We start from the raw sequence: 230,686 nt of genomic DNA, 5'->3' as shown, positions 1-230,686 counted from the left end.
GCCATTGAAGCTGCCTCGCGCCATTGCGCAGCTGCTCCAAAATTCTTCCAGAATTTTTCCTCGACAATTCCCAGGGCCAGGTGCCGCCGATCTTTCGTAGTGAATACGTCATTGCCTGGCCATACATGGTTCCAGCCATAGGTACCATCACAAGATTCTGCGTGGTCTGCGAATCGCACCTGGGTCCAGTGCAGTACGGACTCAGCAATCGATAGGTCGATATATTCCCCATTCCCGTTGACGTCCCTGGTTCTAAGGGCGGCGACCACATTGATGGCTCCGTAAAGACTGGCCGCGAGATCTGCCATGGGTAACCCACTGCGTCGAGGCGACTCTCCCCAATGAGCAGGTATGGAGAGTGCACCTGCGAGCGCGAGATAATTAATGTCGTGCCCCGCAACTGAAGCAAGAGGCCCTGTTTGCCCGTACCCCGAGATAGATAGATAAATCAATGAGGATTGTGGGACGAAAGACGGTCATAGTCCACCTCCAGCCGTTGAGCAACTCCTGGGCGGAACGATTCAACTATAACGTCGCATTCCCTGACCAGATATTCGAACTCGTTCCGACCGTGTTGCGTCTTTAGGTCAATGGCAATGCTCTTTTTCCCTCGGTTGATAAGCATGTAGGCTTCCGGCAACAGATCGCGGAGATAGTCTCCGCCCTCTGGCTTTTCGACCTTGATGACTTCCGCGCCAAGCTCCTTCAGGATATGCGTGCAAAACGGACCAGGAAGGAGCCAAGTAAGGTCAAGGACGACAACACCGGCAAGAGGTAATTTGGATTCGTTCTCGTTTGTTGCGACCATAATGCGACAGCTATCTCCTCTTTGTTCGTATTTTCGAATCATATACGTATATAAGAATATAGGCTTTTAGCAACTTGGTCAATAAAATCTACAGACGCGGTACACAGATATTGAGCTGATTGGCCAATGCTCAGCCCAGCCTGTTCAGAGCCTGCTGATTTCGATAACACGGTCGTCTCACCCTCACAGGAACTGGCATCTACTACGAAAGCACCATATCGCCCGCCCTGCAAAATCCTGAGTAGAATAGGAGACTGGGTATCTCCCCTGCCTCTGCACTTCAAACAGTACTTGCGCCCCTCAGCCCCTCTTGCCCTCTAACTCAGCGTTGCTCACAGCAACGGCGACATCTCCGTAGCGCGACCCGATGCTGCTCTGTTTCTCATGGCGCAAAATGAATGTGCTTCGCACAGGATTACGCCACATGAAGCAGGTGAGCCCGTGCTTCCTACGCACCGCAGCAGAGATAAAGCCAACTGTAATAAACTGCGGCATCGCTCACCCCACCGGCCTGGAGATCCATCTGATCTCTAACGTCTAAGCGCTGAGCAAAGTAAATATGCTTCTTGACGCAGCAATTAAGCGGCCCATTCTGAACCCTTCAATTGGAGGTCGCACCGCGGTCAATTTACTCACCCATTGATTTTCGTGTTTTGGGGACGCTCAGGAGCAGGATGAGGAATCTCGCATGCATTTGCTGGAAACTGGACAATCATCAATTTAAGCCCTCCTTGTCCTCCAACTATTTCCAACGGCGCCTCGTTTGCGTCCGTCCACACAATATCTAACCGAGTCAGGCGCGGGTTCATCTGCCAGACACCGTCAAGGACAACATAGAAACGACCAGATCCATTATTTAACAAAGGAGAGGCCACCGATTGCCCCTCAGGAACAGTCAACAACCAAGCCCCGAGACCAAGCGTATCTTCCGGGAGTAAGGTTTGAATCACACCATCATTCGAGAGTGCGCCTTCCACGCCGAATCGTTCAAATCTTGGAATATTGGGATTTCTATAATGACTTGCCGCCGGCATAAAAAAGGCGGCGCCTTCAGTAGCCGCACGGAGCGTTAGATATGACAACCCACGCTCTCCCGATCTGAGCGGCCCATATGCCGTCTGCTGACCGGCATAGTGAGCGGTACATACGCGTAAGTCATGCCTACCCAGCTTCCCTGCTCCATCTACAATAATCTGAAATTGCCCGTACCCATGAAAATGGACTGGCAAGGTCGTTAACGGCGCTTGCTCTACCAAATATGCATTCGGAGCAGAGGGCGTCGGTTTGGTCGGCCCAATAATAACCGTCTTGTGCGCGAACGGAGTCCCATCTTCCCCAGTGTATGCAGTCCTTGCTTTCAGAGACTCTTTGAATATTCCAATCTCAATCATTATTACCTCCACTAAAAAACTTTATTAGTATTTGCGCATAGTTCCGCTATGGACACTTCGAAATCCCTGAATGACCCTGCTAAGCTAAAACAACTTGAGATGGCGCGATTAGAGGTCCAGCACTAATGGCGATGTCCTTGCACGTGAGCAGCACGGAAGGAACTGATCGTTTACAGCACGCTCTGCCGGCGAGAGGTAGTAGTCACGATGATCGGGTATGCCAGAAAGTACGCGGGTAGCGCAGGTGCCGCACAAACCCTGTTCACACGAAACAGGTATAGTTACACCTGCGATCTCAAGCGCTTCAACCACGCTCTGATCTTCACTGACATCAATAATTCTCCCATTGCTTTTCAGTTGCACCTGGAAGCTCGTATTGCCAATAGCGTCGCTTACTGCTGCCGAGAAAAGTTCATGATGCACCTGCTCATCTGTCCAACCCGCAATGGATGCCATTTCAAGGACGGCGTCCAAGAACCCTTTTGGACCACATACATAAAGTTCTGTGTTGCGGCTTGGGGTCTTTTGCAGAAACGTAAGATCGAGGCCACCAGAGGTACGGTCGTCATCAAAGTAGAATCTCGATCTGGCGGAGAAAGAAGATCCCGCTATATATTCCCGAAAAGCGGTGTGCACTATTGAACGAGTGCAATAGTGCAACTCGAACGAGGCACCAGTCAGAGAAAGCTGCTCGGCCATGCAAAGAATTGGGGTTACCCCAATGCCCCCGGCCAACAAAATACTATGCTCTGCGGTTGGCACAAGTTGGAAGTGGTTCCGCGGAACACTGACGAAAAGCGTGTCACCCTCCTTTACTTCTGAATGCATTGCATTTGACCCTCCCCTTGAGGATGGATCTCGAAGTACAGCTATCACGTACCGATGAGATTCGGCAGGGCTATTACAAAGGGAATATTGACGGATCAAACCGCCCGGGATATGTACGTCAATATGTGAGCCGGCGGAAAACGCCGGTAAAGGCTTATTTTGGGCATCAATCAACTCAAAAATCGCTATATCCCGAGTTTCCAGGCGCTTGCGTGAAACTATAACTTCCATCTATATCTTCCTTTGATTCCGTGAGGTAAGTTAGCCCACGCCTTACTCAGCGAGTAATCCTGGATTGAATGTCATATTCCGAAGGGTTTCCCGCCAAAACCAAATCAAACAACAGTGGTATTAAGTCCGGGCGGAACCGCCTCCTGCTCCGTGGCACCCGGGCCCAACACAGCACCCGAACTCATCAATTCCTGAATTCGTTCAGGCGAATACCCCAACTCTTGCAAGACTTCGGTTGTATGGGCCCCCAAGGTCGGTGGAGGACGGCGAACTGACCGTTTTTGGCTATTAAACACCACAGGCATCGCTAGCCCCTTCTGTGGGCCACGTATTTCATCGTCATAATCAAGTACGATATTTCTCGCCAGCGTATGGGGAATATCTAAAGCTTCGTCCACGGTGTTTATTGGCGAATTAGGTATTCCAGCGATGGTCAACACTTCGGACCAATAGGCAACCGAATATTTGCGCACTTTATCGCCGACTCGTTGAACTGTTTCATCAAAGTGAGCGACCCTAGCAGCATTAGTTCTAAACTTCGGATCATCAGAAATATCCTCCAGACCCGCAACCTCACAAAACTTCACCCATAGTTTGTCGTTACCCACAGCGATTAAAATATATGCATCGCTGGCTTTAAACGCTTGATATGGGCATAGAGACTCATGTCCAGAGCCGTTGGGCTGAGGTCTTTTGCCATTTACCCAGAACGTCTGTGCTGTGTAATTAAGAAATGCCATAGATGTTTCGAACAGCGAAACCTCCAGGTATTGTCCAACTCCTGTAGCGTCTCTTTCTCGAAGGGCTGCCAATATGCCCAACGCTGCCCATATTCCGGTCGTTTGGTCAATTGGCGAGAAAGCGCTTCTGACAGGACCACCGTGCTTCTCGCCGGTAATACTCATAATCCCACTGAACGCCTGAACCATGACGTCGTAACCCGGCAACTCTGATAATGGGCCAGTTCGACCGAAGCCCGATATGCTCGCGTAGACGATCCGGGGATTCAGTTGCTTCAGCGCATCGTATCCAAGGCCAAGTCTTTCCATGGCCCCTTTTCTGTAGCTTTCCACCACAATGTCGGCCTCCTTCGCAAGTCGAAGTGCGACTTCCAGGCCAGCAGGCGACTTCAGATCCACCACAAGACTTCGCTTGTTTCTGTTAGCACTAAGAAAAACAGCGCCATCGCCCTCAACATACGGGGGCCAGGATCGAGTATCGTCACCACCGCCACAGGCCTCAATCTTGATCACGTCGGCGCCCAGATCGCCAAGATATTGGGTACAAAGTGGTCCAGCCAGTACCTTGGTGAGATCGAGTACTCGTAGACCAGCGAGCGGCGAGAATGAGCCAGGAGTCGGGGAAAACTCTGACGTGGTAGACGATGTCTGAAATAGTTTCATGTCGGTTGAATTCATTTTAAGTTTGCCGTTGCCGCTGCGTCGCGAAGCAATCCGAAAGCATCAGGATTCACAAGAGCAGAAAGGTCACCTGGTTCATGTCCCAGGCATGCAGCGCGAACCAAACGACGCATGACTTTCATATTGCGCGTTTTCGGAAGCTCATCCACGAAGATAATGGCTTGAGGCTTGAACGGAGGACCCAAGCCTTTGACTACAGCCCGAACAAGCGCGTTCTGTGTAACCTTGTCGGCGACAACACCCCGTTTAACAGTTACAACACAGACGACAGCTTGCCCCTTAACCGGATCGGGCAGCCCTATCACCGCTGACTCAACCACAAGTCCGGTGCCGGCAATTAAAGCCTCAATTTCGGATGGCCCTGTCCGCTTTCCTGCAATTTTCAATATATCGTCGGACCTGCCCGTAATTTCCCACCAGCCATCGGAGTCTTCCACTGCCCAGTCTCCATGGCGCCATACGCCAGGGTACGTTGACCAGTAGGCATCTAAATAGGTATCGTCGCTGCGCCATAGGCTTCGTGTCCTTCCTGGTGACGGTGACGTTAGAACGAGCTCACCTACTTCACCTCGTAGCACTTGCTTACCGCTTTCATCGAATATGCGTGCACCCATGCCGGGGATAGGCCGAGTAAAGGCGCAGGGCTTAATTGGGTGAATTACCGTGCCACAAAGAATTCCACCTCCAATCTCGGTGCCGCCAGAATAATTGAGCAACGGAATTTTTTTCTTGCACACGTTCTCAAAAGTCCAAAGCCATGCTTCTGGCGTCCAGACCTCTCCTGTAGAAACACACACCCTCAAACTAGTCAGAGAATATTTTTCGATCTGACTTCCGTCGTTACGTATGAAACTTCTCGCCAATGTTGGTGCCAGTCCCAGGAAGGTTACTGTGTGATCATCGATCAGACGCCACATCCGATCCTCGTCTGGATAATCCGGACCACCTTCCGCCAGAACCACAGAGGCTCCGTGGAGCGGGACGGCGGCGGCAACTATCGGACCCACGAGCCATCCCATGTCGCTCATCCACAGCATTCTGTCGGTGGCTTTTAGGTCCATGACCAGTCCGACATCTAAAAGCATTTTCGTTGCAAACCCGAGATGGGTATGCACTGTACCTTTCGGCTTTCCGGAAGTGCCGGATGTATACATGAGCATTAGCGGAGCGTCGGCTGCCAAATGTACCGTGGAACACTCAATGCTCTCATCACCGACCAAATCGTCCAGCCAATGATCACGACCACTATTCCATACGACATCTATATCGGCGTTCCTGACGACAATGACATGCTTGAGCTCGCCGAGCGTTTCGACTGCCTCGTCTGCGACCGCCTTCATGGAGATTCCCATGCCACGTCGAGATGTCCCGTCAGCCGTGATAACAGCAATAGCTCCCGCGGCTTCTAACCGGTCTTTTAGTGCGTTCGACCCAAATCCCGAAAAAAGGGGGAGTGCAATAACTCCCTTCTTGGCACAAGCAAGAAAAGCCGCGATAGCATGAGGAATGTTCGGCAAAAAAAGCCCGACAACATCACCCACCGTAATAGCCAACCGGTCTAGGGACCTTGCGACCCGGCAAACTTCTCGGTGCAAATCAGCATATGTCCACCGGACCACCTCTCCACTTTCGGCCTCCCACACCAGGAACTCTTTCGACCAGGTACTAGTGCCTTGATGACGGTCAAGACAGTCCAACACTATGTTTCCCTCTCCTCCAACGCACCACCGTGGGAATTGGACACCGCCAGAAAGATCAAGCAGGGTACTGTAGGGTTTTGAGAACGTCACTCGATCAATAATCAACTTCCAGAACCATTCAGGGTTTTTCTCAGCCTTTTTAAGAAGCTCGTCGTAGTCATCAACATCAGCGAGATGCAGAAACTTCGCGATATTGCTGGCCTGAATAGTCTCCATTGGCGGGTACCACACGAAGCGCTGATCACTCATACCGAATCCGATTCCGAAGTGTTTATGCATTTCATTAGCGCCATACGCCTGACGCGCGCGACTATCTCGTTCCGCTGATTAAATCCCCTGCTTTCAAACTCCACAATACCCGCGTCCGGACGAGAGCTGGATCGCCGGCAGTTGATCACTTCGGTCTCTGACCGGATCGTATCTCCCACACGGACTGGATTTGGGAAGGATATTTCTCCAAAACCCAGATTACCCAAGGTGGTTCCCAAAGTTAGCTCTGTAACCCCAACGCCGACCACCAAACCGAGCGTATATATACTGTTCACCACTCTGCCCCCATAAATTGACTCTCGTCCAAATTCTTCGTCAAGGTGCAAGGCTGGGTGTTGTGAGTGAGCGCACAGAATAATAAATTATCTGTCTCAGTGACGGTTCTCGTCACTGCATGTTGATATACGTCGCCTGGAGACAACTCTTCCAAATACCTTCCTCGAGTTTTTTTCATTTTTACCTTCATATCAAATGGTATGGTGTGGTCGGGCTGTGACAGCTAATTCAGCGAAAGAATCCGCTTGCTGGAGAATTAATCGTGCCGTCTTTACATGTGCAGAATCGATGTGTTCACCATCGTATATAACTGCTGCGCGTCCTTGGGCCTCAGCCTGTTCAAAGGCTTCAATCATCCGCGAGTAATATCGGAGCTCTTCTTCGTCAGGACTATATGCTGCGTTGGCTTGCGCAACATGGGACGGGTGAATGAGTAGTTCACCCGTAAAACCCAACTGGCGATGCAACGCGACGGCATGGCTGAAGCCTTCGAGATCTCGAACGTCCTGCCATAACCCGGCAATGGGTTGTTTACCAGCGGCCCTTGCGGCGATAATCGCTGCAGACTTAAAGTGCAAGCTCTCCAATCCTTCTCGCGTCCACTTGAAACCAACTGCTCGTTGGACATCTCCACTACGCGCCGATGCACAAGCGATTCCCGTGACCCGAGGATGTGTAGCAATCTCATATGCAAACTGAAGGGACTTTGCGGTTTCGAGAGTGGGAATCAGGCCTACTGAACCTATCGGAATGCCACGTTTCAACTCCATTTCCGAAATCATAAGGTGGGCCATATCTACGTCGCGCGGTCCATCAGGCTTGGGAAGCAGAATCCCTTCGATACCGGGTGATATCACTGCTTCCAAATCCTTCATACTATATAAAAAGACGCTCTTATTTATCCGCACATACACTCTCTGGCCAGTGCTCGCGAGCATCCCGATCCTCGAACTTACGATATCGCGAGCGCTATCCTTAGCCGAGTCGGGGACACTATCCTCAAGATCAAGAATTAAAGCATCTGCTCCGGTCTGGTCAGCTTTTTCTACCCAGTCTGCCCGGATACCGGGTATAAAAAGAAACGAACGAATTTGTTTCATTACGCTTATGCAAACCTCATTTAATAGGACTTTGGAAGACCCAGCACTTTTTCCGCGATATTACAAAGTATCAACTGCGGACTCACCGGAGCTATGCGCAAAATCATCGCTTCGCGGAAGTAGCGCTCCACATGGTATTCCTTTGCGTAGCCAAATCCGCCATGGGTCAGCATGGCAGTTTCGCACGCATGCGTAGCTGCTTCAGCCGAAAGCAACTTGGCAGCATTCGCCTCGCTGCCGCATGCACGCTTGCTGTCGTACAGCGACGCAGCTCTAAACGTCAGGAGATTAGCAGCTTCAAGTTCTGCCCAGCATCTAGCCAGCGGATGCTGAATACCTTGATTCATACCGATGGGCCGATCGAAAACGATACGCTCTTTTGCATACTGAGTAGCCTGAGCAAGGGCTGCGCGTCCGATACCCACCGCTTCGGCAGACACCAGAATTCTTTCAGGGTTCATTCCATGAAGGATGTACTGAAAACCCTTTCCTTCCTCCCCGATCAAGTCAGCAGCAGGAACGGGCAGCTCATCTATGAAAAGCTCGTTAGAGTCGACTGCCTTGCGTCCCATTTTGTCGATTTCTCGCACTTCTATATATTTTCGATCGAGCTTCGTATAGAACAGGCTTAGCCCATCTGTCGGCTTTTTCACCTCCTCAATCGGGGTGGTTCTGGCTAGCAGCAACATGTAATCGGCCACTTGAGCGGTTGAAATCCAGATTTTTCGTCCATTAACAACGTAGTCACTACCCCTTTTAATGGCCCGGGTAGTCAGTTTTGTCGTGTTCAGACCAGCATCGGGCTCAGTCACGGCAAAGCATGCTTTGGATTCACCCTTAATTAGCGGTGTTAGCGCCTGTTTTTTTTGATCCTCGGTACCAAACACGACAACGGGGTTGAGACCGAAGATATTCAAATGGATAGACGATGTAGCTGACATGCCTCCTCCAGACTCTGCTACAGCCTGAAGCATTAACGCCGCCTCGGTGATTCCGAGGCCCGCTCCGCCATATTCCTCTGGCATTGCAATTCCCAGCCACCCCGCTTTAGCGAACGTCTGATAGAACTCTTCTGGAAAACCCCCATCACGATCCTTCTCTAGCCAATATTGCCCGTCGAATCGCTCACATAAGGTAAGTACTGCCTCGCGAAGCTGCCGCTGATCCTGGTTGAAATCGAAGTCCACATTCACTCCTTCAGTTGTGCCGCCCATTTAGCGCAGCAACTATTGTTCGGTTATACGAATATTATACGAAAATACGAACAATGGCAAATTACCTTTTATGGAGCATGCCCACTTAAACAAGATTCAAAAGAGACATATTTTTCTACGTTAGACAATCCGATTAATGATGCTCAACCATGGATGCAACCGGTCGCGTGAATTATCTGGAAAAGCGTAACGGCTCCACAAGAGTCCTGTGTGGCGTGCTGGGTGGCAATACGCGTCAGATGAAATACTTGTGAAAGACCTTGATCCGGACCCGTGCGTAACCAATACTGATCATCGAAGCGACTGCGGCAATCAAGTATTATTACTTCCCGTAGTTAAGTTTCTAATGGCTGGGTTCGAAGCCATTTCCCAATGTTATATAGTGAGTGTGACGCCATCCTGCAACACTCAATCGTATGATGGTATACGATACCAATATGTGAATAATTCGAGAAATTGCTCGTACGTTGGCGCCAATGTCGTTCGCTCGCCGCAAGCACCATCGCGATACAAATTAGAAGGAATAGTTATGAAATCTATAAAGGAGTCCGATTCTATGAGCCTCGCAGCATTAGATAAGAAACCCGATGTCGGGCCGCGATCTTTGATTAGAACCTTACGAATCCTGGAACGACTGGCGGGTGCTCCTGACGGCATGACGTTAGGGGATTTCAGTTCTGAATTGGAGTCTCCGAAAAGCAGCCTCCTGGGGCTTCTCAAACCATTGTGCAGCTATGGCTATGTGGTGCGGGATGCGGATCGATATACACTCGGACCGGCAGCGTATCGACTGGGCACTTCAATCATGCCGTCTTTGTCTATGTCCCGTATCGCGGCGCCCATAATGCGTGAACTAGTCGACCAAAGCGAAGAAACAGTGTTGATAGCTGTGCTTGATCGGGATGCTGGCGCCACTACGTATATCGAAAAAATAAGAGAGCAGTCGATCAATCAGATATACCGTCGCACTCGGCACATCCCGCCCGCTGTACTGTTCGGCAGCCGGCCGTGTCTTATTGGCTTATGCAGATGTCGAATACATAGAGCATTATTTAAGAAATGCCACTCTTACGCCATTGACACCGCAAACGCTTACAAACCCCGACGAACTTCGAAGACGTTTGCCACACATCCGTGAGCAAGGAATGGAGATAACCATAGGAGAAGTGTCCAGTGATGTGGCCGGTTTCGCAGCGCCCATATTCGATCATCAAGGACGCATAATTGCTGCGCTTGCCATGGCCGCACCCGTAAGCCGTACCCAAAACAGACCCGAACACTTTGCCGTTCTTATACGGGATGCTGCCGAGTCTATCTCATTTGGTTTTGGACACGCTGGTGCCGCTCTTAAATTCGCGTCCGATCCCGGCGAGCGTTAAGTCCCTTTTGCAAACCATTAACAATAATTATTCAGCAAATAATAGCGGAGAGAAAATGACGCGTCCTATGGTAGCAAGAGGGCCGTGAATTCAGTGCGCTCCACATCTGGAAGAGCTTCCCATTCTGCTTGGAGGACCCGCGTGATGTGCTCATCAAAATCGAAGTTTGGCGGGCGTTTGCATGAGGTAGCCACACGCAATGGGGCCATTGCTACACATGTCGCCCGATCAAGAAATCTCCCATGAGCAGCGTGAACGCTTTGGCGATAGTGGACTCGTGGTGGCTAACTCAAATAGCAGACCACGACGGTTGATAACGCGGCTTTGACTCCATCCCTTTTGATCTCATTGCTATTGTTGCCCGTGCGATGAGCGTTAAGTTCGATGCGATTTCAGAATTTTCTGGCATCCAGATGGGTTTCTGCTGGCCGAATCGCCCCGATGCCAACAACGATTCCGGGAAGTGCACCAAGAAATCCATATCAGAACACTTGACAGCATTTTGAGTTATGAGCTAAATTCGAACGATGTTCATATATACGAAAGTCGCAATAAGGACTAAAGATGCACTTGGTGGTTCTACGCATTTGGGGTTTTACGCTTCCCGCCGTGGTCAATGACGCTATTAGCATAGACAGCACAGGAAACCCGGAAAACGTATAGAGGCTTTCAAGCGCTCCATACCTCTGGAAAAGAGTGAGTTATCCAGATGATCTCCCGGGCGTCGTTTTGTGTAGACAAAGAGGCAGTTTATTTATTCGTCAGCTACTAAAGTGTTTCGGGTTGTCTGACTATGGACGATCGATCACCCGTCATTCAATTTACGAAAAGGCAATTTCATGGAATTTGAAGATATTCTTTACGAGCCACGCAACGGTGTGGCCTGGATCATTATTAATCGTCCTGACAGAATGAACGCATTCCGAGGGCAAACCTGCGACGAGCTCATTAAGGCTATTAATCACGCTGGGTACGACAAGAAAATCGGCGCGATTGTGTTGGCTGGCGCTGGCGATCGTGCTTTCTGCACTGGTGGTGATCAGTCAGCCCACGACGGCAACTATGACGGACGTGGAACTATCGGCCTCCCAATGGAAGAGATGCACGATGCGATCCGCAATGTTCCTAAACCGGTTATCGCGCGTGTTCAAGGTTATGCGATCGGCGGAGGCAATGTGTTATGCACGATTTGTGATCTGACGATTTGTTCCGAAAAAGCTATTTTTGGTCAAGTCGGCCCAAAAATGGGATCCGTTGATCCAGGCTACGGAACTGCTTTTCTGGCCCGTATTGTCGGCGAAAAAAAGGCCCGTGAAATCTGGTATATGTGCCGACGTTACACGGGCGCAGAGGCAGTTGCAATGGGTCTTGCAAATGCCTGCGTTGCTCACGATGAATTAGACGAGGAAGTTCAGCGCTGGGGGGAAGAGCTATGTGAACGCAGCCCTACCGCGTTGGCTATCGCGAAGCGAAGTTTCAATATGGATACTGCTCACCAGAGCGGCATCGCAGGAATGGGTATGTATGCACTGAAACTCTACTATGACACTGAGGAATCGCGCGAAGGTGTCGCTGCTCTGACCGAAAAAAGAAAGCCAAATTTTCGCAAATATGCTAAATGACGCAGGGCTTAATCCTCTCGCGTTAATGGCGTGCGCAGCCCTTCGTTTGGCGCAGGCTTGATAATGACCGCAGATTAAATCGAGCTCTAGCTTCTGCGCATCATCTCTGCGGCTATCGTTGATTACAAAAGACGGACACCGTCAGTCAGAAGGACTTAGGGGGAGATTCTATGCAAATACGATGGAGTTACACAACGACATGAAAGCGCAAATGGAACTGCCTCGCTGCAAAACGGGCGGCCAACATAATTCATAAATTCCAGACGCGGCACAACTATATTCTAAACAGGAGACAATCATGATAATGAAACGACGCAGGTTCACCCAGATTCTAGGAGCATTGGCAACCACTGTCGTATTTCCAATTTCGTACGCCGTTGCAGCAAACTACCCCGGTGGAAAACCCGTAACTATCGTGGTTTCTACAGGTGCTGGTTCGGGTACTGACCAGACTTCGCGTCAACTCGCCCAGGGCCTGTCCAAGGATTTTGGAGTCCCTTTTGTGATAGAGAACCGTACTGGCGCTAGCGGTGTCATCGGCGCGGTGCATGTCGCCAAAGCAGCGCCCGATGGCCATACGCTGCTTGCCACCTATGCCCAGCATTATACTAACCAGCTAGTGCGGGACACGCCCTACGACGCTTTGTCAGATTTCGAACCATTGGCACGTTTCGCTAATTCTGCGCTGGTGATATCGGTAGCGGCAAACTCCCCATATAAAACGTTGGCGGATGTCGTTGAGGCAGCCAGGACGAACCCAGGAGCCATCTCCTACGGCTCATCCGGCCAAGGCACCACCTCGCATATGGCGGCAGCGCTGTTTTCCAGCAGAGCAGATATCTCGCTAAACCATATTCCGTATAAAACCCCCACGCAGGTCGCGGTCGACGCGGCTGGCGGCCAAATTGACCTGAGCTTTAATGGCACGACATCCGTACTTCCACTGATCAGGGACGGTCGACTTCGCGCGCTTGCTGTGACCACTTCCAAACGCACCCAGAGTCTGCCCGACGTGCCAACAGTAGCGGAACTAGGCTACCCCGGCTACGAAGTGGATTCCGCTCTCTGGATGTTCGCACCGCGCGGTACTTCGCCAGAAATTGTAAAGCAGCTATCGGATTCACTTTTGCGTCAGATGCAGACCAAAGAGTACAAAGAAGTGTGCGCGCGCCTTGGTTTGGATATAGATCCGCAGGACGCGGCCACGGTGAAAGCCAACGGGCCCGCGGAAATCACAAAGTGGCGCAAGCTTATGGAAATGACCGGCACTAGTAAAAATTAACGCGTCAGTGGCCGCGTGGATCGTAACGGCACGCCATGGTGGCAATACCCGATCGACTGCATGTGGGCCTACGGGTTCATCTATTTCTAAATAAGTGATTATGATCCCTTTGCGTTTTGCTCAGCCAGCTGCGCCTCGCCCCAGGTGCACATCAGATTAATCACAGGTAACAGGGACTGCCCACGCTGCGAAAGGCTGTACTCGACTTTTGGCGGAATTTGCGGATATTCCTTGCGGATAACCAGCCCGTCTTGCTCCATTTCCTTGAGCGTGCTGCTCAACGTCTTGTATGAAATCGTCCCGATGCAGCGCTGCAGTTCGTTGAATCTGAGCACTGGCTTGTGCTCGGACAGCCAATACATAATTGTCATCTTGTACTTGCCGCTAAGCCGTGCCAGTGTGTAGCCAAAACCGGTCTGCTCCAGAGGAATTTCCATGGCAAAGCAACTGGGCATCTCTTTGGGAGTTGGTAGTTTGGCATTCATTATTTTGTCCATAGTTATACTATCATTTAGGTAAGTATATAACGTGATTGTGCGTACTTTTATTTTTTACCATAATCTATATCATAGTAGCGTCATCACTCACTATGGATCGCTCGAAATGAAAACATTGATAATCGTCGCTCACCCCGATTTGGAAAATTCACGGGTAAACAAAGCCTGGATCAATGAGTTAAAAAAACACCCAGACCTGTACACTGTCCACGATCTTTACGGCACCTACCCAAACTGGCAATTTGACGTCGCCCGTGAGCAAGCGCTGATTGAAGCACATGACAAGGTTGTCTTGCAATTTCCCGTGTTCTGGTTCAATTGCCCGCCGTTGTTGAAAAAATGGCTGGACGATGTTTTTGTCTATGGCTGGGCTTATGGTTCGAAAAGCGGGTACAAAATGCGCGGCCGCAAGCTGGCGCTGGCCGTATCTGCTGGCGTGCGGGAATATGATTATTCGCCCCAGGGCCGCTACCAGTACCGGCTAGAAGACATTCTCAGACCATTTGAAATTACCGCCAACTACGTTGGTGCCGATTACCAGCCGTTTTTTGCCCTGTACGGCTTCGAAGATGAACCGGGGCAAGACTACCAGTTCAATCAGCCGGCGCTCAGCGCGGTACCTCGGATTATCTAGCTTATCTTGCCGAAGCACGCTAGCGCCGTATGCTACCTGAGCAGTGGAAAAGGCGGCGGTTATCTACCTTGAATAGCAGACTTCACGGTCCGTGTTATGCGCTTTCAATACCCAACTCCCCACTTAAACTTTGCAGAAAAAGGCGGACTGCTGGATTTTCATTTTCGCGCCGCCAGACTGCTCGTACTTCTTGCGCCGTGCGCGAGAAGGTCAAAGGTAGTACGGCAAGTAATTTTCGATCGACCAATTCAACAACGTAAGCACGCGGCATCAAGCCTAACAGCTGGCTATTCGCTAAAAGCGCTGGCAGGACAGCAATTGAGTTCGCAGTTATCGTTCCCACGCCCGGGCGCAATGAGTGTTTTTTATATAAACGCATTAAGCCATCGTGAATGGCCGAACCGTCTGGTGGCAGAATCCAGGTGTAGGGAGAAAGATCAGCCCAACGTAGTGACTTACGCCCTGCTAATTGATGCAAGCTGGAACACACGATGACCAGCGGATCCTTACTGATCAAACGCTCTTCCAAAGCCCCATACTCCTCCACGGTTCTGTCGATACGAGTACGCGAAATCACCATATCCAGATCCCCATCCCGCACCGCCGGAAAAAGTGTATCGGTAGTAGCTTCAGTCAGTGTAATAGTGAGCCCGGGGGCCCGTTGGCGCAAGCGCACGACGCCTTTGGCTACTTGAGTGGGCATGGTCGTCGCTACAGCGCCTATTTTCAGATGCCCAACGCCCCCTTCCCTCAATTGCTCCAGTTCACGCTGTGCAGCCTCCAAATTGTAAAGGATTTGTCTACCGTACTTTAGCAATACCTCTCCAGTGGGCGTCAGCACAACTCGCCGACCAGAACGGGCGACAACCGGTGCACCCAATAACTGCTCCAGTTCGCCTAGCTGCTTAGAAATGGCCGGTTGCGTTACGTTGAAAAGCTCTGCTACACGGCTGACACGCCCTACTCTTGCAAGCGCTGTAATGATGCGCAAGTGCCCAAGCTTCAGGCCGTAGCGAAATGCGCGTTCCAATGTGATCGGCGAAATCGGTTCCATAATTAAATACATTACCTTTTGGTAATACCAAAAGAAAATAATATCACTTTTATTCAATAACGAATTGATCGATACTCTTACCAAATAACGCTATTTTTATAATAAAGGAGACAGCCCATGGTTATGGCTATCCGCAAGACATTGCCAATGATCCTAATGGCCTGTATGACTTTGGGTGCTCATGCCGCAGAGTTGCCCACGACGCTTATTGTTGGATTTCAGGCAGGTGGTGGGCTGGACTCGGTTGCCCGTGCTCTGGCCAATGAACTCAATAAAACGGGAAAACACAAGATCGTTGTCGAAAATAAGCCTGGTGCCAGTGGAATGATGGCTATTGACGCAGTACGTAATGCCTCGCGCAATAGCGCTTTGCTCGTAATCATGCCTGGTGGCAGCATAACCATGACACCCCATACCAACAAACATTTCCAGTACAACCCCAAAAAAGATCTTGTGCCAGTCGCACGCCTGGCAACCTACACTTTAGGCGTAGCAGTTTCGCCAGATGTGAACGCAGCAACCCTGGCGCAATTTCTGAAATTGGCGGACAATTCGCGAAAATTGGCCGCATACGGCACTGCTGGCATAGGTTTATCGCCACACTTTGTAGGCGAAACGATTGCTAAGCAATCCAGAGTCAATCTGGTTCATGTGCCATACAAGGGCGCAGGCCCCGCTATCAATGATGCGCTGGGCAAACAGATACCTGCGGTCATCTCCACCGTGCCTTCTCTTTTACCAATGGTGCGTGATGGACGGCTAAAGCTGTTGGCAACCACAGGTACCCATAGAGATAAACACGCACCCGGTGTCCCCACCCTCAAGGAACTCGGTTACCCAGGCTGGCAATTGAAGAGTGGTTTGGTATTCTTGCTCCAGCTACTATGTCTTCCGATGCAGTTAAAAAGTGGAACACCGCCATTAACAACGCGCTCAATTCAAAGTCACTGCACGATACCCTTACCTTACAAGGTTTTTTGCCGGCACCCATGTCTGCCGGCGACTTCAGGGATCTGGTGCTGCACGATTACGCAATGTGGGGTAAAGCCTTATCAAACTCTGGCAACACATTTTCAAACTGAACGCATTCCCATAAAGCCATGACATCTACATCGAATGTTCTTATCCTGCTGTCCGACGAGCATAATGCCCGCATTATGGGATGCGCCGGAGACGCCATCGCCTATACCCCTAATCTTGATAAATTGGCCCGGCAAGGCACCCGCTTTACCAACGCTTATACACCTTCGCCCATCTGCGTGCCGGCAAGGGCGAGCCTCGCAACAGGTCGCTACGTACATCAGCATCGTTGTTGGGATAATGCATTGGCATACCAGGACATCCACCCTCCTGGGGGCACCGGTTACAAGCAGCCGGTATACCGGTACAGTCTATCGGCAAACTGCACTACCGAAATGGAAATGACGCCACAGGCTTTGACCAACAACTGCTGGCGGCACATATTCAGGACGGTATTGGCCAGGTTTGGGGTTCGGTGCGGGATCCGTTACCAGATCCCTTCCCAACCGCACCTTTATTCAAGAACATAGGTGCCGGAGAATCCAGCTACAACCGATTTGACCGCGCCGTGGCTCAAGAAGCAGCTCAGTGGCTGCATAAGCGCAGCCGCGTGACAGACTCATATCCCTGGGTACTATTCGTTGGCCTTGTCGCCCCTCATTTTCCACTTATCGTTCCGCCGGAATATTTAGAGCGCTATCCCGTTCATGATATGCCACTGCCCCGACTGCATCCCGACAGAGGTTACCGCCGCCACCCATGGCTGAACGCCACGCACGCTTTAGCGGACATGACGAACAGCTGGGAACAGATGAGCGACGCCAGCTGGCTTTAGCCTCTTACTATGCATTAACGTCCTTCATGGATCATCAGATCGGCAATATTCTTAATGCGCTGGCTGATTCAGGCATGGCAGACAATACGACTGTCATTTATTCCAGTGACCACGGAGACAATATGGGAGAGCGCGGATTGTGGAACAAATGCATGCTGTACAGAGACTCAACATCTATCCCGATGATTCTAAAAGGGCCCGACGTGCCAGTGGGTCAAACTGTACAGACCAACGTCTCGCTGGTCGATATATTTCCGACAATACTGCAGAGTGTTGGCGTTGCACCGACCGAGCCCGACTCGGATCTTCCCGGTCTATCTTTGGTTGACAGTGCCAACAAACCTTATGATCCAGCACGGCTTGCATTTTCTGAATATCACGCAGTCGGTTCGGAATCGGCTGGATATATGCTCGCTGACAGTCGATACAAGTACCATCATTACGTCGGATATGAACCTGAGTTGTTTGATCTAGAGAACGACCCACTTGAGACACATGACCTGGCTCACAATTCAAAATACGCTGACGTAGTTGAGTCCATGCAAAAACGGCTATTCAGCGTAATTGATCCTATTGAGGTCGATGCCCAGGCGAAATCCGATCAGCACGAGTTGATTCAGAAATTTGGCGGCCGCGACGCCGCGCTCGGTATCGGAACCCCCGGGGCAACGCCCGTTCCATCCTCATGAATATGTCAAAGGTTTATATAGCGGGTAAAATTTGCGTGGCATTCATTTGTCCCGGCGCAAGCTCGCTCTAACAAAGACTTGTTTGCCACACGATGTCTATAGAATCAGAAGTTGATTTACACGCCTCGGGCAAGACTTTACATCGATAATATTGTTGGCAGGCCCAAGCGCCGGATTAGCATCCAGCCCTTGAGGCACAACTCATAATACAGCCGCCCTATTTTGCGCTTATTGTCATACTTAATCATATTCAGGCGAGTTCGCCTGGATGCCCTTTCTCGTGGCCGCCCACAACATGGCTCAAAAAGCAGGCGCCGCTTGCCCTTCCATCCTGATATTGATGCATGTTGCGCCAGAATGCTTGGCAGCTTTGCTAAGTACCTCATCCAGTTGATCGGCTTGCTCTGCATAAGCACCTTGTGCACCCAGCGCAGACGCCAGCAGATCATAGCGGGCGGAGTCGTTCAATGTGCACCCGTACAGCCTGTCAGGCCCATACTCGCGCAGTTGAATCATATACTCGGCATTCCAGCGCGAATCATTGCCAACAACTGCAATAAACTTAGCATTTTCCCGTGCTGCTGTTTCAAACTCGGTACTATGAAAGCCCACGGTCCCGTCGCCCATCATGGCAATAATCGTTGCATTGGGTCGAGCGATACTTGCAGCGATCGCATAACATAAGGCGCCGCCAATCGCACCAGACAAACCATTGATAATCCGCGTCGGCGCCCGGCAAAAGGCCTGCGCCCATTGGCCGAACTCTCCACCATCAGATATCAAAATAGGGTCTGCCGCTTCGTCCAGTATTTTCTGAACCGCCTGGCATATCGCTTTTGGCCCTGGATTGGCCGTGTTTTCATCAGATGGCGACTTCAGCGTCCGGTTTGAAATGGCGCCATCGACCTCCTCCAACCATGCGTCGCGCTTGCCAGGATAGGTGTAGTTACTCAGTTCGCGTAAAGCGGCATCTGAATCTGCTAGCGCGTGTTTGAACAAACGCGTTCCCAATAGTTGCTTTGCACGATCGATCATTGTTTCATCGGGGTCTATCACAACGATGTCCGCACCCGGATTCATACCTGCTGATCGGCCAAAATTCAGAGTGAAGTCCAGCGTTTTGCCAACCAGGACGACCAGATCCGCTTTTTTCAATACCTGGGGAAAGTGCCCCAAAGAGGGATCGCGCAGGCCGCGAGGGCTTTCCATGGCAATAATCGGTGCCTGCAGAACGTTACTGGCATTTTTGACTAAATCTGGCGCACGACTCGCATTGTTCATCGGGCCTACCAGCACCAATGGCCGTTCTGCTTTCGCGATTCGCTCTTTGATTTGCTGTGCATCAGCCGCCGACAGAGACGTGCTGACCCGCGCGGGCACCTGTCCGCGCTTTGCTTTGCTGATATCAACATCCTCCTGCAACAGATCAAACGGCATGGCAATATGGACGGGACCAGGGCGGCCCGATAGCGCCAAAGATATTGCCGATGTCATATCCTGGTCTATGTCTTGAGCGCTCGCTAACCGCAAGGATTTTTTGACAAGCTTTTTTGTTACCTCTATCTGGTCCAATTCCTGAAATGCACCCATGCCATCCTGTGAGAGGGGTGAATCTCCCGAGAGCAGCAAGATGGGGCTTTCAGCCAGACGGGCTGAGAATACCGGCGACAGGCAATTGGTAATGCCCGGCGCTGCCGTTACCAGCGCTACGCCGATTTCACCAGTCAGTTGCGCCCACGCATCAGCCATATAAACTGCAGCGGCTTCGTGACGCACATGAACAATGCGAATGCCGGCATCAATGCAGGCATCGTAGATGGGCATGATCTGATTGCCTGAAAGACTGAATATCGTTTTGACGCCTGCACGTTGCAATGCGTCTGTAACAAGATGAGCTCCTAGCATAAACAAAAGTACCTTTATAAAATTTAGCAATGGCGACCCCACTACTGCTGGCCGTCTTAAAACCGGAGCCCCTGAAATATCGTGTCTCGCGTACCCAATTATTAAAGCGTCTCCCCTCTTCAATTTCTCATGCTTTGTTCATTGTGCCATCAGTCATATCCTCGTTTACGTCGCGTTGCTATCAGGTTCGCAATTTATTTTTAACTGACTGAATCACTTTGGATTGATTTTCTGCTCTGCAATAATTGTTTTCCAGGATGCCAATTCGTTTGTGATCTTTTGCGTCATATACTCCTGCCCCTGCTCTGCTGCCGTCAACCCAAGATCCTGGAATTTTTTCTTCATGCGTTCAGAGACCATTGCGGTCGCGATGCCTTGCTCCATCTTTTGCACGATGTCATCTGGCGTGCCTTTGGGTACGACCACGCCAAACCAACCCTGAGCGTCAAATTCCTTATTGATTTGCTCCTTTACCGTTGGGACATCAGCCAGTGCAGAAGATCGTTCGCTGCTGGTAACGGCAATCGCCTTTACATCACCGGACTTTATAAATGGCATGAGCGCAGCCAGGTTTCCGGTGACTACCTGAATCTGGCCGGCAATCAGGTCTGTCAGCGCCAGCGTTTCGCCGCTATAGGGGATGTGCGTCATTTTGCTGCCGGTCACATGCATCAACATTTCGGATGCCATATGCGTCTGGCTGCCGACGCCAGATGACCCGAAATTGACAGCAGACTTGTTCTGCCCGATATAAGAAAGCAGCTCTGCAAGATTATTGGCGGGGACCTTTTTGTTGGTTGCCACCACAAATGGACCAATGGAAACGATGCTGACATTTTTGAAATCGCCGACCCGATAAGGAAGATCCTTGTATAAATTCGGATTTACCGTGAGCATACTTCCGGAAACCATCAACATGGTGTATCCATCCGGCCGTGCCCTGGCTACTTGAGAGGCGGCGACTGCGCCGCCAGCACCCACCTTGTTTTCCACTACGATCGTCTGCTTCCATTGCTCACTGAGCTCCTGGCCCAATGACCGGGACAGAATATCTGCGGTCCCGCCGGCGGGAAAAGGAGAAATCAGCCGTACCGGCTGGTTCGGCCAGTCGCTCGCAAGCACCGGGGCACCCATTAGAAAACAGCTTATACAGGCTGCGATACTGCGAAAAATCTGCTGCGTAAACACGCTTTTTGCTTTGCACATCTTTGCCTTCCCCTTGAATTACTTTTGAAATAAATAAATCCGGATCCAAGCAAAAGGCGTTGTCAATAAAATGATCGACGGCAATGCGGCCACCTTTTGTTACTCTTTATTATTGTTTAAAGACAAGCCAAAGTAAAAGCAAAAAATTTCACTCATTAAAGTAAAATTTTAAATCCTAATTACACAAAGCCTACGCCCATTCAACGCTCAATGCTGACAACAAGCCCCGCATCTCTGAGCACTCGTCAAGCCACGACAAGGGACACTAGGCACGCTCAAGTTCGTGCACATCCGCAGCGACGAACAGGACGCCCTCCCCATCCACGGACGGCGCAATCAAAACCCGCGTATCTGGCGGAAATTCGTGGCGGCGCCAGTCGCGCGCGCGTCTTAAACGATCCATGGTCACGTGGGAAAGGTTAGCATTACGAAGCACCAATGCCGCCTGGTCCTGTAAGTGCCAATTCTGAAAAAATATCTCGGTTACAGCATGAGGAGTTATTGCAGTCGCAATAGTTGCAGGCCAGCAATGCAGCACTCTCTCCACGACTCTCCTGGGGAACCAGGCTCGGGGTGCGGGATGCAACGTCAGGCCATCTCGCAGATCTAACGTTAAAAAACAGTCGAAATGCGACCGTACCACTTGCTGCCATCGTTTCTGCAACCGCCCGCATAATGGGTTCCGGAACGCCTTCGTCAATGGGGAGCGGAACGACGTCCCAGGTAAGCAACGCCGCTGTGCTATTGATCGGTCGGTAATTGGCGGTCTGCTTGCTGGCCTCGTCCCACTTGTACAGAATTTGGACAAGCATGTCCGAACTGTTGATCATCTCGCCTCCTTAACGGTCCATCGCATTAGCTGGCAAATGACGACAGAATGAGCATTCCAAGCTACGACCCATATCAACCAGCGATACCCTGCTCCTGATGTTGAATCAGACGTGCATAAGGTCCATATTGAGTAAGCAATGCATCATGCGTGCCCTGCTCAACCAGTTTTCCGTCATCCAGTACCAGGATCTGGTCAGCGTCTCGAATGGTCGCCAACCGGTGCGCAATAATCAGGGTCGTGCGCTCATGCATCAGCAGCGTAAGCGCATCCCGCACCTGCATTTCACTCAGACTATCCAAATGCGACGTCGCCTCATCCAGTATCAAAATGGGCGCGTTCTTCAAAAAGGCACGTGCAATGGCTATACGTTGTCTTTGTCCGCCTGACAATTGCGTGCCACGCTCACCCACGAGCGTATTCAGACCTTGCGGCAGCGAGGCAACGAACGTTGATAACGCAGCAGAGGCCAGCGCTTCGCGTACTTCGGCTTCACTTGCGTCAGGACGAGCAAGCCGAATGTTTGCCGCCAGGGTATCGTTAAATAAATAGGTGTCCTGCGTGACCAGAGCGACATGATCTCTGAGGTTGTCCAATTCGAGCTGGCGAATATCAGCGTCACCGATCCGTATCGCTCCCTCACTGACATCCCAAAACCGCAGCAGCAGGTTGGCAACCGTGCTTTTGCCGGCGCTGACGCGCCTACCAATGCAGTGGTCGTACCGGGCGAAAGGGAAAATGAGAGCGCATCGAGCGTCAGGCGCGCTTGCGGTGTATATCTGAAACTTACCTTATCGAAGTTGATCGACAGCCCTTGTGGTGTGAGCGCGAGCCGACCCGGCCCGCTTCTGACAGGCACCGGCTCTTGATGCACCACATGCAACCGCCGGCTGGCAGCCACGGTGTCAGCCAACTGGCGACTAACCTGGGAGATTTCAGATACTGGCAAAAATGTTGCGACTGCCACGAGCACCAGCAAGGGCACCATGGTCGGATCAAGCGCACCGGCATTAGCCAGCAAGGCCCCAGTCACGGCAACCGCCAATCCGCCCAGCCCCATCGCCATCTCGAACCAGGCGCTTTGCGCTGATAAATCATCCAAGATGGCTTGCCTTTGAGCGCTATAGGATTGGGCAATATCCAAAAATTGCTTGCGTCGGCGTGCTGTCGCCTGAAACGCGGTCAGATCGGCCATGCCCTGGATGGTGTCGGTCAAGTGCGCACTCATTTGACCAAGGGATTGACGGGCCTGTTCTCCCAGCGCATCAATCCGTCGTCGGTTGCGCACCGGTGACAACAACGCATAAGCAAGAAAAGGCAGCAAAGCCAACGCGACAGGCCAACTATAGACAGCCAGGAACCCCAGTACAGAGGCAGGAACCAGTATCGATACGATAGCTGGCGCAATGGTATGGGCATAGAAGTATTCAATCATTTCCACGTCCTGTGTGGCCAGTGATACCAAATCACCGGAGCGGCGCTCCAGGAGATATGCTGGCGCAAGCTGTTCAAGCTTGTCATACAAATCGATCCGCATGTTGGCCAGCAACTTATAAGCCATCGCATGCGCAAGCCAGGACTCCAGCCAGTGAAATAACGCGGCCAGGGGGGCAACAACCAGCAGTGCGGTGATCAGCATCTGTGTTGGCTGACCATTACGCAAAGCGGCAACCACAAGCGCACTTAATGCGCCCACCCCGATAAAAGCCGCAACCCGCGCCACGCCCAGCAAGATGGTCGCAATCAAAGTCAGACGCCATGGTTTGACCACCGACAGCAGCGTGGCCAGTACGTCTGGCCACCCCACCCGGGCGGCATCTTGCTCCAGTGATCTTGGTTTGGGACCGTTGGCGCGGTTTGGTACCACTATAGGGTCAGCCTGCGTATCGGCCTCTTCCGAGATCTGATTGACACTGCTCTGTTCCCGCATCAATCGATAGTACAACCCTCCTTCTTGCATCAATGCCTTGTGAGATCCAGACTCGACAATTCGCCCTTGTTCCAGCACCAGGATTCTATCGGCATTAATTACACTGGCCAGGCGGTGCGCCAGGATCAGCGTGGTTCTTCCTTCCATAAGCCGGTCCAGCGCCTCCTGGATCAGAAACTCGTTCTGCGAGTCGACCGATGACAGCGCCTCGTCCAGGATAAGAATTGGCGCGTCTCTCAACAACGCACGGGCGATACCGACACGCTGCCGCTGTCCGCCAGACAATTGGAGGCCGCGATCCCCTACCTGCGTCTGGTAACCGTCGGGCAAAGTCATAATGAATGCATCTATATTGGCTGACCGGGCAGCCGCGCGCACCTGTTCAGGCGTCGCATCGGGGCGGCCCAATCGTATATTTTCGTCCAGGGTGCCATGGAATAAGGTAATGTCCTGGCTAACCAATGCAATACGCGATAGCAATGCCTCTTCGGAAAGATCACGGATGTCATAATCTCCCACGTATATATGGCCACGCTGCGGTGTCACTTCGCGCAAGAGCAAGCGAACAATAGTGGATTTACCGGCGCCGCTAGGGCCGACCACGCCGATGCGCTCTCCGGCAGCTATGTCAAAGTTCAGGCCACTATGCGCGGTCCTCTCGGGCTGATACGCAAATGTCACATCTTCAAATCGAATACGCGGCGCTATATCCGTGGGCGACAATGCCCGCCCCGATGCAGGATCGACTCGACGCGCGCCATTAAGCGCGTGAATGCTGGATGCTGCCGACTGCCCAAGCATCCCCTGGTGCAGCACGGAGCGCAAGTCGCGCAGCGGACGAAAAATTTCAGTCCCCGCCATCAATACAATAAGAAGCGCTTCCAGACTCATCTCGCCTTGCACCACACGGGTTGCGCCCAGCGCGATCGCTATCGCAGCTCCCATGGCAACACCCAGATCGCTCATGCCCCGCGTGAGTACGCTAACAGACAGGACCCAGAATGTTTTGTCTGACAGATGGCGTGCCCGCTGCGCCAATCGCAGGCCGAAGTTCTTGCCCTGGCCAAACGCCTTGAGCGTAGGTAAACCCTGCATGGCATCCAGAAAATCCTCTCCGAACTCTCTAAGTGCCTGTGCGCGCTCACGGCTGGCACGCCGGTCCAGCGCATGCACGGCAGCGGGCGCCAGCAACGAGAAAAGCGCTGCGATAAGCAGTACCGAGGCCGTTGGCACGTCCCAGAATGCAATAACTGCAAAGATAGCAATGGGTGCGATAAGCGAAATGGCGACCTGGGGTAAATAGCGACCAAAAAAGGTCTGCAATTGCTCGACACCATCGATGACACTCAACATGACGCCCCCGGTACGCTGGCTACCAAGCCAGGCTGGCCCCAGATCGACAATACGATCATATAAGCCCGCACGTAAAGTAAGCTGAATCCGGGACGCGGACCGGTTAGCCTCGACGGTTCGCAGATGATCCAGCCAGGCTCGCAGCAGCACCATGGCCACAGCACACAACGCCGGAGTCAACCATTGCTGCCAGGGTTGCTGATCGAATACGCGGGCCAATAACTGACCCAGGAAAACGTAGCGGGCGATCCCCGCCAGCAAGGCCAACAGACCAAGCATTACCCCGCCGATCATGCGGGTGCGCAATCCGGCGGTCATCAGCCACAGACGATAGTCAAAGTACATAGCCTCTCCTTTACATCACGCTATCTTACTGACAGAGCAGGCTGAAGACAATCGATTGTAGTCAGGCGGGAATATTGCAACGGCGGGTAATGTTCAGCCGTGCGTCAAGATATCGGGCCATACAGACGTACCGCACCCATGCAAAAATGAGGCAGATCGAAGAGACGTGAGCTCGTCGTATGCAAAAAACTAACAAGTCACTGCATAAAATTCGTTTGCAGCCCATCCTGGTACTCCCTATCCCGCCTATCCAGCACCAGCATAGTTCAAAGCATGTTAAACCGCTTTCTATTTACCCTGACTCCACGAATCGGTCAGCAACTCAGACGCCAGCAACCTGACTCTGGACGATACAAGTCTGGCACCTTCGGATAACGGACGCTGGCGGCTCACGCTCAAGGCGATCGTTCTGCGTATCCCAGGACTGATGATCAGGCTGGCGCCCAGTTCGCCGGCGGCAATTTCCTGGGCCACTGCAGTCATGGGCAGTAACGTAAATGCATGGCCACCGGCAGCAACGTCTTTCATTGCAGTAGCGGTTTCCACTTCCATGACGATATTCAGTTTCGTATCGTGGCGACGAGACAATACATCCAGCGTCGCGCGCAAGCCATTAGGTACCGCGGGCAATACCAACGGAACGCCATCAAGGGAATGAAAAGGCAGGCTTTTTGTGGCCAGTTCGGGCAGACCAGCTTTGCCAACCAAATACGTGTCCAATTTGCCAAGCGCATCCTCTCCACGCGACGCGGAAGAACCATAGCGATTGACCACGATCATATCCAGGCGCCCCGACGCAAGCTGTTCATCAAGGGAGCCGCTAAAGCCCTCCGTCACATGCAGACGAAGTTGGGGTGCGCGTTCACGGATATCGGCCAGCAACAGCGGCAATAATTGCCTTGCCAGCGAAGGCAAAACCCCAATATGCACTGTCCCAGTCAATATGCCGGCAGCCTGATGAGCGGTGGTGCCTAGCTGTTCGACCTGATCAACGATGCGCTTGACTTCGGGATACATGCGTCGACCAAATTCGGACAGCACCATGCCCCGCCCGGTTCTGTCAAACAGACGCTTGCCCCATTCTTTTTCCAGCACGGCGATCTGACGGCTGACCAGCGACTGCGCCATATCCGATGCAATCGCTGCGCGCGACAACGACTGCATGTCCGCCACCAACAGGAATGTTTCCAGCTGCTTGAAATTCATGGTTTCACTTAAATGGAAATCTGAAATTATAAACTGTCTATTTATATATATCTCAATTGTGGATAAGCTTGTATCCATCAACATAGAACAAATAAGGAGACAAACTTGAAACCCATCCATTGCCTCACTGCGGCATTTGCCGCAACCTGCCTGCTGGCCTCATCTGTTGTGAATGCGCAGGAAGCGTCGTATCCAACCCGCCCGGTCAACCTGGTTGTACCCTTTGCTGCGGGTGGCCCCACCGATGCCATGGCGCGGATCCTGGCGCAAAGGCTGGGCGAGCGACTTGGCCAGCAAGTGGTTGTCGACAACCGTGGCGGTGCAGGCGGCAGCATCGCTGCGGAACTGGTGGCTCGTTCCAAAGCAGACGGCTATACCCTGTTTTTTGGCACGACCGGCACCATGGCGATCAATCCGAGCCTGTACGCCAACCTGCGTTACGATCCAGTCAAGGATTTCGCGCCCGTCAGCCTGATGGCGACAACGATGAATGTCCTGGTTGTCAACCGCCAATTGCCCGTAAAGACACTTGATGATCTGGTGAAACTGACAAAAACAAAGCCGAACGAACTCACGTATGGATCAGCGGGCAATGGCAGTTCCAATCACCTCTCGGGCGAGCTATTTCGCTCCGCCGCCGACATCCGGATCAACCACATTCCATATAAAGGCTCGGCGCCTGCACTCGTTGATCTTCTGGCCGGTCGCATTTCAATGATGTTCGACACTATTGCACAGCAGACCCAGAATATTGCTGCCGGCAAAGTGACAGCTCTGGCGGTCAACGGCCCAACACGCTCGCCATTGCTACCTGACGTGCCCACGGCCCAGCAGGCCGGGCTTGATGATTTCGACGTCACCATCTGGTATGGCGTACTTGCGCCAGTTGGCACACCTGAATCCATCGTGAACCGACTGCAGCGGGAAATTGCAGCCATCATGGGAACCGAAGACATGAAAGCGCGCATGCAAAAGGACGGTGCTACCGCGCAAAGCACCACGCCCGCAGAGTTTGCCGATCTGATTAAAAACGATACCGCCAAATGGGCACCGGTTGTGAAGAACTCCGGCGCCAGCCTGAACTGATACGAGCAGCATTCATGACAATTTCTCCTGATCCTCGCCTGCGCACTGCACTGGTTCCACGCAGCATCGCCGTGATCGGCGCGACGGAAGACCCCAATAAGGTCGGGGGCCGCCCTCTGCATTATATTAAGCGCTTCGGATTTTCCGGCGCAGTGTATCCGATAAATCCAAGACGCAAGATAATACAGGGCATGCAGGCATATGCATCGCTCGCTGAACTGCCGGAGACACCCGATGTCGCCATCGTCGCAGTGGGCCAGGATGCCGTTGCTGACGTCATAGAACAATGCGCTACACAGGCAATTGCATGCGTCATCTTGATGAGCTCGGGTTTTGGCGAAACTGGCAGCGCGGGAGTACAGCGGCAAACCGCACTTGTACAACAGGCTCGCCGACTGGGCTTGCGGCTGGTGGGCCCCAACGCGCAAGGCGTGGCTAATTTCCACACCGGCGCAGTCATGAACTTTAGCACCATGTTCATGGAGATCGAACCCGAAGACGGGCCGGTTGCCATCATCAGCCAGAGTGGCGCCGCCAGCGTCATGCCCTACGCCATGCTGCGTGAACGCGGTGTGGGGGTGCGCTATCTGATTGCCTCTGGCAATGATGCTGATGCCTCTGTGTGCGAATTAGCGCTGGCTGCAGCCGTCGATCCGGAAATCCGGGTCATCCTGTTGTATATCGAATCGCTTGCGGATCCCGCCATGCTGGCCGAAACGGCCCGACTGGCCATCTCGCGCGGTGCAGCGGTCATTGCCCTGAAGGCCGGACGAAGCGTACACGGTGCGAAGGCAGCGGCCTCGCACACAGGCGCGATGGTCAACGATGATGTCGTCGTGGAGGCCTTTTTCGAACGCCACGGTATCTGGCGTGCCGCCGATGTGCACGGACTGATCAATGCCGTTGAACTTTATCTGGCACTGCCTCCCCGACCCGCAGACAGCCTGGTTGTCATGAGCCACAGCGGCGCTGTCGGGGTACTGTGCGCGGATGCAGCCGAAACCCTGAACCTTCCGTTAACGGAATTGGCCCCTGCGGTGGTACGCAACTTGGCCGATATTATGCCCAGCTTTGCAACCGCGCAGAATCCAGTAGACTTGACCGCCTCGCTGATGACCCAAAGCGGCATGTATGCCGCTACGCTCAATACCCTGGCTACCGATCCGCAGGCAGATATGTTTCTTATCGGCGTACCCGTGGCCGGTCCCGGCTATGACGTGCAGGGCATGGCAACCGATACCGCCACGTTTGCAGCCAATACAGGTAAACCAGCCGTGGTGTCTGCGCCCCAGGTGTCGGTGCGCCAGATTTTTCGCGAAGCCGGAGTACCCGTGTTTGCGCACGAAACGGATGCCATCAATGCGCTGCACCAGTGGAGCCGCCATGGCACCCTGATGCAACAGGCATCGGCACGCGACCAACTGGAAGCAGCGGCAGCATCAGTGCTCGCCCTCCCGGACCGAACCAGTCACTTTCTGAGCGAAGACGAAAGCCTGGCCGTACTGGCAAGAGCGGATATTCCAACAGTGCCGTATTTACTGTGCCGCAATGCGGATGAAGCCCTCACCGCCTGGCGTGCACTCGGACAGGACGTTGTGATGAAAGCCTGTTCTGCTCACATTCCGCACAAATCCGAGCATGGATTGGTATTTATTGGCCCGAACAGCGAACAGCAAATCATTGATGCATGGAAAAAGTGCGTACAGCGTGTTGCCGCCCTGCAGGTCCCATTTGATGGCGTCATTGTCGCCAGGCGCGTTTCAGGTCGGCGTGAGTTTGCGCTGGGCGTTCGGCAGGATCCAGCCTTTGGCACCGTGGTCATGATCGGCGATGGCGGCAAATATGTAGAAGCCCTGCGCGACTTCGTTGTGCTGCTACACCCGTTTTCTCAAGATGACGTTATCGCCAAGCTGCACACACTTCGCATCGCGCCGATTCTGGCCGGTGTACGCGGCGAGGCGCCCATCGACCTTGATACTGTAGCGCATACGGCCGTGGCGCTTGCTCGCCTGGCCGCATCTCATCCGCGCGATATTACATCCATCGATCTTAACCCGCTGATTGTCGGCGATACGGGCAGCGCAGGCTGGGCCGTCGATGCCGTCATCGAACGTTGCAAGGAGCAGGCATGACCTCTCAAAGTACCGTAGTGACAGACTACATCGACGAGATTGCCGTCGTTCGCCTCAATCGCCCGGCCGAAATGAACGCCGTAAATGCCTCGTTGCGCGCAGAACTCACAGACACTTTATATGCGCTCGAGGCTGACGACACAGTCCGCGCCATTGTGCTGACAGGTACCGGCGAGCGCGCCTTCTGCGCAGGCCAGGACCTGGATGAGGCGGCCACGATCGACACTGGCAATCTTGCTGACTGGCTCAATCGCCAACACGCCATGTATCAGGCTGTACGCGACATGACCAAGCCAATTGTTGCGGCACTGAATGGTACTGCCGTTGGCGCCGGCTTTCAGATCGCCTGATGTGCGACTTGCGGGTAGCCCATCCAGCGCTACGCATGGGACAGCCCGAAGTCAAGGCCGGATTGGCGAGTATTGTCGGTTCATATCTGATGTCATTACAAATTGGCCATTCCCTCAACCAGGAGCTCTCGCTGAGCGGAGAACTGATCACGGGCGAACGGGCGCATACACTCGGGCTCGTCAACGACCTGGTATCTGCCGATCAGGTATTACCTCGTGCCCTGGAACGGGCAGCCAAGCTGGCTGCATTGCCGCGTACCGCTGTCCGCTTGACCAAGCAGCGCTTCAGGGAACGCACGCAGCCCGGCTTTAACGAGGCGTGCAGCGCCGGCATCCGCTATCAACTTGAATGCTATGCATCCGGGGAACCACAACAGGTTATGCGCGCGTTTATCTCTCGACGCGCTTCATCCACATCGGCCCGCCTCCACAAGGATTAACTACCCATGCTTAAACAGACTCACTTATTCATAGACGGCGTCATGACAGCCGCAAGCGGCGAGCAGGAGTTGCCCGTCACGGACAGTTTCACTGAAGACGTCTTCGCTCGTTATCGTTCTGCCTCGCATGACGATGTACATCGCGCGGTCGCAGCTGCACGCGCAGCATGGATCGGCTGGTCCGCCACGCCCCTGGCCGAACGCATCGCGGCAGTGCGTCGAGTGGCTGCCGCGCTGTCGGAAAAGGCCGAAGCGCTGACAACAGCAATCTCCCGCGAAGTAGGAATGCCGCGCAAATTAGCTGCGCGTATCCAGGTGGGCGCACCCATTGCCGCGTGGAATAGCTATGCCGATCTTGCGGCTGAGATGGTTTGGGAAACGCGCATGGGTCATTCCCTGGTGCAGAATGTACCGGTGGGCGTGGTGGCCTGCATTACGCCATGGAACTATCCTTTGCACCAAATCACCGGCAAGGTCGCACCGGCGCTGCTGGCCGGCTGCACGGTTGTCCTGAAACCCTCTGAAATCGCACCGACCAGCGCTGCCCTGTTGGCCGAAGCGATCCAACAGGCCGGTTTGCCACCAGGCGTATTCAACGTGATATATGGCACCGGCCCGGATATCGGAGAGATGCTGGTCTCCCATCCCGGTATCGATATGGTCTCCTTCACCGGTTCCACACGCGCAGGCAGTCATATCGCAGCCATCGCCGGCAGCCAGATCAAGCGCATGGCTCTGGAACTGGGCGGCAAATCTGCCGCACTCGTGCTGCCCGGCGCCGAGCTGCCGACAGCCGTCAAAGCCACCCTGGCCAGTTGCATGCTCAACTCTGGGCAAACCTGTTCCTCCATGACGCGCCTGCTGGTACAACGCGATATGCTGCCAGAAGTCGAGCGACTTGTTCGAGACCTTATTGACACCTATCGCATGGGTGACCCGGCAGACGCAGCAACGCGACTCGGCCCCCTCGTTTCTGCGGACCAGCGCGAAAAAGTGCAGGCAATGATCGATAGCGCCGTGGCCGCAGGCGCACGTTCCGTGGAGATAAACAGTCCGTTCCAGATCATGGTTTTTTCATTCCCGCGACGGTGCTATCGGACGTCACACCCGCAATGACAATCGCAATGGAAGAAGTGTTCGGCCCGGTCCTGTGCATCATGTGCTATGACGATATCGAAGATGGCATCGCCCTGGCCAATGGCACCGAATACGGGTTGGCCGGCGCTGTCTGGGGGCCCGTCACGCTCGACACGCTGGCTGTGGCGCGCCGCATTCGCGCAGGCCAAGTCGACATCAATGGCGCTCCATTCAATCCCTCTGCGCCTTTCGGCGGTTTCAGAAAATCCGGCATCGGACGCGAAAACGGTTGTCACGGAATACAAGAGTTTCTTGAGCCGGTCGCCATCCAGCTTCCCACCTCCTTCCTCGAATCACTCTGTGAATAATACCCTGACTATGACATATGAAACATTGAACTACGCCGTCGACGACGCAATCGCCACTATCACGCTGAACCGACCCGAACGCATGAACGCGCTGACCAAAGTCATGGAGACAGAACTGCGCTCAGCCATCGAAACAGCTGGCCGTGACGACACCGTGCGCGCCATCATATTGACCGGTGCGGGGCGTGCATTTTGCGCGGGCATGGACATGGACGAACTGGAAGTGCTGCCTCCCGAAGATATCAGGGCCGAACAATGGATGCGCGCCTACGACATGAATCGTCGTGCAGACTTCCAGACACGTTACTCCTATTTCCCTGCTGCGCCCAAACCTATTATTAGCGCTATCAATGGCGCGGCAGCCGGACTGGGGTTAATCATGACGCTCTACAGCGATTTTCGGCTCGCTGCTGATAAGGCAATATTTGCAACCGCCTTTGCCCAACGTGGTCTGATTGCCGAGCACGGCATCGCCTGGATTCTCCCCCGCATCGTCGGCCATGCTCATGCGACGGACCTGCTGCTGACCTCACGCAAAATCGACGCCGAGGAAGCACTCAATTTAGGCTTGGTCCATCGTGTTGTTCCCGCCGATTCCCTGTTGGCGGCGGCCCGGCAACTGGCGCACCGGCTTGGCACCGACGTATCACCGCGTTCGGTACGCATCATGAAACAACAACTGTGGGAAGCGCCGTTCCAGACACTGGGAGAAGCGATCTCGCACGCCAATACCGAGATGGTCATGAGTTTGCAAAGTGAAGACTTCAAGGAAGGCATCGCACATTTCATCGAACGACGCCCTGCCTGCTTTTCTGGCCATTAATTCAGAGTCGTGCAGATGTCATCGAATTTCCAGCCTACGCGGCCTAATGAAGATCAGCTCAGAATGTTTTGATAATTCAGGTACGCACCACTGACCAGATTTAAGCCCAGGCATATCAAGCGTGCACGTTCACTGGAGACCAAGGTATCATAAGCAAATAATACGTTGTTGTCCCTAATCAACAGTCACCGCCGCTTTGCCCCGCGCCTTATGCAATTTCCTATAACTGTCGATCAAGCGGTGATGCCTGTCAAGCCCCTCCAGTTTCATACTGGTAGGCGTGAGCCCGAAGAAGCGTACGCTGCCGTTCACTGACCCCATCACCGCATCCATCCGGGCATTGCCGAACATCTTGCGAAAGTTAACGGCATAGTCGTCCAGCTCCAGGTCATCATCAAGCTGCACTTCCAGCACCACATTCAATGCCTGATAAAACAGACCGCGCTCAACCGTGTTGTCGTTGTACTGCAGGAAAGCGCCGGTCAGCTCCTGCGCTGCCTCAAATTGCTGCAAGGCCAGGTTTATCAATAGCTTTAACTCCAGAACAGTGAGCTGCCCCCAGTCGGTATTCTCATCAAACTCGATACCGATCAACGTAGCAATATCGGCGTAGTCATCCAGTTCGTTGTTCTCAAGCCGCTCAAGCAGCGCGACCAACGCGGCATTGTCCAGGCGATGCAGGTTCAAAATATCTGTGCGGAACAAAAGTGCCTTATTGGTGTTGTCCCAGGTCACATCGTCTACCGGGTACACTTCCGAATAGCCGGGCACCAGAATTCGGCAGGCGATAGCGCCAGTTGGTCATAGACTGCCATGTACGCCTCTTTGCCCAAGTCCTCTAGAATACCGAACAAGGTCGCTGCTTCCTGAGCATTGGCGTCTTTACCCTGGCCGGAAAAATCCCATTCCACAAACTCAAAATCCGCCTTGGCGCTGAAAAAGCGCCACGACACCACTCCGCTGGAATCAATGAAGTGTTCGACAAAATTATTTGCTTCGGTCACCACTTCACTGACAAAGGTAGGCTTAGGCAAATCGTTCAGCCCCTCGATACTGCGTCCCTGCAGCAATTCCGTAAGGCTGCGCTCCAGCGCCACCTCAAAACTTGGATGCGCGCCGAATGAGGCAAAGACGCCGCCTGTGCGTGGGTTCATCAAGGTCACGCACATTACCGGGTAAGTCCCGCCCAGCGATGCGTCCTTGACCAGCACCGGAAAGCCCTGCTCTTCCAATGCTTGAATCCCGGCCAGAATGCCTGGGTATTTCGCCAGCACTTCCTGCGGCACATCGGGCAATGCAATTTCGCCTTCCAGAATTTCGCGTTTTACCGCCCGTTCAAAAATTTCGGACAAGCACTGTACCTGCGCTTCTACCAGCGTGTTGCCGGCGCTCATGCCATTGCTGACATACAGGTTTTCGACCAGGTTTGACGGAAAATACACCACATGGCCGTCTGATTGCCGTACAAACGGCAGCGAACAGATACCTCGCGACATATTGCCGGAATTGGTATCATACAGATGCGAGCCACGCAGCTCGCCATCCGGGTTATAGATTTGCCGGCTGTATGCATCCAGAATGTCTGCGGGCAGCGCATCCTTGGGCCCCGGCTGGAACCAGCGTTCGTCCGGGTAATGTACAAACGATGCGTTGGCGATGTCTTCGCCCCAAAATGAACCGGCGTAGAAGTGATTGCAATTAAGGCGCTCGATATACTCTCCCAACGCCGATGCCAGCGCGCTTTCCTTGGTCGCTCCCTTGCCATTGGTAAAACACATGGGCGAGTGCGCATCGCGAATATGCAGCGACCAGACATTGGGAACAATATTGCGCCATGAGGCAATTTCAATCTTAATACCCAGGTTAGCCAGAATGCCCGACATATTGGCGATGGTTTGCTCCAGCGGCAAATCTTTGCCCGTTATATAGGTACTGGCGTCGGAAGCGGGATTCAATGTCAGCAAAGACTGGGCATCAGCATCCAGGTTCTCTACCTCTTCAATGACAAACTCCGGCCCGGTTTGCACGACTTTTTTTACCGTACAGCGCTCGATAGAGCGTAGAATTCCCCGGCGGTCTGCCTCCTCGATGTCAGCGGGCAGCTCGACCTGAATCTTGAAGATCTGCTTGTAGCGATTCTCCGGATCCACAATATTATTTTGAGACAGGCGGATATTTTCCGTAGGAATATTACGGGTGACGCAGTACAACTTCACAAAATACGCTGCACACAAGGCCGAGGAAGCCAGAAAATAATCGAAAGGACCAGGCGCCGATCCATCGCCCTTATAACGGATCGGCTGATCGGCCACAACCGTAAAATCATCGAATTTGGCTTCAAGGCGTAGCTTGTCGAGAAAGTTGACTTTAATTTCCATGGGGAATTCTAAAAATGGAGCTAAAAAAAGCCTGTCTGGATTTCTTTGTGTACAGGGTACAACGACAGGAATGAACGGCGCGCACAGGTAAAACGTATACCGTGGCATCGCGTAAAAAATGACTGAGATGTTACTTTTGGGGGCTCGAACAATTGCCATGCGATGTGAAAAACGCAACAAATCTTCGAATTGAGGTTACCTATCAGGCCTATTGAGGCCTATTGGGCTTAGACACCCGACAAGCAGCCTGAATGGCTATCTGGCAGAACGTTTTTCTAAATAATATTCAATTAATTCAACATTATAAGGCCCTATTCGGGAAAGCCTTGGCTAATTTTGGCGATTGGCGATTTCTGTTCATTTTTCTGATACGGCGGATAAACAGCCCGGACAAAAGCCAGCGATCTAATTTTTAATAATCAATAACTTAATATTTGAAGCGCATGCCGCAGCAGGCGGCATCGTCAATTTTACGCGCAGCAGTTGCCGATATAATCTGTACGCCAAGGCTACAAAATGCCCATAAACGCCTGTGGCCAGCATTGGCTTTCTCACTGCGTATTTCCCAAATTGCCTGTTCAAATTACCTCTGTCACGACTCAAAATAAGTGAGTGCACTTGATTAATGTTAAAGCTATACTGACAAAAAAACACCGGCATAAGGAGACAACAGTATGGCTATATCCATCAAGCGCCGTGCATTGGTGCAATCTTTGGTCGCGATCAGTAGCGCAGCTGCATTGAACGTCAGAGCTCAACCTGCAAGTACAGAGTGGCCAACCAGGGCGATTCGGCTGATCGTTCCGTTCAATGCGGGCGGTGCCACTGACATTATTGCGCGCACGATTGCCGAGGCGCTCGCCAGCCGCATGGGTCAACCTGTGGTCGTGGAAAATCAGCCCGGCGCATCAGGCATTATTGGCACCAATGCCGTCGCCAAAGCCCGTCCGGATGGCTACACGCTATTGCTATCGCTTAGCACATCAATGTTGATCAACCAGTTTTTATATAAAAAATTACCTTACATCCCACAGAAAGACCTGCTGATGGCTGTCTCAGATCGCCATCGCCCCTGTCACGCTTGTTACGCACCCATCAGTGCCTGTCAACGACATGAATGCCTTGCTGGCCTATAGTAAGGGGAACAAAGGCAAGCTGACCTATGGATCCTGGGGTGTCGGGTCATACGCACATCTGGCCGGCGCCTATATGAGCAAAAGTATGGATGCCGGGATGGTGCACGTAGCATATAAAGGCGAGACGCCAATGCTTCAGGATCTGATTGGTGGACAAATCCAGATGTGCTTTGCCAGCGCACTCAGTACCAAGCCCTTTATCGACGCCGGCCGCATCAAGATTATTGGTGTGACCGGAACAGCGCGCATGGAAATCCTTCCGGCGGTGGCCACCATCAAGGAGCAAGGTGTGACAGACGCGGCCTATTCCATTGCGGGTTGGGTGGCAATGGCAGCACCGGCGGATACGCCGCGAAAAATCATTGACCTGTTGCAATCACACTTGGCCGAGATTGCGAAGAATGCCGATATCCGGCAGAAAATTCTGGCTGCAGGTTTTGAACCACTCATCAATACCCCCGAGGCGTTTCGCAACAATTACGAGCGTGATATGCCTATCTGGAAATCTCTGGTGGACCAATCTGGCGCCAAACTTGGATAAGAACATCGCAGGCCCGCATGCTGAAGGAACCCATAAAATGAACCCGTGCTCTCCCCTTAACATCGCAAACCGGCGATTAACCACCGCATTGGTCTGCATCCTCATGGGCGGATACCCGCTCTACACTTATGCAGCGAACCCCAAACTGGAAATGCACCGCGAAATGGTTCAGCAAACAGACGCGGATGGCCTGTATCCGGCAGAATCGACCAGGGGTCACTTCTCGGTAAAATCGCCATTGCCTTTTAACGACTACACAATAACAACAGAAGATCCAAACATCGGCACATTGACGATGCACGGCATTGGCAGCAGAAGCGTCGATGACATGGAGTTTGGCACGATTGAGACCATACGTACCGCAAGGCAAAAAGACATGAATTTGCGCGATTTTATTACACGCACGGCGGCCAGCCTGGGCGCGACGGCGCCTGCGATCAGCGTAAAGCAGGAAGGACCTGAACAGGTGGCGCGTACGGCCTTCGAAGGCACCTCGCGCGCAATTGTCATGCGCCTATCGAAAACCTCTGGCAGCGTATTCAACGTCATGTGCGATTATCCAGTCCACGCAGCAAAAACAGCCAGGCAGATGTGCGACAACTATGTATCCAGCTTCCGCCTGAAAAATTAAAGTCACGGTATCAACACAGTGCCTCCGATCACCTGACCTTTACGGCCTGTTGCGCTTATCTGCATGGGCGGTCTCCGAAAGACCAACCTCCATTAAGGGAAATGCCTCCCGAATGGCTCGCTGGCCCTGGGGTGTTACGGTCACAGCGCGAGTGCCCGCTGCAAGCCGAATCCACCCCTGGTCCAGATAACATTGGCATATTGCAGCGCCAAGCGCACCACCAATATGAAAGCGTCTTGCACTCCAGTCCAGACAAGGACGGCAGAACATGCGCCCTGTGCCGCGGCCTGACGCACGATGATGAGCAGAATCGACGTCAACCCCCAGTGATCGCAGAAACCTGTCACCCGCATCAGTCAATAAGCCGCCATCGCCAGATAGTTCAACGCAACCAGAGGCGACAAGGTGATCGGTCATGTCTACCGCCAACTGGCCTGCCAGATGGTCATAGCATGTGCGCGCATAGCGCAAGGCCTTGTCACGCGGGCCAGTCACCGGGCCGGCAGATCGCGGTCGGGCACCTTGCGTGTCCGGATCAACTGATAGCGACATGATGCTTTCGATCATATGAGCAACTGCCGGAGAGGCCAGGCGGTGATAGCGGTGCCTGCCTTGGCGTTCCATGACAAGCAGGCCAGCTTCTACCAGGCGGGTGAGGTGCCCGCTTGCGGTTTGCGGCGCAATACCGGCGACGCGGGACAATTCGGTTGCAGTCAACGCACGCCCATCCATCAGTGCTGTCAGCATGCTGGCACGGGCAAGATCACCAATCAACGATGCTGTTTGGGCTATGGAGGCAATACTGACCATGGTGGGCTCCTGGAACGTATCATGATTTTAACAAAGCGACCCTACGCCATTGTACGGTCTGCGCCGTAGCAATTGGCGCCCGTCACCGCCATAATGTACTTATATTCTCTCAACACAAAGTCGTCGTTTTCCACAAGCAAGGACAATCTAAATGGGCTCTTCTAAGATTAAACAAACGTCGACTTTTTTTGGTATTTGGGCTGTACGGGCGGCCTTTCTTCTGGCTATCCTGGGTTGGGGCGTGGGATTCTACGGTCCGCCGATCTACCTGGCAGAGGTGGCACAGCGTACAAACTGGCCCCTGAGCCTTATTTCACTGGCCGTTACCTTGCATTTTCTTGTTGGCACATTGGTGATCCTCAATCTGCCTTGTCTATATGCCAGGGTTGGATTACCCGCAACGACGGTATGTGGCGCCGTCATTACCGCTATTGGCGTCGTTGGCTGGGCGAGTGCACAGCAGCCGTGGCATTTGTTTTTGGCGGGCACCCTTACCGGCCTGGGGTGGGTCACGATGGGGGCCGTTGCGGTCAATACGATTGTTGCGACCTGGTATCACAAGCGTCGCCCTAGCGCTTTAAGCAAGGCATATAATGGCGCCAGCGTTGGAGGTGTGATCTTCTCGCCCTTATGGGTGGCCTTGATCGGCATTCTGGGTTTTACTGGCGCAGCCAGTATCGTGGGCGTGACGGTTATTATTATCGTACTACTGCTGGCCCGCTATGTATTCACTAAAACACCAGCAAACATCGGCCAGGCGCCAGACGGCAACAGTTCGGGAGCGACGACAGTTCGGCAGCATGCAACCCAAAGCAGCCAAACGCTGCCTGGCGCCGCGCTTTGGCGCAATTGGGCGTTCATCACCCTGTCTGCGGGAATGGCAATCGGGTTGTTTGCACAGATTGGTTTGCTGGCTCATCTATTCAATATTTTTTCCCCGCTGATCGGTGCCCAGCAAATGGGATGGCTTATGGGCCTGGGAACCGCTTGCGCCATTGGTGGCCGCACTATAGCTGCGCGGGCCGTTCAAAGACTTGGAAACCGACGTGCGGTTGCCGCTGGGGGATATGTGGTTCAGGCGCTTGGAACAGCAACGTTGCTGCTTTCTGGCGCAGACAATGTCTGGCTTCTTACCCTTGGCATCATGCTGTTTGGCTCCGGTATTGGGAATGCCACCTCTATTCCGCCGCTGGTTGCGCAATCGGATTTCGCCTCGGAAGATGTACCCCGAGTTGTCGCGCTGACTGTGGCCATTGCCCAGGGAACCTATGCTTTCGCACCTGCCTTCTTTGGTCTGCTGCAAAGCAATGCTCCTGGTCATTCAGGTGCCGGACAAGACATGTTCTTTGCCACTGCCATGGGTATACAGATCCTGGCTGCAGCAGCATATCTGGCGTATCGCGGGCCTCACACCATGTCCGATTTACAACGATCATAACTGCGCGCCAGGCTCAGACACTAGCCACTACGTTGATGGTACGCGCGTTTCCCATCTCTATATAGGGAGCGCACATAATCTCGATACTCCAGAAGCGACTTACGATCCCACGGGCCTCCCGACAACTGCCTTTCCTGCTTGGTATGTGGGCACTCCCTGCTACGATAAGCGGCGAGTGCTTGGTCGACAACGTTCCTAAACTGTCCAGGCAGATGAGTCATAGCCCATACACCTGCTTCTTCTTTTCCCGGCACGATACGGTCCGTCGCTTCTGCCATCATCATCCATCGGCAAAGATTCAGGACACAGTAAAATGGTGAGCTTAGAATATTTTCGCCTTCAAGAATCCAATCGATATCACCGTGTACCGATGCCAGATAGTCAGCCCATTGCAGCTCTCCGATTGCCTCATCAGGCTTAGACCATAGAGACTGCGCCCACGATACTTCGCTACTGCCAAATGGGCAATAAGATCCTCATCCGTTGGCGGCATGCCCGCCTGCCATGGCTGCCACCCGGTGGTAGTTTCACTAAAATGAACTTGACTGCGCAATGGATGCACGGGCGATTTTGCATCTTCAATGTGAACAACGCTCACTTCAAGGCCGCCAACATAGGGTCTGCGGGCATGATGATATTCGAAAATACTGTACAACTGACGGGCCTGCTCGGCGGTCAAGTGTTGCACGATAACCAGTAAATCCACATCGCTTTTAGGAGCATAAAACGCACCCATGGCGAGGGAGCCATGAAGCAATACAGATAATAGGTCATCTCCCAGTTCTCTTTTGAGATCGTCAACCAAACCCGTTATATGCGTCCTTAACATATCATCAGCAGTAGCCAGGCTCACACCGTGCATTTTTTTGTTCCCCTAGAGGTTGTTAGCGGAAAGTCGCGCAGACCATAGCCTGTGAGCAGAGTCGTTTTAGCCAGGAGCTGGTACTTTTCCCTGCAAGCTTTAGAATACCAGCGACCTATGGCTGTTCCATATTCAAAATGACAGATCGAAAAATTCACGACTTCAATATATTAGAAAAATTCGTCCAATAAACAAAAGAACTCAATCCGTTCCTCATCCGGCTCTGTACCGTAATCCTCAAAAAAAGGGTGCTGCTATGCGCAACTCAAGTCGATGATCAGAGGGGGCACTCCCAAACAGGTACATTATGCAAGGCGCGCAAAGCTGACGCTATAATGCTGATGATCCGCGAAGCAGGTATATCCTTTGCACCAGCCAAGTCACATCCTGCGACAGCACTCATTAGCAACCGATGGCGGCTATTTTCCGTCGCATAATCAAGCACTGCGGGACCAAGCAGACCGGCCTGTTTCAGCCATTTAAGGCGTTAAACTTCATTCGGCAACTCACTGTATTGACCAACAGGTTCAGACTTCACAAATAGACTAGGCCTTTTGTCATTGAAAATACGGAAAACATCAGCTTTCGACTCTCCAATAGCCTGCCGTTCAACTACGGTTTCGGAAAATTCATGAAGCCATTTCTTCGGAACTGACATATCGTCATTCAACTGTGCCTTAGGCATAGATTACTCTTGTTAAGCCACTTAAGTTTCCGATTATTGAAAACGCAGCAACCCATTTTAAGTCAAACCCTTTATTGTTATTCTCTATAGTACCGACAAGTCTTGGCATGGACCCAATGCCGGGGTTCCGTCAACGCCAGAGTCCATCCGCATGGCGGCTTTTCTCCCTGACTTTATCATTGCTTGAGGAGCCAGTACGCCTAAAATCAGCCCGCCACACCCCTAAACCCTGCATTGACTCCAGTGCTACTGATCTATTCTACGATAAGCAGTAATTCGCAAAATCGACGCATGGTTAATTATCCCCCACGCCCATGCGATCCAGATAGTCATCAAGCTCATCAAGTCTGTCTGCTGCAACAATCGCACCCACATACCCGTCCGGACGGATAAGCGCGCACTCACCTGGCGCCAGTCCATAAGCATCATGGATGTGCTCCCAAGCGTCGATCACATCGCCCTTTGGACCAATCGTGTGAACACGCAGTCCCGCTCTTGGCTCTGCCATCTCCTGTACCCCCGGTGCCTGCTGCTGCTCTGTCTGGAACAGCAACGTCCAATGCCCGCCTTTGAACAGTTGGAACAGTCGTGATGCCTGGCCGGCTGCACCGCGAATCGGTGCATCTGGTGCACGTTCTCCCGCCCGGACACCACTTTTGCGCTGCGGCAGTTCGATTGCCAGCGGCGAGTCCATGTAACCGATGTCCAGCTGGCGCGTCTCACGGCCGCGGCGCATACCACCTGCCTTTTGATCCTTCAGGAGCCGCGTTGACAGACCAAGCACAGATTCAGCCACCGGACGGCGCTCAGCCTCGTAGCTGTCCAGCAGGTTGTCTGGCGCTCCTCGCAACACGGCCGCCAGCTTCCAGCCCAAGTTGTAGGCATCCTGCACACTGGTGTTCAGTCCCTGTCCGCCGGTGGGCGGGTGGATGTGAGCGGCGTCGCCGACCAGACATACCCGGTCCACACGATAGCGCTCGGCCAGCCGGGCACTCATCTGGTAATCGGAAGCCCAGGACACGTCATGCACGACTATATCCGCAAGTCCCGTTCTGCTGGCGACCAAAGTAGTCAGCCCCTGTGCTGACAGGTCGACCTGCTCATCCGGTGGGACCGGCGCCTGGATCTGGAAAAACTCCGTACCGGCCAGCGGGCAGATGGCAACCATCCGCTGCATATCGCCGTCGTTAAACTGGTGCCACGCATCCCGATCCAGGCCGGTCAGCGTCACGTCGGCCACAATTGCGCGCACGTCCAGCGTCTTGCCCGGAAAGCCTATGCCAAGCGTTTTCCTGACGAAACTGCGTCCGCCGTCGGCGCCCACGAGGTAGCGAGCGCGAACAGTCTGCGGGCCAGCTGGTCCTGATAGCGTTACCGTGACGCCATCGGAATCTTGTTCAAAGCCGAGCAGCTCGCAGCCGAACTCCACCTGATAGCCGAGTTCGTTCAGGCGCTCACGCATGATTTGCTCTGTCAGAAACTGCGGGAGCATGAGGGGCAACTGATACGGTTCTGCCGGTGATGCATCATCGGGTTCCGATAGCATCGTTTCAATGTAGCTGCCATCGTCACGATAGCAGCGCTGCCGGGGATAGAAGCCGCCACGGGCCACGATTTTGTCCAGAATGCCCAAATCCTCGAACACTTCCTGGGTCCTGGGCTGTATGCCTTTGCCGCGGGAGCCGGGGAATGGCGTCGCCTGTTTTTCGATCAGCCGGAAAGAAACGCCGCGGCGGGCAAGGTCGATGGCCAGCGTCAGACCCGCTGTGCCTGCCCCGCAAATTAATACATCTGTACTCGAATGACTTGTCATGATTGCTCCAATATGTGTATTATGCACTTAACAGGAGCTATATTATGTCATTTAGAAAAAATGTGCAAGATACACATATATCGGAACAAATGAAATCCCTTCATGGATCATTGATCAGCATTCTTAGTGCGCTGAACCGTCCGCGAAACGATGAAAAAATGATCCAGGACGCCGGAATCCGGCTTGATCGGGCGTTGTTTTCCGCGCTCGTGATGATTGAGCGGCTGGGGCCGATTGGCGTGGTGGAGCTTGCCGATCGCTCAGGGCGGGATTACACCACGATCAGCCGCCAGGTCGCCCGGCTCGAAAGCCTGGATCTGGTCAAGCGTCAGGCCAACCCCACGGACCGGCGGGTGCGCGAGGCGGTCATAGCGCCAAAGGGCAAGGCAATGACAGACCGCATCGATGCTGCGCGTGAACGCATGGCCAATGCAATCTTCAAGGACTGGAGTAAAGACGAGCTTGATGCGTTCGTCAAATCAATGCGAAAATTTGCCGATGCCCTGGACGATGAGCCGCCAATCGGTGGGGTAAAGTCCGACTAAATGGATATTCGGACCCATCACGCTTAAACCGGGGGCCGTCGACGTTCAAGGCGATATATCTGAACAACACAGTTGTAGCGTCTTGTTGCGCAGACGTTCAATCGCGAAGTTTTCTGAGCACGCCGGGCACCCAAAGTAGCAACGCCAGGATTGCCCACGCCATGATCGCCGCGCCGGCACGGGCCTGCTCATCTTCCAGGTAGACACTGCACAGCTGCAGCGGCGCCTCGCGATACAGCAGGCCAACCACAAATGTCATCCAGAACGCATTCATCGTGAAAAACGCCTGCACAATGAATCCGGCCGGCTTCCAGGACAGTCCGGCCGCCATCCCGGCCGCCAGCAGACTGGCAACTTTAGCGATTGCGACCGGCGCAGACAACACGGCATAATCAAGCGCTGCGGGCACCATCCAGAGCGAGATCACCAGGAGCGCAAATGTCAGTCCGGGCACCCCGGCCATATTCCATGGCGCGAGTTTTTTCACCAGCGCCGGGCCACAGGCGTTTGCCGTCAGCCAACCCAGGATAAACAGCAAGGGAATCTCCACCCCCATATGCAGAACCATTGACTGCTCAAGCCGCGGCTGAAATAGTGCCAGGGTCGCACAAAGCAATCCAGGCAGCGCCCAGTGACGAGCCCACTTGTTCAAGGCGGTTTTTTTGGGGAACAGCAGTTTCATCCGCCCTTCCCTTTGGCGCGCGCCAGATAATCTGCCAGCGCCAGATCAGGACGGTCTACATCATATGCCCTGGCAAGCTGACCGTGCTCATCAATCAAAAACAGGCCAGCGTTATGCGAATAACCGCCCAGGCCGTCGGGCAAAACGATGATATCAAATAGTGCAAGCATACGATTCAGATCGCCCGTATCACGCACGGTTGCAAAACGCCACAGGTCGGCGTCCACGCCCATGCGCCTGGCATGCTCGGCCATGACCTGCGGGCTATCGTTTGCCGGATCAAAGCTCAAAGTCAGCAATCGCACTCGACCCTCAAGCCCGCGGGCCTGAATCGCATGCTGCATCCACGATTGGCCGGCGATGCTGGTACGGCAGACCGATTGACACTGCAGATAGACAAGTGTGATAAACGTCACGCGCTTCGAAGCACCGCCATAATCGCGCAATGAAAACATCGTGCCGCGAGCGTCAATCAGGGGCAGATCTGGGAGCGCCCTGGGGTTGCGCTTAAGTTGCACGCGTCTCACCCCATCGGAGGTGACTGCCGCAAAACCGGCCGTAACAGCCGAAAACGCGGCCAGCCCGAGCACCACGATGATGGCAAATGCAATAACTGAACGAACCCCGGACGTCTTCATGATCAATCAGATGCAGAGAACGTCAGGGCGGCCTTGCGCAGTTCCTCTTCACCACCCCACGGCGTGGTTCTATCCTTGGTCGCCCGCGGCTTTCCGGATGGTCGCCATCTCGATCGCAGAGGCACCGTTGCCCCATGCATCGCGAATATAGCTGAGCACAGCCGCCAGCTCCGCATCGTTGAACTGCTCTCCAAACGGCGGCATCATACCGTTATATTGCGCGCCCGCAACCTTGATTGGTCCGCTCAGCCCATGCAGTACGATCTGCACCAGCACAGCCGGATCGCCGGTTACCCATTCAGCACCCGCTAACGGCGGGAATACCCCGGTCAGCCCCTGGCCGCTAGCCTGATGACACGACTGGCAGGCGGTCGTGAACAACTGCTTGCCATCAATGACGCCGTTCTCGGACGGCGCCGCAGCCACCAGCGTAGCGGGATCGCGCCTATCGCCCAGGCCCGCAACACTATTGGGATTTGCAGAAAAAATATAGTACACGCCCCATACCACCAAGGCCAGAATAACGCCCAGGAGCACGCGCGGAACGGGATTGTTCAGCTCGTGCGGATCCGCATTTTCGGCAGCACGCGTCTGTTTCTTTACGCTCATTGCACTTGTTCCTTTTCTGAAGCTGCGCCCGATTGCGACAATACGTCCGCCTGTTCCGTAGACAGAACGGGGTAGGTGCGTTTCAGGCTGATCAGATACGCCACCAGGTCCAGTGCTTCCGGCTTGGCAACCACGGCCTTGCCAGGTTCAACCGTACCTGCTGGAAGATGCACGACCTTCTCGCCGTCGGCCACATCATCGGCGTTCCTGACTTCGAACATAAACGGATAGGCAGGCATATTGCTGCCCGGCGTATAGGCGCGCGGCTGGAACAGATGACCCAGATGCCAGTCCACGCTAGGCTGGCGCACGCCGATATTAAACAGATCAGGCCCGGTACGCATGGTGCCCAGCAACGGCGGATCATCATAGTGATAATCGCCCGCTACCGATGCGCGCCCCCAGCCACGGCTGGCATCTGCGATACCTGCACCAGTGTGCTCGGCTGCTGGGTATGACAGGCCATACACGCGTGCGCACGATACAGCTGGCGTCCGCGCAATTCCTGGCTGGTATAAGGCTTGAGCTCGGCAGGTGCCGGCTCATCCTTCAGTTGTAGAAAGGGCACGACGACCAAGGCTGAGGTTGCCAGCGATAGCGTCACCATCGCACCCACAAGTAGTTTAAGTTCGTTTTCCATACCGCGTTTATGTCAGTGAAGGGTTAGCCGCAGCAGCAGCGGGCGTTTTACGCTCGGTCAGGGAAAAGGCGCCGGAACGCACGATAATCAGAAAGACATGTAGCGCAAACACCAGATGGCCCAGCGTCATCAGCGCACCGCCAATCGACCTGCCCTGCAGCCATGGCATCGTGACTGCTACCGACTCCATGAACTCACGGGCAGGATCCAGCAAAGCCAGGCCCTGCAATACCCCGCCGATGCTCAAGGTAATCATATAGACTGCGAACCCCGCTACCACGAGCCAGAAATGCCAGGCGATCAGACTGGGTTTGGGCCAGGCCGTATTCAGAATGCGCGGCATGACAAAATAAACCCCACCGAAAATCACCATCGACACAAAGCCGTACATGCCTATGTGTGCATGCGCCACCGTAAAGTGGGTGAAATGCGTCGTGGCGTTGACCGTACGCAATGCCTGGAAAGAACCCTGTACCGATGCCAGCGTATACATCACGGCGCCAAAGACAATAAAGCGCAGCACCGGGGAATGGCGCAAGGCGCTAAAGTGCCCTTTCAGCGTCATGTGTTGATTGATTGAAAACGCCAGAACCGGGATGATCATCATCACACTTTGCACGATAGATAGTGTGATCAGCCACTCAGGATCGGGCCGCCAATCAAGTGATGCGCCCCCACCTGTCCATAGAAAAAGGCCAGTGTCCAGAAGCCCAGCAACGACAAGTTGTAAGAGCGCACTGGCCGGCCAATCACCTTGGGCAGGAAATAGTAAACAGCGGCCAGCGACAACGGTGTATAGAACAGCCCCAATACATTATGTCCATACCACCAGTTCATCGTGGCCTGCTCCACCCCGAAATGCACACCAGGGACTTTGGCCACGATATAAAGCGTTGGAAACCAGAACAGTGCGGCTCCCATATACCAGACAGACACGTACAGATGATTTACTTTACGGCGCGTCAGCATCAGGGCCATCGGCAAGCCAACTAGCATGCCGCCAATGGCGAACAGCACACCGATCTGCCAGGGGATCTCCAGCCATTCCATGCCTGCGTTAATGCCGATAGCCAGGCCACCCATCCCTGCGATCAGTGCGGCATTCCACAACAGCGCACCAAAAATGACCAACCGTCCGCCCAACAATTGCGTTCGCAAAAGTCGTGGCAGCATCCAGATAGCAAGTCCCAGCAGCCCCAGGGGTGCCCAGCCGTACGCAACGCCATTCAAATGCATGGTGCGCAAGCGACCGAAACTGAGCCAGGCGTGCTCTGTCATCAGATCTGGCCAGTGCAATTTGAGCGAAGCCAAAAGGCCTGCGAATGAAGCCACAATCAGCCACACAACCGAACAGCCAATGAGCACAAAGGCGGGCAAGGCACTGGATCGGTCGGCCGCCTCGCGGGCAGCCAACTCAGTTGGGGAGGTTTTGGTTTCGTCGGCGTCCAGATTGGTCCGCGATACTTCATCCAGGGCGCTCTGTTGAGCAGGCCCTACTGATGGCTCTTCAGGATGTCCGATTTCTCCGGTCGAAAAAATAGTACGCGCACCACTGGACTCCGCTTCAAACAGCCCCTTTCTCAGGGACCATATAAAAGCAAAAAGTCCGACAATGGACAAAATAAAAGTAGCCAGTAACAAGGCTGTGGGGTTCATGGGTTTCCTTGAGTTTCAAGGCATCGGAATGAATGCCGACAATCTGATAAAAGTCTGTATGGTAATATTTGAATATCACATTTTAAATATGCAAAGATAGAATAAATAACCATATCAGTTACTTTTGGAAACATACATCATGAACGCATATCACATTCTGGTTTTTTAGGGTTGGACAAATTGTCCCAGGCAGATCCGGGCTCTAATTCATATCAGATTTAAATATACGATAAAATATATTAAACACCGTATCAGTTGGTCTATCTTTGTCATTACCGTAAGTGGCAATTCCTGAAGGGGATATTCATGAAGTTATATGAAGCGCTGGCCGCCGACATCGCCGCGTCCATCTATTCTGGCGTATTGCGCTCTGGAGAAAAGTTGCCGTCAGTGCGGCAGGTTACCGCCAATCGCGGCGTCAGCGCCTCCACGGTATTTCAAGCGTATTACCTGCTCGAAGCGCAGGGGCTGGTGCGTGCGCGTGATCGCTCCGGCTACTACGTCGCGCATGGTGCCCGCCACCTGCCGCCCGAGGCAGATACGCCATCGCAGCCAACGGAAGACGCCGCGTCCGTGAATATTAATGATCTGGTCTTCGACGTCCTTGAATCGACCATGATGCGTGATGTCGTCCAATTGGGATCAGCGTTCCCCAGTCCTTTGCTGTTTCCACATGACAGACTGAGCCAGTCCATCAGCAGCACAACAAGGAATTTCGATCCGTGGTCCATCGTCGATGAACTGACACCTGGGCATACCGACCTGCGCCGCCAGATTGCGCTGCGCTACCTGGCCAGCGGCGTACATGTCAACACCGACGACATTATCATTACCAATGGAGCGCTTGAAGCGCTGAACCTCTGTCTTGGCGTCCTGACACAGCCAGGCGACAAGGTCCTGATTGAAACGCCAACGTTCTACGCCGCGCTGCAATCGCTGGAAGCGCATCACCTGGAAGCAGTGGAAGTGCCGACGCATCCGCGCGAAGGCATACAACTGGACGCGCTGGAAAATGCCATCAAGCGCCATCGGCCAAAAGCCTGCTGTCTGATGACGACATTCCAGAACCCGCTGGGCTATCTGATGTCGGATGAAAAAAAACAAGCGCTCGTCGAGCTGCTCACGCGCTACGACGTCCCTTTGATTGAAGACGACGTCTATAACGAACTGTATTTCGGTTCTACTCAACCTGCGCTCACCAAGCGCTTTGACACAAGCGGGATCGTGATGCATTGCTCTTCGTTTTCAAAAACACTGGCGCCGGGTTATCGGATCGGCTGGGTCGTAGCCGAACGCCACACCCGCGCCATCGCCCGTCGCAAGCTCACGACGACGCTAACCTGCCCGCTTCCGACCCAGATGGCGATCGCTCACTATCTGGAAAAAGGCGGATACGACAAGCACCTGAGACACTTGCGTAAAACGCTGCAAACACAACAGACACAATTTGCACAGGCTATCGGGCATTATTTCCCGCCCGGCACCCGCGCGACGCGGCCAAAGGGTGGCTATTTCATATGGATCGAATTGCCGTTGGGGATAAACGCGCTGGAAATTCACAGGCATGCCCTGTCGCTCGGCATCAGCGTTGCTCCGGGCCCGATTTTTTCCGCCAAGCAAGCATTCCAGAACTGCCTGAGAATCAACTACGGGTATGCCTGGGACGCCCGAACCGAAGCGGCGACTGCCACCCTTGGAAAACTGGCAACACTGGATGCGTAACCTGAACAACAGCTAAATAAACAATGGCGAGCTACTGATTTATTTCTTTGACCTTGTTTTCAGGGACGTATATCATCCTGCCATCATCCAGACGGTACGTTATGCCCGCGCGTGCCCCCTGTCCTTCACCAACCTTGCCACTGGATTCGTAGCGCGTCAGTTCTTTGCCCTCCTTGACCGTGATGCGCATGTCGGCCTGGCCCGGGCTCTCTACCACCACCACGTTCTCCCGGGCTAACGGACCTAGCGGATTCTGCGCGATCACAATCATCAGCAGCCCGATAATAACGAGAAACAGGTCAATGAGATTGACGACCGACAACATGGGGTCGGTGTCATCGTCTTCAAGGAAACGCATTACGCCGACTCCTCTTGCAATAACAGGGTACGTTCAGCCCGATGCAAATCCTGCAGTAGCCAACGACGACGTATGGTAAGGATAAAAAAACAAAGACTGGCAGCCAGTAACGCGAGAATAACAGCCGAAAATGCCGCCACCATGTTTTTACCTACTTCCGTCGCATCACCATTGCCCAGCGCCAGTAAGGCTGGCCCCATCGGAATCATGGTAGCGATAAGACCCAGCATCGGGGCGGTGCGCGACACGACCCGCAGCCATTCCAGCTGTTTCAGAATATACAGTTCCAGATCACCAGAAGATATTGTCTGTCGCCGTAAGTAATCTCTGGTCTGTTTCACTAGCCTGTCGGCGCCGCCCTGCCGACGTCGTTGCCAGCCTTCAACCAAAAAAGCCCCTAGCATTCCCACCGCATACAGCAAAGACAAGACGATGAGAAACAGTACCGGCATAAGAAAAATGCGGGAGACTGCGTATAGCAAATGTTCGATATCGGCAAAAAAGTCCATCAGGTTGTCTCGGGTTATAGAAATCAATTAAAAAATAAAAATGGATTCAGATCGAATCTGCGCGATGTGTGATGTGACGGCCATCCCACCACTGCCGCGCTCCGCCGGTCACCGCGACACATAGCAGCAAAAGCAAAACCAGTAGCGTCTCCGGCGAAGATTCGGCGGGAGCCTCCACGCGCTCCAGGATCTGCCCATTTACGGTTTGTATCTCCTGCTCTGTCGCTCCCGGATTATCCGCCGTTTGGTCTAGGGCGGGTCCTGACTCCATCTGGGGCGCCGTTTCTGCGCCCAAGCCAAAACCCTGGGCAATATCAGCGATATAGCGACGCGTCGCCTCGGCGCCGGTGTGCACATCAAACTGTTTGGCCAGTTGCTGCCAGCGCCGGACCAGGTCGCGTTGCGTTTGCTCGGACGCATTCCAGTAGCCCTTGCGCATGGCTTCGGCCATCCGTTCGAGTATCTGCGCCTGCGCCGTAGGATTGTGCCGCTCAAACCACTCGCGTGTGCCCAGTTCTCGTGTGTCGTTCACATAAGTATCGAACATCGCCTGCCATTGGTCATCACGCACAGACGCCGGTTCCATAGCCTGCCAGCCGAACAAATTGTTAGTGACATTGAGCACTTGCAGCGTGCCGGCATATCCTTCCTGCTGCATGGACTCAATCCATTGCGGGTTCAGATAACGTCCCCGCAGCTCATTGGCCAGAAAGCGCGCCAGCCCGGTTGTGCTTACCTCACCGTCACGCAAGTCGGAGATCAGCAATTGCGGAGCCTGACCATCAAGGTGTCGTACCGCCGCCGACAAACCTCCCAGGAACTCAAATGGGTGGTCGGTTGACAGCACACCATGCAGATTCGACGACCGGGACATAATCGCCGCTTGCGTACCGCGCAGTTGTTCCGCCAGCAGATTCGTTTTTGATAGACTGGCGCCCCATTGCTGCCTGCCGTATGCGTGCCTGCTGCTCGCAAGAAAATGCTGAGCCAGTTCGCCATCATCGTTCCATTCGGTAGAGCGTAAGGCCAGATCGGGCACACCCGTACCATATTGTCCGGGAGCGTTGCCAAAAATACGGTATCGGGCGGCGGCGACCGCCTGGTCTGATGGCATACCCTGTTGGCGCAAGAGCGTGGCAATACGCTGGTTATTTGCCACAATCGGATTACCCGGTTCTTCCAGTGTGGCCAGGCGGGCCAGAGCGTCGTCAAGCAGCCGCATGAAACTATCGAACTGGTCACGATACACACCAGTAACCTGAATCACAACATCCGTTCGCGGCCGTCCCAGTTCCCGGGTCGGGATAATATCCAGCGCAGTAATTCGCCCTCCTGCATCCCAGACTGGACGCAGGCCAACCGCATGCAGGATTTGCGCCTCAGTTATCCCCAAGTGACGAATCGCCTTCGACGACCATAGGCTAAACGCAAGCTTGCGAGGCCACTGGCCATCATGCTCGGACCGAAAAGCCTGAACAAGCTGTTCGTAAGCCATTGCAGCTGAGTCATACGCTGCTCTGGTGGGAATCTTGTCGGCCTCGAAGGCGTATAAATTACGACCACTCATTACATCGGGATTGCGTATCGGATCGCCACCAGCGTCCGGCGCAATGAAGCCACCCGCCAGTCCGGCAAGCAACGCCTCATTTTCCTGGGTGTCACGTAAGCGCAGATCATTCGCCCTGGCACGATCGGCAAAACCGGCAACACGGTCAGGCAGTGCGCTTTTACTGGATGGCTTCAGTAGTTGATGTAAGGCGAGATAGGCAGGATTGTCTTTCAACTGCTTATGATCTTCGACAAACAGCTCTTCCCTATCGAGCCCCAGCGCTGCATAGAATGGCTCTCCAAGCTGCTGCACGATGGTGCTGGCCCGGTGCTCGTCGCTCGCAGGCTGCCCAAAGGTATGCAATCCCAGAGGCGTGGCCGTACGCGCCAGTTCATGCAACTGGTTATGTACGGCTTGAAGAAAACCTGAAAAATCATCTTCCGCCTGTTGATCACCCCAACCCAGGTCCCGGTGCAGATTCGCAGCAAATGCCGTCTCCCGAATACGCAGTGCCACTTGCTTACGGACTATTCCCTCGTCAAGCTGCTGATACTCATGAATCAGGTGGTGCAAATCACGCAACTGGTCGTACAGTCCGGCAGGTGCAAAGGGAGGCGTCTGGTGACTGATAATCACAGCCCGTCCGCGCCGCTTGGCCTGGATGCTTCGCCAACGTTATCTTGAATGTAGGGATAGAATACCGGCATGCTACCCACTGCCAGCCACGGATAATCGCTAGCGGCCAGCCCGCGATCCTTGCCAGGAAGCCATTCCTGAGTGCCATGTGTTCCCAGGTGAATAAGTGCATGGGCAGCGTATTGTTGCTGCAAATACAGATAGGCCGCCATATAAAGATGATCCGGTACACTGGCGGTGTCATGATAGTGCTTAGCCGCGTCGGCATGGCGCGGCATCTGCGGCATTACCAGCAAATGTCCGATCTGCCACCGGGGAATAACGAAATAACGTTGACCGTTAATCTCTCGTATCGCGCGGTGCTCGTCAGGCGAGCCATGATGACGTAATTGTTTCTGCTGCTCATCCGGCAGACCTGCCAGCCAGCTTTCATAAGCCGACAGCGGATACAGTGCTGCCAGATCTTCTGCCAGTAGTTCGTCCAGCGATACGCTACCGTACAGCGCACCCAGCATGCGCTGACCTTTCTCGATAACCACTTTTTCGCTCACGGGCTCGCCCACATCATAACTTTGCCCCGCCAATGCGGCCTGAATAGAAACAATACTGCGCGGCAGATTCAGATTGGATGCGCCCAGGTTTTTCTCACCCGCCGGGTAATTCCAGAACATCAAGGCGAGCCGCTTATCCGCAGCACGGGTATGTCGCAAGCCAACCAGGCTTTGCAGCTTATCAATCAATGCTTGCGCTTGTTGCGGCAGGAGCTCGTCTATCCCTTCTGTGGCGGCAGACAGCACCAGCGGGTCACTGACACCCCATCCTTCAGGTCCGGCAAGGAAAACAGCGGCAGTACGGGCATTAACACCGCTAGGAGCAGCGGGCCAGTCGCGTGCTTGCCCTTCGCGAAAACGTAGCGTCTGGATTACCGGAACATTCAACGCTTTAAAGTCGCGGGTGCGCTGAGCACCGCCTCGCATATGCGTCAGGTTGACCAGCACATCTGCCGTAGCGTTGTGTAGCGCTCCCTGCAATCCTTGCGGATCATCTGCATCGGCCCAGAATACGATAGGCAGTAAGCCTGCGGCCTCACTGCGACGAATCAATTCATCCACTTCACCAGTCACAAAATCCGTCACTGTATGCCGGGATATCAAAAACGCCACCCGGCCAATGGAATCAGGCCTGGCGGGAGAAACGGCAGATGCATACCAATTCAGGTAGGACTGTACATTGTCGAACACTCGCGCAGCTTGCGAGTGATAAAAGCCTGTGGCCGGCAGTTTTTCAGGCGGCACAAGCAGATCAGGGGACGGCACAAGCCCTTCATCAATCGTGCTGACTAGCGCAAAAAAACGTCCGTAATTAGCCTCACCGCCTGCGGCATAGAGCTCGGCCAGTCTGCTGCCCACCGGCACCTCCAGGCCGTGCCAGACGGGCCGTCCCCCGCCAACGGTCAAGCGTCTAGCACTAAGGCTCTCCTGTTGTTGTCGTGCTTGGTCCAGCCGCTGTTCGACCATTGATCGGTCACCCGGTCTGGGCACATCCAGTACGGTGAGCGCAGCACCCGCAACAGCTGCACTTAACGCCTGCGACGATGTCGTCTCAACATTGAGATGCCGCAAGTCCACTCCTTGTCGTTTGGCGATAGTCTGCATATGCCGAAACTTTTCTGCTAAAACAAAATTATTGTGCAGCACTTGCACCACAGGACTGGCAGACACCAAGACAGGCGTCATGCCAGCCAGGCCAATAAGCAGAAAACAGGAGATCCCCTGGATCAATCGTGACAATCGCATCAGAACTGCACCCGCATGCCGACAAAGTAGCGCCGCCCCTCGTCCGCCCGGCTGAAAAGGCTGATATCATCGTTGGCCAGACGCTTATCCGTCAGGTTCTCTACACCAACCTGAACTGTGAGGTTGCGATTCACGGCGTAATCCATATACCAGTGCAATAGTGCATACCCGGGACGTTTGCCTTGTTTGTCTGAACGAAATTGCGCGCCGATATACTCGAGCTGCATTCGGGTAGACATAGACGCCAGCGGTTTCCAGGCCAATGTCGCGTTGGCGCGATGTCGGGAGCGATCTGGCATCGGTTCCCCTGTGATCTGATCGCGAGCATCCAGGTAGGTATAGTTGGCATCCAGTCGCCAGCGCTCGGAAAGATCGGTGCCTCCCGTCAATTCGACGCCCTGCAGGCGAACCCTGGCAACATTTTCGTACGCCAGACAAACGCGGCCGGGAGCAAAACAGGTGGGCTGTCTGACGGTATCAATCAGGTTGCGTACTTTGTTGTGAAAAAAGGTCGCACCGGCCGACCATGTATCCGACTCATAGGCCGCACCCATTTCATAGGAAAGATTGGTTTCCGGTTGCAAATCGGGATTACCCCGGATAACACCCCGCCCGCCCATCGCTGCCCAGGATTCGAATTCGGCAGACAATTGCTTGAGCGTTGGTGCCTTGAATCCGCGGCCAACCCCGGCCTTCAGCGTCAAGCCTTCTACAGGATGAAAAAGCACATACGCACGAGGCTGATCTCCCACCCGAACTGCTCATGTCGGTCAAAACGACTACCCAGCACCAGTTCTCAGCGCTCGCCAAGCGCCATCTCGTCCTGCATGAAAAGCGCATAATGATTTTGCGCTTTTTTGCCGACGCGATTCACATTGGGATCTTCCAGGCTTTCCCGCCTGAACTGACCGCCTATGGTCAGCCTATGAATGGAATTGAGCGGAAAACTTGCTTGAGTATCAAAGACAGTATCGACAAAACGGTTGGGACCACTGGCCTGACCGCCGTCGCTACGCCATATCTGCCGGTCAAGTGTGCTGCGATACAACCTGGCCCGGGTGCTCCCCCAGTCCCACTCCCCTGTGTGAGATAAAGCATAACGGCGACGCTGAATTTCATTCTCGGAACGATAGGGAATGCCACGCGCCCCACCGTACACACCAGTCTGGGTCTCGTTGACCGCATCAACAGAAAGGTCGATACGCTGGCGCGCGTCCGGTGTCCAACTTAATCCTAGGTGGCCTGTCGTGGCCCGCTGTCGGTCCAGGGCGCTCAATGCCGTATTAGCGGTATCATGTAACATGTGACGCTGCCTGAACTCGCCCCAGGCGGTCAGACCCAGGCGCCCTGCGACAAGGGGGCCGGCAATATAGAATCCGTTTTTATATTGGTCGCCGCCCAGGCCATGATCGGTGGCCAATGCATAGCTGCTCAACGAGCCGATCCACCGGTCAGTCGCTGAACGGGTAATGACGTTCACAACGCCGCCAAGGGCTTCCGAACCGTACAGCGAAGACATTGGCCCGCGTACAACTTCCAGACGTTCGATGGCCTCGGCAGGCACCCAGCCCAGTTCCATATCAGAGTGCGCGATCGCCGAGGCAGACGAGCTGACACGTTGTCCATCGACCAGCATCAGGGTATGCTCCGCACTCATGCCGCGAATGGAAATACCTCTGCGCCCCTGGCCGACGTCTTCCAGGCTGACCCCGACCGTACCTTTAAGCGCATCTGCCAGATCATTCACGGGACGCCGACGGAGGTCTTCGCCCGACACAACCGTAATACTGGCAGGCACATCGCTGGAAGCGCGTTCGCTGGCAGTCGCCGTGACAACGACGCTTGGCAACATTGTCACATAACCATCCTGTTGCGTTGCGGCTGATTGCCCCGTCCTTTGTCGCCCTTCTTCCAAAGGCTGGGTTTGAGCCTGCGTTCCAAGACTACCGACCGCCACCACAAGCAGGCCCGACACCACTCTACTTCTTTTACTCATACCATATCCGGTTTGCGATTCGTTTGCTGACTCACATACAGCCTCGCAAGTCGTCATCGCATTTGCAAAATGATGATATGTTATAACATTACATTAAAAAGCGCCAGATCCATTTCAATTGATTATGGCCGAATGTAAAAATAAATAGCAGACGTCAGTACACCTGCACCGCTCGCCCGATAAATTGGATCGGCCCGGTTGGACGCCCTGTCGGTGACCCCGCGCGCGGCTCCAGCGTAAGCTCGAATAGTTGGTTTTTCTGCATGCCAGGCAGGTTATTGAGTGGCACGCTGACCCGCTCTCCTGGCTGCACAATTCCCAACGACACCGGCGCCTTCCAGTCATCGGCTTTGGTCCAGAACTGCAAGGACTTGTCGGCAGGCACTTGCAGCATGCCCAGCGGAATCAGCTCCACCCGCTTATCGGAACGAGCCTGCACGACCCAGCCCGGCGATTTATCTTCAGGTGCGACCAGCACCACCATGAATCGGGTCTGCGGCGGCTGAAACTGACCTGGCAACACCACCATCGCCAACGCCGCAGCCGTAAAGCCCACGACTGTCAGACCTCGCCAGAATGCCAGCGAGCGCCACAACGAATTGCATGCAGGCCGGGTGTCGCTTGGAGGCATAGCAGTGGCCGGTCTTTCCAATGCATCCAGCTGCGCACAACGCGCTGCCAGAGCCTTGGCGACGGCGGCACCGCCGGCACAAGTGCTGTCAATGGCAAAAGCCGGGCTTCCCATGCCTGTACCGCTGCCTGTAGCGCAGGCTCCTGCGCCAGGCGTTGTTCCACTTCGCGGCGCTGCCGGCCGGACAAGGTGCCCAAGACATATTCTCCTGCCAGCTCGGATAGATCATCGGCCGGGGAGGTCGTAGATAAAGGACTCATGTCAAGCACTCCCGTAGTGCAGCCAGGCTTCGTTTGATCCACGCCTTGATCGTACCCAGCGGCGCATTCAGGCGCTCGGCGATTTCCCGATGAGAAAAGCCATCCACATATGCATGCAGGATACAGTTGCGTCTTACCGGCTCAAGTTGTTCCAGGCAGTAGGTAATGCGGCCCTGACTGGTTTCCCAGGCGAAACTGTCGGTCATGTCATTCCAGGCCTCCAGCGAGGCCTTGTCATTCAGGGCTGTGGCCGCATCGTCATCCAGATCTATATTGCGACTGGTGTCGCGCACAGCATTGAGCGCCAGATGGCGAGCGACACTGTAGATCCAGCCCCGGCCAGTCCCTTTGGCAGGATCAAAGCCGGATGCACCAGTCCATATTTTGATGCAGGTATCATGCACTATATCTTCAGCCATGGCCTTGTCGCGCACAATCCGTAACACCACACCCAGAAGGCGGCCACCCTCGTGGTTATAAATTTGTAGCAAGGCATCGCGTTGACCCGCGGCACAGGCGGCCAGCGCCGCCTCGTAATCAAAGCTGTCAGAAGCAGGCGTCACAGTCACTCGATTCCCGGGTTGAATACGCTGTTGTACGGGCGGAACCACCATTGTGTCTCCGCCCGCTTCGGCTTATTGCGATTTCCAGAAGATATAGTCGGCCTGGTAGGCTACCTTGGCCTTCTCACCCTTGCGAGCAGTATTGCACTCCGTTTTTGGTGCTACTCCGCCCTTGAGCGCGACGCGCTGGATATACGTTACGCCAGTCATATTACCATCTCCCATCGCCGGATTAGCCTTCACCAATTGATAAGGCAGATTGCCGTCGCCGGCTGGCGCCACCGCCAATTGGGTTGCGGTTACTTTGGAACCGTCCATCGCCTCCCAGGTGGCTGGGGGGCCGTAATAATTACCGACATGCTTGCCTGCGCGATCTTTAAGCTGCGCCTTGGGGCCGGCGAACACCCATTCAGTCTGGCCCGCTGCGTTGACCTTCTCGCGGCACTCATAGGTGATGTCACCAGTTCCTACTGTTTCCCAGGCGACCTTGTTACCCTCAGGCACTTTGATGGAACTGGGTAGGCTGTCCTGCGAAAAGCTGCTGCCTGCGGCGTAGGCCATTGTGCTACCTCCGGCCAGCAATAGCACGAGGCACACTGGTTGAGACAGGCGGACGATCGATTGCAAAGTCATAAATATTCTCCAAAGGAAAGACTGTTGGGCAGCGGCAGTGTTCTGCCCTGCTTTACTGAATACACGCCAGAACAGTCTTTGGATGCAGCGATTGGAAAATATTTATTTTTTTGCTCGCAACAGATGAACTGCGAACCCTTGCCTTGTGTTTCAAGTCAACGTTTAACGGAAACGTCCCCATGAATGGGATCAACATTGTCTCGCGACAAGTGCGGGGCAACAGTATGTCAAATAGCCAAATAGAAAGGTTATACACCCTCAAGATTAATAGAACATTAAGCCGATGTTTATATACGTCAACAACAAGGATGGAAAATTATTTAATGCTTGAGAAGCTGAAAAAACCCGATCCGGAAAGATTCCCGTATTTATTGGCTTCCGGCTGCATTCATGAACCCTAATTATTTCAATTGAAATAATTATAAGTTCAAAATACGTTCGCTAGGGGTTTTCCCCATTTCGCCACTGTAGGAAAAATCGCATTCTAATGTTGCAGCATTTAAATGAATAACAGATTTTTTAAATTGGATGACGGATATGATCAGGAAAATTTCACTTTTAATCATCGGCGCCACGTGTGTTCTGGCCTCCAGCGTGGCGCTAGCCAAGGACAAGGTTGTTTACCATATAGACAATGCGGAACAACAGGCGCTCAAGGCTCTGCGCAATATTCGTAATCAAATGGACTTCAATCCCGATACGGATTTGAAAGTGGTCATGCATTCGGAAGGCGTAGATATGATGATGACGGACTATAAAGATTCTGCCAGTACCGCTCCCCTTATTGCGGCGCTGGCGGCAAGAAACGTCGCGTTTGAAGTGTGTGAAATTACGATCAAACGCAGAAAACTGGACAAGGATAAATTCATGCTGGAAGCTGACTTTACCCCATCCGGCGTTGTGCGTCTGACCCAATTGCAGAACCAGGGCTACGCTTACATAAAGCCTTGATTATTTTCAATACCTTTGATTTGCGGAGTGTTCAGCTGAATATCTCCGACCACTTTTTTGTCTTTCAGATAGCGACTGACCAGTTCCCAGATGGGCTCGCCCTGCTCGCTTGACTCCTGCACGGAAGCCCAGCCGGCAACCTTATAGATTTTCCCAGCCTCCAGAGGCTTATCGTTTAATGTCATATTGCTGATGCGATTGCCCATGGTCTGGTTCGGGTCAATCGTATAGTTCAAACCACCGACACGAACCATATCGCCACCTTGCTGGTAATAAGGATCGGTATTGAACAGATTATCTGCAACGTCTTCCAGGACGGTTTTGATCGTTTCACCGCTCATCTCATTGAGCGTTGTCCCTGGATACGTGATGGCCGTTTGATTCATCACATCTTCCATCGTAATTGCCTGTCCGGGCAATAAGGTGGTTCCCCAGCGAAACCCCGGTGAGAAAGCAATTTGCGCGCCTTTTTCCTGCAGCAACGCGTCAACGATGAGCTGATCAAAAGACCCATTGAAATTGCCCCTGCGATAAAGCAACTCGTTTGTGACTGCCAGCTTTTCACCCAGCTTATCCAGATACGGAGCACGTACGGACTGAATCAATTTTTCCATCTGGGGATCGGGGTCCAGGAAGTTGGAGAAAACCGGCAGCAATTTATACTGATAGCCCTTTACGCCCCCTTTATCGACATCCAGATCCAGCACCCCCAGATATTTGCCATTGCTGCCGGCATTAGTCACCAGTGTTTTTCCCTTGGCATTGGAAACAATCACCGGTTCAGGCACGCCATCGTGCGTATGCCCCCCTAATATGGCATCAATGCCGGTGACCTTGCTGGCAAGCTTGAGATCCACATCCATCCCATTATGAGACAGCACAATAACCGCAGCTACGCCTTTGCCGCGAACTTCGTCAACGGTTTCCTGTAATTTCTGATCCTGGATGCCGAAAGTCCAGTCGCTGACCATATAGCGCGGGTTGGCAATGGGCGTATAAGGAAAAGCCTGGCCAATAACGGCGACCTGTACGCCATTAATTTGGCGAATGGCATAAGGCTCAAATACCGGGTCGCCAAAATCCGACGTTTCAACATTCTGTGCCAGGAAATTGATCTTGCCCTTAAGGCCCTCTACCGCTTCCTGCACGCGATCCATGCCATAAGTAAACTCCCAGTGCGCCGTCATCATGTCCACGCCCAATAACAGCGAGGCATCAATCATATCCTGCCCCTTGGTCCAAAGGGAGGTCGCAGAACCCTGCCAGGTGTCTCCGCCGTCCAGAACCAGGGCATGCGGACGATCCGCCTTCAATCGCTTGATCAATGTCGCCAGATGAGCAAACCCACCCACCTTGCCGAACCTGTTCGCACTCTCGTTATAGTCCAGGGCAGTAAATGCATAAGCCTGCATGGAGTTTGCCTTCATGCCAAACTCTTTCAGAAAGGCATCCCCCACCAGATGTGGCGCTTTGTTCAGGGACGCGCCCAGACCAATATTGACCGACGGTTCCCGGTAATAGATTGGCAAAAGCTGAGCGTGAGAATCGGTGAAATGCAAAAAGCTGACATTGCCGAATGTCGGCATATCATAAAACGTCTGCATGTCCTTGTCAGCTGCCAGCACGTCTTTTGGAAAGGCATACCCTCCCGCAGAAGCGATTGCCAGAATCTGGAGAAATTCTCTTCTGTTCACCATATTTATCTCCTTTAATCAGTATTCATTTAGCGTACTTGCGCATATCCAGGACATCTTCCTCGAACATTTCCCCGGGTATGACTTCCTGGATAATGCTGTTTTTATCAACGACATACACCAAAGGAATAATTTTTATTTCACCAAAAACCGCTTTGAGCTCCGGAGTGAATTTTGCAGCCGCAAAGGTATAGTTATGCTTGGCCATGTAGTCGGACGCCGCTTTCAGATCTTTGTCGATTGACACCGTAACAACCTGCATATTCGAACCTTTCACCTGCTCGTGCAGTTTTTGGATATACGGGTTCTGCCTGGCGCAGTAAGGACACCAGGACGCCCAGAACGACAGCAACACAGGTTTATTTTTCAGCGATTCGCTGGCAATTTCACTGCCATCGAGCAGCGTAAATGCCGGCAAGGTAATGGTGTCGCCCTTTTTTAATGACGTAACAACGGCATGGGCTTGTACCGATATGCCCAGGCTTATTGCAAGTACAAAGAAAAACCTTATTAAAGGCGTTTGAAGATTGATCATGAATATGCTTCCTGTCGATGCATGCACCGCCGTTTTTCTGGCAACATGCCTATTGGTTATTCACCGGTGAAGCCGGATCAAAGAGCAATGCCATGACATCTTTGATTTGCTGCTCTGTCAGAATACCCGCGGTACCGAAACGCGGCATATTGGAGCAAGCCGTATAGGCATGCGAGTTATAGATTTTGTTCCAGGTATATTCAAGTATCTGCGGGGCGTTGCCCCGGTTCTTGCCATAATGGAGCAGCGACGGTCCGATATTGCCGAAGGCGATTTCCGACTTGGTCATCTGGTGGCAGGCATAACAGTTACCGCCAGAAGCAACGCCTGGTTTATCGCTAAACTGCAGCCCAACGCCGGATTGTGCAATTTTTTCACCGGCTTTCCAGTCACCAAGAAACTGTTTATCGGCAGGTGGCTTGATCGACGCCATGGCCTGCTTCAATAACTTTTCCATCACCTCTTTAGGGATGGCTTGCCCGCTTGCCGCCATGTCCGAACAGGCTTTTTGTTCTGGTGACTGCTCCAATCGTTCAAGCGTGACATCGCCCACAGGCGCAAAGGATTCTTTCAGCACCGTCATGACATCCTGATCGCTGGTACCGGTCAAAGGCTGTGCAAATGAATGGGCACCGACCAAAGACAGAGACGCAATCACCATCGCGTAATGTAATTTTTTCATTTTTTTTCCTAACGTTTGATTCCAGGAGCTGCCATTTTTCCCTCTTTGGCCCTGACGGCCAGGAAGGTCAATAGATCAATGGATGCCTGAGAGGCAAATTTGAGCTTTGGTAATCTTTGCTGCCTGAAGCAATCCTGCAAACGCATTGCATGGTTCTGACAACACCCTGAGACACGCGATAGCCCGGCCAGGTGGTATACGCCTGTTGCGCATCTTTTGCATTTAACAGATCGGGCAAATTCTGCAGGCGGATGCGCTTGTCGGCGGCACCATGGCAGGTGGCGCAGGAAAAATCATAGGGGCCGCTGCGATGAAAAAATATCTTCTGGCCGCGCTCGTAGGCCGCCTTTTCGGCCGCGTGGCTCTGCGGCGCAGCCATGGCAATCCCGGAAGACTCGCTGGCAACATAAGCAACAATTGCCTCCCAGTCGGTAGAGATGTCACCGGATTTGGAAAAAACCGTTGGCGTAATATCCTTTGGATTGATGCCCTGCAAGGTCTCCATGCAATACATAATGCGCGTCTCGGCATCCATGACCTTGTCCGCATCTTGGAAAAAACGCGGTAACTGGGCATAAGCCCCCTTGACCACGCCCGGGCCCAGCCCTAAATCACAGGTCTGGAGCGACACATTCTTCGGTCCTTTTTTTTCCTGCCACAGCTCCTTGCCGGTATCCACAAGCAAATCGCCGGGATTGCCGCCATCCGATAACATCTGCCGATAATCGTCAATGCCCTCCTGAGTACTATCTGCAGACTGGGCGCTTGCAGACCCGGATCCTGCGACCGCTGCGATCAGCAATAATGCTATCGCGCCCGGTAATTTTTTTTTTAATTGTCTTAACATTGTCTTCTCCTTAGTGACGGATACTTTCCCAAGCGCCCACCAGAATGTTTTTTATTTGATCTCGGCCGTATCCGTTCTGGTTTCTTTCTTGGTGTCGATCCACGTTATCTCTACTTTGTCCCCTTTCTTGGCGCCCTTGAAACTGAAAGCGAGGTACGGGTCCCGGGAGATCGCCGGACCCCATTGGGCGGAAAATACGTCCTTGTCATTGCATTTGGCCATCACATTGGTAATATGCCAGGCCGGCACTACTTTCCCTTCCTGGTCCTTGCGCTGTCCGGTTTCCATCACGTGGGCCATCAGTACCTTTACGTTTACTACCCCGTCCGTTTCTTTCGCGCGAATACGCATTGGTCTCGTTGCCATTTACTACTCCCATTTAATGTTCGAAAAAATTGAAAACCAACAGTAATCAGCCGCCACAACCACCCAGCGTCACCTTGACTTCTTTCTGAGCCAAATAGTATTTGTCGCCCGCCTTGACCAGACCGAAAATATCCGACGTTTTAGCCATTTTCACCCTGGTAGCGATGTTGGCCTCGGTGCCTTCAGGAATATTGAACATACCAGTCATGGTGTTGGGATTTTCGGGGATCAGAAACGCCATCATCGTGACGTTGTCCATATCAGCGCTCAAGGCAATGGGCACGACGGCGCCATTTTCCGCAATATCCGGCGCAACCAGCTTTACCTTGTCGCTTTTTTCGGGATTACTGGCCCCCAAAGCCTTGAATACTCCCTCATTGTCGGTCGCCTCAAACAGTTCCTTATTCCATTGCGTTTCTGCAGCGCGTGCTTCCTCGAGCGTCAGAACGCCGCTCATCACCGCAAAGCTCAATACGGCGCTCGCCTGTAGAAAATTACGTCTTCTTATATCCATCGTTGTCTCCAATAAAAATCAATCAAGGTACTCAATTATGTTCGGCAGAAAGTATCCATTTGATCACCAGTGAAATATCGCCATCGGCAATGCCTGGCTGTGGCGGCATCGGTATCGCGCCCCAGACGCCGGACCCGCCTTTTCTTATTTTTTCGCCAAGCTTGGCAGCGTCGTTTTCCGAGTACTTTTCACTGATCTCTTTAAACGACGGCCCGATCAGTCTGGTGTTCGCGGCGTGACAGCTGGTGCATGCATTGGTTGTCAGAATGGTCTTGACTTTTTCCTCGGTTGCCGCGTCCATGGCCTGGCCAGACGCCTTTGCTTCGCCCTTGCCGGCGCCCGCATCCTGCTTGGCATCAGCATTCTTTGCGCCGCCCGTGATCGTCTGCTTGGCATAAGCCCGTACCGCCGCAGCATTGTCTGCTGGCTTACCGGTAAGTTTCGGCGCATCGGAATTGACACCGATTGCCGCACCTACAATACGCATCTGCGCCGCATAATTGCCGTTCATATTGCGCGCATGCTCTGGCAACGCCGATACAACCTTGGCTTGCCCGGCACAATCTTGCATACATGCAGTATTTTGTGTATCCGGCTTGCCCTTTGTGTGCCAGAGCCCCGGATAGACCACCATGCCATCGCGGTTGGGCATACGCTTTTGCACATCTGCAATATTGCTATCGCTCAGCTCGAAGTCTGCATCAACGATGCTGGCTTCGCTCAGCAAATAGGCAACCACCGCATACGTTTCATCTGGCGTAAGCGATTTTGGCGCATTCCAGGGCATGGCCCGGTATATGAAATCCCACAATGTTGATACCGTACTGAGCTTCATCATCATGGTCGACGGCACATTGGCTTCGGCGCGCAGGTTACTGACCCTGCCGGCTTTCACATCCTCTTCGGTCGTGCCGCCCAGCAGCGGTGCAAAAAATTTATTGCTCTCGCCAAAGTCGCCATGACAGGAAGCGCACTTTGAAGCCCAGACCTCTTCCCCATCCGCCACACTGCCTTTACCAGGTTTCAAACCCTGGAAGTCGGGACGCACATCAATGTCCCAGGCCTGCACTTCCACCTTCAGGGCATCACGGCCAACATTATGAAAAGTAAGATTTTGTTCCGCCATTTTCTTAATGGTGGCATCAATCTGCGCCTGCTCTTCCTGTGTGGACGTCAATGCAGAGATATCAATCGGCTGGGCAATTGACAATTGTGCGAGAAAAACCGAGAGCACTACTGATAATGCCCGGACATTACTCAACGTGAACATTGAACACCTCCCCTGATTCGGCCACTTTCCATGACTGGATCGCATTGTTGTGATAAATGGAGCGAGTGCCGCGCACGGCCACCAGCTGGGATTTAGTCGGTTGAACATAGCCGGTTTCGTCCACCGCCCTGCTTTGCAAGATGGCGGGCGATCCATCCCAGTTCCATGCAAAATTGAACCGCGTCAGGCACTTGTCCAGAATCGGGGTATTGAGCGTGGCCGTTTTCCAGTTCCGGCCCCCGTCGACCGAGATATCCACTTGTTTTATTTTTCCGCGGCCAGACCAGGCAAGACCGGTAATGTTATAAAACCCCTTGGAAAGCAATGCCTGGCCACCAGACGGGCTGGTAATCACGGATTTGCATTCCTGAATGGAGGTATATTGACGCAGCGTGCCGTCGGGCATGTGGTCGACATATCCCAGGGTCTCGTCTTTGGCATTCCATGGCTTGTCGCCCACCTCGATCCTGCGCAGCCACTTTACCCAAGACACCCCTTGTACGCCGGGCACCACCAGGCGCAACGGATAGCCGTTCTCGGGACGCAGCATTTCGCCATTCATGCCCCAGGCAACAATCACATCGTCCATGGCCCGTGCCATGGAGATGGTGCGGGTCTCGCTTGAACCGTCATTGCCTTCAGCCAGGATGAACTGCGCGTTCTTGAAATCTGCGCCGCAATCTTGCAACAGGTACTTCAAGGGAACACCGGTAAACTCGCAACAGGACAACATGCCGTGGGTGTACTGGACCGTGGGCACGGCAACATTGCCCCACTCCATGGCGGTGTTCGCGCCACACTCGATAAAGTGCATCCGGGAAACCGAGGGCAATCGCATCAGGTCATCCATCGTATACACTTTGGGGTTCTTGACCATGCCGTTGATCATGAAGCGATGCTCTGTCGGATCTACATCCACCCACCCCTGATGATGACGTTCGAAATGAAGCCCGTTCGCGGTGATTATTCCGAACATGCCCTGCAGCGGCGAAAATGCAACAGATGCCTGCGGCACTGCCGTTAACCCGGGCGATTGCCGCCTTTGCAGATTCACTTCATATTTTGAAGGCTGCCCATAGGGATGAAAAGCGACCGGATTACCCAGCGACGTACTCCATGGGCGCGGTTCCGTAATCATCTGGTCCGGCGGGTTTTGCGTTGCAGCACGCGCTACGCCGCCGCCGGCGAGAGCGGCGCCCGCAGCCATCAAACTTTTACGAATAAAACTTCTACGCGTGTCGTCCCAACCGTGTTGGCGAACCTCAGATACAAATTCATCTGAAATAAAATTCTCTGGTGCATTGCGCAAACGCGCAAACTTTTGCGATGGACTGGACTTGTCTCTCATCCTTTTGGCTCCACATGATCAAATCGTTTTTATAGTCCTGCCGCAGGCACTGTTTAACGAAATCCGTTTTCCAGTGATCATCGGACAGGCGGGCTGTTGCCGCGAAATATTGCTTACGTTACCGCGCCAGAATTAAGGCAGTATTAAGAAAACGAGAAAATTGCGGATGCCGGAAAACCTGTTAAGATGAGCCGCTTGTTATTGCCGGGATATTCCAAAAATCTGGGTTTGATGATTAACGCCAACCAGGAAATAGGTGGCCATTATGCACGTACTACTTGTCGAAGATGATGCACTGGTGGCTAGCGGCATTGTCACCGGTTTAAAACTACATGGGCTGACCGTTGACCATGTCAATTGCGCGAGTCTGGCCGATACCGCATTGAAGTCCTCGCATTTCGATGTGTGCATTCTTGATCTTGGTCTGCCGGACGAAGACGGCATTTGCCTGCTGCATCGCTGGCGTGATCAGGGCCAGCAACTGCCTATCCTGGTGCTGACAGCGCGCGACGCCCTTTGCCATCGGATAACAGGATTGCTCGGCGGTGCCGACGATTATCTGGTCAAACCCTTCGATTTACTGGAGTTGCAGGCCCGACTGCACGTGCTAACGCGACGCCGCGCCGGACGCAGCAAAGACTTTGTCGAACACGGCGGCCTGGTCTTCTGTGCGTCAACGGGCGAGGTCCGGCTGCATGGCCGCCCGGTTTCATTGGCCAGGCGCGAACTGGCATTGCTGCGCGCCCTATTACAAAATCCGAAAGCGATCCTGAGCACGGAACAATTATGCGATAGCGTCTACGGTTATGAACAAAGCCTGGAGAGCAATGCCATTAATGTTCATGTGTATCACCTGCGTCGCAAGCTCGGCAACAATATCGTCGAGACAGTCAGGGGCCTGGGCTACCGGCTTGGATTGCCGGAGAAAAAGGACGAACAATGAGTCTGCGTGTACGGCTGCTTCTAATTATCGGGCTTGGCTTATCGGCTCTGTGGACTGCGGTCGCAGCGTGGATGTTTCTGGATGCGCGCCAGTCCCTCATTGACGCGCTGGACAATCGCCTGGCCGCTTCGGCACGAATGGTGGCCGGCATGGTTGCGCAGCTTCCTGAACCCGCCTATCTGACTGCGCAAAAAAGCGCAAAACCCTTTGATCTTATTGCCCGCGATGGCGTAGCCTGCGAAGTCAGCCTGTTGCGCAGCCAGATAACAGCCCGGGCGCTCGTGCGCACGGCGGGCGGCCCCGACCTGACTCAAGCCAATGCCGGCTTTGGCACGCATATGTATGGCAAGAAACGATGGCGCACTTATATGCTCAGGCAAGGCAATATCCAGATTGCTACTGCAGACAGCATGGATACCCGTGAGGCACTGGTCAAAGAGCTGGCTTTATCTGCCGGTGTCCCCTTTCTGGTGGCTCTGTTCGGCAGTCTGATCATGCTGTGGTTTTGCATCACTCACGGGATCGCGCCACTGGAGCGCGTCCGGGATGTTCTGGCAAAGCGCAAACCTGGTGACGATAGCCCGCTGGCCCCGATCAAGGCGCCGCTTGAGTTGCAACCGCTGTTAAACACCATAGAACAGCTACTCGAGCGACTACAGGGCGCCATCCTGCGCGAGCGGCGCTTTACCGACAATGCGGCACATGAGTTGCGAACGCCGCTTACGGGCATAAAAACACACATCCAGGTTGCGGGTCTGGCGGCCGAGCTGCCCGATGATAATAAAACATTGAAAACAGCATTAAGCAAAGCCGACCATGGTGTCCTGCAATTGCAGGGCATTCTGGATCGTTTGCTCAGCCTGGCCAGACTGGACGACGATGCAGTTCCAGCCGAAAGCTGTGACCCGCTTGAAGTGGTTTATACCGCCGCAGAACAATTGCAAGCGTCATATCCTGACATCAAAAACAGAGTCCTCATAAAAGCAGAAAACTCCGTCGCTTCGTTGAATGTTGCCAGACCGTTGCTGCTGTCGGCTACGCAAAATCTGATTGACAATGCCTTGCGCTATACGCCTGACGATATACCGATTATTGTTCAAATAACACAGCCGAATATCGGGCGGATCCGTATCAGCGTACTGGATGAAGGCCCCGGGCTTAATGCCCATGATCGGGCGCACGCGGTAAACCGGTTTTGGCGTCGGGATCGCAGCGTGCCGGGCAGCGGACTTGGGCTATCGATTGTGGATGCAATTGCGCGACGACATCATGGCACGTTCGAACTGCTTGCGCGTGCCGGACACGGACTGGAAGCACGACTGGAATTCCCTATATGAGACCAGCCAGTCAAGGAAAGGCGATGAGTCAGTGGCAAAAACTCGGGGTCAGCCTGATATTTTTCTTTCAAATTAATACCAGCTGGGGGCAGTCCGCCAAAATAGAGCCCGCTCAGTTCCTGGCCGGCGCCTGTATTAGTTGCCACACGTTGAATACAACAACGACATCTGCCATACCGAGCCTGGTCGGTGTCCCGTCAAAATCCATCCTGTCAGACATGCTTGACTATGCAAATGACAAGCGTGCCGGGCTCTTAATGCCGCAGATAGCAAAAGGCTATACCCGCGAGCAAATGGAGATGATCGCCAATTATTTTTCTTCGCTGGAACCATTATGAAGCGCCGGCATTTTCTCAAACAAGCCATTTTTACCTCTGCTGCCGTGCTCGGTGCGCCCGCTATCGGCGCCAAACGCAAGCCTCATGTCGTTGTCGTTGGCGGTGGTTTTGGTGGCGCCATGGCAGCCAAGTATCTGCGGGTTTACAGCCAGGGCAGCATTGACGTGACGCTCATAGAGCAGCATAAAGAATTCGTATCATGCCCGATGTCCAATCTTGTCCTGGTCGGCTTAAAACCATTATCTTACTGCACTCAACAATATGATCAACTCGCCAGTCACTGGGGCGTACGGATACTTCATCAGCGGGTGGAAAAAATTCAGGCAGCCTCTTCGCGCATTACGCTTGCCGACGCATCAGAAGTAAGCTATGACCGGCTTATTGTGTCGCCGGGAGTAGACCTGCAATGGGACCTGATAGAAGGCATGGATCATCCAGACGCGCACGATGTCGTGATCGACGCCTGGCAAAATGGGGTCGATAGTGGCCGCTTGGGTAAACAGATACAGGCCCTGCGTCCAGGCGGTGTCGTTGCCATTTGCATTCCGCTGGCGCCCTATCGCTGCCCGTCCGCTCCCTACGAACGAGCCAGTTTAATTGCCTGGTATTTGCAAAAACATAAACCTGGCGCAACTGTGCACGTTTATGACGCCAACCAGGAAATCACAACTGAAAAGGAACTATACCAGCGCTTCTGGCAGCACCACTACCAGGAAATTTTGTTCTATCACCCGCAAAATACTCTGGTGGCGGTTGATATAGAACAGAAAAAATGCATTTTGAGTTTGAAGACGCAGTCGCAGACGTCCTTAGCATTATTCCGCCCATGCGTGCAGGTCGGATTGCCATCAATGCCGGCCTGGCAACCGCAAATGAAAAGTGGTGTGAGGTAGACTTTCTCAATTTCGAATCTGTGGCAACAAAAAACATACATGTCCTGGGTGACTCCATACAAATCGCCCCACTTATGCCCAAGTCTGGCCATATGGCTGCCCAACATGGCCGCACCTGCGCCTATGCGATTTGTCATAGCCTGCTCAATCAAAAAGCAGCCATTACCCCGGTATATGCCAATACCTGTTTTAGTTTTGTTGCAGAATCCCATGCCATGCATGTCGCTTCAGTGCACCACTACTCAGAAGCGAATAAAACCATGGAACCAGTCAAAGTCACCGGCGGTGTTTCTGCTGCGCCCAGCCAGGAAGAAGTCCCCCTGGCCTTTGCCTGGCAGATGCCATTTGGCTGATATTTTTCACTAGCCGGGTGATTGAGCAATCAGGACGTCCAAGACCGCGGCCAGGTGCAGGCGCGCTATCGCAAGCGGATTTTTAATCCTGGAAATCCCTGAGATAGGTTTTAATTGCCTCGGCAACTGCCGCCGGCTGCTCCGGCAGCAAAGCGTGGCCTGCATTGGCGATTGCTACTGTCGTTACCCGTTGCGCTCCCAGATCCTTACTTAATTGCCAACCGGCTTCTTGCGGCGCAAAGGCATCTTCCAGCGCGCGAACATCCAGAATCCTGGCATTACCTGCTCCCCACCAACTGTCGATAGGTGTGGCCGCCTTGGCGGCACGCTGCACATCGGCTACTTCAGGATGCCAGCCATCGAGCCAAACGGATGCATCGCTTGCTTGGGCAAAAAAAACCTTTTTGATCCAGTCCAGTCGCACAGCGGCATCCAGGCTTTTATCCATACAATGCGGCAGACCGGCGCCCGGCCCTGGCGCGACTACACGCGGTCCGGCAGCCAGAATAATCACTGCCTGAACAAGATCAGGACGATCAACCGCTACGACGCGCGCCGTCCAATTGCCAAAAGCATGCCCCGCCACAAAAGCCGGCTTACCGCCTTCGGCCTCGATGACAGATACGATATCACGGCCGAAATCATGCAGTGTCAGATTAGTCATACGTCCGGTACTGGCGCCAATGCCCCGCGGGCTGGGGCAAGCCACACGATAACCCGCATCAGACAGGAGGGTTGAAACCGGTTCGAAATCCTCTACATCGCGTCCCAGAGACGGCAACATAACTATTAGCGGTCCTTCTCCCTGTACCCAATAGGAGATGCGGATCGCCTGTCGCTGACCGGCGATTTCTTCATAACGCGTCACGGTCTTAGAGATGGGCTGGTATCTGTTGGCGTTCAACATATTCATAAATTCCCAAGTGTAATCAAGGTCAATTTTTCCTGACCTTATTAGTTTCTTTAATCATCTAACTATAGTTTCTTATTGAAACTATTAATTAGTAGTTGAAAGTTAATAACAACTGAATTATAGTTTCAAAAATCAACTATTGTATAGATTGATAAAAATATATAGTTGCTTATTGAAACCAAACCAGGCGGTTCACAGAAATCGCAAAAACCTCTAAAGAGGAGACAAAATATGAAAAAAATTCGTTCATTCACCTTGCTCGCCCTGACCATTGGTACGGCTTTTTCCGCCCAGGCGCAGACCGCCGATAATTACCCGAATCGCACCATTCGCATCATCGTGCCGTATACGCCTGGCGCCATCAATGACATTCTGGCCCGGCGCATGGCGCAATACCTGGGTGAAGAGCTCAAGCAGACCGTCATCGTGGAAAACAAGCCAGGCGCCGGCACCGCGATTGGCACCGAGTTCGTCGCGCGGGCCGATCCGGATGGCTACACTTTGCTGCAGGCCGCTGCCGCGCATTCGATCCTTCCTTCATTGGTCAGGAAACTCCCGTATGATCCACTCAAGAGTTTCGAGTTCATCACGCTGGCCGCCACGTCTTCCTATGTGATGATCGCCACGCCAAAACTGCCGGCAAATAACGTGGCCCAATTGATTGCGCTTGCCAAAAAAGAGCCCGGCAAGTATGTCTATGCCTCTACCGGCAACGGCAGTTCCGCGCACCTGATGGGTGAAATGTTCAAAGAACTGACCGGGACCGACATCATGCATATCCCATACAAGGGTCTGGCGCAGGGCTTGAACGATGTTGCCAGCGGACAGGTTCACGTAACCTTTGGCACTTATCCCGGCTCGATGGCTTATTTGAAACCCGGACGCGTCAAGGCGCTGGCGACCACCGGCAAAAACCGCATGTCATCGCTGCCCGACGTGCCAACGGTCCAGGAAACGGTGCCCGGCTATGATGCGCAAGGCTGGTGGGGATATCTGGCGCCCGCAGGTACGCCCAAAGCGATTGTGCAGAAACTGAACACCGCGTTCAATAAAATCATTCGCAACAAGGCATTTGCCGACACGTTCACTTCCGAAGGCGTCGAAATGCTTGGCACCACCGGAGATGCATTCAAGAGCCACGTAGAACAGGAAATGCAGATCTGGGGAAAACTCGTCGAATCCGCCCAAATCCGGACCAACTGATGAAATTAGCCGATTGGTCGCTGCGCTTTTACCGGATTCCGTACGCCCACACCATCCATTGGGCCAATGCGGTTGAAGACGAAGGCGTATATGCCTTGCTGACACTGCGTAACGAACAAGGCCAGACCGGCTATGCCGAAGGCACGCTCAAGGCCACCTGGTCCGGCGTATCACCCGCCATGCTGCAAGCAGCCTTTTGCGACATACTGATGCCGCAGTTGACCGACACAGACTGGAGTGATGCCCAGGCCGTAGCCGCAGCGCTCGCGCCCATTCCTGAAAACCGGCTGGGCAAGGGCATGATCGAAACCGCCGCCCAGCTATTGCGTGCCGCCGCCCATCAACAGCCCTACTGGCGCTTTGCACAGGGACTACCCGCAGTTGACGTTGCCTGGACCCTGACGCGGCAATCCCCCGCACAAATGGTAGCGCAAGCCCTGGACCAATACACACGTCATGGCATTTACAGCTTTAAAGTCAAGGGTGGCCAAGGTATCGAAACCGATATTGCAGTGCTGCGCGCCTGCACGACGCCTGCCCGCCCACTGTCGGTATGTGGTGGACGCCAACAGCCATTACACACCCGCTGCAACGCCATACTATCTGGAACAATTGGCCGCGTGCGGCGTTGAATACGCCGAAGACCCTGCCCGCTCGAATCACTGTCTCTGTTTGAATCGTTACAACGGCAATCGCCGCTGCCGATTTTGATTGATCGCGCTGTACCACTGAACAGGATGCGGATCGTTTTTTGCAGGCAGGCGCACAGGCGCTGAGCACCAAGCCTGGTCGAATCGGCATGGGCGAAGCGCAGCGCATCGGCCAGCGGGCTGCCCGGCACGGTGCCAAAATCACAGTCGGCATTTATGCAGAAAGTGCGCTCGGCACCCTGATCAATCTGCAATGGGCTGCCTGTTGCCCAGCCGGGCTCAATGCATTTGCGGCCGAACAAACCTTCTATTTAAGCCTTACGGCCAGTCCGTTAAGGCACGCACTTGCGCTTGAAGGCGGCGCGATCCAACTGCCGGAACTGCCTTTGAATGACAATACGCTTGACCTTGCGGGCATTTCATTCAGGCCGGATTAACCGGCCGCACACGCTTGGCCTAGGCTGCCACCTTGTCAGTATCAAAAATCCAGCGCAAACCGGCTTGCGAGCGCAAGATGCGGGGGCCTTCATGCCCTAAGCGCGGTACGACTTCGAACGTATGCGACACAGGCAGTTCTCCGTACAAATCGACAAGATGATCACGATAGGCCAGGCAGCGATCCACCCGATTACGCCCTGCAACATGGCAGCCGGGCTGCAGTCCAGGTGGTTATCCGTCTGGTCATCGTGCTCTCCAACCAGGTATACCACCTCTTTGCTCGCATAGTCGTGCCGGATGCGCTCGGCGCCATCGCCCTGACATAGGCATTGGCATGCTGCAATCCATACTTATAATTGTCATAATCGGGACAACGCAAAACGGTCTGCCCGCAAGGCTCGCCGAAGACGCCTGCCGGCCCGTAGCCCGGACGTGCGCGATTCAAATACAGATAAGAGGATGGTCCTACCACGATATGGCGCAGGCCAATGCCGCGCACCTTTGCCAGACTGGCGCCGCGACCGACAGCGGCGTACCGCTGCACAAATTGCGCGCCTGCAGAATGCCCCACAATGACGATATGGGCCAGCGCAGGAAACTGATCACGGCACAACAGCTGCCGGATTAAAGCATCAAGGACCGAAAAAGAGCTTACCCCGCCCTTGCGTGATGTGTTTCCCTGTTTCCAGGCGTGCGAGCGCCAGGTAAGCGTGCTTTCCTCAAGTCCCCACTGAAAGGCCTGCTTGCGCACCAAAAATTGCGGCGCCAGCAGCAATGTCTGTTCCTGTACAGATGGACCTGCCCGACGCGCAGCCCGCGCCAGGGCCTTCCAATACCGATAGCCGTCCCGCTCAATGCCGTGCACAACCAGAACGGCGCGACGAATATTGGGCAACGTTTCGTTCAGGGAACGATCGCTGATATAGGTGCTGGCCTTATCATTGTCTAACCATAAATAACGCAAATACCTCAAATCCAAAGCTTGCGGCAGGTTCAAATCCTATTCCCATGTAATAAAGACCGACGTAACAACTTGCGTCAGTCGGCAAGTTCCATCAAGTTGTAGCATTTCATTAAGACAATATGGGCATTCTTACTTATTTTTAATCCAACCCTTGTCTAATTCTCAACTTGGCCATTGCTCATATTGCTATCTTGGAATCTCCCAGGCAATCATCCAGGAATTTCCATGAATCATCTGAATCTGCATCAGCGGCTGTCACAGAGCAAAGCAGCCTACACAACCCGACACATTAACTTATCGGAAGCCGCTGGCTTAATCACCACGGCTGAACCCCAGTCTGGCGATCTCGTTCTCGCAGAGGTCAGCAAGATAGGCCACCACAAGGCGCTGGAGCTGCGCGACGGTCGGCGTTCCAGCTTATTTGTCGGCGATGAAATTGTGGTGGCCTATGGCCATCGTTATGCACCTGATCAGTTTGAAGCGGAAATCCGCAACGATCTTGATCCATGTGATCTGGTCGCTGCCGGCGGCATTGCCTCCAGCGTGCTGTCACGCAGCGTAAAAACCGGCATCGCAACACGTATCGCGCCAATCGGATTGCTGGCAAACCGGCATGGACAAGTGATCAATGTCGCTGACGCAGCACTGCCACCCATGAATGTTGCCAAAACTGCACACGTATATGCTGTGATCGGTTCTTCCATGAACGCCGGCAAAACCACGACTGCTGTCAGCCTTGCTCGCGGCTTCATCGCGGCAGGTTACCGCGTCGGATCTGTCAAGGTGACCGGTACAGGCGCTGGCGGAGATATGTGGCGCATGATGGACGCAGGTGCGCGGCCGGCCCTTGACTTCACATCAGCCGGCATGGTGTCGACCTACAAGGTAGAGCGTGATCGGTTATTGCGCGCTATCTCTACCCTGACTGCCCATGCGATGAATACCGGTATTGAAATTTTAATCATCGAAGTCGCCGACGGCATATATCAGCAGGAAACCAGTATGTTGTTGCAGTCGCATGAATTTCGCAATCTGGTTGATGGCGTGTTCTATGCGGCACGTGATGCCGTGGGCGCCAAGGCAGGCGTAGACTGGCTAATACAGCAGCAACTGAAAGTGATTGCGCTCAGCGGCGTGGTCACCATGGCACCACTGGCGATTCAGGAAGCCACCGAAGCGGTGGGATTGATGGTGCTTAGCCTGACCAGCTCATGGATCCAGCCATTCTTGAGGACTTGACAAGCACACAATTTGCGCTGGCTGCAAGCCTATGAAGGGACATGGGCCACTGCCGCCCATTTTAGCCGACTCCCGACGCAAGCTGATGGCCTGGCTTCTTGCCAATGGCCTGGCCCAGGCAGCAATCATGAGCGGTATTGCCCTGGCCACACGCCAGGGTTTTGATGGTCTGCACCTCTCCCCTGTTGCGCCACAGTGATCATGGCAAATGCGGCGGCAGTCGCCGCTTTCGGTCTCATGCTAATGTGGCTGCGCGTGTCGAGCGGGCGACAGCAGAGAAACTGGGGCAAAGCTATCTGATGGCAACCCGGCTGCTACTGTTTGATCACGTCAACAATCTGCCAAGCCGTATTCTGCAGAAACGAACGCAAGGGGTCATGATGGTTCGCTTTGTAGCGGACCTGAACGCGCTTAATGACTGGGTCGGCCGCGGACTTGCCAGTCTGCTTGTCTCGGCGATTACCATCCTGGCAGCAATCGCAGTCCTGGCCTGGCTAAGCCCGCTCATTGCCGCTTGTGTCGCGATCGTGATCGCCATCGTTCTGGCCTTGCTCGCCATTGCTGGTACGCCACTCTATAAACGCGTGCGTAAACTGCGCAGCGAACGCGGTCGCCTGGCCGCCAACCTTGGGGAACGGCTGGGTGCATCGTCTCCGGTTCGCGTATTCGGGCGAGCGCGCGGCGAACGTGCTCGCTTGAAAAAACAGAGCAAACGGCTGGCCGAGGCGGCCGTCTCGCAGATTCGCCTGGCAAGTCTGCTACGCGCCCTGCCCGATGCGATCTCGCCCATACTGACCGCTCTCGTACTGGTGACCAGCCTGCTGCAATCCGAACGCATTGACTGGGGCTCACTGCTGGCGTCCATTCTCGTTGTTAATCTGCTGGACTCACCAATACGAGATCTGAGCCGAGTGTTTGTTTTTTTGCAAAATTTCCGGGCGGCACGGGACGTGCTGGGCAGATTCCTGCAATTGCCCAGTCTGGACTCCGGTCAGCAATTGCCACCGCTGTCTGCCGGGCCTGGCCAGCTTGTACTCAAAGATGTCTCGGTGGACGGGGTATTTCAACAGGTCAATGTGCAGGCCCAGGCGGGCACCCTTATCGCGATTACCGGCGCCAGCGGCACAGGCAAATCTACACTGCTAGGCCTGGCCACGCGCATGTTCGATCCCACCCAGGGCACGGTCAGCCTGGATGGTCAGAATTTGAGCGAACATGATCTTAACTCCATCCGACAAGCAGTAGGGACCATTTCACCCAGCGTCCCCTTGCTACGCGGCTCAATCCGTCGCAATCTGACATACCGCGCCCGGGCAGCGACCGATGCCGAAATCGACCAGACCCTGCGCTTATGCGGGCTCACCGAAGCGATTGAAGCCCTGCCCCGTGGCCTGGCCACCCGCATTGCAGAACATGCGACGGATATTCCCGCAGCCTTGCGGCAACGGCTGATCATTGCCCGGGCAATTATGGGCAAGCCACGTTTGCTGCTGATTGACGATGCCGATGTTTTGCTCGATACCGTTAGAACCGAGACGCTGGCGCCAGTGCTGCAAAACAACAATGCAACTATTTTATTGGTAACAAGTGATCCGCGATGGCTGGCGGCTGCAGATGCCATTTGGCATATGGATGTTACAGGTCTTCATATATATAAAAACAACACAACAGAGTGTTGCAAGAAATGACTGTACGCTTATAAGTTTGCCTCTATTGCGTCTGCCATGGCATTGGTAATCCGGCACGATTATCTGCCGGGCACGATGCAATGCGCGCCAACTATTTGACGAGAATCATTTGACCATCAAGACCGAATCTGGATTTTCCAGTTCATTGTGGCCTTTGCCGTCATTGCCATGGCTGCCACTTCCATTATCGCCTTGCATATGACAAAGCGTTACGCGGACCAAGTCACTGATGCCCGCAAGGAACTGTCCGCAACGGCGCGCCTGGCTGTTGACGCCAATCGCTACTCCGAGCAGATCGCCGAACTCATATTGATGGGCCCTTCGGAGCTTTCCGACTTTCAAAGCGCCCGTAACGACGTGCACAATTCTTTCCGGCGCCTGCAATCGATAGACCTTAAAAATGGCCCTCGTGCTGACGACCGCGCCGCGCCGTCGCGCTATACCCGTATGGGCTTATTGATAGACGACATCAACCACTCGGTTGAACGGCTTCTTGCCTTGTACTTAGCGGGCAAACGTGATGACGCCATTACCCTGTTTCGCATAGAAATCGAAAACCGCCTGGACCGGGAATTTGAACAACTTGTGGCCAAAAGCGCACAGGCCAAACGACGCGAAGTCGCCAGACTGGAAGCGGCCGCCGGCCAATTGCAACGCAATGTGACCGTAACCATGCTGACGCTGCTGGCGATCCTGCTGTCATTGACGTTTGTCTCCAGCCATTTTCTGACGCGCTCCATCAATCGTCCGATTCGTGCGCTGACGGCGGGAACCCGGGCCATTGAACAAGGCTCGCTCCAGTATCGCATCGGTAGCCAGGCCCGGGATGAGTTCGGCGAACTATCGCACAGTTTTGATGCAATGGCCACGCAGTTACAAATGCAACATGCCATGCTGACCAGCGCCAAAAACAAACTCGAAGAAGAAGTTGCACAGCGCACGCAGGATCTGGCGCAAGCCAACCTGCGTCTGACTCAGGTTGACCAGCAACGCGTGCGGTTCCTGGGAGATATCAGTCACGAGCTGCGCACGTCCCTGACCGCGGTGCGCGGCGAAGCTGAAATTGCACTACGAGGCAAAACGCAACCGGAACCCCTATACCGCGAATCGTTAACAGCTATTGTTGCACGCGCCCAGGAGATGACGCAGCTTATTGAAGACTTGCTGTTTGTAGCCCGCTCCGAGGGCGACGACATATTGTTCGATAAGAAAATGATTGAACTGCAGGAGGTTGCCCAGACAGCTTTGGATGACATCCGTGTACTGGCGCAAAGCCGCAACATCAAGCTTGTCATATGTTGTGATAACCCCTCGCACAACGTCAGCATTTTTGGTGATGTCGTACGACTAAAACAGGCAATCATGATTGCGCTTGACAACGCGATCAAATACTCCCGGTCAGACACCACAATTTGCGTTTTTATTCGCACCGATGGCCAGATGGCCGAACTGTCGATCAAGGATCAGGGAGTGGGCTGCCCTTCCGACGACGTACCTTACATTTTTCATCGATTTTATCGGGGCACGCTGGCCCAGACATGCTGGAAGGTCGGAAGCGGGCTGGGATTGCCTATCGCACGCTGGATTATTGACAAGCACAATGGCAGCATCAATTTCAGCAGCACAGTCGGCGAAGGCTCGACACTCACCATTCGCTTGCCCCTGGGGATAAAAATATGAATATAGCCAAGGTACTATTGATTGAAGATGATCCACGTATTATTTCGTTTCTGGAGAAAGGTCTGCGGGCTGAAGGTTATGATGTCGACGTGTCCCGCGACGGTCTGCATGGTTACGAGACAGCACGCGATGGAGATTTCGATTTGATTGTTTTGGACGTCATGCTGCCGAAACTGGAAGGGATCGAAGTCTGCTCGCGATTACGGGCAGATGGCTGCCAAAGCATGATCCTGATGCTGACCGCCAAAGCTGAATTGCATGATCGCATCACCGGTTTAAACCGGGGCGCCGATGATTATCTGACGAAACCGTTTGCTTTTGACGAATTGGTTGCACGTATGCAGGCGCTGCTGCGTCGCGGTCAGCAAAAGCGACGCTCAACGATGCTGCTGCAAGTAGGAAATCTGCAACTCGACTTCCGCACCAAGACGGCGCAACGCGGACAACGGCGCATCGAGCTTACAGCCAAAGAATTCGCCCTGCTCGCGTACCTGATGGAACATGCCGGCATCGTTGTCAGCCGAGCCCAGTTGCTGCGTGACGTTTGGCGTATGGATTTCGATCCGGGCACCAAAGTGGTCGATGTGTATATCCGCTATCTGCGATCAAAAATCGAACACGAAGGCGAGCCACCACTGCTGCACACAGCAAGAGGGTTTGGTTATATGATCAATGTTGAGGAAAAGGATATTATGTGAGACCTCAGGGATTACCAACAAAGTGAAATTAAAAAATGGAATGCCAAAACATGCAACCAACGATTGATTATGTTCGAGGCGCCTGGCACATGGCAAATGGATAAGCGATTACGATAAACAGTTCGCAGGCCTTATTAAGCTTGAAATAGAACAACGCCAGTCAGAACACAACGCGGGATAAACCGGCATATCAGTTGAAATGCCCGACCCGCGCCAACGTTACCCGGTGCCCGACCCATGATTTGAGCATACCCGATAGCCGAGAAAAACCCCGATTGACACTCACATAGGCGACCGGAAATAATAGCCGATTCATACTAACAACCTTGGCACCGGAGACCGCAGTGAAATTTAACATTCTATTTACAGCCCTGCTCAGTACTTGCGTCATGAGCGCCGCAGCAGCAGACAATTCCGTTGTGCGGATTGGCGTCTCCAACGACCGTTCCGGTATTTATGCCGATCTGGGTGGCCTGGGTTCGGAAGTGGCCGCCAGGATGGCCGTCGAAGATTTCGGCGGTGAAGTATTAGGCAAGAAGATCGAGGTGATCGGCGGCGATACCCAAAATAAGGTCGATATTGCCGGACAACTTGTACGTAGCTGGTTTGACACCAAGAATCTGGTTGCAGTGGTGGATGGCGGCGCCAGCTCTACCGGATTGGCTGCGGCTGCCATTGCCCGGGAAAAGAATAAAGCAGCCTTGATCAGCGGTGGCTTTGCTGCAGATTTCGCCGGCGCACAATGCGCTGAAACCACCACGCAATGGGCGCCCGACACCTATGCGCTGGCCAAAGCTGTGGTTCGCAGCAATGTACAGGCAGGTGCAAAATCATGGTATTTCGTTACCACCGACTATATTTTTGGTAAAACGCTGGAGAAAAACGCCAGCGAGTTTATCAACCAGGAAGGCGGCAAGGTTGTGGGCAGTGTTCGACATCCACTAGGTGCGCTGGATTTTTCTTCCTTTTTGCTGCAGGCACAAGCATCTGGTGCTGATATGATCGGCTTGCCAGTGCAGGCGGCGATCTGGTGAATCTGGCCAAGCAGTCGCAGGAATTTGGCCTGACGACAGGCAAGCAAAAACTGGCGACCTTTCTCACTTTCATCAACGATGTCGATGGAATGGGGCTGGACGTGGCCAAAGGCTTGGTATTTCCTACTGCCTTTTACTGGGACACCGATGAAGATACGCGCGCCTGGACCCGCCGCTGGCAACAGAAAAGCGGCTTTAAACGTGCCCCCTCGGTTGTACAGGCATTAACCTATGTGAGCGTGAGTCACTATCTGAATGCCGTCAAGGCGGCCGGCTCTTTCGATGGCGACAAGGCAACCAAAGCAATGAGCGATTTGCCGATTGGCTCAAAGCTGATCAAAAACGCCAGGGTCCGACCTGAAGACGGACGTGTCATTATGGATCTGGCACTGGTGCAAGTTAAAACACCGCAGGAGTCAAAGGCACCTTATGACTACTATAAGGTACTGTCCACGATACCTGGAGATGAAGCATTCGTGTCCCTGGCCGACAGCGCGTGTCCGCGAGTCAAGAAAAGTTGAGCATGCGCATTTCTTAGAAAAACACAGTACAGGGCGATCAACGCCCTGTATTTTCCGCTCCTATGCGCCAGAAGCCATGTCCCAGACCTTTTGTCCGATAGGATTTTGCTGCTCTTCGATAATGTGAGCCATAAGGCCTACAGAACGTCCAATCATCGTAAGTGCCTTGCCCAATTCAGGTGTTAATCCCATATCCAGAACAATCGCACCTTTCGCACCCGTAGCGTTAAGGGGAATTTTACGCCCCGACTGGCGCGCGGCAGCGGCAGCCAGCTCAACAGCAAAGCGCGAATAGTTGCCGTAAAAGCCGCAGTCCCTGGCAATCTCAAACATCCTTTGGCACCGGGGATCGCCGTCTACGTGGATGGGGTGCCCCACACCAGGAATTTTGCGTTTGGCCGCCCTATTGACCGTTACGCATTCCTCTGCAAACTGCCGCAGTTCCTCGTCGGTATAACTTTCTTGCTGCGGTAGCGCATCACGCAAAAAACGTGCTGAATATTCAATCACGCCCAGAAAACGTGAACCGGCGCCCAAAAGCCCAGCTGCCAGCGCCCCTTGCATGGACTCGGGCGCACCATGCAAAGTCAGGCGTGCCGACAGTGCGCTAGGGGTCAGGCCATGATCCGTCGCACTCACCAAAAACAGATTGAGCATGCGTTTGAGTTCAGGCGTTGGGAATTGCCCCAGCAGTTCCAGTGCAAGAACATCAATAAAATCACGATTGAAAAGATCATTGACCAGATCATGGCCACGGACCGAAATAGAATGGGCGTCGCCGCCACCAATTTGACTGTTAAGCATCGAGAAACTCCTTCGTTAAGCAATTGTGTTCCCACATATGTACGCCTCGCACCAACCGAAAACAGATGCGGGAAAGAATGTATTATTCAATCACCGCATCCAGCGCGACAATGCCGTGGCCGTTATTCAGTACTACCAGTGGATTGACCTCAAGCGACTGTGCCTGATCTCCCAGGCTTAGAAACAACGCAACAAGGTTTTGCACGGCATCCAGTAGCGCGGATCGATCTCGTGCAGGCAGACCACGGTAACTGGCCAAACGTCGCGCTATCCGCGTAGAATCTAGGATATCTTCCAGCAGAGTACGATCAGCGGGTAAACGACAACGCGCAACATCGGCCTCGACCTCCACCCATACACCACCCGCACCAATGCTCAGAATCGGTCCGAATACTACATCACGGTGAACTCCAACCAACATCTCCACGCCATCGGTGATCATCTCGGAGACAAGAACCCCGCGAATATTATCGTCTGCTACGCCGTTAGCACGCGCTGCAGTCATGATTTGCGCAAAAGCCTGACGCACTTGCGCCTCATTCCACAAGTTCAATTGCACTCCCCCAATTTCGCTTTTATGCAGCACGCCATCAGCCACCAATTTCAGGGCTACCGGAAAACCAATAGCTTGGGCCTGCATGGCTGCCTCATCTGCAGTCTGAACCTGCGACTCCTTTGGAGAGCGTACTCCATACTGCATTAACAGAGTTTTGGCTTGCGCTTCGTTGCTGGGCAATTGTGCTACAGAAACATTTCCAGAAAAATCTGCTGATTTGGCGCCACGATCGCGATTGCGCGCTCTCCACTCTGCATACCAGTTGATGCGCTTAAGTGCCTGCATGGCATTGCGCAGACTATAGACAGGCGCAAAGCCTTCGGCTACCAATAATTCATGTGCCGGTCCACGCCGGCTACTCATCCAGACGGGCACAAAAGCTTTCTTTGCCTGTTTTGCCACTTCAAGCATATTGCGCACCATGCCTTCCGTGCTGGCGGCATAGTTGGACGTAATCGGGTACAGCACGGCATCCACTTCGACATCATTGAAAAGGGGTAACAAGCATTTGCTGGCAAGCTGCGGATCAACCAGTGCCTTGGTCGTCAAGTCAACGGGATTGGTCAGGGCAGCATAGGATGGCGCATGTTTCGCCATTTCCGCCACGGTCTCCTCTGCAAGGGACGCCATTGTCAGTCCGGCCTCACCCACTTTGTCTGCCGACAGCACTCCTGCTCCACCTGACGATGAATACACACAAAGACGCCTCAGGAACTGAACACCTACACGCGAGAGCAGACTTGCCACATCGAGCATTTCATCCAGGTCGTCGACGCGGATGACGCCATATTGGGAGAACACCGCATCATTAACGACATCATCGCCAGCCAGAGAGGCGGTATGCGATTGCGCCGCCCTCTTGCCAAAATCGGAACGACCAACTTTCAGGGCAATGAGCGGTTTGCCTGCCCGGCTCGCTGCCTGTGCAGCAGCAACAAAACGCTCTCCGTCCTTAATACCTTCGATCACAGTGCAAATAATGTCCGTTCCAGGGTCCTGCGCCAGCCATTGGATAAAGTCAGCATTATCCAGATCAAGCTCATTACCGGTCGAAAACCAACGGGAAAAACATACTCCGCGCTCATTACCCTGCATCAATGACCGGCCAAGACCACCACCTTGTGTGACCAAACCAATACGCGAGAGTTTATTATTGCGACCGTCATTACGAAACTCAGTAGAAAAGGTCAGACCCAGACGTGGCGACAACATTGTCATGCCGGCGCAATTGGGGCCATACAGTCGCATCCCGGTACGCGCCGCAAGCGCCAGCATTTGCTGTTCGGCCTGGCGTCCCGTTTCGCCCAGTTCTGCAAAACCGCCGGTAAACACAATAGCGTAGCGTACGCCTTTAGCGGCGCATGCCTCCAATGTCGCAAGCGCCGAATTTGCCGGAACCAGCAACAGTGCCACGTCAATTTCCTGTGCAGGTACGTCGTCGATTGACGTATACAAGGGTCGGTCCTGCCACTGTCCGCCCCGAGGATTGACCAGGAACACCTGCCCATTGAAGTCTGAGTGTTCAATCAGATTTTGCACTGTGGTGTGACCCAGGGTGCCTGAGGTGGTGGATGCGCCGACAATCATGACGGACCTGGGCCGTATCAGGCCGGCCAAGCTGTCAAAAGCGGTACCCGACTGCAACGGCCCGGTTTTCAACTGTGATACGCCTGCGTTCATGCGTCCTCCTTTCTGCATGTCATGAGCGTCGTCCATTCGGTGTCGGCCACAACCTCATCATGCTGATTTTTAATAATGCGATGCATCAGAACCCTGCCGGTTCCTGGCCGCTTTTGCGATAACTTTTTTTTGCCGATGCGAAGCTCCACATAAATCGTATCGCCGATAAACACCGGCTTGCGCCATTGGCATCGCAGTTCCACCAGTGCGTACCGGGCACCATCCATCAGCCGGTAAACTGGCATGCGCGTAGTCAGCCCCGAAGCGATGGCCAGCGTGAGCATGCCGTGAGCTGCGCGCTGCCCAAAAGGATGCGCTTGCGCAAAAACGGCGTCCGTATGCAGGGCATTGAAATCACCCGAGATGCCGGCAAACTGAACCACATCTGCTTCGGTCACTGTGCGACGCGGACTGATCCAGCTTTGACCCTCCTCAATATCGTCGAAATAAAGGCGACGGTTCAAGTGCTCGTTCAAATCGAATGATGTGCTCATGCGTAACGTCCCCCCGTCACATGGACGGTTTCGCCAGTGGTGAACCCAGCCAGACGGGAAGCCAGAAAAGCGACGGTTGCAGCCACATCGGCCGGGTCGCCCAGACGAGCGACCGGCGTATTGGATTTGGCGCGCTCGGTCAATTCCTGATAGTCGGGCCGTTGTTGCATGCGTGGCGTAGAGATAACCCCCGGTGCCACGGCGTTTGCCGTAATGCCGAATTTTCCCGACTCCAGCGCCAGCGAACGAGTGAAGCCGATCAATCCGGCTTTTGCTGCAGAATAATTGGTCTGCCCGGGATTGCCCAGGTGCGCACGCGAGGCAATGTTAATGACGCGACCATATCGGTTTTCCATCATCATCGGGAGTACGGCACGGGTGCAATGGAAAGCGCCCTGCAACGTCACGTCCAGGACCGCATGCCAGTCTTCTTCGGACATTTTGGTCAGATAGCGATCCCGTGCAAATCCGGCATTATTGACCAGCACATCAATTTTTTTCCATTTATCCACAGCATGTTGCACAGCCTGTGCCACCGCATGCTTGTCCGTGACATCTGCAAGTACGCCAAGCACACGCCCTTCGAAGGCAGCAAACTGTTCGCAGGCCTTGTCAATGGACGCCTGGCTGGCATCACATACCACGACATTGCAACCCTCTTGCAAAAAACGCGTTGCCATTGCCAGGCCCAGTGTGCCGGCCCCGCCCGTTATCAAAGCGGTGCTGTCTTTCAATCCCAGATCCATATTTTAATTTCCCATCCAAAGTCTGTTTTCAATTGTGATCATGTCACTCTCATTCAATTTGTAACTTGGCCTTTTCCACCAGTGTTTTGGCCTCGGCACGTTCGTTGGCCCAGAATCGGTCAAATTCCTGCGGCGTACTGCCGACTAACGGTGTATACACGCGGGCAAACCGCTCGCGCACCACGGGGGTTTGCAGGGTTTCGCGCAGTGCCTTGGAAAATTTATCGATAATGGGCTGGGGCGTACCTTTGGGCATCACGACGGCTTGCCATGTTGTGACGTTAAAGCCAGGCACACCCGACTCGGCCACTGTCGGTATATCGGCACATCCGGCGCACGCTTGCTGCTGCTGATGGCCAGTGCGCGCAAAGAGCCATTCTCGATAAAGGGCGCGGTGGTTGAGCGGCTATCGACCATAAAGCTCAGCCTGCCCGCAATCAAATCCTGCAGCGCAGGCGCACTACCCTTGTATGGCACGTGAGTCAGCTTCGCGTCCAGCGCCAGTGCCAGTGAAGTCCCGGCAATATGCATGGAGCTACCCTGGCCTGCCGAACCGAATGTCAGCTTTTCCTGATCTTTCCTGATGCCGACAATCAAATCCTGCATGGTTTTATAGGGCGAGTTTTTGGGCACGACAACAATCAGCGGTGAATCTGTCAATTGCGTCACTGGCGCAAAGACTTCGCCCGGATCTGTTTTGACGTTCTTGTACAAATAGGTATTGACTGCAAGGGGACCCACGTTGGCCCACAGGGCTGTGTATCCATCTGGTGCTGCCGTCGCGACTGCGTTATTGGCGATGTTGCCGTTAGCACCAGCCTTATAATCGGGCACCACAGGCTGGCCCAGCTTTTCTGCCAACACATCCTGCACCATCTTAAATGCGATATCCGATGCGCCTCCCGGGGCAAAGCCAATGACCATGCGCACGGGCCGTTCCGGCCACTCTGCCATCGCGCTGGTAGCCAGTGAACATGCAGCAACTCCCAATGCCACTTTCATAAATAATTTCATCACATCCTCCTTGGATTATTAATTGCTCAAACACTCATGTCATATTTGACGTTTTTTAACTGCGTGTTTTCATAAATGGCTTCCAGTCCTCGCTCCTTGCCGATGCCGGAGAGCTTATAGCCGCCAAAAGGCGCATCAAATGACGTGCGCACGCCCGTATTAATGGCCACACTTCCCGCTTGCAGGCCTCTGGCCATTCTCAAGGCACGTCCGCCATCGCGCGTGAACACCACAGCGGCCAGCCCATAGCGGGAGTGATTGGCAATGCGCAAGGCATCGTCTTCGTCCCTGAAACGGATGACAGACTGCACCGGCCCGAAGATTTCATCCTGTGCCGATTGCATTTGCGCGCTCGATTGCAGCAGCAGTGTGGGCGGCACAAAAAATCCCGACGCCGTGCTCTGGTCCTGGACAAGCTCACCGAAGCAAGCGGGCCTGGCGCCCTCTTCTGTGGCGATCTGAATGTATTGTTCAACGCGCTGCTTTTGCGCTGCACTGACCAGTGGCCCATTTCCGTACCGACAGCCTCAGGTGCTCCAACCCGCACTGTTTTCAGGCGCTGTTGCAGACGATCAAGAAAATCGTCATGCACCGTTTCCTGCACGAGTATGCGTGTGCAGGCAATGCATACCTGACCGGAATTTTTTATGATGTCTCCCGCGGCAACTGCAACAGCCTTGTCCAGCGAGGCATCGTCGAACACGATCAGCGGCGACTTGCCACCCAATTCCAGCGTGACCCGCTTGAGCTCGCCTGCGGTGGTAGCAAGAATGCGCGCACCGGTTACCGTGCCACCGGTGAAGGACACTCGCGAGACTAGCGGATGCGTGACTAGCTGCTCACCCACAGTCGCGCCCGGGCCATTGACAACATTGACAACGCCAGGCGGGAAACCCGCTTCCTCGAACAGCCGCGCCAGCGCCAGGGTCGACAGTGGCGTGACTTCAGACGGCTTGAGCACGATGGTATTGCCGGCTGCCAGCGCCGGCCCTAATTTATTGATCGTCAACGTCATCGGGTAGTTCCACGGCATAATCAGTGCACACACGCCCAGCGGCTCCCGGATGGTGTAATTGAGAACATCGCTGTTGCCCACGGCGATGGTCTCGCCACGCACCGCAGCAATCATGCCCGCAAAATACTCCAATGAAGACGGCATGGCCTTGAGCGATTCGCGCGAATGCGTAATGGGCTTGCCAACATTCAGTGTCTCTATCCACGCAAGCTTTTCCCGATCACGCTCAAACAGCACCGCCAACCGTCTCAACAATCGGCCGCGCTCGGCGGGCGTGGTCCTGCCCCAACCATTCTCAAATGCAGCGTGAGCAGCCTGTACTGCAGCGTCCACATCCGTTGCGTGGGCCTGGTGTACCTGGGCCAATGGTTTTGCCGTGGCCGGGTTCAGGGTATCAAAAGCCAGCCCTTCCCGGCCGGCTTGCCAGCGCCCGCCAATAAGCATTTCGTATGGTTTGGAATCAATAACATTCATGACTGGATCCTTAATTGACCATTTGCAGGTACAGTGAGCTGATTTCTTCGTAAGAGAGACTGCGCGGGTTAAGCGACATGGACGCGCTTTGCAGCGCCTGGGTCGCCAGCTGCCCGGCTTGCTGTTCTGTCAATTGCAGATTGGCCAGATACAACGAGATATTTGCCTGTCGCGCCAACTCTTCCACGCGTTCGATCAGCGCCAGCGCATCGCGGTAATCATTGCCCGTGCCGGCGATATTCAACTGCCGGGCAGTATTGGCGTAAACACCAGCATGCGTCTGCACGGTGTAGCGCGATACTACGCGAAAGACCGGAGCCAGTACTTCGGCATGCGCCATATCTACGACCGCCTCCAGTGGTGTACACATGGCATGCACGGCATCTACTTTGCAGATGCCGATTGCTACACCAGCAAGATAGGCTCCCAACTGCATCTGGGTACGAGCTGCGAGATTATCCGGTTTGCTGAGTACCAACGGTAGTGCTTGCATGCAGCAGCGCAGGGCCTGCAAGGCAATGGCTTTACCAATCGGATTGAAATCCTTATTGACCAGCGCACCCAGTGCATGCAGCAACGCATCAAACCCGCCTTGCGCAGTCGGACGCATTGGCAGCTTTAAGGTAAGATCAGGTTGTAACGCGATCAATGCAGGGCGGGTTCGCAAAGAGCGATACAACTGCTTGCGTCCATCATCGCCCTGAATTAGCGCCGCTGAGCTACTCTCGCTACCCGTGCCAGATGTGGTGGGAATGGCAAGCAATAACGGCGCATCAAGCTGGACAGGTCGTCAAGCCATGCCCGACCGTGAGCTGCGGCCAGCTCTTCAGGCTCCAGCCCACTGCAAAGACATCCGTACACGACTTTGGCCACGTCAATAACACTGCCCCCGCCCACAGCGATAATGCTGTCACATCCGGAATACCGGGCCATTCGCAATGCTTTCCGTACCTCAGCCAATGATGGGTTGGTCACCACCCCATCGAACATCAGCCAATCCTGTGTCGATCTAGTGGCAAGCGCCGCTCGCACAACGGCGTTACTGGCATGCCATGCACCCGGATCGGTTATGACTAGCGGGCGACACAGCCTGGAACCTGCAGCCTCGATTATTTGCCGTACCGCGGAAGGCCCCCAATAACAGTTACCCGGCCACGATACGGACCCGTTTATTTGAAGCGTTGCCAAATGAGTATTGATGTCTTCCTTCATTTTCATTATAATTTGCAGTGCGAATTGTTAATTTGCTAATTGAATTATCATAATGAAAGAGGATATTTATGTCAAGACGCCCCAATCCAAAAGATGATGTAAATGCCATGACGTCCGACGCGCCTGACCGGCAGTTCGTCACAGCGCTGGCGCGCGGCCTGGAAATATTGCAATGCTTTGATGCGGAGCAAAGAACGCTGGGGACGACTGACATTGCCCAAATGACGGGATTAGCGCAACCCACTGTATGGCGACTGTGCTATACCTTGCAAAAAACGGGCTTTCTGTCCAACGTGCCGGGCAAAGACAAGTTGCAATTGGGCACAGCGGCGATCGCGTTGGGTGCGGCAGCTTGGCGGGTCAGGATGCCCTTGAAGTCGTCCGTCCCATGTTGCAGGCGATTGCCGACCGCTATCAAGTGGCCGTGGCCCTGGGGCGCCGGGAGGGCAACAGTATTGTCTATCTGCTGCGCTGTCAGGGAAATTCACCGCTGTTAATGAATCTGCGGGTAGGTTCACGCATCCCCTTATTTCACAGCGCGATTGGCTGGGCATATCTAGCAAACTGCAATCCAGAGGTACGTGACCAATTGCTCGCAGAAGCCCAAAGCAATGGCAAACTGGAAGACACCACCGAAGTAAAGGCAATGAAACAAGCGTTGGCGCGCTATCCAGATCGCGGCTTTGTTTATCACGAGCGACCCAAATATCAGATCAATACCGTGGCCTCGGGGATCAAGCTTCCCGATGGCGAACGGCTTGTAGTCAGTTGCGGTGGCCCCAGCTCCCTGCTACCGACCACGCTCATGCTTGAGGAAGTCGGCCCTCTAATCAATCAGTTGGCCCGGGAGTTGCATCCTGTTCTGTTATTGGGAAAAGATATATGAACATAAATGCAGCAGCGGACGGCGCAGCCGATATTGCCATTTGTCATCGCAATGCGGATATTCCGAATGAGTATCCGACGCGCATAACCCAACTGCTCGGCACCCGATGGCCTCTACTTCTGGGCGGCATGATGTGGCTTTCCGATGCTCACCTGGTCGCCGCAATGGTCAGGGCCGGAGGCATGGGTTTCATCACGGCGCGCAGTGCGAATTCCAATGAACAATTCCGACAGGAACTGCAGACATGTCATCACCTGACTGGCGGCATGCCCTTTGGCGTTAATCTGACGCTATCGCGTCGTATGCAGAACAATAACATCGTGCTTGAGCGCTTGCACATTGCTCTTGAGGAAGGTGTGCGCATTTTCGAGACTGCCGGTCTGCCACCAACTTCGTTATTGCCACAGTTGCGGCAAACCAATGCGATCGTAATTCATAAATGTGCTCATGTGCGGCACGCCGTTGCCGCGCAGAATCTCGGCGTGGATGCGGTAACCCTGGTTGGCATGGAAGAAGGCGGTCATCCCGGCAGCAACCAGTTGCCCACTTTTTTAAATGGCGCGTATGCGCTTGAGCATCTGCACATCCCGCTGGCATTGGGCGGCGGCATTGGTCACGGGCGGCAGATCGCTGCTGCGCTTGCCTTGGGCGCCGATGCCGTGGTCATGGGCAGTATTTTCACGCTCGCGCGTGAACACCCGCACACCAGGCATATAAACAACGCGTAGCGGCCACCGACCAACATGGCACCTGCACCGTTCTTGGATCCTTGGGCGACAGCTGGCGAGTCATAAACAATAATAATGCCCGCAAGGTTGCGTCAATGGAGCAGGCTGGCGCACGTGAGTACGCTGAATTCGGGGAGTTAATCAGTGGTGTGCGTACAAAAACACTGGCATACGAGCAGGGCGAATACGAGGAAGGTATGCTGTCAATGGGACCAGCGGTCGGTTTCGCGCGTTCGATTGAGTCCGTCGCCTGCATTGTTACTCGCTTACAGCAGCAAATGATGAGTGCAGTCAGCAGATTTCAAGACTTGACTAATCGGTAACTGGCGCGGACTACAACCTCGTATTCTTTGCCTCTCTACCTTGTCTCTCTACTATGCCAGCGGCCTCACCCGCCGCCCTGCTCGCCTTCTTTTACTGCGCGCTCAAGATCGTTTTCGGACAGTATCGCTTCATCCGGATCCATGGCGTTTTCCCGGTTTGGCTCAAACCTTAATTTTTCCATGTACGGGGTGGGCTTTTTCCGGCGATAGTCCAGAAATTCCTTGCCATAATATGCCCTGGCCTGTTCTACATTTTTCTGGCCGGTCACAATATCATGCATTAAGTTGAGCGCTAACAGATTCGCCTGTTCGTCATGACAGCGCGCAGACACTTCTCCGGCAGTTCTTTCAACAACGACACTGCCATCAAATAAAGCCAGCTCGTCAAATTTTTCTACCGGGACTTGATAGTCAATAACAGATTCGATGCAATCGATATGTGGCGCCGGAAAATTATGATGATAAAAAGTCCTGCTTGCGACGATCCGCTTCCAGGGGCCCGGGTGATGCCATACGAATGTCGTCTCCGTTGCTTCCTGCGGCTGGCCGTATTTATCAATAACCAGTTGGGTCGCTTCTCTGGACTCTTGCGGCCACTGGTGCAGCAGTTCGCTTGCTGTACTCATACCAGTCTCCTTAGATTTAGGTTTGTCAGACAGAGTATTCATGGTAAGACCGCGTAGCGCTTGACGTCAAGAGAACCGTAACCAGATCAATTCATTCATTTTCTATTTCAATTCTTACTATTTTCTGCCATTCTGTGTCTGGTATGCGGAATTGCCAGGTGTACTGCGCACGTACTCTAAGTATCACTGGCGAGACAGCGCTAGTGCTTGCGGCTTTTTCGCGTACGCCTTTCGGCATGGGTTTTTTCCAGCATCATTTGCGAGCGCTTGGCCTCTCGCTCACATTTTTCATGTAATTCTTCCAACTCCTTGTCTGTCATGGTTTCAATGCCCATAAACTGGTCATGTGCATCCGAAGACCGAATAATTTCATCCAGCTTGGTTTGCAGCGCAGCGCTGTCGCGATTCTGTGTGTTCTGAATCAGAAATACCATCAGAAACGTGATGATGGTCGTACCGGTGTTGATCACCAATTGCCAAGTCTCGGAAAAACCAAAAAAGGGTCCGGCAATAGCCCAAAGGACGACCGCTACCACGCAAACAATGAAAGTGAGTGGACTGCCCGTGGCATGCGAAATGGCTGTCGCGAATTTTGCAAATAGATGATCCATGGTGACTCCTTTATAGTTAAATTTTATGTAATTCAATTGTGATGGGCTCGCCTTCTATCGCCCCCCCCAAGCCAACAGCGTTATTCTACCTGTAACTTGAATGCACACAGGAAACAGGCGTGACAGGAACTGGCAGTCTGTTACGAGTCGTGTACTTGCTTTACCCCTGCAGATTAATGCGTTAAATTGTTTCTAGCTTTCGGGATTTTCGCCAGACCAAAGCGATCACAAATGAATTAACGCATCGCGCGTTTTCATGACACGTCAATTGTTCCCCGAAGCGTTTTTTGTCGGAGAAGCTCATGGTGAATCCTGACCATTCGATAGCAGATACGGAGAAGCCTGTGCCGCAGGCCATACCGGTCACGCTGCAGGTGAACGGCATCGTACATCATCTTAAGATATTGCCCTGGGTCACCTTGCTTGATGCCTTGCGAGATAGAATCGGCCTGACCGGCACAAAAAAGGGTTGCGATCATGGCCAATGCGGGGCCTGTACCGTACTTGTTGACGGGATACGCGTCAACGCCTGTCTGACGCTTGCCATCATGAAGGACGGGGCTGCCGTCACCACGGTGGAAGGACTTGAAACGGACGGCAATCTTCACGCCCTGCAGCAGGCTTTCGTGAAACACGATGCATTTCAGTGTGGATACTGTACATCAGGGCAGATCCTGTCTGCCCTTGGCCTGCTCAATGAAGGACAGGCCAGGACTAAAGAAGAAATTCGCGAACTGATGAGCGGCAACCTTTGCCGTTGCGGCACCTATCCCAATATCGTCGCTGCCATCCAGGAAGTGATGCAAGCCAAAGAAGGTGCCACATGACACCATTTACCTACACTCGTGCGAACAGTATCGACGAGGCCTTGCGTGCGGCATCCGGCGACGGCGCTTGCAAATTCATTGCCGGCGGCACCAACCTTCTTGACCTGATGAAAGAGAACGTTGAGCAGCCAACCCACCTGATCGACGTTACCCGATTACCCCTCAAATCAATCGAGGAAACGCAAGATGGCGGCCTGATGCTCGGGGCTTTGACAACCAATAGTCAAGTTGCTCATGATCCCCGTGTGCAGGAACGCTATCCCTTACTGGCCAGCGCCATCAGCGCCGGTGCCTCACCGCAATTGCGCAACGCTGCCACCACCGGCGGCAACCTGCTACAGCGCACCCGTTGTTTTTATTTCTACGATACCGCCGTCGCCTGCAATAAACGCAAGCCCGGTTCAGGTTGTGGCGCCATTGGCGGCAAAAACCGGATTCATGCAATCCTGGGTGCCAGCGAACAATGCATTGCCACGCATCCTTCCGATATGTGCGTGGCGCTGGCGGCATTGCGGGCCACAATACAGGTGGTCGGCCCTGACGGAAAACGTACCATCGCTTTTGCCGATTTTCACCGTCTTCCGCAAGACAGACCGCATGTCGACACCACCCTGCAACCGGGTGAGTTAATAACCGCTGTGACTTTACCCGCTGAGCGCTTTGCCACGCATTATACCTATCTGAAACTGCGTGATCGGCTGTCCTTTTCCTTTGCCTTGGTCTCGGTTGCCGCCGCGCTGCAGATCGAAGATGAGATCATTGTCCAGGCGCGTCTGGCGCTGGGCGGCGTGGCTCACAAGCCATGGCGCGAGCTGGCTGCGGAAAAGCTGCTGATCGGCCAGGTTCCCAATCGCCAGGCGTTTGGCGCAGTGGCAGAGCACATACTGAGCGGCGCACAAGGTCAAGGGGACAACGACTTCAAGATTGAACTGGCACGTCGGGCAATCTTGCGGGCGCTGGCGCAGGCTGCGGCAGCAACCCCACAGTCGCAGATTGATAAACGCATCAAGTGAGTAAGCCATATCATGACTACAGCAACCGATCACTTCTCTGGCCAGGATCCCACTTGCAGCAACGCTCATGTCGGACGCGATACTGACCGCGTCGATGGGCGAGCCAAGGTAACGGGTGCAGCCAGATATTCCGCTGAATTTACCACTTCCGGGCTGGCCCACGGATGCGTGCTCAACAGTCCAATTGCCCGAGGCCGGATTGTGCATATCGACGCCACCGCAGCCCTGGATTTACCCGGCGTGCTCGCCGTTTTTACCCATGAAAACCGACCTGATCTTCCGTGGTTCCACCGTGACCATCAGGACAAAGACACGCCGACGGCACATTTTCTTCCGCTGTACGACGACCAGGTACACTATAGCGGCCAGCCGATCGCACTTGTCGTAGCCAAAGACCCCGAGACTGCAAGCTACGCATGTACGCTATTGCAGGTGCAATACGAGCGAGAGCCGCACCAAACGAATCTGGCTGCCGCATTAGAAGATCCGACATACCGCAAAGTTGTCAGAAAAACGCCAGACCCACGCGGCAATGCAGCACGCGCCTATGCCAACGCTCCAATACAGCTCCGCTCGCAGTACCATTTCGCCATCGAACACCACAATCCCATGGCGCCACATGCAGCAACCGTCATGTGGCACGACGACGGCAGTATCACCGTCCACGACAAGACTCAAGGACCGATGAGTACACGTGACTATGTCTGCGATGTGTTCGGCTTTTCCAAAAAACAGGTGCAGGTCATCGCTCCCTATGTGGGTGGCGCCTTCGGCCTGGCCTTGCGTCCTCAGTATCAACTTTTCCTGGCTATCATGGCAGCCCGAGAACTCAGGCTCTCTGTGCGAGTTGTGCTCACCCGCAAGCAAATGTTTACGCTTGGCTATCGCCCGGCAGCCATACAGACAATCTCGTTGGCTGCAGACCGTGACGGCAGGCTGGTTTCCGTATGGCATGAAACCGTGCAAAATACTTCACAACTGGAATACTTTGAGGAGTCCAGCGTCAAGTGGAGCGCGCTGCTATACCAATGTCCCAATGTTGAACTTGGATATAAACTGGCGCCCCTGGATCTTTACACACCGACCGACATGCGTGCGCCCGGTGCCGCCACAGGCGTAAACGCTTTCGAACAGGCGATCGATGAAATGGCATACCGCGTGGGGCTGGATCCGCTGGCGTTTCGACTGAAAAACTACGCCGAGCGTGATCAAATAAAAGACAAGGATTTCAGCAGCAAAGCCTTGCGAGACTGTTATGCACAAGGTGCCGAGCGTTTCGGCTGGGCTCAGCGTTCCCATGAGCCGCGCACCATGCGAGATGGTCATGAACTGGTGGGCTGGGGGCTCGCCACCGGCATCTGGGAAGCATTCCAGCAAAAAGCAAACGCACGCGCAACACTCACGCGCGACGGCCATCTGGAAGTGGCCACTGCAGCGGCAGATATCGGTACCGGAACATACACCATCCTGACGCAAATTGCCGCCGATGCATTTGGGCTACCGTTGTCCGACGTGACCACGAAGCTGGGCGACTCCAGCCTGCCCTGGGCGCGATAGAAGGCGGCTCATCGGGCGCCGCCTCATTCGGTTCTGCGGTCAAGGCGGCCTGCGAGGCACTGAAAAAAGCGCTTGGCAGGCAGGCTATACAATTGCCGGATTCTCCGCTGAAGGCAGCGACGAGCGACGAACTGATTTTCACGAACGGTCAAATGTGCATGAGAAATGATCCCACCCGACGTGTATCGCTGGCTGAGTTGGTCCAGCTCAGCGACAAGGACACGATTCAGGCTGAAGCATCCGCCGCGCCAAACCAGGATGACAGGAAACGGTACTCAAGCTACGCTCACTCTGCTGTCTTTGTCGAAGTCAGGATTGATGAACAACTTGGGCAGGTTCGCGTCACCCGGGTTGTCAATGCCGTCGCTGCCGGAAAAATTCTCAACCCCAAGACCGCGGCAAATCAGATTATGGGCGGTGTCGTCTGGGGGATCAGCAAGGCGTTGTACGAGCACGGCATGGTGGACCATCATGCAGGGCGATTCATGAATCATAATTTGGCTGAATACCATATACCAACCAATGCCGATATTGACAATATAGAGGTGATATTCGTCCAGGAAGACGATCGGCACGTGAACGCGCTGGGCGTCAAGGGCGTGGGAGAAATTGGTATTGTGGGCACCGCTGCCGCCATCGCCAATGCCATTTTTCATGCCACTGGGAAGCGTTACTATGAATTTCCAATTACGGCAGATCAAATAATGCTGGACGCACCGGACACCGAAATACCCAATATCGGCCCACCCGGCACCAACGCGCGACGCAGCGCAGGATAAGTGTCTATTAATCGCATGCGATTTTTCTCGCGACAGCGTGATGGAAAGAAGCTTTGCACATACAAGGGCAAAGTAAATAATAATGACTCATAGGTTTTCTGTGCAATTCAGGCAGCTAAAGCAAATGCATTGGTCTGGACCAATCCCATAGCACAGCGATGACAATCGAAACAATGCGTCCGTCCGCTGTGAATCACTGGCGCTCCTACTGAATTATTTGCCATCTTCGTCCAGCAAAGGCTGTAGCTTTTTTTTTGCACGCAATTCCAGCATCGCCTCTCCGTAAGCCTCCTGTAGCTGTTTGAGCTGACGCTCATATTGCTCTTTGATGTCCAGCGGATTTGCCCGCAATGCATTCTCCATACCGCGTTTGCCATCAACCACCCAGTTTTCCACCTCGGATACAGGCAGGTTATAAGTGCGACTGGCTTCTGAAACCGTCGATTTACCCTTGATAATGTCCAGCACCAGCGCACTTTTACGCTTTGCTGTCCAGCGTTTGATTTCGTCGTCCATGATCGTACTCATTCGTGATTGTTCTAATTATCACATGAGCAGTTTTTCACTGGGTCATGACATGCCATGGCAACTTCCGACCCTCAAGATAAAAAAATGCCCGCCTGGTAGGCGCCAGGGCGCCGCCATGTGCCATTATCAATAGCGACGGCGCCTTATTTTTCCCTAGGCTGCCCAAACCGCAGTTCAAAGCAACCTGGCCTTGGGATAAAGAACATATTTCAGCCTCGCTAGCAGTTGGTTCGAATTTTTTATGATCATGCCAAGCCGGCATAATCAATTCGAACCGTAAAATGCACGAAGATCCTGCGTAGCCTGCGGCTGCACCCTTGGTCTGTCCACATATACTTCGGGACTTCGTACAGGCGTCGTCGCAACTACCCGATTGGTATTACGCTGACGCTGGCTGTTATTGATTCCGCTGTTATCAACGGCGGCAACCGGACGCTCAGGAAGGCCCTTGGCAGTTGCATAGGTTGGGCAATTTCGACCGGTGGACTCATAGGCTTTGCGGTTCACGTCTTCACCGAAACAGAAAAACCGCATGTCCGCCACATCTTTGTATCCCAGTTTGTACGCAATACTGGTATCTTCACGCGCATTACACGCTTCGGACTCACCGGCCAGCGAACCACCGATACCAAAGCCGGTCGCACCAATACCAAATGTGCTCGACTGGCCGCAGTTGTTCACGCCGCCAAACATACTGGGCGGTGCATATACATTTGGGGTTGTGTGGACGGTCTGTGTACGTCTTTGTTCGGAGCCGCCAAAGGTCAAATCAACCACCGCTGCGGCACCGGAATCGGCGGATTGATTTGAATTGGCGCTTGATCCGCTGTTGGCATTTGAATTCGAGCCCGAGATAGCACCCGCTGATTGGGCAAATACCGGAGGTGAAAGCAGTAACCCAAGGGTAACGACAAGTATCATTTTCATGGCAATTCCCTTACGGAGAGAGTGTGCTCTCCCCGAGAAGATGGTTTCGTTTAGCACTTGCTTGTGCAATCCGCACCCGCGTTAAGGTGTCCAGTGAACAAAGGAGCCGATCGTTCCAAAGGTGCCGCCCGCTCCTGATGTAAAGGCACCACCGGCAGTGGCATTAGAGGTCTGCCCCGCAAACCCGAGAGAAAAACCTGAGTTGGTTTGCGAAGATACAGATTGTCCCGCTGTCTGCGTCGTCACGCCTGTCGGCCCGCCCACTACCTGAGCAGCAGATGCGGTTTGATTGGATGCAGTAGAGGTATTGCCTGCGGCCGAAGTACCAAGCGAGCCCTGAGTGCCGGCTACCGATGAACCGCCACTGGCCGTACTACCGGCCCCACCGCTGGTTGCAAACGCGCCAATCGTAATCGTTTGAGCCGAAACCGCCGTCGATGCAATTACGAGCGCTGATAGCAATAATATTCTTTTCATTTTTATCTCCTTGAGTTGCTGTCTTAACTGGCATATATCCAAGGTAACCAAGTCAATGTTCTACGTCGATCTTCTGGCAACTGTTAACGTGTCGGCTTTCTGTGAACATAGCCTGGTTACGGTAAGTTATTGTCGAGTCAAGGGAAATTACGGTGTGAAGCTAAGAAAACCACCAATGGTGCCGAAATTGCCAGTGGCGCCTGATCCAAATGCACCCCCTGCGCTCGCATTAGAAGTCTGACCTGCCAGACCAAGCGCACCGCCGGTATTGGTTTGTGTGGACAATGAATTGCCTTCTGTAATGGTCGTGACGCCACCAAAGCTGCCGGTAACCTGTGCGCCAGACATGGTCTGGTTCTGAGCTGCCGATGTATTGGTCGCTGCACCTGCCAGAATCGAACCCTGGCTGCCGGACGCAGTGGAACCACCACCTGCGGTACTGCCTGCCGTGCCGCCTACACCATAAAAGCCACCGGTCAGAGTCGCAGCGTACGCGCCGCTTGAAGCCATTACCAAAGCAGATGCAGAGATTAATAGTAGTTTTTTCATTTTGCTGCTCCTTAAAGGATAGATAGCATTAAAGTCCCGGACGTGATGCCCGGTTTTTCAAATCAAATAAAGCAGCAAATTCTCTGTTGATCCACGCGATCAGCGTATTGAAGATTGATAGAGACCGCCGATTTATCCGGTCTGAAATCTGCGACCAGACAACCAATGACGTTACAAATATTTATTTACGATAATTAATTTTGGTAATATTTAATAATTAATTAGTTACCTGGTTTTAATTTTTATTGGTGCAGGCCATGCAATTAGGCCAGCGCTTTTTTGCCGATTATCGGAAATATTTGGTTATGAGATAATAAATCTTTCACGCGTATAATTTATTTTATTGTTTAATATCAATGTATTAAATAAATATTATATTAAATAATACGCATTAAATGCAGCAGCGATCCTGTCTCAGTTCTTTATATTTCATAATAATTATTAATTGAACTACGAGGCAGAGTGTGCGCGTTTTATTTTACATATGCAATGTATTTAAAAAAATAATATTGCTATATGTAACTTAATATAAATAATTAATAATAATGATACATAATTCTTCGATATGCACCCGCAACAATTTGGTTGCATTGACACATAAAAATCAGGAGCAGTGCAACCCCGCATAATCCTCGTTTTTATCCCCAGACAAAACAATCCGCTCAGGTTTTTAAGCCCCTTGTTTTTCATTCCCATTTTTTGCATTTGCAATAGAAAAACAGATTGTGTTGAACACCCAGGTGAAAGGATCATTCGTAAGTTCTGAAAATATCATGCGAAGCTGTTGCTATTTCGTATCACGTTAGTCTCGTCATTGCGCAGACAAATCGATAATTACCTCTTGAATAAATGCATTGATGATTTGAGACAGAGTGGATAGTAGCAAAGGATAAAATGCGTGGAACCAAATCACCAAGCGACCAGATTTTGTTTACCAACTTTGCACTTGCGCCCTATCCGGTGCTCTGCACTCAAACAATTGAATAAGATTGTGTTTGCAGATTGGGTCTTACACAGGCATTGGGGAAAACGTGATGTTGATATTTTTAGATACAGGTGTAATATTCGAATCGCGAACAGACGACAATATTTTAAAAATAAGCGCTGTTCGTTCTGGGCAAAGAAATTCTAACAATGTACCCAGTGATATTTAGAAAAATAACCTCGCCAAATTCTTGTGTGAGGTTTTTTTTATAAAAATTCAATTGCGAGTGAAAACAAAAATTGAGCACAATTCTGGATTATGGCTGTCGCTGCTTTACATCGACAATGGCATACAAAAAACTGCTTAGCGTTTCGTAGCAATGGTTTCCAGGCAGGCGCAAATAACGGTAATTACATTTGGGTGGTGAAAACATCTTGCCTGCATCGTCCTTTTAAACATCAAATTTTCCCATGGAAAAATTCTGTTATTTGTTCCAGAAGGACATTTTGTCCTGACCTTTTATTTACACGTGAAGGCAATCCTGCTTTTCACTTGTTGACAATCGAGTAGTACACAAAGCGTTACATTATCCCTTTCAATGTAAACCCTGGCCTTCTCGAGCAACAATCAAAAGCGGCCCGGGACAGTGGGTACCCAGCAATGCTGATAAAGCAATCAGTCAAAATCGTAAATTACTACGACACGCTCATTATCGTTCCACAATGGACCAAATTTCTGACCATGAATAAGGACGGAAAAATATTTGCCTGGGAAACCAAGCCTCAGACGAATAGTCGACTTTGGTACATTTTCAAACAATTTAAATTTCAATTGGTCGCGTATGGCGACCCTTCGGTGATTGACTGGGAAAAATCGCTTCGTCGATATTACACGTCCGGACAGAAGGTCGATTCGTCCGGGCCGGACATAAAAATATAATTGCTTGAAATTTATCGTTCGCCTTAAAGCCTATATGAGCCGCCATTGTGCAGATAACCTACAGCTAAAAATATCGGGCTCTGTGGGAATATCGTCAAGGAATGTTATGCCATGACATTTCTTATGATTGTGTCGTTGTAGCCATCATCCGGGCTCGATAGACTGGCGATGCCTTAACCAATATTACAATTGAATACATTAATTGCATGCCAATTGTAAAGATTGTTAAAGCCACTGATTTTCCAATTAACTCGCTTTTTTACTTATATGGATGAGTAAGCACATGGCAACGATCACACTTGGCGGTTTTACCTCTTCAATTAAAACTATCGACCAGAGCTCCTATGCTGGCGATCAAAAACTGACCGTCGATAGCGTGGCAGGCAACACCACACTGACAATCAATAACGCGACAAATTCCAATGACGTTCTGGATCTGACACAGACGCGCCTGTTTCCGATTGGCGGCACTTCAACACTGAATCTGGGCGAAAATGCGCACGTAAAGATCTCCGAATTTTTCGATCTAAGTGCAGGGCAAACCAGCAATTACAATCTTGGTGAAGGTTCAACACTCGAATATTCTCCCCCCTCTATCGGCGGCGGCGCTGGAAACTCGACCACCTTTGATTTGGGCGGCGATGGCACGTCCACTTTGATCTACAATCCGGGCGGCCTGCAACTTGATTTGTCCAGCTCACCCAAGATTGCCGGGCTTTCCGCTGGCGATCAGATCCAGGTGAATGGCGCAACGCAAGGCGCGGTTGAAGGCAGCAATCTGGTTTTCCGCGACGATAACGGTCGGGTCGTTGGCAGTTTTAATGCCGAAGGGCAAGACTTGTCAAAGGTCACTTTCGAAGGCGGCAAAATGGTATATGCGTGCTACTTGAAAGGCTCACGCATTGCGACACCAGACGGCGAAGTTCAGGTTGAAACATTGAAAGCCGGCGATAAAGTACTAACCGCTGCCGGCGGCGTTGCCACTGTTAAATGGCTGGGTCATCGCACCCTGTACAAAAACCGCATTCCTGCCAAAGATGCCGTGCGCGCCTTCCCTATCCTGTTCAAGAAAGATTCCATTGCCAACAACGTGCCGCATCGCGACCTGACATTGTCTCCCGGCCACCATGTGTCATTTGATGGCACGCTGGTGCCTGCCATGATGCTGGTAAATGGCCAGACTATTATTCAGCAGTTCAACACCAAAGTGTTCGAATACTTCCATGTTGAGCTTGAGCAGTTTGACATTATTCTGACCGAAGGCGTACCCGCCGAATCTTATGTCGATACCGGTAACCGCTCCATGTTCCAGAATGCCGCTGATGTAGCGATGAATCCTGACTTCGGTCCTGCCGAAGGCCGTCCTGAAGTAGAAGGCATCAAAGTCGTTCAGCAAGGTCCTGTTGTCGAGGCTATTCGCAAACAACTGCTGGCCCGCGCTGAAGCGATAACCGGTGCAGTTCGTACCACAGATGCAGCGCTGTGCATTGAAGTGAATGGCCAGATTGTTCACTCAACGCCAGAGTTCAGCAAAGAAGGCGTGTATCACTTTGCACTGCCGGCCAATGCGGGTGATATTCGCATTCTGTCCCGCTCTGCGATTGTTCGCGACGTCACGCCTTTGGCGCGTCGTGACGTGCGTCAGATCGGTGTTGGCCTGTCTGGTATCGCAGTGTCAACAGCCGGTGGTCGTCAACAGATCAGCCTGACAGACACTGCGCTGACTGGCCTGAACGCTGCCCAGGATGTCAAGGGTACGGCAATGCGCTGGACCAATGGCGCCGCTGTTATTCCTGCTACCCTGATCAACACAACGGGCGCGGCAACACTTGAACTGACTGTGCTGCGTACCTATTCTTACTGGATGGACGCAGAAGTTCAAAAAACAGTACGTGCGGCCTAGTACTCATAGTGAGTGAACGAGGCCATTGAAGGACACGGCTTAACAGCGTTAACGTAACCGTGTATTTAACCTAAGTTTAAGAGCATAACGTAATCGTTTACTATTACCCCCATTGGTCTGCACGACTAATGGGGGCTTTTTTTCCTGTACCGATCTGGCCCGCCTGCTGCGGCGCTCCTGCCAGCAGATCGCGGGGGCTGCACTGGTCCCTGGTAGCCGGCCTACTGTAGGGCCGGCGCAGAGTAAGATTGAATTATCCACACTTTTGAATGATTCACACTTGTCTATTCTTGTGTGGCTTAGGCGACCGGCAAAAAAAAACCTGGCCATTTCTGACCAGGGCAAAGGGTACGATGGATAGGTGATCTACATACGTACGGCTTCGAGTTTACATGGACACGAATGAAAACTCCTTGATCTGAAATAAGCTGACATTCGTTTCGAAATATAATGACCAACCAGAACGACTTATTGCGACCTTGCCCATGCCTGCGGAAATTGCCCAACCTGCCTCCCCCTTTCGCATTTCGTTACCAATCCAGGCTTATCGGTCGTAAGCGTATGGGTGACAATACAGGACCCTCCCACTTTCAATTACTTTTATTCTTTCGCCCATGAACACTTCTTTGTCCCCATTACTTGCAGCGCTGACTTTGATTACAGGCGCCCTCACCTCTACGGCTGGCTACGCCGCGCAAGAGCAGACCGCTATAAAACAACGGGTAGACGCGTCAGTAATACCCGTGATGAAAAAGCACAATATTCCCGGCATGGCAATCGGCGTGATTGTGCAGGGGGAAACTTATCTGTTCAATTATGGCGTTGCCTCAAAGAAAACTGAAAATGCCGTTACTTCGTCCACCCTTTTTGAACTGGGTTCGATCAGCAAAACCTTTACGGCGACATTGGCAAGCTACGCTCAGGTCATGGGGCATCTGAAGCTGACCGATACGGTGGCTACCCATTTACCGCAAATGCAGGGCACCGAATTCGGCTCGGTGAGCCTGATACAACTGGGTACCCATACACCCGGCGGCTTTCCGCTACAGGTGCCCGAAGAGATCACGAACAATGAGCAACTGATGTCCTATCTGCAGCAATGGAAACCGCCGTTTGAAAAAGGCACGCAGAGGACTTACACCAATCCGGGAATAGGCATGCTGGGATTGATCACTGCAAAGGTGATGGGCCAGGATTTCATACCATTGATGGAAAAACAAATATATGCAGGCTTGGGACTGACCAACACGTATATTGATGTTCCTGGACAGAAGATGGCCGATTATGCTCAGGCTACACCAAACAGAATACGCCGACGAGGGTAAGCAAGGCAATGCTGTGGGCGCAGGCCTATGGTGCAAAATCGACCAGCGCGGATATGGTGCACTTTCTCAAAAGCAATATGCACATGACAGACCTGGATGAACGTTTGCAGGCAGCGGTAACGAACACGCACACAGGATATTTCCAGACAGCTGCCATGACACAGGATCTGATCTGGGAGCAATATCCATACCCCGTGACACTTGAATCTTTACAGCAAGGCAACTCTGCCGATTTTGCGCTGAAACCGCAACCTGTAAAAGCGCTGGTACCGCCGATGGCGCCGCGCGACGATGTATGGATAAACAAAACGGGGTCCACCAACGGATTTGGCGCCTATGTGGCCTTTGTTCCCGCACGCAGGCTTGGTATTGTGATCCTGGCCAATAAAAACTATCCGAATGCAGACCGGATCGCAATCGCACATCGGATTCTAAGCGGATTCTGAGCGGACTTTGAGCTAAATACCAAGCGGCTTAGGAGCAAGCACTATGCGATGTTTTGCACAGGGTAGGCAGCAGCACCGGGCACCGCAGGTGCCCGGTGGTCGTTTGATATCATGACACGACTACAAATCCACGAACGACCCGCTTAACTGTCTGCCGCGGGAAACAAGGCAGCGGCCAATTGCGCAACCTGTTCATCCGTGGGTTGCCCAAGCCATTGAATCGTGCTGTCTGATAACGCGCCCGCAGCCGCTTGCCGGTTTGTTAAAAACGCACCCACGGCGTGGTTGTTTTTTTTAGAAACGAGCACCACATATTTTTCTGATGGGCAATCATGCGGTTTGCAACCCGACAGCCGTACATATGTTTCATTGTTCAACGTTGTTTCTTCAACGGGCGTCGTTACGCCAAAATCCATTACCCATGCATGCTTGCGGACGAGTGATTTTGTCAGGTCCGCAAATGCGCTGGCCAGTCGTGGCTCCTGTTTTGCCAGGTCGGCCGGATAGAGATCAGCGGCATAAACCGGCCCGGCAAAAGCAAGGCATCCCAGTGTCGCAAGCAAAATTGATTTGAATGTGAAATGACGCATACTGCACCCTGTAAAGCGGTTGAAACAGGTATGATTTTATCTTCAATCGCTTCCACTGGACAAGCCTCGGTTTGTCATTTACCCCAAAGTTCTATCGCATGTCACCATATACAATGATCCGCAACCGCGCTTACTGGCCCTATTATCTTGCTGCACTGGCGTGCACTCTGTTTCTATTGATTCTGATCAATGTGCGCATTGATGGTCGGCTGTTCGCCGTCGACCAGGCCATTTACCGGCAACTGCAGCTGTTGCGCGCACAATGGCTGGACGACATCCTGATTACGGTAACGCAGCTGGGCGATACGCTCATGGTGACCGTCATCACCAGCGTGGTCGCACTCTGGCTGCTGGTTCGCAAGTCGTGGCGCACGGCCGGTTACTGGGTACTCACCATCATCAGCTCCGCCGTTCTTAATACCAGCATCAAGGCAGCAATCGTCCGCGCACGGCCAGGAGACATGATGTACTCCGGCTGGAGTGCCTATTCCTTTCCCAGCGGCCACACAACAAGCAATATCGTGCTGTATGGTCTGCTATGCATTCTGATTTATCCCTGCATCGAAAAACGAGCCGCCCGAATCCTCACCGTATGCTGCGCAATGGGATTCGCACTGCTGATCGCTATCTCACGCGTCTATCTTGGCGCACACTGGTTTTCGGATGTCCTTGGGGGCATTTTGGTCAGTACGCTGATTCTATGTATCGCTGGCGCACGTTACCACGCAGGCAAAACACATACTTTAACTGCCGGCGCGTTTCTGATCCCGATTGTGGCAACTCTCTTGATAGTAGGCAGTATCCATGTCTGGCATGGCAGGCACATCAGCATGCAACGCTATATGCCCCCCGCCCTGTCCAGCCAAGCGACGGGCAATACCCCGCCGCCAGCGGCTGCCGCTCCCGCTGCCGGTACACCCTAGAGACCGCCGGGTCTCCATGGCCACCAGGCATCATCGGCGTGAGCTCACTAGGCCTCATGCGTAAAGCGCCTGCAGGCGGCAAAACAGCAAGCCGACCTCAAATCGCGCTTCTTGTGCACCTGCGGCCGGATTGATGGACAAACGATTTCGGCCGCTGTTGGGCGGGACGCATAACCGGCCATTCCACATGGGCATGCCTTGCCTGCCGGCTTGTTTTGCCCCACTCATTTTCTTGCAGTCACGCCGTCATTGACAATGCATGACGTTCATCCCGAATTTTGTTATGATATTTGAATATATATTTATTACTTTTAGTAATTAAATGTCCTTTTCATCCTGTACCTCCGGAGCCCGCTATGTCAGACCATTTTCATGATCCGGCGTGCCACAAGGCATCGCAGCAAATAGCCGACACCCTTGACCATCCCACGCGCATTCCGGCTGTTGAAAGCTTTTTTGACGAAGCGACCAACACGATCAGCTATGTTGTGCATGCACCCAATGATTCGCGTTGCGCTGTCATCGACAGCGTACTGGATTACGACGCGCCCTCTGGCAGAACCTCGACCGCATCGGTGCAGCCGATCATTGATTACGTTCGCTCGCATCAATTGCAAGTGCAATGGCTACTGGAAACGCACGCACATGCCGATCATCTGTCGGCCGCGCCGATTCTGGCGGCACAACTGGGTGGGCAACTGGCCATAGGCAAGCATATTAGCCAGGTCCAGACTACTTTTGCGGACACCTACAACACCCAAGGTGCGCAACGCGGCAACGCCGATGACTTTGACCACCTGTTCGAAGACGGTGAGACTTTCCAGATTGGCAGTCTGCCTGCCACGGTACTGCACGTTCCCGGCCATACGCCAGCCTGCCTGGCCTATGTCATCGGCGATTGCGTGTTCGCAGGCGATACCTTGTTCATGCCCGATTACGGAACTGCCCGCTGTGATTTTCCCGGTGGCGATGCCCGTATCCTGTATCGCTCGATTCAACGCCTGCTTCGCCTGCCAGGTCAGGCGCGGGTATTCATGTGCCATGACTACAAGGCGCCGGGCCGCGAGGTGTTTGCGTGGGAAACCACTATTGAAGCAGAACGCAAGCAAAACATCCATGTCCATGAAGGCATATCCGAATCCGAATTTGTGGCAATGCGTACCCGGCGCGACGCGACCCTGTCCACGCCAAAACTGCTCTTGCCGTCCATACAGGTGAATGTACGTGGCGGCAAGTTGCCTGAGCCCGAACACAATGGCGTTCGCTACCTGAAGATTCCCCTGAATACGATCTGACAGCAGCACAAACACTGACCACCGGCCGGCAGCTGACGGCCATGGCCACTGTGGTATAGATTGTTCCGGTCGCCCGGCAATATGGGCGGCACCGGTCCTGCCGAAAGTTAGGTCAGCCACATTATTGCATTTGCCCGAGCCAGGGAAAAGAGATGGTCTCATGATGCGATTGCCGACCGCCTGCACAGGTCCGCCACGACCTTCCGCCCTAAGGATGCGAACACCGATCACATACGTCCCAACCACATTTGCAGTATGATCGGCGAAGGACGTTTTTACCTTCACAAATGGAATATGGATTCATTTGAAATAGCAATCCTCGATGCCGACGATGCCGCTGCCTTTCGCCAGTTTCGCCTGGCTGCATTGCAAAGCGCGCCGCAAGCCTTTGGCTCCAGTCATGCTGCTGAATCAGTGCAACCACTGGCCTTTTTTCAGGACCGTCTGGGCGCCAGCAAGGTGTGGGCGGCGCGCAAAGACGGCGCCATCGCAGGCACTGCCGGGCTGGCGCCCTGGCTTGGCGTTCGCGAGCAACATAAAGGTTACATCTGGGGCGTCTTCGTTGCCGAACAGGCCCGAGGCCTGGGCATTGCACGGGCCTTGCTGAGGTGCCTTCTGGCGTACGCCGACCAGCATTACGAACAGGTTACCCTGTCCGTGACGGCGGAAAACACCCCGGCACTGATGCTCTACCAGCAGACTGGCTTTGAAATCTACGGCAAAGAGCCCAGATCACTCAAGGACGAAACAGGCTACAGCGACGAACTGCTCATGGTCCGCTTCGCCGGCAAACGCCTCGTCTGAATCAGATGCCCTCGACACGTGACTCACCCAACAATAGGCGAGGCTAGAAGGACAACGATACAGACGCTTTAACAGTTCGGCCATTGCCTGCCGTGAGCTGACCAAACTGCGGTGCGACCGTTGCCCAGTAACGTTTGTTGAACACGTTATCAATGCCGAAACGGAAGGTCGTGTCTTTTCCAGCCAGTTTTGTCGTGTATCGTGCGCCCAGATCCACACGTGTCCATGCCGCAATGGTGCCCTCATTATCCTTGTTGACATATTGCTTGCTGCGACGGGTTACATAACCCTGCAGTGTCAGGCCAGGTGCGAAGGCAGGATCCCACTCGGCGCCCATTGTGGCCTGCACTCGGGGCACGCCCGGCGCATGATTGCCATCATTGAGGCCATCCTGGGTTTTCTGCAGGCGGGCATTCATGAATGTAATGCCACCGATGAGCCTGATCCCTTCAGCGGGCTGGCCGTAAACACTGAGCTCGATACCCCGGTTGCGTTGTTCACCAGCCGCAGCAAAAACATTGGTCTGGCTGTCCAGATAGAACTCGGGTTTTTCAAGCTGAAACGCTGCCAGGCTGGCGCCATAATCACCCATATCCACTTTGATGCCGGCCTCTATCTGCTTGGTACGCGCCGGCTTGAAGACCTCATTACGGTTGTTTGCTGTCAGCGGCGCCGTCTCGCCACGCGTCAGGCCTTCGATATAATTGGCATAGAGTGATACGTTTTGCAATGGCTTGAAGACAATACCAACAAATGGCGTAATAATCGATTTGTCGTAGTCTGATGAAGCTGCCCCGTGTAATCATAGGCGGTATAGCGCAGGTTCTGATGGCGCAGGCCCAGTGTCAGCAGGATACGTTCGTCCAGAAACGATAGTGTATCGGACACGGCAATACTGCGCAGGATGGAACGATCCACTTTGCCGGGACTATCAATATCGCCGCCCGATAAGGTGATCCGGTCGGGATACGGAGAATCTATCGGATTGAATATATCCCGATTCTGGCTGGCAAAAAATTGATAGGCGCTGTGATTGCTTGAACGCAAGGCCGATATGCCAAGATTGACCTGATGCCCTACAGAGCCGGTCACGAAACGTCCCCGCAAGCCGATCTCGCCTGTCACGGTGTCGCGCTCATACGGCGTGCGCAACGGACTATGCGCACCGATGCCGGCGCCATTGACCTTGGCCCCTGCATACAGCCCGTCTTCCTTGTCGCGACTGGTGCCGATCGCAGCATAGGTCATCCAGTTTTCGGTTAAATCGTATTCGACCCGGGCGACGGCGTAGGTACTCTGCAGTTTTGACCACGCCCAACGCTGGGCATAATTGATGCTGTTGGACGGCGCATCGGGTACGCCGTCGCCTGTCAGCGTGATGGTAGGCCGCGCCTGATCAAAGCGAACGTTTTGATAGCCCACATCCAGCGATGCACGCAACCGCTCACCACGATAATCGAGTCCAAGCGTGAGTACAGACATCCTTGAATCGGCGTCTTTGGCGGACATCTGCCCATCGCGATGGGCGGCATTTACCCGAATGCCGAACTGGCCGGCATCACCCCAGCGACGGCCAATATCTACACCGGCGCTACTTGCCCCCGTCCCGTATAGTCGGCGTTCAACCGGGTCAGCGGCTCATCGGTGCCGCGCTTGGGCTGGATGTTGATCAAACCACCCAAGCCGCTACCGCCCGGAGCCGCACCGTTAAGAAAAGCACTTGCACCCTTGAAGATTTCCACACGCTCGATCATTTCTGTTGGCAGTACCTGACGCGGCAGAATGCCATAGAGTCCGTTGAAGGCAAGATCGTCATTATTTAGCGGAAAGCCTCGTATCACAAAGGTTTCGGCAAAATTGCCATAACCGTTGCCAACCTGCACGGTAGGATCATTCTTGATTGCCTCTCCCAACGTACGAGCCTGCTGATCTTCAATCAATTTTGACGTATAGCTGTTGATAATATACGGCGAACTCATATTGTCTGCATTGCCGAGAATACCCGCCTGACCACCCGTGGCGACCTGGCCGCCGGCATAGGTGGCGGGCGTAGGCACCGATACCGATACGTTCTCGTCGGTCGCGTTGATCGCCTCAAGCCGGGTTGCTTCGGTGGCGGCTGGCGCCGATACGGTCTGCGCATGCAACGTAGTCGTAGACGCAAGGAGCGCCAACGACAAGGCGCGCATCATCAATAGCGGGGAGTGGCGTGAAGTTGTTTTCATAGTCCGGCGTATGTCCAATAATTGAATCTGCACTGGCCTGTCTTTATCCATTTATCAACGACAGGCAGGCTCGGTATTTATCGTAGGTTATAGCGTTCAGCTTCAGCGATTGCCCAGCCATTTCATTGTGACGGGCGAGGCCTCGGCCAGCGGGAATGAGGTGGAATGCCATGATCCGTCCCAGCCTTCGGCGGTAAGCCATAGTTGCGCGTCCGGTGCAGTATCCTTGGGAATCAATACACCAATCTGCATGTTGTAAACACTACCGAAACCAATGGCACCCGCCGTGCGCAGGCTGCGCGGCTTGCCCACCCGCAGGTAAACTGCGCGAACGGCACTGCGGCACGACTCGCACAGTGATACGGAAAAAGTTTTTACAAAACCCGCAGTACCGTCCCGTCGTGGCGGCAGGGCATCGAACTCGGCCATATGTACTTCCCACGGACCCACTTTCTTGGTGCCCAGATCGTGCACGCCCAGCCCCAGATCGCCCGAGAACAATGCCTGGTCTTTTATGTAGCGCGGCACGAAACACAGCGGGATCAGAATGGCCAGAACGCTCAGGTGAAAACGCCAGCGATACCACCACACCTTAAAACCCGACCGTGACCCGGAGCCGATTGCCTGAGCCTGACTATTCATGATGCGCCCTTTTCTGTTTTCATAAAGCGTGCGCCCGCTGCTGCTGGCGACTGATGCCCCCCCTGGCTCACCAACGTATTTTGGCGACGAGACTGGCGACGTTCACGAAACATGCCGGCCGTTTCCTTTGCCGTTCGCTTGGTCCAGATCAGCATCCCTGACAGAACCATCATGGTCAGCAAAAGACCAAACAAGAAGTACACCAGTTTGAGCCACAGTCCGGCAAAATCCCCGGTGTGTAGCGGGCGCATGGACTCGGTCACCAGTTCCAGGCCGGAATAATCCGAGACGGTACGTGAGGAATCTACATCGCCGGTATATGGGTTGACTGATGCTCGCTCAAGAATGAGTGGGTAACTGCTGCGCCCTGTCACCGTATAGTGGCTGTAGGCATTTGCAGGCAGAAAAATGGATTCGGCCTGCATGTCGGGAAAATGGCCTTTTGCCTTTGCCACGGCCTGATCAGGCGACAGCAGCAGACTTTTGCCCGATCCGTCCGTGCGCGTAGGTACATCCTGGCGTTGCACCATAGCAGGCGGCGGCGCCGTTGAAATGGAAATACTATTGTCGAACAAAACGGCTTCGATCAGGAACCAGGTGGCGGTCACACTGATAATGGCAATGAAAGGCACAGACCAGATACCTGCCAGTCTGTGAAAATCTCCCCAGAAGATGCGCCCGCCCTGGCCGATGCGCAGGCGGGGCTTGAAGTAGCCGCGCCAGAATCGCTTATATACCACCAGGCCGGTAATCAGGGAAATAAGCATGGGAATGCCCAGCAGCGAGACAGCATACCAGCCCCAGGCAAAACCGTTGGTAAACGGCACCAGCAGCCAGCCGTGCAAGGCTCGTATAAACTGCCTGAAATCAAAGCCGGAAATTTGGCCCTGTATCTCGCCTGTGTAAGGATTGACGTACAGCCTGCCGGACTTGCCATCCTGATAAGTGGTATTGACCGTCAGGGCAAACTGCGACTTGACCGGTCGGCGTATGGAGTTGACTACCGAGCCGGATGGGCCTTTTCAACACGCGCCAGCACCTCATCATAGGTGAGCATTTGGGGGTTGCCGGCAGGCGGATTAGCCCGCACCATCGGGCTGGCCAGCCATTCGATTTCCTGGCTGACCGTCGCGATACTGCCGGTCAGGCAAACGAAAAAGATAAAGCCCCAGATCGGCAATGCCAGCCAGCTGTGAATAAGGAACCAGAGCTTGGCTTTGGATTTTTTCTTGACCATGCTTATCTAACCCCGCCAACAATCAACAATTCAGATGTCATCAACATACTCCACCCTGCCCTGCATTAACCCGGGCTACCGGCAAGCAGCGCCTGCACCAGGCGCTGACCGGCTACCTCGAGCACAGCCACTGGATCGTTGCCCTCGGTTTCCACAACCACCGGTTCTGCGCCCGCCTTGGTAATTGCCGCAGCAAGATCGGGGCTTGCTGCTTCATGCAGGAGAACTGCCTGCACGTCATTGTCCTTGAGGACTTTGCCCAGTGCGGCCAGCGCCTGTGCGTTCCAGTCAGCCTGCGCATCTGCCGGCACCACATCAAGATTGAATGCGCCTGCCAGCGACTGCAATCGCGGCGACAACACCACGACAGACAGACTGCGCGCATCCAGCAGTGCGGACTCCACCTTGGCGTTCAAGGCAATCAGACGCTGGCGCAATGTCGCCAGATTCGCCACGACTTTGTCTTTGGCGCCGGGTTCAAGCCGCTGCATGTCAGATGCAATAATGTCGGCCATTCGCCCCATATTCACCGGATTGAGCCAGGGATAGTCAGCTGCGGTATTGGTGTCTGCTGTGGCGGCAATGCCTGGCAAGCCATGGTCCACCGGATTGGCTGCATCTATTTCAATGATCCGGATATTATGTTTTCGTGCCAGCGGATAAAGCGGATCATCTGGCCAGATAGAACGCAGATGGACCACCGCGTCTGCATTTCGCACGATGCGATCGAAAGATTTCGCGCCTCTACCTGACAAATAAGAGTAATGGCGGGATGCAGGCAAATTGGCGGGCGTCGCACGAGACGGGACGATACCGCTACCTTGCGCCAGAGCCTCGAGCAAACCATATGCAACCGGATGCGCTGCCACAACAGTCGTTGCCTGCTGCTTCTGCGCAGACGAACCGGCAGGCGCTGCGGCCGCTGCAGCGCCTGGGACTGCACCAGAAACCACACTGCGTTGAACCGTAATGTCTGCAGCGCTGCGACTGCGTGCCGGAACATTATCCTGGGCCAGCGATGGATTGACCAGCGCCGTTGCCATGCTTAGTGTCAGCAGTGCCAGTCGTAGCGGGGAAAAATAAGGGGGTGTGACAGCAATCGGCCTCATTCCGTTGTTCCTTTCAATGCAGGGATAAATCCCCTGGCCAGTGCCGAGAGAATAAAGACGCTACCGGCAACCAAAATGATGGCTGCGCCCGAAGGTACCGGCAAAGCGAACTGAATCGGTAGAAGAATGCCTGCCAGGGTACTGACAATCGCAATCGCAATAGACAGCCAAAAAAAACCGCGCATCGATTGCGCCAGAATTCTTGCTGTGGCCGCCGGGATCACCAGCAATGCGCCAACCAGAATTGCACCAATGACCTTGACTGCCGCAACAGTTACAAGCGTGACCAGCACGACAAACAGATAGTCCATCAGTGTTGTGCGTACCTTGCGTACTGCAGCCAGCTGCACATTGAAGCTGGACAGGATCAGATGGTTGTAGTTGAACAGCGCCAGGCACGCAGTCAGCAATCCGATAACACTGAGCACCAGCAGGTCCTGCGAGGTGACTGTCAGTACCGAACCAAACAGGACATTTTCCAGAATATGAATATTGATCTTACCTGACAGCAACAGCAGCAAACTGCCACCCAATGCCAATGAAATTGATAGAAAAACACCGATTAACGTATCGGAGGCCAGACCGGTACGGTTGCGCAGATAATTGAGCAAAATGCCGAATAACAGACAGAACCCGAATAAACTGCCATAGGGACCGGTGTAGGGCTCACCAACAAGAATGCCGATGGCCACACCAGTCATGGCAGCATGCCCCACCGCTTCGGAGAAAAAGGCAAATCGCTTGACCACAACAAGTGTGCCCAGTCCGCCCAGCAGCGGCCCGATGATCAGGCCGGCCATAAAGGCATTGACCACAAAGCCATACGTAAACATTTGCGGAAGCGCCCCATCCTGGCCCATTGCTGCAGCAACGTACGAATCGTATCAAAGATCATGCTGCCACCCGGGTTTGCGCAGGCAACACGGTCGCCACATCATGAGCGTTTATGCGCGGATGAGCAGAAAACAGGGCCAGCAACTGCTCGGTCGACAGGACCTTTGCCGGCTCGCCTTCAAATACAATCCGGTGGTTCAGACCGGTGACCCGATCAGCCAGACGCCTGACAGCGTCAAGATCATGTTCCACCCACAGCACGGTAACGCCGCTGTTACGCCAGTAGCCAAGCAGATCTTCAAATACGGCAACACCGGCTTCGTCCAATGCCGCCATGGGTTCATCGAGCACAAGCAGCGCGGGGGCCGGAATAAGCGCCTGCGCCAGCATGATGCGCTGGCGTTCGCCGCCCGAGAGTGCGCCCATGCGCCGCCTGCGCTTGTGGTGCATGCCAACGCGCGTCAGGGCATCATCAATGGCTTGGGTATTGCGTGAGGACAATCCGAAAAACGCGGGCCGGCGCTGTGTCATGACACCCATGAAATCATTGACCGTCATGGGCAGGGTCCGATCAAATTCGAGTGCCTGTGGCACATATCCGATTACGCCCGGCTGCGCAGGCCAGGTCAGCGTCAATGCCCCCTGATGCGGCATCTGCCCCATCAGGGTTTTGATAAGCGAGCTTTTACCCGCGCCGTTCGGGCCGATCAGTGCATGAATACTGCCAGCCGGCACATGAAGATTGATGTCATGCAAAATCCGCGTCTGCCCAAGCGTGAGCCTGACCTGGCGCATGTCAACCGACGGGCCTGTCACTTAGCAGACTCCTGCATTGCCCGCACCACGGTATCCAGGTTCTTTGCCGTCTCGGTCTCCAGCTTGTCGGCCGAGTATTCGCCATAGGAGATATGCGTCAGGGGATAAAGGCGAACACCGGTCTCGTTGCGAATCGTGTCCACATAGGTTGACGGAAAATCCATTTCTGAAAAAATCACATTCACATCCAGATTCTTCAACTGGTCTATCGTGCCCTTAAGCTGAGCCGGACTGGGTTCGATCCCATGGGCCGGCTCAACCACTGCAGTCACTTCCAGTCCGAACTCACGCAAAAGGTAATCATAGGCTCCGTGGATCGTGGCTACGCGCATCGCACCGGCAGGCACACTGGCCAGGCGTTGCAATGCCTGCGCTCGCAGGGTACGCAGCTTCTTCGTATACTCACGAGCATTGCTCCGGTACGCCTGCGCGTTATCCGGATCAATCTTCGCCAGTTCACGTGCAATAGTGTTGACCTGAGCGATAGAACCAGTGACTGACAGAAAGGTATGCGGGTTTACGATTTTTCCTGATGCTGCTCCGCTACCGGCGCGAGCTGCGGACCCGTCGCTGCCAGCAAGGGCACATTGGCATTGGCCTCGATCAGCGGCACCTTGGGGTTGTCGCTGGATTGGATCATGCGATCAGCAAAATCATCGTGACCGATTCCGTTGACTACGATCACGTCCATGTCGTTAATGCGCTTGATATCTTCGGCCCTGGGCTCATATGCGTGCGGATTAAAACCGGCAGGAATAAGGGGAACCACTTGCGCCTTGTCACCAACGATATTGGCAACGTAGCTGTAATACGGATGCAAGGTCACGCCGATGCGCAACACCTTGGCGCTGGCAACACTGCAGGCACCCAGCAACATCACGGAGCCGCAAAAAAAAGACAAGGCACGAATCCGACCGACAAAAACAGACTGCAAAAAAGACATCATGAGTGTTGGGGAAAAAAGGTTGAGTGCTGCTGCACTAGTGTTGATGGCGAGTGGCACCGGCGTCAAATTGCGAGACAATTTGCTGCCAGCCTTCTTGCATCAGATTGTCGGAATTCAGTGCTGCGGGTACCTGCGCTGCGGCGCCGTCGTTTTGTACAACCAGACCTGGGCCTGGCTGCCTTGTTGCTCAATTTTGACAGCGCTATCCGGTGCCTGCGTCAACCGCAGCAACATTGAGCCCGCAGTACTCGGCGCTTGGGTAACGCCGATATAGGCAACTACCGGGCCTTGCTGCACCCTTTGCCAGTTGTGGCCACCACGCCGGTCCGTGGCAGCATCCACCACAAAGGGCGGAATCATTTGCTCGGCCAGATCGCTGACTTCAGGCGGCGTTTGCGCGAAGCCGATTTCCTCGGCAGCCACCAGCAGATCGGCGTATACACCCTGCTCCGCCGCAGTCAAGCCATGGCGTGCATCTATCTGACCCGCCTGTATCTGCGATACCGGCGCACTAGTAGTTCGCAACACGATGGTTAGGGTAGCAAGCAGCACAATGACCCCGCACGCGGCCAGAACCGCGCCCGTTTCATGTCCCGCACCAGCAGGCCGGATGGCCTGTACCGTCATTGCGCGATCTCGCTCTGATCGATCTCTACCACATGCCCTGGGCCCGCATCGAACAGGATGTAAAACTCCTGCTCCGGCTTCTTGAACTCCAGGGTGGAGTCTTGGGACAATTTCCCCGGAAGCAGCACTTTTTCATCATAAGAGATGACATCCAGCGTCACACCCGGCGCCGCCGAGCCGTCGGAAAAACCGCCAGTGCACAGTACTTTTTCGGCGCCCACTGCCTTGCAGGAAGCAACCGGGTTATGGGCCAAGGCCGGTGTAGCCGCCAGAGCAGCCAGAAAGAAAACGCCGGTCAGGAACGCAGACCGTGTGCTGTGTGAAGAATTCATAGGGGAAAAGGCCGGTGAGACGACGCAGATCTGAGGATCGTGCGACGGACGATGTAAAACAGTCTTATATCGCGGTACTGTAACTGAATTAGCAGTTAATGTAAACTATTCTCATTGTCATTTCTATTAAATAGCGTACCTTTTTACAACAGACTCGCCCAGTCGCTATCGCCGTTCCGGTCCAACCTGTTTAGCAGTACGGCCGCATGGGCCTGTCTGCCTCAACGGCAGCCACGCCCTCTACAGCACGCAGCTCGGTCACTTTTTCAGCCTCGATATTGCCCGAGAACAGGCCCAGGCAGTCATCTCCCGCTCTACTGCCATGCCTTGCCGGCGACAGTCGTCCACCACCACAGAAAAGCGATTCCGATAGGTCTCCTTGACCAATACCGTCAGAGTAATGCGTGCCATCGCCCTCTCCCGATTATTTGCCATCAGCGTATTTACGAACCCGTGCCCTGACCGTTGACTGCGGCCGGATGCCCGGGCGCCTGGACCAGCCCGCGACCCACATCCCGCTGCGGCAATGGCAATGGACGTGCATTTTGCACGATGCGATCGCGCAACACGCTGCCCCTGACCGCGGGATCGGATTCGGCAAACAACGCAGCCACCCCGGCTACGAACGGCGTGGCCATGCTGGTTCCGCTGATGGTATTATAATTTTCCGTACCCGGCCATGATGAAAGCACATCCACGCCGGGCGCAGCAATGTCTATTTGCCCGCCGTCGCCTTGCAGACCGCCGCTGGAAAACGGGGCTATCGCCATATGCTCGTCAACTGCCGCCACTGCGACAATAGACGGGCAATTGGCTGGATGCGAAACCGGCGCGATGTGGTCGGGTCGTTGGCTTTCATTGCCGGCAGCGGCAATGATCAGTGTGCCGGCAGCCAAAGCGCGCTTTGCCACTTCTTCGAAAATGTGTGAATAGCTGTCCCCTTCCTTGGCGGGACTGCCCAGTGACAGGGAAATAATTTCGCAGCCAGCGCCCACCGCCCAGTCAATGCCATCGAGCACGCTGCCGTCGCCGCCACTGCCATCATTGCCCAGAACCTTGCCGATATAGAGTTGTGCTTGCCCGGCCACGCCATAACGCGGGCCGCAACCGGCTTCAGGACCCCGGCGGCAATACCTGCGCAATGCGTGCCATGACCATTTTCATCCTGGACGTCGGCACCGGTCACAAAGGAGCGCGACTCAATCTGCCGCTGTGCAAAATCCTGATGCTTTAAATCAATGCCGGTATCCAGAACCGCCAGACGGATACCCTGGCCGGTGAAGTCTGAACGATCGGCACTGCAGGCACGTACGCCCCAGGTCGCCTGCGCATCGGGATCGTCCTTCTTGACGCCCGCAGACGGATTCGATGGTATCGCGATTGCATGTACGCTACGCTCGGCCTCAACCATCAGGATATTGCTTTGCGCCTGTTGAGAGGCCATTTGTATCGCATTGCCGGCTGCTACTTCGCAACGGATCAGGGCCGCACCAATATGATTAAAAATAATTGCACAGTTCAGTTCCAGCGTTGTGTCTTGCCGGTCTGTCGTGCTCTCGGCCTGGATCGAAGCGCCGGTAATACGCTGCAAATCCCGTATGCCGTCTTCGGTTCGCCCCTGCCGCAGCAGCACAATATAGCGGCCGGTCGTGCTCGCAGATTCAGCCATACTGTTCTCCTTCTTTATCAATGCAGTCGGATTTCAACAAGATCCTGACAAGCCAGCCGATCAATCAGTCGCCAATCGGCGCATTCACCAGCGACGCGGCAGGCGCCCGCGACACCCAGCAGATGCTTGCGATATCCGATATTAAATACAGCTTACTACAACGGCGAAATAATTTCACTTGTCATTTTCTCATCCGTCATTTTGATGCATTGCCTGGCTATTGTCCGGGTTCTGTTCGCTGCGCGCATCCTGCAACAGGGCCGCACGCGAAGCAGCCAGTTCCTGGGTAATCCAGGTGCGCAATGCCGCCAGTGCAGGCCAGTCGCGCAATGCAGGGCGATATACCAGATGAATGGCATGCGCGGTGTCGTAGGCGACCGAGATGGGTGACAAACGGATCAGCTTGCCATTGCGAATTGCATCTGCAGCAAGCAGCTCTCGCGCCAGCGTCAGACCCAACCCCTGTTCTGCGGCCTGCAGCATCAATCCCATGTCATTGAACTCGGCCACGGTATTGAATGGGACTTGCAAGCCGGCTGCAGCAAACCACGCCTGCCAGGCGCCCGATCGCCCAGCAGCGGTTCCTTTAGAAAGGCCGCGGGCGGCGCGCCGACAAGGCGGCGCGCGTCCACGGCGCAACCGACCACAATCAGTGGCATGGGATCATCAAAAAGACGGTCCGCCACCACACCTTGCCACGGCCCTTTGCCCTCGCGCACCGCAGCATGGTACCCGTCACGTTGCAGATCAACAATTTGCTGAGATGTGGTTATTTCAAGCGCTATATCGGGATGCCGTTCCCGCCAGCGCTCCAGTCTTGGCAATAACCAGCGTTGCGCAAATGAGGCACAACCGAAATGCGCAGCTTTTTCTCTACGCTATTCGATGCCAGCCGGGCCAGTTGCACTCCGTCTTCAAGCTGAATCATTGCAGACTGCACGGAACACAAAAACGCAGCGCCTGCTGCATTAAGCACGATCCTGCGGCCCTGGCGTTCAAACAGCGCAAATCCCAAGGCGCCCTCCAATTGGCGGATCTGCTGGCTCACTGCGCTATGCGTCAGGTGCAGTACCTCTGCAGCAGCGCGCAGGTTTTGCAGTTCGGCTACGGTACGGAAGGCAGGAAGCGTATTTAAAGGGATTCTGGCCATCGCGTTCACACTGGATATGCCTCAGATTGTGGCGAGGCTATTGGTAAGAAAAATTGACCAATCTAGTTAAAAACAATTGATTTTCTTTGGCCAAATGGATAGCTAAACTTACCATAAGTGCGCTGCTTTCAGCAATGCGTATCTACCTCATCGAGAACAAGGAAAGATCATGAATACAGCTATCCAGACCCCTTCCTGCCCCAGCCTTGCCGGCGCATGCCAAAGCCAGAGCCGACTTCGCAGATTGTTCACGAGGTTGTGGTCCAAAGCAGGACGCCCGTCATTGACCGCCCTGCCCGATGCCGTCAATCACGATGACCCCTGGTCAACGGCCGTCAGCCAGATCCAGCATCTGGATTCGCATGTACTGGCTGATATCGGCGCCCCCAGATGGGTCATCGACGAAGTGAGCCGCCGCCAGCGCAACGATGGCATACTGGATATCAATAAAAAATGGTAATGCCAGCACAAAAGTGGCCCGGCGCAGGCGCACAGGCAATACATTAATGCAACTGTGGTGATGGTTGCTGATGTCGTGATGCCACGCCGGACTCAGAAGACATCAGCACCCGACACAGGGCGCGGCGCGCCATCCATATTCATCATGGTGCGATACCAGGCGTGAAATTGCGCCATTCCCTCTTCCAGCGGAATCTGATAGGGCCCGTGATCATTGCGGTTGCGCAAATACAGTGCACGACGCCCTTCATCAATCCTGACCGCAATTTCATCATCCTCTTCGGCCGTCTCCATATACGCCTTGCGATGATACTCGGCCAGTTCCGGACTGAACGCCAGTACATCGTCGGGATAATAGAACTCGATCAGATTCAGCGTCTCGCCGGGCCCCTTGGGAAACAGTGACGACACCACCAGCGCATGCGGGAACAGTTCTATCATCAGCGTAGGATAGATGGCTATCCAGATAGCACCGAACTCAGGCGCCTCATCACCCATGTATTCCTTAAGCAGGCGCTCCCATTCCCGATATACCGGCGTGCCACCTTTTTGCAGGGTCTGTTCAGCGCCGACCGTCTGCTTGCAATACCAGTTGCCGTATGCCCAGCGCAGGGCGTCGCATTCTACGTACTTGCCCAGCCCCGGGTGAAACGGCCCGATATGATAATCGTCATTGTAGATTTCGATAAAGGTTTTCCAGTTGCATGGGCAACTATGGGTTTCCACATGATCCAGCCGGTAATGGGAAAGATCATGGCCCAGGTCATCAAACAGCGTCTGAATATCGTGCGGCAGGCCAGACGGATGCTCAAACAAAAAGCCGCTCATGTTCAGCAATGGAGAGGACTCCAGCTTCTTGCACTGCCGGATTTCAAACTGCGGCGCCGATAAAAGCTCGCCGTCCGCGCGATAGGTCCAGGCATGGACCGGGCAGACAATATTGCCGCCGGTCTGTCCCAGTGAACCGCGATGTTCGGTCAATTCGCAGTTGGTGCTGTAGCTGCCCAGCATCAATGCCTGGCGGTGGCGGCAGACATTGGACATCAGTTTAACGCCGTCGGCGTTGTGCACTAATACCCGCCCGCCGTTTTCCTGTGGTAGCGCGTACCAATCCTGCGCCTGCGGCACACTGTTCTGGTGTCCGACATAAAGCGGACTGCAGCGGAAAATTTGTTGCTGCTCCTGCTCATAAACTGCCTGATCAAAATAGGCACTGACAGGCAGTGGAGAAGCCAGCTTCAGAATGTCTGCAAGGTCCATGCGACTTTCTCCGAAAAGATTACGCGGGTTCAGGCTGCGGCATCAGGTTTGAAGCCTCCAGCTCGGCCACCGACAACGCACGAAAGCGCGCGACGGGGTTGGGCAGGTTCTCGGCCATGGTCAGGCTGCCAGCAGTATCTGACAGATCCACCATCTGCAGGTTGTTTTTCAATTGCAGACGGTTCAGGCACGAGTGTCTGAAATCATCCGCAAAGAAGTCGTAGCGGGCGAATTTGTCGGCCAAAGCTGGATGCGCCTGCTGATAGCGCTTGACCGACAGCGCAGCCAGCATCCAGAACTGCTCTTCACTGCAGCAACCGCTGCTATGCAGGATGTCGCTCATATGCCGGAACACGCCATCAAAAATATCAATGAATATGCCCAGTATTTTGTAATCTTCCGGCACGCTTACCTTGAGACGGGCAATATGCTCCGGAATGTCGAAGTCCTGATCCAGAATCGCGCTTTCTTCGGCAATATCCTTCATGATGCAGCGCTGCGGCACATTACTGTGGTCCATGACCATGATCAGGTTCTCGCCGTGCGGCATGAACACCAGCTCATACGCATAGAAACAATGCACCACAGGCACCAGGAAAGCATCAAAATAACGACTTAACCATTCACCGCCGGACAAACCGGACTGCTCAATCATCAGCGGCAGCAGTGCCTGGCCGTCGCGATCACGATGCAGTAACGATGCCATAGTCATCAGCCGTTCTGTTTTCTGTACTTTGGCGGCCGGGCTTTCGCGCCATAACACGGACAGCATTTTCTTGTAGGGGCTGTCCTTCTTCAGTGCGGCCTCGTAATACCGATTGGTATAGCCGATAGAGGCAACCTCCTGGAGAATATCAAAGCCGTTCTGGCGTAAAAATGGATCGTTGCCAATCAGTTGCTTGAGCCATTCATTAATTGCCGGGGTACCTGCCATGTAATAAGGAGATAAACCGCGCATAAAGCCCATATTAAGAATGGACAGGGAGGTTTTTACATAGCATTTGTCATGATCTGTGTGATTGAAATAGGTGCGGATCGATTGCTGCGCCTGATACATATCCTGGCCAATGCCCAGGTAAACAATATTTCGTTGCGCAATGTCTGCGGCAAACGCAATGCTCAAGCGGTTGAACCACTGCCATTGATGCGTGGGCATGAACAGATAATCATCGGGGTCCAGTCCCTGTGCCTGCAACTGTGAGCGGTAGTCGGTTACCTGCTGCGACCCCAGTTCACTACGCACAAAACTGTCGTATTCCAGCGTGGACAGCGATGCGAAATGGGCATGGGCGCGATGGACCGCCAGCCATACCAGCGTAAAGCGACTGCCGGTTTCCGGCGTATAGCTTTCATAATCGAACACATTAAAGCCTATGCGACCGTTGTTGGCCACAAAGCCCGGATGCCCCTCTGTCATGGCTGCTTCTATCTGCTGATAGTCCGCGTGCAATAGAGCCTTGCTATCCAATGACTGGTGGCATCGCTTATATGCTGCGCCATACAGCGTACTGCTTATCTCATCGAGATAAACCGGCAATTTGTCGGCTGGTATGGCCAGCGTGTCCTTGAAGTCGATAATAAACGACAAGGCATCCGGGTCAAGCGTCTGGCCATTGCTGATACGGGTGACCGATGGCTCTGAAACATGCCAGTGCCGTAACATCATGGGGCGAGCCAGGTACTGATACTGCGTTTGGCCATCGTCTGAGACCAGTACATAGGCCTGCAGGCTATCGTCATGCTCAGCATGGCGAGCATCATGAGGCGCGTCACTATGCGCAGGCGTTAGAATCTGCTCGTGCGAAAACTCGGCAATGGCTTTGGCAACCAGATGACGATTGACATGTTTCCAGATCTCGGGTTCGAGATGACGCAAATGCTGTTGCGCTGACGGTACGGGATAATGGCTCATCTTAGTATTTCCTGAAAGTGATAGGGTTGCTTCGAAGGCTGGCCTGGTAGCGATAGACAGCATGGCTTGCTTGGTTTTAAGAGCAATAAGACCAACCTCTGCAAATCCGGCCTTGCGGTTGATTGCTCTTACCTTGTCATTGCGGCTATCGGGTTCAACCACGACCCGTCGTGCACCAACCTGATGAAACAGGTAATGCATGACATGCCGCATGACATCCAGCGTATAGCCACGGCGCTTTTCGGTTGCCGGCGCCACAAAAAAATGCATGCCGATATCGCCGGGCTGCACCTCGTAATGCCCGGCGATAGCATGATGCTGCGGGTCATAGCATTCGAGCAGAAAACAAATCTGTCCATGCTGCGTACCCACCCAGGCCCATTCGCGCGAACTGGCCTGCTGCGCCTTGTAAAAGGCCAGCACTTCCTGCCGGCTCATGCCTGCCATGTCCCAGTAGTTGGCATATTCCAGGTCGAACCAAGGATGAAATACGGGTACATCCTGTTCGGGAACAAGTTCCCGAATCTCAAACGCGCCGGGATTCCAGTTCAATTTCGCTGCTCCTGTCTGTATCGGCGCCCTGCGGAACACCGGTTGTCTTGATATGGTCCAGATTCAGCGTCAGCTTATTGGCCAGCCAGGTCAACGCGATGCCGCCTGCGGCAATCAGGAACACGGCCTGATGGCTGATCAGACTGACGATATAGCCTGCGCACCAGGACGAAATAAGCACGCCCAGGTTCTGGAAAAAATTGGTGATACTGAAGTGATGTGCATAGTCTTCCTTGCGACTGATGCTAAACAGACTGACTTCAAGCTTGACGGCAACCTGGAACAGCCCCCAGCCGTACATGCAACGCCCGATCACAATGGCAATGTCGGACGGGATAGACTGCAGGTACAGGCCGACCAGCGACAACAGCAGATTCCAGGAGAGGTTTTCATTGCGCTGCGTCGCCGTCGCGCTCAGCCGATGCTTGACAATCAGGCAACCACCGCCGCCAGTCCTGGTATGGCAAAAATCAAGCCGGCCAGTGTCTGGTCCTTGTGTGCCGTCGCATAAATCCAGTATTCGGAGAAGAACGGCCGTATCAGATAGGCACTGAAATCAAACACAAACATAATCAGGCTGAGCGTCAGAATGCCCTTGGTCAAATGCGAGAATCCGCGGCGTGTGGCTACCGGCGCGGGTGCCGTGGCATCATCAGCAACGATCGCCGCTGTATCCTTGATGTCCTGTGCATTGATATCCTCCTGCTTGTTGATCTTGATGATTTTCCCCGTGCGATTGAGCCAGAGCGTAATCGCCATTTGGCCAAAATCACCAGCGGCCATCAGAACCAGTGCCGCACTCGCTCCCAAGTGCTGCAATATATAACCCCCCGAAGCCGCGGCCAGAATGCCCGAGATGTGCACCACAACAGAGAGCAGCGCGATGGTCCGGCTGTGTTCATCGCTATTGACGATGCGCATCAGGTACGGAAACATCAGCAAGTAACTGCTTTTGAACATGAACATGAGCATGGTCAAAACCCAGTACTGCGTCAGCGTTTCTGCCCAGATGGCCGACAGACACAGCAGGCCCGCGATGCATTGGGTAAAACCAATAAGCGACATGGGCTCGAACCGTTTGGCTACCCGCACCCAAATCGGCAGCGTACACATGACGGCAATCGATATCGCTGCCACATACATCCCTGTGTGCACCTGATCGGTGTTGCCATAGCGCATGTCAAAAAACTGCGGATAAAAACCGATAAGCACGGTATCGCTCATCATGCCCAGCGCGGACATAATGATAATGGCAAGGCGTATGGTCATTGGTCGCTCAACTGTGCAAACTGGTTGTTCTCTTGCGGCGTGAACGCCTGGAACGTCGTACCGGTATCAATCGCATACACTTGCCGCTTCATAATCGCATTGATAATGCGGGCATTGCGAAAGCAATTTAATCCCAGATCGGGGTTGGTCAGACCGTGGCTGTCAAAGCCCGCGTTCTGAATGTAGACTTCATCTCCATTGATATCCGCTGCGTAATCCTGAGCCAGACGGTAGCGCCCCTGGCTGGTCAGATGGAGTCTGTCAGCAATCCCCTGCATAAAGTCGGGTATACGATAGCAATAGCCGGTGGCAAACACGATTTCATCTGTCATGAAGCGATACCGCTTGCCAGTCTGGCAATGATCAAAAACCAGTTCCGTGTCGCTGCCGCGTCGGCTGCATTGCGTAAGTGCCATATTGGTGTACAGATGGGTGCGGCTGGCGCTGTCTGGCGACTTTTCATCCAGCTCGTCATAAATCTGTTCAATCAGGCTGGTATTGATGCCATTGAATATGCTGACCTGGTCCTGCAGCGTCTTGTGCTTTTGCTGTTCGTCCAGCTGGTAAAAATGCTCGGCATAGTCAGGCGTAATCAGTTCAAGCGTAAGCTTGCCGGTTTCCATCTGAAAGAAACGGGAAGAACGCGTGATCCAGTACAGTTCGTAATCGTGTTGCTCCATATCCTGCAGCAGATCATAATAGATCTCGGCGCCACTCTGGCCACTGCCGATCACCGTAATTCTGCGTGCTTTCTGCAACCTGGCTTTTTGCCGCAGGTACTGGCCGGTATGCGCTGACAAATAGTCTTCACCAACGCAAGCCGGCAGGCTGGGCACGCTACCAATACCGACCACCAGCCTGCGTGCACGATATTGCAACTGACATTGATTGCGTAAATCGGTTACTGTAGCCACGTAGCATTGATCGGCATCGTCATACGCCAGCGCGGTCACTTTCCGTTCATAATGGACACTGTCCAGTTGCGAGGCGGCCCACTGGCAATAACGATTGTATTCCTGCCGGGTCAGATAAAAATTCTCCCGAAAATAATAGCGGTAGATTTTCCCGTGCTGCTTGCAGTAGTTCAGATAAGTAAAGGGGCTGGTCGGGTCCGCCAGCGTAACCAGGTCGGCCATGAAGTTGTTCTGCAGCGTCGTGCCCGGGATCATCATGCCATCGTGCCAGCTGAACGCGCTCTTGCGCTCCAGAAACACGGCGGTCAGATTCTCTACTGGCGCCATCAGACATGCCAGGCCCAGGTTGAAGGGCCCCAGGCTATCCCAAGTACATCGTAAATTGTGTCTGCCGCTTGGCTGCCCTTCATTATCTGCTACCTTGATTCTTTAGTACTTTAATTGAACATTCATGCCGACCGAGCGCGATGGAGCGTAAAAGCCTTGCTCCCATTGCGTTGAGGTCAGGTATTTCTTGTCAAACAGGTTCTTGACGTTGACGCCCACCGTGACATTCTTGTTGACTTCGTAACTGGCCATCAGATCGGCCACGGCATACGATTTTTGTTTCAGATGGATGTCTTCTCCTGCCGGAGTCTGGCCTTGCAGGCGACTTGTGCCGGATTGCCAGCGCACCGCGCCGCCTACCTTCAGCCCTTGAACCGCAGGGACTGCGTAAGACGCTGCGACAGTAAAGGAATTTTTCGGGACAAACTGGCGTACTGCCTTACCGTCCTCATCCTTGATTGAGAAAAAGTGGGTATAGCCGGCGCTGACCTGCAGACCAGGCATGACTTCACCTTGCAAGGCCAGTTCAAAACCAGCAGAGCGAGAGTTCACCGCCTTATATCGACTCAGGCCATCCAGGAATGTGTCATATTCCGCTGTATTGTCCTGCTCGGCCCGAAATAGCGCGACACTGCCATTGATTTTGCCGTCGCTCGACTCGCCTTTGAGGCCAATTTCATAGTTTTTTCCTTCAATGGCCGGCAGGATCTGGCCATTGATGTCTACTTGAGATTGTGGATTGAAAATACCTGTATAGCTGGCATACACCGAATAATTGTCATTCAGGTCATAGATCAGACCCAGATAGGGAGACAGTTTATTGCGCTTGTATTCACGAGGCTCGCCGTAGTGCTCGCCCGTACTGGTTGCCCGGGTGTAGTTAAGACCGGCAATCACTTTGAAATCATCGTGCAGGTTCAGGCGTGTCGCCGCAAACGCCGTCGTTTTACGAACCGTAAAATCGGAAAAGGTTTCAGTTCCATTCGCAAAATCGGGCCTTGGAAACTGTCTGTCCCAGGTGAACAAAGACGGCAAAGCCACACCCACATCCGCTTCCAGCGAGGTCATGTAATTTTTGCTGCGATTGGCATTGATACCGAACATCACGTCGTGCTCGCGGCCGCCCAGCCAGTATTTTCCTGTGGTGCTGATATCAGCAATCCATTGCTTCTCGTATCGATCGTACTTTGTCGGATAGGTCGAGAGCCCCAAGCCTGTCGTTCGATCCGGCACGCCATATGCCAGAAACTGCTCGGCATCCTGTGTGATCTTCCGATAAGTTAATGAGCCTTTGGTCTTCCAGCCGCCACCCCAATCGTGACTCAACTCAGCAAAGCTGGTCTGGTCCGTGGTATTCCAGTAAGCCCAGTCCGGCGCGTAGCTATCCGATACATCGTAATCAATCGCACTGCCGTCGTTATAGTAAAGCGACAAGGCACCCCACATGGGTGATTTCGATTTGTTCCTCTGATAAGTGTGTCCCAGCGTTAACGTAGTCCTGTCTCCCAGATCTGCATCCACAATCACGCCCAGCATGCGCTTTTCCAGGCCATAGCGATCCAAGTGGGAATTGCCTTTCTGATAGGCGCCGATGAGCCTGCCACGTACGGAACCGCTGTCGTTCAGGGGTGAAGAGATGTCGACATCGAGCCGACGCGTGGCAAAGGAACTGTACGATAAACCTGCGTTGGCAGAAAACTCGCGCTTGGGACGCTTACGTATGAAATTGACGGTTCCCGATGGATTACCGGTGTTGGACAACAGGCCATTGGCCCCCTTGAGCACTTCAACCCGGTCATAAAAAGCCATGTCCAGGTCGCCGATCTGCTCTTCGGTGGAAAATGGCATTCCCACGCCATCCACTTGAAAGTTGGTAACGTCATAACCGCGGATGATGTAGTAATTGCGATCCGTTTCCACCTGCTGCACAAACACGCCGGGAACTGCAGAAAGCAAGGACGTCGCGTTATTCAGCCGGAAGTCGTCCATTTGGGTGCGAGTTACCACATTGATGGTTTGCGGCGTCTCGCGCGGTGACAACGGCATGCGCGTCGCGCTTGTTGCAACGGGAACGCTATACAGTCCCGTGCCCTCGCTGGTAGCATCATTGACGCTGACCGCATTGATCGGTTGCAGGGTCGCCACCGATGAGGATGCACCTGCTGTGGCCGTTGCAGTCTGCGCAACCGCTGGCGCCGCTAGCGCCCCAAGAATGGAAACCAACAGAATATTGGGGGTAAACCTGCTGCCGCTGTGACCAAAATACATCGATGAAACCGCCATAAAAAGCCCTCGTTATCTTTTGATGATAAAACCAAATGATAACTATTTCTATTTATATTTGCAATTAAATGTTAATGGCAGCTTTTCGATTCCGTTAATTTATGACAATTGAAATAATGTGAATGACCATGCGCCGGGGCTGTCGACCGTTATTGGGGCGATCGCCTGTCCCGGGCATGTTTTGTTGCTATTGACACAATTTTTTTCGACTATTTGCTGCAATCAGACGGCTTCATTTGTCTCCTGCAGCTTCGGGCCGGCCCGCAATAACCGCAACCCATTGGCCACCACCAGCAGGCTGGCACCAACATCGGCAAAAACCGCAAGCCACATGGAACCCATCCCCAACAGGACAAGGACCAGGAAAACCGCTTTGATACCAAGGGCCAGGCTGATGTTTTGCACCAGCACGCGGCGCGTGGTGCGCGACAGCTTGAGAAATGCGGGAATTTTGAGCAGATTATCATCCATCAGCGCCACGTCCGCCGTTTCGATTGCCGTATCGGAACCCATAGCGCCCATCGCGAACCCGATATTGGCTTGCGCCAGCGCCGGCGCATCATTCATGCCGTCTCCGACCATGCCGACCACCGTGCGATCGTCTTGTTGCAGCTTCTGCACCACTTGCTGCTTTTCCTGCGGCAACAACTGTGCATGGGCCTGGGTCACACCACTGGTTTTGGCAATGGCGTCAACAACAGACTGATGATCGCCCGACAGCATCACGGTCTTGACACCCAACTGATGCAATTGCTCAATCGCCTTGATACTGCTGTCCTTGATTTTGTCGGCGGCGGTAAACAACATGCAAGCGGCGCCTGTGTTCATCAGCAGCACAACACTTTGACCACTGGTTTGTGCCGCCGTCACGCTGTCTCTGACCGCAGCGGTCATAAGACCCAGCTCCTGCGCCCACACGGCACTGCCCAGATACCAACGCTCGTCATCAATCACGCCTTGCACGCCCCGCCCTGCCACAGCAACGAAATCAGCTACTGTCATGGCCAACATGGCAGCCGCCTCGGGCGCCTGTGCGATGGCCCGTGAGACGGGATGATCAGAGCGTGCAGCAAGACTCACCGCAATGCGCTGCAGTTGCTCAACAGATCGTTCCTGACCCAGCGGTATCAAGCCCGTCTGCACCGGCTGGCCTTGGGTGATCGTGCCAGTCTTGTCCAGTGCCAGCCAACGCATGCGATGCCCCTGCTCCAGATACACACCACCCTTGATCAGGATCCCCATGCGGCCGCTGCGGTCAGTCCGCTGACCACGGTCACCGGTGTCGAGATGACCAGGGCGCAGGGGCAGGCAATAATCAGCACGACCAGCGCCTGGTAAATCCAGGCAGCCAGGCCCCTCCAAAAAAGAGCGGCGGGATGACCGCAAGCAAAATGGCCAACACCACTACTGCGGGCGTGTAATAGCGCGAGAACGTGTCAACAAAACGCTGCGTCGGCGCCTTGACCGCCTGGGCCTCTTCAATCTGGTTGATGATGCGGGCCAGCGTTGTGCTGTCGGCCGCCGCAGTCACATCAATTTCTATTTCGCCGGCTTCGTTGACAGTGCCGGCAAACACCGTATCACCCAGCTGTTTATCTACCGGCACGCTTTCGCCGGTAATAGGCGCCTGATTTACGGTTGTCACGCCACGAACAATACGGCCATCCAGTCCGATGCGCTCGCCCGGTGCAATACGCACAAGGCTGCCGACAGCGACTTGCGCGACTTCACGCTTCTGCCATTGCCCATCGATCTGTACCGTCACCGTTTCGGGCGCCAGGTTCATCAGTCCGGCCACAGCCGCGCGGGTTCTATCCAGCGATTTTGCCTCAATCCATTCAGACAGCGTAAACAGCACCATGACCATGGCCGCTTCAGGCCACTGGCCGATCAGCAAGGCGCAGGTGACGGCAATACTCATAAGCGCATTGATGTTCAGATCGCCGTAACGCAGCGCAACCAGGCCCTTGCGGTAGGTGGCGGTACCTGCCAGGGCAACGGCGGCAATAGCGCAGACAATCGTCAGCCAGGTTGGTCCGCCGAACCAGTGGACCAGCTCCGATGCCAGCGCCAGCGCCCCGCCCAGCGCGAGATGCCACCAGGCCGGCAGGATGCCGCCGGCAATATTGGGAGAGACTTCGCCTTCCGGCTGCGCAAGCAAGGTGCCTTGCGCTGATCCGTGCGTGTGATCGTGCCCCTGGGCGCAGTGACTACCGTCGTGGTTGTGTTCGTGCTGATGATGATCGTGTGCGCCGTGCACCCCGCTGTCTCCATGACTGTGCGGGGCGCCGGCAATTGTCTGTCCGCCTGTAGTGGCATGCGAATGCCCGCAGCAACCTGTTTTGCTGATTGTCCGTGCAGTTGCGGACTTGCCATCGTGCAGCTCCGGCGTAAAGCCGATCTTGCGAATAGCCTGCATGACCTCTTCCAGTATGGCCGGATCATGCGTTACAGACAGAACGCGGGACATGAGATTGAAACGAAGGTCGGTTACCCCTGGCTTTTTCTCCAGCGCCTTGCGCAATAACCGCTCTTCAGTCGGGCAGTCCATTTGCTCGATTCTGATGGCGGTAACTCGGGTTTGCTGCTCTGACATGCTTGAACTCCAATTACATCGTATAATGGCATTTAAAACCCTGAAGTAACTTTAGAGTCAAGGGATTATTGAACAGGACAGGAAAAAAGATGAAAATCGGAGAATTGGCCCGTTTGCAGGGATGTACCCCCGAAACAATCCGCTTTTATGAAAAAGCCGGACTGCTGCCGGCACCCGTCAGGACAGAGGGTAATTACCGACACTATGACAATGAACATGTACAACGCTTGCGCTTTATTCGGAACTGCCGGATTCTGGATATGTCCCACGACGAAATCCGTACCCTGTTGCAGGCGCATGATGAAACCCCGGACGACTGCCAGCCGGTCAATCGGTCAATTGACGCGCATATTGAACACGTAGAAACGCGTATCCGGGAATTGAGCCAGTTAAAAGCACAACTGGCCTCGCTGAGACAACGCTGCACCGTCCCTCATGATGTCAAAAACTGCGGCATCTTTCTTGAACTGCAGACGGCAGAGATGGCAGATCCGCACGTGCACGGCCACACGCATCTGTAAACCCCCGGTAACCCACAAGTCCAACAGCATGGGTGCACAGCAATAGAATCCAACCCGGTCTTTCAGACGCCAGGAACCATCAGGAACTGTGCCTCGGAAAAGGGCTCGCGGATCGCTTTGGCAGCCTGGTACTGAGCAGAATCATAAAACGTACGGGCATGCTGCTCGTCGGGAAACTCCACCACAACGATACGCTGCTGCTCTTGCGGCCCCTCAAGGGTAACCGGCGCAGGACAACGCACCAGAAATCGCCCGCCATGGGCAGCCACAATATCAGGTGTCAAAGCGGTATACGCTGCATAGCCTTCAGGGTCATTGACTTTTACCCGGACGATCAGATAGTACGCCATCGTATGAATGTTCCTCGGAATAATTGGAAGCAAGACTGCCTGCTCCGATAATACTATATCTGGATAAAGCGGCGTATTTACGCAAGGGACCATCGTCCCACAGGCGTCATCGACATTAGCAAGCGCGCCGCCTGGGCGCATCCTGGCTGCGCACCACAACAAGGACCGCATGCCTGAAAACGAAGCGCCCCGCACGAGGCGGGGCGGCGCAATGGATTCACCTATCCATATTATCTAACATTGTTTTAAACATTGCGCCCGCAAATATTACCAATAGATGGGAAAACGCATTGCTAGGGATAACCCTTGGTTGTGGCAAAAATATCCAACAGAATCCAGAGGGGCTGGTTCAAAACAAACTGCGCCCTGCGGTAGCCGACGAATCGAATACCGCAGGGCGCAGTTTTTCTCGTATAGAACAAGCCGGAACAGGCCGCAGCCTGCCGCGAAATGCGATGGTTAGCCGAAACGGCCAGTAATATAGTCTTCGGTTTCCTTGCGCTTGGGTTTAACGAACATTTGTTCCGTTTCGCCAAACTCCATCATTTCACCCAGGTACATGTACGCCGTGTAATCGGAGCAACGTGCCGCCTGTTGCATATTGTGCGTAACGATGGCAACCGTATAGTCTTTTTTCAATTCGGTAATCAACTCTTCGATTTTAACTGTAGAGATCGGATCCAGCGCGGAACATGGTTCATCCAGCAACAGCACCTCTGGTTTGATGGCAACGCCACGGGCAATACACAGGCGCTGCTGCTGACCACCGGACAGGCCATTGCCGCTTTGACTCAGTTTGTCTTTTACTTCGTTCCACAGAGCAGCTTTGGTCAGGGCCCACTCGACCCGTTCATCCATCGCCGCCTTGGACAGGCGCTCGAACAACTTGACGCCAAAGGCCACATTATCATATATGCTCATTGGAAAAGGCGTGGGCTTCTGAAACACCATGCCGACCTTGGCACGCAACAGCGAAATATCCTGTGCAGACGTTAGCAGGTTCTCGCCATCCATGTTGATTTCACCTTCGGCACGCTGGCCCGGGTAAAGTTCGTACATGCGGTTGAAGGTACGCAGCAGCGTGGATTTACCGCAGCCGGACGGGCCAATAAATGCCGTTACCTTGTTCTTTGCGATCCGTATGTTCACGTCTTTGATGGCGTGAAATTTTCCATAATAGAAGTTCAAATTCTTGACTTCAATCTTTGTCTGGTCAATCGTAACCAAGTTTTCCATGAGTGTCTTCCTGACGAATACTTTAATTTAGGGGTCGCTGACTATTGTTTGCGAAACAAGTTACGGGCGAGAATATTGAGCGCCAGCACCAGCAATGTGATGAGGGTGGCGCCAGCCCACGCCAACTCATTCCAGTCCTTGAACGGACTTGCAGCGTATTGATAGATCACCACCGGCAGATTGGCCATTGGCGCATTCATGTTCCAGCTGGTGAACTGGTTCGACAGCGCGGTAAACAGCAGCGGCGCGGTTTCGCCGGCAATACGGGCCACCGCCAGCAAGACGCCAGTCAGAATCCCAGACATGGCTGCTTTATAACATACCAGCGTAATCACGCGCCATTTCGGGCAGCCCAGTGCAGACGCAGCCTCGCGCAGACTGTTGGGCACCAGCGCCAGCATATTGTCTGTAGTACGCACCACCACAGGAATAACCAGAATGGCCAATGCAAAGGAACCGGCCCAACCGAATAGTGCCCCGAGTTGGCAACCACAATGGCATAAATGAACAGGCCGATCACGATGGATGGCGCAGAGAGCAGCACGTCATTCAAAAAGCGGGTTGCCGGTGCCAGCCAGCCGCGTTGTCCATATTCAGCCAGATAGTTCCGGCCAGAATGCCAATCGGCGTACCGATAGCCGTGCCAACCCCGGACATGAGCACGGAACCGATCAGCGCATTGGCCAGCCCGCCTGATTCGCCCGGACCTGGTGTTTTTTCAGTAAAGAGCGAAAATGAGAGCGAACCGCCGCCCTTCACAGCCAGCGTGAACAGGATCCAGACCAGCCAAAACAGGCCGAACAGCAGCGCTGCCGACGATAAGACAAGCATGACCTTGTTGCGCATATGGCGGCGACGGTAAATCCAGTTGCCGGGATTGATGGCCGAATTGGCCTGCGATGTTGTTGCTGTCGTTGTATTCATGATTTATCTCTTGAGCCCCACAATCAGGATTTTTTACCTTCGGCCGCTGACAATCTTGCCAACATGAGGCGCGAAGCCATCAATACCAAGGTTGTGATCAGGAACAGGATCAGGCCCAATTCAATCAGGGAAGATTTCTGCAAGCCACCGGCTTCATTGAATTCGTTGGCAATGGCCGAAGCGATCGAGTTGGACGGATCGAAAACACCACCCGGCAGGCGAAACGAGTTGCCGATCACAAACGTAACGGCCATGGTTTCACCCAATGCACGGCCAAGACCGAGCATGATGCCGCCGATCACGCCGGTTTTTGTGTAGGGGAGTACGACGCGCCACATGACTTCCCAGGTCGTAGACCCCAGGCCATAGGCCGACTCCTTGAGCATGGGAGGAACCACTTCAAATACGTCTCGCATGACCGAAGCAATATAGGGAATGACCATAATGGACAGCACCAGGCCGGCCGTAAACAGGCCGATACCAAAGGGAGCGCCCTGGAAAAACTGCCCGATAAAGGGCACACTGCCCAGCACATTGATCAATGTAGGCTGGACATATTGCTGAAAGATGGGAACAAAGACGAACAAACCCCACATACCGTAAATAATGGATGGAATGGCCGCCAGCAGCTCAACCGCAGTACCCAGGGGACGACGCAGCCAGGTTGGAGCCAGTTCGGTAAGGAACATGGCAATACCAAAAGAAACCGGCACAGCGATAATAAGGGCCACAAACGCGGTAATCAGCGTACCAATGATAGGCACGACAGCGCCGTAAACGTCATTGACAGGGTCCCAGTCATTTGTCCACAAAAACGCCGCACCATACTTGAGCAGCGTCTCCTGACTTCCATACAACAGTGAAACCATGATGGCCGCAAGTAGCATGAATACGAAAAAGGCAAAAAAACGTGCCACATTCTTGAACAACATGTCGGCAAACGCATTGCTCTTGGCCGGTGTCGGGGGAAGTTGTTTTTGCATAGTCTGGATGGCGGACCGGTTAGGCTCGGCCCCTGTTGTCGTTATCGAAACGCTCATTGTAAACCCGTCTTGGTGTTCGTAAAAAACATGGCGGCTTAAATTGATTAAGTCGCCATGTTTTGTTCAGAGGGTCAAGTCTTGATAGACCTGATTATTTCCAAACCGCCTGACCGTCTGCCGTTTTGATCTCGGAAGCCCAGGCTGCGCGAACTTCTTTGGTTACAGCGTCTGGCAGTGGCACATAGTCGATATCAGCAGCGGCTTTCGCACCATTTTTGAATGCCCAGTCAAAGAACGACAGAACGGCTTTAGTCTGTTCTGGCTTGTCGGCTTTCTTGTGCACCAGAATAAAGGTAGCTGCCGTTACAGGCCAGGAATCAGCACCTGGCTCTTCAGTCAGTACAACACCCATGCCTGGTGCGCTTTTCCAGTCGGCGTTGGCTGCAGCGGCTGCAAACGCTTTTTGTTCAGGCTGAACGAATTTGCCATCTTTGTTTTTCAGCTGAGTCCAGGACAGATTGTTCTGTTTGGCATACGCGTATTCAACATAGCCGATAGCGTTTTTGAGCTGACCCACATAAGCGGCTACGCCTTCGTTACCCTTGCCGCCCTGTCCTGTTGGCCACTTAACGGCCTTGCCTTCACCCACTTTTTCTTTCCACTCGGCAGAAACCTTGGATAGGTAGTTTGTCCAGCCAAAGGTCGTGCCTGAACCATCCGAACGATGAACAACGATAATGGCCGCGTCAGGCAAAGTAACACCAGGGTTCAGGGAAGCAATCGCCTGATCATTCCACTTGGTGATTTTACCCAGGAAGATATCGGCCAGAACAGGACCTGTCAGTTTGAGTTGACCTGGTTTGATGCCATCGATATTTACGACTGCAACGGTGCCGCCAATAACTGCTGGAAACTGCAACAGACCGTTTTCAGCCAGTTTCTTTTCGTTCAATGGATCATCGGATGCACCGAAATCTACTGTCTTGGCGATAATTTGTTGTTGGCCGCCACCAGAACCGATAGATTGGTAATTGATTTTATTACCGGTCTCAGCTGCGTACATGGATGCCCATTTGGCATAAACGGGGTATGGAAAAGAAGCGCCTGCGCCGGTCACGTTGGCGGCCTGTGCGGCGAAAGTCGCGGTCGACAGCGCGATGGCGACAGAGACGCTTTTAAGTGCATGTTTGAACATGTATATTCCTTAATACGTTAAAGAGGTAACAAAATACGAACCTTGATGTCCATGCCGAGTATAGTAAAACGCTTATATGACAAGATAGTGACAAATATAAGGCAGTTTTTTTCCTCCATAAGGGAAAACACTAGCAATATGCTTTTTATATTTTATTATCAATAACTTAAAGAATATTTCAGGTGACAAAATTGTGTCAAAAGACTTCAAAATCGTCTTGAAAAACGCAGGCTGCATACAACAAGTTCTGAAGCCTGTCATATTATGTCATGTTACAAACTAGCGTTGACGCACCCTCACCTGTCTGCTTTTCGCGCCTCGTTATCATCCCAGGTGTCGCGCAAAAGCCCACCCGGACCCATCTGACAACAGACGGACCTGAATGCGAGGCAACGCGCGATGCCCTGCATATTCATACGTACAATCAACCGGCCTTGCCAAGCAGATTCATCAAGTACTGGTGGATATTGAATGGCTCCCGACGATTTTTTATTCGCTCGTACTCGCCACTGGGTTTCTGCTCCCACGACAGCACATTGTCCTTCAATGGGAAGGTAAAGGACTCATTGATTACCCGTTTTTTCAGAACCGGATTCAGGATAGGGAAGGCCACTTCCACACGGCGGAAAAAATTGCGCGCCATCCAGTCGGCAGAAGACAGGTAAACCTGCTCCTGGCCACCGGCATGAAAATAAAACACTCGCGAGTGTTCCAGAAAGCGCCCAATGATGGAACGCACCCGAATATTTTCCGACAGGCCGGGAACGCCGGAACGCAGCGCACATACCCCGCGCACGATCAGTTCAATGCGAACGCCGGCCTGGCTGGCCTTGTACAAAGTGTTGATCACCTCCACTTCCAGCAAAGAATTCATCTTGGCCATGATCACCGCTTTTTTTCCAGCCTGCGCCTGTTCGGTTTCAGCCTGAATCATCTTGAGTACCCGTTCGTGCAGGGTAAACGGCGACTGCAGCAGCAGTTTGAGTGGACGCCGGGCGCCCAAGCCTGTAAGTAGGGAAAAAACCCGATCCATATCATTGGTCAGATCGGGATTGGCCGTCAGCAAACCAAAGTCGGTATAGAGCCGTGCCGTACGTGGATGATAATTTCCGGTACCCAGGTGTCCGTAGCGAACGATTTTCTTGCCTTCGCGGCGCAACACCAGCAACATTTTGGCATGCGTTTTATGGCCCACAACACCATAGACCACATGTGCGCCAACCTCTTCCAGCTTGGCCGCCCAGTTGATATTGGTCTGTTCGTCAAAACGGGCCATCAATTCTACGACTACCGTCACTTCCTTGCCGGCTTTGGCTGCGGCCAGCAACAGCCCCATCAGTTCGGAATCTTCACCGGTACGATAAATGGTTTGCTTGATCGCCACTACCTGCGGATCCAGCGCAGCTGATGTCAGAAAGTCGATCACTGGCTTGAATGACTGGTACGGATGGTGCAACAAGAGGTCTTCCCGCGCTATCGCATCGAACATTTCTGCAGGATTATCATTCATGGAATCGAATGGGGCCGGCAGGCGGGCCCGATAGCTGGGGAACACCAACTGCGGGTCAGCGTCAATATCGCATAGCGGCATCAGGCGCGTCATGTTGACACTACCGTGCGTGCGGTAGGTATCCTTGGGGCCCAGCGCGAACTCCCGCTGCAGAAAATGTTCGAGTTCTACCGGAGTGTCTTCAGAAATTTCCAATCGAACCGCCGCCCCGAAGTTACGCTGCGACAGCTCCCCCTGCAGCGCCTGCCGCAGGTTGGTCACCTCGTCTTCATCAACAAACAGGTCGCTGTTACGCGTGACACGCCATTGATATAGCCCCTTTACCTCCATGCCCGGAAACAGCTCTCCGGAGAACTGCTGCATCAGCGAGGACAAAAGCGTGTAGCAATGACGGTGCCCGCAGACCGATTCGGGAATTTCAAGTAAACGAGGCAAAGCGCGCGGTGCCTGCACAATGGCAATGGACGCACGGCGGCCAAAGGCATCTTCGCCGCTAAGCGAGACGATAAAGTTCAGACTCTTGTTATAAACACGCGGAAACGGGTGCGCCGGATCAAGGCCGATAGGCGTAAGCAGCGGCAGCACCTCGTTCAGGAACACATCGCGCGCCAGGCGGATATGGCATCTGAATATTCCCTGGGGGCCAGCACAGACACGCCCTGCTTGCGCAAGGCAGGAAAAATATCCTTGTGCAGCAACGCGTACTGGCGATCGACCAGTTCGTGCACACGATGCTGCACCAGTTCGAATGCTGCCGACGGTGTCAGGCCGTCATCGCCCGGCACATTGGGAAACTGCCGTTCCTGTTCTTTCAGACTGGAGATGCGGATTTCAAAAAACTCATCCAGATTGGAGCTGACAATACACAAATAGCGCAGGCGCTCCAGTAGCGGGTTGGCCTGATTCATGGCCATGCCCAACACCCGTTCATTGAATTTTAGCAATGACAGTTCGCGATTGAGCAGCGTGACGGAGTCGGAAGAGGAAGCAGAAACTGGGACAGGATTGGTATCGGACATGAAGGCGCAGTTGTTGTGTGTATTAGGCTTTGGCAAAGAACAGTTCTTATACTCTCACAATATAACAAATTCATGACAAAACGCGAATATCTGTAAAACAGCTTCATTTTGCCGATGCGTACAGCGTTTGGTATCCACTCGAATTTAAAGACTTGGCGTATCTGCATGGTTTTCTATTAAAACCATTGCCGACATGCTATCTATTTAATAATTGCTACGCAATACTGGCAATATATACCTGCCTTCAATGGCAGAGGTTGACGCCACATTCAAATAAAAATGATGAAGCCGATTGCCTTTATTTCGCTCACGCTTGCGGCTTTTTTACTAAAATGGCGTTTCCCTTACCTAGCAGATGCATCATGGACCAATTACTTGCCGCCGTAGACCTTGGCTCCAACAGCTTTCGCCTGTCCATTGCAAGGATTGTCCAGAACGATGATTCTGTGCAAATTTACGCAACAGATCGTCTCAAGGAAACCGTCAGACTTGCCGCTGGCCTGAACGCCGAGCGCGTGCTCGATGAAGACGCAATCCAGCGCGCCATTGCCGTGCTGTCCCGTTTTGGCGAGCGCCTGGAAAACTTCCCCGCCGGCCGTGTACGTGCCGTAGCAACCAATACCTTTCGCGTCGCGCGCAATGTGGCTGAATTTCTGCCTCGTGCGGAAGCCGCGCTGGGCTACCCGATCGAAGTCATTTCCGGTCAGGAAGAAGCTCGGCTGGTGTACTCCGGCGTGGTTCACGAACTGCCGCCGTCCAATAAACAACGCTTTGTCGTCGACATCGGCGGCGGCTCCACTGAATTTATCATCGGCCGGGAGCTTGAACCGCTGATCATGAAATCCCTGGCCATGGGCTGCGTCAGCTACACCAAGTCCTTTTTTCCGGACGGCAAAGTCACCGAAGAAGGCTTTGTCCTGGCCGAAATTGCTGCTAGAAAGGAAATCGAAATTATTTCCAGACAGTATCGGCATCTGGGATGGGATGAAGCCTTCGGCTCTTCGGGTACGGCCAAAGCACTGGTTGCGACCCTGGAAGAATCCGGTTTTTCAGAAAAAGGCATTACGCTGGACGGCATGCAAAAGCTGAAAAAAGTGCTGATCCGTCACGGCAGCGCTCACGCGCCGGAATTGCGCGGCCTGAAGCTGGATCGCATGGAAGTGCTGCCGGCTGGGCTGTCTATCATGATGGCGATCTTCAGCGAACTACAGGTCAAGCAGATGTTCCAGGGTGACGGCGCGCTGCGCGTCGGCGTTCTGTACGATATGCTGGGCCGCGACAGCTCTCATGACAAGCGTGATGAAACAGCGGGTGTGTTCATGAAACGCTACCATATTGACAGCCGACAGGCCGCGCGCGTGAAAAAACAGGCACTGGCATTTTTTGATTCAATACTGGCTGATGAAACAGCAGCCGATGATCTACGACGCTATCTGAGCTGGGCCTGCGATTTGCATGAAACCGGCCTGAGCATCTCGCAGAATAATTATCACAAGCATACCGCCTACGTGATGGCCAACGCCGACATGCCTGGTTTTTCCGAAGCCGAACAGGAACTGCTCTCGTTCCTGACCTGGGCCATCAGGGTAAGCTGGACAAATTGCTGCCCGAAAAGCCAAGCCGCGTCAAATGGCTGCTGACCCTGTGCCTGCGACTGGCCGTCGTGTTCATGCGCCGCCGCCAGCCGGTGACATCGCTTCCGGTTTCACTGGAAACCGACGATCAGAAACTCATATTGCGCGTGGGCCGGAAATGGCTGGAAGACCACCCTCTGACCCGGTACACGCTGTCTCTGGAAGCTGCCGAATGGAAAAAAGCCGGCTTTACACTGGATATTATTCCTTCCTGACCTTGCGGATGCCACGTGTCGGACGTGAGTATTATCGCATGCCGACATGAAAGCCGGCACCAGCCGGCTGCCTGGCGCAAGCGGCCCACCCGTCCGGCCAGATCCCTGGCAACGGGCGCCGTACGCGTATCAGGCCAGGCCGAAGTGTTTTTTGTACCGGGGATCGATATTGGCCACATCGATAATGACCGGAAAATCTGCAGAATTGAAGTCCTGGTCAAATGCCGGCTCACCGCAGATATGTGCGCCAATCTTCAGATATCCTTTGATCAGCGCAGGTGTTTTCGCATCATCGGTAAGCGTGAGTTTGTCCAGCGGATACGGATTGATGGGCACCATGATCGGACGCTCGGGATGTGCATCGATATCGCGTTTGGCCGCACGCCAGACCTTGGAGGCTTGCACACCACCATCGGCCAGACTGACACTGGCGCAACCGAGCATATAGCGATAATTATTACTCAGCAGATAGCGCGCCAGACCATTCCAGAGCAGCATGATCGCCTGACCATTGCGGTAATCCGGATGCGTGCATGAGCGGCCGCATTCACATAACAGATGGCGGATATGCGCCAATTGATCAATATTGAATTCCAGCTCTGAGTAATAGCCACCGGCTTCTGCCGCCTTCTCCGGACTCAGGATCCGGTAGGTACCGACAACGGCACCTGTTTTCAGGTCCCGAACCATCAAATGGACACACCATTTGTCAAACGGTTCAATGTCTACACCGTTGACTGCGCCGGGAAATACCACGTTCATTTCGTTGGTATAGACCTCGTAACGCAATCGCTGCAACTGTTCGACTTCCTCGTCGGTTGTAGCAATCCCCAAGACCAGGCTGTGGCTTGACGTATCATTCTCGTCTGCCTGGATCCGCATGATTTCTTGCATTCGGGTCAATTCCTAAGATTTACTGTAAAGCTGCATGATACCCGGTTCATTTGACAAAAACTTTTCACATACAGGTAATATTTCGATTTTTTGAAATCTTACAACAGAATGCATTGCCAGTTGCACAAACTGCATACAACTGGCCACGAGAAATCATGCAGCCAGGTCGACGGCCTGCAGACGTTCCACGCCCTGACGGGCCAGCGCTTCGGTTTCAGCTTCAACCATCAGCCGCAGCTTGGGTTCGGTGCCCGAGGCACGAATCAGCACCCGGCCGCGCCCGTCCAGCTCGCGCTCAACCTCTTCTTTGGCCGTCTGCAAGCCTGCATGGGCCTTCCAGTCAGCACCTTTTTTCCAGGGCACATTGACCATGATCTGTGGATACATTTTCAGATCTGAAATGAATTGAGAAAGCGTTTTGCCGCTGCGCACCAATGCCGTCAACACCTGCAAGCCAGCGATAATGCCGTCACCGGTACTGTGGTGATCCAGGCACAGCAGATGGCCCGAGCTCTCGCCGCCATAGAGCCAGCCGTTTCTCTGCATGGCTTCCAGTACGTAGCGATCGCCCACATTGGCCCGTTCAAAGGGTACACCCATGATTTGCATAATCTTTTCAAAGCCATAGTTGGTCATGAGTGTGCCCACGACACCGGCCACGCGGCCGTGCATCATCCGTTCACGGACCATGGCATAAAGCAATTCATCCCCATTGTAGATACGTCCTTCGGCGTCCACCATCTGAATCCGGTCGGCGTCGCCGTCCAGTGCAATGCCGTAGTGCGCGCCCACTTCCCTGACTTTTTCGGCCAGCGCTTCCGGATGCAGCGCACCTACGCCGGAATTGATGTTGAAACCATCCGGGTTGCAGCCAATGGCAACCACTTCAGCACCCAGTTCGCGAAAAACATGAGGTGCAATGTGGTAAGCCGCACCATGCGCGCCATCGACCACGATTTTCATGCCCTTGAGATCCAGGTCGTTCGGGAACGTGCTTTTGCAAAATTCGATATAGCGCCCGGCAGAGTCTGGCATGCGGCGGGCACGACCAATATGCTCGGAATCGACACAACCTACCGGTTCGTCCAGCGCCGCTTCGATTTCCAGCTCAACGTTATCGGGCAGCTTCATGCCGTTACCGGAGAAAAACTTGATCCCATTGTCCTGATAGGCATTATGCGAAGCGCTGATGACCACACCGGCAGTCAGGCGCAGTGCACGGGTCAGATACGCCACGGCAGGTGTCGGAATGGGTCCTGCCAGGTAAACGTCAATACCGGCAGCGGCCAGGCCGGCTTCCAGCGCCGACTCCAGCATATAGCCTGAAATGCGCGTATCCTTGCCGATCAGCACCATGGGACGCGCACTATCTTTGTAATTTTTTGACAGTACCCGGCCCGCGGCATAGCCCAGTCGCAATGCAAACTCCGCATTGATGACCGGACCGCCCACTTCACCACGTACCCCATCTGTTCCGAAATATTTACGCCCCATGAATTTCTCCTTGTTCTGTGGCCGCCCACACTTTGAGGGCATCTGCAGTTTGTGCGACATCGTGTACCCGTATGATAGCCGCGCCCCGATTTGCAGCAGCCAGCGCGCCGGCAATGCTGCCGGCAACGCGGTCCTGCGGAGCCCGGCCCGTAACCGCTGCAATCATGGTTTTACGGGACAGACCGATTAATAACGGTGAGTGTAAACCGGACAGCCTGTCCTGTTCACGTAAAAGCTGATAATTTTGCTGCACTGTCTTACCGAAACCATATCCCGGATCCAGACAGATGCGTGCAGGCGCAATTCCGGCCGCCACCGCCGCCGCCTTGCGTTCCTCCAGAAACCGGTAGACCTCGTCAGTCACATTTTCGTACTGAGGCGCAGCCTGCATGGTTTTAGGCTCACCCTGCATATGCATCAGGCACACCCCGCAATTGGGATGCGCTGCTACAACCTCAAGGGCGCCGGGCATGCGCAAGGCATAAATATCATTGATCAGATCGGCACCCGCCGCCAGGGCAGCACGCATCACTGCCGGTTTGAAGGTGTCCACGGAGATAGGTCTGCCACAATCACGCAGATTATGTATCACCGGAATGATGCGCCGGAGCTCCTCCTCTTCGGAGACGGCATCAGCACCTGGCGAGTAGACTCGCCACCAATATCCAGGATATCGGCACCCTGCCCGATCAGTTCCAGCGCATGCGCGGTCGCTGCATCGGCAGAAAAATGGGCGGCGCCATCGGAAAAGGAGTCGGGCGTCACATTAACGATGCCCATAACAAGCGGGCGCTTGAGTGTAAGCTCAAAGCGCCCGCAAATGAATGTGGAATAATTCATGAAAAATACAGCAATAAAATCAGGCAGTCACAGTTGCTTTGTCGCTACCAGGATCTTTCCGGGCAGGGCCTGATGAAGGCGGCGGCGTATCGGAAGAATCGCCCGTGGGTTCGGGTGCTTCCGGCGGACGCGGTGGGCGCCCGGCCATGATATCGCCGATTTGCTCTGCATTAATGGTTTCCCACTCAAGCAGCGCCTTGGCCATAATGTGCATTTTGTCGCTGTTGGCCTCGATGATTTTGCGTGCTACCGAATACTGCTCATCGATAATGCTGCGGATTTCCGCATCAACCTTTTGCATGGTTGCCTCGGACACGTGGGTGGTCTTGGTGACACTGCGTCCCAGGAACACTTCATTCTCGTTTTCAGCATAGACCATGGGGCCCAATGATTCGGTCATGCCGTAGCGCGTGACGATATCGCGGGCGATGGCCGTCGCGCGTTCAAAGTCATTGGACGCACCGGTGGTCATCTGGTTCATGAAGATTTCTTCTGCAATACGCCCGCCGAACAATACGGCGATAGTATTGAGCAGACGCTCTTTATCCATGCTGTAACGGTCGCCTTCAGGCAATTGCATGGTGACGCCCAGTGCACGACCACGCGGAATGATGGTCACTTTGTGCACAGGATCAGTTTTAGGCAGCATCCGGGCCACAATCGCATGACCGGATTCATGGTAAGCGGTATTTTTGCGCTCTTCCTCGGGCATGACGATGGAACGGCGCTCGGCGCCCATGATGATCTTGTCCTTGGCGTTTTCGAAATCCATCATGTTGACGGTACGGCCGCTACGACGTGCGGCAAACAAGGCAGCTTCGTTCACGATATTGGCCAGGTCTGCACCGGAAAACCCGGGCGTACCACGCGCAATGACCGACGCTTCGACGTTGGGCGCCAGGGGAACCTTGCGCATATGCACGTTCAGGATCTGCTCGCGGCCACGAACGTCTGGCAGGCTGACCACGACCTGGCGGTCAAAGCGGCCAGGACGCAGCAATGCAGGATCCAGCACGTCGGGACGGTTGGTCGCAGCGATCACGATCACGCTCTGGCCGGATTCAAACCCGTCCATTTCAACCAGCATCTGGTTCAGTGTCTGCTCGCGTTCATCGTTACCACCGCCGACACCGGCGCCACGCTGGCGACCGACGGCGTCAATCTCGTCGATGAAGATAATGCAGGGCGCCTGTTTCTTGGCATTCTCGAACATATCGCGCACACGCGATGCGCCCACGCCCACGAACATTTCCACGAAATCGGAACCGGAAATACTGAAGAAAGGCACCTTGGCTTCGCCGGCAATAGCCTTGGCCAGCAGCGTTTTACCGGTACCTGGAGGGCCAACCATCAGCACACCGCGGGGAATACGCCCCCCCAGACGCTGGAAGCGGGCGGGTTCGCGCAGGAAATCGACCAGTTCTCTGACATCTTCCTTGGCTTCATCGCAACCGGCCACATCAGCAAAAGTGATCTGGTTGGTGCTTTCGTCAAGCATGCGCGCACGGGACTTGCCGAAGCTGAAAGCTCCGCCTTTGCCGCCACCCTGCATTTGACGCATGAAGAAGAACCATACGCCGATAAGCAGCAGCATGGGGAACCATGAAATAAGCGCGCTCAACAGGAATGACGGCTGCTCGGGCTGCTTGGCGGTAACTTTCACACCTTCACGCACGAGATCACCGACCATCCACAGGTCGTTGGGGGCAGTCAGCGTATAAGGCCGTGTGCCTGAGCTGGGCGTGACCGTCAGGGTATTGCCCTGAATCTCAACACTGGACACCTTACCCTGCTTGGCATCGGACATGAACTGACTGTAGCTCACGCCCTCTGTGACCTGACCTGCGCCGTCGTATTGCTTGAATACTGTAAAAAGTACCAGCGCTACAACCACCCAGATAGCGAATTTTGAAAAAGAATTATTCAACAATCTGACTCCTGCGATGAATGGCAAATGACCCTGAAAGCAGCGTCTTTACCCCGTTCATATGATTCTAACCTATTGATAAAAAAAAGAGGCTTTACAACCGGCTTAAAAACAAATTAAACCATTACCCGCCATTTCCGGAATTTCCCAGGTAAAGGCGCCGATTTTGACTGCATCCGGGCGTGTTACGGCAACTGCTGCAAGTCGTTGTCCCGGCATGAAGCACCAAGGAGTCTCACAATAGTCAAATTGGGGCAAAAACCCGGTTTCCAAGCGCTACTCTGTAACTTTTTCCTGATTTTTTCCTGATATTGCGAGCCCGACCGGTGCCCCATTCAGATCGTCAAGGGTGCTTGTCGTAACCCCACTGTACAGCGGCACCGCAATTAACCTATAGGAATAAGCGCCGTAAACAAGGACCAATGCCAGTTGGGCCGCAAGGCCGGCGCCTGGTCAGGCCTGCCGATGCCTAGAACTGACGGTTCTCCGGATGCTTTAGACCACGCCCCAGCAAGAAGGTTTCCGAAGACTTGTCGCGCGATGCCTTGGGCTTGCGCTCGACAACTCGCTTAAAATGCTGTTTGAACATCTGCACGATCTGGGAAAATCCGCTGCCGTGAAATGCCTTGACGATAAGAACGCCATCGGGCGTCAGATGCTGCAAGGAAAACGCCATGGCCAGCTCGCATACATGCTGAATCCGGGCGGAATCGGCAGAACTGACACCGGACAGGTTTGGCGCCATATCAGACATGACCAGGTTCACCTGCTGCTGTCCGACCTTGTCGTTTAAGGCGGCAAGCACCGCATCGTCACGAAAATCGCCCTGGATGAACTCCACACCCGCAATGGGCTCCATCGGCAGCAGGTCCAGCGCAATGACGCGGCCCTGCAACACTCCGCCCTCGCCAACGAGTCTTTCGCGTGCAACCTGCGACCAACTGCCGGGGGTAGAGCCCAAGTCGACTATAATATCCCCTTTCCGCATCAGTTTTTCCGAATCCAGGATCTCAATCAGCTTAAACGCTGCCCGTGCCCGATAGCCCTGCTGCTTGGCCATTTTCACGTATGGGTCATTGATATGCTGATGTATCCATTCTTTCGAGAATTTCTTTTTGGCCATTGCCTGATTACCTTATGCCTACCCTAGAATTGACATCAAAAGAGCGCAGCGAACTACGCGCTGCCGCCCATCCGCTGAAACCGGTAGTCCTGATCGGTGATCAGGGCCTCACGCCCGCGGTGTTGAAAGAAATTGACATGAACCTCACCGCGCACGGACTGATTAAGGTGCGCGTTGCCGGAGATGATCGCGCCGCACGTATTGCCATGCTTGACACTATCTGTGATTCATTATCGTGTGCCGCTGCCGGACACGTCGGCAAAACGCTTATTTTATATCGACACGGGTCACAAAACCGTCGTTGGGAACAAAAAGTCGAAGAACCCGTCGAACGCAGCCGCCGACTCCCCAATGAACCCCATACGCCGAAAAAACTGCTGGCCGCGGGCAAGACCCTGAAAGACCGCAAGACACACCGCAAGGCAGCCCGAGGCAACGACGAACTGGTGGGCACCCCGGCACGCAAGCCGCACGGGCCCCAGCGGCGCGTCCCGGCGGCACCGAGGCGCATGGCATCCCCCGACGCGCGGGCAGCGCCTGTCGCTGCGCGCTGGCCGGCGCACTACAGCGGCGCCTCGCACCGGGCGTCGCGGCGGCAGATAACCACTTACGGTCAGACAAAAAAAGAAGCCGCAGGACTGTTTTCTGCGGCTTTTTTTGCTGCTATCGGTATATCAGCCTTGCTGAGCGACCGATTCCGGTTCGTGCCCTATGACACCCGGGAATGTTGCATAACAATATGCAGTTTACTTGTACTCAACAGAGACAATTTCAAACTCTTTCTCGCCGGACGGCACAGTAACGACGACTACATCGCCTTCGGCCTTGCCAATTAGCGCTTTGCCAACGGGGCTGGAAATGGAAATTCTGTTCAGGCGGATATCGGATTCGGCATCGCCGACGATCTGATAAGTCACGTGACTGCCGGAGTTCAGGTCTTCAATGCCGACCGTTGCACCAAACACAATTCGCCCTTCGACATCCAGACTGGACGGATCGATGATTTGCGCATTGGACAGGAGACCTTCCAGTTCATTGATGCGGCCTTCGACGAAACCCTGACGTTCCCGGGCTGCATCGTATTCCGCATTTTCCGACAGATCACCCTGCGCGCGCGCCTCAGCAATTGCCTGGATGACGCCGGGCCGCTCTACGCTGATCAAGCGGTGCAATTCTTCTTCTAAGCGCTTCGCACCTTGCGCTGTTAATGGAATACCTGCCATATCTGTCTCAAAAAAGTAAAAACGCCCCCATTGCACAATGATGTGCCATGATGATGAGCGTGCTGTTGTGTTATAGACTTGGCCAACGATGCCTGGCGCAAGCACAAAAGAATGGAAAAAACAAAAATAAACCCCGGCACTGGTTAATTAGTGCCAGGGACATCGTTATGACATTGTCTCCAATTCCTGAACAAAATGCAAGCATTCGGGAAAATGTTGCTAAAGTCTTGAAAACAATTGAAAAAATTACGATTTTACATATTCTGTTCCTGATCGAACGGGCTCTGGTCCGGTTCAACTGTGGAACGTTGCCGCAAATTGAGCAACGCGTACAAAATGATGGCGCCAAAGGTCGCAGTTCCGATGCCTTCGAGCTTGAAAGCGCCCAATTGCAGCGTAAAGTTGCCGGCGCCCATGAGCAAGGTGACTGCCGCCACGATCAGATTCCGGTTATCGCCAAAATCAACCTGATTGACCACCCAGATACGAGCGCCGGCAATGGCAATCAGACCAAAAACCACCATGGAAACGCCACCGAGCACCGGACCGGGAATCGCATGGATCAGCGCGCCGAATTTGGGTGAAAAACCCAGGACGATGGCAATACATGCCGCCGCTACAAACACCAGGGTCGAATAAATACGAGTCACAGCCATGACGCCGATATTTTCTGCATAGGTGGTCACGCCGGTGCCGCCGACGGCGCCTGAAATCATGGTGGCAACGCCATCACCCACGAAGGCGCGCCCCAGATACTGATCCAGGTTTTGCCCGGTCATCGCGCTGACGGCACGGATATGGCCAGATTCTCAGCAATCAGAATAACAGCGACCGGCACCATTACTGAAATCGCCGATACCGTAAATTCAGGCGCGACCAGCGTCGGCAAGCCAAACCAGGCCGCTGCCTGCACGCCGGTAAAGTCAATCGGCGTGCCCAGTCCGGCCACATTGGTCAACAACCAGTAAATGACGCAAGCGGCGATCAACCCCAGCAGAATCAGCAGGCGCTGGATCATGCCGCGCGTAAAAACAGCCACCCCGGCTACACACAGGATGGTCATCAGGGCCATGAGCGCCTCGAAGGTTGAACCCGATCCCATCGCACCCTTGGCCGCAATGGGCGCCAGATTCAGGCCGATCACGGCAACGATGGCACCCGTTACCACAGGCGGCATCAGCCGTTCGATCCAGGCCGAACCGTTGCCCCGACTGTTGGCATACCATACCAGCAACCCAACCAGTGCATATACCAAACCGCACACGATAATGGCACCCAGCGCAACACTGATGTTGGCATTTGGGCCGCTGCCGGCGTAACCCGTTACCGATATGACACCGCCGATGAAAGCAAAACTGGAACCCAGATAACTGGCACGCGACCTGCAACGAAAAAGAAGAAGATCAACGTGCCGATACCTGACATCAGTACGGCCAGGTTGGCGTCGAAACCCATCAGCAACGGGGCCAGCACAGTCGCACCAAACATGGCGACAACGTGTTGCGCACCCATTACCGCCGTCTGCGGCCAGGACAGACGCTCATCGGGTGCTACAATCTGATGATCCCGGGCCCGGTCAACCCGCCGCCAGATTGGAAAAAAAGGTCCACTCATTACTTTCCCCATTCAGATGTGATGTCATATTTTGCTGGATATGCAGTGTACGGCCTGACCGGTGCACAGAGCAAGCAAAACTGCGGCCGGCAGCAAGACCTTTACCCGTGATTTTCTGTTCTTCACCCGACCACCCTTCGAGCATCCAACTATGTCACACACCGATTTCTGGATTATCCGCCATGGCGAAACCGACTGGAACGCCGAGCGCCGCCTGCAGGGCTGGTGCGACATTCCACTGAACCCCAACGGCATTGCCCAGGCCCAGGCACTGAACGCGCATCTGCAAGGCTGTTTTAGCGACGCGACGCCTGCACACATCTATACAAGCGATCTGCAGCGGGCGTACCATACCGCCCTGCCCTATGCACAGTCGTGCAACAAGCCGATTCATCGCCTGCCCGGGCTGCGCGAACGCAATTACGGTGTTCTTGAAGGTCAGCTCTGGTCGGAGCTGACCGGCTTTGACTCGGCGCGCAATCACAACCAGGCGATAGAACTGGACCGGGACGAGCACAAGGCAGAGGACCTGGCAACCTTTTATACACGGATCAGACAGACGCTGAACGCCCTGGCACAAAAGCACCGGAATGAAACCGTCATGATCGTCAGCCATGGCGGCGCGATTGATATGATGTGGCGGGCGGCCGGCAAGCTCACACCCGATGCGCCACGCGAGTTCACCCAGCGCAATACCAGCATCAACCGCTTGCGGATTATCAGTGACGACAGCTGGCAGATTGTGTCCTGGGCCGACACAAGCCATTTGCCGCAAGCGGTGACCGAGGCATGAAAATCAAAGTATAAAGTTGTTGTGGGATGCCGGCGCGCTCACGCGGGAAGATGCGTACCCGGGTCATGCCGCTTGACGAACTTAGCGGGGGGCCTGCTGACGACGCGGTTTGCGACCGGCACGACTCATCATGCGGTCATAGAGCGCATTGGGGATAAAGCGCAGCAACCTGGCAACCAGACCCATCTGCCACGGAATCACCGCATAGCGGCGGCCACGTTCGATCGCCTGCCCTGCGCGCCGCGCAAAGGCATCGGGCTTCATCAGAAAAGGCATGGGATACGGATTGTGCTGCGTCATAGGGGTATCGACAAACCCGGGAGCAATGGTGACGACTTTAACGCCGGTACCGTACAGATCAATGCGCAAACTTTCCAAAAAGACTGTGGTTGCCGCCTTGGAGGCGCTATAGGCACTGGAGCCAGGCAAGCCGCGAACACCGGCAACGCTGCTGATGCCCACCAAGGTGCCGCTACCCCTGCTTTGCATTCCAGGAATGAAGGGCTCGAAGGTCGCCCCCATGCCCAGCACATTGGTTTCAATAATTTCCCGGAACACCTCGGCGTCTTCAACCATGCCGTTAAGAATGCCGACACTGATGCCTGCATTGGCAATAACGATATCCACCGGGCCATTATGCAAAAAATCTGCAGCCGCAGCATGTAGATCGGAGGCACGCCGTACATCACCAACATAGCAAGCGGCCGGCTTTGACAACGACGACGAGAGCGCTTGCAGTTTGTCACCCGAACGGGCAAAAAGACCTAGCTGCGCACCACGGGCGTCGTAATACCGGGCAAAGGCCTCGCCCAGTCCGCTACTGGCGCCACTAATAAAAACACGCATGTCGGTGTGCAATCGCTATCGTGATAGTACAATTTCGTGATATTACAATCGAAATTATTACAGCTGTGATTGTAGATAGTTCTGCAGGCCAAGGCGCTCTATCAGGCGCAACTGCTGTTCCAGCCAGTGTGCGTGATCTTCTTCGGTATCTTCCAGCTGTGCACGCAACATTTCACGCGTTACGTAATCGCCGGCCTCTTCACAAAGCGCAATGCCTTTTTTCAGATTGTCCCGAACTTCAAACTCGGTGTCCAGGTCAAGTTGCAGCATTTCTGGCACGTCCTTGCCTACCCGGATATCTGCAGATATCATTTTGGGTGTGCCTTCCAGCAAAAGAATGCGACGAATCAACGCGTCGGCGTGGTCTGTCTCATCCTGCATTTCGTGGCCGATACGCTCGAACAGCTTGGTATAACCCCATTCATGGTACATGCGTGAATGAATGAAATACTGATCGCGCGCAGCGAGTTCACCTGAAAGCAGAAAGTTCAGGTAGTCGATGACTTTAGGATGGCCTTTCATTATGCTGCTCCTTGAAAGAATCAAACGTAAAACCCTATTTTAAGAGAGGTTTGCGCGGAGCATGCCCTATAAAGAAAAATTGCCAAATTTCACGAAGAAAAATGGCAATCGTTCTCATTATCTACACGCAATGGCCATCCGACCCGACAAGCTGTTTATATCTTCTTTGCCGAAGCCAGCCCGATGTGCAGGTCCTGCAATGAATACACCTGGATGCCGTCGGAATCGCGCAGATACTGCATGCCTTCGATGGCCGCCCTGGCGCCGGCCAGCGTGGTAAAGAAGGTGACCCGATCAGCCAGCGACTGTGTACGGATCACGCGCGAGTCGGAGATCGCATTGCGGCGCTCTTCTACGGTATTGATGACCAGCTGAATTTCACCGTTCTTGAGCATGTCGACCACGTGCGGACGCCCTTCAGTCACTTTATTGACCACCTGCGCTTCTACGCCTGCCTCATTAAGTCTGGCGGCCGTACCGCGAGTCGCCACAACTTTGAAGCCCAGATTGACCAGGCCACGGGCCAGCTCCACCGCCTTGGATTTATCCTGATCCTTGACACTGAGAAAGGCAGTGCCTGTTTCCGGCAAAAGTACGCCGGCGGCCAGCTGAGACTTGACGAAGGCTTCACCGAAAGTGCGCCCGACGCCCATGACTTCCCCGGTAGACTTCATTTCCGGGCCCAGGATGGTATCCACACCCGGGAATTTAACAAAGGGGAAGACGGCTTCCTTGACGCTGAAGTATGATGGCACCACTTCCTCGGTCACGCCCTGCTCGGCCAGCGACTTGCCGGCCATGGCACGCGCCGCGATCTTGGCCAGCTGATAGCCGGTTACTTTCGAGACAAACGGCACGGTGCGAGATGCGCGCGGATTGACCTCCAACACATAGACTTGTCCGTCCTGGATGGCGAACTGCACATTCATCAAGCCGCGCACGTTCAGTGCACGGGCCATCAGGCTGGTCTGCCGCTTGATTTCCTCGATCACCTCTGTGGAGAGTGAATACGGAGGCAGGCTGCAGGCCGAATCGCCTGAGTGTACGCCCGCCTGTTCGATGTGTTCCATGACGCCGCCAATGAACACCACTTCATCATCGGCCAGGCAATCGACGTCCACTTCCGTTGCATCGTTCAGAAACCGATCAAGCAGCACCGGAGAATCATTGCTGACCTTGACGGCTTCACGCATATAGCGTTCAAGATCGGTCTGTTCATGGACAATTTCCATGGCGCGGCCGCCCAGCACGTAGCTTGGACGCACCACCAGCGGGTAACCAATTTCAGCTGCATGAGCAATGGCTTCGGCTTCGGTACGCGCGGTCCGGTTCGGCGGCTGGCGCAGGCCGAGTTTTTGCAGCAGCTTCTGGAAGCGTTCGCGATCCTCGGCCACATCAATGGACTCGGGGCTGGTGCCAATGATCGGGACGCCATTGGCTTCAAGTGCGCGCGCCAGTTTCAGCGGCGTTTGCCCGCCATATTGCACGATCATGCCCACCGGGCGCTCCAGATGCACGATTTCCAGTACGTCTTCAAGCGTGAGCGGTTCGAAATACAGGCGATCCGAGGTATCGTAATCGGTTGAGACCGTTTCCGGATTGCAGTTGACCATGATGGTTTCATAGCCGTCTTCACGCAACGCCAGCGCCGCATGTACGCAGCAATAATCAAACTCGATGCCCTGACCGATGCGATTCGGACCGCCACCGAGCACAATGATTTTCTTTTTATCCGTAGGATGAGATTCGCACTCTTCTTCATAAGTGGAATACATATACGCTGTTTTCGTGGCGAATTCGGCCGCGCAAGTGTCTACCCGTTTGTAAACGGGACGCACGCCCAGCTGATGACGCACCTTGCGCACCTCGGATTCGGAGACATCCAGCAGGAACGCCAGGCGACGATCAGAAAAGCCGCGACGCTTCAGGCGGCGCATGACCGTCTCGTTCAGATCGGACAGCGTTTTCTGTTCAAGCTCAAGCTCAATGTCGACGATTTCCTTGATCTGCTCCAGAAACCAGGGGTCAATCTTGGTCAGGGAATGCACTTCGTCCAGGGTGAAGCCCTGGGCAAACGCATCGCCCACATACCAGATCCGTTCCGGACCGGGCTCGGCCAGCTCAACCTGCAGCTTTTCACGATCAAGCGTTTTCTGGTTCAGACCGTCCACGCCAACTTCAAGCCCGCGCAACGCCTTTTGGAATGATTCCTGAAAGGTGCGACCCATGGCCATGACTTCGCCCACCGATTTCATTTGCGTCGTCAGACGGGAATCGGCCTGGGGGAACTTTTCGAAGGCAAAGCGAGGGATTTTGGTGACCACGTAATCGATGGTCGGCTCGAACGATGCGGGCGTTTGCCCGCCGGTAATTTCATTTTGCAATTCATCCAGCGTATAACCGACAGCCAGGCGTGCCGCCACTTTGGCAATCGGAAAGCCCGTTGCCTTGGACGCCAGCGCCGAAGAACGCGATACACGCGGATTCATTTCAATCACGATCATGCGGCCGTTTTCAGGATTAACGGCAAACTGAACGTTGGAGCCACCGGTCTCTACCCCGATCTCGCGCAACACCGCGATAGACGCGTTACGCATGATCTGGTATTCCTTGTCGGTCAGGGTCTGCGCAGGCGCCACGGTGATCGAGTCACCAGTGTGCACGCCCATGGGATCAAGGTTTTCGATTGAGCAGATAATGATGCAATTGTCCGCCTTGTCGCGCACCACTTCCATCTCGTATTCTTTCCAGCCCAGCAGCGATTCTTCGATCAGCAACTCATTGGTGGGCGAGGCTTCCAGGCCGCGACGGCAGATGGTTTCAAATTCCTCGGCATTATAGGCAATACCGCCGCCGGTACCACCCAGCGTAAAGCTGGGTCGAATGACTGCAGGGAAACCGCTAGTGCCGGCTTCAGCAGCAATGCGCTTTTGCACTTCCCAGGCTTCGTCCAGCGAGTGGGCGACGCCTGACTTGGCCGACTCCAGACCAATACTGGTCATGGCGTCCTTGAACTTCAGACGGTCCTCTGCTTTCTCAATGGCCTGCTCGTTGGCGCCGATCATCTGGACGTTATATTTTTCCAGCACGCCGTTATGGGCAAGATCAAGCGCGCAGTTCAGTGCAGTCTGCCCGCCCATGGTAGGCAGCAGCGCGTCAGGACGCTCCACTTCAATGATCTTCTCAACCGCTTTCCAGGTAATGGGCTCGATATAGGTCACATCGGCAGTTTCCGGATCGGTCATGATGGTGGCCGGATTGCTGTTGACCAGAATGGTGCGGTAGCCTTCGGCTTTCAGGGCTTTGCACGCCTGTGCACCCGAATAATCAAATTCGCAGGCCTGACCAATAATGATCGGACCCGCGCCGATAATCAATATGCTTTTTATGTCGGTACGCTTGGGCATGATATCTCTAGTTTTTTTCGCTCATGGAGCGGATGAATTTTTCAAACAGCACGATGATATCGTGCGGGCCTGGGCTGGCTTCTGGGTGCCCCTGGAAGCAGAAGGCGGGACGGTCGGTCAGCTCAAACCCCTGCAGTGAACCGTCAAACAGGGACACGTGGGTAACGCGGGCATTGTCCGGCAATGTCTCTGCATCTACCGCAAAGCCGTGATTCTGGCTGGTAATGTATACCCTGCCGCTCTGTACATCCTTGACGGGGTGATTGGCGCCATGATGGCCGTTTTTCATTTTGATGGTGCGTGCATTGAGCGCCAGCCCCATGATCTGGTGGCCCAGGCAGATTCCAAAGAGCGGAATTCTTTTTTCCATGACCACCCGCGCCGTTTCGATAGCGTAATCGCAGGGTTCCGGATCGCCGGGACCATTGGCCAGAAAAACGCCATCGGGGTTCAGGGCCAGTACATCGGCGACCGCCGTTTGGGCGGGTACGACCGTCAGTCGACAGCCCAGATCAGCCAGGATACGCAGAATATTGGATTTGACGCCAAAATCGTAGGCGACGACATGGAAGCGATCCTGTTGCGGCTGAGTATATCCCTCGGTGCGCTGCCAGGTGCCTTCGCGCCACTCTTCACGCTCGCTGCGACTAACCACTTTGGCCAGATCCTGTCCGGTCATGCCGGCATAGGCCGCGGCCAGGGCGATGGCTTTTTGTTCATCGTCGCCAACAAGAATGCAGGCACCCTGGGCGCCACCCTCGCGCAAGCGACGGGTAAGTTTACGGGTATCAATGCCGGAGATGGCAACAACACCCTGCTCTTTAAGGTAATCGGGCAGCGACTGAGTAGCACGGAAATTGGATAGACGACGCGGGCAGTCCCGGACAACCAGACCGGCAGCATGGACCTGTGAAGACTCGACATCTTCCGGGTTGATACCCGTATTGCCAATATGCGGATAGGTCAGCATGACCAGCTGGTTGGTGTAACTGGGATCGGTAAGAATCTCCTGGTATCCGGTCATAGCCGTATTGAACACCAGTTCGGCCACACTATGGCCATTTGCCCCGATGGATATTCCCTTGAAAATCGTGCCATCTGCCAGAGCCAGAATTGCGGTGGGAAATTGAGGATTATCCTCGAATATGGAAGACGTGAGCACGCAGAACCCCAAAAATTTGGTATCGATAAGTAAACCTTTCTATTATACAGAGTAAGGCTTGACGATAGAAAAAACTTAGGGGTAATTTCGCAAGAAAACCAAATGAACTACTGGCTTTCAACCTCGAAGGCATGCGCAAGCTTGCTGCGATCCTCTACAACCAGAAAGCGCAACATTTCCCGGTAGCTGTTGTCCTGATAGCTCAGAATCCGTACCCGCGTACCGCGACTTTCCTCCAGATAACTGAAGATGATGGGATGATTATTACGACGCAAGTTGCCGATCTGCATGGCACTGGCACGCAGATCCACCACGGCGCGCCAGTCTTTGCCGCCGTCGTTTTCCAGAATCCAGCTTTTGCGCTCACCGTTGTCGGCCTTGCATTTGACCAGCACGTAGGCCTTGCCTGAGACTTTCAGATTGGTGCTGAAAAAATCAAGATCATCAATACCACCGCCACCGCAGAATTTGCGCTGGCCAGGCAATGGCAGATCCAGGCCGCGCAGGGACAGCCTGGGCAGCGAAAGCAAGGCGCCTTCGACGCTAATGGGCTGGTCTTCTATTCCATAGACAGGCGTGCGATCAAGGTTGGTTTTGGCCCAATCGACCATGGCGGGCAATTTATCGCGCAGGCATCTGAGATCGCGGCAGGCAAGCAACGTCCGGTTTCGGTTCTGGATAATATCCGCCATGACCAGCGGCCTGTCGGTTTTGGCAAGCAGCGCCGAACTGTTGTAAAGCCAGTCGGCCAGATTGCGGGCAATGGTCGGATCCTTGCACAAATTGGCCGGCCACTGGTTTACCGCCTGCTGCAATTGCAGGGCCGCACTGGCGCCAAATTGATTGCGGACTTCAGTTTCGGGCAGACAGGGATTCAGGGAAATTTCCTGTTGTGCGGAACCGACCCCGACGAAGGGATTTGCGAACGAGATTATCTGGCCGGATGCGACTGGTAGATACGTACCTGACATCACAGCGAGCCCCGTCAGCAATATTGTCCTGCACCACTTGACAAGCATTCTGCCCTTAACCCTTTCCTGTACAGTTTTGAATGAAATAAAAAAACTGGACGACCCAAGCCGTCGCAATAATTACATTTAAAATATTTTCAAGCGCGTTTGTATCCGCGTCGCTTGCGGTGCGGAGCTATGAACACCGCCAGCGCAGGGCACCCACCGCCGGTTTTTTCCGGCCGAATCAGATGACAATATGTGTCAGGCGACCGGTATTCGAATCTTGCCTGTATATTGCGGGTAATATACACGTATCCGTAAGATTTTGAAATAATCAACTGTTAATTTACAATTTTTCATCGGGCCGCAAAGGAGCAATGGTTTGCAGGAAACGGCAAATATGTCCCACTGGCCGCGCAGGAAACATCTCATATGAATCAACTTGACCAACTCAGAAAACTCACAACTGTGGTTGCCGATACGGGTGACTTCGAAAGCATGCGTGAGCACAAGCCCACCGATGCAACCACCAATCCATCACTAATCCTCAAAGCCCTGTCCAAGGACGCTTATCGTCCGATCCTGCAGGACACACTTGCCCGATACCCTGGCGCAACACCCGCCGATACGCTGGATCATATTCTGGTTGAATTTGGCAGACGGATTCTTGAGATTGTGCCAGGACGGGTTTCCACTGAAGTTGACGCACGCCTGTCGTTCGACACGGAAGGCACGGTAGCCCGTGCACGCCGCATTATCGAGCTGTACGATCAAGCGGGGTGGATCACAAGCGTGTTCTGATCAAGATCGCATCAACATGGGAAGGCATTGCCGCCGCGCGTATCCTGCAAAAAGAAGGGATTGCCTGCAATATGACGCTGCTGTTTTCCCTGATCCAGGCGGTCGTCTGCGCCGACGCCGGGGTGACGCTGATTTCACCCTTTGTCGGTCGTATTTACGATTGGCATAAAAAAGCAGCAGGCAGCAGCTGGGTAGAGGCGGACAATAGCGGGACAAATGATCCGGGCGTGCAGTCGGTCACCCGAATCTATCAGTACTATCGTCGCCATGGCATCCAGACCGAGATCATGGGTGCCAGCTTTCGCAACACCGGTCAGGTACTGGCACTGGCCGGCTGCGACCTGCTGACCATTAGTCCGGAACTGCTGGGCGCGCTGGCCGCCACCGAAGGCAGCGTCACGGCACACCTGCATGAATCCATGGCTGCCAAGCAAATATTGACTCGATTGCGCCGGAGGAAAAGAACTTCCGCTTTCTGCTCAATGAAGATGCGATGGCCACGGAAAAGCTCAGCGAAGGCATACGCACCTTTGTGGCAGATGCAATTGGTCTGGATACATTGATCGAAGCCGCTCGTAAAAACGGCTAGGCAGCGGCGCGGGATCGTTTATGGTCAAGGGGGAGATAGATGCCTCTCCTTTTACAGGAAAGACCACAACGCGTCGCGCTGGTTATTGTGCGCCGCGGCGCTCCATAAACGCCCAGGCAATGGTGCCGGCATCAACATATTCCAGCTCGCTGCCGGTAGGTATGCCGCGCGCAATGCGTGAGACCTGCAAGCCTTTTTCACGCAAAATTTCAGTCAGGTAATGCGCGGTGGTTTCCCCTTCCGCGGTGAAATTGGTTGCCAGAATGACTTCGGCGACCGTGCCATCCATTGCACGCCTGAGCAGTCGTTCGAAGTTGAGCTGTGCCGGTCCCACGCCTTCAAGCGGCGCAATTCTCCCCATGAGCACATAATACAGCCCCTGATATCCATGACTGGCCTCTATCATATTTTGATCAGCCGGCGTCTCGACTATGCACAACTGTGCCGCATTGCGTTTCGGATTCAGACAGGTTTCACAGATGTCATTCTGGGAAAATGAGTTGCAGCGAGCACAATGTCGAATATCGTTTACGGCAGTACTGAGTGCACGGGACAGCTGGTCAGCACCCGCTATATCGTATTGCAGCAAATGATAAGCCATGCGTCTTGCCGAGCGCTGACCGACGCCGGGAAGGCGGCGCAGCGCATCGATCAATGCACTTAATGGCTCGGGTTCAGGCAGCATGTCGCGCATCAGAAGGGAAATTTCATTCCTGGTGGCATGGGCATGCCTGCGGTCACCCCGGACATTTTTTCCTGTGTTGTTGCCTCGGCCTTGCGCAGGGCGTCGTTAAATGCTGCAGCGACCAGATCCTCGAGCATGTCCTTGTCATCGCCAAGCAGTGCAGGATCTATGGTGACGCGTTTGACGTCGTGACGGCAAGACATGGTGATTTTAACCATGCCGCCGCCTGATTCTCCATCAACCAGAATATCAGCCAGGGCATCCTGGGCCTTTTTCATGTTTTCCTGCATTTGCTGGGCCTGCTTCATCAGACCGGCCAGTTGATTCTTCATCATAATGAATAAGTTCCTATAAATCGCAATAGTTTGCGGTTGACATCAAGCGCTTTTTTGCCTGAACGGCTCTATGCTACCGGGTACGACGCGTGCACCCAGATCAGCAATCAGTGTATTAATAAATTCATTTTCCTGCACTGCTTTTTCCACCCGCTTCTGCAATGCCTCACGCTCGGCCTGCTCCACGGCATGCAGGGTATCGTCTCCGGTACGGCCAAAAACCATATCGACCCGAACGACTTCATGGAAATATTCGGTCAGCGCCGTTTCCAGCTTGGTCTTGGCGTTCAGATCATTCTGCCCCTTGACCGGAATTCTGAGTGTGATTTTATTCTGTTTGTGCGCTATCCATTCACAGCGGCGAGCCATTTCGGCAGCATAGCCGGCAAGCGGCAACTCGGCGACCAGTTGCACCCATTCGCGGGCATTCATGGCCGCAAGTGGTCTGCGGGCTTGTGGATCCTGGTGACTGGGGACCCAGGTCTGGTCTTTCTCAACCACCACATTGTCGACAGGCACAATATCGCCATCATCATTTGTCTGGCCAGCCAGACCGGCGGCCTCCCAGTCCGGGGGGATATCTTCCCACACAGGCGGTCCAGAATCGTCACTGGTCTGCTGCGCATTGGGTGAACTTAAGGTCTGGCTTTGGGTTTGTTCTTCTGCAGAACTATCGCGGCGCAAATCGTGAGCGTCAACCCCGGCAGACCGCAAGGCATCGCTTGCGGATAGTTCGTGATCGGCGCCGTGACCGTTGACCAAAGGCTGAGCCGAAGCCCCGTCAGGCACATACGTAACGGTCGCAACGCTTGAATCAGTTGCACCTGCCTTGGGGGCAGCAGCTGTAGCAGTCATGGCCCCCACGCCATCATCTTCCCAGGCCGGCCGCTCCTGGGCGTGCTGTTCCGCAGCCCGAATCGGCGGGACCACAATCGGCTCGCGCTGCGGCGCCAGAACAACCGGTAATGCACCGTCGCGGCTGATGGTTGTGCGTGTGCTGATATCGGAGGCAACGACCTGCCCCGCCGCTTGAGTCGCAACGGCAGCAACAGGCGCTGCGTTTGCCGGTTGCGCATGCTCCGGCAACGCAGATGAGGGCTGGAGCTCGACCCCAAGCGGCTGGGCAGCCACCACAACCGACGTGTTATTCAGATTTTTTTTTTGCAAGTCTGTTGCACTTGCGGTTGTTGCCTCGCCCATCGCTGCAGGGGTGTGCTGTGCGCCCTGCTCCGCGGCAGCCGACGACACCGCCGCCGATTCGTGATGCCCCGCGGCAGATCCTGAAGCGGTCACGACAGCAGCCGCTTTTTGTCCGCCTGATGCATGGCTATTGCCCGACTGCCATTCACTTGCCGTACTGTGAGCCGGCTCGGATGTTACCAGAGAGAGCATGCGCAGGCAGGTCATGACAAAGCCGGCATATTCATCCGGAGAGAGCGCCAGTTCATTTCGTCCATGAATCGCAATACTGTAAAACAGTTGCAACGTATCGGGGTGGCAGGTTCGCGCCAGTCGCACGATATCATCCTGCAACACCGCTTCTGTCAGGGCCGTACCCGGCAGGCGCTGTTCTATGGCGATCTGTGACAGCAGCACAGCCAGATCGGCAAGCGCGCCGCCAAACGAGTAGCCGCGTTCGTATAATTCATTTGCAATATCCAGTACGCCCTGCGCCGATCCCTGGTTCAGGGAATCAAGCAGACGGACCAGAAAGCGCTGGTCAATGGTGCCAAGCATATCGCGCACGGCATCGCCGGTGATATTGGAACCGCTGAATGCAATAGCCTGATCGGTCAGCGACAGTGCATCGCGCATGGAACCACCTGCGGCCTGGGCGATCTGGCGCAACCCAGGCACCTCAAAAGCCACTTCCTCTTCTGTCAACACATGATTCAAGTGCGAGACAATGGCATCGGGCGGCATTTGCTTCAGATTGAACTGGAGACAGCGTGACAACACGGTCACCGGCATTTTCTGCGGATCAGTGGTGGCAAGAATAAATTTGATATGCGGCGGCGGTTCTTCCAGCGTTTTGAGCATGGCGTTGAACGCATGCCCGGAAAGCATGTGCACCTCGTCGATCATATAAACTTTATAGCGCCCCGAACTGGGTGCATAAACAGCCTGCTCCAGCAGTTGCGTCATTTCCTCAACCCGGCGATTGGACGCCGCATCAAACTCCAGATAGTCGACAAAGCGCCCCTCGTCAATCTCAACGCAGGCACGACATACGCCACAGGGTTTGGACGTGATGCCGGTTTCGCAATTGAGTGATTTTGCCAGGATGCGTGAGAGCGTGGTCTTGCCAACCCCTCGGGTACCTGTAAACAACCAGGCGTGATGAAGGCGCTGGGTATTGAGTGCGTTGGTTAGCGCCCGGACCACATGGTCCTGGCCGACAAGCGTTTCGAAGGAGCGAGGACGCCACTTACGGGCAAGGACAAGATAGCTCATACCGTATATTTTAGCCCAGAAAAAACAAACGCCACCACAAGGGGTGACGTTGGTTCAAGAATGCGGGGGTGAGCCTTACTTCGGCACTGAACCTGAACGACTATGGCTGCTTCGTTCCCGACCTGACCAGTTTCACCGCCGGCCCATGCGAAGGGACCCACCGCTTTGCATTTTAGCAAGTTTCGCCAAGCTTGTGGGAAATTTACTAGGTCTGCACCAAGAGGGCCGGATCAAATTCAATCCAGTCGCCGGTATCCAGCGCAAAAATCGCAGCCGTGGCGTCGCGTCCGTCCAGCTGCGACAGGCGCTCGCAATATCCTTGCAACTGGAGTCGATACGTGTCGCGCATGCGTGTTTCAAAAACCTCCTGCGACTCATGCTCGCGCCGCATACCGGTCTTGAAATCCACAACCAGCCATCCCGTTTCGGTGGAGATTGCCACGTCGACAATCAGCAGTTTGCCATCCGCACCGGTCAAAGGTAATTCCTGCCGCGCCTGATCATGCGAGAGCAGCCAGCGGCCTCTTTCCGATGTCATGCAACGGCTGAGCAGCTCATAAACGCGCTGGGCGCCATTGCGCGCCTGCGACTGGCGCAGTCCTTCGTTTTCCAGCTGGCGCACAATCACGTCCCGCACCGATTGCAGTCTCGCCTGGTCCCAGCCCCGCATGCGGTCCTGCCGATGCGGGCCAGCCATGCGTGCGCCACAGTACCAATGCTGGCCTCATATTTATCATCAAATTGCCAACCCGTCCCCGCAGAAACAGTGAGAACGCTTCTGTCGGCAATGACCGGCATTTGATCAAGAACCCGAGTGGCAATCCGGCTCAGAACCGGTCCCTGAATTCCTGACGCGGCAGCATCGGCCGTTGCCACAGCAGGCTGCACCTGAGGCGCGGGAGGTGTAAATTCAAATAGTGAAAACAGCCGGGACAACAGGGAACCACGCGGCGGCTCAACGACCTGGCCCTGCTTGCACTGGATTTGCGAAACCAGATGCAGGCGCTGGCGCGCACGGGTAGCTGCCACGTAGAGCAAGCGATCGAGCTCATAGTCACTGCGTCGTTTTTCCATCGCGCCCAACATAGCTGACAGTTTGTCTGTTTCCTCTGCCGCCTTGGGTTTGATGGGACCCATTAACAGGCGATCGCGGTTACGCTCGAAGCGCAACAATGGCGCCGTGTCGGAACGGGGCCGACGGTGCAGCCCATACAAAATCACCTCTTCGAACTCCAGCCCCTTGGATTTATGCATGGTCATGATTTCAACCGCGCGCTGCTGCGCGCTCGTAGCCGAGTACAGCCGGGCCAGCGCGTCCTCCAAGTCTGCAGGATTCAGATCGCCGTAGGGAGCCAGTCTATCCACCAGATCGAACACGGCCTGGAAATCGGCGAATGCCGTATCGCTTGCATATACGCCATAGCCACCCAACCCCCGCCAGACAGACTCCACATGCGAGGAAAATGCAATATCGGCAGTCACATGACTACGATCCAGCAGAATTCGCGCGCAACGCTGCAAACGCGGCCATTCTTCGCCAAGCAACGGCGCAAATTCAGCTTCGCGGGCCAGCACCGTTTGCAACCGAAAGGCAATGGTGTCGCGACTGTCGCCAAACAGATGGGTTAGCGCCTGCAGTGTCAACCCACATACAGGTGAGCGCAAAACCGACAGCCAGGCCACGCGATCGGCCGGATGAGCCAGCGCACGGATCAATTGCACCAGATCGGTTACCGATTGCTCTGCCCGAATCGGATTGAGCTCGACCGCCCGCACCGGTATCCCGTTACGCTGCATGAGCAGCATCAGCGCCCCCAAATGCGTTCGGGCCTTGACCAGAATGGCGACCGGATGATCACTCCCCGGGTTGGCTGCCAGTGCTGTCCGCACCAGCTCCAGCGTCAATTGCTCTGCTTCTGCCTGAACTGCCTGCGCATCCTTGTCTTCCGGTTGATAAACCGGATGAAAGCGTACGGCCGGACCGTCTGCAGCCGGATTGAATGCAACCGAGTCCGTATACCTGATCGCACCCAGCATCAGGTCATCATGTTCCGGAAACACGCGACTAAAGGACTGGTTTACCCAATTGACCACGCCGGCCTGAGAACGAAAATTTTCGGTCAGGACCAGTTTTTCCAGCTCAAGTCCGTTGATCCCCTCGTTGGCAACACTCAGGAACAGGCCAACATCCGCTTTACGAAAGCGATAAATGGACTGCATCGGATCGCCCACCAGAAACAGCGTGCGGCCGTCGCCCGGGCTCCAGCCCAGCGTCAGCTTTTCGATCAGTTGAATCTGGATCTGGCTGGTGTCCTGAAACTCATCGATCAGAATGTGCGAAATGCGGGCGTCCAGCTTTAACAGCATATCCGTGGGATCATCGGTGTAACCCAGCGCCAGCGCTGCCCTTTGGGCGATCTCGATAAAATCCACTTGTTTTTCTTCACGAAACACCAGTGTCAGCTCCGCCGCAGCCAGTTTTAATGTTTCCAGCAGAGACCGGATGATTTTTTCCTGGCGCTCGCTCAATACCTCCAGGGGCAAGTTGCTGATTTCAGCAAGCAGGCCGGCCCAATGCTCGCTATCATTCTGCCAGGCATCGAGCCAGTCTTGCATGGCCTGCTTGTGCGCACTTTTGGCCGGAAAACCTTCCTTGACGGTAAGGCGCTTGCGCAAGCCGCCGCTGCCAGTGAGCAGCAGGCGCGACAAGGCATGCCATTGCGGCAGGGCCTCGACGGAACTGGCCAGCGGCACCCCGTCCCAATCCATGAGCGCCTCCAGCATGCAGACGGCTGTCTCGGCCTGGCTGGCGGCAGCAAGACGCGCGATAGGGGCCAGCTCGCTGGCGTAAGAAAACGGCATCGCCTCTGCCAGGGCGTCCAGTTTCTGCTCCATGACATCTCTGAGCGCCACCCGCAACTGGGTCATGGCCTCCTGGGTGTTAACCGTTTCCTGCAGCCACTGATCGCGTCGCGCAAGCATATCCACGATCAATCGTTCTACCGACCCCAGGTCAATATCCATATGCAGCAACACATCCTGCACACTCTCGTTGTCGTCGACATGCTCAAGCAATCGTCTGGCTGCCTGCAAATACAGCTGCTCGGGATTATCGGCAATGCCCGGCATCCCGCCCATGGCGGACATCCACGGCATGGAACGGACCAATTGCGCGCAAAAGGCATCGATCGTGCGAACCTTCAGCCGTGCCGGGTGATTAAGCAGATCCCAGCCTTGTTGCTCATTACGGGCCAGCGCGGCACGGGCCAGACGCCAGCTGTTTTTTTCATGCGCGCTTGCCGGCTCCTGATCGAGCAGCCCGGCACGCAGCTTGCGCAGCACCCGGGCGTGCATTTCGGCTGCTGCCTTGCGTGTAAAGGTAATAGCCAGAATCTCTTCGGGCTTGGTCACGCCCCCCAGCAGCGCCAGAATACGATCAGTGAGCAGCTCGGTTTTACCAGAACCGGCCGGCGCCTGAATAATGAACGATTTGTCCGCGCGCAGCGCCTGTGCCCGCGCCTCAAAATCACTGGGCCGACGTTCAGTCATCTTCACTCTCCTGTGCCAGACGCAAAAACGGCAGCACATCACAATAGATCAGGTCATTCACAGCCCAGCTGCGGTTGTCGGCCACCCCGTCCGATATATCTCGGGCCAGTTGTTGCAGACTGCGTTCCCAGCTCTCCAGCAACGCCTCCCAGCTCTGCTCCGGTGCCAGCTTGCCCAGAGACGTCACCCCGGCAATGTCTGTGCCATTTTCGCCCAGGCCGTTCAATTCGGTTTTCTTTGCATTCAATTTTGCAAACAGCAAGGCTTCTATCTGCCCGCGTTGTCCCGCTACATCGGGCTGTCGCAGCACCGTGGCGTACAAGGGCAGTTGCAGATTGACCGGCTGTGGTCGCAGCCAGTCTTTCTGAAAGTCGGGCGTGCGCTGCCCGGATTTGTAGTCCATGACCACTTTGGCACCCTGCCCGGTTTCATCAATCCGATCGACACGTAAATTGACTTTTACGCTGGCATGCTGCCAGCCGGCAGCCTGTTCTACCCCCACAATATGAAATGGCGAACGTTCCCGCTCCAGGTCCAGCAAAGTCATCATGACTGCATGGCCCCGTTCCTTTTCCATTCTCGCCAATACTGGCGATACCCCGTCCAGGGTCTGGTCTGCCGCCATGGCTACAGCCTGCGCCACCAGTTCGTCCTGCTGAATTTGGCTAAGTTGAGCCAGCCTTTCGGACGAGCCCAGCATTTCCCATACTTTCTGGGCCATGCTGTGCAAGAACATGCCGCGAATCGCTGCATTCAGCGATTCCGGATAGGGCTTGAGCCTTTGGCCAGCAAACGATACCGCACGTACCCCCAAAGCGGGTTAAGTGCCTGCGTTTCCAGCAAATCCGAGCCGCCTTCCAGAGTATGGGCCAGAGGCAAACCCCGATTGTCGTTCAGCGTTTCCAGCGGCAACGATGGGCTGCGGGCCCGCGACAGACATTCAGGAGGCTCGGCACCCTCCCCTTGTTCAGCCTGCGCGCCAACAAAAAAGCTGAGCAATGGCGAGGCCCGCAAGGCTCTGTCGGCCTCGCTGGCCGGGTAACTTAGTACGACACGGGGCGCAACGCCGCACAATGCCTGCAGCATATCAATTGCCCAGGCTTTCTCGCGCTCGGGCGTGGCCCGCGGCGCACCTGCCCTGGCCAGCGCCGCCACGGGCAAAAACGGATTCGGATCAGGACTGGCAGGAATAACATCATCTGTGAGGCCAAGCACCCAGACCGCATCCCATTGGCCGTGTTCAGCTTCAAGAAAGCCCAGGACATCCAGCCGGACCCCCTGATCGCGTTGCGGCTGAAACATGGATTCCCGGGCCATGCGCTGCAGCAGCGCAACGGCGGGCATACCCGACAGGCGCCCCGCATACAGGTTCAGTAGTGAAAAAGTATGCAAGAGCGCATCAAACGCTGCGCACACCTGATAATTGGTACTCGATAGCGCACTGCCGGGAAAGCCCAGCAATGCCAGCGTCTCGCGCATGACTTGCGTCCAGTGCTCGGTGTTCTGACGCCCGCCTGACGCGGCCTGCCGCCAGTGCGCAATCGCCTGCCGAAAGACATAGGAAAAGTCTGGCACATGCCGGTCCATTTGGGCGCATACCTGATCCGCACCCCAGGCGATATTCTGCGAATCGCGCAGACGTGCATCCAACACCGCCATGGCCGACTGTTCGGCAGCGCTGGCACTGCAATACCCGGCCAACAGCGCCTGGCCAAACTGCTGCGGCCGCACCGAACCCTGATCGCACAGACCGGCAATCAGCGACAGCCACCGAAAGGCGGCCAGGACCACCGGCCAGTCCCCGAGTGCGCGACCCACTGTCATGTTGTAGCGATAGGCCGGCGCAAAGGGATCAGGCGACAACTCACGATCCAGAATTCGTCTTGCGAACACGGCATCGGCTTCCATCGCTGGCGAAACAATGGCCACGCGGAGCTGCGGATCGGCCGCCAGCTCGGCGGCCGCCCAGTGTGCGGCAGCGATCCATTCACTGCTACGATCCTTTTGCGCTGACAAGATGCGTTGCGACTGCTCATGCCTGGGCAAAGTCAGCGATACCAGCCTGCAGCCGCGTTCTGCACACGCCTGCAATAGCCGCGCCAATCGCGGCGAGTATTCGTTGAAGCCGGCCAGGACCACGGTGCCGGCAGTCGTAACAACCGACCTGCAGCAATAGAATCGATCAGCGTGTTATACAGATGATTATCATCCTGGGCGTCCAGTTCGCGACAGCGTTGTTCGTATTGATTACGCCACTGCATAAAACGCAGGTATTCCTCGGTCTGCTCCTGGGGCTGGACCTGCACCTGCCACTCATCACGATCATGACTGGCCGCCATGGCGCGCGCGGCAGCCAGTTGGACGTCAATAAGCGGGGTTTCGCCCTGCAGGGACGCGACGACCTCTTCCCACAACAGACGAGCAGCAAAAGGACTGAGCCGGTGACTGCGAACGGTGGGATCAGCGCAAAAAAGCCGCTCCTGGTGCAACTGGTCCAGCCACCGGGTAAGTGAACTGGCAACGGGCAACTGCAGCACGGCCCTGCCGCGCCCGGCGTGCTCAAGCAACAACGCGTGAACCCGCCAAACCAGGCGGTTATTGACGGTCACAACAACAGTTGTATCCGGATCCAGCGATGCCACCGTTTCAGGCGTTACCGCATCAATTGAACATGCCATGTGAATGCATCCGAAAAAACAATCCGGCGTGTCGTACCACAACCGGCTTTAATCGCAAACCGGTATTATGACAGGCATTCATCGGCATTGCTGCGGTGGCATCGCAGCTTTCGGTTGTTACGATAGCGGGCACACCGTCACACCACCGTCACGATACCCGGGTATCCTGCTTGAACAGGATAACTCGGGCACAAAAAAAACCGGCATCCAGAAACTGTGTCCACGCCTGTTGTCCTGCTACTGCTGTCTGGCTGCTGCTGCCTTATTCGTACTGCCAGTCAGCACAAAAAGCCGTATCAAACTTGAAATATTTACTGGCTCGTTGCGGAACAAGCCGGTACACTGGGCGCTCGCAGACGATAAAGCACCACGATCCAGCGTTTTTCTATTCGCCCTGATTGCTTCCTATTATGCCGCTGTGCTCTCACCGGTTGCCAGGTGCGAAAGCCGTTCAATGTTGGCAGCCCTGCTTGCACTCATTATCTACCCGTTTACGCGCAATACCAGAAGGAGAATAAAATGAAAGATGTACTGCTCAAGCTGGTTCTGTCCTCGCTCGCGGCGCAATTGAGCTATGGTGCGTTTGCCGCCGGCATCCAGGACGATGATCAGCGTCGCAAGTGCCGGACCGTGCAGGGCCTGACCGAAATTGTTCGCGATATCGAAGAAAAAACACAGGGCAAAGTGGTGCTGCTCACGCCGCGGCTGCACGACGGGAAAACCCATTTTGAAATGCTGGTGGCCCAAGGCGGGCAGTTCCATAAACTGATTGCCGACCCGGACGGCGTTTATGATGCAGGCGACGATGCCAGCACAACAAACAAGCCTGCATAACAGCCTCGGACTGTCCTTTAATACACGCCACTGATCGCTCACTCACTGATTTTGCCGCTGGCTGACCCCTGGCATCGGTGGCCACTCGCTACCCTGCTGCGCCGCTCTTTTTCTGACGAGGCTGCATTGTCGTGCAGTCATCGTCCGTCCCGCCGCTCATGTGACCGGCATCTGTGGCGGATCGTGGTGGCTTGTGTATTGCAATGGCGATCATCACAAGCGCAATGCCAACGATATCCTGCAATGTTGGTACCTGTGCAAGCATGATGGCAGCAATAAGGGTCGCAGTGGCCGGCAGGATAGCCAGATACAGGGCAAAGGTGGCGCGAGGCAAACGCGACATTGCCATCTGATCGGCAACATAAGGAACCACCGAAGAGCACAAGCCAACTGCGATGCCTGCCAACACGAGTTCCGGCGCGCCAAACGCCGCCACAGCCTGGATGATGCCAATCGGCATCACAATGACAAATGCAATAGCCATTGCTGCACCAAGATATTCAACACCATTGCTGGCGCCACCCGCTGCAGCCTTGTGACCCAGAACAATATAGATGACAAACAGAGTCGCATTCAATGCCGCCCAACAAAGCCCTGGCAAATCGGTGGCCCACTTTATGTCAATCAGTATGACGATGCCAAGAACGGCCAGCACCAGCGCCGAAAGGTTGCGTCGCGATCGCAGGCCATAGAGCGCGACAGCGATCGTGCCGCCAAACTCCATGGCCGCAACAAGACTCATCGGCAGGCGATCCAGCGCCAGATAAAAGGCAGTGTTCATCACCGCCAGGCAAACCCCCAGTCCGATCAGCAATAATCGCGTTCTCCCATCAGCCTGCCGCCAGGTCTTCCATGGCCGCGTGACCGGTGCGAAAATCAACGCCGCCGACGCGATTCTGAACCAGGCGACACCCAATACGCCGATGGACGGAAACAGAAGCACTGCAAATGAGGGCCCCAGATAATGAAAGATTGCGCTGACACCGAACCAGGCCGTGGGGGGTACAAAGCGAGCGACCTGAGTCAATGATAAGTGTGATAGATGCAGTGGCTTCATTGTTTGCTCCTTTGTCCTTATTATGCGAGACTGGAGCGGTCAAATGAATACAAAACAAAAGCCACATATGGCCAATTTCGTTACAAAAGAAGGTTTATTTTATGAAACGCCTTAAATATCAAAATGGAAAGCTTGACCGCACTGATTTGCTGTTGATCGACGCGCTGGTAATGGACGCAAGAACGGCAACAGCCGAACTGGCCCGTCTTGTGGGACTATCGCCGCCAAGCGTTTCGGAACGAATAAAAAGGCTGGAAGATGCCGGCCTGATCGAAGGCTACACCCTTAAGATAAATCCCAAAGCCCTGGGCCTGCCAATCGCGGCCTGGCTGCGCATTCGGCCTATTCCGGGCCAGTTGCAACGCGTCGCGCAGCTTCTGAAAGACATCCCTGAAATTGCCGAATGTGATCGCATCACGGGCGAAGACTGCTTTATCGCTCGAGCGCATGTCGAGTCCATCGAAGGGCTGGAACGCCTGATTGACCAGTTAATTCCTTATTCAATGACCAATACGTCCATCATCCAGTCATCGCCCGTCGAGCGTCGCCTGCCACGGAAAACGGGCGCCGCAATCTGACTATCCGCCATTGGCCGATAAGCATCTCTGATCGCCTATTGCATTTTTTGTTGTCGTACACTCGGGCGGCAGACGGCAATTCAGCAGGAGGAGTCATGTCGTCATTAATACATTTGAAATACACACGAAAAATAACTTCGGTAATTTTTCTGGACATCATGACGTCATGATGTCATGATGTCATTTATGACACAGATCGACACTACCCCGCTATACGCAAAAATTGAAGCAGCGCTGGCGGCAGAGATTTCCAGCGGCCAGCTTGGCGCCGGAACGCAGTTGCCAACGGAAGAGCAACTGATCGGCCGCTTTCAGATGAGCCGAACCACGATCCGCAAGGCTATCGATAATCTCGTGGCCCGTGGCTTGGTGGAGATTCGCCGCGGCAAGGGAACCTTCGTGACCCATCCCAAGATCACGCAAGCCCTGACCGAGCTGACCGGCTTTGCCGAAGATATGGTGGTATTAGGCCGCCATCCGACCTCACGCCTGCTGGATAAACGCATCATTTCCGCTGACGAGAAAACGGCCCAGGCCCTGCAGATGGCCCCTGGCACGCAAGTCTATCGGATTGAGCGCGTTCGCCTTGCTGACGGCATTCCCATGTCATTTGACGAAACCTATCTACCCCTGGAGATTGGCAACAAAGTGGTCAGCAACAACCTGGAAGTGGAACCTATCTTCGCTCTGCTTGAAAACAAATATGCCCTGCCGCTGATCGAGGCGAGCTATCAGCTGGAGGCCGTGATAGCAGAGCCGCATGTTGCACAAGCCCTCAATATTGCAGTCGGCGCCCCGATTTTTCTGATTGAACGCACCTCCTATAGCACGGGAGAACGACCCGTCGATTACGAAAAACTGTATTACAGGGGGGACGCCATCCGCTTTGCCACCCAGTTATCGCGGCGTTCGCGCTGAAAAGGGCTGTGCAAACATGGATATAACAACCCTGTTCTGGTTATTTGCTGCTGCGTTTGGCGCCAGCCTGCTGGGCGGCATGCTGGGTATGGCGAGTGGCATTTTCATTGTGCCCATACTTATTATCGCCTTCGGCGTGGACATCCACGTTGCGATCGCGGCCAGTATTGTGTCTGTCATTGCCTGCTCTTGCGGCAGTGCCGCGCCGTTTCTTAAAGGACGGCTGACCAACATCCGGCTTGCCATTGTCCTGGAGACAGCAACCACGCTTGGCGCGATTACCGGCGTGCTGTTGATAGGCGTGATTCCAACGCCGGTACTCTACGGGCTTTTCGCAGTCATTCTGGTTCTGTCAGCGCAGCAAATGATGGCGCGGCGCCGCGACCCGGCCCTGGCCATCACACCCGATCCACAAAGCTGGGCGAGCCGGCTGGGCTTACACTCCACCTTTCCTGATCGCCAACTGGGCAAGGATGTGGCCTATCAGGTGGCCCGGGTTCCCTTGGGTCTTTCCCTGATGTATGGCGCCGGCGTGATCTCCGCCCTGTTGGGCATTGGTTCCGGCGTGTTGAAAATTCCAGCAATGGATACTGCCTTGCGACTGCCCATCAAGGTATCATCGGCAACCTCCAACTTTATGATTGGCGTCACTGCGGCAGCAAGTGGTGGTGCCTATCTTGTTCGTGGCGACATTGACATGAACATCGCCGGCCCCGTGGCACTCGGTTCTGTTGTCGGCGCATTGGCCGGCGCCCGCCTGCTGATGGGACTGCCCGCCGACAAGCTGCGCATTCTGTTTGCCGTTATTCTTATTGCACTTGCAATCCAAATGATGTTTAGTGCACTGGGCATCAACCTTTGGGAAACAGGCTTATGAATCCATTGAGCAGCAAGCCGGACCGTCACGACGGCATCATCGCAGGCCTGCTTTGGTATGGCACGCTGGTCGCCTCTGTTGTGATTATGACCGGCATTGTCCTTGGCGCCCTGGCGCAGATGGGCAATACCCCTGGCCTGGCCCAGACGGGCTATGCACTAATCAAATTTGGTGTGGTGATCTTCGTGCTGCTGCCAATCATCCGCGTCGCACTCATGCTGGTGATGTTCGCGCACGCACGCGACTATATCTATACCGCGATTGCGGCGCTGGTGCTGGCGATTATTGGCGTTGGCGTTCTATTGGGCCTATGATTGCGGGCCTACAATTGCGGGCCCAATAATCACTATTGGGCCTTTTCCAGAACACAATCCAGTTGGTGTACACCATTAAGGTACAAAAAAAACGACGCCACATAGCGTCGTTTTTTACTGGCATTGAACACACCTAGATCTTGCAGGCATCTCCGCAGTCGTCATCTGCTTCAGGCAGGTTTTCATCCATCTTTTTGATGAGCTCGGCATTTTTCTTTTCGATCGCATCAAAATCAATATTATCCAGCGCGGTGTCAAAGTCAGTGTCGTTGTTCATGTGCCATTCTCCAGGTGATTAGCGATGTACCATTTTAAGCCATGCCGCTTGTCTTGTCCTTAACGATTCCGCAATCCGGCTAAAAGCGCTGGTACGTGCATATCGCAGTTGTAACCATGCCAATTCGCTTCACATCATTAATAATGTCCAATGCCGATAAGTGGGTATGCCATGTTTTTCTTAGAATTATGAGCTCAATAAACCCTTAGACGAGTGTACCCAGGCTTAGCCATATAGAGAGAATGGGAGGTTACATATATTCACCAACCATGACCCATTAATGTGTCGGTTTTTGTAAACAATTATGTTTGCACTAAATCAAACAAAGATTAGTGGCCTCGCCGACAGGAATCGAACCTGTAATTGGCCTTAGGAGGGGTCGGTTATATCCATTTAACTACGGCGAGAACGCTTAAAAGCACCCAGCATTATATGCCAAATCAGGTGGATTATGGACTTGGTGGTCGGTGCAAGTCCCAATAAAAAATCAATACCCATGACAAAGGCGCCGATCAGTCTGGTGAACGGCGCCACTGGCAATACACTGAATAAGGGCACCCATTCCCAAGGGCAAGCTACTTGGTTGGATTGGCAACGCGTGCTGCCGTTTCAACAGCCGGGCGCCGATATTTCCCCTGACACCGCAGTGACGACGGCGCTCAGGCCAGGCATAACTAGTACAAACCCTGCTTTTCAACGGCATCATCTTTGTAGTATTAATTTGGCGTTATGACCGGTCGGGGAACTGTCATGAAACACTACGCCATCCGCAAGCGCAGAGAGCCGCAACATGAAGATTATTATCTGAATGCATTGGTTTGCAATGAATGCGCAGGAGACGTTGCGCAATCGTATCCGGATGCACGCGAAATTACCGAAATCCTGTGCGATCCCAGCTACGAAGAACGCTGCACGCTTTGCGGCAAATCGTTCTGGGACGAAATCAATGCACGCACTGTCATCCGGCGCCATTGAGCCGGTACGACGCAACGCTTGCGAAGTAGCGCGCTGGCTCAGATCGCCTGTGAACCACAATGCTGCTGCACGCCGCTTTGAATCTGCAAACTTGCACATCAGCCATATCAATATGTTCGCGGAAACAACGCGGTGCACACGCTCACCAGGAAACGTTCAGGCGGCGCGCCCGTCGTTGGCCACGTTCACTGAGTTTGCCTGCAATAGCGTGACCAGCACTTGCGGATCCATTCCCAGCAGATAGCCGCGTCGCCCGCCATTGATATAGATCTGCGGCAAATCCAGCACACTTTGTTCCACCCACACCGGCATTCGCTTGCGGGTTCCGAAAGGCGAGGTGCCGCCGATCTGGTACCCCGAATGCCGGGGCGCCACCGCTGCCTGGCATGGCTGCATTCTCTTGACGCTGGCCTGGCGCGCCAGGTTTTTCATCGACACTTCGCAATCGCCGTGCATCAGCATCACGTGCGGCTTGGCGTGTTCATCTTCCAGAATGAGGGTCTTGACCACCGCATGCGCATCAATGCCCAATTGCCGCGCCGCTTCTGCGGTGCCGCCATGCTCAATATAATCATAAGTGTGTTCGGTATAAGCCACTTTATGTTTTTTCAACATTTGGGTAGCAGGCGTTTCCGATACGTGTTTGCTGGCAGCCATATCCGGTTCACTGACGTGTATTGTTGTTAATGGAACCGGATATTCTACTGCAACTGCCTGGGCTTTCGGCTTATGCCCGCGGATGGTGTTGCGCGTGTAACTGCTTGAGCCGCTCCCGCGCTACGTGGGTATAGATCTGGGTGGTGGAAATATCGGCATGCCCAAGCAGCAATTGCACAACACGCAAGTCTGCGCCGTGATTGAGCAGATGCGTGGCAAAGGCGTGCCGCAGGGTATGTGGCGACAGCGGCGTATGAATGTCTGCCTGCAGGGCATATTTCTTGATCAGTTGCCAGAACGCCTGGCGCGTCATACCAGTGGCGCGACGAGTCAGAAACAAATCATCAGACTGACGCCGCCCCAGCAAATCGGGACGCGCCTCTTTCAGATAGCGTTCCAGCCAGTAGGCAGCCTGGGCGCCCACCGGGACCAGCCGGTCCTTGCCACCCTTGCCCATGACCACCCGGACAACATTCTCGTTCAGGCTTAAATGCAGCACTTTCAGGCTAACCAGTTCAGTGACCCGCAAGCCCGACGCATACAGGGTTTCAAGCATGGCGCGGTCGCGCAATCCCAGCGCATCCCGGATGTTGGGCGCCTCCAGCAACTGGTCTACCTGCTGCTCGCTCATGGTTTTGGGAAACCGCGTCGGCTGGCGGGCCGAATGCAGCGTCAGGCACGGATCCTCACTGATCTGATGGGTACGGATGGCCCAGGCAAAATAACGTTTGAGCGTGGCCAAACGACGATTGGCGGTGGTAGCTTTGGTGTGGGCATGCCTGGCGGCGAACCAGGCTTCAATGTCATCCCTGGTCGTTTCCAGCAGGGTTTTGGCCGGTTTTCGCTTTGCCAGAAAATCGGCCAGCCCCTTGAGATCCTGGCGGTAGGCCGCTAGCGTATTCTGCGATAACCCGTCTTCCAGCCACAAGGCATCAATAAATGGATCAATGGTGTGCTGGTGGGCTGGCGCCACTTGCTGATCTGGCATGGGTATTTATTCACAACAAAAAATGATAATGGCAAACCGCCGTTGCTTTCTGAACTATGATTTGATTCTAGCCTAAATTCCGCTATCCAAATACGATTTTCCTATGCATATTGCCCTGCTCGTCATCCCAGACTGTCTCATTGTCGCGCTGGGCTGGGTCCTGCTTCACAAACTGAAGTTTTCCCGCGAATTTTTCACCAATACCGAAAAGCTCGTCTACTACATCCTGTTTCCGGCACTGCTGGTTCAGTCTATCGCCTTCACGCCCATCTCTGCCAGCTCCGCAGGTCGTCTGCTGGCGGTATCGATTCTGCTGTGTCTTGCCGGCTACCTGGCCGCGTGGCTGGCCCGCCCCCTGCTAAAGCCAAGGCCAATCGCGCTGGCTTCGCTGGCCCAATGCGCCTATCGTTTCAATACCTATATCGGATTTTCACTGGCGGCGGCGCTTGCCGGCAGTGAAGGACAGGCCATTATGGCGGTGCTGGTGGGATTTTCGGTGCCGATTGCCAATGTTCTGGCTGTGAAATCGCTGGCCCGCTTTCAAGGGTCCAATGTGTGGCTGGAAATTCTGAAAAACCCCTTGGTTCTGGCTACGCTGGCCGGTCTATTGCTCAATTTCTCAGGCATCGGACTGGACAATACTGTGAACATGACCTTATCCAAATTGGGCAATAGCGCCATCCCGCTGGGGCTGCTGTGCGTGGGCGCCAGTCTTTCCCTGGCCGGCGGCAGACAGGATCGCGCTGTCATTTCCTGGATTCTGGGTATCCGGCTGCTTGCCATGCCGGTATTTGCGCTGATACTGGCCTTCTTGCTGGCCTTGTCCCCGCTGGAGACCAATATCCTCGTTCTGTTTGCCGCATTGCCACCGGCTTCTGCCGCCTATATTCTGGCCGCCCGCATGGGCGGCGACGGACGCTGCGTTGCAACTGCTGTTTCCATCGGGACAGTCCTTTCGGTACTCACGATACCCTTTTGGCTGTTCGTCGGGCAAACATTGGTAAATTAGCCACGGATTGGACATTAAATTTCATTAATTTTTAGGCAGTTCCGGTGGATTTCTTATAATTTACATTATGTTTCTTTTCCCGGAACGGCCCAATTTCCATGTCGAACTTGCAAACACCCCCTCCTGAGCCCCTGGCCAGCACCGCACTTTATCTGCCCGATGAGGCAGCCACGGAGCAACTCGCAAAGGCCCTTTCAGACATTTTTTCTCATTATTTTTCAAATAGTTACGAGAAAAACTCAGGCACAGAAAAGAGCGCAAAGGTGTATCTGAGAGGCGACCTGGGCGCCGGCAAAACGACCTTCGTCCGGCATTTTTTGAGGGCCATGGGTGTGAAGGGACGAATTAAGAGCCCGACCTACACTTTGCTTGAAACCTATAAAGTTTCTAGTTTATACTTGTATCACTTTGATTTTTATAGATTTACCGATACCGAAGAATGGCATGAAGCCGGTTTTCGTGAGAATCTGGGTGAAGACGCAATTGTATTTATAGAGTGGGCAGATAAAGCAGGACCCGGGTTGCCAACACCCGATCTTGAGCTGTACCTGAGATACGAATCGGCTGGAAGAACGGCACAATTTAACGCTTTTTCGGAAAAGGGCAAGACATGGATAACAAAGCTCATTCACAGGAAAATGCCAACAGGCGACCAATAACCCGTCGGCGCATTCTGGGTGCGTCAGCCACACTGCTGTCCCTTCCCGTCGTATCCAGGGTCGCTGCCGCCGCCGGTGGACAGATTCTGGCCGTACGTACATGGCCTGCCGACGAATATACCCGGGTCACGCTGGAACTGAACTCGCCACTGCGGGCCGAGCACTTCATGCTGGGCAATCCCAATCGACTGGTGGTCGATATCCAGGGTCTGACCATTAGTCAGGCGCTCAATTCGCTGATTTCCAAAATCCGTCCCAATGACCCTTATATCGCCGCCGTGCGTGTGGCACAGAACCGCGCCGATGTAGTGCGTCTGGTATTCGACCTGAAACAGGACATTGCCCCGCAGGTATTCACACTGAAACCGGTAGGCGACTACCAATACCGGCTTGTCCTGGATCTGTATCCCAAAGTTGCCAAGGATCCGATCCTGGCGCTGGCCAGGGATCTGGAAAATGATCCGCTGGCACAGGTTTTGGACAACCTGGCCCAGAACAACAGCAATGCGCCGGTACCTTCGGTCAGTGGCCAGGTCAATCCTGCCACGGCCGGCCGCCAGCCATCCCGTGCCAACCCCAATCGCCCCATCCTGGTGGCCATTGATCCTGGCCATGGTGGCGAAGATCCGGGCGCGATAGGCATGCGCGGGACACGCGAAAAAGATATTGTGCTGGCCATCGGACGCCAGTTGCGCGATGTCATCAACTCGCAGCCCAATATGCGGGCCTACATGACGCGCGAGTCAGACTTTTTTGTGCCGCTGCATGTTCGGGTGCAAAAAGCGCGACGGGTCAAGGCCGACCTGTTCGTATCGATTCACGCCGATGCCTTCACCAACCGCTCGGCACGCGGCACCTCGGTATTTGCCCTTTCCCGCAATGGCGCGTCCAGTGCCGCCGCCCGCTGGCTGGCCAAAAAAGAAAATGCCTCCGATCTGATTGGCGGCCTGGATATTGGCGCGCATGATCGCCAGACAGCCAGTGTGCTGCTGGACATGTCCACCACCGCGCAAATCAATGATTCCCTGAAAATTGGGCATCGCGTGCTGGGTTCGCTGGCGCAAATCAATGGCATCCATAGTCGCAAGGTAGAACAGGCGGGGTTTGCCGTGCTCAAGGCGCCGGATATCCCCTCCATTTTGGTAGAGACAGCTTTTATCAGTAACCCGCAAGAGGAAAATTTTCTGCGTAGTCCGGCCAACCAGCGCCAGATTGCTCGGGCCATTTTCTCTGGCGTCAACGATTATTTCTCCACCAATCCACCGCTGGCAAGAGTCGGCTGACAACGTCTACCAAAGCTTCTATATAAAACCCTTAGGTATCCCGCCCTACCTTTGCTCACATAACGCCTTCGTATTCGGAGGCGTTATTATTTGCGGCGTCATCGGGCCAGTGATCCGCCCTGGCCAGACTTACGTGTACGTCAATCGTCAAACACGCTAAAATGTCCTATTGCCCTTCTCTCTTTATGCTGCCCCCATGTCCGACCGCCGCCATATCGCCCCCCTGCCCGACACGCTGATTAGCCAGATCGCGGCCGGCGAGGTTATTGAACGCCCGGCCTCTGTTTTGAAGGAGCTGCTGGAAAATGCGCTGGACGCCGGAGCCCGCAGCATTGAAATCAGACTGGACGGCGGCGGCATTCGCCGCATTTGCATTACCGATGACGGTCACGGCATTCCCCGGGAAGAACTGGCGCTCGCATTGACCCGTCATGCGACCAGTAAAATCAACAGCCTGGGAGACCTGGAATCGGTCAGCTCCATGGGGTTTCGCGGTGAAGCCCTGGCCTCTATTGCCTCGGTGGCTCGCCTGACCCTTACCTCCCGAACCGAGAACGACGATCATGCCTGGCAGATTGATGGCACCGCGCTGCAGATTAGCCCGGCGGCGGGCAGTACAGGTACCACCATCGATGTGCGCCAGCTTTTTGACGCCGTTCCGGCCCGCCGCAAATTTCTGAAATCCGAACCAACCGAACTGGGCCACTGCCTGACTGTCGCCGAGCGCATTGCCTTGGCCACCCCTGCCATCGCCTTTCGCCTGTTCCATAATGGCAAAGCCTATAAGCAGTGGATGCCGGTAGATTTATTGCAACGCATTCGGGATGTGCTGGGCAATGAATTTACCCAGGCCGGGCTGCCCGTAGACGCCCAATTGCCCGCCGCCGGCTTGCGAGGCCTGATCACGCTGCCCAACGCTGCGCGCGCCCGCGCCGATCGTCAGTATCTATATGTGAATGGTCGCTTTGTACGGGATCGCACCGTTACCCACGCCGTACGCACGGCCTATGCCGATGTCCTGCATGGCGACCGGCAACCGGCCTATGTGCTGTTCCTGGATATTGATCCTACAGCAGTAGACGTGAATGTACACCCGGCCAAGCATGAAGTGCGCTTCAGGGACAGCGGCGCCATTCACCGTTTTGTTGGGCAGGTGCTTACGCAGGCCCTTGCGGGCGTCGGCGGCGAAGTGGCTGCAGCCAATGCCCTGCCTGCCAGAATGCCAGGCGGCCTGGCACCGGCCGAATACGCCACCCATATACAAAACTCAGAAAACGGTCGCATTGGCGCCAATGCCATCGACGGCGTCCAATCCCAGGAAACCATCAGAGTCACCCCGGGCTATCAGCCTCCCTGCATTTGCACAGCGCTTCGCCACAATCAACGGAACACTGGAAACAGTTCTACTCGCCGCTGGAATCGGCCTCGCAACACCTGGGCGAGCCACAACACAATCTTGCCATGCCCGGGGCGGCAAGCGTCTTTCATCCCGCGACTAACGGCAGCGCCAATGCCGGCATCGGCCTGCCTGACACCGGTGACCAGGCCGACCCCTATCCGCTGGGCATGGCGCTGGGGCAACTTCATGGCATCTATATCCTGGCCCAGAATGCCCGCGGACTGATTCTGGTCGACATGCATGCGGCACACGAGCGCGTGGTCTATGAACGCCTGAAGACGTTGCTCGACCAGCAGGCATTACCTCAGCAGGAACTGCTGGTTCCCTATGTGATTCATTGTTCCGAGCGCGATGTCGCTGTCATGGAAAGCCATAAGGAACAGTTGGTCACACTGGGCCTGACCATCAGCGCCACCGGCCCGCAGTCGCTGGCCGTACGATCGGTGCCCAGCCTGCTGGCCGGCGGCGATATTGAATCGCTGGTTCTCAATATCCTGAAGGAACTGGAGATGGTGGGCCACTCCGAACAACTTACCGGTCAGCGCAATGAACTGCTCTCGACCATGGCCTGCCACGGCTCGGTGCGCGCCAATCGCCGCCTGACCCTTGAAGAAATGAATGCCCTGCTGCGCCAGATGGAGCATACGGAACGGGCCAACCAATGCAATCACGGCCGCCCGACCTGGTTTCAATGGAGCATGAACGATCTGGATCGTCTGTTCATGCGCGGCCAGTGACGCAGCCGGTATTGTGCCTGGCCGGCCCGACTGCATCGGGCAAGAGCGCCAGCGTGCTGGCGCTGGCCCGACGCTGGCCGATTGAAATCATCAATGTTGATTCGGCCACCATCTATACTGGCATGGACATAGGCACGGCCAAGCCCACGCCACAGGAACGAGCGCTCACACCCCAGCATCTGCTGGATATCCGAGATCCGACAGAATCGTATAGCGCCGCGCAGTTCGTGCAGGATACCCAGCTGCTGATCGATCAAATACGCGCGCGCAGCCGCATACCTGTGCTGGCCGGCGGCACCATGATGTACTTCAATGCGCTACGCCAGGGCCTGCATGCGTTACCGCAGGCAGACGCGGGCATCCGCGCCGATATTGAGCAAATGGCAAAAGAGCATGGCTGGCCGCATGTGCATGCGCTGTTGCAGCGCCATGATCCGGTCACGGCAGCCCGGCTTGCCCCCAATGACCGACAGCGCATCCAGCGCATGCTGGAAGTATGCCTGATCACCGGCCAACCTTATTCGTCGCTGATTGCGGCTGAAGGCGAACGCGCCAGTACCGATACGTTTCATATGGTGAGCCTGGAGCCTTCGGCGCGCCTGCAGTTGCACGAACGCATTGCCTTGCGTTTTGACCAGATGCTTGGGCTGGGGCTGGTGAGAGAAGTGGAACAGTTGTGGCGCCGGGGCGATCTGCACGAGGATTTGCCGGCAATACGCTGTGTCGGTTATCGGCAGATCTGGCAACATCTTGCCGGCCAGGACAGCCTGCAAAGCGCGCGGGAAAAAGCCATTGCCGCCACCAGGCAACTTGCCAAGCGGCAACTCACCTGGTTGCGCAGCATGCCTGATCGTCAGGTCATCGATTGCCTGCAGGCAGATGTGGCGGACCGCGTTATTGACGCCGCTGCCGCCATCATGGCTCGGTAGCCGCCGTAAAAACCACGTTGTTAAGCAAGACCTTACCGGGCCGGCCTGCCGGCCCGCAGTGTATCAGACCACCACAGCCTGAGGCATGCCCTCTTCCTGGCGTACAATTTGGCCCAGATCGAAAACGGTTTCGCCCTGTTCCTGCAGGGTTGCCGTAATGGCCGCAGCCTGATCGGCGGCAACCACGATCACCATGCCAATACCGCAATTGAATACGCGATGCATTTCAGTGTCTGCAACCTGCCCTTCCTGCTGCAGCCACTGGAACAGGGGTGGCAGCGTCCAGGCGGCTTTTTCAATACGCGCGCTCAGGCCTTCCTGCAAAATGCGCGGGACGTTGTCAAGCAGGCCGCCACCGGTAATATGCGCCAGACCCTTGATCGCTGTGCCATGCTGGGCCAGCGCCGCCAGCACCTGTTTTACATAGATGCGGGTGGGCGCCATGACCACGTCACCCAGTGGCTGGCCGTGGAAATCATCATCCGGACGGGCGCCGGCGCGCTCCAGAATCTTGCGAATCAGCGAAAAACCATTGGAATGCGCGCCGCTGGAGGCCAGGCCCAGGATGCGATCGCCTTCAACAATGCTTTTGCCGTTGATAATGGCCGATTTATCGACCGCGCCCACGGCAAAACCGGCCAGATCATACTCGCCGTCGGGATACATGCCCGGCATTTCAGCCGTTTCTCCGCCGATCAGGCGCAACCGGACAACTCGCAGCCCTTGGCAATACCACCCACCACCTGGGCGGCGGTGTCGACCGACAATTTGCCACAAGCGAAATAATCCAGGAAGAACAGCGGTTCTGCACCCTGCACCAGGATATCGTTAACGCTCATGGCCACCAGGTCTATGCCTACTGTACTATGGCGGTTCCACTCAAAAGCCAGGCGCAGTTTGGTGCCAACACCGTCGGTTCCGGAAACCAGCACGGGCTCGCGAAATTTCTTCGGCACTTCAAACAACGCCCCAAAACCGCCAATGCCCGCCATGACGCCTTCGCGCATGGTTTTGGCCGCCAGCGGCTTGATCCGGTCAACCAGCGCATCCCCGGCGTCGATGTCTACCCCCGCATCGCGATACGTTAAGGAAGATTTGTTTGAATTTGTCATGAGCAGGCTGCCTAAATATGTAAAATGTCAATTAATCGAACAGGAAGGCCTTATTTTACGATGAACGAATATATTTTGCGCCGGAAACAGACCCTTCTCTGGTCAGGAGTCGGCCTGGTACTACTCGTTCTCCTGTATGTCCTGTCGCCCGTATTGACACCATTCATGCTTGGCATGGCGCTAGCCTACATTCTGGTGCCCGGCGTCAATATGCTTGTCGCCCTCAAATTACCACGCTGGCTGGCCGTCGGCATCATGTTTTTTCTGTTACTTGCCGTCATCCTGGGGGTGCTGCTGATTGTCATTCCACTGGTGCGCAAGGAAGTGGGGATGGCCATTGAACAGTTGCCCGGCTGGGTTGCGCAGTACAATATCAACCTGGCGCCTCGCCTGAACCATCTGTTTGGCGTATCTGCAGAGATCGACATCCTGAAGATTCGGGAAGTGCTGCAGGATGCCATCACCGGCACCGACAGCCTGACAACAACCATTATCACCTACGCCAAGTCCAGCGGATCGGCTGTCATTTTCTTTTTTGTAAACCTGCTGATCACACCCGTGGTACTGGTTTATCTGCTGTTTGACTGGGACAAGTTCATTCTGTCTATCCGTGAAGTCATCCCGCGACGCTATCTGGATGGTACCCTTAGCGTATTTCGCGATATTGATCGCCTGTTATCCAGCTTTTTACGCGGCCAGATCCTGGTCATGCTGATCCTGGCCGTCTACTATAGTGTTGGCCTGTCATTGGCGGGGTTCGAAAGTGCGATTCCGATCGGGGTATTGACCGGCATGCTGGTGTTCATTCCCTATCTGGGTGTCACCTTCGGCCTGTTGCTGGCCATTCTGTCGGCGCTACTGCAGTTTGACAATTATTATGGCCTGATTTCCGTGGCTATCGTCTATGGGCTTGGGCAGATTCTGGAAGGCATGGTGCTGACGCCCAAAATCATGGGCGAACGTATCGGCCTGCATCCACTGGTCATTATTTTTGCTCTGTTCGTTTTCGGACAGATTTTCGGTTTCTTCGGGGTGCTGATGGCCCTGCCCATCAGCGCCGCCCTGTCGGTGCTGATCCGCCGTGTTTACGGCCAGTATCGTCGCAGTGATTTTTACAAGACATGAAAGAACAACTTATCCTGGACGTCCTGCCGGTCGTACCTCCCCGTTTCGACAATTTCGTGACGGGTCGCAATGGCGAAACGGTCAGCCGCCTGCTTGGCGCTGGCGCCGGACAGAGCATCTATCTTTGGGGCGAACACGGCAGCGGCAAGACCCATTTGCTGCGTGCTGCCACCCGTCAGCACGGTCTCTACCTGAATACGGCAACCGATATCCTGCCAGATCCGGGCGAACCCGTCGCGCCCGGCAGCATCATCGCAGTGGACGACGTACAGAACCTGTCCGAAGCACAGGCGGCAGCTTTGTTCGGCCTGTTCAACCAGTGGAAAACCCACCAGCATACACCCGAAGCCTTTACCCTTCTGGCCAGCGGCCCTGTGCTCCCCGCCAGCTGGACATACGCGAAGACCTGCGCACGCGCCTTGCCTGGGACCTGGTTTATCGCCTTGAGACCCTGACCGACGATGAACGCCGTAGCGCGCTGCTGCAGCGTGCATCAGACAAAGGCATCCCGCTTAGCGCCGAGGTAACCAACTGGATGTTCAACTATTACGCCCGTGATATGAGTGCCTTGTCATCGCTGCTTGACGCCCTTGATCGCTATTCGCTTGCTGAAAAGCGATCAATCACCGTTCCCTTGTTAAAATCCTACCTTCAATCCAGACATTCCTGAAAAATACATCTATTTGACTATGACGCAACGACTCGCCCTGTTTGACCTTGACCATACCCTGCTGCCAATCGATACTGATCGACACTGGGTAGATTTCCTGGCCCGCAATGGCTGGGGTGGCGATCCCAAGGTGGTGCAGGCAAAAAACCATGAACTCATGGAAAAATACACGGCGGGTACGCTGAAAATAGAAGAATCGGTCGAATTCATGCTGAGTTTTCTGAACCTGCATACACCTTATGAACTGGCGCGTTTTCACGAACAGTACATGCATGAAGTGGTCAGGCCCGCCATGCGCGACAAGGCGGTGGCCTGGTGGCAAAACATCTGGAACAGGGCGACCTGTGTTGCCTGGTGTCGGCCACCAATGAATTTGTCATCGCGCCGGTTGCCCGGGCCTTTGGCATTCCGCATGTTATCGGTACGGTGCCGGAATACAAAAACGGCCGCTACACCGGCAAGGTTGTGGGTACGCCCAGTTATCAGGATGGCAAAGTCATTCGCGTCAATGAATGGCTAAGCAGCATGGGCCTGACTCTTGAGCACTTTACTGAGAGCTGGTTCTACAGCGACTCCCAGAACGATATCCCGCTGCTTGAAGCGGTAACCCATCCGGTTGCAACCAACCCGGTACCGCCGCTACGCGAACTGGCAAATAAAAATGGCTGGCCGGTGCTGGATCTATTTCCTTTGCAATAACAGGGACCAACAAAAACAATCACATGATCAAAAATACCATTCGCACATTCGTCAGCCGGCTTTTTGCCGCGCCCGTCCTGAAAGATAAGCACCGGGTCTATTCCCACGAGCAGCACAAGATTGACCGACGCCTGGTCTCGCGCAATGCCATCAAGGTGTGCGAAGTACTGCAGCAAAAGGGCTACGATGCATTCATCGTTGGCGGTGCAGTGCGTGACCTGGTCCTGGGCTACGAGCCCAAGGATTTTGACGTTGCCACCAGCGCCACACCCGAAGAAATCCGCCCGCTGTTCCGGCGTGCCCGCATCATTGGCAGGCGTTTCCAGCTGGTGCACGTCGTCTTCGGCCAGGAAATCATCGAGACGTCGACGTTTCGCGCCCCTTCGCAAGGGGACCAGCACACCGATGCCGATGGTCGTATTCTGAATGACAATGTGTTCGGTACGCAGCAGGAGGATGCTGCCCGGCGCGACTTCACGCTCAACGCCCTGTATTACGATCCGGTCAAGGAAACCGTCATTGATTATCATAACGGCGTGGCCGATCTGAAAAATCATCTGGTGCGCATGATCGGCGACCCGGAAAAGCGTTTTCGCGAAGATCCGGTGCGCATGTTGCGCGCCGTGCGCTTTGCCTCCAAACTGAATGGCACGATTGAGCCGGCAACACAGGCCCCGATTCGCCAGCTGGCCGGTCTGATAAAAAACGTGCCGGACTCGCGCCTGTTTGATGAGACGCTCAAGCTGCTGACCTGTGGTAATGCGATTGTCGCGCTGGAGCAACTGCGCAAGGAAGGGCTGCACGAAAACGTCCTGCCGCTGATCGATCAGGTGCTCAGACAACCTGGCGGTGAGCAATTCGTACAACTAACGCTGGAGCGCACCGACCATCGCGTGCGTGCCGGCAAATCGGTCAGCCCGAGTTTTCTGTTTGCTGCGCTGCTGTGGCGACTGGTCGATATCAACTGGAAGAAAAACCTGGAGCGCAAGGAACATCCGATACCGGCGCTAAGCCAGGCGGCCGATCTGGTGATCGACACCCACATCAGTAAAATGGCCATCCAGCGTCGGCACACTGCAGACATGCGGGAGATCTGGTTTATGCAGCCCCGCTTTGAACGCCGCATACCCAAACAGATCTGGCGCATGACCGAGCAACCGCGCTTTCGGGCTGCGTGTGATTTCCTGCAGTTGCGTGCTGCCTGCAATGAATTTGACAGCGTGCTGGCGCAATGGTGGATGGATCTGGCCGATGCCAATCCTGGAGATCGTGCGCAAATGATTGAAGCGCTTACTGCAGAACAACAGGCGGCCGGGCCGGCAAGCGCCCCACGCAAGCGGCGCAAACGGCGCAGCAATGCGAGCAAAGGCAACCCCACCGGCGGCGATAGTGCTTCCGGCAACACAAGCTCAAGCCGCCCAGCGGCTTCTTAGCCCCGTGCACACCGCCTATATTGGCCTGGGGTCGAACCTGGGCGAAAGCGAAGACACATTGTATCGGGCCCTGGACGATATCGCCGCCCTGCCCCGTAGTGTTTTGCATCAGGTTTCAGACCTGTACCGAACGGCCCCGATAGACTCGTCTGGCCCCGATTACATCAACGCCGTGGCCCGGGTGGCCACCGAGTTGTCTGCACCGGACTTGCTGCAAGCGCTGCAGGCCATTGAACTGAACCATGGCAGGGCTCGCCCCTATCGCAATGCGCCGCGCACGCTGGACCTGGACATCCTCTGCTATGACGATCTGGTGCAGGACACCACGCAATTGATTTTGCCGCACCCGCGCATGCACCTGCGCGCTTTTGTACTGCGCCCGTTGCTGGATATTGCGCCTGACATGGCGCTGCATGGGCGGCCTATCAGCCAGTGGCTGGCCGAATGCGACGCACAGCCGATAGCCCTGTATCGCCGTTACACGGACCGGCCAAGTTGACGCACAGACGATAACGCAATCCCGGGCTGGCGCAATGGTGTAATCGTGTACTCCAACAATCATAAAACCACTTAACTGATCGACCACGCGTGCTTTCAGCGAGCATCTGGGCGGCCTTACTGCAGCGGCCTAATACGCACAACCGCATCCGCTTGCACGCCGCCACAGTGGCTTACACGAACTGCTCGGCCAGATGACAGGCAACCTGCCGACCCGCCACTTCACGCAATACCGGCTCCTGATCACTGCATTGTGCCACCGCATGTGGGCAGCGCTTATGGAACGTGCATCCCGAAGGAGGATTCAACGGCGACGGCAATTCACCTTCAATCTTGATCTTCACGGTCCGTTTTTCCGGATAGATCGAAGGTGTTGCCGACAGCAGCGCCTGCGTGTATGGATGCAATGGCTTTTCATACAAAGTCTGTTTCGGCCCGCTTTCTGCAACCCGCCCCAGATACATCACCATGACCTCGTCAGCGACATGCTCCACCACCGACAGATTATGGGAAATGAACACATATGACGTATGCAATTGATCCTGCAAATCAAGGAAAAGATTGAGGACCTGTGCCTGGATGGATACATCCAGTGCCGAAGTAGGTTCATCGGCCACGACGATACTGGGGCGCAGCATCATGGCGCGGGCAATAGCCACACGCTGGCGCTGACCGCCAGAGAACATATGCGGGTAACGATAATAGTGCTCGGGGCGCAAGCCAACGCGCTGCATCATGTCACGCACGCGCTCCTTGCGCTCGGCGCTTTTCAGGCTGGTATTGATGATCAGCGGCTCTTCCAGCTGATCGCCAATCTTGCGGCGCGGGTTCAGCGAACCATAGGGATTCTGAAACACCATTTGCACCTTGCTGCGCAAGGCCTTGATCTGTGACGACGATCCGGCATCCACCTGATCCCCGTCGAGCCATAATGTCCCGGAGGTCGGGGCTTCGATCATGGTGATCTGCCGCGCCAGCGTCGATTTGCCGCAACCGGATTCGCCCACCACCGCCAGGGTTTTGCCCCGCTGCAATGAAAGCGACACGCCATTGAGCGCCTTGAGCGTGGCACGCGGCTTCATAAACCCTTGCGACACATCATAATAGCGCGTCAGGTTTTCTGTTTTCAATACGATATCATTCATGACTTGATTTCCTGCAAGGGCACCAGCGGTGTATGACAGCGCACTGCCCTGTCGGCATAGCTGATCAGTTCCGGACGCTCACGCACACAACGCTCCTGGGCGATAGGACAGCGCGGAGAGAGCAGACAGCCCGACGGACGATCGTATTGCCCCGGCACCATACCAGGCAGTGTGGATAAACGCCGAGAACCACGGCACGATTCGGGAATGGAGGCAATCAACGCCTGCGTATATGGGTGCGCCGGCTCAAAAAAAACGTCCCGCACTGCACCGGTTTCAGCAACTTGTCCTGCATACATGACCACTACACGCTGCGCGACTTCCGAGACGACAGCCAGGTCGTGCGTAATCATGAGCAGAGCCATGCCGCGTTCTTTTTGCAAACGCAGCAGCAAGTCCATGATTTGCGCCTGGATCGTCACATCCAGCGCAGTCGTCGGCTCATCGGCAATCAATAGGCGCGGCTCGCAGGCAATCGCCATGGCAATGGCCACACGCTGACTCATGCCGCCGGACAACTGATGGGGGTACGCCGACAGTCTGCGCTCAGGATCGGGAATTTCCACTTCGCGCATCAGCTCAATGGCGCGCTGGCGACGGGCCTTGCGATCCAGGCCGATATGCACCTTGAGCACTTCCTCAATCTGAAAGCCCACGGTATAGCTGGGGTTTAACGCGGTCATCGGATCCTGGAAAATCATGGCAATATCCTTGCCGATAATCTTGCGCTTCTGCCTGGCAGTCAATGCAGACAATTCCTGCCCGTCAAACAGCATCTGCTCCGCAGTCACGGTACCCTGCCCGTCCAGCAAACCCATCATGGCCATCATGGACACCGACTTGCCCGAACCGGACTCGCCCACAATGCCCAGCAGCTCGCCCTGGTCTACAGTCAAATCAACGCCGTCGACAGCAAGAAAGGGTTTGTCCTTGGTGCCAAATCGCACGCACAGGTTACGGATGTTCAATAAACTCATTCGTGCCTCCTATGCCGCGCGTTTCAGTTTGGGATCCAGCGCATCGCGCAGGCCATCGCCCACCAGATTGATGGCCAGTACTGTAAGCAGAATGGTCAAGCCGGGAAAGGTGACCACCCACCAGGCACTGGTAATGTAATCGCGCGCCGTGGCAAGCATGGTGCCCCACTCGGGTGCCGGCGGCTGCACACCCAGCCCCAGAAAGCCCAGGGCTGCGATATCCAGAATAGCCGAGGAGAACCCCAGCGTCGCCTGCACGATCAGCGGCGCCATGCAGTTGGGCAGCACAGTGATAAACATCAGACGCACTACACCAGCGCCAGTGACCCTGGATGCCATGACGTAGTCCTTGCTCAGTTCGCTCATGGCCGAGGCCCGCACGATGCGCATATAGCCGGGCAAACCCACGACCGCGATTGCAATCATTGCATTTGTGATACCGGGACCAAGCACCGCCATGATCGCAATGGCCAGCAGCACCGAAGGCAAAGACATCATGATGTCGGCCATGCGCATAAGCACACGCCCTGCGGTATTCGGAAAAAAAGCCGCCAGCAGGCCAAGCAGAATGCCCGGCACAAGTGTGATAATCACAGCTGAAAAACCAATGACCAGCGACAGCCGTGCACCATGCATCAGTCGCGAGAGAATGTCCCGCCCCGCCTCATCGGTGCCCAGCAGATAGGCGGCGCTACCCCCTTGCTGCCAGGCCGGCGGTTGCAGCATATGATCGCGAAACTGCATCAGGGGATCGTACGGAGCCAGCCAGGGCGCCAGCACGGCGGCCAGCACCATGAGCACCAGAAAACAGAAGCCGGCAACCGCGCCACGGTTGTTGGAAAAGCTGACGATAAACTCGCGCAGCGGAGACGGATACGTGATCGCACCGGTCGTTGCGACATGGGTGTCAGTCAAAGAGAGGGGATTCATGATGTCGTCCTTATTTTGCATGACGGATCCGCGGATTGACAACACCATAAACGATGTCTACTACCAGATTGACCAGGATAATCAGGACGGCCACGATCAACAGACCATTTTGCACCACCGGATAGTCGCGTCGGAAAATGGCGTCAACCAGCCACTTGCCAATGCCTGGCCAGGAGAAAATGGTTTCCGTGAGCACGGCGCCGCCAATCAGCGTGCTGATTTGCAGGCCGATCACTGTCACCACGGAAATCATTGCGTTGCGCAACGTATGGACAAAGATGACTCGTCGTGGCGACAGCCTTTGGCCCTGGCTGTTCGGACATAATCTTCGCCCATGACTTCGAGCATGGAAGAGCGGGTCATCCGCGAGATAACCGCCAGCGGGATGGTACCCAGCACGACAGACGGCAGGATCAGGTGCATAACCGCATCCAGGAACGCGCCACTGTTGTATTCCGGATCCTGTATCTGCGCGATCACCGAATCGATCAACATGAAGCCGGTATAGGGCTGCACATCGTAGGTCAGGCTGATGCGGCCAGAGACCGGGGTCCAGCCCAGATAGGACGAGAACAGCATGATCAGCATCAGGCCCCACCAGAAAATCGGCATGGAGTAACCAGTGAGCGACAGACCCATGACGCCGTGATCCAGGAATGTGCCGCGCTTGATGGCAGCCAGCACGCCCAGCAAAATACCGAAGATCGAGCCGAACAACAGGCACAGATGCCCAACTCCAGCGTGGCCGGAAACAGGGCTGCAAATTCGCCCCAGACACTGCTCTGGCTGGAAAAAGACTTGACCAAAGTCGCCCTGCAGCAAACCACCCAGATAGTTCAGATACTGAATATGCAGCGGCTGGTCCAGCCCAAGCCGGGCCATGATGGATTTGTACATTTCCGGGTCAACATTGCGCTCACCCAGCATTGTCATCACCGGATCACCGGGAATCATATGAATAAGAAGAAACGTCAGGATCGTGATACCGAAAAATGTCGGAATCAGAATCGCCAGACGCCTGAGAATAAAGGAAAACATGAGGCCAGCCTCCGTGGACACTCAGGCCATATGAGATATGACCGGTTTGTTACGCGTGTCCTGAAAAAACAAATGACAAAGCGAAAGCCTCCCTCGCGGGATAGCCTTCGTTTTGACTCCTACTATAGTCGAAATCGTTACTTCAGACTGACGCCATAGAATTGAAAGAGACCGAAAGGACTGATCTTGAAGCCTTCGACTTTCTTGTTCATGGGGACGTTCACAATCGAGGTGCCGATGGGCGACATGGGCATTTGTTCATGGAAGATTTTCTGGGCTTCCTTGTACAGCTGGGTGCGCTCCTGCTTGTCGGTGACGCGCTTGGCTTTTACCACCAGATCATCAAACGGTTTATAACAGAAGCGAGAATAGTTGACACCGCCTACCGAGTTGCAGGACAACAGGTTGCCCAGCCAATTGTCCGGGTCACCATTATCGCCGGTCCAGCCCACCATGATGGCGTCATGCGTACCCTGTTTGGCGCGCTTGAGGTATTCGCCCCATTCATAGGTACTGATTTTGACCTTGACGCCGATTTTGGCCCAGTCGGACTGGATCATCTCTGCCATCAGACGGCCATTAGGATTATAGGGACGCACCACGGGCAAAGACCACAAGCCCATGTCAAACCCATCGGGGTAACCCGCTTTGGCCAGCAATTCCTTGGCTTTGGCCACGTCTGTCGGACGGCTTTTGATCGTGTCATCATAGGACCACTGGCTGGACGGCATGGGGCCATGGGCCAGTACACCCTGCCCGCCGTAGACCGCCTTGATAATGGCCGGTTTGTTGATGGCCATGTCCAGCGCTACACGCACTTCGGGTTTCTTCAATTGCTCTTTTTCAGTGTTGTAATAAATGAAACCCACGTTAAAGCCAGGATTGGACTGCACTTTCAGATTGGGATCCTGCTTGAGGCGTTCAACATCTGCCGGCAAGGGGTATGAAGCCAGGTGGCACTCATTGGCCTTGAGCTTCTGGGCGCGTACAGAAGGATCTTTGGTGATGGCAAAAATCAGATTATCCACCAGCGGACCCTCTTTCTTGTCCCAATAATCTTTGTTGGCCTTGTAGCGGATTTGCGCATCTTTCTGGTAGCGCTCGAAAATAAACGGTCCGGTACCCAGTGGCTGCTGATTGATCATCTCCGGCTTTCCGTCTGCCAGCAACTTTTCCAAATATTCCTTGGAATGAATAATGGCAAACGGCATGGCCATATTTTGCACAAAAGCGGCATCCACTTCATTGAGCGTGAATTTGACTGTCTTGTCATCCACTTTTTCCACCGACTTCAGGTTCTTGTCCATGCCCATATCGGTAAAGTACGGAAATTCAGTCGGATAGGCCTTGCGAAACGGATGGTCCTTGTTCATCATGCGCTCGAAGGTATAGACCACATCATCTGCCGTCAGCCCGCGCGTGGGGGTGAAAAAGCGCGAAGTCTGAAACTTGACGCCCGGACGCAGATGGAAGGTGTACACCAGGCCATCTTCAGAAACATCCCATTTTTCAGCCAACGCCGGAATCACTTCGGTCGAACCGCGCTCGAACCCCACCAGCCCGTTATAAACGTTTCCGCAGAAACATCGAAATCGGTACCTGCGCTGTACTGTGCTGTATCAAAACCGGCCGGACTGCCTTCTGAGCAATAGACCAGTGTGCCTGCCGCCTGCGCTGTTGTCGCAAGTCCACCTAGCAGGGCTGTCAGAATCATGCGTGTCGCATTTATCTTCATTACAGTTCCTTTGAAAATAAGGTAAAAAGCCAGCCTCGTGCCGCAATCATGCGGGGGCTGACTTGAACAGCGCAAGGTTACAGACCGCAGATAAGGGAAACAATTAGGAAATACCCAACCTTGGCGACTTCGCAAGGGAGTCATAAGACATCATTGTGTAACCAATTACAACTACGGCACCTTGGTTCGTTCTGCATCGATGGTACTTGAATGCACCGTCTGAGCGTTTTATCGCTGTGCGACCTTTTGCTACAGCAGCTACAGCGGCTTGCCTATAATCTTTCCGCCAGAAGTCATCATCGCTCTATTTCTTGCAGCAACCTTGGGCTGCACAAAGTAGACACAGCTTACGTTGCAGCGAATATCCACTACACCTGACTGGCTCATAACCAGGGTCAGCTTATAATTATTCGAAATAAATACTGACCCTGGTGTTAGCACACTCGTTAAGCGGCCGAGCGCATGGCGCCATTGGCGTTCACCGGGATTACGTCGCAAGAGGAGACAACATGGGTATTGCTATGCGAACTGTAGCGGTGGCGCTGCCAGCCATCGCACTATTGGCCGGATGCGCGCAAACTGGCGGGATAAACGTAAAGGAAGTCGGCAGCTATCACATCGGTGGCGAGCCGGTCACACTCAAAGGCTTGCCAACCAAGAAAATGGTGTATAGCCCCGGCTCGCCTCCGGTAACGCTCAATCCCAATGGCGATTTCGTCGCCGGACAAATGTACACGCGTTACACCATCCTGGAAAATCCGCGGGCCAGTGTGCCTATGCTGATGTGGCACGGCGGTGGTCTATCCGGTACAACGTATGAAACCAAACCTGACGGCAAACCAGGCTGGGAAATGGATTTTCTGCGCGACGGCTGGAGTGTGTATGTGAGCGATGCAGTCGAACGTGGCCGCGCATCATGGGCACGCTATCCTGAAATTTTCCAGGGAGAGCCGGTGTTTCGCACCAAAAAGGAAGCCTGGGAATTGTTCCGCATTGGCAAGACCTATGCGAGCGATCCGAAATCTCGGCAGGCCATCCCAGGTACGCTGTTCCCCATAGCCGACTTTGACCAGTTCACCAAGCAAAGCATACCGCGCTGGGCGACCAATGACGAACGCACGCAGCGCGCCTATGACCAGTATGTGCAGCAGGCCTGCCCATGCGTGATTGTTGTGCACAGTCAGGGCGGAAATTTTGCGCTCACATCGGCCCTGAAATACCCGGACAAAGTCAAGGCGGTGGTGTTGGTCGAACCCAGCGGTTCGCCAGACCCGGATAAAACAGATCTGGCGCCTTTGCGCAATGTGCCGATGCTATGGGTCTGGGGTGATTACATTCAGGACTATCCATTCTGGAAGAGCATCAAGGAGCGGCAGGAACGATTCCGCGCTGCTTTGAACCAGGCTGGCGGCCAAGGTGATCTGCTGGATCTGCCGGCCAAGGGAATCCACGGCAACAGCCACATGATCATGATGGACACCAATTCCCGGCAAATATCAGGATTGATTCAGGATTGGCTAAAAACCCAGGGGCTGGTGCGTTGACGATAATGACAATCCTTTGCCGCAACCTCAGGTGTGCCAAGCCCATTTATCCGGCCTGAACCTGCGGCCCCATGGCGGCGTTGGCAACGTCATAATCCCATCGAACGGATGATCCAAACAAAAACGGCCTGCAGCGCCAGGCTGCAAGCCGTTTTATTTCACCTGAATGGAGCTTCAATACATCATGCAGGCACCGGAATAATACCGATTTTTGCCTGCCACTCACGCGGCCCCGTCTTGTGCACCGAAGTGCCACTGGAGTCAACGGCAACCGTCACTGGCATATCCTTCACATCAAATTCGTAGATTGCTTCCATACCCAGGTCTTCGAACCCGACTACTTTGGCGCCACGAATGGCTTTGGATACCAGATAGGCCGACCCGCCCACTGCCATCAGATAGGCAGAGCGATGATTCTTGATTGAGTCGATGGCGACGGGACCACGTTCGGCTTTGCCAATCATCGCGATCAGACCGGTTTTCTCCAGCATCATGTCGGTGAATTTGTCCATGCGAGTGGCCGTCGTTGGGCCTGCAGGGCCCACCACTTCATCGCGCACCGGATCCACCGGACCGACATAATAGATGACGCGGTTGGTGAAATCGACAGGCAGCGGTTCGCCTTTTGCCAGCATGTCCTGAATGCGCTTATGTGCGGCGTCGCGACCGGTGAGCATTTTACCGTTTAACAGCAGCGTCTGGCCGGGCTTCCAGCTGGCCACTTCTTCCTTGGTCAGCGTATCCAGGTTCACTTGCTTGGAGGCATTGTAATCAGGCGCCCAGTGAACATCAGGCCAGTCGGACAGCGATGGCGGCGTCAGGTTCGCCACGCCCGATCCGTCCAGCACAAAATGCACGTGGCGAGTCGCCGCGCAGTTGGGAATCATGGCGATGGGTTTAGAGGCAGCATGGGTCGGATAGGTATTGATCTTGATATCCAGCACCGTAGTCAGGCCACCCAGACCCTGCGCGCCAATGCCCAACGCATTGACTTTTTCATACAGTTCGATCCGCAGCTCTTCCAGTTTGTTTTGCGGGCCGCGAGCCAGCAGTTCGTACATGTCAATATCTTCCATCAGTGACTGCTTGGCCATCAGCATGGCTTTTTCAGCCGTACCGCCAACGCCGATGCCAGCATGCCTGGCGGGCACCAGCCAGCCCCCATGAGCGGCACGGTTTTCAAGACCCAGTCCACAATGGAGTCGCTGGGGTTGAGCATGGCGAACTTGGATTTATTCTCTGAGCCGCCGCCTTTGGAAGCGACCTGCACGTCAACCGTATTGCCCGGCACCAGTTCCACATGCAAAATACAGGGCGTATTGTCCTTGGTATTTTTGCGTTCGAAAATCGGATCAGACAGTACCGACGCACGCAGTTTGTTGTCCGGGTCCAGGTAACCGCGACGCACGCCTTCATCACATGCCTCCTGCAAGGTACAGGACAAGTCGAAGCGCACGTCCATACCCACCTTCAGGAATACATTCACAATGCCTGTATCCTGGCAGATAGGACGCTTGCCCTCGGCGCACATGCGAGAATTGGTCAGGATCTGGGCAATCGCGTCCTTGGCCGCCGCACTTTCTTCGCGCTCGTAAGCACGCGCCAGGTGCTGAATATAATCGGCCGGATGGTAGTAGCTGATGAACTGAATTGCATCTGCAATAGACTGGATCAGATCATCTTGTTTGATTACAGTTGTCATGATTGAATGTATTTGCTAGTAAAAATTACCTGCCCTTCCAAACGGGAGGACGTTTTTCGGCGAAGGCTGTCGCACCTTCCTTGGCATCTTCCGATGAAAAAATGTGGGCCATGCGAGGATTCTGCAGGGCAAACATGTCATCTGTGCGCCAGTCCTGGGATTCGGTCACGATCTGCTTGACCGTACGAACTGCCAGCGGGCCATTTGCAGCGATCTTCTCCGCCAATTTTAACGCAGCTTCCAGTGCAGTGCCGGGTTCTACCAGATCGTTGACCAAACCGAGAGCGTGCGCGCGTTTGGCGGCAATCATATCGCCAGTCAGCAGCGCTTCCATGGCAACGTGGTACGGCAGGCGGCGCGGCAGGCGCAACATGCCGCCCGATCCGGGAACCAGACCACGCTTGACTTCAGGCAGCCCGAAACTGGCGTTGTCGGCGGCAACAATCAGGTCGCAGGCCAGGGCCAGCTCAAATCCACCGGCCAGGGCATAGCCTTCTACAGCGGCAATCAGCGGTTTGGCTGGCGGCGCTTCAGCCAGCCCGCCCAGCCCGCGGCCCGGAACCACCGCGCGGCGCTGGGTACGGGCAAACTCCTTCAGATCCATGCCGGAGCAGAAGGTATTGCCTTCACCGCGTAAAATACCGACGGTCAGATTGTCATCGGCATCAACGATCCAGCGCATCGGCCAGCGCAAATGAAGTGTCGTAGGTGAGCGCATTGCGCGCCTCGGGACGATTGATCGTCAGAATAAGGACGCGACCGCGTATTTCAGACTTGATTAATTCAGACATGAGATCTCCAGACTGCCATTTTCGGGATACCAGAACTTTAAATCATTCCGCGCGCAAAATCCGCCCATATGGTTGCCATCTCGCAAGAAACAGCCGAATACCGCAGCAAATCCGTTAAAATCGGCGATTCAGCTTTTTCTAATTATCTTGAGTCCGTCCATGCTAACTTTTCAGCAGATTATCCTGAAACTCCAGGAATACTGGGATACCCAAGGTTGCGCCCTGCTGCAGCCCTACGATATGGAAGTGGGAGCCGGTACATCGCACACTGCCACGTTTCTGCGCGCCATCGGGCCCGAGCCGTGGCATGCTGCCTATGTGCAGCCGTCGCGCCGCCCCAAGGATGGTCGCTATGGCGAAAACCCGAACCGTCTGCAGCATTATTATCAATACCAGGTCGTCCTCAAGCCGGCGCCGCCGGATATCCTGGATCTGTACATCGGCTCTCTGAAAGCGCTGGGCATCAACCCCCAGGAACACGATATCCGCTTCGTGGAAGATGATTGGGAGAATCCCACACTCGGCGCCTGGGGGCTGGGCTGGGAAGTCTGGCTCAATGGCATGGAAGTGACCCAGTTTACCTATTTCCAACAGGTAGGTGGTCTGGACTGCCCTGCTACCCTGGGTGAAATTACCTACGGCCTGGAACGGCTGGCCATGTATCTGCAGGATGTACAAAGCGTTTACGACCTGGTCTGGACCGAGAGGCCCAATGGTGAACAAGTGCTGTATCGCGATGTGTTCCACCAGAACGAAGTGGAACAATCCACCTACAATTTTGAATATGCCAATACAGATATGTTGTTTGCGCATTTTAACGACTATGAAAAGGAAGCCGCCCGTCTGGTCGAGATTCCGCTGGCCCTGCCCGCCTACGAATCGGTCCTGAAGGCCGCCCACACATTCAATATGCTGGACGCGCGCGGCGCCATCAGCGTTACGGAACGTGCTGCCTATATCGGTCGCATCCGCAATCTGTCGCGCAAGGTCGCCCAGGCTTACTATGATTCACGCGAGCAACTCGGCTTCCCCATGCTCAAGAATAACAAGGCAGTATCATGAATTCGCCCTTACTTGTTGAACTGTTTACCGAAGAATTACCACCGCGGGCCCTGCAAAAGCTCGGACAAGTGTTCGCCGACAGCCTCGCACAGGCCCTGGCCAAGCAGCATCTGCTGGGTCCCGACAACGTGACCCAATGCTATGCAACACCCCGCCGGCTGGCAGCGCAGTTAAGCAGCGTACTGGCCGTCGCTGCCGACCAGCCGTTTTCTGAAAAGCTCATGCCTGTCAAGGTAGGCCTGGATGCAAATGGTCAGGCCACAGCCGCCCTGCAGAAAAAACTGGCGGCAAAGAATCTGTCGCACCTGACGCCGGCAGAATTCGCCCGCGAATCCGATGGCAAGCAGGAATATCTGGTTGCCCATGGCACCGCTGCCGGCGCGCAATTGCAAAACGTGCTGCAGGCCGCTATTGAATCAGCATTGGCCGACCTGCCCATTCCCAAGGTCATGCGTTATCAACTGGCTGACGGCCAGACCAGCGTACGCTTTGTGCGGCCGGTCCATGGCCTGGTGGTCCTGCACGGCAGCACGGTATTGCCCGTCACTATTCTGGGGATCGAAGCCGGCAATAGTACCCACGGCCACCGCTTCATGAGCGAAGGCCCCATCACGCTGGCCCATGCAGATGACTATGTCGCGACGCTGGCCGACAAGGGCCGTGTCATTGCCTCTTTTGAAGCACGCCGCACCGCCATCCGCCAGCAGCTTGATGCGTCCGCAAAGGCGTTGGGCGCCTCGCTGGGTGACGAAGCAGAAGTAACGCCACTACTGGACGAGGTCACCGCCCTGGTTGAACACCCAACCGTTTATGTCGGGCAATTCGATGAGAAATTTCTGGCCGTGCCGCAGGAGTGCCTGATTCTGACCATGCGCCTGAATCAGAAGTATTTCCCCCTGTTCGATCCGGCCAGCGGCAAGCTGATTCACAAATTCCTGATCGTCAGCAATATGCAGGTGGACGATCCGCATCATATTGTCCAGGGCAACGAACGAGTGATCCGCCCGCGCCTGGCCGATGCAGAGTTCTTTTTCGAGACCGACAGAAAGCTGCCGCTGGCCTCGCGGGTCGCGCAACTGGACAATATCGTCTATCACAACAAGCTCGGTTCGCAGCATGACCGTATTGAACGCCTGCGCCGCATCAGCTCTCGCCTTGCCGAAGATCTGAACGCTAATGTCGCCCTGGCCGATCGCGCAGCGCAGCTTGCCAAGGCCGACCTGACCTCGAATATGGTTGGCGAATTCCCCGAGCTGCAAGGCATCATGGGCGGCTATTACGCCCAGGCCGACGGCGAACCCGCCGAAGTGGTCCAGGCGCTCAACGGCCAGTACCGCACACGTTTTGATACCCCCATCAACGACGATAACCTGATATCAGCCGTCCTGTTCATTGCCGAGCGCATTGAAACGTTGGTTGGCATCTGGGGCATCGGGCTGCAGCCTTCAGGCGAACGCGACCCGTTCGGGCTGCGCCGCGCCGCGCTAGGCATTATCAGTGCTGTCGAACAATTGGCGGCTGGCGGCTATCTGGCCACCACAGCAGCGAACCCGACACGTTTTAATCTGCCTGCATTACTGGTGTTTGCCATGGGCACCTTCAGCCCCGGCACACTACATTCGGACACGGCAGACGAAGTGCTGACCTATATCTATGAACGATATCGCAACCAGCTCAGTGGTGACTATGCCAAATCAGTGGTGGACGCGGTGATCGCCGTGCAGCCTGCACTGCAGGAAGTAGCCGCAAGGATCAAGGCCGTAACGGCGTTTGCCCAGTTGCCGGAAGCAGAAAGCCTGGCGGCTGCCAATAAGCGAATCGGCAATCTGCTGAAGAAAACCGACGGCAGCCTGCCTGCCATAGACTCTTCCCTTTTCACCGAACCGGCAGAAAAGGCCCTGTACGACGCGTTGCAGGGGATCGAAGCAACGGCACGTGCTGACGCTGCCCAGGGGCATTTTGAGAAAAGCCTGGCTGCAGTGGCGCAAACTCGCAGTGCCGTAGATGATTTCTTTACCCATGTGATGGTGATGGCCGATGATCCGGCGGTTCGCAACAATCGCCTGGCCTTGCTGTCGCAATTGCACGCCACCATGAATCTGGTGGCCGATATTTCAAGGTTGGCCCAATGAAGCTGGCCATTCTTGACCGCGACGGCGTCATCAACGAAGACCGGCCTGACTTTATTAAGTCTGCGGACGAATGGGTAGCCCTGCCCGGCAGCCTTGAAGCCATTGCCCGTCTCAGCCGTGCCGGCTGGAAAGTGGTTGTGGCCACCAATCAGTCCGGCCTGGGGCGCGGGTTATTCACACCTGATGACCTGACCGCCATCCACCAGAAAATGCACCAGCAACTGGCTGCGCTGGGTGGCCACATTGACGCCATTTTCATGTGTCCGCATCTGCCGGATGCCGGCTGCAATTGCCGCAAGCCATTGCCCGGCATGTTCCTGGAAATACTCAAACGCTACGACGCGCCCGCGCGCGAAGTCGTGTGCGTCGGCGATTCCCTCAGGGATATCACTGCTGCACATGTGGCCGGTTGCCAGACCTGGTTGGTGGAAACCGGCAACGGACAGAAGACCCGCAACGACCCCGGTCTGCCCGAATCCGTACAAATCAGGCCTACCCTGGCCGATGTGGTCGAAAGCTGGCTTACGGAATCCTGATCATGCTCTTTCTGCGCTCTGTTCTTTTTCTGCTTTTTCAGGCAGTAACCGTTGTACCCTATGCCATCGGCTGCATGCTGGTATTGCCGCTACCCTTTATCTGGCGCTATCGCTATACCGCTGGCTGGCCACGTATGGTGATCTGGGCCGCCAAAATATTTGTGGGTATTCGTTACGAAGTCAAAGGGCTGCACCATGTTCCCGATGCGCCGGTTATTTATCTGAGCAAGCATCAGTCTACCTACGAGACTATGTTTTTTGCCTGGTTTTTACGCCGACCGGCATGCTTTGTCTATAAAAAAGAACTCAATTACATTCCTTTCTTTGGTTGGGGTCTGGCCAGCTTGCGCAATATTGCGATCAATCGGCAAAAAGGGAAAAACGCCATGCAGCAGGTCATGGAAATCGGCACGCAACGGCTGGCCGAAGGCCGCGCTCCGGTGCTCTTTCCTGAAGGGACACGTATCCCGCCGGGTCAGGCAGGCACCTACAAGCTGGGCGGCACACGACTGGCGGTCCATGCCAACACGCCGATCATACCGGTTGCGCATAATGCCGGGGAATGCTGGCCTAAAAAACCGTTCACCAAAAAACCGGGTCTGGTCACCATTTCCTTTGGCCCACCCATTGAACCGGCAGGCAGGACACCCGACGAAGTCATGAAAGAAGTTCGCGACTGGATCGAAGGTGAAATGCGCGTGCTCAATCCCGAACGCTATCATGACGTCGCAGTCTGAACTGTTCCGCACACCTGGCCCGAGCCTGCCCGATGGCGCACGCCTGCGCACCGTGGCTACAGTGCACGGGCTCATTACCTTTACCCTGGCGCGCAGCAGACGCCGCAGTATCGGCTTTGTGATAGGCAGCGAAGGGTTGCGCGTGACGGCGCCCTATTGGGTGTCGCTCAAACAGATTGACGAGGCCGTGCTGGAAAAAGCCGAATGGATCCAGAAGAAGCTGGATTTCTGGCGCCAGCGCAACGAGACCGCCGATCAGGCTCAACAGTCCTGGCTGGCCTGCACGCAACTGCCGTATCTGGGCACGACTATTTCAATTGACATTGATGCCGGCGCGCGCCAGGCTCGCTTTGATGGCGATCACTTTGCCCCGCAGGTCCAGGACACGCTCTGGCTTGCCTTGCCGGCCGAAGCCAGTGCAGCACAGCGGCGCGCCGCAGCGGCTCACTGGCTGCAGACGCAGGCGCAGCAGTATTTTGACCTGCGCATCCATGTACTTGCGAACAACGCCGGCCTGCAATTTCAAGCATGGCGGCTATCGCGCGCCCGCGCTCGCTGGGGCTCATGCAATAGCAGCGGCAGCATTCGTCTTAACTGGCGACTGATCCACTTCACACCCGATATCATTGACTATGTCATTGCGCATGAACTTGCCCATTTGAAGCAGATGAACCACAGCGAACGCTTCTGGCAACAAGTGGGCATGATACTGCCGGGTTACGAGGCAGCCATGCAAAAACTGAAAACGACTGATATGTCTGCCCTGCCCGCCCTGCAGGCTTGACCCACAATGAGATGGCCGCCGGATATTCAGTGTCCGCGCGATCGCACTCAACCCGTTTCCTGTCTCGCAGCACAAGCCCCGCATTATCGTTTGAAACCGTGCTGGTTTGAATCGGCCATTGTACGTAACGCGCTGCCTGTTTTTGCCGCTGACGTCGCGGCGATGCACCATCTTCGAACACCGGCTTATGACAATTGCAAAACTGGCACTAGCCCGCAGGCAAACAACCATCCAAACTCAGTGGCGAGCCGGTTGCGCGCGCAACGATCGTGTATGATAGAAACTCGCGTCCGCGGGACGCAAACACATCATCTTTATTGCGAGGACAACATGCAATTTCTACACACCATGTTACGCGTCGGCGACCTGGAACGATCCATTGAATTCTATACAAATGTTATCGGTATGAAACTGCTGCGACGCTCGGAAAATCCCGAATACAAATACAGCCTTGCCTTCCTGGGTTTTGAAGCCAACCCGCACCAGGCCGAACTGGAACTGACTTATAACCATGGCGTTTCCGAATACGATATGGGCGATGCCTACGGCCACATTGCAATCGGCGTGCCCGATGCCTATGCCGCCTGTGAGGCCGTTAAACAGGCCGGTGGCAACGTTACACGAGAAGCCGGACCGGTCAAGGGCGGCTCAACGGTTATCGCGTTTGTGCAGGATCCGGATGGATACAAAATCGAATTGATCGAGAGAAAAGATTTGACTGCAGCCGGCACCGGCCTGCGTTGAGCTCAGCCGTTTATCACATATAGCATAACGGCTGCCCGCCGTTGAGTCCGTCCGAGGAATCGCCTACATGACTACGCAGCTTAGCACCAGACGTCGTACCAAGATTGTTGCCACACTGGGTCCCGCCACAGCATCCGAGGCCCAGATCGAAGCCATGATTCTGGCGGGCATGAACGTTGCCCGCTTTAATTTTTCTCACGGCGACGCGCAAGACCATCGCGAACGCGCCCGGATCATCCGCAAGCTGGAAGCCAAGCTTGACGTGCATATTGCGATTCTGGCGACCTGCAGGCCCGAAAATCCGGATCGCCCGTTTTGAAAACCAGAAAGTCATGCTGGAACTGGGCCAGGAATTCATCCTGTCCAACGACTATCCTTACGACAAGGGCACGGCACAAATTGTTGGCATCGATTACCCCGAACTGGTTACCGATTGCCGGCCGGGTGATGAATTGCTGCTGGACGATGGGCGGATCATTCTTGAAGTGGTACGCATCGAAGGCCAGAACGTTTACACGACTGTGACCACAGGTGGCGAGCTGTCCAACAACAAGGGCATCAATCGCCGTGGCGGCGGACTGTCTGCCCCCAGCCTGACAGAAAAAGACAAGGCCGATATTGTACTGGCCGCAGAGATTGGCGTGGATTTTGTTGCCGTATCTTTTCCGCGCTATGGCCGCGATATGGAGGAAGCCCGCCGCCTGGTTCGGGAAGCCGGCAGTTCGGCTGGATCATTGCCAAGATAGAGCGCGCCGAAGCCGTTGCCGATGACCAGGCCCTTGACGAATTGATTACTGCCAGCGACGGTGTCATGGTTGCGCGCGGCGACCTGGGTGTGGAAGTGGGCGATGCCGAGCTTGTCGGCATTCAGAAAAAAATCATTCGCCACGCGCGCACCCTGAATAAATTCGTGATTACTGCCACGCAGATGATGGAATCGATGATCAATCATCCCTTCCCGACCCGTGCTGAAGTGTCCGATGTTGCCAACGCCGTGCTCGATTACACCGATGCGGTGATGCTGTCGGGTGAAAGTGCATCGGGCCTGTATCCGGTGGAAACGGTCAAGGCCATGGCGCGCATCTGCGTGGGCGCCGAAAAACATCCGACCACCACGCAATCGGGCCACCGGCTTGGCGAGACGTTTACACGCTTTGATGAAACCATTGCGCTGGCCGCCATGTATGCGGCCAACCATTTTCATCAGGTGCGCGCCATTATCTCGCTGAGCGAAAGCGGCCACACACCGCTTATCATGTCGCGCATCCGTTCGGGCGTCCCCATTTACTGCCTCACCCCACATGACAGCACCCGCAACCGCGTTGCCATGTTCCGTGGTGTATATCCGGTGCACTTTGATCCGGCCGCTGTCACGGAGACCGACGTTGCGCGGGCCGCGATGGCGCAACTGCTTAAATATCAACCACTCGATCGCGGCGACTGGGTGCTGCTCCTGCAGGGAGACCACTATGGCGTGATCGGTGCAACCAACAGCATGAAACTGCTCTGCATGGACGATTTTCTTGATGACTGAACCACTTTATATCGTGATCGCCCCGGACTCGTTCAAGGAGAGCCTGTCTTCGTCCGGGGTGGCCCAGGCCATTGCCGATGGCATCAAGACCGTGGCCCCGGATGCCACTCTGGTATTGATGCCGATGGCCGATGGCGGCGAAGGAACCGTTGAAGCGATTGCCGGCAGCACCGGCGCCCCGCTGCAGACACTGAACACCGTCAACGCGCTGGGCGAGCCCATTACCGCCGCCTGGATTATGCTGCATGACGACACCGCCGTGATTGAAATGGCCAGCGCGGCAGGCCTGGAACAAATTGCCGAAGACAAGCGCGATGTACGGCGCGCAGCACCTATGGGCTGGGTCAACTGGTCACTGCCGCCCTGGATCAGGGCGCCCGGCGGATTGTGCTGGGCCTTGGCGGTTCAGCTACCAATGATGCCGGTACCGGCCTGCTCTGCGCACTGGGCATCCGGTTTCTGGACAAGGCTGGCAAGGCACTTGAACAGGGGCCTGCCGCCCTTTACGACCTGGCATCCATTGATCTGTCAGGTCTGGATCCCCGGGTTGCCAAAACAGAATGGCTGATTGCTTCGGATGTGAACAACCCCTTGTGCGGCGACCATGGCGCATCGGCCATCTTCGGCCCGCAAAAAGGGGCCAGCGCCGATGATGTGCAGTTTCTGGATGCAGCGCTGAGCACTTTGCCGATATGACAGCGCAGGCGACCGGCCATGATGTGCGTGAGCAACCCGGCGCCGGCGCTGCGGGCGGGCTGGGCTTTGCGGCGCTGGCCTATCTGCAAGCAGTGTTCAAGCCAGGCGTAGAAGTGGTGGCGGAATACGCAGGACTGGACGAACACATACAAAAGGCCGATCTGGTTATTACCGGCGAAGGCCGACTGGATGCACAAACCCTGCGTGGCAAGACCATAGCCGGCATTGCTGCCCTGACCCAAAAGCATCAGGTGCCGCTGATCGCGCTGGCCGGTTCCTTGCATGAAGACTTTGCCAAAGTCTATGATGGCGGCATTACCGCTGCGTTCAGCCTGCCCGGCGGGCCGATGTCGCTGAAAGAGACCATGCAACAAACCCGACAGCTACTAATGCAGCGTAGCCGGGACATTGTTGCGGTTTTCCTTGCGGGACGGCAAGCCCGATAAGTACCCTATGCGCAGGCGCAAGATCGGAAACAATGCGCCTGCCCGGTCTCTCCGAGCGATATCGCAGAACGACATTGCGGAAACGATAGCGCCAGGCAATGCCGCATAACAATTAAAAAGTCAGATCAAGAAAGCCCGATCAGCCCGTCCGGCTACGTGCCGACAACGGTACAGATCTAAGGTGCGACAGGATGCACGCGGTAGCGCAGACCGTCAGGCCAGCATACCCTGTTCGACCAGATAATCAGCCAGTCGGATATAGTCTGCCACCGACAGCTCTTCTGCCCTGGCGGTCTCTTTGATATCAACCTGAGCCCAGTTTATCTGCCAGTCTGCCAGCACCCGCCGCAGCATTTTGCGCCGCTGAGAGAATGCCCGCGCCACCACCTGGGAGAAAGCGCGCTCGCTTTTGGCCTGCGCGCGCGTGGGTGGCAAAGGCACCATGCGTACGATGGCAGAGGTGACCTTGGGTGGTGGATCAAACGCCTCGGGCGGCACATCAAACAGGTGCTGCATATCGTAGCGCACCTGCAGCATGACCGAAAGCCTGCCATAGTCACCCTCACCCGGGCGGGCCACCATGCGCGCGATCACTTCTTTTTGCAGCATGAAATGCTGATCGCGTATATGATCGGCAAACGCGACCAAATGAAATAGCAATGGGCTGGAAATATTGTAGGGAAGATTGCCGACCACACGCAGGTCTTTGCCGAAAGCGGCAAAATCCACCTTCAGCGCATCAGCTTCATGCACCGTCAGCCGCTCGGGGGTAAAGTGCTTGCGCAGGCGCGCAGCCAGATCGCGATCAATCTCGATCACATCCAGATGCGCAACGCGGTCATGCAACGGTCCGGTGAGCGCAGACAGGCCCGGCCCGATTTCGATCACCTTATCGTCTCGCGCAGGGCTGACCGCCCGCACAATGGATTCGATCACACTTTCATCGGTCAGAAAATTCTGACCGAAGCGCTTGCGGGCCTGATGGACTGCCATTCTTATTCTGCTCTAGGGCTTGCTTTTCTGTTGCGTCAGACGGTTGTCAATATACGCTTTGGCACGCAACTGTTGCAACCAGTCTTCATAGACCGGTTCAGCACGCTTCTGGAACAGCGATTGACGCGCCAGGTTGCGGCGGATTTCGGGTTGTTTGTCCGAACTGCGACGGTCTTCTACGGTGATCAGATGCCAGCCGAACTGCGAACGCACGGGCGCACTAAGCTGGCCAGGCTGCAAGGCGTTCATGGCCTTCTCGAAGGCAGGATCAGAAACGCCTGGTGGAATCCAGCCGATTTCCCCGCCCAGCGGCGCTGAGGTGTCTTGCGAGAATTTCTTGGCTGCATCCTCGAATGACATGCCGCCTTCAATCTGATTGCGAACGTCATTGATTTTTGTGCGGGCCTGCTGGTCAGAAAAGACAGGTGTAATCTTGACCAGAATATGTTTGACCTTGGTCTCGGTAATGTTCACCGGTCCCTGCTGCTTGGCCATTTTTTCTATAGGCGGTACCGGTGGCGGAGGCGGTGCCGGCGGCTGCACGGTCACGACCCGTTTGTTTTCCTGCACCAGGCCACGACGCTCTACGACCTTAAGAATGTGAAAACCATTAGGCGCCTTGAAAACGCCGGTGGTGCGTCCATCCGGTACTTTTTTCGTGACGTTCACAAACAGCGATGGCCAGTCTTCGAACATGCGAATACCCAGGTTACCGCCGGCTGCCGCCTCGGGCCCATCGGAATATTCCTTGGCGACGCTTTCAAAGCTTGACCCGCGACGCAGTTTTGCCATCGCCGCATCTGCTTTCTTGCGCGCGGCGGCAACCACATCCTCTGGCGAGTTATCGGGCACGCGAATATAAATATGCTGCAGGCAACCGCCTTGGGAACAAACGAGCGCTCAACCACAACTTGCTTTTGCGGTGGGGGCTTGGGCTGACTCTGTCTTTCGGCTTCCCGACCAGGCAAAATACCCGTCGGATTCTGTTTCAGAAACGCATCAATGTCGGACTCGTTAACATTGACACGACTCTGAATGATCTTGGTACGCAATTCTTCCATCACCATTTCATTGCGAAGATTGCGGATATAGTCATTCCAGTTCAGGCCCATCTGCTCGATTGCCGGCCGCAACTTTTCAGGCGGCAGGTTGTTGCGCTGGGCGATATTGGCCATGGCCTGAGACACCTGTGCATCAGTAACCTTGATGCCATATAGCTCGGCATCCTGGCGCATGAGTTTTTCGTCAATCATCGCCTGCAATACTGTCTGCTGAGCCTGGCTCTGGCCGCCAGTCGTCATGCGGTTGCTGGCCATCCGTTGCTGCAACTCGCGCATGGTAATGATTTCATTATTAACCACGGCCGCAATACCATCAGCGAATTGCCCTGGCGCACGCTGCTGCGACGCCGCGCCTTTTTTCGCCTGCTGCGCCTGCGCTGCCGGCGGCAAAGCAATAAAAATAGCGGGGATGGCGAGAGCAACTGCTGTTCGCATGAAACCCAATTTACGCATTATTCATACCTTTCAAATGATGTCCTGGCCGGAACGGGGGTGTTGACACTTTCGTATCCGGGCACATTCTGTCTTAACAAGTCCATAGGATCTTTCCCGACCGAGCCCAACCCTGCCAATTCCAACTGAAAGAATATAGCAGAATTCGAATCTTCTTTCGAAACGGCGTAACGTTTCAAAACAACTCGGCCGGTCCAGCAGCAGTCGCCTTTATACTCGACACCCAGAATATGCTGGGTGACACGGCTTTCCTTGAGGGAGTAATCAACCCGGCCCACGCCGTACAGTTTGCTGGTAAACGGCCACTGGCCGGCAAAGCTGACCGTTTCCTTGCCCTGCAACTGGTAGGACAGCGGATTGCCCTGATTGATATCGGTGCGCTCTTCATCCGCATAGGGATCGCGCTGGTAACGATAAGATAGCGACAGCGTAGTCAGACGCTTGGGCGTCCATTTGGCGGCAGCATAGGCCTGGGTTGTCTTGCCTGATACGGGTCAATCTGCAGGGCCGCCTGGGTCGTAAATTTATTGGTCAGCGCCGCTTCTGCGCCGAAAATCCAGTCAGACTTGGTGCCGGTGCGCGGAGATTCAAACGGCAGGGTTACGCGTTGCGAGTCAAAATACACGCGCTGCGCCACTTGCAATGCAAGGCGTTGAAAGCCGGTGTCCCGGTCAAACCAGCGCGAAGTCAGACCCAGCGTGACCTGATTGGCGTTGTTGATGCGATCCCAGCCCCCGTTATAGCGGTTTTCGGAAAAGGCACTGGCGAACCCGAACTGACTCACGTCGGTATCAAAAATGGGGATATCGCTCTGATCCTGATACGGAATATACAGATAATAAAGGCGGGGTTCCAGGGTCTGCGTAGACGGATATCCGAAAAGCGTGGTCTCACGCTCGAATGTCATGCCGGCATCCAGAGACACAATGGGCAAAACACGTGATACCGACCGCCGCTGGTTACCGCTCTGGCTGTAAAACGAATACTGGCCGTAACGCGTATACCAGTCGGTTTCGTACTGGGAAGCATGCAGGCCGATTTTGGGGGTAATGTACCAGCCGGGCCGAACGATCGGGTAACTTAACGTGGAATAGGATGTAAAGCGCGTTCCATCCGGACGCAAATGCCCTTCGGTCTGATCAATGACTTCGTCGCTCAGCTTGGAGCCAAAATACGTGGGATATTCAAATCGTGTCAGCGTATTGGTGGTTTCCAGATCCAGGCCGTGCCAGTCAAACCGCGCGCCATGAACCCGCAATTCCGGCACCTTCTCGTACTGACCATAAATATCGGTCGTGGTCGCATCCTGCAAGGTCTGGTATTTCTGAATCTGCAGATAACCATCCCAGTATTTATAGCCAGAAAAGCCGAGCGTGATATTACGATTCAGATAGGTCTTGTCCGCCTGGGTGATGGTCGTCATATCCGTGAAGTCACGGTAGTAATCATCATCAGAGACCGCGTTCCAGTCTACCGACAGATTGAAATTGAGCCCCAGCACGGACCCGAGCGATTGCAGGTGCCGCCAGGAGAACATCCAGCGGGACCGATCCAGCTCGTTGTCCCTGTGCATATAGGTACCGGTCAGCGTACCGGAATAATTCGGCTGCAGATAACGGAACTCCGCACCCAGCTGCGCACCGCGTTTGCTGAGATAGCGCGGGATCAGCGTCAAATCATACTGTGGCGCCAGATTGATGAAATACGGAACGGACAGATCCAGGCCACTGCGTGAGGTCATGCCATAGGTTGGCGTCAGAAAACCGGTTTTTTTCTCTGCCCGGATCGGAAAGGTCAGATATGGCGACCACATCACCGGCACGCCTTTGATATAGAGCGTACCGTCTTCGGCGATCCCTTCGTTCTCGTCATTATACAGATCGACGTTGCTCGAACGAATCTGCCAGAATGGCTCGTCGCAGCTGCAGCCGCTGTACGTCGCATCCTTCAGGTTGACATGATTGTCGTCAATGATGTTGGCCTGACTGGCCTGCCCCTGGCCACCCGTGGCCAGGCTGTAGACCGGCGATGTAATGGTGCCGTTCACCTTATCTATGTTGTAGCGTAGTCCCGGGCCGGTGATCAGATTGCCGTCGCGAAACAGGCGGGCATTGCCCAGCGCCGTGACCGTGCCGGTGCTTCGGTCGTAGTTGATGGTATCGGCCTTCAGAATGGCATCGGGCCGGCGGATCTGCGACTTGCCATCCAGGGTAATGCTATTGGTATTATTAGTGATGTCTGCACGTGCGCTGTCGGTGAAGGTGACGATTTCATCGTTATTGAGCGCCGGACTGGTGAGCATGGGCGATACATACAGCCGTGGCGCAGATGACTGGCCCACTCCGGGCACTGAGACACCGCTCTGGGCAAAAGCAATCGGGGATACGGTCAGAAGAAATAGGTGACAGATCTTTCGCACTGTGCTTTTTACCGGAAATAATTGAAGAAACCTGTCCTGTTACCCTGCTTCCCGGGACTGAAACGGGAAAATCACACTGCAACATACATCGCCAGGGCATCGGGTCTTGTCAGGCCCCCTGATGATGCAGGACAAACCAGAGGATACCGCATAAAATATCGGTAACCTGCAGTTTTTACATTAGCCCGTTATTATAGTTATCTACCGCAGGCAACGGCAATGCCCGCCCGATTTACCGAAATAAAAATCACCACCCGGCTCAACTCACTGATATCACAGTACTTTTTTACGACAACTATTCATGACGACGTCCGCAGCTCCTTCCCCTTCCTCCGGCAGTTCACCTGAAGCCCTGACCAGTAACGCTACCGATACCCGCTACGCATTGGTACAGACCTGGCTGGCGCCACTTGCAGAAAAATACGGTATTCGCACTGACAGCCTGCGACCGGCCTCAAGCGACGCCAGCTTTCGCCGCTATTTCCGGGTGGAGACGGAAACGGACAGCCTGATCATCATGGACGCCCCCCCGGCCCATGAAGACTGCCGCCCGTTTGTGGATATTGCCACTCGCCTGGAACAGGCAGGTTTGAATGTGCCGAAAATACTTGAAGCACAAATGGAGCAGGGCCTGCTGTTGTTAAGCGATCTGGGTCACGACACCTATTACCAGCGCATTGTGAACGGGATGGACGATACGACCCTGCAGGCGCACTACCTGAGCGCACTACGGGCGCTGGTCAGGATGCAGCAAGTGCCAACCGCTAACCTGCCCTCCTATGACAGCGCCAAACTGCGCGAGGAGCTGTCCCTGTTTCCCGATTGGTATGTGGCGCGCCATTGCAATGCCGAGTTGTCCGATAGGGAACGCACGGCGCTCAACACCATTTTCGATGACCTGTCAGCGCATAATGCCCGGCAGGCGACCTGCTTTGTGCACCGGGATTTTCATTCACCGAACCTGATGATCAACGATCATCCGGAAAACGGCGCCGGCCCGGGCATCATTGATTTTCAGGATGCCGTTTGCGGCCCTGTTTCCTACGATCTGGTGTCGCTGGTGATGGACGCGCGCACTACTTGGGAAGAACCGCAGCAACTGGATTGGGCCATCCGCTACTGGGAACAGGCCAGGAAGGCCGGCATTGCGGTTCCTGCGGACTTTGCCGACTTTCACGTTGACTACGAATGGATGGGCTTGCAGCGCAATTTACGCATCCTGGGCGTTTTCGCCCGTCTCTCAATTCGCGACGGCAAATCCCATTACCAGCAGCACATGCCCCGGGTCAACGCCTACGTACGTCAGGTCGCCGCCCGCTACAATGCCTTCCGTCCGCTACTGCGTCTGCTGGACCGCCTGGACAACATCGAAACAAAAGTAGGATATACATTTTGATTCAAACCATGATTCTTGCGGCAGGACGCGGCGAGCGCATGCGCCCGCTGACCGATTCCCTGCCCAAGCCCCTGCTGCCCGTCAATGACAAGCCGTTGATTGTCCACCACCTGGAACGCCTGGCTGCCGTGGGCATTACCGATATCGTCATCAACCATGCCTGGCTGGGCGAGCGGCTGGAAGCCGCACTGGGCGATGGCAGCCAGTTTGACGTAGCGATCCAGTACTCTCGCGAGGCCACCGCACTGGAAACCGCCGGCGGCATTGCCCACGCCCTGCCGCTACTGGGCGATCAACCGTTTCTGGTCATCAACGGCGATGTCTGGTGCGACTGGAACCCCATGCAGGCCGTCAGCGTGGTCAACAGGCTGCACGATTCGCCGACCCAGGCATGGCTTCTGATGGTGGATAATCCCGAACATCACCCCGAAGGTGACTTCCGCCTGGATACGCAAGGCTATCTAAACCCCCGACAGAACGGCGACGCTGCCCTGACCTACGCCGGCATAGGCGTATTTCACCCCAGCCTGTTCCGCAATATCGACAATGGACAGCCGGCGCCGCTGGCGCCGCTGCTGCGCATGGCGATGGCAACCCGTTCGGTCGAGGGATACCACTACACCGGCCAATGGACCGATGTCGGCACACCTGCACGTCTGGCCGAACTTGACGGGCAACTGCGCACCACCCGCTAAATTGTCAGTGGAAAATGTACAATACGTTACTGTTGATATTCGGATGAAACACCCATGTTTGGATCTTCTAAAAGAGCCACCTTCAAGCCTTCTGTTTTTGAAACAAGCAGCCGTCGTCGTCACCGCCGCATGCCGCCATGGGTAGGCATATTGTTTACCGGCGTTATTATTGGCGCGGGTGGCTACTGGTTTTTGCAAACCAACTACGGCCCCAAGCGCCTGAGCCTGGACGAATCCAATAAACTGACCAGTGAAGTCACTTCACTGTCGACTGATCGGCAGCAGTTGCAATCACAACTGGAATCGGTCACGCAGCAACGCAATGCTCTGCAGTCGCAGCTGGAATCACAGACCGAAACACTGAACAAGGCCCAGGGCCAGATCAAAGATCTGACGACTAATCTGGCGCTGATCAAAAAAGTCATTCCGGCAGATCCAAACGGCAGTGCGCTTGGCATTCGTGTTGGCGAATTCACCGGCCCGATGGGCAAGCTGGACTACAGCATGCTGCTCATGAAGAAAAATGAACAGGATCCCGACTTTAAGACGTCCATCGAGTTTGCGGTCAATGGCCGCTACCGTAATGGTCGTTCCGGCACGGCGGAACTTGACCCGATCATGCTTGACGTAACCGATTTCCAGCAGGCAGCCGGAACAGTGGAAATTCCTCCCACCATGACTGCTCGCCGGGTTACGGTTAAAATCACAGATGTGGCAACCGGAAAGGTTTTAACCACACGCACTTTCCAGGTCAGCCGCTAATGCACTGCGCAAACGGCCGATCTTTCTGATTTCATTGTATTTCGACCGCTTGCGCTCCTTTCCACCCTTTGGCAAGATGAGGCACTATGGACAAGCAACTGACAAAAATTCTCGTCGTCGATGACGATCCTGCCCTGCGCCAGCTTCTCGCGGAATATCTGAACCGTCACGGTTACGATACCCTGCTTGCACCCGACGCCAGCGATATTACCCAGCGTATCACCAAATTTTCACCGGACCTGATCGTACTGGACCGGATGCTGCCCGGCGGCGATGGTGTGGAAACCTGCCGCAGGCTGCGTGCCCAGAATGAAGACATTCCGGTCATTCTGCTCACGGCCAAGGACGAAACGGCAGATCGCATTATCGGCCTCGAATCCGGTGCCGACGACTATCTTGGCAAGCCCTTTGACCCGCGCGAACTGCTGGCACGTATTGAAACCGTGCTGCGACGTAAGAAAGGCGCCTCGGCGCTGGTCAAGGAAACACCGGTGCATTTCGGCCCCTTTACCTTTGATCCGGCGCGGCGTCAGCTGTTCAAGGACAATGTCCAGGTCAAGCTGACCGGCGGTGAAATCAATTTGCTCGAAGCCCTGGTCAAGAACTCCGGCAAACCGCTGTCCCGCGAACGTCTGCTCGCACTGGCGCGCGATGACGACGAAGGCGAACGCAATGACCGCGCCATCGATATTGCCATTCTGCGTCTGCGTCGCGCCGTCGAAGACGATCCCAAAGACCCGCGCTGGATTCAGACTGTCTGGGGCATTGGTTACCGATTCTCTCCTGACGCATGATAAAACCTTCGCTGTGGCCGCGCTCCTTGCGGCTGCAGATGATCCTCTTCATTCTTGGCACTGTGATTCTGGTGCAGCTTGGCAGCTTCACAGTCGGCAACTATATCAAGGAACGTTTCCTGGAAGATATCGTTGTCAATTACCTGTCTACCACCATCCGCACGCTACGCTCAGCCGTATCGCAGATTCCTGAAAACCGTCGTGCCGACTTCATTATCGAAGCATCCCAAAAGCGCTGGTACCTGCTTTCGCGTGCCGACCCCTATGCCAATCGGCGTCGCCGCGGTGGCACACTCGAAAACCCTATTGCCCCTGCCCCCCACCTGTGCCAGAAGCCGCCCGTGAGGTGGAGCGCGCCCGTCGCCAGGCTGCCCAGAAACCGCCCCCAGGGCCATCGCGCCTTACCCAGGAACCCAGCGGCGACATTCTGAAAATCGTCAAGCGGCTCAATATGGAACTGGATGACGGCACGCGGGTCGGTCTGACGCGCGGACCGACACCGCGCATGTTCATTTCGCTGCAATCGGACGATGATGGCACGCAATTCATTCGCGAATGGCTGGTCATTCCGCTGGACCGTATCCAGCCGCCCAACATGCATGCGATTACCATCGCCTGGCTCAGCCTGACCGGCCTGCTGTTGATTCTGGCTGCCGGGTTCGCCTGGCATATCACGCGCCCGCTAACACGTCTTACCCTGGCGGCAGATAAGCTGGCGCAAGGTCGCCCGGAGCGCGTCACGCCAGCTGGTCCGACAGAAACCCGTCAACTGGGCGAACGCTTCAACGCCATGCTGGATGCGCTGGAAGAATCCAAGGCCGTCCAGCAGACCCTGCTGGCTGGGCTGCCCCATGACTTGAAGAGCCCGTTGGCGCGCATGCGACTGCGCGTAGAACTGACAGATGACACGACATTCAAGGAAGGCATGCGCAACGACGTGCATGAAATGCAGGACATGATTGACCAGTTCATCAGCTATGTGCGGGGATCGGACCTGGCCACCTATAAGTTCCAGTCCTTCAATATCTGCAATTGGGTTGAAGAGCGCGTGGCTTCCTGGCACGATGCAGGCAGCCCGGTGCATCTGCGTCCCCTGCCCGCCGCGACAGCCTATGTCAGCGCCGATACTTTATCTTTGGGACGCGTTCTGGATAATTTGATCAGCAATGCCCTCAAGCATGGTCGCCCCCCGGTGGATGTCAGCCTGACGCTGACTGACACCCAGGCAATGCTTTCTGTCGCCGATCATGGTGACGGGATTCCGGCGGAGCGCCGCTCCGAAGCACTGCGCGCGTTTTCGCGCCTGGATTCAGCCCGGACCATGACCGGCAGCGTCGGCCTGGGACTCTCTCTGGCAGAAACCATCGTCAGTGCGCATAACGGCAAGTTGACACTGGACAGCAGCGACAGTGGCGGCCTGCTGGTAACGGTCACCCTGCCCCGGGTTAGTCCGCCCGCTTCATAAACGACACATCTTTGGCCTTGCGTTCCTTGCCCAGCATGTCCCGGTAATACCACAACGTGATCAGCGGCAACACCACCAGGAACAACGCGAAGGCCACGACCAGCACGCGGGTGGTTCCCAGGCTGGTCACACTTTCCCAAATTGTCAGTTCATCCAATACAAAAAACGGGAAAATACTGTACACCAGTCCGGCGATCACGCTCAGCACAATCAGCACCGTAAGAATGAACGGCAGCCAGATAAGGATGCGCACGCGCTGCACCTTGCGCACCACCAGCTCGATCAGCACGAACATGGCAAGCAAGGCAAACCAGCCGATCAGTACCACCGGCAGCCTTGCCGTTTCGGTCCACTTGAAAAACACCCCGCCGTTAACCATGCCCAGCGCCACCGAGACCGCCACCACACCCGCCGCAGTCAGACGGGATGCCCGCCGCACCCATCCGCGGGCCTGCAATTGCAGATCGTCTTCGACGCGCATCAACAGCCAGCTGGCACCCAGCAGTATGAATGTGGCCACCGTACATAATGCAATGAATACGGCAAACAATTGGCTGCCGGGCTCGGTACCGAAATTGACGGCAAGCCGACCAAGTACCAATCCTTGCCCGAAAGCAGTGAGCAGTGAGCCCACAGCAAAGGCGGCGGCAAACACGGAACGACCGCCCGCCAGTGCTCTTAGCCGAAACTCATAGGCCACGCCGCGCAACAGAGCACCGGCAGCCAGCAGCATCAAGGGTAAATAAAGGGCGCCGCTGACATAGGCCCATGCTTTGGGAAAGGCCGACAGCAGAATGGCACAACCGAAGAAAATCCAGAAGACGTTCATGTCGCGCCATGGACCAAGAAACGTGAACATCCGGGCCCGCTGCTCCGGCGTAGCAAAAGGCATCAGCATACCCACGCCCAGATCGAAGCCGTCCAGGACGGCTCCGGCGATGGACACGCCAAGAAATACGGTAAAGCAAAGCAGCGGCATCCAGAAGCCCGGATCGTAGCTATTGAGTCCCAGAGAGCCGGCCAGTGTATCGATCATGCCGTTCTCCGGATTTTACGCACGGGCACGACCCCATAGCGGGCGGCACGGCGCGCCAGGAAAATGAAACCGGCCACAATCACGGCAAACAGCAGCCACATGACCGCTGTGGTAGCGGTGATCAGCACGATACCCTGCTCACTGCTGAACGCCTCTGCATAGGTTATCAGGCCATGCACGAAATACTGGCCATCGCGCAACGATAGCAAGACATGCGTCAGCCACAGAACCAGCCAGCTCACCGGGCCCACCCATACCAGCACATGCTGCACCCAATGCGGCAATTTGCCGAAATCGCTGCGTCGCTTCAGATACCAGGCCCACTGGACCAGAGACACCAGTGCCAGCAGCAGGAGCAAGCCAAGCACCAGTTTTTGCGCCCAAAGCCCGATGATCGGCAGCGGCGCTATCTGACGGAACAGTTCGGTTTTAAAAAGAACGCCGCTGGTGGCCAGCACGGCCAGCCCCAAGGTCATTAACCCGGTGCCTATTCTGAAGCTCAACTGTTCGGCCGCATTCAGGGGTTTGGTCAGGGCCTCGCTGGCACTGATCGATACCATCAGTCCACCCACGCCCAGGCTCCCCAGTGCGATCATAAAGATCACGCGGTGCCAGGCATGCGTCTGCAGGATGAATATACGCCAGTCAGTCAGGGTGAGCGGGAGGGTATCGGGCGCCAGTCCGGCCGGAAAATGCAGCCAGCTCTGAAAGCAGATCAATAACACGGCAATAACGGTCAGGCCGACCGCAGCCAGCAATACAAAAATGCTGTGCAACCAGGATGAAAGTGTTCCCTGGCGATACAGCATGACGTCCGTCACGAACAGTTTGATGATGAACGTAATGGCGGCAATCAGGACAATAAGCGGACCGCTGATGGGCCCCAGCCGCACGAACAGATTAGGCCATAAGGCACCAGACTGGATCAGGATAAACACCATGCCAAGCAGCGCCACGGTCATCGAAAGCGCGAAAATACGCACCCAGAAACGGTACATCTCCATCCAGCGCCCGTCGGCAGCCTTGCGATGCGTCATGCCCTTGCAGAACAGCAGAAGCCAGCCCAAAACGACCGTACACAGACCGAAAACGGAAAAAAAGGAGAGCGAACTGAAAAACTGCAGTTTAGCCAGCTGTAATGATGAAATATCCCACATTCTCGATAGCAGTTTAAATTTCGGGGCAGTTGAGCGATTCCCATGAGTCTAACCGCTGAACATGGCAAAATGGTCGATATTATCGATTTACTGAAATTTTAAAATATGTCCGCCTCAACGCCAGAGCTTCCTGCCGCCAATTTTTTGCGAACCATCATTGAAAACGATCTGAGCAACGATCGCTATCAATCAAAAAGATGGGCTGGCGAACCCGGCCCTGCCTCGGTTTTGCAGAACGCACCGAAGGATCCGGCCCGCATCCGCACCCGTTTTCCGCCCGAACCCAATGGTTACCTGCATATCGGGCACGCCAAAAGCATCTGCCTGAATTTCGGTTTGGCACGCGATTATGGCGGCATCTGTCATTTGCGCTTTGACGACACCAATCCTGAAAAAGAAGAACAGGAATATGTGGATGCCATCGACGACACGCTGGACTGGCTGGGTTTCACCACCAAAGGGCCCGATGGCGATGAAAACCGCTATTTCGCCAGCGACTATTTTGGCTACATGTATGAATTTGCTGAAGCGCTGATCCAAGGTGGTTATGCCTACGTCGATGAGCAGTCACCTGAACAGATCCGGCTCAACCGCGGCACCCTGACTTCGGCCGGCGTCAATTCGCCTGGCGTGATCGTTCGCCCGAATCTTCACTGACGCTGCTGCGCGAAATGAAAGAGGGCAAGCACCCTGACGGCAGCCTTGCCCTGCGCGCCAAAGTGGACATGGCCTCGCCCAATATCAATATGCGCGATCCGGTGCTGTATCGTATTCGCCATGCCGCGCATCACCGTACCGGCAACGATTGGTGCATCTATCCCATGTACACCTACGCCCATCCGATAGAGGACGCGCTTGAAGGTATCACGCACAGCATCTGTACGCTGGAATTCGAAGACCAGCGGCCGTTCTATGACTGGGTGCTGGCACGACTGATGGAGCTGGGCCAGTTGCGCGATCCGCTGCCCCGCCAGTATGAATTTGCGCGCCTGAACCTCAAGCATGTGGTTACCAGCAAGCGCAAGCTGCTGCAGCTGGTACGCGAAGGCCACGTCACCGGCTGGGATGATCCGCGCATGCCGACCCTCGCCGGGCTGCGTCGCCGCGGCTATACGCCTTCGGCCCTGAAGCTTTTCTGTGATCGCCTGGGCGTATCCAAGTCCGACTCGCGGATTGACTATAGTCTGCTTGAACAGGCGCTGCGTGATGACCTGGATCCGATTGCCGATCGCAGTGTGGCCGTGCTTGATCCAATCCGGCTCATCATCACCAATTACCCCGAAGGCAGACCGAGGCATGCAGTGCCCCGCGCAATCCGCACGACGCACAGGCCGGCCGGCGCGAGTTTCCCTTTTCGCGTGAATTGCTGATTGAGCGCGATGATTTCCGCGAAGAACCGCCCAAAAAATATTTCCGCCTGTTCCCCGGCAATACCGTCAGGCTCAAATATGCCTATGTGATCAAATGCACCGGTTTTGACAAGGACGAGGCCGGTAATATTACGCATGTCTATGCAGAATACCTTCCCGACACCAAGAGCGGTACGCCTGGCGCCGACAGCGTCAAGGTCAAGGGCAATATCACCTGGATCAGCGCGGCGCATGCCGTGCCGGCCACCGTCATGCTCTATGATCGGCTCTTTACCGACCCGTCTCCAGACAGCGGTGAAAAGAATTTCCTTGATTATCTGAATCCGGACTCGGTGCAACGCGTCAATGCCTGGCTCGAGCCGGGTTTTACCGCCACACCCGACGCCCGCTGGCAATTTGAACGGCTGGGCTATTTTGTGGCAGATTCCAAAGACTCCACTCCTGAAAACCCGGTATTGAACCGCTGTGTTACGCTGCGGGATTCATGGTCCTAATTTATTAAAGTGAATTGAAACGTGGCTTCCAAATCCTCTTCCTCTGCCCTCGAATTCAAAAGCGCTTCGCTTTTCGTTGTCCGGATCGAACTGAAAAGTACCGATACGGCAGCGCTGCAGCAGGCGCTGGAACAGAAAATGGCCGAAGCCGGCAGTCTGTTCGAACACGAACCGGTTGTCCTGGATATCAACGGCCTGAGCAACGCACCCGACTGGGCCGAACTGGTGGCGTTACTGGCCCGGCACAAACTGCCGGTGATCGGCGTCATGGGCCCCGATGGCGCCTGATCGACAGCGCCCGCCAGGCAGGCCTTTGCAAGGTCGACGTATCCACGCTCAATAGCCGCCAGCCACCAGAGCCCACCCTGCTGACTGAACCGGTAGCCGATGCGGTCAAGCTGGCGCCGGCCGCCAATATTCGCACGGTAGCAACCGCAACAGAAAAAGACACGCCGCCTGCGCCAAAAGCGCCACCGGCCGACACCCGCAAGGCATCACAGTCCTCGCGCAGTCCGTCGCGCCCAGCCGAACCCATAGTTCGTGAAACCATTCGCGAAGTACCGGTACCGGTCCCCACCATGGTGCTGGCGCGCCAGCTGCGTTCCGGTCAGCGCGTCTATGCGCGCAACAGCGACCTGATCGTCATTGGCGTCGTCAGCCGTGGCGCTGAAGTGATCGCCGATGGCAACATTCACGTGTACGGCCCGCTGCGCGGCAAGGCCATCGCCGGCGCTCGCGGCAATGCCTCGGCGCGGATTTTCACTTCGCATCTGGATGCAGAACTACTGGCCATAGCCGGCATCTATCGCGTCATCGATGCCGATATCGAGCCTCAGCTCAATAAAAAGCCGGTTATTGTCGAACTGGACAACGATACACTCAAATTTATTCCGGGCGACAACAGCGGCCAGGGCTAGCATTGGCTCCCGTAACGTTTTTTAAAAGAAATTCATACCGATATGCGTTAAGATATCGGCACTTACAGCCATACGGATATATAGGAATAACCTTACATGACTCGCATCATTGTGGTAACTTCAGGTAAAGGCGGCGTGGGCAAAACCACCACCAGCGCCAGTTTTTCATCCGGCCTAGCCATGCGTGGCCACAAGACAGCCGTCATCGACTTCGACGTGGGCCTGCGCAACCTTGACCTTATCATGGGATGCGAACGCCGCGTCGTGTACGATTTCGTCAACGTGATCCAGGGCGAAGCCACGCTGAACCAGGCACTGATCAAGGACAAACAGCTGGAGAACCTGTTCATCCTGCCTGCGTCACAGACCCGCGACAAGGATGCACTGACGCGCGAAGGCGTGGAAAAAGTGCTGAACGATCTCAAGGCAATGGATTTCGAATATATCGTATGTGACTCACCCGCCGGCATTGAAACTGGTGCGCTTATGGCAGCCTATTTTGCCGACGATGCACTGGTCGTAACCAATCCTGAAGTTTCCTCGGTACGCGACTCCGATCGCATTCTGGGTATCCTGTCCTCCAAGTCACGCCGCGCCGAAGTTGGCGAAGACGCTGTCAAGGAATACCTGGTACTCACCCGTTATAGCCCAAAACGCGTGGAAGACGGCGAAATGCTGTCCCTGAAAGACATCGAAGATATTCTGCGCATCAAGCTGATCGGCGTTGTGCCCGAATCTGAATCGGTGCTGCAGGCATCCAATTCCGGCGTTCCTGCCATTCATCTGAAAGACTCTGACGTGTCCGAAGCCTATCAGGACATCGTTGCACGCTACCTGGGCGAAGAAAAACCGCTGCGTTTTACCGACTACAACAAACCGGGCTTCTTCAAACGACTTTTCGGAGGCAAGTAATATGTCCTTCCTGAAATTTCTTCTTGGTGAAAAAAAGTCATCCGCCAGCGTTGCCAAAGAACGCCTTCAGCTCATCATTACACATGAGCGCAGAGAAGGCACGGCCAGCGCACCAGATTTTCTTCCGCAGCTGCAAAAAGATCTGATTGAAGTCATCTCCAAGTACATCAAAATCAATCCGGAAGACCTGAAAGTCAACGTAGACAAGCACGGCAATCTGGAAGTACTCGAAGTCAAAATCGAAATGCCTCAGGATCCCAGGGATGTGATCGCAAAGGTCGGCTGATTCGCGACCACGCATAGCCATCACAACTGTGTTGGCAGCGGCCCCGGAGCTGATGTCTGCCGGGTATTGCGCGAGCAAAACCAGACAGCAAGCCAAATTGAACAGCACCGCATTAGCCACAGTCATTGGCGCTATTGCGGTGCTGTTTTTATTTCCGACAGGCAAAGTGCCCGATCGCATTCAAAGGACTGCACGCTTGATAAGAATATTGCCCAGCGTCACGACGCATGAGGTCAAGGTGTTATGTTATTACGTCATCAATTCACGGTACGTGGGCCTTAGCGTTCTTGCCAACGCATGCGCCAGCACACAAATCAATGGCTGCCAAAGCAATTGTGCAAATTCAAATGAGAAGGACCGAGTGCTGCCTGATGCAGGACTCGGTCCTATTATGATTTGATTCGAGCCGGTCAGCTCAATACTGACATTCAAATCAATGGCCCTTGCCGGTTGCCTGATCCAATCAAACCAGCTGCGGCCTGATGTAGATGCGGGCACGATCGTTCGAAATTAGCGACGACCACCAATCTGATTGCCGATCACACCACCGACAGCAGCACCACCAACCGTACCTAAGGTGCCGCCGTTAGTGAGCAACGAGCCGGCGATACCACCGATGGCTGCTCCGCCGACAGTATTTCTGTCGCGTTGAGTCATACCGCCACATCCTGCCAGTGCAATGGCAAGGCTACCAGCTATGATGCTCTTGGCTACGATATTCGTTTTCATATTATGTACTCCTGAGTGGGAATGAAGATATCTCGCGTATTGGCCAAGCGAGTGCTCGTCTCAAACGCCTTATTGACACTATACAATGGAAAACTTTAAGCAGCCAACAGCACCGTGGTGCTTTGTTACACAGATGTTTTATTTCAATCGAAATGATATCAACTGAAATAAACCCTCACGTTTGCGTGGGCAAAATGCAACGCTGCAGTCGCGTTTGTTGCATAACGGTGTGCGACTGCAGCAAGAGGGCCGGTTACTTGAGCGCCTTGTAGCGGATACGGCGTGGTTTTGCGCCCTCTTCGCCCAGGCGTTTTTTCTTGTCGGCTTCATATTCCTGATAATTGCCGTCAAAAAATACGACATTGGAATCGCCTTCAAAGGCCAGTATATGCGTGGCAATACGATCCAGAAACCAGCGATCATGGCTGATGACCATCACGGCGCCGGCAAACTCCAGCAAGGCATCTTCCAGGCACGCAGAGTTTCCACATCCAGGTCGTTGGACGGTTCATCCAGCAACAAGACGTTACCACCCTTGATCAGCGTATTGGCCATGTGAAGGCGACCGCGCTCCCCGCCCGACAGCTGTCCTACCAGCTTGGTCTGGTCAGATCCCTTGAAGTTGAACCGCCCCAGATAGGCGCGAGTGGGAATTTCAAATCGCCCGACATTGAGCACATCCGATCCCTGTGATACAAAATCGAACACACTCTGGTTATTGGCGAGCGTTTCGCGCGACTGATCCACAAATGAAATATTCACGGTCTGACCGATTTTGACCTCACCGGAGTCGGGTTGTTCCTGTCCGGCGATCATGCGAAACAGCGTGGACTTACCAGCACCGTTGGGACCAATAATACCGACAATAGCACCAGGCGGCACCTTGAAACTCAGATCGTCTATCAGCAAACGATCGCCGAAGGCCTTGCTGACATTGGCGAACTCAATCACCTCGTTGCCAAGCCGCTCGGCCACTGGAATAAAGATCTCCTGGGTTTCGTTGCGTTTTTGATATTCGTGCGAAGACAGTTCTTCAAAACGGGCAAGACGTGCTTTGGATTTGGCCTGCCTTCCCTTCGGATTCTGACGCACCCATTCCAGTTCCTTGCGAATGGTTTTCTGGCGTGCCGTTTCACTGGCCTCTTCCTGTCCCAGCCGGGCCTCTTTCTGCTCAAGCCAGGAACTGTAATTGCCTTCCAGGGAATCCCATATCCACGGTCCAGTTCAAGAATCCATTCGGCCGCATTATCCAGAAAATAGCGATCATGCGTCACACCCACCACGGTGCCAGGAAATTTCTGCAGGAACTGCTCCAGCCACTCGACGCTTTCGGCATCCAGGTGGTTGGTTGGCTCATCCAGCAACAGCATGTCTGGCTTGGACAACAGCAGGCGGCATAACGCCACACGCCGCTTTTCTCCGCCCGAGAGCTTGCCGACAACGGCATCCCATGGCGGCAGGCGTAGCGCATCGGCCGCTATTTCCATCTGCGTGCCGATATCATCGGCGCCACTGGACGCAGCGGCCGCAATCACCGCTTCGAGTTCGGCCTGCTCAGCCGCCAGCTTGTCAAAATCGGCATCGGGCTCGGCATACTCGGCGTACACCTCTTCCAGCCGCTGACGCGCTGCAAACACTTCGCCCAGGCCCGCTTCCACCGATTGTCTCACGGTATGCTCCGGATCCAGTTGCGGCTCCTGCGGCAGATACCCGATTTTCAGGCCCGGCATGGGCGTGGCTTCGCCTTCAATATCGGTGTCTATCCCTGCCATGATTTTCAACAGCGTGGATTTACCGGATCCGTTCAGACCAAGAACGCGATCTTGGCGCCCGGGAAAAAAGACAGAGAAATATCGCGCAGAATCTGCCGCTTCGGGGGCACGATTTTGCCGACACGATTCATCGTATAAACGTACTGGGCCATAGTTAATTTTGCTTGCAAAAAATTCAAATATCCATTGTATGAAATAAACATGATGCGTGCCGTGCGAGGGCGGCTACAATAACAATAAGACCAGAAATCGGACCACTGCCATGAGTTTTGTACCTGAACCCACCTTTACCGAACACGAAATCGCGCTACTGAAAAAAACTGCTGATGCGCTTACCGCCTATTTGGCCAAACCGGTCATCGCCGAAATCGATACCACCGAAGACGGGATGGAATGGGTTGCCTTTGGCGTCCCGCTGGATATTACAGATGAAACCCCCGACGATATTGTCACGCTTGAAATGGGCGGACCCGGCGCAAGGCTGATCAGCGAGTCCAGCGACCTGGAAAATCCCGAACAAGAAGTCTATGCCTGTGAATTTCTATGGGGCATCCAGATTACCGATATCGAAAATGCACGATTCGTGCGTATTGATTTCGAAGGTGAGGAAGTCGAATGGGGAGACAATATAGAAGAGCTGCTGCCGTTTGGCATGCGGGACCCGGAGCCCGGTGAATTGCTTGAAATCGAAGAAAACGACGATGATGAAGAGGAAGACCCGCCCCCTGCATCCCAGGATCCGTCCTCGCCCGCGCTGCATTAAGGTCGTCAACGCGGCCAATAGAGACTACGGATAGGGACTACAAATATACGCTGCGGTTGTGCTGACGATATACGTTACATCGGCGATTGCCGACAAACGCTAACAATCGTCAGCCGCCCGCATCACGGTCGAACGGCACTTAGAACGGGCGAATGCCCCTTATGCCCCTTATGCGCTTCTGCGCCGATCCCGCCAATACAGCGCCCATCCTACGGGATACATCAGCGAGACCAGCAACCTTGGCATATTGCCCTGCAATTCCACGGCGGGCGGCAGAGGTTTGCCTGCGCGCTGCAAATGCATGCGAAAACGCGTATAACGCGCTGCCGCCAGCAAGAATGACGTTGGCTGGAAGCGGAACCACGGCAGACAATTGACCACTGTATCGCGAGCCAGCAGCAGAATGCCCAATGCGTGCTTTTCACCCGACACCGCACCTTCATTGCTCAGCGAATCTTCGCTCTCGTAGTACGTGCGAAATACTTTGTTGACAAAGCGCGTCAGATAGCCATCCCGTGCGATCGCGCGCCACACCATGCTTTCGGGGACGAAACCGTCAATATCTTCCGGAAACGGAAAATGCTTGAGCACCTGTGTCTGCAGACAGCCGAATTTCTCGCCCTTCACATGACATTTGAAATTCATATCAAGCGAGGTCATATCCATGACGTCTTCCGGGAATCGATCGCCGACAATACTGCCGTCAGGGCGTGCACACAGCCCGGTGACGGCGATATAGCCGCTTTTGAGGTCATCGGGGATACCACGCCATACCTCCGCCATGGACTGCAGAGAATCGGGCAAGAGCGTGTCGTCACTATCGAGCGCAACAATCAGCCGCCCCCACGCTTCCTTGACGCCGGTATTGAATGCCGTTTTTTTATGCTGATTGGGCTGCCAGACATATCGGATCGGAAATGGTGAATCAACCTGCCAGGTTTCTATTCTATCGCGGGTATTATCGGTCGAACCGTCGTCGATAACCAGCCATTCAAAATCCTTGAACTGCTGCTCGCACAACGACTGGTAGACGCGCTCAAGGGTATGAGCGCGGTTATAGGTCGGCGTCAACACCGTAAAAAAATAAAGATTTTGCGTCATGGCTTTACGTATTCAATCCGATCATTATTTTATTTTTGTTGGTTTACGATAGCAGAGAATATGATGAAAACGATGTGCAACTTGTAGCAAAAAGTAAGCTTTCTTGCGCAGCAACGGCAGTATCTTGCAGGTATATCATTCCATCGCGAACCGTACGCAACAAACCGACCGGGCGGCCATATCATCCGACAGACAGGCGAGAAAAAAGCCACTTGCACAAGTGGCTTTTTCAATCTGTGTCGTTAAGCAAAAAAACGCCATCGGACAACAAAAAGCAATACGTCGCATTATCATTTCACGCAATGCAAATCATGCATGAAAAAAAGGACGTCGCGCCAATAATTATACGCGCTTTACTTTTTCCAGCATTTTGAACACGCCTTTAGGTGCGCGTACAAAAAAGACGTTTGAATGCTTTACCCAGGCAACGACGCTCCAGCGTGTTGCGGCGAGTGCGTTTGACTTCTGCCATGAGATTCTCCGAGGAAATTTTTTACGTAATCAGCCATTTTAGCATTAAATCAGGTATTTATCTACCGATTTTACAGCGCCATGCTGTGCCGGAGCGAAAATCAGACACCCGGGTTATGCATCTGCAAAGCCAGTTCACAGGCTACACGCAGTGATGACGGGTCTGCCAGCCCCTTGCCGGCGATGTCATATGCCGTTCCATGGTCCACACTGGTACGGATAAACGGCAGACCCACCGTCACATTCACGCCATTGTCTACGCCCAGATACTTCACCGGTATCAAGCCCTGGTCATGATACTGCGCCACGACAATATCAAATTCACCGCGACGCGCCCGCATGAAAATCGTATCGCCTGGATGGGGGCCGTCCACATCAAGGCCTTCGGCCCGGGCAACCGCGACCGCCGGCCGGATAACGGCCTCGTCTTCATGGCCAAACCGTCCGCCCTCGCCGGCATGCGGATTGAGTCCTGCAACAGCAATGCGGGGCGACGCCATGCCCACCATCCGGCAGGCACGATCAGCCAGTCGGATGGTATCCAGCTCGTTTTCAAAGGTAATAAGTGCCGGCACCTCGCTCAGGGCCACATGAATGGTTACCAGGATCACCCGCAACTGCTCATTGAGCAGCATCATTGCTACCCGTGGCACGCCGGCAAAGTGCGCCAGGATTTCAGTATGCCCGGGGAAATCGACGCCCCCCGCCTTCAGCGACAGTTTGTTAATGGGCGCCGTGACAATGGCCGAAATCTCGCCGGCCATTGCATCTGTAATTGCGGCCAGGAGAAAATGATAGGATGCCAGACCGGCCTGCGGGCTCACCTGTCCCAGCGGCAGGTCTGCCGGCAAGGGATCGGTGCAGCGAATGACCGGTATTTCAGATGCAATTGCCTGGTTTTGGCGTGCCGCCCGCCACTGCACCACTGAGTCATATGATGTAACTGGCAGGGCCAGCCCCAATTGAGCAACCGCCCGCGATACCGCGCCGGCATCCCCGTACACCACGGCGCTGGCGGGCAGGCCCTGACTGAACAGCCTGGCCACCAGTTCGGGACCAATGCCTGCAGCATCACCCATAGTCAGACCCAGAGGCGCGGTTGAATGCAATAGCGGTTCAGTTTTCATAAGATAATGTTCATCCGGCAGTGATCAATGGCCATACGGACCAGCGTGCGAAAGTGTAATCCCATTGCACAGACAATACAAACCGGACAGCCCGGCCAGGCGCGCAAAAAGTCGCCCACCGATACCGCCGTGATACTCCCTGCGTTACAGCCCCTTGCTTTGTCAGCGCTTTATATTTGGCGGGCCGGCCTCATCTTTAAAGTTTGACCTGGCTGCTAAGCGGCACCTGCCTGCAGAATTTTGGTGCTGCGCCGTGTCAAAATTCAATTATTATGCGACAATATTATAACTGTTTATTTATACAGTAAGAATCATCTTCATCCTCATCGCACCCCACTCAGAAAAGGGGGTCTTTCGGAGCACTTCATGAGTTCGCAGATCCGGATATTCGGCGCCAGACAAAACAATCTTAAAAATCTCGATGTCACATTCAATACCGGCGAATTCGTGGTGATTACCGGGGTATCAGGCTCAGGCAAAAGCTCGCTCGCCTTTGATACCCTTTATGCAGAAGGCCAGCGCAAGTACGTGGAAACCTTCTCCCCCTATGCGCGTCAATTTCTGGACCGCATGGACAAGCCTCAGGCCGACCGTATCGAAGGCATTCTGCCGGCCATTGCCATCGACCAGACCAATCCGGTGCGCAATTCGCGCAGTTCGGTCGGTACCATGACCGAGCTGAACGATCACATCAAATTGCTGTTCGCCCGCGCAGCCAGGCTGTACTGCCGCCAATGTGCAACTGAGGTGCGCAAGGACAACCCGGACACCATTTATGAATTTCTCGCGACGACCACGCCGGCCCTGGGCGATCCCCGCCTGATCCTCACCTTTCCCGTGGTCGTTCCCGGCAACTACAGCGAGGAAGAAGTCCGGCAATATCTTGAACAACAAGGCTATACCCGGGTTCACGCCGAAGAGGAACGCAGCGCAACAGTGACGCCCAAAGGACGCGGCAAGTCGCAAAAAGTGGAAATCAGCCGTGTCCTGCATGTGGTGCAGGACCGCTTCCGTTTTTCAACCACCGAAAAGTCGCGGGTCATCGAAGGGCTGGAAGCCTGCCTGCGCTACGGAACGGGCATGTGCACGGTATACGCTGTCGACAACGACAGTAATCCGCTGCAATCATGGAAGTTCAGCGAGCAGTTGCACTGCGCCAACTGCGATATTACCTATTCATCACCGCTGCCCAGTACGTTTTCCTTTAATTCTCCCCTGGGCGCG

Annotated in this window: 192 protein-coding genes, 1 tRNA gene, 1 other RNA gene and 40 pseudogenes (2 of these 234 cut by a window edge); 93 read left to right on the top strand and 141 right to left on the bottom strand. The window is 54.5% G+C overall.

Annotation, left to right across the window (positions count from 1 at the left end):
- The 8 genes and pseudogenes from TKWG_RS21355 to TKWG_RS07500 form a co-directional block, all read right to left on the bottom strand.
- Positions 1-808, bottom strand: a pseudogene (locus tag TKWG_RS21355) (CaiB/BaiF CoA transferase family protein) (it extends 382 nt beyond the left edge of the window).
- A 632-nt stretch (positions 809-1,440) separates the two neighbouring features.
- Positions 1,441-2,199: a hypothetical protein gene (locus TKWG_RS07525; protein WP_014750273.1), complete on the bottom strand. Its 759-nt coding sequence runs from the start codon at positions 2,197-2,199 to the stop codon at positions 1,441-1,443.
- 108 nt (positions 2,200-2,307) lie between these two features.
- Positions 2,308-3,258 carry a PDR/VanB family oxidoreductase gene (locus tag TKWG_RS07520; protein WP_014750272.1) on the bottom strand — a complete coding sequence of 317 codons (951 nt, stop codon included), beginning with the start codon at positions 3,256-3,258 and terminating at the stop codon, positions 2,308-2,310.
- A 104-nt stretch (positions 3,259-3,362) separates the two neighbouring features.
- Positions 3,363-4,676: a CaiB/BaiF CoA transferase family protein gene (locus TKWG_RS07515; RefSeq protein ID WP_014750271.1), complete on the bottom strand. Its 1,314-nt coding sequence runs from the start codon at positions 4,674-4,676 to the stop codon at positions 3,363-3,365.
- Complete coding sequence (locus TKWG_RS07510) at positions 4,673-6,628, bottom strand: AMP-binding protein (protein ID WP_041709977.1); 1,956 nt, start codon at positions 6,626-6,628, stop codon at positions 4,673-4,675. The genes TKWG_RS07515 and TKWG_RS07510 overlap by 4 nt, the downstream gene beginning before the upstream one ends.
- Positions 6,625-7,103 (bottom strand): annotated as a pseudogene (locus tag TKWG_RS22420) (MaoC family dehydratase). The gene TKWG_RS07510 and the pseudogene TKWG_RS22420 overlap by 4 nt, the downstream one beginning before the upstream one ends.
- 13 nt (positions 7,104-7,116) lie before the next feature.
- Positions 7,117-8,025 carry an HpcH/HpaI aldolase/citrate lyase family protein gene (locus TKWG_RS07505; RefSeq protein WP_014750269.1) on the bottom strand — a complete coding sequence of 303 codons (909 nt, stop codon included), beginning with the start codon at positions 8,023-8,025 and terminating at the stop codon, positions 7,117-7,119.
- 20 nt (positions 8,026-8,045) lie between these two features.
- Positions 8,046-9,212: an acyl-CoA dehydrogenase family protein gene (locus TKWG_RS07500; RefSeq protein ID WP_014750268.1), complete on the bottom strand. Its 1,167-nt coding sequence runs from the start codon at positions 9,210-9,212 to the stop codon at positions 8,046-8,048.
- Positions 9,213-9,585: 373 nt separating this feature from the next.
- Here TKWG_RS07500 and TKWG_RS27010 point away from each other — a divergent pair.
- The 4 genes and pseudogenes from TKWG_RS27010 to TKWG_RS07485 form a co-directional block, all read left to right on the top strand.
- A pseudogene (locus tag TKWG_RS27010) lies at positions 9,586-9,981 on the top strand (helix-turn-helix domain-containing protein); the annotation flags it as partial.
- A gap of 205 nt (positions 9,982-10,186) precedes the next feature.
- Positions 10,187-10,618: pseudogene (locus TKWG_RS24750) on the top strand (IclR family transcriptional regulator); the annotation flags it as partial.
- An 839-nt stretch (positions 10,619-11,457) separates the two neighbouring features.
- On the top strand, positions 11,458-12,240 hold the full coding sequence (gene badI, locus TKWG_RS07490; protein WP_014750265.1) for a 2-ketocyclohexanecarboxyl-CoA hydrolase: 783 nt from the start codon (positions 11,458-11,460) through the stop codon (positions 12,238-12,240).
- 298 nt (positions 12,241-12,538) lie between these two features.
- Positions 12,539-13,522: a Bug family tripartite tricarboxylate transporter substrate binding protein gene (locus TKWG_RS07485; protein WP_238534335.1), complete on the top strand. Its 984-nt coding sequence runs from the start codon at positions 12,539-12,541 to the stop codon at positions 13,520-13,522.
- A gap of 98 nt (positions 13,523-13,620) precedes the next feature.
- Here the strand turns inward: TKWG_RS07485 and TKWG_RS07480 are convergent, their stop codons facing one another.
- Positions 13,621-14,007 carry a winged helix-turn-helix transcriptional regulator gene (locus TKWG_RS07480; RefSeq protein WP_014750263.1) on the bottom strand — a complete coding sequence of 129 codons (387 nt, stop codon included), beginning with the start codon at positions 14,005-14,007 and terminating at the stop codon, positions 13,621-13,623.
- Between the two features lie 118 nt (positions 14,008-14,125).
- Here TKWG_RS07480 and TKWG_RS07475 point away from each other — a divergent pair, with 118 nt between their 5' ends.
- Entirely contained in the window at positions 14,126-14,653 is a 528-nt protein-coding gene (locus TKWG_RS07475; RefSeq protein WP_014750262.1) for an NAD(P)H-dependent oxidoreductase, read from the top strand.
- 94 nt (positions 14,654-14,747) lie between these two features.
- Here TKWG_RS07475 and TKWG_RS07470 read toward each other — a convergent pair whose 3' ends face one another.
- Complete coding sequence (locus TKWG_RS07470) at positions 14,748-15,791, bottom strand: LysR family transcriptional regulator (protein ID WP_171815139.1); 1,044 nt, start codon at positions 15,789-15,791, stop codon at positions 14,748-14,750.
- Positions 15,792-15,824: 33 nt separating this feature from the next.
- Here TKWG_RS07470 and TKWG_RS21340 point away from each other — a divergent pair, with 33 nt between their 5' ends.
- The 3 genes and pseudogenes from TKWG_RS21340 to TKWG_RS24740 all read left to right on the top strand — a co-directional run bounded on the left by TKWG_RS21340 (position 15,825) and on the right by TKWG_RS24740 (position 18,251).
- Complete coding sequence (locus TKWG_RS21340; protein WP_014750260.1) at positions 15,825-16,811, top strand: Bug family tripartite tricarboxylate transporter substrate binding protein; 987 nt, start codon at positions 15,825-15,827, stop codon at positions 16,809-16,811.
- A pseudogene (locus TKWG_RS24745) lies at positions 16,808-17,562 on the top strand (sulfatase-like hydrolase/transferase). The gene TKWG_RS21340 and the pseudogene TKWG_RS24745 overlap by 4 nt, the downstream one beginning before the upstream one ends.
- 26 nt (positions 17,563-17,588) lie before the next feature.
- Complete coding sequence (locus TKWG_RS24740; RefSeq protein ID WP_407636902.1) at positions 17,589-18,251, top strand: sulfatase-like hydrolase/transferase; 663 nt, start codon at positions 17,589-17,591, stop codon at positions 18,249-18,251.
- A gap of 300 nt (positions 18,252-18,551) precedes the next feature.
- On the opposite strand, the gene TKWG_RS07455 is transcribed toward TKWG_RS24740, so the two are convergent.
- The 5 genes and pseudogenes from TKWG_RS07455 to TKWG_RS07435 all read right to left on the bottom strand — a co-directional run bounded on the left by TKWG_RS07455 (position 18,552) and on the right by TKWG_RS07435 (position 27,025).
- Entirely contained in the window at positions 18,552-20,156 is a 1,605-nt protein-coding gene (locus TKWG_RS07455; RefSeq protein ID WP_041709157.1) for a thiamine pyrophosphate-binding protein, read from the bottom strand.
- A 213-nt stretch (positions 20,157-20,369) separates the two neighbouring features.
- Positions 20,370-21,290: a Bug family tripartite tricarboxylate transporter substrate binding protein gene (locus TKWG_RS07450; protein ID WP_041709966.1), complete on the bottom strand. Its 921-nt coding sequence runs from the start codon at positions 21,288-21,290 to the stop codon at positions 20,370-20,372.
- Positions 21,291-21,787: 497 nt separating this feature from the next.
- The gene (locus TKWG_RS07445; protein ID WP_014750256.1) at positions 21,788-22,192 is read right to left on the bottom strand and encodes a hypothetical protein; all 405 of its coding nucleotides are present in this window, start codon (positions 22,190-22,192) and stop codon (positions 21,788-21,790) included.
- A gap of 73 nt (positions 22,193-22,265) precedes the next feature.
- Positions 22,266-25,819: pseudogene (locus tag TKWG_RS07440) on the bottom strand (ABC transporter ATP-binding protein/permease).
- Between the two features lie 288 nt (positions 25,820-26,107).
- On the bottom strand, positions 26,108-27,025 hold the full coding sequence (locus TKWG_RS07435; RefSeq protein ID WP_014750255.1) for a LysR family transcriptional regulator: 918 nt from the start codon (positions 27,023-27,025) through the stop codon (positions 26,108-26,110).
- A gap of 105 nt (positions 27,026-27,130) precedes the next feature.
- Here TKWG_RS07435 and TKWG_RS07430 point away from each other — a divergent pair, with 105 nt between their 5' ends.
- The 5 genes and pseudogenes from TKWG_RS07430 (at position 27,131) to TKWG_RS07410 (ending at position 33,301) form a co-directional block, all read left to right on the top strand.
- The gene (locus TKWG_RS07430; protein ID WP_014750254.1) at positions 27,131-28,111 is read left to right on the top strand and encodes a Bug family tripartite tricarboxylate transporter substrate binding protein; all 981 of its coding nucleotides are present in this window, start codon (positions 27,131-27,133) and stop codon (positions 28,109-28,111) included.
- A 14-nt stretch (positions 28,112-28,125) separates the two neighbouring features.
- Entirely contained in the window at positions 28,126-30,243 is a 2,118-nt protein-coding gene (locus TKWG_RS07425) for an acetate--CoA ligase family protein (protein WP_014750253.1), read from the top strand.
- Positions 30,240-31,033, top strand: a pseudogene (locus TKWG_RS07420) (enoyl-CoA hydratase/isomerase family protein). The gene TKWG_RS07425 and the pseudogene TKWG_RS07420 overlap by 4 nt, the downstream one beginning before the upstream one ends.
- A 6-nt stretch (positions 31,034-31,039) precedes the next feature.
- Positions 31,040-32,478, top strand: a pseudogene (locus TKWG_RS07415) (aldehyde dehydrogenase family protein).
- A gap of 10 nt (positions 32,479-32,488) precedes the next feature.
- Positions 32,489-33,301, top strand: a complete 813-nt coding sequence (locus tag TKWG_RS07410; RefSeq protein ID WP_041709154.1) for an enoyl-CoA hydratase — start codon at positions 32,489-32,491, stop codon at positions 33,299-33,301.
- Between the two features lie 174 nt (positions 33,302-33,475).
- Here TKWG_RS07410 and TKWG_RS07405 read toward each other — a convergent pair.
- Positions 33,476-35,679, bottom strand: a pseudogene (locus tag TKWG_RS07405) (OsmC domain/YcaO domain-containing protein).
- A gap of 674 nt (positions 35,680-36,353) precedes the next feature.
- Between TKWG_RS07405 and TKWG_RS07400 the strand changes: the two are divergent.
- Positions 36,354-37,356: pseudogene (locus TKWG_RS07400) on the top strand (Bug family tripartite tricarboxylate transporter substrate binding protein).
- Between the two features lie 37 nt (positions 37,357-37,393).
- Positions 37,394-37,987 (top strand): hypothetical protein, encoded by a 594-nt coding sequence (locus TKWG_RS21335; RefSeq protein ID WP_014750249.1) that lies wholly within the window; start codon positions 37,394-37,396, stop codon positions 37,985-37,987.
- Positions 37,988-38,026: 39 nt separating this feature from the next.
- Here TKWG_RS21335 and TKWG_RS07390 read toward each other — a convergent pair whose 3' ends face one another.
- Positions 38,027-38,797, bottom strand: coding sequence for an ArsR/SmtB family transcription factor (locus tag TKWG_RS07390; protein WP_014750248.1), 771 nt, complete (start codon positions 38,795-38,797; stop codon positions 38,027-38,029).
- A gap of 151 nt (positions 38,798-38,948) precedes the next feature.
- Here TKWG_RS07390 and TKWG_RS07385 point away from each other — a divergent pair, with 151 nt between their 5' ends.
- Complete coding sequence (locus TKWG_RS07385; protein WP_014750247.1) at positions 38,949-40,235, top strand: MFS transporter; 1,287 nt, start codon at positions 38,949-38,951, stop codon at positions 40,233-40,235.
- 20 nt (positions 40,236-40,255) lie between these two features.
- On the opposite strand, the gene TKWG_RS27005 is transcribed toward TKWG_RS07385, so the two are convergent.
- The 4 genes from TKWG_RS27005 to TKWG_RS07370 form a co-directional block, all read right to left on the bottom strand.
- Entirely contained in the window at positions 40,256-40,564 is a 309-nt protein-coding gene (locus TKWG_RS27005; RefSeq protein WP_407636917.1) for an aminoglycoside adenylyltransferase domain-containing protein, read from the bottom strand.
- A complete protein-coding gene (locus TKWG_RS07380; protein WP_171815138.1) occupies positions 40,558-41,040 on the bottom strand; it encodes a hypothetical protein in 483 nt (160 codons plus the stop codon). Before TKWG_RS07380 ends, TKWG_RS27005 begins: the two co-directional genes overlap by 7 nt.
- Before the next feature lie 544 nt (positions 41,041-41,584).
- Positions 41,585-41,782, bottom strand: a complete 198-nt coding sequence (locus tag TKWG_RS21330) for a kanamycin kinase (RefSeq protein WP_014750245.1) — start codon at positions 41,780-41,782, stop codon at positions 41,585-41,587.
- A 295-nt stretch (positions 41,783-42,077) separates the two neighbouring features.
- Entirely contained in the window at positions 42,078-43,595 is a 1,518-nt protein-coding gene (locus tag TKWG_RS07370; protein WP_014750244.1) for an FAD-dependent oxidoreductase, read from the bottom strand.
- Positions 43,596-43,639: 44 nt separating this feature from the next.
- Between TKWG_RS07370 and TKWG_RS07365 the strand changes: the two genes are divergently transcribed.
- Positions 43,640-44,140 carry a MarR family winged helix-turn-helix transcriptional regulator gene (locus tag TKWG_RS07365; RefSeq protein ID WP_014750243.1) on the top strand — a complete coding sequence of 167 codons (501 nt, stop codon included), beginning with the start codon at positions 43,640-43,642 and terminating at the stop codon, positions 44,138-44,140.
- A gap of 97 nt (positions 44,141-44,237) precedes the next feature.
- Here TKWG_RS07365 and TKWG_RS07360 read toward each other — a convergent pair whose 3' ends face one another.
- The 5 genes and pseudogenes from TKWG_RS07360 to TKWG_RS07340 all read right to left on the bottom strand — a co-directional run bounded on the left by TKWG_RS07360 (position 44,238) and on the right by TKWG_RS07340 (position 48,365).
- Positions 44,238-44,822: a hypothetical protein gene (locus tag TKWG_RS07360; RefSeq protein ID WP_014750242.1), complete on the bottom strand. Its 585-nt coding sequence runs from the start codon at positions 44,820-44,822 to the stop codon at positions 44,238-44,240.
- On the bottom strand, positions 44,819-45,460 hold the full coding sequence (locus tag TKWG_RS07355; protein ID WP_014750241.1) for an SCO family protein: 642 nt from the start codon (positions 45,458-45,460) through the stop codon (positions 44,819-44,821). Before TKWG_RS07355 ends, TKWG_RS07360 begins: the two co-directional genes overlap by 4 nt.
- 69 nt (positions 45,461-45,529) lie before the next feature.
- A complete protein-coding gene (locus tag TKWG_RS07350) occupies positions 45,530-46,069 on the bottom strand; it encodes a c-type cytochrome (protein ID WP_014750240.1) in 540 nt (179 codons plus the stop codon).
- Positions 46,066-46,709, bottom strand: a pseudogene (locus TKWG_RS07345) (cbb3-type cytochrome c oxidase subunit II). Before TKWG_RS07345 ends, TKWG_RS07350 begins: the two are co-directional and overlap by 4 nt.
- Positions 46,710-46,716: 7 nt before the next feature.
- Positions 46,717-48,365: pseudogene (locus TKWG_RS07340) on the bottom strand (cbb3-type cytochrome c oxidase subunit I).
- 306 nt (positions 48,366-48,671) lie between these two features.
- Between TKWG_RS07340 and TKWG_RS07335 the strand changes: the two are divergent.
- Positions 48,672-50,087: an aminotransferase-like domain-containing protein gene (locus TKWG_RS07335; RefSeq protein WP_014750239.1), complete on the top strand. Its 1,416-nt coding sequence runs from the start codon at positions 48,672-48,674 to the stop codon at positions 50,085-50,087.
- Positions 50,088-50,118: 31 nt separating this feature from the next.
- Here TKWG_RS07335 and TKWG_RS07330 read toward each other — a convergent pair whose 3' ends face one another.
- The 9 genes and pseudogenes from TKWG_RS07330 to TKWG_RS07300 form a co-directional block, all read right to left on the bottom strand.
- Positions 50,119-50,445, bottom strand: coding sequence for a DUF2149 domain-containing protein (locus tag TKWG_RS07330; protein ID WP_014750238.1), 327 nt, complete (start codon positions 50,443-50,445; stop codon positions 50,119-50,121).
- The gene (locus TKWG_RS07325; RefSeq protein WP_014750237.1) at positions 50,445-50,954 is read right to left on the bottom strand and encodes a MotA/TolQ/ExbB proton channel family protein; all 510 of its coding nucleotides are present in this window, start codon (positions 50,952-50,954) and stop codon (positions 50,445-50,447) included. The genes TKWG_RS07330 and TKWG_RS07325 overlap by 1 nt, the downstream gene beginning before the upstream one ends.
- 46 nt (positions 50,955-51,000) lie before the next feature.
- Positions 51,001-54,656, bottom strand: a pseudogene (cobN, locus tag TKWG_RS07320) (cobaltochelatase subunit CobN).
- Positions 54,657-54,934: 278 nt separating this feature from the next.
- On the bottom strand, positions 54,935-55,687 hold the full coding sequence (locus TKWG_RS23955) for a TonB-dependent receptor domain-containing protein (protein WP_202947772.1): 753 nt from the start codon (positions 55,685-55,687) through the stop codon (positions 54,935-54,937).
- Positions 55,688-55,731: 44 nt separating this feature from the next.
- A complete protein-coding gene (locus TKWG_RS23950; RefSeq protein ID WP_202947771.1) occupies positions 55,732-56,931 on the bottom strand; it encodes a TonB-dependent receptor plug domain-containing protein in 1,200 nt (399 codons plus the stop codon).
- 154 nt (positions 56,932-57,085) lie between these two features.
- Complete coding sequence (locus tag TKWG_RS27000; RefSeq protein WP_407636901.1) at positions 57,086-57,562, bottom strand: anti-sigma factor; 477 nt, start codon at positions 57,560-57,562, stop codon at positions 57,086-57,088.
- Positions 57,493-57,822 carry a hypothetical protein gene (locus TKWG_RS26995; RefSeq protein ID WP_407636900.1) on the bottom strand — a complete coding sequence of 110 codons (330 nt, stop codon included), beginning with the start codon at positions 57,820-57,822 and terminating at the stop codon, positions 57,493-57,495. The genes TKWG_RS27000 and TKWG_RS26995 overlap by 70 nt, the downstream gene beginning before the upstream one ends.
- Positions 57,819-58,436, bottom strand: a complete 618-nt coding sequence (locus TKWG_RS07305; protein WP_014750235.1) for a sigma-70 family RNA polymerase sigma factor — start codon at positions 58,434-58,436, stop codon at positions 57,819-57,821. The genes TKWG_RS26995 and TKWG_RS07305 overlap by 4 nt, the downstream gene beginning before the upstream one ends.
- Before the next feature lie 21 nt (positions 58,437-58,457).
- Positions 58,458-59,018, bottom strand: a complete 561-nt coding sequence (locus tag TKWG_RS07300) for a DUF3455 domain-containing protein (RefSeq protein WP_041709147.1) — start codon at positions 59,016-59,018, stop codon at positions 58,458-58,460.
- Positions 59,019-59,546: 528 nt separating this feature from the next.
- Between TKWG_RS07300 and TKWG_RS07295 the strand changes: the two genes are divergently transcribed.
- The gene (locus TKWG_RS07295; protein ID WP_014750233.1) at positions 59,547-59,969 is read left to right on the top strand and encodes a DsrE family protein; all 423 of its coding nucleotides are present in this window, start codon (positions 59,547-59,549) and stop codon (positions 59,967-59,969) included.
- Here TKWG_RS07295 and soxB read toward each other — a convergent pair.
- The 8 genes and pseudogenes from soxB to soxC all read right to left on the bottom strand — a co-directional run bounded on the left by soxB (position 59,954) and on the right by soxC (position 67,225).
- On the bottom strand, positions 59,954-61,663 hold the full coding sequence (soxB, locus tag TKWG_RS07290; protein WP_014750232.1) for a thiosulfohydrolase SoxB: 1,710 nt from the start codon (positions 61,661-61,663) through the stop codon (positions 59,954-59,956). The two genes, TKWG_RS07295 and soxB, sit on opposite strands and share 16 nt — an antisense overlap.
- A gap of 25 nt (positions 61,664-61,688) precedes the next feature.
- On the bottom strand, positions 61,689-62,198 hold the full coding sequence (locus TKWG_RS07285) for a TlpA family protein disulfide reductase (protein ID WP_014750231.1): 510 nt from the start codon (positions 62,196-62,198) through the stop codon (positions 61,689-61,691).
- Between the two features lie 49 nt (positions 62,199-62,247).
- Positions 62,248-62,880, bottom strand: coding sequence for a sulfur oxidation c-type cytochrome SoxX (soxX, locus tag TKWG_RS07280; protein WP_014750230.1), 633 nt, complete (start codon positions 62,878-62,880; stop codon positions 62,248-62,250).
- An 8-nt stretch (positions 62,881-62,888) separates the two neighbouring features.
- Positions 62,889-63,727: pseudogene (soxA, locus tag TKWG_RS07275) on the bottom strand (sulfur oxidation c-type cytochrome SoxA).
- Between the two features lie 51 nt (positions 63,728-63,778).
- Positions 63,779-64,093, bottom strand: a complete 315-nt coding sequence (gene soxZ, locus TKWG_RS07270; RefSeq protein ID WP_041709141.1) for a thiosulfate oxidation carrier complex protein SoxZ — start codon at positions 64,091-64,093, stop codon at positions 63,779-63,781.
- Between the two features lie 46 nt (positions 64,094-64,139).
- On the bottom strand, positions 64,140-64,607 hold the full coding sequence (gene soxY, locus TKWG_RS07265) for a thiosulfate oxidation carrier protein SoxY (RefSeq protein ID WP_041709140.1): 468 nt from the start codon (positions 64,605-64,607) through the stop codon (positions 64,140-64,142).
- Positions 64,608-64,638: 31 nt separating this feature from the next.
- A complete protein-coding gene (locus TKWG_RS07260) occupies positions 64,639-65,877 on the bottom strand; it encodes a c-type cytochrome (RefSeq protein ID WP_081489246.1) in 1,239 nt (412 codons plus the stop codon).
- The gene (gene soxC / locus TKWG_RS07255) at positions 65,861-67,225 is read right to left on the bottom strand and encodes a sulfite dehydrogenase (protein ID WP_014750225.1); all 1,365 of its coding nucleotides are present in this window, start codon (positions 67,223-67,225) and stop codon (positions 65,861-65,863) included. Before soxC ends, TKWG_RS07260 begins: the two co-directional genes overlap by 17 nt.
- A gap of 265 nt (positions 67,226-67,490) precedes the next feature.
- On the opposite strand from soxC, the gene TKWG_RS07250 reads away from it, so the two are divergent.
- From TKWG_RS07250 to TKWG_RS24735, 5 genes are all read left to right on the top strand, one after another.
- A complete protein-coding gene (locus tag TKWG_RS07250; RefSeq protein ID WP_014750224.1) occupies positions 67,491-68,168 on the top strand; it encodes a response regulator in 678 nt (225 codons plus the stop codon).
- Entirely contained in the window at positions 68,165-69,505 is a 1,341-nt protein-coding gene (locus TKWG_RS07245; RefSeq protein ID WP_014750223.1) for an ATP-binding protein, read from the top strand. The genes TKWG_RS07250 and TKWG_RS07245 overlap by 4 nt, the downstream gene beginning before the upstream one ends.
- 23 nt (positions 69,506-69,528) lie before the next feature.
- Complete coding sequence (locus TKWG_RS07240; RefSeq protein WP_238534334.1) at positions 69,529-69,843, top strand: c-type cytochrome; 315 nt, start codon at positions 69,529-69,531, stop codon at positions 69,841-69,843.
- Positions 69,840-70,736, top strand: coding sequence for an NAD(P)/FAD-dependent oxidoreductase (locus TKWG_RS07235; protein ID WP_238534333.1), 897 nt, complete (start codon positions 69,840-69,842; stop codon positions 70,734-70,736). The genes TKWG_RS07240 and TKWG_RS07235 overlap by 4 nt, the downstream gene beginning before the upstream one ends.
- Before the next feature lie 92 nt (positions 70,737-70,828).
- Complete coding sequence (locus TKWG_RS24735) at positions 70,829-71,089, top strand: FCSD flavin-binding domain-containing protein (RefSeq protein WP_238534332.1); 261 nt, start codon at positions 70,829-70,831, stop codon at positions 71,087-71,089.
- Between the two features lie 82 nt (positions 71,090-71,171).
- On the opposite strand, the gene TKWG_RS07230 is transcribed toward TKWG_RS24735, so the two are convergent.
- Complete coding sequence (locus TKWG_RS07230) at positions 71,172-71,996, bottom strand: alpha/beta fold hydrolase (protein ID WP_171815137.1); 825 nt, start codon at positions 71,994-71,996, stop codon at positions 71,172-71,174.
- 237 nt (positions 71,997-72,233) lie between these two features.
- Between TKWG_RS07230 and TKWG_RS07225 the strand changes: the two genes are divergently transcribed.
- The 3 genes and pseudogenes from TKWG_RS07225 to TKWG_RS07215 form a co-directional block, all read left to right on the top strand.
- Complete coding sequence (locus TKWG_RS07225; RefSeq protein ID WP_014750220.1) at positions 72,234-73,205, top strand: tripartite tricarboxylate transporter substrate binding protein; 972 nt, start codon at positions 72,234-72,236, stop codon at positions 73,203-73,205.
- Complete coding sequence (locus TKWG_RS07220) at positions 73,205-73,837, top strand: enolase-like domain-containing protein (RefSeq protein ID WP_014750219.1); 633 nt, start codon at positions 73,205-73,207, stop codon at positions 73,835-73,837. The genes TKWG_RS07225 and TKWG_RS07220 overlap by 1 nt, the downstream gene beginning before the upstream one ends.
- A 98-nt stretch (positions 73,838-73,935) precedes the next feature.
- Positions 73,936-74,292 (top strand): annotated as a pseudogene (locus TKWG_RS07215) (enolase C-terminal domain-like protein); the annotation flags it as partial.
- A 191-nt stretch (positions 74,293-74,483) separates the two neighbouring features.
- On the opposite strand, the gene TKWG_RS07210 reads toward TKWG_RS07215, so the two are convergent.
- On the bottom strand, positions 74,484-75,257 hold the full coding sequence (locus tag TKWG_RS07210) for a hypothetical protein (protein WP_148274497.1): 774 nt from the start codon (positions 75,255-75,257) through the stop codon (positions 74,484-74,486).
- Between the two features lie 225 nt (positions 75,258-75,482).
- Between TKWG_RS07210 and TKWG_RS07205 the strand changes: the two genes are divergently transcribed.
- The 5 genes from TKWG_RS07205 (at position 75,483) to TKWG_RS07190 (ending at position 80,562) form a co-directional block, all read left to right on the top strand.
- A complete protein-coding gene (locus tag TKWG_RS07205; protein ID WP_014750216.1) occupies positions 75,483-76,496 on the top strand; it encodes a P-loop NTPase family protein in 1,014 nt (337 codons plus the stop codon).
- A gap of 31 nt (positions 76,497-76,527) precedes the next feature.
- Positions 76,528-76,695: a hypothetical protein gene (locus tag TKWG_RS23585; RefSeq protein WP_171815136.1), complete on the top strand. Its 168-nt coding sequence runs from the start codon at positions 76,528-76,530 to the stop codon at positions 76,693-76,695.
- A complete protein-coding gene (locus TKWG_RS07200; RefSeq protein ID WP_081489245.1) occupies positions 76,661-78,184 on the top strand; it encodes an ATP-binding cassette domain-containing protein in 1,524 nt (507 codons plus the stop codon). Before TKWG_RS23585 ends, TKWG_RS07200 begins: the two co-directional genes overlap by 35 nt.
- Before the next feature lie 147 nt (positions 78,185-78,331).
- A complete protein-coding gene (locus TKWG_RS07195) occupies positions 78,332-79,864 on the top strand; it encodes a sensor histidine kinase (RefSeq protein ID WP_014750214.1) in 1,533 nt (510 codons plus the stop codon).
- On the top strand, positions 79,861-80,562 hold the full coding sequence (locus TKWG_RS07190; RefSeq protein ID WP_014750213.1) for a response regulator transcription factor: 702 nt from the start codon (positions 79,861-79,863) through the stop codon (positions 80,560-80,562). The genes TKWG_RS07195 and TKWG_RS07190 overlap by 4 nt, the downstream gene beginning before the upstream one ends.
- A gap of 190 nt (positions 80,563-80,752) precedes the next feature.
- Here the strand turns inward: TKWG_RS07190 and TKWG_RS25915 are convergent, their stop codons facing one another.
- On the bottom strand, positions 80,753-80,878 hold the full coding sequence (locus TKWG_RS25915; RefSeq protein WP_264300284.1) for a hypothetical protein: 126 nt from the start codon (positions 80,876-80,878) through the stop codon (positions 80,753-80,755).
- A gap of 28 nt (positions 80,879-80,906) precedes the next feature.
- On the opposite strand from TKWG_RS25915, the gene TKWG_RS25910 reads away from it, so the two are divergent.
- Together TKWG_RS25910 and TKWG_RS25905 are read left to right on the top strand one after the other, a co-directional pair.
- On the top strand, positions 80,907-81,596 hold the full coding sequence (locus TKWG_RS25910) for an ABC transporter substrate-binding protein (RefSeq protein ID WP_014750212.1): 690 nt from the start codon (positions 80,907-80,909) through the stop codon (positions 81,594-81,596).
- Entirely contained in the window at positions 81,593-82,117 is a 525-nt protein-coding gene (locus TKWG_RS25905) for an ABC transporter substrate-binding protein (protein ID WP_014750211.1), read from the top strand. The genes TKWG_RS25910 and TKWG_RS25905 overlap by 4 nt, the downstream gene beginning before the upstream one ends.
- 60 nt (positions 82,118-82,177) lie before the next feature.
- On the opposite strand, the gene TKWG_RS07180 is transcribed toward TKWG_RS25905, so the two are convergent.
- The 8 genes and pseudogenes from TKWG_RS07180 to TKWG_RS25895 form a co-directional block, all read right to left on the bottom strand.
- Positions 82,178-82,921, bottom strand: a complete 744-nt coding sequence (locus TKWG_RS07180; protein ID WP_014750210.1) for a citryl-CoA lyase — start codon at positions 82,919-82,921, stop codon at positions 82,178-82,180.
- A gap of 82 nt (positions 82,922-83,003) precedes the next feature.
- The gene (locus tag TKWG_RS07175) at positions 83,004-85,157 is read right to left on the bottom strand and encodes an acetate--CoA ligase family protein (RefSeq protein WP_014750209.1); all 2,154 of its coding nucleotides are present in this window, start codon (positions 85,155-85,157) and stop codon (positions 83,004-83,006) included.
- Entirely contained in the window at positions 85,154-85,651 is a 498-nt protein-coding gene (locus TKWG_RS07170) for a MaoC family dehydratase (protein ID WP_014750208.1), read from the bottom strand. Before TKWG_RS07170 ends, TKWG_RS07175 begins: the two co-directional genes overlap by 4 nt.
- On the bottom strand, positions 85,648-86,397 hold the full coding sequence (gene fabG / locus TKWG_RS07165; protein WP_014750207.1) for a 3-oxoacyl-ACP reductase FabG: 750 nt from the start codon (positions 86,395-86,397) through the stop codon (positions 85,648-85,650). Before fabG ends, TKWG_RS07170 begins: the two co-directional genes overlap by 4 nt.
- 49 nt (positions 86,398-86,446) lie before the next feature.
- Positions 86,447-87,273 (bottom strand): annotated as a pseudogene (locus TKWG_RS07160) (Bug family tripartite tricarboxylate transporter substrate binding protein).
- Between the two features lie 164 nt (positions 87,274-87,437).
- Positions 87,438-88,870, bottom strand: a pseudogene (locus TKWG_RS07155) (aldehyde dehydrogenase family protein).
- A 40-nt stretch (positions 88,871-88,910) separates the two neighbouring features.
- Positions 88,911-89,510: a dehydroquinate synthase/iron-containing alcohol dehydrogenase family protein gene (locus TKWG_RS25900; RefSeq protein WP_050981563.1), complete on the bottom strand. Its 600-nt coding sequence runs from the start codon at positions 89,508-89,510 to the stop codon at positions 88,911-88,913.
- Between the two features lie 95 nt (positions 89,511-89,605).
- Positions 89,606-90,112: an iron-containing alcohol dehydrogenase gene (locus TKWG_RS25895; protein WP_264300302.1), complete on the bottom strand. Its 507-nt coding sequence runs from the start codon at positions 90,110-90,112 to the stop codon at positions 89,606-89,608.
- 68 nt (positions 90,113-90,180) lie between these two features.
- Between TKWG_RS25895 and TKWG_RS26990 the strand changes: the two genes are divergently transcribed.
- The 3 genes from TKWG_RS26990 to TKWG_RS07140 are packed head-to-tail and all read left to right on the top strand — an operon-like array spanning position 90,181 to position 91,726.
- Positions 90,181-90,609 (top strand): helix-turn-helix domain-containing protein, encoded by a 429-nt coding sequence (locus TKWG_RS26990; RefSeq protein ID WP_148274496.1) that lies wholly within the window; start codon positions 90,181-90,183, stop codon positions 90,607-90,609.
- On the top strand, positions 90,501-90,998 hold the full coding sequence (locus TKWG_RS23580; RefSeq protein WP_407636899.1) for an IclR family transcriptional regulator domain-containing protein: 498 nt from the start codon (positions 90,501-90,503) through the stop codon (positions 90,996-90,998). Before TKWG_RS26990 ends, TKWG_RS23580 begins: the two co-directional genes overlap by 109 nt.
- Positions 90,995-91,726 carry an NAD(P)H-dependent flavin oxidoreductase gene (locus TKWG_RS07140; protein WP_238534330.1) on the top strand — a complete coding sequence of 244 codons (732 nt, stop codon included), beginning with the start codon at positions 90,995-90,997 and terminating at the stop codon, positions 91,724-91,726. The genes TKWG_RS23580 and TKWG_RS07140 overlap by 4 nt, the downstream gene beginning before the upstream one ends.
- A gap of 388 nt (positions 91,727-92,114) precedes the next feature.
- On the opposite strand, the gene TKWG_RS07135 is transcribed toward TKWG_RS07140, so the two are convergent.
- Together TKWG_RS07135 and TKWG_RS07130 are read right to left on the bottom strand one after the other, a co-directional pair.
- Positions 92,115-92,675, bottom strand: coding sequence for a hypothetical protein (locus tag TKWG_RS07135; protein WP_014750205.1), 561 nt, complete (start codon positions 92,673-92,675; stop codon positions 92,115-92,117).
- 200 nt (positions 92,676-92,875) lie between these two features.
- Positions 92,876-93,286 carry a low affinity iron permease family protein gene (locus tag TKWG_RS07130; RefSeq protein WP_014750204.1) on the bottom strand — a complete coding sequence of 137 codons (411 nt, stop codon included), beginning with the start codon at positions 93,284-93,286 and terminating at the stop codon, positions 92,876-92,878.
- 302 nt (positions 93,287-93,588) lie between these two features.
- On the opposite strand from TKWG_RS07130, the gene TKWG_RS07125 reads away from it, so the two are divergent.
- The 4 genes from TKWG_RS07125 to TKWG_RS25890 are packed head-to-tail and all read left to right on the top strand — an operon-like array spanning position 93,589 to position 97,462.
- Positions 93,589-94,113, top strand: a complete 525-nt coding sequence (locus TKWG_RS07125; RefSeq protein ID WP_014750203.1) for a (2Fe-2S)-binding protein — start codon at positions 93,589-93,591, stop codon at positions 94,111-94,113.
- Positions 94,110-95,126 (top strand): FAD binding domain-containing protein, encoded by a 1,017-nt coding sequence (locus TKWG_RS07120; protein ID WP_014750202.1) that lies wholly within the window; start codon positions 94,110-94,112, stop codon positions 95,124-95,126. The genes TKWG_RS07125 and TKWG_RS07120 overlap by 4 nt, the downstream gene beginning before the upstream one ends.
- 12 nt (positions 95,127-95,138) lie before the next feature.
- A complete protein-coding gene (locus TKWG_RS07115; protein ID WP_264300283.1) occupies positions 95,139-96,683 on the top strand; it encodes a xanthine dehydrogenase family protein molybdopterin-binding subunit in 1,545 nt (514 codons plus the stop codon).
- Complete coding sequence (locus tag TKWG_RS25890) at positions 96,584-97,462, top strand: xanthine dehydrogenase family protein molybdopterin-binding subunit (protein ID WP_322786624.1); 879 nt, start codon at positions 96,584-96,586, stop codon at positions 97,460-97,462. Before TKWG_RS07115 ends, TKWG_RS25890 begins: the two co-directional genes overlap by 100 nt.
- Before the next feature lie 213 nt (positions 97,463-97,675).
- Here the strand turns inward: TKWG_RS25890 and TKWG_RS07110 are convergent, their stop codons facing one another.
- The 4 genes from TKWG_RS07110 to TKWG_RS07090 form a co-directional block, all read right to left on the bottom strand.
- Entirely contained in the window at positions 97,676-97,990 is a 315-nt protein-coding gene (locus TKWG_RS07110; protein WP_014750201.1) for a DUF1153 domain-containing protein, read from the bottom strand.
- Between the two features lie 264 nt (positions 97,991-98,254).
- The gene (locus TKWG_RS07100) at positions 98,255-98,917 is read right to left on the bottom strand and encodes a hypothetical protein (RefSeq protein ID WP_014750200.1); all 663 of its coding nucleotides are present in this window, start codon (positions 98,915-98,917) and stop codon (positions 98,255-98,257) included.
- 81 nt (positions 98,918-98,998) lie between these two features.
- Entirely contained in the window at positions 98,999-99,394 is a 396-nt protein-coding gene (locus TKWG_RS07095) for a hypothetical protein (RefSeq protein ID WP_014750199.1), read from the bottom strand.
- 147 nt (positions 99,395-99,541) lie between these two features.
- Positions 99,542-99,943 carry a hypothetical protein gene (locus tag TKWG_RS07090; protein ID WP_014750198.1) on the bottom strand — a complete coding sequence of 134 codons (402 nt, stop codon included), beginning with the start codon at positions 99,941-99,943 and terminating at the stop codon, positions 99,542-99,544.
- 2,147 nt (positions 99,944-102,090) lie between these two features.
- On the opposite strand from TKWG_RS07090, the gene TKWG_RS07080 reads away from it, so the two are divergent.
- A complete protein-coding gene (locus TKWG_RS07080) occupies positions 102,091-103,710 on the top strand; it encodes a Hint domain-containing protein (protein ID WP_014750196.1) in 1,620 nt (539 codons plus the stop codon).
- A 614-nt stretch (positions 103,711-104,324) separates the two neighbouring features.
- Positions 104,325-105,481: pseudogene (gene ampC, locus TKWG_RS26440) on the top strand (class C beta-lactamase).
- Between the two features lie 143 nt (positions 105,482-105,624).
- On the opposite strand, the gene TKWG_RS07070 reads toward ampC, so the two are convergent.
- The gene (locus TKWG_RS07070) at positions 105,625-106,071 is read right to left on the bottom strand and encodes an Ivy family c-type lysozyme inhibitor (protein ID WP_014750193.1); all 447 of its coding nucleotides are present in this window, start codon (positions 106,069-106,071) and stop codon (positions 105,625-105,627) included.
- 98 nt (positions 106,072-106,169) lie between these two features.
- Between TKWG_RS07070 and TKWG_RS07065 the strand changes: the two genes are divergently transcribed.
- The 3 genes from TKWG_RS07065 (at position 106,170) to TKWG_RS07055 (ending at position 109,093) form a co-directional block, all read left to right on the top strand.
- Positions 106,170-106,994: a phosphatase PAP2 family protein gene (locus TKWG_RS07065; RefSeq protein WP_148274495.1), complete on the top strand. Its 825-nt coding sequence runs from the start codon at positions 106,170-106,172 to the stop codon at positions 106,992-106,994.
- A 356-nt stretch (positions 106,995-107,350) separates the two neighbouring features.
- The gene (locus tag TKWG_RS07060; protein WP_014750191.1) at positions 107,351-108,289 is read left to right on the top strand and encodes an MBL fold metallo-hydrolase; all 939 of its coding nucleotides are present in this window, start codon (positions 107,351-107,353) and stop codon (positions 108,287-108,289) included.
- Positions 108,290-108,583: 294 nt separating this feature from the next.
- On the top strand, positions 108,584-109,093 hold the full coding sequence (locus TKWG_RS07055; protein ID WP_014750190.1) for a GNAT family N-acetyltransferase: 510 nt from the start codon (positions 108,584-108,586) through the stop codon (positions 109,091-109,093).
- A gap of 43 nt (positions 109,094-109,136) precedes the next feature.
- Here the strand turns inward: TKWG_RS07055 and TKWG_RS21320 are convergent, their stop codons facing one another.
- The 17 genes and pseudogenes from TKWG_RS21320 to TKWG_RS07000 form a co-directional block, all read right to left on the bottom strand.
- A complete protein-coding gene (locus tag TKWG_RS21320; protein ID WP_014750189.1) occupies positions 109,137-109,823 on the bottom strand; it encodes a TonB-dependent receptor in 687 nt (228 codons plus the stop codon).
- The gene (locus TKWG_RS21315) at positions 109,781-110,602 is read right to left on the bottom strand and encodes a TonB-dependent receptor domain-containing protein (protein WP_050981560.1); all 822 of its coding nucleotides are present in this window, start codon (positions 110,600-110,602) and stop codon (positions 109,781-109,783) included. Before TKWG_RS21315 ends, TKWG_RS21320 begins: the two co-directional genes overlap by 43 nt.
- A 71-nt stretch (positions 110,603-110,673) precedes the next feature.
- Positions 110,674-111,318: a TonB-dependent receptor plug domain-containing protein gene (locus TKWG_RS21310; RefSeq protein WP_171815134.1), complete on the bottom strand. Its 645-nt coding sequence runs from the start codon at positions 111,316-111,318 to the stop codon at positions 110,674-110,676.
- 102 nt (positions 111,319-111,420) lie between these two features.
- On the bottom strand, positions 111,421-111,960 hold the full coding sequence (locus TKWG_RS07045; RefSeq protein WP_014750186.1) for a hypothetical protein: 540 nt from the start codon (positions 111,958-111,960) through the stop codon (positions 111,421-111,423).
- Positions 111,957-112,880, bottom strand: coding sequence for a PepSY-associated TM helix domain-containing protein (locus TKWG_RS07040; protein WP_264300300.1), 924 nt, complete (start codon positions 112,878-112,880; stop codon positions 111,957-111,959). The genes TKWG_RS07045 and TKWG_RS07040 overlap by 4 nt, the downstream gene beginning before the upstream one ends.
- A gap of 80 nt (positions 112,881-112,960) precedes the next feature.
- Complete coding sequence (locus TKWG_RS25885; RefSeq protein ID WP_264300282.1) at positions 112,961-113,197, bottom strand: PepSY domain-containing protein; 237 nt, start codon at positions 113,195-113,197, stop codon at positions 112,961-112,963.
- 65 nt (positions 113,198-113,262) lie between these two features.
- The gene (locus TKWG_RS07035) at positions 113,263-114,306 is read right to left on the bottom strand and encodes a metal ABC transporter solute-binding protein, Zn/Mn family (RefSeq protein ID WP_014750185.1); all 1,044 of its coding nucleotides are present in this window, start codon (positions 114,304-114,306) and stop codon (positions 113,263-113,265) included.
- Positions 114,303-115,139 (bottom strand): metal ABC transporter permease, encoded by an 837-nt coding sequence (locus TKWG_RS07030; RefSeq protein ID WP_081489383.1) that lies wholly within the window; start codon positions 115,137-115,139, stop codon positions 114,303-114,305. Before TKWG_RS07030 ends, TKWG_RS07035 begins: the two co-directional genes overlap by 4 nt.
- A 58-nt stretch (positions 115,140-115,197) precedes the next feature.
- The gene (locus tag TKWG_RS07025; protein ID WP_014750183.1) at positions 115,198-115,956 is read right to left on the bottom strand and encodes a metal ABC transporter ATP-binding protein; all 759 of its coding nucleotides are present in this window, start codon (positions 115,954-115,956) and stop codon (positions 115,198-115,200) included.
- Positions 115,953-116,459: a metal ABC transporter solute-binding protein, Zn/Mn family gene (locus TKWG_RS25880; RefSeq protein ID WP_407636916.1), complete on the bottom strand. Its 507-nt coding sequence runs from the start codon at positions 116,457-116,459 to the stop codon at positions 115,953-115,955. Before TKWG_RS25880 ends, TKWG_RS07025 begins: the two co-directional genes overlap by 4 nt.
- A 14-nt stretch (positions 116,460-116,473) precedes the next feature.
- Positions 116,474-116,980 carry a metal ABC transporter solute-binding protein, Zn/Mn family gene (locus tag TKWG_RS25875; RefSeq protein WP_264300281.1) on the bottom strand — a complete coding sequence of 169 codons (507 nt, stop codon included), beginning with the start codon at positions 116,978-116,980 and terminating at the stop codon, positions 116,474-116,476.
- Between the two features lie 36 nt (positions 116,981-117,016).
- On the bottom strand, positions 117,017-117,529 hold the full coding sequence (locus tag TKWG_RS07015) for a DUF6162 family protein (RefSeq protein ID WP_014750180.1): 513 nt from the start codon (positions 117,527-117,529) through the stop codon (positions 117,017-117,019).
- A complete protein-coding gene (locus TKWG_RS07010) occupies positions 117,526-117,861 on the bottom strand; it encodes a hypothetical protein (protein WP_014750179.1) in 336 nt (111 codons plus the stop codon). The genes TKWG_RS07015 and TKWG_RS07010 overlap by 4 nt, the downstream gene beginning before the upstream one ends.
- A 258-nt stretch (positions 117,862-118,119) precedes the next feature.
- Positions 118,120-118,272, bottom strand: a complete 153-nt coding sequence (locus TKWG_RS23575; protein ID WP_171815133.1) for a hypothetical protein — start codon at positions 118,270-118,272, stop codon at positions 118,120-118,122.
- Between the two features lie 32 nt (positions 118,273-118,304).
- Positions 118,305-118,949 carry a S8 family serine peptidase gene (locus TKWG_RS24715; RefSeq protein ID WP_264300280.1) on the bottom strand — a complete coding sequence of 215 codons (645 nt, stop codon included), beginning with the start codon at positions 118,947-118,949 and terminating at the stop codon, positions 118,305-118,307.
- A 41-nt stretch (positions 118,950-118,990) separates the two neighbouring features.
- Positions 118,991-119,272, bottom strand: a pseudogene (locus TKWG_RS25870) (S8 family serine peptidase); the annotation flags it as partial.
- A 447-nt stretch (positions 119,273-119,719) separates the two neighbouring features.
- Positions 119,720-120,680 (bottom strand): annotated as a pseudogene (locus TKWG_RS07000) (LysR substrate-binding domain-containing protein).
- A 169-nt stretch (positions 120,681-120,849) separates the two neighbouring features.
- Here TKWG_RS07000 and TKWG_RS23210 point away from each other — a divergent pair.
- Positions 120,850-121,140 (top strand): hypothetical protein, encoded by a 291-nt coding sequence (locus TKWG_RS23210; RefSeq protein ID WP_148274494.1) that lies wholly within the window; start codon positions 120,850-120,852, stop codon positions 121,138-121,140.
- Between the two features lie 92 nt (positions 121,141-121,232).
- On the opposite strand, the gene TKWG_RS06995 is transcribed toward TKWG_RS23210, so the two are convergent.
- The 10 genes and pseudogenes from TKWG_RS06995 to TKWG_RS27485 all read right to left on the bottom strand — a co-directional run bounded on the left by TKWG_RS06995 (position 121,233) and on the right by TKWG_RS27485 (position 132,252).
- Entirely contained in the window at positions 121,233-122,399 is a 1,167-nt protein-coding gene (locus TKWG_RS06995) for an aromatic ring-hydroxylating oxygenase subunit alpha (RefSeq protein WP_014750176.1), read from the bottom strand.
- 19 nt (positions 122,400-122,418) lie between these two features.
- Entirely contained in the window at positions 122,419-124,311 is a 1,893-nt protein-coding gene (locus tag TKWG_RS06990; RefSeq protein ID WP_238534393.1) for an IucA/IucC family protein, read from the bottom strand.
- 93 nt (positions 124,312-124,404) lie between these two features.
- Positions 124,405-124,902: pseudogene (locus TKWG_RS24710) on the bottom strand (GNAT family N-acetyltransferase); the annotation flags it as partial.
- On the bottom strand, positions 124,838-125,230 hold the full coding sequence (locus TKWG_RS06985) for a hypothetical protein (protein WP_041709130.1): 393 nt from the start codon (positions 125,228-125,230) through the stop codon (positions 124,838-124,840). The gene TKWG_RS06985 and the pseudogene TKWG_RS24710, both read right to left, overlap by 65 nt.
- Positions 125,231-125,295: 65 nt before the next feature.
- On the bottom strand, positions 125,296-126,132 hold the full coding sequence (locus tag TKWG_RS06980; RefSeq protein ID WP_041709128.1) for an MFS transporter: 837 nt from the start codon (positions 126,130-126,132) through the stop codon (positions 125,296-125,298).
- Positions 126,129-127,406, bottom strand: a complete 1,278-nt coding sequence (locus TKWG_RS06975; protein WP_264300298.1) for a lysine N(6)-hydroxylase/L-ornithine N(5)-oxygenase family protein — start codon at positions 127,404-127,406, stop codon at positions 126,129-126,131. Before TKWG_RS06975 ends, TKWG_RS06980 begins: the two co-directional genes overlap by 4 nt.
- A 69-nt stretch (positions 127,407-127,475) precedes the next feature.
- Positions 127,476-129,656 (bottom strand): TonB-dependent siderophore receptor, encoded by a 2,181-nt coding sequence (locus TKWG_RS06970; RefSeq protein ID WP_081489240.1) that lies wholly within the window; start codon positions 129,654-129,656, stop codon positions 127,476-127,478.
- Positions 129,657-129,878: 222 nt separating this feature from the next.
- Positions 129,879-130,850, bottom strand: a complete 972-nt coding sequence (locus TKWG_RS27495; protein WP_456047814.1) for a heavy metal translocating P-type ATPase — start codon at positions 130,848-130,850, stop codon at positions 129,879-129,881.
- Positions 130,851-130,885: 35 nt separating this feature from the next.
- Positions 130,886-130,978: a metal-transporting P-type ATPase gene (locus TKWG_RS27490; RefSeq protein ID WP_014750171.1), complete on the bottom strand. Its 93-nt coding sequence runs from the start codon at positions 130,976-130,978 to the stop codon at positions 130,886-130,888.
- Positions 130,972-132,252 carry a heavy metal translocating P-type ATPase gene (locus TKWG_RS27485; RefSeq protein WP_014750170.1) on the bottom strand — a complete coding sequence of 427 codons (1,281 nt, stop codon included), beginning with the start codon at positions 132,250-132,252 and terminating at the stop codon, positions 130,972-130,974. Before TKWG_RS27485 ends, TKWG_RS27490 begins: the two co-directional genes overlap by 7 nt.
- 89 nt (positions 132,253-132,341) lie before the next feature.
- On the opposite strand from TKWG_RS27485, the gene cadR reads away from it, so the two are divergent.
- Entirely contained in the window at positions 132,342-132,773 is a 432-nt protein-coding gene (gene cadR, locus TKWG_RS06960; RefSeq protein WP_014750169.1) for a Cd(II)/Pb(II)-responsive transcriptional regulator, read from the top strand.
- 62 nt (positions 132,774-132,835) lie between these two features.
- On the opposite strand, the gene TKWG_RS06955 is transcribed toward cadR, so the two are convergent.
- The 6 genes and pseudogenes from TKWG_RS06955 to ppk1 all read right to left on the bottom strand — a co-directional run bounded on the left by TKWG_RS06955 (position 132,836) and on the right by ppk1 (position 139,990).
- Positions 132,836-133,123 (bottom strand): DUF1330 domain-containing protein, encoded by a 288-nt coding sequence (locus TKWG_RS06955; protein WP_014750168.1) that lies wholly within the window; start codon positions 133,121-133,123, stop codon positions 132,836-132,838.
- A 459-nt stretch (positions 133,124-133,582) separates the two neighbouring features.
- Entirely contained in the window at positions 133,583-134,359 is a 777-nt protein-coding gene (gene pstB, locus TKWG_RS06950) for a phosphate ABC transporter ATP-binding protein PstB (RefSeq protein WP_014750167.1), read from the bottom strand.
- Between the two features lie 41 nt (positions 134,360-134,400).
- A pseudogene (gene pstA, locus TKWG_RS06945) lies at positions 134,401-135,283 on the bottom strand (phosphate ABC transporter permease PstA).
- Between the two features lie 23 nt (positions 135,284-135,306).
- Positions 135,307-136,266: a phosphate ABC transporter permease subunit PstC gene (gene pstC / locus TKWG_RS06940; protein WP_014750166.1), complete on the bottom strand. Its 960-nt coding sequence runs from the start codon at positions 136,264-136,266 to the stop codon at positions 135,307-135,309.
- 151 nt (positions 136,267-136,417) lie between these two features.
- Positions 136,418-137,461, bottom strand: coding sequence for a phosphate ABC transporter substrate-binding protein PstS (gene pstS, locus TKWG_RS06935; RefSeq protein WP_014750165.1), 1,044 nt, complete (start codon positions 137,459-137,461; stop codon positions 136,418-136,420).
- Between the two features lie 424 nt (positions 137,462-137,885).
- A pseudogene (ppk1, locus tag TKWG_RS06930) lies at positions 137,886-139,990 on the bottom strand (polyphosphate kinase 1).
- A gap of 362 nt (positions 139,991-140,352) precedes the next feature.
- Between ppk1 and TKWG_RS06925 the strand changes: the two are divergent.
- A pseudogene (locus TKWG_RS06925) lies at positions 140,353-141,839 on the top strand (Ppx/GppA phosphatase family protein).
- A 129-nt stretch (positions 141,840-141,968) separates the two neighbouring features.
- On the opposite strand, the gene TKWG_RS06920 reads toward TKWG_RS06925, so the two are convergent.
- The 5 genes and pseudogenes from TKWG_RS06920 to TKWG_RS06900 all read right to left on the bottom strand — a co-directional run bounded on the left by TKWG_RS06920 (position 141,969) and on the right by TKWG_RS06900 (position 148,117).
- Complete coding sequence (locus TKWG_RS06920; protein WP_014750162.1) at positions 141,969-142,733, bottom strand: GNAT family N-acetyltransferase; 765 nt, start codon at positions 142,731-142,733, stop codon at positions 141,969-141,971.
- 153 nt (positions 142,734-142,886) lie between these two features.
- Positions 142,887-144,227, bottom strand: a complete 1,341-nt coding sequence (gene glmM / locus TKWG_RS06915; RefSeq protein ID WP_014750161.1) for a phosphoglucosamine mutase — start codon at positions 144,225-144,227, stop codon at positions 142,887-142,889.
- Positions 144,217-145,067, bottom strand: a pseudogene (gene folP / locus TKWG_RS06910) (dihydropteroate synthase). Before folP ends, glmM begins: the two are co-directional and overlap by 11 nt.
- 19 nt (positions 145,068-145,086) lie before the next feature.
- On the bottom strand, positions 145,087-146,994 hold the full coding sequence (gene ftsH / locus TKWG_RS06905; protein WP_014750158.1) for an ATP-dependent zinc metalloprotease FtsH: 1,908 nt from the start codon (positions 146,992-146,994) through the stop codon (positions 145,087-145,089).
- A 469-nt stretch (positions 146,995-147,463) separates the two neighbouring features.
- The gene (locus tag TKWG_RS06900) at positions 147,464-148,117 is read right to left on the bottom strand and encodes an RlmE family RNA methyltransferase (RefSeq protein WP_014750157.1); all 654 of its coding nucleotides are present in this window, start codon (positions 148,115-148,117) and stop codon (positions 147,464-147,466) included.
- A 14-nt stretch (positions 148,118-148,131) separates the two neighbouring features.
- On the opposite strand from TKWG_RS06900, the pseudogene TKWG_RS22375 reads away from it, so the two are divergent.
- A pseudogene (locus tag TKWG_RS22375) lies at positions 148,132-148,720 on the top strand (YhbY family RNA-binding protein).
- 143 nt (positions 148,721-148,863) lie between these two features.
- Here TKWG_RS22375 and greA read toward each other — a convergent pair.
- Positions 148,864-149,340 (bottom strand): transcription elongation factor GreA, encoded by a 477-nt coding sequence (gene greA / locus TKWG_RS06890; protein WP_014750155.1) that lies wholly within the window; start codon positions 149,338-149,340, stop codon positions 148,864-148,866.
- A 254-nt stretch (positions 149,341-149,594) separates the two neighbouring features.
- Positions 149,595-150,954 (bottom strand): annotated as a pseudogene (locus TKWG_RS06885) (solute carrier family 23 protein).
- Positions 150,955-151,105: 151 nt separating this feature from the next.
- Here TKWG_RS06885 and TKWG_RS06880 point away from each other — a divergent pair.
- On the top strand, positions 151,106-151,747 hold the full coding sequence (locus TKWG_RS06880) for a histidine phosphatase family protein (protein WP_041709948.1): 642 nt from the start codon (positions 151,106-151,108) through the stop codon (positions 151,745-151,747).
- Positions 151,748-151,828: 81 nt separating this feature from the next.
- Here the strand turns inward: TKWG_RS06880 and TKWG_RS06875 are convergent, their stop codons facing one another.
- From TKWG_RS06875 to TKWG_RS06855, 5 genes are all read right to left on the bottom strand, one after another.
- Positions 151,829-152,593 (bottom strand): SDR family oxidoreductase, encoded by a 765-nt coding sequence (locus TKWG_RS06875; protein WP_014750153.1) that lies wholly within the window; start codon positions 152,591-152,593, stop codon positions 151,829-151,831.
- A 57-nt stretch (positions 152,594-152,650) separates the two neighbouring features.
- Entirely contained in the window at positions 152,651-153,115 is a 465-nt protein-coding gene (bfr, locus tag TKWG_RS06870) for a bacterioferritin (protein WP_014750152.1), read from the bottom strand.
- A gap of 155 nt (positions 153,116-153,270) precedes the next feature.
- Complete coding sequence (gene carB, locus TKWG_RS06865; RefSeq protein WP_014750151.1) at positions 153,271-156,522, bottom strand: carbamoyl-phosphate synthase large subunit; 3,252 nt, start codon at positions 156,520-156,522, stop codon at positions 153,271-153,273.
- A 7-nt stretch (positions 156,523-156,529) separates the two neighbouring features.
- Entirely contained in the window at positions 156,530-157,684 is a 1,155-nt protein-coding gene (gene carA, locus TKWG_RS06860) for a glutamine-hydrolyzing carbamoyl-phosphate synthase small subunit (RefSeq protein WP_014750150.1), read from the bottom strand.
- A 107-nt stretch (positions 157,685-157,791) separates the two neighbouring features.
- Complete coding sequence (locus TKWG_RS06855; protein WP_148274492.1) at positions 157,792-158,658, bottom strand: hypothetical protein; 867 nt, start codon at positions 158,656-158,658, stop codon at positions 157,792-157,794.
- A 411-nt stretch (positions 158,659-159,069) separates the two neighbouring features.
- Here TKWG_RS06855 and tal point away from each other — a divergent pair.
- Positions 159,070-160,027, top strand: a pseudogene (gene tal / locus TKWG_RS06850) (transaldolase).
- Between the two features lie 82 nt (positions 160,028-160,109).
- Here the strand turns inward: tal and recR are convergent.
- The 9 genes from recR to TKWG_RS21285 form a co-directional block, all read right to left on the bottom strand.
- The gene (gene recR / locus TKWG_RS06845; protein WP_014750147.1) at positions 160,110-160,721 is read right to left on the bottom strand and encodes a recombination mediator RecR; all 612 of its coding nucleotides are present in this window, start codon (positions 160,719-160,721) and stop codon (positions 160,110-160,112) included.
- Positions 160,721-161,047 (bottom strand): YbaB/EbfC family nucleoid-associated protein, encoded by a 327-nt coding sequence (locus TKWG_RS06840; protein ID WP_014750146.1) that lies wholly within the window; start codon positions 161,045-161,047, stop codon positions 160,721-160,723. The genes recR and TKWG_RS06840 overlap by 1 nt, the downstream gene beginning before the upstream one ends.
- A 42-nt stretch (positions 161,048-161,089) precedes the next feature.
- A complete protein-coding gene (gene dnaX / locus TKWG_RS06835) occupies positions 161,090-163,501 on the bottom strand; it encodes a DNA polymerase III subunit gamma/tau (protein WP_014750145.1) in 2,412 nt (803 codons plus the stop codon).
- 64 nt (positions 163,502-163,565) lie between these two features.
- Positions 163,566-163,663, bottom strand: an RNA gene (ffs, locus tag TKWG_RS22370) — signal recognition particle sRNA small type.
- Positions 163,664-163,706: 43 nt separating this feature from the next.
- Positions 163,707-164,171, bottom strand: a complete 465-nt coding sequence (locus TKWG_RS26980; RefSeq protein ID WP_407636897.1) for a hypothetical protein — start codon at positions 164,169-164,171, stop codon at positions 163,707-163,709.
- Complete coding sequence (locus TKWG_RS06830; protein ID WP_050981557.1) at positions 164,126-167,050, bottom strand: UvrD-helicase domain-containing protein; 2,925 nt, start codon at positions 167,048-167,050, stop codon at positions 164,126-164,128. Before TKWG_RS06830 ends, TKWG_RS26980 begins: the two co-directional genes overlap by 46 nt.
- On the bottom strand, positions 167,043-167,771 hold the full coding sequence (locus tag TKWG_RS21295) for a PD-(D/E)XK nuclease family protein (protein ID WP_407636896.1): 729 nt from the start codon (positions 167,769-167,771) through the stop codon (positions 167,043-167,045). Before TKWG_RS21295 ends, TKWG_RS06830 begins: the two co-directional genes overlap by 8 nt.
- Positions 167,772-167,803: 32 nt before the next feature.
- Entirely contained in the window at positions 167,804-169,189 is a 1,386-nt protein-coding gene (locus TKWG_RS21290; RefSeq protein WP_081489237.1) for a hypothetical protein, read from the bottom strand.
- Positions 169,099-169,728, bottom strand: a complete 630-nt coding sequence (locus tag TKWG_RS21285; RefSeq protein WP_050981554.1) for a hypothetical protein — start codon at positions 169,726-169,728, stop codon at positions 169,099-169,101. The genes TKWG_RS21290 and TKWG_RS21285 overlap by 91 nt, the downstream gene beginning before the upstream one ends.
- Before the next feature lie 67 nt (positions 169,729-169,795).
- Between TKWG_RS21285 and TKWG_RS06820 the strand changes: the two genes are divergently transcribed.
- Both TKWG_RS06820 and TKWG_RS06815 read left to right on the top strand, forming a co-directional pair.
- On the top strand, positions 169,796-170,251 hold the full coding sequence (locus tag TKWG_RS06820) for a hypothetical protein (protein ID WP_014750144.1): 456 nt from the start codon (positions 169,796-169,798) through the stop codon (positions 170,249-170,251).
- Positions 170,248-170,562: a hypothetical protein gene (locus TKWG_RS06815; protein ID WP_014750143.1), complete on the top strand. Its 315-nt coding sequence runs from the start codon at positions 170,248-170,250 to the stop codon at positions 170,560-170,562. The genes TKWG_RS06820 and TKWG_RS06815 overlap by 4 nt, the downstream gene beginning before the upstream one ends.
- A gap of 88 nt (positions 170,563-170,650) precedes the next feature.
- On the opposite strand, the gene TKWG_RS06810 is transcribed toward TKWG_RS06815, so the two are convergent.
- A complete protein-coding gene (locus TKWG_RS06810) occupies positions 170,651-171,619 on the bottom strand; it encodes an EamA family transporter (protein ID WP_014750142.1) in 969 nt (322 codons plus the stop codon).
- A 101-nt stretch (positions 171,620-171,720) separates the two neighbouring features.
- On the opposite strand from TKWG_RS06810, the gene TKWG_RS06805 reads away from it, so the two are divergent.
- From TKWG_RS06805 to TKWG_RS06790, 4 genes are all read left to right on the top strand, one after another.
- On the top strand, positions 171,721-172,197 hold the full coding sequence (locus tag TKWG_RS06805; RefSeq protein ID WP_014750141.1) for an Lrp/AsnC family transcriptional regulator: 477 nt from the start codon (positions 171,721-171,723) through the stop codon (positions 172,195-172,197).
- 177 nt (positions 172,198-172,374) lie between these two features.
- Positions 172,375-173,115: a GntR family transcriptional regulator gene (locus TKWG_RS06800; protein WP_014750140.1), complete on the top strand. Its 741-nt coding sequence runs from the start codon at positions 172,375-172,377 to the stop codon at positions 173,113-173,115.
- 16 nt (positions 173,116-173,131) lie between these two features.
- Complete coding sequence (locus tag TKWG_RS06795; protein ID WP_014750139.1) at positions 173,132-173,992, top strand: sulfite exporter TauE/SafE family protein; 861 nt, start codon at positions 173,132-173,134, stop codon at positions 173,990-173,992.
- Positions 173,989-174,306 carry a DUF1634 domain-containing protein gene (locus TKWG_RS06790; protein ID WP_014750138.1) on the top strand — a complete coding sequence of 106 codons (318 nt, stop codon included), beginning with the start codon at positions 173,989-173,991 and terminating at the stop codon, positions 174,304-174,306. The genes TKWG_RS06795 and TKWG_RS06790 overlap by 4 nt, the downstream gene beginning before the upstream one ends.
- 133 nt (positions 174,307-174,439) lie before the next feature.
- Here the strand turns inward: TKWG_RS06790 and TKWG_RS23570 are convergent, their stop codons facing one another.
- A complete protein-coding gene (locus tag TKWG_RS23570) occupies positions 174,440-174,583 on the bottom strand; it encodes a hypothetical protein (protein WP_014750137.1) in 144 nt (47 codons plus the stop codon).
- Positions 174,584-174,916: 333 nt separating this feature from the next.
- Positions 174,917-174,990 (bottom strand) — tRNA-Arg (locus TKWG_RS06785).
- Between the two features lie 343 nt (positions 174,991-175,333).
- Between TKWG_RS06785 and TKWG_RS06780 the strand changes: the two genes are divergently transcribed.
- Entirely contained in the window at positions 175,334-175,558 is a 225-nt protein-coding gene (locus tag TKWG_RS06780; protein WP_014750136.1) for a hypothetical protein, read from the top strand.
- 156 nt (positions 175,559-175,714) lie between these two features.
- On the opposite strand, the gene TKWG_RS06775 is transcribed toward TKWG_RS06780, so the two are convergent.
- Entirely contained in the window at positions 175,715-176,215 is a 501-nt protein-coding gene (locus TKWG_RS06775; protein WP_014750135.1) for an aminoacyl-tRNA deacylase, read from the bottom strand.
- Between the two features lie 70 nt (positions 176,216-176,285).
- A complete protein-coding gene (gene xerD / locus TKWG_RS06770; RefSeq protein WP_014750134.1) occupies positions 176,286-177,203 on the bottom strand; it encodes a site-specific tyrosine recombinase XerD in 918 nt (305 codons plus the stop codon).
- 103 nt (positions 177,204-177,306) lie between these two features.
- Between xerD and TKWG_RS06765 the strand changes: the two genes are divergently transcribed.
- The 6 genes from TKWG_RS06765 (at position 177,307) to miaA (ending at position 183,219) form a co-directional block, all read left to right on the top strand.
- Positions 177,307-178,212, top strand: coding sequence for an AEC family transporter (locus tag TKWG_RS06765; protein WP_014750133.1), 906 nt, complete (start codon positions 177,307-177,309; stop codon positions 178,210-178,212).
- Between the two features lie 98 nt (positions 178,213-178,310).
- Positions 178,311-178,871, top strand: coding sequence for a bifunctional alanine racemase/tRNA (adenosine(37)-N6)-threonylcarbamoyltransferase complex ATPase subunit type 1 TsaE (locus TKWG_RS06760; RefSeq protein ID WP_014750132.1), 561 nt, complete (start codon positions 178,311-178,313; stop codon positions 178,869-178,871).
- The gene (locus tag TKWG_RS06755; protein ID WP_014750131.1) at positions 178,823-180,154 is read left to right on the top strand and encodes an N-acetylmuramoyl-L-alanine amidase; all 1,332 of its coding nucleotides are present in this window, start codon (positions 178,823-178,825) and stop codon (positions 180,152-180,154) included. The genes TKWG_RS06760 and TKWG_RS06755 overlap by 49 nt, the downstream gene beginning before the upstream one ends.
- Before the next feature lie 196 nt (positions 180,155-180,350).
- Entirely contained in the window at positions 180,351-181,778 is a 1,428-nt protein-coding gene (gene mutL / locus TKWG_RS06750) for a DNA mismatch repair endonuclease MutL (RefSeq protein ID WP_081489236.1), read from the top strand.
- Positions 181,721-182,290: a DNA mismatch repair MutL family protein gene (locus TKWG_RS26975; protein ID WP_171815091.1), complete on the top strand. Its 570-nt coding sequence runs from the start codon at positions 181,721-181,723 to the stop codon at positions 182,288-182,290. The genes mutL and TKWG_RS26975 overlap by 58 nt, the downstream gene beginning before the upstream one ends.
- Positions 182,245-183,219 (top strand): tRNA (adenosine(37)-N6)-dimethylallyltransferase MiaA, encoded by a 975-nt coding sequence (gene miaA, locus TKWG_RS06745; protein ID WP_050981553.1) that lies wholly within the window; start codon positions 182,245-182,247, stop codon positions 183,217-183,219. The genes TKWG_RS26975 and miaA overlap by 46 nt, the downstream gene beginning before the upstream one ends.
- Positions 183,220-183,282: 63 nt before the next feature.
- On the opposite strand, the pseudogene purM reads toward miaA, so the two are convergent.
- A pseudogene (purM, locus tag TKWG_RS06740) lies at positions 183,283-184,331 on the bottom strand (phosphoribosylformylglycinamidine cyclo-ligase).
- 60 nt (positions 184,332-184,391) lie between these two features.
- On the opposite strand from purM, the gene TKWG_RS06735 reads away from it, so the two are divergent.
- The 6 genes and pseudogenes from TKWG_RS06735 (at position 184,392) to folK (ending at position 188,757) form a co-directional block, all read left to right on the top strand.
- Positions 184,392-185,456 (top strand): AI-2E family transporter, encoded by a 1,065-nt coding sequence (locus tag TKWG_RS06735; RefSeq protein ID WP_014750129.1) that lies wholly within the window; start codon positions 184,392-184,394, stop codon positions 185,454-185,456.
- On the top strand, positions 185,453-185,911 hold the full coding sequence (locus TKWG_RS23200; RefSeq protein WP_148274490.1) for a DnaA/Hda family protein: 459 nt from the start codon (positions 185,453-185,455) through the stop codon (positions 185,909-185,911). Before TKWG_RS06735 ends, TKWG_RS23200 begins: the two co-directional genes overlap by 4 nt.
- Positions 185,845-186,126: an HdaA/DnaA family protein gene (locus TKWG_RS26970; RefSeq protein WP_407636915.1), complete on the top strand. Its 282-nt coding sequence runs from the start codon at positions 185,845-185,847 to the stop codon at positions 186,124-186,126. Before TKWG_RS23200 ends, TKWG_RS26970 begins: the two co-directional genes overlap by 67 nt.
- Before the next feature lie 19 nt (positions 186,127-186,145).
- Positions 186,146-186,825 (top strand): annotated as a pseudogene (locus TKWG_RS06725) (HAD family hydrolase).
- Positions 186,826-186,848: 23 nt separating this feature from the next.
- Positions 186,849-188,258, top strand: a complete 1,410-nt coding sequence (gene pcnB, locus TKWG_RS06720) for a polynucleotide adenylyltransferase PcnB (RefSeq protein WP_014750126.1) — start codon at positions 186,849-186,851, stop codon at positions 188,256-188,258.
- Positions 188,215-188,757: a 2-amino-4-hydroxy-6-hydroxymethyldihydropteridine diphosphokinase gene (folK, locus tag TKWG_RS06715; RefSeq protein WP_238534327.1), complete on the top strand. Its 543-nt coding sequence runs from the start codon at positions 188,215-188,217 to the stop codon at positions 188,755-188,757. Before pcnB ends, folK begins: the two co-directional genes overlap by 44 nt.
- 172 nt (positions 188,758-188,929) lie before the next feature.
- Here folK and TKWG_RS06710 read toward each other — a convergent pair whose 3' ends face one another.
- The 5 genes and pseudogenes from TKWG_RS06710 to TKWG_RS06690 all read right to left on the bottom strand — a co-directional run bounded on the left by TKWG_RS06710 (position 188,930) and on the right by TKWG_RS06690 (position 194,581).
- Positions 188,930-189,901 (bottom strand): peptide ABC transporter ATP-binding protein, encoded by a 972-nt coding sequence (locus TKWG_RS06710; protein WP_014750124.1) that lies wholly within the window; start codon positions 189,899-189,901, stop codon positions 188,930-188,932.
- Positions 189,898-190,878, bottom strand: a complete 981-nt coding sequence (locus TKWG_RS06705) for an ABC transporter ATP-binding protein (protein ID WP_014750123.1) — start codon at positions 190,876-190,878, stop codon at positions 189,898-189,900. Before TKWG_RS06705 ends, TKWG_RS06710 begins: the two co-directional genes overlap by 4 nt.
- Before the next feature lie 9 nt (positions 190,879-190,887).
- The gene (locus TKWG_RS06700) at positions 190,888-191,808 is read right to left on the bottom strand and encodes an ABC transporter permease subunit (protein WP_050981550.1); all 921 of its coding nucleotides are present in this window, start codon (positions 191,806-191,808) and stop codon (positions 190,888-190,890) included.
- 10 nt (positions 191,809-191,818) lie between these two features.
- Positions 191,819-192,846 (bottom strand): annotated as a pseudogene (locus tag TKWG_RS06695) (ABC transporter permease subunit).
- Between the two features lie 137 nt (positions 192,847-192,983).
- Positions 192,984-194,581 (bottom strand): annotated as a pseudogene (locus TKWG_RS06690) (ABC transporter substrate-binding protein).
- Between the two features lie 509 nt (positions 194,582-195,090).
- On the opposite strand from TKWG_RS06690, the gene TKWG_RS06685 reads away from it, so the two are divergent.
- Positions 195,091-196,125 (top strand): alpha/beta fold hydrolase, encoded by a 1,035-nt coding sequence (locus TKWG_RS06685; protein WP_014750121.1) that lies wholly within the window; start codon positions 195,091-195,093, stop codon positions 196,123-196,125.
- Between the two features lie 182 nt (positions 196,126-196,307).
- Here TKWG_RS06685 and TKWG_RS24705 read toward each other — a convergent pair whose 3' ends face one another.
- From TKWG_RS24705 to TKWG_RS06675, 3 genes and pseudogenes are all read right to left on the bottom strand, one after another.
- The gene (locus TKWG_RS24705) at positions 196,308-197,012 is read right to left on the bottom strand and encodes a fumarate hydratase C-terminal domain-containing protein (RefSeq protein ID WP_238534392.1); all 705 of its coding nucleotides are present in this window, start codon (positions 197,010-197,012) and stop codon (positions 196,308-196,310) included.
- A gap of 21 nt (positions 197,013-197,033) precedes the next feature.
- Positions 197,034-197,827: pseudogene (locus tag TKWG_RS24700) on the bottom strand (fumarate hydratase); the annotation flags it as partial.
- A gap of 25 nt (positions 197,828-197,852) precedes the next feature.
- A pseudogene (locus TKWG_RS06675) lies at positions 197,853-198,618 on the bottom strand (crotonase/enoyl-CoA hydratase family protein).
- Positions 198,619-198,777: 159 nt separating this feature from the next.
- Between TKWG_RS06675 and glyQ the strand changes: the two are divergent.
- The 8 genes and pseudogenes from glyQ (at position 198,778) to TKWG_RS26965 (ending at position 207,289) form a co-directional block, all read left to right on the top strand.
- Positions 198,778-199,680, top strand: coding sequence for a glycine--tRNA ligase subunit alpha (glyQ, locus tag TKWG_RS06670; RefSeq protein ID WP_014750120.1), 903 nt, complete (start codon positions 198,778-198,780; stop codon positions 199,678-199,680).
- Positions 199,677-201,812 (top strand): glycine--tRNA ligase subunit beta, encoded by a 2,136-nt coding sequence (gene glyS / locus TKWG_RS06665; RefSeq protein WP_014750119.1) that lies wholly within the window; start codon positions 199,677-199,679, stop codon positions 201,810-201,812. The genes glyQ and glyS overlap by 4 nt, the downstream gene beginning before the upstream one ends.
- Entirely contained in the window at positions 201,809-202,348 is a 540-nt protein-coding gene (gene gmhB / locus TKWG_RS06660) for a D-glycero-beta-D-manno-heptose 1,7-bisphosphate 7-phosphatase (RefSeq protein ID WP_014750118.1), read from the top strand. Before glyS ends, gmhB begins: the two co-directional genes overlap by 4 nt.
- A 2-nt stretch (positions 202,349-202,350) precedes the next feature.
- A complete protein-coding gene (locus TKWG_RS06655) occupies positions 202,351-203,085 on the top strand; it encodes a lysophospholipid acyltransferase family protein (protein WP_014750117.1) in 735 nt (244 codons plus the stop codon).
- Complete coding sequence (locus TKWG_RS06650; RefSeq protein ID WP_014750116.1) at positions 203,069-203,869, top strand: M48 family metallopeptidase; 801 nt, start codon at positions 203,069-203,071, stop codon at positions 203,867-203,869. Before TKWG_RS06655 ends, TKWG_RS06650 begins: the two co-directional genes overlap by 17 nt.
- Before the next feature lie 330 nt (positions 203,870-204,199).
- Complete coding sequence (gloA, locus tag TKWG_RS06645; RefSeq protein ID WP_014750115.1) at positions 204,200-204,613, top strand: lactoylglutathione lyase; 414 nt, start codon at positions 204,200-204,202, stop codon at positions 204,611-204,613.
- A 67-nt stretch (positions 204,614-204,680) separates the two neighbouring features.
- A pseudogene (gene pyk, locus TKWG_RS06640) lies at positions 204,681-206,147 on the top strand (pyruvate kinase).
- Positions 206,140-207,289: pseudogene (locus tag TKWG_RS26965) on the top strand (glycerate kinase). Before pyk ends, TKWG_RS26965 begins: the two co-directional pseudogenes overlap by 8 nt.
- A 213-nt stretch (positions 207,290-207,502) precedes the next feature.
- Here the strand turns inward: TKWG_RS26965 and rsmA are convergent.
- From rsmA to TKWG_RS06620, 5 genes and pseudogenes are all read right to left on the bottom strand, one after another.
- Positions 207,503-208,282 (bottom strand): 16S rRNA (adenine(1518)-N(6)/adenine(1519)-N(6))-dimethyltransferase RsmA, encoded by a 780-nt coding sequence (gene rsmA, locus TKWG_RS06630; RefSeq protein ID WP_014750110.1) that lies wholly within the window; start codon positions 208,280-208,282, stop codon positions 207,503-207,505.
- Between the two features lie 12 nt (positions 208,283-208,294).
- A complete protein-coding gene (locus tag TKWG_RS22965; RefSeq protein WP_238534326.1) occupies positions 208,295-209,110 on the bottom strand; it encodes a peptidylprolyl isomerase in 816 nt (271 codons plus the stop codon).
- Between the two features lie 278 nt (positions 209,111-209,388).
- Positions 209,389-209,619, bottom strand: a pseudogene (locus tag TKWG_RS24680) (SurA N-terminal domain-containing protein); the annotation flags it as partial.
- A gap of 176 nt (positions 209,620-209,795) precedes the next feature.
- Positions 209,796-210,137, bottom strand: a complete 342-nt coding sequence (locus TKWG_RS24675) for a hypothetical protein (protein WP_238534325.1) — start codon at positions 210,135-210,137, stop codon at positions 209,796-209,798.
- Between the two features lie 92 nt (positions 210,138-210,229).
- Positions 210,230-212,146, bottom strand: a complete 1,917-nt coding sequence (locus tag TKWG_RS06620) for an LPS-assembly protein LptD (protein ID WP_238534324.1) — start codon at positions 212,144-212,146, stop codon at positions 210,230-210,232.
- Between the two features lie 370 nt (positions 212,147-212,516).
- Between TKWG_RS06620 and TKWG_RS06615 the strand changes: the two genes are divergently transcribed.
- The 6 genes from TKWG_RS06615 (at position 212,517) to TKWG_RS06595 (ending at position 217,327) form a co-directional block, all read left to right on the top strand.
- Entirely contained in the window at positions 212,517-213,611 is a 1,095-nt protein-coding gene (locus TKWG_RS06615; protein WP_014750109.1) for an aminoglycoside phosphotransferase family protein, read from the top strand.
- The gene (gene murU, locus TKWG_RS06610; RefSeq protein WP_041709940.1) at positions 213,611-214,306 is read left to right on the top strand and encodes an N-acetylmuramate alpha-1-phosphate uridylyltransferase MurU; all 696 of its coding nucleotides are present in this window, start codon (positions 213,611-213,613) and stop codon (positions 214,304-214,306) included. Before TKWG_RS06615 ends, murU begins: the two co-directional genes overlap by 1 nt.
- Positions 214,307-214,360: 54 nt before the next feature.
- Positions 214,361-215,068: a hypothetical protein gene (locus tag TKWG_RS06605; protein ID WP_041709116.1), complete on the top strand. Its 708-nt coding sequence runs from the start codon at positions 214,361-214,363 to the stop codon at positions 215,066-215,068.
- A gap of 86 nt (positions 215,069-215,154) precedes the next feature.
- Positions 215,155-215,862 carry a response regulator gene (locus tag TKWG_RS06600; protein ID WP_014750106.1) on the top strand — a complete coding sequence of 236 codons (708 nt, stop codon included), beginning with the start codon at positions 215,155-215,157 and terminating at the stop codon, positions 215,860-215,862.
- Positions 215,859-216,293, top strand: a complete 435-nt coding sequence (locus TKWG_RS26425) for a hypothetical protein (RefSeq protein ID WP_322786607.1) — start codon at positions 215,859-215,861, stop codon at positions 216,291-216,293. The genes TKWG_RS06600 and TKWG_RS26425 overlap by 4 nt, the downstream gene beginning before the upstream one ends.
- Entirely contained in the window at positions 216,188-217,327 is a 1,140-nt protein-coding gene (locus TKWG_RS06595) for a sensor histidine kinase (protein ID WP_322786606.1), read from the top strand. Before TKWG_RS26425 ends, TKWG_RS06595 begins: the two co-directional genes overlap by 106 nt.
- Here TKWG_RS06595 and TKWG_RS06590 read toward each other — a convergent pair.
- Positions 217,308-218,363 carry a cytochrome d ubiquinol oxidase subunit II gene (locus TKWG_RS06590; protein ID WP_014750105.1) on the bottom strand — a complete coding sequence of 352 codons (1,056 nt, stop codon included), beginning with the start codon at positions 218,361-218,363 and terminating at the stop codon, positions 217,308-217,310. The two genes, TKWG_RS06595 and TKWG_RS06590, sit on opposite strands and share 20 nt — an antisense overlap.
- On the bottom strand, positions 218,360-219,520 hold the full coding sequence (locus TKWG_RS21270) for a cytochrome ubiquinol oxidase subunit I (RefSeq protein WP_014750104.1): 1,161 nt from the start codon (positions 219,518-219,520) through the stop codon (positions 218,360-218,362). The genes TKWG_RS06590 and TKWG_RS21270 overlap by 4 nt, the downstream gene beginning before the upstream one ends.
- 105 nt (positions 219,521-219,625) lie before the next feature.
- Here TKWG_RS21270 and TKWG_RS06580 point away from each other — a divergent pair.
- Both TKWG_RS06580 and TKWG_RS26960 read left to right on the top strand, forming a co-directional pair.
- Positions 219,626-221,384: pseudogene (locus tag TKWG_RS06580) on the top strand (glutamine--tRNA ligase/YqeY domain fusion protein).
- A gap of 21 nt (positions 221,385-221,405) precedes the next feature.
- Positions 221,406-221,672 (top strand): hypothetical protein, encoded by a 267-nt coding sequence (locus TKWG_RS26960; protein WP_050981549.1) that lies wholly within the window; start codon positions 221,406-221,408, stop codon positions 221,670-221,672.
- Here TKWG_RS26960 and TKWG_RS26955 read toward each other — a convergent pair.
- Entirely contained in the window at positions 221,650-221,934 is a 285-nt protein-coding gene (locus TKWG_RS26955; RefSeq protein ID WP_148274489.1) for a hypothetical protein, read from the bottom strand. The two genes, TKWG_RS26960 and TKWG_RS26955, sit on opposite strands and share 23 nt — an antisense overlap.
- Positions 221,935-221,962: 28 nt before the next feature.
- On the opposite strand from TKWG_RS26955, the gene minC reads away from it, so the two are divergent.
- The 3 genes from minC (at position 221,963) to minE (ending at position 223,499) form a co-directional block, all read left to right on the top strand.
- Positions 221,963-222,301 carry a septum site-determining protein MinC gene (gene minC / locus TKWG_RS26950; RefSeq protein ID WP_050981548.1) on the top strand — a complete coding sequence of 113 codons (339 nt, stop codon included), beginning with the start codon at positions 221,963-221,965 and terminating at the stop codon, positions 222,299-222,301.
- A gap of 96 nt (positions 222,302-222,397) precedes the next feature.
- Positions 222,398-223,213: a septum site-determining protein MinD gene (gene minD, locus TKWG_RS06570; protein WP_014750102.1), complete on the top strand. Its 816-nt coding sequence runs from the start codon at positions 222,398-222,400 to the stop codon at positions 223,211-223,213.
- A gap of 1 nt (position 223,214) precedes the next feature.
- A complete protein-coding gene (minE, locus tag TKWG_RS06565) occupies positions 223,215-223,499 on the top strand; it encodes a cell division topological specificity factor MinE (RefSeq protein WP_014750101.1) in 285 nt (94 codons plus the stop codon).
- Between the two features lie 510 nt (positions 223,500-224,009).
- On the opposite strand, the gene TKWG_RS06555 is transcribed toward minE, so the two are convergent.
- Both TKWG_RS06555 and ettA read right to left on the bottom strand, forming a co-directional pair.
- Positions 224,010-224,228 (bottom strand): glycine zipper 2TM domain-containing protein, encoded by a 219-nt coding sequence (locus TKWG_RS06555; protein ID WP_014750099.1) that lies wholly within the window; start codon positions 224,226-224,228, stop codon positions 224,010-224,012.
- 253 nt (positions 224,229-224,481) lie between these two features.
- Positions 224,482-226,152, bottom strand: a pseudogene (gene ettA, locus TKWG_RS06550) (energy-dependent translational throttle protein EttA).
- 110 nt (positions 226,153-226,262) lie between these two features.
- On the opposite strand from ettA, the gene TKWG_RS06545 reads away from it, so the two are divergent.
- Positions 226,263-226,763 (top strand): hypothetical protein, encoded by a 501-nt coding sequence (locus tag TKWG_RS06545; protein WP_014750096.1) that lies wholly within the window; start codon positions 226,263-226,265, stop codon positions 226,761-226,763.
- A gap of 168 nt (positions 226,764-226,931) precedes the next feature.
- Here TKWG_RS06545 and TKWG_RS06540 read toward each other — a convergent pair whose 3' ends face one another.
- Complete coding sequence (locus tag TKWG_RS06540; RefSeq protein ID WP_014750095.1) at positions 226,932-227,864, bottom strand: glycosyltransferase family 2 protein; 933 nt, start codon at positions 227,862-227,864, stop codon at positions 226,932-226,934.
- A 572-nt stretch (positions 227,865-228,436) separates the two neighbouring features.
- Positions 228,437-229,462 (bottom strand): 4-hydroxythreonine-4-phosphate dehydrogenase PdxA, encoded by a 1,026-nt coding sequence (pdxA, locus tag TKWG_RS06530; protein ID WP_014750093.1) that lies wholly within the window; start codon positions 229,460-229,462, stop codon positions 228,437-228,439.
- A 366-nt stretch (positions 229,463-229,828) separates the two neighbouring features.
- Here pdxA and uvrA point away from each other — a divergent pair.
- Positions 229,829-230,686 (top strand): annotated as a pseudogene (gene uvrA, locus TKWG_RS06520) (excinuclease ABC subunit UvrA); it runs 4,838 nt beyond the window's last position.

This window comes from Advenella kashmirensis WT001, from assembly GCF_000219915.2.
Lineage (GTDB): Bacteria > Pseudomonadota > Gammaproteobacteria > Burkholderiales > Burkholderiaceae_B > Advenella > Advenella kashmirensis.
Note: the sequence above shows the minus strand (reverse complement) of the source record. Positions and strands in the feature narration are given on the sequence as shown.

What these genes read in the sequence shown, in the direction of transcription:
- gmhB (WP_014750118.1), top strand. Translation starts at nt 201,809, where the DNA reads ATGAAGCTGGCCATTCTTGACCGCGACGGCGTCATCAACGAAGACCGG.
- TKWG_RS07445 (WP_014750256.1), bottom strand. Translation starts at nt 22,192, where the DNA reads ATGATCAACAGTTCGGACATGCTTGTCCAAATTCTGTACAAGTGGGAC.
- TKWG_RS07170 (WP_014750208.1), bottom strand. Translation starts at nt 85,651, where the DNA reads ATGAGCACATCATTCGATTTGAACGAGCACTTGAACCGTCGCCTTTAT.
- TKWG_RS06780 (WP_014750136.1), top strand. Translation starts at nt 175,334, where the DNA reads ATGAAACACTACGCCATCCGCAAGCGCAGAGAGCCGCAACATGAAGAT.
- TKWG_RS07365 (WP_014750243.1), top strand. Translation starts at nt 43,640, where the DNA reads ATGTCATTTAGAAAAAATGTGCAAGATACACATATATCGGAACAAATG.
- TKWG_RS06650 (WP_014750116.1), top strand. Translation starts at nt 203,069, where the DNA reads ATGACGTCGCAGTCTGAACTGTTCCGCACACCTGGCCCGAGCCTGCCC.
- glmM (WP_014750161.1), bottom strand. Translation starts at nt 144,227, where the DNA reads ATGGGGCGTAAATATTTCGGAACAGATGGGGTACGTGGTGAAGTGGGC.
- TKWG_RS07205 (WP_014750216.1), top strand. Translation starts at nt 75,483, where the DNA reads ATGAATCATCTGAATCTGCATCAGCGGCTGTCACAGAGCAAAGCAGCC.
- TKWG_RS23200 (WP_148274490.1), top strand. Translation starts at nt 185,453, where the DNA reads ATGAAAGAACAACTTATCCTGGACGTCCTGCCGGTCGTACCTCCCCGT.
- TKWG_RS07115 (WP_264300283.1), top strand. Translation starts at nt 95,139, where the DNA reads ATGACTACAGCAACCGATCACTTCTCTGGCCAGGATCCCACTTGCAGC.
- rsmA (WP_014750110.1), bottom strand. Translation starts at nt 208,282, where the DNA reads ATGGCAGTCCATCAGGCCCGCAAGCGCTTCGGTCAGAATTTTCTGACC.
- TKWG_RS06655 (WP_014750117.1), top strand. Translation starts at nt 202,351, where the DNA reads ATGCTCTTTCTGCGCTCTGTTCTTTTTCTGCTTTTTCAGGCAGTAACC.
- TKWG_RS07250 (WP_014750224.1), top strand. Translation starts at nt 67,491, where the DNA reads ATGCACGTACTACTTGTCGAAGATGATGCACTGGTGGCTAGCGGCATT.
- TKWG_RS06840 (WP_014750146.1), bottom strand. Translation starts at nt 161,047, where the DNA reads ATGATGAAGAATCAACTGGCCGGTCTGATGAAGCAGGCCCAGCAAATG.
- TKWG_RS07355 (WP_014750241.1), bottom strand. Translation starts at nt 45,460, where the DNA reads ATGAAGACGTCCGGGGTTCGTTCAGTTATTGCATTTGCCATCATCGTG.
- TKWG_RS06735 (WP_014750129.1), top strand. Translation starts at nt 184,392, where the DNA reads ATGAACGAATATATTTTGCGCCGGAAACAGACCCTTCTCTGGTCAGGA.
- greA (WP_014750155.1), bottom strand. Translation starts at nt 149,340, where the DNA reads ATGGCAGGTATTCCATTAACAGCGCAAGGTGCGAAGCGCTTAGAAGAA.
- TKWG_RS07060 (WP_014750191.1), top strand. Translation starts at nt 107,351, where the DNA reads ATGTCAGACCATTTTCATGATCCGGCGTGCCACAAGGCATCGCAGCAA.
- TKWG_RS07450 (WP_041709966.1), bottom strand. Translation starts at nt 21,290, where the DNA reads ATGGGTGCCCCGGTGCTTGCGAGCGACTGGCCGAACCAGCCGGTACGG.
- TKWG_RS07525 (WP_014750273.1), bottom strand. Translation starts at nt 2,199, where the DNA reads ATGATTGAGATTGGAATATTCAAAGAGTCTCTGAAAGCAAGGACTGCA.
- pstS (WP_014750165.1), bottom strand. Translation starts at nt 137,461, where the DNA reads ATGTTCAAACATGCACTTAAAAGCGTCTCTGTCGCCATCGCGCTGTCG.
- TKWG_RS24705 (WP_238534392.1), bottom strand. Translation starts at nt 197,012, where the DNA reads ATGATTCCCAACTGCGCGGCGACTCGCCACGTGCATTTTGTGCTGGAC.
- TKWG_RS07385 (WP_014750247.1), top strand. Translation starts at nt 38,949, where the DNA reads ATGGGCTCTTCTAAGATTAAACAAACGTCGACTTTTTTTGGTATTTGG.
- pstC (WP_014750166.1), bottom strand. Translation starts at nt 136,266, where the DNA reads ATGCAAAAACAACTTCCCCCGACACCGGCCAAGAGCAATGCGTTTGCC.
- TKWG_RS25885 (WP_264300282.1), bottom strand. Translation starts at nt 113,197, where the DNA reads ATGGTCAAGAAAAAATCCAAAGCCAAGCTCTGGTTCCTTATTCACAGC.
- TKWG_RS26980 (WP_407636897.1), bottom strand. Translation starts at nt 164,171, where the DNA reads ATGCGGGGCTGGGACCAGGCGAGACTGCAATCGGTGCGGGACGTGATT.
- TKWG_RS06775 (WP_014750135.1), bottom strand. Translation starts at nt 176,215, where the DNA reads ATGGCTGCCAGCAAACACGTATCGGAAACGCCTGCTACCCAAATGTTG.
- TKWG_RS07435 (WP_014750255.1), bottom strand. Translation starts at nt 27,025, where the DNA reads ATGAATTTCAAGCAGCTGGAAACATTCCTGTTGGTGGCGGACATGCAG.
- TKWG_RS07035 (WP_014750185.1), bottom strand. Translation starts at nt 114,306, where the DNA reads ATGAGGCCGATTGCTGTCACACCCCCTTATTTTTCCCCGCTACGACTG.
- TKWG_RS24740 (WP_407636902.1), top strand. Translation starts at nt 17,589, where the DNA reads ATGGATCATCAGATCGGCAATATTCTTAATGCGCTGGCTGATTCAGGC.
- TKWG_RS07350 (WP_014750240.1), bottom strand. Translation starts at nt 46,069, where the DNA reads ATGAGCGTAAAGAAACAGACGCGTGCTGCCGAAAATGCGGATCCGCAC.
- TKWG_RS06545 (WP_014750096.1), top strand. Translation starts at nt 226,263, where the DNA reads ATGAGTTTTGTACCTGAACCCACCTTTACCGAACACGAAATCGCGCTA.
- TKWG_RS07330 (WP_014750238.1), bottom strand. Translation starts at nt 50,445, where the DNA reads ATGCGTTTCCTTGAAGACGATGACACCGACCCCATGTTGTCGGTCGTC.
- TKWG_RS06920 (WP_014750162.1), bottom strand. Translation starts at nt 142,733, where the DNA reads ATGCAAGAAATCATGCGGATCCAGGCAGACGAGAATGATACGTCAAGC.
- TKWG_RS06990 (WP_238534393.1), bottom strand. Translation starts at nt 124,311, where the DNA reads ATGAGCCATTATCCCGTACCGTCAGCGCAACAGCATTTGCGTCATCTC.
- TKWG_RS07110 (WP_014750201.1), bottom strand. Translation starts at nt 97,990, where the DNA reads ATGAGTACGATCATGGACGACGAAATCAAACGCTGGACAGCAAAGCGT.
- pdxA (WP_014750093.1), bottom strand. Translation starts at nt 229,462, where the DNA reads ATGAAAACTGAACCGCTATTGCATTCAACCGCGCCTCTGGGTCTGACT.
- soxC (WP_014750225.1), bottom strand. Translation starts at nt 67,225, where the DNA reads ATGAGAGACAAGTCCAGTCCATCGCAAAAGTTTGCGCGTTTGCGCAAT.
- TKWG_RS06600 (WP_014750106.1), top strand. Translation starts at nt 215,155, where the DNA reads ATGGACAAGCAACTGACAAAAATTCTCGTCGTCGATGACGATCCTGCC.
- TKWG_RS06700 (WP_050981550.1), bottom strand. Translation starts at nt 191,808, where the DNA reads ATGAATCCCCTCTCTTTGACTGACACCCATGTCGCAACGACCGGTGCG.
- TKWG_RS07010 (WP_014750179.1), bottom strand. Translation starts at nt 117,861, where the DNA reads ATGAATTCTTCACACAGCACACGGTCTGCGTTCCTGACCGGCGTTTTC.
- TKWG_RS06555 (WP_014750099.1), bottom strand. Translation starts at nt 224,228, where the DNA reads ATGAAAACGAATATCGTAGCCAAGAGCATCATAGCTGGTAGCCTTGCC.
- TKWG_RS07135 (WP_014750205.1), bottom strand. Translation starts at nt 92,675, where the DNA reads ATGAGTACAGCAAGCGAACTGCTGCACCAGTGGCCGCAAGAGTCCAGA.
- TKWG_RS07240 (WP_238534334.1), top strand. Translation starts at nt 69,529, where the DNA reads ATGAGTCAGTGGCAAAAACTCGGGGTCAGCCTGATATTTTTCTTTCAA.
- TKWG_RS25895 (WP_264300302.1), bottom strand. Translation starts at nt 90,112, where the DNA reads ATGAAGGAAGACATCAATACTCATTTGGCAACGCTTCAAATAAACGGG.
- TKWG_RS06970 (WP_081489240.1), bottom strand. Translation starts at nt 129,656, where the DNA reads ATGGCGGTTTCATCGATGTATTTTGGTCACAGCGGCAGCAGGTTTACC.
- TKWG_RS07260 (WP_081489246.1), bottom strand. Translation starts at nt 65,877, where the DNA reads ATGTTCACGTTGAGTAATGTCCGGGCATTATCAGTAGTGCTCTCGGTT.
- TKWG_RS07480 (WP_014750263.1), bottom strand. Translation starts at nt 14,007, where the DNA reads ATGAATGCCAAACTACCAACTCCCAAAGAGATGCCCAGTTGCTTTGCC.
- TKWG_RS07180 (WP_014750210.1), bottom strand. Translation starts at nt 82,921, where the DNA reads ATGCTTAACAGTCAAATTGGTGGCGGCGACGCCCATTCTATTTCGGTC.
- TKWG_RS07505 (WP_014750269.1), bottom strand. Translation starts at nt 8,025, where the DNA reads ATGAAACAAATTCGTTCGTTTCTTTTTATACCCGGTATCCGGGCAGAC.
- glyQ (WP_014750120.1), top strand. Translation starts at nt 198,778, where the DNA reads ATGCTAACTTTTCAGCAGATTATCCTGAAACTCCAGGAATACTGGGAT.
- fabG (WP_014750207.1), bottom strand. Translation starts at nt 86,397, where the DNA reads ATGGATCTGGGATTGAAAGACAGCACCGCTTTGATAACGGGCGGGGCC.
- TKWG_RS07455 (WP_041709157.1), bottom strand. Translation starts at nt 20,156, where the DNA reads ATGCTAGGAGCTCATCTTGTTACAGACGCATTGCAACGTGCAGGCGTC.
- TKWG_RS27495 (WP_456047814.1), bottom strand. Translation starts at nt 130,850, where the DNA reads ATGCGTTGGCTGGCACTGGACAAGACTGGCACGATCACCCAAGGCCAG.
- TKWG_RS07390 (WP_014750248.1), bottom strand. Translation starts at nt 38,797, where the DNA reads ATGGTCAGTATTGCCTCCATAGCCCAAACAGCATCGTTGATTGGTGAT.
- TKWG_RS06800 (WP_014750140.1), top strand. Translation starts at nt 172,375, where the DNA reads ATGTCATTTATGACACAGATCGACACTACCCCGCTATACGCAAAAATT.
- TKWG_RS07220 (WP_014750219.1), top strand. Translation starts at nt 73,205, where the DNA reads ATGAAATTAGCCGATTGGTCGCTGCGCTTTTACCGGATTCCGTACGCC.
- recR (WP_014750147.1), bottom strand. Translation starts at nt 160,721, where the DNA reads ATGCGCGACATGCTGCCTGAACCCGAGCCATTAAGTGCATTGATCGAT.
- TKWG_RS06795 (WP_014750139.1), top strand. Translation starts at nt 173,132, where the DNA reads ATGGATATAACAACCCTGTTCTGGTTATTTGCTGCTGCGTTTGGCGCC.
- TKWG_RS07120 (WP_014750202.1), top strand. Translation starts at nt 94,110, where the DNA reads ATGACACCATTTACCTACACTCGTGCGAACAGTATCGACGAGGCCTTG.
- TKWG_RS07510 (WP_041709977.1), bottom strand. Translation starts at nt 6,628, where the DNA reads ATGAGTGATCAGCGCTTCGTGTGGTACCCGCCAATGGAGACTATTCAG.
- TKWG_RS06760 (WP_014750132.1), top strand. Translation starts at nt 178,311, where the DNA reads ATGTCGAACTTGCAAACACCCCCTCCTGAGCCCCTGGCCAGCACCGCA.
- TKWG_RS07130 (WP_014750204.1), bottom strand. Translation starts at nt 93,286, where the DNA reads ATGGATCATCTATTTGCAAAATTCGCGACAGCCATTTCGCATGCCACG.
- xerD (WP_014750134.1), bottom strand. Translation starts at nt 177,203, where the DNA reads ATGCCAGATCAGCAAGTGGCGCCAGCCCACCAGCACACCATTGATCCA.
- TKWG_RS25915 (WP_264300284.1), bottom strand. Translation starts at nt 80,878, where the DNA reads ATGAATCGGCTATTATTTCCGGTCGCCTATGTGAGTGTCAATCGGGGT.
- TKWG_RS21310 (WP_171815134.1), bottom strand. Translation starts at nt 111,318, where the DNA reads ATGAAAACAACTTCACGCCACTCCCCGCTATTGATGATGCGCGCCTTG.
- TKWG_RS06705 (WP_014750123.1), bottom strand. Translation starts at nt 190,878, where the DNA reads ATGAGTTTATTGAACATCCGTAACCTGTGCGTGCGATTTGGCACCAAG.
- TKWG_RS23580 (WP_407636899.1), top strand. Translation starts at nt 90,501, where the DNA reads ATGTTGCAGGCGATTGCCGACCGCTATCAAGTGGCCGTGGCCCTGGGG.
- TKWG_RS07230 (WP_171815137.1), bottom strand. Translation starts at nt 71,996, where the DNA reads ATGTTGAACGCCAACAGATACCAGCCCATCTCTAAGACCGTGACGCGT.
- TKWG_RS07370 (WP_014750244.1), bottom strand. Translation starts at nt 43,595, where the DNA reads ATGACAAGTCATTCGAGTACAGATGTATTAATTTGCGGGGCAGGCACA.
- TKWG_RS06755 (WP_014750131.1), top strand. Translation starts at nt 178,823, where the DNA reads ATGGATAACAAAGCTCATTCACAGGAAAATGCCAACAGGCGACCAATA.
- glyS (WP_014750119.1), top strand. Translation starts at nt 199,677, where the DNA reads ATGAATTCGCCCTTACTTGTTGAACTGTTTACCGAAGAATTACCACCG.
- TKWG_RS07080 (WP_014750196.1), top strand. Translation starts at nt 102,091, where the DNA reads ATGGCAACGATCACACTTGGCGGTTTTACCTCTTCAATTAAAACTATC.
- soxY (WP_041709140.1), bottom strand. Translation starts at nt 64,607, where the DNA reads ATGGATATAAGAAGACGTAATTTTCTACAGGCGAGCGCCGTATTGAGC.
- TKWG_RS07475 (WP_014750262.1), top strand. Translation starts at nt 14,126, where the DNA reads ATGAAAACATTGATAATCGTCGCTCACCCCGATTTGGAAAATTCACGG.
- TKWG_RS06815 (WP_014750143.1), top strand. Translation starts at nt 170,248, where the DNA reads ATGAAAGATGTACTGCTCAAGCTGGTTCTGTCCTCGCTCGCGGCGCAA.
- soxX (WP_014750230.1), bottom strand. Translation starts at nt 62,880, where the DNA reads ATGAAAAAATTACATTACGCGATGGTGATTGCGTCTCTGTCTTTGGTC.
- TKWG_RS07360 (WP_014750242.1), bottom strand. Translation starts at nt 44,822, where the DNA reads ATGAAACTGCTGTTCCCCAAAAAAACCGCCTTGAACAAGTGGGCTCGT.
- TKWG_RS07030 (WP_081489383.1), bottom strand. Translation starts at nt 115,139, where the DNA reads ATGTTTACGTATGGCTTTGTGGTCAATGCCTTTATGGCCGGCCTGATC.
- TKWG_RS07065 (WP_148274495.1), top strand. Translation starts at nt 106,170, where the DNA reads ATGTCACCATATACAATGATCCGCAACCGCGCTTACTGGCCCTATTAT.
- TKWG_RS06590 (WP_014750105.1), bottom strand. Translation starts at nt 218,363, where the DNA reads ATGATCGATACACTGGCCGGCTCTCTGGGACTCAATAGCTACGATCCG.
- pstB (WP_014750167.1), bottom strand. Translation starts at nt 134,359, where the DNA reads ATGGAAAACTTGGTTACGATTGACCAGACAAAGATTGAAGTCAAGAAT.
- TKWG_RS07515 (WP_014750271.1), bottom strand. Translation starts at nt 4,676, where the DNA reads ATGAATTCAACCGACATGAAACTATTTCAGACATCGTCTACCACGTCA.
- TKWG_RS07095 (WP_014750199.1), bottom strand. Translation starts at nt 99,394, where the DNA reads ATGAAAAGAATATTATTGCTATCAGCGCTCGTAATTGCATCGACGGCG.
- TKWG_RS06995 (WP_014750176.1), bottom strand. Translation starts at nt 122,399, where the DNA reads ATGGACCTTGCAGACATTCTGAAGCTGGCTTCTCCACTGCCTGTCAGT.
- TKWG_RS06615 (WP_014750109.1), top strand. Translation starts at nt 212,517, where the DNA reads ATGACGACGTCCGCAGCTCCTTCCCCTTCCTCCGGCAGTTCACCTGAA.
- soxZ (WP_041709141.1), bottom strand. Translation starts at nt 64,093, where the DNA reads ATGGCAACGAGACCAATGCGTATTCGCGCGAAAGAAACGGACGGGGTA.
- TKWG_RS07090 (WP_014750198.1), bottom strand. Translation starts at nt 99,943, where the DNA reads ATGAAAAAACTACTATTAATCTCTGCATCTGCTTTGGTAATGGCTTCA.
- TKWG_RS06880 (WP_041709948.1), top strand. Translation starts at nt 151,106, where the DNA reads ATGTCACACACCGATTTCTGGATTATCCGCCATGGCGAAACCGACTGG.
- TKWG_RS26955 (WP_148274489.1), bottom strand. Translation starts at nt 221,934, where the DNA reads ATGGTTTCACGAACTATGGGTTCGGCTGGGCGCGACGGACTGCGCGAG.
- TKWG_RS07245 (WP_014750223.1), top strand. Translation starts at nt 68,165, where the DNA reads ATGAGTCTGCGTGTACGGCTGCTTCTAATTATCGGGCTTGGCTTATCG.
- dnaX (WP_014750145.1), bottom strand. Translation starts at nt 163,501, where the DNA reads ATGAGCTATCTTGTCCTTGCCCGTAAGTGGCGTCCTCGCTCCTTCGAA.
- cadR (WP_014750169.1), top strand. Translation starts at nt 132,342, where the DNA reads ATGAAAATCGGAGAATTGGCCCGTTTGCAGGGATGTACCCCCGAAACA.
- TKWG_RS21270 (WP_014750104.1), bottom strand. Translation starts at nt 219,520, where the DNA reads ATGTGGGATATTTCATCATTACAGCTGGCTAAACTGCAGTTTTTCAGT.
- TKWG_RS24735 (WP_238534332.1), top strand. Translation starts at nt 70,829, where the DNA reads ATGGCTGCCCAACATGGCCGCACCTGCGCCTATGCGATTTGTCATAGC.
- TKWG_RS06805 (WP_014750141.1), top strand. Translation starts at nt 171,721, where the DNA reads ATGAAACGCCTTAAATATCAAAATGGAAAGCTTGACCGCACTGATTTG.
- TKWG_RS07335 (WP_014750239.1), top strand. Translation starts at nt 48,672, where the DNA reads ATGAAGTTATATGAAGCGCTGGCCGCCGACATCGCCGCGTCCATCTAT.
- mutL (WP_081489236.1), top strand. Translation starts at nt 180,351, where the DNA reads ATGTCCGACCGCCGCCATATCGCCCCCCTGCCCGACACGCTGATTAGC.
- carB (WP_014750151.1), bottom strand. Translation starts at nt 156,522, where the DNA reads ATGCCCAAGCGTACCGACATAAAAAGCATATTGATTATCGGCGCGGGT.
- TKWG_RS07015 (WP_014750180.1), bottom strand. Translation starts at nt 117,529, where the DNA reads ATGACGGTACAGGCCATCCGGCCTGCTGGTGCGGGACATGAAACGGGC.
- TKWG_RS07175 (WP_014750209.1), bottom strand. Translation starts at nt 85,157, where the DNA reads ATGAACGCAGGCGTATCACAGTTGAAAACCGGGCCGTTGCAGTCGGGT.
- TKWG_RS26995 (WP_407636900.1), bottom strand. Translation starts at nt 57,822, where the DNA reads ATGAGTCCTTTATCTACGACCTCCCCGGCCGATGATCTATCCGAGCTG.
- TKWG_RS06955 (WP_014750168.1), bottom strand. Translation starts at nt 133,123, where the DNA reads ATGGCGTACTATCTGATCGTCCGGGTAAAAGTCAATGACCCTGAAGGC.
- TKWG_RS07285 (WP_014750231.1), bottom strand. Translation starts at nt 62,198, where the DNA reads ATGATCAATCTTCAAACGCCTTTAATAAGGTTTTTCTTTGTACTTGCA.
- TKWG_RS07190 (WP_014750213.1), top strand. Translation starts at nt 79,861, where the DNA reads ATGAATATAGCCAAGGTACTATTGATTGAAGATGATCCACGTATTATT.
- TKWG_RS26975 (WP_171815091.1), top strand. Translation starts at nt 181,721, where the DNA reads ATGGCGCTGGGGCAACTTCATGGCATCTATATCCTGGCCCAGAATGCC.
- TKWG_RS26425 (WP_322786607.1), top strand. Translation starts at nt 215,859, where the DNA reads ATGATAAAACCTTCGCTGTGGCCGCGCTCCTTGCGGCTGCAGATGATC.
- TKWG_RS06900 (WP_014750157.1), bottom strand. Translation starts at nt 148,117, where the DNA reads ATGGCCAAAAAGAAATTCTCGAAAGAATGGATACATCAGCATATCAAT.
- TKWG_RS23575 (WP_171815133.1), bottom strand. Translation starts at nt 118,272, where the DNA reads ATGGCACGCATTACTCTGACGGTATTGGTCAAGGAGACCTATCGGAAT.
- TKWG_RS25900 (WP_050981563.1), bottom strand. Translation starts at nt 89,510, where the DNA reads ATGCGTCCGACTGCGCAAGGCGGGTTTGATGCGTTGCTGCATGCACTG.
- TKWG_RS07305 (WP_014750235.1), bottom strand. Translation starts at nt 58,436, where the DNA reads ATGGTGGTTCCGCCCGTACAACAGCGTATTCAACCCGGGAATCGAGTG.
- TKWG_RS07295 (WP_014750233.1), top strand. Translation starts at nt 59,547, where the DNA reads ATGACGGATATGATCAGGAAAATTTCACTTTTAATCATCGGCGCCACG.
- TKWG_RS23585 (WP_171815136.1), top strand. Translation starts at nt 76,528, where the DNA reads ATGAAGGGACATGGGCCACTGCCGCCCATTTTAGCCGACTCCCGACGC.
- TKWG_RS07325 (WP_014750237.1), bottom strand. Translation starts at nt 50,954, where the DNA reads ATGGACTTTTTTGCCGATATCGAACATTTGCTATACGCAGTCTCCCGC.
- TKWG_RS23570 (WP_014750137.1), bottom strand. Translation starts at nt 174,583, where the DNA reads ATGAACAACGACACTGACTTTGACACCGCGCTGGATAATATTGATTTT.
- TKWG_RS27485 (WP_014750170.1), bottom strand. Translation starts at nt 132,252, where the DNA reads ATGTCAGAGCAGCAAACCCGAGTTACCGCCATCAGAATCGAGCAAATG.
- TKWG_RS21295 (WP_407636896.1), bottom strand. Translation starts at nt 167,771, where the DNA reads ATGGCCCAGAAAGTATGGGAAATGCTGGGCTCGTCCGAAAGGCTGGCT.
- TKWG_RS07100 (WP_014750200.1), bottom strand. Translation starts at nt 98,917, where the DNA reads ATGAAAATGATACTTGTCGTTACCCTTGGGTTACTGCTTTCACCTCCG.
- TKWG_RS21330 (WP_014750245.1), bottom strand. Translation starts at nt 41,782, where the DNA reads ATGCCTAAGGCACAGTTGAATGACGATATGTCAGTTCCGAAGAAATGG.
- pcnB (WP_014750126.1), top strand. Translation starts at nt 186,849, where the DNA reads ATGATCAAAAATACCATTCGCACATTCGTCAGCCGGCTTTTTGCCGCG.
- TKWG_RS06790 (WP_014750138.1), top strand. Translation starts at nt 173,989, where the DNA reads ATGAATCCATTGAGCAGCAAGCCGGACCGTCACGACGGCATCATCGCA.
- minD (WP_014750102.1), top strand. Translation starts at nt 222,398, where the DNA reads ATGACTCGCATCATTGTGGTAACTTCAGGTAAAGGCGGCGTGGGCAAA.
- TKWG_RS23210 (WP_148274494.1), top strand. Translation starts at nt 120,850, where the DNA reads ATGAATACAGCTATCCAGACCCCTTCCTGCCCCAGCCTTGCCGGCGCA.
- TKWG_RS06710 (WP_014750124.1), bottom strand. Translation starts at nt 189,901, where the DNA reads ATGAATGATATCGTATTGAAAACAGAAAACCTGACGCGCTATTATGAT.
- TKWG_RS06685 (WP_014750121.1), top strand. Translation starts at nt 195,091, where the DNA reads ATGGGTATTGCTATGCGAACTGTAGCGGTGGCGCTGCCAGCCATCGCA.
- TKWG_RS07425 (WP_014750253.1), top strand. Translation starts at nt 28,126, where the DNA reads ATGACAATTTCTCCTGATCCTCGCCTGCGCACTGCACTGGTTCCACGC.
- TKWG_RS06980 (WP_041709128.1), bottom strand. Translation starts at nt 126,132, where the DNA reads ATGACCATACGCCTTGCCATTATCATTATGTCCGCGCTGGGCATGATG.
- TKWG_RS07300 (WP_041709147.1), bottom strand. Translation starts at nt 59,018, where the DNA reads ATGACTTTGCAATCGATCGTCCGCCTGTCTCAACCAGTGTGCCTCGTG.
- badI (WP_014750265.1), top strand. Translation starts at nt 11,458, where the DNA reads ATGGAATTTGAAGATATTCTTTACGAGCCACGCAACGGTGTGGCCTGG.
- TKWG_RS06540 (WP_014750095.1), bottom strand. Translation starts at nt 227,864, where the DNA reads ATGACGCAAAATCTTTATTTTTTTACGGTGTTGACGCCGACCTATAAC.
- TKWG_RS06830 (WP_050981557.1), bottom strand. Translation starts at nt 167,050, where the DNA reads ATGACTGAACGTCGGCCCAGTGATTTTGAGGCGCGGGCACAGGCGCTG.
- bfr (WP_014750152.1), bottom strand. Translation starts at nt 153,115, where the DNA reads ATGAAAGGCCATCCTAAAGTCATCGACTACCTGAACTTTCTGCTTTCA.
- TKWG_RS07055 (WP_014750190.1), top strand. Translation starts at nt 108,584, where the DNA reads ATGGATTCATTTGAAATAGCAATCCTCGATGCCGACGATGCCGCTGCC.
- TKWG_RS07225 (WP_014750220.1), top strand. Translation starts at nt 72,234, where the DNA reads ATGAAAAAAATTCGTTCATTCACCTTGCTCGCCCTGACCATTGGTACG.
- TKWG_RS26990 (WP_148274496.1), top strand. Translation starts at nt 90,181, where the DNA reads ATGTCAAGACGCCCCAATCCAAAAGATGATGTAAATGCCATGACGTCC.
- TKWG_RS07485 (WP_238534335.1), top strand. Translation starts at nt 12,539, where the DNA reads ATGATAATGAAACGACGCAGGTTCACCCAGATTCTAGGAGCATTGGCA.
- TKWG_RS23950 (WP_202947771.1), bottom strand. Translation starts at nt 56,931, where the DNA reads ATGAGTAAAAGAAGTAGAGTGGTGTCGGGCCTGCTTGTGGTGGCGGTC.
- TKWG_RS21335 (WP_014750249.1), top strand. Translation starts at nt 37,394, where the DNA reads ATGAACCCGTGCTCTCCCCTTAACATCGCAAACCGGCGATTAACCACC.
- TKWG_RS21315 (WP_050981560.1), bottom strand. Translation starts at nt 110,602, where the DNA reads ATGTCCGCCAAAGACGCCGATTCAAGGATGTCTGTACTCACGCTTGGA.
- TKWG_RS07045 (WP_014750186.1), bottom strand. Translation starts at nt 111,960, where the DNA reads ATGAATAGTCAGGCTCAGGCAATCGGCTCCGGGTCACGGTCGGGTTTT.
- TKWG_RS06810 (WP_014750142.1), bottom strand. Translation starts at nt 171,619, where the DNA reads ATGAAGCCACTGCATCTATCACACTTATCATTGACTCAGGTCGCTCGC.
- TKWG_RS07140 (WP_238534330.1), top strand. Translation starts at nt 90,995, where the DNA reads ATGAACATAAATGCAGCAGCGGACGGCGCAGCCGATATTGCCATTTGT.
- TKWG_RS06605 (WP_041709116.1), top strand. Translation starts at nt 214,361, where the DNA reads ATGTTTGGATCTTCTAAAAGAGCCACCTTCAAGCCTTCTGTTTTTGAA.
- TKWG_RS07410 (WP_041709154.1), top strand. Translation starts at nt 32,489, where the DNA reads ATGACATATGAAACATTGAACTACGCCGTCGACGACGCAATCGCCACT.
- minE (WP_014750101.1), top strand. Translation starts at nt 223,215, where the DNA reads ATGTCCTTCCTGAAATTTCTTCTTGGTGAAAAAAAGTCATCCGCCAGC.
- miaA (WP_050981553.1), top strand. Translation starts at nt 182,245, where the DNA reads ATGGAGCATGAACGATCTGGATCGTCTGTTCATGCGCGGCCAGTGACG.
- TKWG_RS21285 (WP_050981554.1), bottom strand. Translation starts at nt 169,728, where the DNA reads ATGGCATGTTCAATTGATGCGGTAACGCCTGAAACGGTGGCATCGCTG.
- TKWG_RS06875 (WP_014750153.1), bottom strand. Translation starts at nt 152,593, where the DNA reads ATGCGTGTTTTTATTAGTGGCGCCAGTAGCGGACTGGGCGAGGCCTTT.
- TKWG_RS21340 (WP_014750260.1), top strand. Translation starts at nt 15,825, where the DNA reads ATGGTTATGGCTATCCGCAAGACATTGCCAATGATCCTAATGGCCTGT.
- TKWG_RS07235 (WP_238534333.1), top strand. Translation starts at nt 69,840, where the DNA reads ATGAAGCGCCGGCATTTTCTCAAACAAGCCATTTTTACCTCTGCTGCC.
- TKWG_RS07200 (WP_081489245.1), top strand. Translation starts at nt 76,661, where the DNA reads ATGGTCTGCACCTCTCCCCTGTTGCGCCACAGTGATCATGGCAAATGC.
- TKWG_RS07520 (WP_014750272.1), bottom strand. Translation starts at nt 3,258, where the DNA reads ATGGAAGTTATAGTTTCACGCAAGCGCCTGGAAACTCGGGATATAGCG.
- TKWG_RS27000 (WP_407636901.1), bottom strand. Translation starts at nt 57,562, where the DNA reads ATGCCTCCAAGCGACACCCGGCCTGCATGCAATTCGTTGTGGCGCTCG.
- minC (WP_050981548.1), top strand. Translation starts at nt 221,963, where the DNA reads ATGGTGCTGGCGCGCCAGCTGCGTTCCGGTCAGCGCGTCTATGCGCGC.
- TKWG_RS06820 (WP_014750144.1), top strand. Translation starts at nt 169,796, where the DNA reads ATGACAGGCATTCATCGGCATTGCTGCGGTGGCATCGCAGCTTTCGGT.
- gloA (WP_014750115.1), top strand. Translation starts at nt 204,200, where the DNA reads ATGCAATTTCTACACACCATGTTACGCGTCGGCGACCTGGAACGATCC.
- TKWG_RS07070 (WP_014750193.1), bottom strand. Translation starts at nt 106,071, where the DNA reads ATGCGTCATTTCACATTCAAATCAATTTTGCTTGCGACACTGGGATGC.
- TKWG_RS06765 (WP_014750133.1), top strand. Translation starts at nt 177,307, where the DNA reads ATGCATATTGCCCTGCTCGTCATCCCAGACTGTCTCATTGTCGCGCTG.
- TKWG_RS07125 (WP_014750203.1), top strand. Translation starts at nt 93,589, where the DNA reads ATGGTGAATCCTGACCATTCGATAGCAGATACGGAGAAGCCTGTGCCG.